Below are 230,686 nucleotides of genomic sequence, written 5' to 3' on the forward strand. Positions count from 1 at the left end.
GACAGATCGCTGCTGCCAGCCGAGATTTCACTCGCCCCAGTGTAGATAGAATCAGCGTTGTCACGCACTGTGCTTACGGTACGAACCAGAGATTGCTGCATAGCATTCAGACCAGCCGCAAGTTTGCTCATCTCACTACGCCCTTCGGCATCAATGCGACGAGTCAGATCGCCTTCCGAAATGGCGCTAATATGCTCCATCACGCCTTGTAATGGGCGCAGCAGTACACGTTGTAAACCCAACCAAATCAATACGATTACCGCAATCACAATCAGCAGAATCGTCCCAAGCGTCCACTGCATATTGGTGAAGCTGCGCTGGTTTTCTTCACTCGCCGCCTGTAGCAGCGCAGTGTTCTGTGTCAGCCATTGGTCATAAACCGCTTTCATGTCGTCCTGCGCCTGCTGTGCTTCGAGGTTTCCGTAGGCTTCGTAGTTATCCGCACGCAAGAACTCGATAGATTGTTTCAGCACCTCGTACATTTTCTGGTAACGCACCTCGGCCTGGTTGTCGATGGACTCATCCTGGCCTTCAACATGCGGTGATTCTTTATAATTTCTAAAGTATTTCTCTGCGTCACTAAGTGAGAGCGTCGCACCCGCCAGTAGCTTATTCATGGCTTCCAGTGCCGCAGGATCTCGCTGATTTTTCAGCATCCGAATGGCGACCCGGTTGATGGTGACACGTGTTTGCACCAGCGTCTGGAAACTGCCGCCTAATTGCTGTTGTTGATAGTTTAGAAGCCCGGTGTTCTGGAAGTTCTGCCGGTCGTTACTAACAGAGGAGTAATACAGCGAGCCGGTGACCAGCAATAACACGCTGAAAATGCTCAGCGTGATGATGATCCCCGTTATAACTTTGATATTTTTCATTATGTGTAGCGCGCCTGTAGGAATGAATGTTCTTTTATTCATTATCGGTTTTGCTAATTTTTACTTTAGACACCCAGACGTGGGTCGACTGCTAGTACATTGATAAGAAAGAGTAAATAGTTGGCGAAAAAAAACCCGCCGGAGCGGGTTCGTTAAAACAGCAGAGAACTTATTGCAGCAGAGAAATATCCGCAACCTGCAAGAACAGCTCACGCAGTTTGGAAAGCAGCGTCAGGCGGTTAATACGCAGCTCTTTGTCTTCTGCGTTAACCATCACTTTGTCGAAGAATTTATCGACCGGTTCACGCAGCGCAGCCAGTTCTACTAACGCTTCCTGGTAGCGGCCTTCAGCGAAGAATGGCTCCAGTTTATCGCGCAGGATAACCAACTGACGGGCGAGATCCATTTCTTCCGCTTCTTTCAGAACCGAAGCACGCACGTGGTCTTGCAGCGTTTCGTCTGACTTCGCCAGAATGTTGGAAACACGCTTGTTCGCAGCGGCCAAAGCTGACGCTGCTTCCAGGGTACGGAAGTGCGAAACCGCTTTCATGCGCGCATCGAAATCAGCAGGTTTAGTTGGACGACGCGCCAGCACGGCCTGGATGGTATCCACGCTGTGGCCTTCTTCCTGATACCAGGCGCGGAAACGGCCCAGCATAAAGTCGATGACTTCGTCGGTAACCTTCTGGTTGGTCAGCTTATCACCGTAAAGACGCACGGCCTCTTCGGTCAGAGTTTGCAGATCAAGCGGCAGGTTTTTCTCAACGATGATACGCAGAACACCAAGGGCTGCACGACGCAGAGCAAACGGGTCTTTGTCGCCTTTCGGATGCTGGCCAATGCCGAAGATGCCCGCGAGGGTATCCATTTTATCGGCGATTGCCACAGCACAGGCCACCAGGTTAGACGGCAGTGCATCACCCGCAAAGCGCGGCTGATACTGCTCGTTGAGCGCAACAGCAACGTCTTCGGCTTCGCCGTCGTGACGCGCATAGTGCATGCCCATCACGCCCTGGGTGTCGGTAAACTCGAACACCATGTTGGTCATCAGGTCGCATTTAGACAGTAAACCGGCGCGCGTTGCGTGGTTTACGTCTGCGCCAATCTGGCCAGCAATCCAGCCTGAAAGGGCTTCGATGCGGTTAGTTTTGTCGCGCAGCGTACCGAGCTGTTGCTGGAACAGAACGGTTTCCAGACGCGGCAAGTTATCTTCGAGACGCTTTTTACGGTCGCTGTTGAAGAAGAACTCGGCATCTGCCAGGCGCGGACGTACAACTTTCTCGTTACCAGAGATAATCTGAATCGGGTCTTTCGACTCGATGTTGGCAACAAAGATAAAGTTCGGCAGCAATTTGCCGTCGTTGGCGTAAACCGGGAAGTACTTCTGGTCACCTTTCATGGTGTGAACCAGCGCTTCCGCAGGAACGGCGAGGAATTTCTCTTCGAATTTCGCGGTCAGAACCACCGGCCATTCCACCAGAGAAGTCACTTCTTCAAGCAGGCTTTCGCTCAGGTCAGCGTTGCCGCCAATCTTGCGAGCCGCTTCTTCAGCGCCTTCTTTGATAACCGCTTTACGCTGCTCGTAGTCGGCAATGACTTTGCCGCGGGTGAACAGAATTTCAGGGTATTGATCGGCATTGTCGATGGTGAATTCTGGCTCGCCCATAAAGCGGTGGCCACGAATCACACGGTCAGATGCGATACCCAGAATGTTCGCTGGAATCACTTCGTCACCCAACAGCAGGGTCACAGTGTGAACCGGACGCACGAATTGGGTGTTGTTATCGCCCCAACGCATCAGTTTTGGAATCGGCAATTTGGTCAGCGCGGTGGCAATCATCGCAGGCAGAAGGGCTTGCGCGCTTTCACCTTTAACGTGCGCACGGTACAGCAGCCATTCGCCTTTGTCGGTCGCCAGACGTTCAGCCTGATCAACGGTGATGCCACAACCACGAGCCCAGCCTTCAGCGGCTTTGCTTGGTTTGCCTTCTGCGTCAAATGCCGCAGAGATAGCCGGGCCACGTTTTTCAACTTCACGGTCAGGCTGAGACTCCGCCAGATTAGAAATTTTCAGGGCCAGACGGCGTGGGGCTGCAAACCATTTTACTTCGCCGTGAGCGAGGTTAGCCGCATCCAGTTCCGCAGTAACGTTTGCAGCAAAGGATTCCGCCAGGCTGCGCAGGGCTTTTGGTGGCAGCTCTTCAGTGCCAATCTCCACCAAAAAAGTTTTTTCAGACATGGCAGCCTCTTATTCGTTTTCTAAATTTAGCTTCTTATTGCACATCGGGAAGCCAAGCGCTTCACGAGAAGCGTAATAGGCTTCGGCCACGGCTTTAGTCAGAGTACGAATACGCAGAATGTAGCGCTGGCGTTCGGTAACCGAGATGGCCTTACGGGCATCAAGCAGGTTAAAGCTGTGCGCAGCTTTCAGAATGCGTTCGTAAGCAGGCAGTGGCAGTGGGTTTTCCAACGCCAGCAGGTGCTGCGCTTCTTTCTCATACTGCTCGAAGCAGGAGAACAGGAAATCCACATCGGCGTGTTCGAAGTTATAAGTTGATTGCTCAACTTCGTTCTGATGGAACACGTCGCCATAAGTGGTTTTACCCAGCGGGCCATCGCTCCAGACCAGATCGTAAACGCTATCCACGCCCTGGATGTACATCGCCAGACGCTCTAAACCGTAAGTGATTTCACCGGTAACCGGTTTGCATTCCAGGCCGCCAACTTGCTGGAAGTAGGTGAACTGAGTCACTTCCATACCGTTGAGCCACACTTCCCAGCCCAGACCCCAGGCACCCAGCGTTGGGTTTTCCCAGTTGTCTTCTACGAAGCGAATGTCATGAATAGTTGGGTCCATACCCAGCTCTTTAAGCGACCCAAGGTACAGCTCCTGAATGTTGTCAGGAGAAGGCTTGATCACCACCTGGAACTGATAGTAGTGCTGTAAGCGGTTCGGGTTTTCACCGTAACGGCCATCGGTAGGACGGCGAGATGGCTGCACATATGCAGTCGCCATCGGCTCTGGCCCTAAAGCCCGTAGGCAGGTCATTGGGTGAGAGGTGCCGGCGCCGACTTCCATGTCCAAAGGTTGAACAATGGTGCAGCCCTGGCGCGCCCAGTAGTCCTGTAAAGTCAGGATCAGGCCTTGAAAGGTCTTGGTATCAAACTTTTGCATGTTGATTTCGCACGCGTTCGAGAGGGTTAAAAAGGGAAGCGGTCAGTATACACTCAAAACCATTCGAGTTGCATCAAGACGGCAACTGAATGAATCCCCTGGAGCTTAGTAGACTAAGCGGCTGGGGTGAGTGAAGGCAGCCAACGCAGAGGCAACTTGAAGGGTGACGAGTGTACCTGTTGAGGGCATGTATACAGCCTGAATACACGCGTAATATCCGGCTGTTTGCCTTGTGTTGCGGCTTTATGTCGTCGAAAGGTGTAAGAATTGACCACTTTCGTCGAATGAGCAGGTAAACCCTTCCCGGCGAACAGTGCTGCCTTGAATCTCATAACTACCCTGATACTGCTTAAAATCGACAACGCTAATCTGTTGCTCGCGGGTGTTATAACGATATGCAGCTTCCTGCCGACAGGTTTCAATCATCGCATCACCTTCAACAATAGGGTGTTGTGCGACTTGCGCGTATTGCGGTTGTTGCTCTGGTGTACTGCAAGCGCTCAATAACAGAACGCAAAAAACGAGAGCCCAGCGGCTATTTTTTATTTTTGGCATCATCATTAGTTATCTGTAAGTTAAAATCTTTTCTGTTATTCAATAATTAACAGGTATTGAGCATTCTGCAAACCCGCATGACACCTTACAAGGGTGCTTACGCAAACTCAGATTAATACCCGCTTAAAACACCAGAGGAACGAATGCAGCAGAAAATTAACTGGATTGATAATTTACGCGGGATTGCGTGCCTTATGGTGGTCATGATCCACACCACAACCTGGTACATCACTAACGCAAATATTGTCACGCCATTTAGTTGGGATTTGTCGAACGTACTCAATTCTGCTTCTCGCGTCAGCGTTCCCCTGTTTTTCATGATTTCAGGTTATCTGTTTTTTGGTGAGCGCAGCGCACAACAACGCCACTTTTTGCGTATCGTCACATGCTTGCTGTTTTACAGCATAGTTGCGCTTATCTATATCAAGTTGCTCACCCCCATCAACGCGGGGCTTTCGCTGCGGTATATCCTGCAAAAACCGGTGTTCTATCACCTGTGGTTCTTCTTTGCGATCATGGTGATATACCTGCTTTCACCGTTGATTCAGGTGAAAAAGGTTAATGCGATGGTGATTCTGGGGCTGATGGTTTTGCTGGGCGTAATCGCCAACCCGAATACCGTACCGCAGACGCTGGGCGGGGTGAAATGGCTGCCGATTAATTTATATATTCGCGGCGATACGTTTTATTACGTGCTGTATGGCTTACTGGGCCGAGCAATTGGCATGCTGGAAACGGATAAGCGCTGGATTAGCGGGCTGGCAGCAGGCTTGTTTGCGCTGTGTATTTTTTCGATTTCGACCGGCACGCGCCACCAGTTAGAAGTGAACGGTAATTTTGCCGATACTTTCTATGTTTATTGCGGGCCGCTGGTGTTTATCGCCGCGATTAGTTTATTGGTCGTGGTAAAAAACTGCCTTAATAACAGGCCATTGCCGGGTTTGGCTTTAATTTCTCAGCATTCGCTAGGGGTTTACGGCTTCCATGCGTTAATTATTCACTTCTTGCGCACTCACGGTTATCAGCTAACCAGCTCGCCGGTCCTCGACATTTTGTGGATTTTCGGCGCAACACTCACAGGAAGTTTACTGCTGTCCATGGGATTACAGCGGCTGGATACGCGAAAATGGGTGAGCTAAGCATTCCTGGCGCGGGCACGGTGCAACTGGCGGGGCGAAGAAAAACCAGCAGCTATGGCCGCCTGCTCCATGCGCTGCCCCTGCAACAAACGCTGTTCGGCAACCGCCAGGCGCAACTGTTCTAAATAATCCCGCACCGAAATCCCTAAATGCTGCTGAAAAAGCCGCGCTAAATGGCGCGAGCTGACGTGAACTTTGTCGGCAATTTCCTGCACATCCCACGCCGATTCCGGTGCGGCTGACAACAAATCCTGCGCTCGATGCACGGCCGGGTGGATGTGGTTGCGATAGCGCAGCCAGGGCGATAATTGCGGGTCATCACCCGAACGGCGAAACCACACCACCATTTCACGCGCCACGTCGAGTGCGGCTTTCGGGCCGCAGTAGCGGTTAATCAGATGCAGCGAGAGATCAATCCCGGAGGTAATTCCGGCACTCGTCCAGATGCCTCGGTCTTCGACAAAAATACGGTTTTCTTTCACCTGCGCGGTGGGCGCTGCTGCGCGCAATCTTGCCAGCACATCGTGGTGGGTGGTGCATTGCACGCCATTTATCAGCCCCGCTTTCGCAGCCAGCAGCGAACCGGAACAGACGCACATTAAGTTGAGTTGCTGGCTATGAATTTGCGGTTGCAGGCGCGTCAGCCAACGGCGCACCGCTTCGGCCTGTGGCGTGTCGAAGTAGCGGTTTGAATCGCAAACCCCAGGCAGCACCAGCAAACTGCCCGCCGGGAAACTTTCTGACAGCGGTTCGATACCGGAAAAATCGAGCCCAATGGAAGTAGTAACTTGTGGGTCCGGGCCGATGAAATGCAGGTGAAAAGCGTCGCCTGCCAACACCAGCGTTTCTGCAGGGCCGCTCAGGTCAAGAGACAGAACACCAGGCAACACAACGAACCAGACCCCAATACTCACTATAAAGACTCCAGGCACTCGGCAACGGTTTGAATTTGCGCAAAACGCCCTGCCAGCACGGTTTCCGTGCGATGGCGCAGAGTTTGCGTATCCAGCGTAACCCCTTTCCAGCTCATCGGGAAGGTGAGCATCGCTTCGCTAACAAATGAAACACGATAACCCAAATCGGACGCCACTCGCGTGGTGGTTTCGCAACATTGTTCGGTACGAATACCGCAGATAATCAGGTGGTTAATGTCACGCTGGCGCAGCCACAGATCGAGGCCGGTATCGGTAAACGCGTTGTGTACGTGTTTCTGGAACGCGACATCAGCGTGGTGCTGCAAGAAAGGCATCGCTTTAACGTAGCCGGAAGCCAGCGAGAACGGGCCTTCATCATCAACATGGAAGATATCCACCACCGGTATTTTCAAATCCTGGCAGCCGGAAATCAGTTGCAAAATCGCCTGCTGGAATGCCGGAAAGTCATCTTCTTGCCAGTATTCACGATGGAAAAAAGATTGCTGCGTGTCGATATTAATCAGAGCGGAACGGGACATTTTCGGACTCCTTATCACTGGGTATGAACCCATTGTGACAAGGGTTAGCGTAGTTGCTAATACCAAAAACGGACAGAGTGAGGGTGATATAGGACAATCTTCTGCTTAGCCATGCACACCGCCAGATTCAGCTGCAAAATGTGTTACTCTCCAGCCTGAACCTTTCGGAGAAAACCATGATCAGCAAGGCAGCGCGCCCAACGATAAGCGACGTCGCAAGAGCGGCAAAGACCGGTAAAACCAGTGTTTCCCGCTATCTTAACGGCGAGCAAAATGTCCTGTCTGACGACTTACGTTTGCGCATCGAAACCGCCATTGCTGAACTCGATTACCGTCCAAGCCAGATGGCTCGCGGCCTGAAACGTGGGCGCACACGCTTAATTGGCCTGATCATCGCCGATATCACCAACCCCTACTCTGTCGATGTTCTAAGCGGCATAGAAGCGGCCTGCCGTGAAAAAGGCTTTACGCCGCTGGTCTGTAACACCAATAACGAAGTGGATCAGGAGCTACATTACCTGGATTTGCTGCATAGCTATCAGGTGGAAGGCATCGTAGTGAACGCCGTAGGTATGCGCGAAGAAGGGTTAAATCGCCTGCAACAATCCGCCCTACCGATGGTGCTTATCGATCGGAAAATCCCTGATTTTGCCTGCGATGTGGTCGGGCTGGATAACACTCAGGCTGCAACCACGGCAACCGAGCACCTTGTAGAACAGGGTTTTGAAGCCATTCTATTTCTGAGCGAACCACTTGGCACGGTGAACACTCGCCGCGAACGTCTGCAAGCATTCCACACAACGCTCAAACGCTATCCTGGTATTGTCGCCGAAAACGCCGAAGTGCCTTTGCATGAAGCCGATTTGATGGATAACACGCTGCGCCAGTTCCATTCCGGCCATCGGGGAATGCGTAAAGCGGTGATTTCCGCAAACGGTGCACTCACACTTCAGGTGGCCCGCTCCCTGCGGCGTATCGGCCTGCACTGGGGCTCCGATATTGGCCTACTAGGGTTTGATGAACTCGAATGGGCAGAGCTTGCGGGTGTTGGCATCACCACGCTAAAACAACCGACCTGGCAGATTGGTTACGCTGCTCTCGAGCAAGTCGTAAAGCGTATCGAAGGCGGTAGTGACACCGTTTATGAGCAGGTCTTTTCTGGCGAATTAATCGTTCGCGGCTCCACCACCCGTTAATCAATGTTCGTGATAGCGATCATAAATTAGACACTGCTGGCTTTTCTTTGGAACCGGTTCCATCTAGCGTAATAGTTATATTAGTTAGATGAGCCAGGCCGGAGAATTTTATGCCGAGAAAAATTATTGTCGTCACTGCCGCTTACGGGCATGACCGCATCGCAGCACTAGGCGGGCAACACGCCCTGCTGCCAATTATCGCCAATGCCGGAGCTGACGGCGTGGAAATCCGTCGCGAATTGTTTAGCCGCACTCAGCTTGATGCATTGCCAGAACTGGCGCAGCAAATTGCCGAACATCAACTAGAAGCCTGTTATTCCGCACCGGAACCGCTGTTTGTGGAAGACGGCAAACTCAATCCGCTGATCCCTTCTTTGCTGCTTGAAGCTCACCAACTCAACGCAAGCTGGCTGAAACTTTCACTCGGCCATTTTCGCGGCAGCCAGCAGTTTTCTGTTTTGCAGCAGTGGCTGGCACAAAGCGACGTGGCTTTGGTGGTGGAAAATGACCAGACCAGCAGCGGCAAACTTGCTCCAATGCAACGCTTCCAGGCCGCCTGCAATGTGCTAAACCTTCCTGTGACGCTCACTTTTGATATGGCCAATTGGCTATGGGTTGAAGAATCGCCAGAAGCTGCGGCACGCGTACTTGCACCGTCGGTCAGTTATATCCACGTGAAAGCCGCCATTGCGCACCATTATCACTACCGGGCGATTGCGCTCGATGATGCCGAACCTCGCTGGCTGGAACTGCTTAATAGTCTGCCAGCAGATGCACCACGTGGGATTGAGTTCCCGCTTGAAGGCCGCGATTTGACGGCTGTAACCCGTCATTACGTCAATTTATTACGCGAGGAGTAAGCGATGTCGACCCAACTGGATGTGATCACCATTGGTGAAGCGATGGCGATGTTTGTCGCAAAGGAAACCGGCGATTTAGCCGCCGCAGAGTCTTTTGTTAAACGGGTCGCGGGCGCAGAACTGAACGTCGCCACCGGGCTTGCGCGCCTTGGGCTGAACGTGGGCTGGGTCAGCCGTGTGGGCAATGACTCTTTTGGCCGCTACGTACTACAACAGCTGGCAAAAGAGCGGATCAATAGCCACGGCGTGACTACCGATGAGCGCTACGCAACAGGCTTTCAGCTTAAATCTAAAGCAGAAAATGGAACCGATCCCATTGTGGAATACTTCCGTAAGGGGTCCGCCGCCAGCCATCTTTCTGTTGCTGATTTCAACGAAGAGTACTTTTGTTCGGCACGCCATCTGCATTTGAGCGGCGTGGCGGCAGCGCTTTCTGCCAGCTCATTAGAACTGCTCAATCACGCAGCGAAAGTGATGAAAGAAAAAGGCAAAACGATTTCGTTCGACCCAAATCTGCGTCCGGTATTGTGGAAAAGCGAAGCGGAAATGGTGAAGCAGTTGAATAAACTCGCTTTCCAGGCCGACTGGGTTCTGCCTGGTTTGAGCGAAGGAGCAATTTTGACAGGGCACAAAACCCCGGAAGCGATTGCCGATTTCTATCTCGATCACGGCGTGAAAACCGTGGTGCTGAAAACCGGTGCTGACGGAGCGTGGTTTAAAACTGCCACTGGCGAGAAAGGCGCAGTAAATGCGGTGAAGGTCGAGAATGTTGTCGACACCGTTGGTGCTGGCGACGGCTTTGCCGTAGGGGTGATAAGCGCCCTGCTCGAAGGAAAATCCTTACCACAAGCAGTTAGCCGCGGTAATAAAATCGGCTCACTGGCGATACAAGTCATCGGCGATAGCGAAGGGTTACCCACCCGAGCGGCGCTTGGCGAATAAACTAAGATTGCGTCAGCTGTGCCCTACACTCGGCATGATGCGTCTCTCCTCAACATAGAGGCTTGCCTATGAAAACCCAGTCCCTTTCATCAAAGATAATCGCGCCAAAACGTTGGTGGTACATCATGCCAATCGTGTTTATCACCTACAGCCTGGCGTACCTTGATCGTGCCAACTTTAGTTTCGCTTCCGCCGCAGGCATTAACGAAGACCTCGGTATCACTAAAGGTATTTCGTCGCTGCTGGGAGCACTATTCTTCCTCGGTTATTTCTTCTTCCAGATCCCAGGGGCGATGTACGCCGAGCGCCGCAGCGTGCGCAAACTTATATTCGTCTGCCTGATTTTATGGGGTGCTTGTGCCTCATTAACCGGGATGGTCAGCAACATTCCAGCGCTGGCGGCGATTCGTTTTATCCTCGGCGTAGTTGAAGCCGCCGTGATGCCAGCAATGCTGATTTACATCAGCAACTGGTTTACTAAATCTGAACGTTCGCGGGCTAACACCTTCTTAATTCTTGGTAATCCGGTGACGGTGCTGTGGATGTCTGTCGTTTCCGGCTACCTGATTCAGGCATTCGGCTGGCGCGAAATGTTTATCTTTGAAGGTATTCCGGCGGTCATCTGGGCATTCGCCTGGTGGGTGCTGGTAAAAGACAAACCGACCCAGGTTGGCTGGTTATCTGATGCTGAAAAAGCGGCGTTGCAGGCGCAACTTGAGAAAGAACAAGAAGGGATTAAAGCGGTACGTAATTACAGCGAAGCCTTCCGCTCGCGTAATGTTGTGCTGCTTTGCATGCAGTATTTCTGCTGGAGTATTGGCGTATATGGCTTCGTGCTATGGCTGCCATCAATCATCCGTAACGCAGGTGCCGCGGGCATGGGAATGGTTGAAGTTGGTTGGTTGTCATCGGTTCCGTATCTGGCGGCGACAATTGCCATGATTGTTGTCTCCTGGGCCTCGGACAAAATGCAAAACCGTAAGCTTTTTGTCTGGCCATTACTGCTTATTGGCGCGTTTGCATTCCTCGGCTCCTGGTTGGTAGGTGCCGATCACTTCTGGGTTTCCTACACTCTGCTGGTGATTGCTGGTGCTGCAATGTATGCACCTTATGGCCCATTCTTCGCGATTATTCCGGAAATGCTGCCGCGCAACGTTGCCGGTGGTGCGATGGCATTAATTAATAGCATGGGCGCTCTCGGTTCGTTTGTTGGCTCCTGGTTTGTTGGTTACCTTAATGGCGCAACCGGCAGCCCGGCCGCATCCTATGTATTTATGGGGGTAGCATTGCTTGCCTCGGTATGGCTAACTCTGATAGTGAAACCGGCGATAAACCAACAAGTTCCGGTGAGAGCACACCACGCCTAATTTCAAGTCGGGCGGTCGTTATACCGCCCGGCGATTTTTAAACTGTTCAACGGAGAACGCCATGAAGCCGTCCGTCATCCTCTACAAAAAGTTACCTGACGACCTGCTTACCCGTCTTGAAAGTCACTTTACCGTCACTCAAGTCAGTTCACTGAGTGCTGAAAATCTCCAAAAAAACGCGGATGTTTTCGCTAATGCGGAGGGGATTTTGGGTTCCAGTGAAACGGTCGGAAAAGAGTTTCTGTCCCACACTCCTAAGCTGCGTGCGGCTTCAACGGTGTCCGTGGGCTATGACAATTTTGATGTCGATGCCCTGAATGCGCGTGGAATTGTACTGATGCACACGCCAACCGTGCTCACCGAAACCGTTGCGGACACCATGATGACGCTGGTGCTGGCGACGGCTCGCCGCGCGGTGGAAGTGGCTGAACGCGTGAAAGCCGGTGAGTGGAAAGGCGGTATTGGCGCGGACTGGTTTGGCATCGACGTGCACCATAAAACGCTGGGGATTCTCGGCATGGGCCGCATTGGCCTGGCGCTGGCACAACGGGCGCATTTCGGCTTCAACATGCCGATTTTGTATAACGCACGTCGCCATCATCAGGAAGCGGAAGAGCGCTTTAACGCCCGTTATTGCGACCTCGACACCCTGCTGGCCGAATCCGATTTCGTCTGTATTTCCCTGCCGCTGACCGATGAAACGTATCATCTGATTGGTGCGGAACAGCTGGCGAAAATGAAATCTTCAGCGATTTTGATTAACGCCGGACGCGGGCCAGTGGTCGATGAAAAAGCATTAATTCAGGCACTGAAAGACGGCAAAATTCACGCCGCCGGTCTGGATGTGTTCGAGCAAGAACCGCTGCCGGTTGATTCGCCACTTCTCAGCCTGCCGAACGTTGTGGCGCTACCGCATATCGGTTCCGCAACGCATGAAACCCGCTACAACATGGCGGCTTGCGCGGTGGATAATTTAATTGCGGCGTTGAGTGGCAATGTGAAAGAGAACTGCGTGAACCCGCAGGTATTGAAGTAATGTATTGCGGCGGATGACGCTTGCGCTTGTCCGCCCTACGGATTTATCGGCGTTTAATTAAGATCTTGCATTAACTTATCAAAAACCTCATCTCCGTCAGATAACTTACCTGTTTCAGCCTGGACGGAGGAACGAATAAGTTTATCGCGCAAAGCCTGCAATTTAGACATATCAACGGCTCTTTCCGCCGCAGCAAGACTATGAGCATTTTGTAATTTCAACCACACATCAGCAGAACTTCCGATCACGACTGCCAGCTTAACCGCCATTTCAGGCGTAAGCGCTGCTTTTTCAGTTAACAATCGGCTTGCTGTTGAAGGTGCGATATCCATCGCTTTGGCAAACTCACGCAGGCTCACGTTAAGTTCATCAAGCGCTTCCTGAATAATCGCTCCTGGATGTGGGGGATTTTTCATTTTCATTAGTGGTAGTCCTCGTAATTTAAGATCCAGGCATCTGATGATACCCTGGATTCTGTTCCCTTGTAGGGAACACTACCATTACTGTTCCGCATCGCGCAACAGCATTTGCTTAGAAGCTTCGCAAAAGAGGAATTTTAAGCAAAATAAAAGGGATGAACCTTAAAGGATCATCCCTTTTTAAATTCGGACTTTATTAGAAATCAGTCTTAGAAAAACCGGTCATTTCTTCGAGGTCCATCTCACGGCCTAACGCCGTCATTGGATGCACGATAACCAGGCCGCGCACTGCTTTCTTCAGAGCGCCCATGTTGGCTTGTTCTTTCTTAGTGATGGGACGCTTGTACGGCAACGCCATCAGTTTTTGTGCTTCTTTGCTCAGCTTCTGATTACGCACCGCTTGCAGGCGAACGATCTCAATTTCCAGCTTCGCTTTCTCTTTTTCCATCTCAGCGTACTTTTCAGCATCGTTGATCAGATGCAGTTCTGGCATCTCGTGACGGATAAGATCGAGGCGATCGCTCAGGCGTTTGATTTCTGCTTTTTCGATTTCTTTCATTTTTGATTAACCGTGAATAAAGTTCATTGCTGGCAAGGATACACCATTCGGCGTGAGAGGGACTTACTTCTGGAAGGCTTTTTTTAAGCTGATCCGGGAGATCAGCTCGGTCAAAGAGAGCACCATCGTCGATCGAACAATTTGTTGATAGCGCTGTTTTTGCATGGCAAACAGCTCGGGATCGCTGCCATCAACAAACTTTGGCGTCGGCGGTAGAGCAGAAACACAGTGCAGTTCACCGAACGGGCCGAGCATTTCATCGTCGGTAAAATTATATTCGCTACCGTCGTGATTCAACTCTTCGCGCAGCGCCATAAGCAGCTCGCAATCTTCGTACTCTGGGCGATTAAGCACGCCGAGGCCGTAGATAAGTTTGAGACGCACGGAAAGATCCCCTAACGGGCCATCGCCATCCAATAACGGTTCAACCGCGTATTTCACCGCATAATCGTCTTTACGGAAGACCTGCAACACCAGGATATTCACCGCTTCGGTAAGAAGCTCAACCGCGGTGATCAGCAGGCTGCGTACGGTTTTACCGGCATTAAGACGCTCAAGCACACGGTTTTCAAAGGCCTGGGTTTCTTCCATCTTTGCCTACATCACTAAAAGTATTATTGGGTGCAGCCACTTCTTGCCGCACCCGCTTTCCATCACTATTTGCCGTTGTATGCGCTCACCGCTTCTGCCACAACATCGCTATTGGCTTCGAGGCCAGAGATTTCAGCAAGCGTCGCCTGCGGGCCTTTTTCTGCCAGCAATTTCTCAAGTTCTTGCGCTTGCGGATCTTCCGCGCTGCGGTAATGCATCGCCGCAGCAATACCTTTGATCAGGTATTGGCGTGGTAAACCGTATTCGATAGTGCCCAGCAGCGGTTTAATCAGACGGTCACCCGCACTCAATTTACGCAGCGGCTGGCGGCCAACGCGCTCCACATCATCTTTCAGATAAGGGTTCTCGAAACGACCGAGGATTTTCTGGATGTAGGCTGCGTGCTTGTCTGCATCAAAGCCATAACGCTTGATCAGCACCGCACCACTTTCGTCCATCGCACCCTTCACGACCGCACGGACTTTTTCATCCAGAATCGCATCGCGAATGGTCTGATGACCGGCCAGTTGGCCAAGGTATGCGGTTATAGCATGCCCGGTATTCAGCGTGAAGAGTTTGCGCTCAACAAACGCCATCAGATTATCAGTAAGTTCCATGCCAGGAATGTTCGGGAGATCACCTTTGAACTGGGTTTTATCAACAATCCATTCGCTGAATGTTTCAACCGTGACTTCAAGCGGGTCATTAGTGGCAGATTCTGACGGTGGAACGATACGGTCAACGGCGGAATCAACAAAGCCAACGTGCTGCTCAACCCACGCTTGATCATCTTCTGAAAGCGCCTTCATGACATGAGCTTTAAGCTGGCTGGTGCCGCGCACCATATTCTCGCAAGCGATGATGTTCAGCGGTTTCTCATTACCGTTGGTACGACGCAGAACCAGACCTTTCGCCACGGCTGGTGCAATGCGTTCAAGCACGACCGGGCCGACTGCCGTGGTCACCAGGTCCACATCGGCAATCAGGGTAATAACTTCATCGCCAATGCTGCTAACAGCATTAACATTGGAAACGGTATCGATTTGCTTTTGCTCGCCAACAACGTGAACCTGGTAGCTATGGCGCGCATTCAGCGCGTCCAGCACAGTCTGGTTCACATCGGCAAAGGTCAGTTGAATACCAGCGTCTGCCAGCAGTTTTCCGATAAAGCCACGTCCGATATTACCTGCACCAAAATGTAATGCTTTCATGTCGTTCACCTTCTTAAATTTGAATTACCCGAGAGGGTTCGGGTGAGGAGGTTTGTGGTATTGACCACCCTCACCAGAACCCTCTCCCATTGGGGAGAGGGAAATGGAGACTTACTTCTTACCTGCCAGCAGGTCGAGAACTTCCTGAACACTGGTGGTATTCGCCAGGCGATCAATTACTGAATCATCATCCAGCGCGTTGGTCAGGCTGGTGATAACCTGGATGTGTTCGTTATTGCGAGCGGCAATACCGATAACCAGGCGGGCAATATCATCAGTTTCTTCACCGAAGTGAACACCGTGTGGATACTGGCAGAACACAACGCCGGTTTTCAGTACGCGGTCTTTCGCTTCAACTGTACCGTGTGGAACGGCGATACCTTCACCCAGATAAGTTGGGGTCAGTTTTTCACGCTCAAACATCGCATCAACATATTCAGGCTGGACGTAACCACCGTTCACCAGTTGCTCACCCGCAAAGCGAATGGCTTCTTCTTTGTTGGTGGCCGTCAGGCCGAGGAACACGTTGCCCGCACCCAGGCGGAACAGCCCTTCTTCACTTGGTACAAAGCTGTCTTCCAGGCTGCTCATTACCTTCACTTCTTTCTCGCTCAGGTTATGGGAGGCCACCAGACGCTCGGTCAGGTTGGAGTACAAGCTGCTGTCGAGGAAGTTGGTCAGGGAAATATGCTGTGCCTGTGGAACCTGGCGCATCGCACGCTCGGTCAGGTCACGGTGGGTAATCACCAGGTCAACATCATCCGGCAAGCTGTTGATTGCACAGTTAGTCACGGAGATATTTTTCAGGCCTGCATCGCTGACTTTCTTACGCAGTACGCCAGCACCCATGGCACTTGAACCCATGCCTGCATCACACGCTACGATGATTTTACGTACGTGGCTCAGGTCGTTTGACAGGCCAGCACCTACCGCCAGTGGCGCAGTTGCACCTTTGGATTCAGCTTTCATTTCTGCCATGCGGCGAGCGGCTGCTTCGATATCGTCTTCTTCTTTAACTTTGCTGGTTTTCAGCAAGATGGCTGAAACCACGAAGGACACCACTGTTGCTGCCACGATAGCTGCGATGTTAGCGAAGTAAGCACCTTTTGGAGTCATCGCCAGAACCGCCAGGATAGAACCCGGAGATGCCGGAGAAACCAGGCCGCCGTTCAGGATAGTCAGAGTGAACACGCCAGTCATACCGCCGAGGATAACGGCCAGAATCAGACGTGGGTTCATCAGCACATATGGGAAGTAAATTTCGTGGATACCGCCCAGGAAGTGGATGATTGCCGCGCCGCCTGCAGACTGCTTAGCATTACCACGACCAAAGAACATGTACGCCAGCAATACGCCCATACCTGGACCTGGGTTTGCTTCAATCAGGAAGAAGATTGATTTGCCCAGTTCGTGGGACTGCTGAATACCCAGCGGCGAGAAGATACCGTGGTTGATGGCGTTGTTCAGGAACAGGATTTTCGCTGGTTCTACGAAGATAGAAGCCAGTGGCAGCATGTCATGGACAACCATGAAGTTAACGCCCGCCGCCAGAACTTTGGACAGGACTTCAACCGCAGGGCCGATACCCATGAACGCCAGAATCGCCAGAATCATACCGATGATGCCAGCGGAGAAGTTGTTCACTAGCATTTCAAAGCCGGATTTGATTTTGCCGTCTACCCACGCGTCAAAATGTTTAATCGCCCAGCCACCCAGAGGACCGGCAATCATCGCACCGAGGAACATCGGCATATCCGCACCGACGATAACACCCATGGTGGTGATTGCACCCACCACACCACCACGGTCACCACCAATCAAACGACCACCGGTATAACCGATGAGCAATGGCAGCAGATAGGTAATCATTGGGCCTACCAGTTTCGCCAGTGTTTCACTTGGCAACCAACCGGTCGGGATAAATAAGGCGGTGATAATACCCCAGGCGATAAACGCGCCGATATTTGGCATTACCATGTTACTCAGGAAACGACCAAAGCTTTGCACTCTGATCTTGATATCGGATGACATACGCACACCCCTTATTGTGTTTACGCGCTGAAAAGCAGCCCGAGGTTTATTGTTAATGTGGTGGCAAGCAACGCTGCCAGATGCTCTAAGTGACGCAAATCTGGCACTGAATCGTTAAGGTGTCCAGCAGGCTAGATTTTGTGTGACTAAGATCACTCATTGCAGGGTGTGGTGAGGCATGATCAGGCGATCCAGATCACATAATTGGTGTGTAAAAAAAACACAGCGGCTAAATTTTGCTCACCATTGACGCCTTTGTGTGATTAACATCACATTTCACGAGAGGTACTTTGTTATTTAAATGTGATGAGATTCACAAAATATTTTACGTGGATTTTTGCGAGTGTGATCCAGGGCAAATCGGGCATAGGGAGAGAATGGATTTTGTCAGAAAATTACAGCGCAGCGGCAAACAACATCGTGGGATCCCAGGCGTCTTAAGTCTTCCTGATCCATACTTACCCTTTGTCGATTAAAATGGACGATGTAATGAAACTTATCGGTAATTACACCAGCCCGTATGTGCGCAAAATCTCAGTGATCCTGCTGGAAAAGGGCATCACGTTTGAGTTTGTAAACGATAACCCCTGGACTTCAGAAAGCACCACGCCGCAATACAACCCGCTGGGCAAAGTCCCGGCGCTGGTCACCGGCGATGGGCAATACTGGTTCGATTCACCGGTAATTGCCGAATATCTTGAGCTGTTGGATATCGCCCCAGCCCTCATCCCACGCGATCCATTAGCTGCACTGCAGATGCGCCAGATAGAAGCGCTGGCCGATGGCATTATGGACGCGGCTCTGGTTTCAGTACGCGAACGCCAGCGCCCGCCGGAGCAGCAATCTGAAACGGAACTACTACGCCAACGTGAAAAAATAAGCCGCAGCCTGACACTGCTCGAACAGTACGTCGCAGATAAAAAACTGGATGCGGAAAACCTAAGCGTCGCGACCATTGCGGTGGCATGCGCTGTGGGCTACCTCAATTTCCGTCGCGTTTCGCCAGGCTGGTGTGTCGATCGCCCACATTTAGTCAAACTGGTGGAGAAACTTTTCGAACGGGAAAGTTTTGCACGTACTGAACCGCCAACAGCATGATCTCCCGCCATGACAGGGGGGCAACTCCCCCTGTAAACTATCGCAATATTTCACCATTCTGCGGCTTGCTATGACTACCCATCGCACCTTGTACAGCCAACTTCCAGCAATCGATAAACTGTTACGTGACGCCTCATTCAGCACTTTGCTGCACCATTTCGGCCACACTCAGGTGGTGAACACCTTACGAGAGATGCTGGAGGTGGCACGGGAACACATTCGTACTCAGGAGATCCTGCCGCCCTGGAACAGCGATTGGGCAGCTCATGCGCAGCTTCAGCTTGAGTCAGGCCAGCGCAGCGCCCTATTACCAGTATTTAACCTGACCGGCACGGTACTGCATACCAACCTGGGTCGCGCATTGCAGGCAGAAGCCGCAATTGAGGCTGTGACTCAGGCAATGCGCTACCCCGTAACACTGGAATATGATTTACATGGTGCAGAGCGCGGGCACCGTGACAAAGCATTGGCGGGCCTGCTTTGCGAACTGACCGGTGCGGAAGACGCCTGTATCGTTAATAACAATGCGGCAGCCGTATTGCTGATGCTGGCGGCATGTGCCAGCGGCGAAGAGGTTGTAGTTTCACGTGGCGAGCTGGTCGAAATTGGTGGTGCATTCCGTATTCCAGATGTGATGCGCCAGGCGGGTTGCCAACTTGTGGAAGTTGGCACGACAAACCGCACGCATTTGAAAGATTACCGCCAGGCGGCGAATGAAAATACGGCGCTATTGATGAAAGTCCACACCAGCAATTACCAGGTTGCGGGCTTTACTAAAGCGGTCGATGAAGCAGAACTGGTAGCACTCGGTAATGAGTTAAATATCCCTGTTGTGACTGATTTAGGCAGCGGTTCGCTGGTCGACTTAACTCAGTGGGGATTGCCAGAAGAGCCTATGCCGCAACAGTTGATAGCCGCAGGCGTAAGCCTTGTGAGTTTCTCTGGTGATAAACTGCTCGGCGGCCCGCAAGCGGGCATTATCGTTGGCAAAAAAGATCTTATCGCCCGCATTCAAAGCCACCCGCTTAAACGCGCATTACGCGCCGATAAAATGACGCTGGCTGCACTCGAAGCGACGCTGCGCCTTTATCAACACCCGGAAACATTGGTAGAACGATTGCCGACGCTGCGTTTGCTAACCCGTAACGCCAGTGAAATCACACAGCTTGCACAACGCCTGTTGCCATCCCTTGAAGGCAAATATGGCGAGCAATTTACCGTTTGCGTAGAACCATGTTTATCGCAAATTGGCAGCGGCTCGTTGCCGGTGGATAGGCTACCCAGTGCAGCTGTGACTTTCACACCAAAAGATGGGCGTGGCGCAACACTTGCCGCGCTCACACAAGCCCTACGGGAACGACCAAAACCGATTATTGGCCGCATCAGCGATGGGCGTTTATGGCTGGATTTACGCTGCCTTGAAGATGAAGCTGGTTTCATGGAGAACCTGAACCCATGATTATTGCTACCGCCGGGCATGTTGACCACGGCAAAACCACCCTGCTGCAAGCCTTAACTGGCGTGAATGCTGACCGTCTGCCCGAAGAGAAAAAGCGCGGCATGACTATCGACCTGGGCTATGCATACTGGCCACAACCCGATGGCCGCATCCCTGGTTTTATTGATGTGCCAGGCCATGAAAAATTCCTCGCCAATATGCTGGCAGGCGTGGGGGGTATCGACCACGCGCTGTTAGTTGTCGCCTGCGATGATGGCGTGATGGCGCAAACTCGCGAACATCTCGCTATCTTGCAATTAACCGGCAAACCGTCACTAACCGTGGCCTTGACCAAAGCCGATCGGGTGAGTGATGCGCGAATCGATGAAGTCCGCGAGGCGGTGCTGGAAACACTCAGTGAATTTGGCTGGCAAGAGGCGGCTTTGTTTGTCACAGCAGCCACCAGCGGCACAGGAATTGACGAGCTACGCACACATCTACTCGCTCTGCCGGAACGTGCACACCCTCGCCAGCATCGTTTCCGTCTCGCTATTGACCGTGCTTTTACCGTCAAAGGTGCCGGTCTGGTCGTGACCGGAACCGCATTAAGTGGCGAAGTAAAAATTGGTGACACACTGTGGTTAACCGGTGCTGATAAACCGATGCGTGTCCGCGGTTTGCATGCCCAAAATAGTAAAACCGACACCGCTTTTGCCGGGCAACGCATAGCTGTCAACATTAGCGGCGATGCGGAAAAACTGGATATCAAACGTGGTGACTGGCTGCTGGCGGAACAACCCCTTCAGCCAGTTGAGCGCGTGATCGTACAACTGCAAAGCCATGCACAGCTGCAACAATGGCAGCCGCTGCATATCCACCATGCAGCAAGTCATGTCACCGGGCGCATTTCTCTGCTAGAAGATGACCTCGCCGAACTGGTTCTGGATACGCCGTTATGGCTTGCAGACAATGACCGCCTGGTTCTGCGTGATATATCCGCTCGCGTCACACTTGCAGGAGCGCGCGCCATTCTTCTGCATGCCCCACGCCGCGGTAAACGCCAGCCTGCATTCCTCGCGTGGTTACAACAGCTTAAACAGGCAGAAAATGACCCGCAGGCGCTCGATATCCATCTACAACGAAGCGCCGTTACGCTGACTGATTTCGCCTGGGTGCGGCAGCTGACCTCTCAGGGCTTGCAAGATTTGCTAAACAGAACCGATTTTCTGCGCGCGGGTAATAGCCTGCTTAGCGAGGAAATGGCCGCACGCTGGAAGCAAAAACTACTCGATACCCTGGAGCGTTATCACCAACAGCATGACGACCAGCCCGGCCCTGGCCGTGAGCGTCTGCGTCGCATGGCTTTACCAAGCGAAGATGAGCCACTGGTTTTGGCATTGATTGAAAAAATGCGCCAGGAAGGATTACTCGCGAGCCGACAAGGCTGGCTACATCTGCCCCATCACAAACCGGGCTTTTCCGCAGAGCAGTTGGCAGTTTGGGAGAAAATTGACGCTCTATTTGGTGATGACCCTTGGTGGGTTCGCGATCTGGCTCGGGAAACACAACAAGATGAACAAGTAGTACGTCAGCTACTGCGTTTTGCCGCGCAACTTGGGTTAGTGACTGCGATCTTAAAAGATCGTTATTACCGTAACGATCGGATTCAAACCTTTGCTAATTTGATCCGCGAGCTGGATCAAACGCAAGGAGCCACCAGCGCTGCGGATTTCCGAGACAGCCTCGGCGTGGGTCGCAAACTAGCGGTGCAAATTCTCGAATACTTTGACCGAATTGGTTTTACCCGCCGCCGTGGCAATGACCATTTACTGCGTGATAAGGCGCTATTCCTGGCCGAGAAATAGCGTAATAAACACATCTCACCTGGCCCAATGCCAGAGTGAGACGTGTCTTTTTCAACTCATATCAGAACAACCCTAACGGCTTATCGGAGTAACTCACCAGCAGACACTTGGTCTGCTGATAATGATCCAGCATCATTTTATGGGTTTCACGCCCGATACCGGATTGTTTGTAGCCCCCAAACGCCGCATGCGCTGGATAAGCGTGATAACAGTTAGTCCACACGCGCCCCGCCTGAATGCCACGGCCCATTTTGTACGCCAGATTACCGTTACGACTCCAGACACCAGCGCCGAGGCCATATTCGGTATCGTTCGCCAGCTCCAATGCTTCTTCTACAGTTTTGAAGGTCGTCACAGCGAGCACCGGCCCGAAGATCTCTTCCTGGAAAACGCGCATATTATTTTTGCCGAACAGAATGGTTGGCTCGAGGTAATAACCCGCTTTCAGGTCACCCTCCAGTGCTTTGCGGCGCCCACCAGTCAGGACATCAGCCCCTTCTTTTTTGCCGATATCGATGTAGTTCAGAATGGTTTCCATCTGCCCTTGTGACACCTGCGCCCCCATTTGGGTACGTGAGTCCAGAGGGTTACCACTGCGGATAGATTCCACACGGCGAATCGCACGCTCCATAAAGCGTTCATAGATGGATTCCTGCACCAACGCGCGGCTCGGGCAGGTACACACTTCGCCCTGGTTGAAGGCGAACAGCGCAAAACCTTCCAGTGCCTTGTCGAAAAATGCGTCCTCTTCGTCCATCACATCAGCAAAGAAGATATTTGGGGATTTACCGCCCAACTCCAGCGTGACCGGGATAATGTTTTGAGTCGCATACTGCATTATCTGCTGGCCCACTTCAGTGGAGCCGGTAAAAGCAACTTTGGCGATACGTTTGGACGTTGCCAGATATTCACCGATTTCACCGCCAGCACCGTTCACTACGTTGATGACACCCGGCGGTAGCAAATCGCCCACCAACTCCATCAGCAGCAGAACCGACAGCGGCGTTAAACGTGCAGGTTTGAGCACGATGCAGTTGCCCGCAGCCAGTGCCGGAGCCATTTTCCAGCTCGCCATCAGCAGTGGGAAGTTCCACGGAATAATTTGTGCTACTACACCGAGCGGTTCATGGAAGTGATACGCCACCGTATCGCCGTCCACTTCACTGATCCCGCCTTCCTGAGCGCGAATACAGGACGCAAAATAGCGGAAATGGTCGATAGCCAAAGGCACGTCGGCACCGCTGGTTTCACGGATTGGTTTGCCGTTATCCCAGGTCTCAGCCGCCGCCAGCAGCTCAATATTCTGCTCCATGCGATCGGCAATTTTTAGCAGAATATTGGCACGTTCCTGAACTGACATACCGCCCCAGCCTGCTTTTGCCTCATGCGCTGCATCTAACGCTAAATCAATATCGCCTTTGCTGGAGCTGGCTATCTCGCATAGTGGTTGCCCAGTAACTGGGGTAAGGTTTTCGTAGTATTTTCCCTCGACAGGAGCTACCCACTGGCCGCCAATGAAGTTGTCGTAACGAGGTTTAAGCTTGAGCGGGAAACCATACTCGCCCGGGATAATTCGGGTATCGGGAGGATTATTTGTCATGTGAATCTCCTTGTCGTTTGCACTCTCAAGCGTAGTCGCCAGCGGTGAATTCTTCGCCAATGTTTGAGCGCTTTACGACACAGGTCACGGATTGGTTTTTCGTTGATTAAGAGTAATCAGCCTGCAGGTTATTGGTTTTGATACATACTTAAAGTTTACCTTTTCCCGTTTCGCTACAAGGATTGCTCATGCGCCTGTTTATTAGTTTCGATGTGGGCGGCACCCACGTTAAGCATGGTTTATTCACTGAAGAGGGGGAGGTGCTGATCGCTGAAGAGTATGACACTCACTATGACCGCCAGCAGTTTCTGGATGCCTGGCAAAGTGTGGTGGCGGGCTATCGGCAGCATAATGAAATTGCCGGGATTGCCATCAGTTTTCCCGGTTATATCAACCCTCATACCGGCAATGTCCCCAAAGCGGGGGCGCTTGAGTTTCTTGACGGCTGCAATTTGCTGGAGATTTTTGGCGAACTGACAGACCTGCCCATTACCGTTGAAAATGATGCTAACTGTGCAGCCCTCGGTGAGATGTGGTTGGGTGCGGGCAATGAATATGATTCGCTGGTCTGCGTGACGATTGGTACCGGCATTGGCGGTGGCATTATCGTAAACCGAGAACTTATGCGCGGTTCGCACTTCAGGGCCGGTGAGTTTGGCGTATTGCCGGTAGGAAAATATGGTGAGGATATGCATCAGTTAGCGTCAGCCAAAGGGTTGATGGATGCATGCCGTCGCGAGATGAATATCCCGGCAGATGAGAAAATTCGCGGTCAGGATATTTTTGCCCGTGCTGAAACAGATCTGCATATTCAGGGTGTTATCGACAACTGGGTGAAATACCTGGCGCGTGGGATTTATAGCGTTGTGTCACTATTTGATCCTCAAGCGATTTTGCTGGGCGGCGGCGTCAGTACTCAGCCTATGCTCTACCCGATGCTGGAACGTCACCTGGAAGGGTTTAAGTTCTGGGATGTGCTACAAGTGCCGATTCGCCCCTGCAAGCTGGGGAATAAGGCGGGTATGCTCGGCGCGGTTTGGCTGGCAAAACAGAAATAAAAAAAGCCCGACGAATTTGTCGGGCAACGGACGATTAATGAAATATTTCTTATATACCTCTCATACTTCGTGCCACACAGGAAAAATGCGCTTACATGCTTCCAGGGTGTGGCACGGAATAATCAAGGTAACTTCTTTCTGCACTTTCGGGATGAATTCACGTTCTCAGGGGTGAATGCTTACTGTTCACCTGCAATCTCAACCACAACACGGCGGTCTGGAGCCAGGCAATCAATCAGTTGTGACTTAGGCATACCGTCTGCACAGGTGTTGCCGGTCACGGAATCACTTTCACCACGGCCTTCGGCACGCACATTTTGAGCAGGCAAACCTTGCGCTATTAATGCATCAACAACCGCTTGTGCACGCTGAGCAGAAAGCTGCTGATTGTATTGCTCTGAACCCAGGCGATCGCTGTAGCCAACAACTGTTGTTGAGCTGTTTTTCGCAGCTTGCATATCCGGGCTGTTATACAGCTGCTGGATTGCCGCATGGCCTTCTGAAGTCAGCTCTGCGGAGTTAAAGCCGAACAGCACGTCAGATTTCAGATTGAATTTTTTCACCTCAGGAGCCGCTGGCGCAGGTTCCACAACCGGTGCAATTACTGCGTCATCATGCTGGCCGAAGCGATAAACAACACCGGCTGATACAGAGCTTACATCGCTGCTGAGACCAATCTGGTTGGAGTTTCCGACGTTGCTCACCCATTGGTATTCCAGACGACCAGCCCAGTTTTTGGTGAAGGCATATTCGGTACCGACTGCGGCCAACGGGCGCACGCCAGTTTCAAAATTGCTATGACCTGCGTTGTTAACTTCTGCGCGGTAACCCATCGCACCAGCACGGCCATAAATATCCCAGTTATCAGTCAAGCCGTAGCTCGCTTTCAGAGAAAGTTGCAGGCCCTGGCTTTCCATTTTTCCGCCAGCAACACCGTTATTACCGTTGATACCCATGTTGCCCAGGTAGTCGTATCCACCTTCAACCGCTAACCATGGAAGAACTTGATAACCTGCAAATACGCCGCCGCTGACGTTGTCTTTATCGAAATCGAAGTCAGTTGCGTTGCTCACGTTATCGTTGAAATCTTTGTTGCCGCTGGCATCAAAATAGTGCGACCAGCCCATTTTAGCGCCGCCGTACCAGGTATTCGCGTCTGCCGCAGCAAATACGTTAGAAACTGCGCAAGCGTTCAGCACGATTAAAGCTACAAGAGTCTTTTTCATATATTCCCTAACATATCCCGTTTCTGAGCAAACGACCCAGAATTAAAAAGCCATAAGTTTGTCGACACGGATAATAGAGGGAGAGTTCACAGATTTGAAATTATAATAAGTTTATTTTTAAATTTTTTCTTATCAATAAGATCAATTACCAGGCACCATCACACAATGGCGTCTGGTAATTGACATAAAATGCTAGAATCACATTTTAAGTATTCTTGCTTGCGTCAAATTTTATCTGGTAATTCATTCATCTGTAATAAATAACCGCCTCTTTTAAGCTCGAGATGATTCGTTGCCTTTAAAGCAAACAGGACATTAAGAACACTGCTGCGTGATAAATGTGTTCTTTCTTGTATATATTCAAGAACTGAAACACGCATTCTCGTCTCCAATGGCAACTGGATGATTTCCTGAAGATGGTTGCAAATAACTGAATAGGTACGCTGCTGAACCACCAAATCATCTCGATAAAAGAGATAACTATTAAAGTAAGCTAATGTAATAGATACGTCACGCCACAGATTTTGTTGGTCGAATATTTCCATAGCTTTTTTAGCACTGACGCGCAATATCGTTGAATCAGTATCGACGCGCAGAATATGGCAGCGCAGGGTTTGCAGTGATTCAGCCAGACCAAACAAATGCGGATCGTATGCACCGGCAATCACCAGCCCATCGGTGGCGCGCAACACCGACAACTCACCCTGGATAAACAGATAGAGCTGCGCTTCGCCTTTATATTCCCAATGCAATCTTTTACGAGGCACGACTTTCATTTCTGTGCTGAAAGGCTTCAATGCTTCAAGCAAACGCCCAATGGATTCATCCGGTCTGACGGGTGCAGATAACGGCATAATTTTTCCTCGGTGAATGAGTTCGTTATGATTATAGGCATCATGCCAGAGGTTTAAAATCAAATAAAAGCTGTATTGAGCAAGATGCTTTACCTGGGCATCATCGCAAATGTAACAATTGAATATCCAGAAACAATTTATACTTAGTTGAAATAATAACATACGTTATTTAAATTTAAATTTAATTAAATATCTACTCGCCAAATTAACGTCTCCCCTCTATCTTTTCCGGTTCCCATCTCACCGGAAATTACTCTTATGTTCTTAGATTATTTCGCACTGGGCTTATTATGCTTTGCCGCCCTAGTCGTATTTTACGGAATAATTGTCATTCACGATATCCCCTACGAAATCGCCGTTGAGCGCAACCATCCTCATCAAGACGCTATTCACGCTGCCGGATGGGTCAGCCTCTTAACGCTACATGTGTTATGGCCTTTTATCTGGATTTGGGCAATGTTGTACCGTGAAGACCGTGGCTGGGGATTTCGCGCCAAAGAAAATGACAACATGGTACAACTGCAAACCCGCCTCGCTTTGCTTGAAAAACAACTCGCCGCTCAGAGTGCCAATACCCCGAAAGACTTGCCCCATTCAGACTAATTAAATGACCAGGAAATATCGTGGAATTATTACTGATCCTTATTTACGCTGCCATTTGTATTTGTATATTCAAACTATTCAAAATACCCCTGAATAAATGGTCAGTGCCAACCGCAATATTAGGTGGGGTTATTCTGCTGAGTGGTTTAGTCCTGACGATGAATTACAACCATCCGTACACTGAACGCGCGCAGATGCTGACCGTGACGGTGCCGATTATTCCTGAAGTCCAGGGTACGGTCATTGCAGTCACCCCTAATACCAATAAGATGCTGAAAAAAGGTGATTTTCTTTTCAGTATCGACCCCACGCCTTACCAGTCAAAAGTCGATGTGATTAAAGGCGAAATTGAAACCGCACAGCAAAATGTTGAAGTGCTCAAGGCCCGACTTGCCGCGCAAAACGCCGATATCGAACAGTACAAAGCCAATCGTGACCTGGCGTTAAAAGATGCCAATCGTTACCGCGAGGGTAGTCGCGACCGCATGACAAGCCCGTTTACCGATCAAGAAGTGGTAACGGCGCAGGAACACTATCTGGCCACACAGGCGCAATGGCGCTCCGCACAATCGAAACGCGACCAGACCAAAGCCCAGTTAGCCGCTCTGGTCGGCAACGAAAACGCCACGGTTTACAAGCTCAAATCCAGCCTGAAAGAGGCGCAATATAACCTCGACAGAACCACCGTTCGCGCTCCAGACGCGGGTTACGTCACGCAGGTTTTACTCAAACCGGGCATGTTCTTACGCCCGCTGCCGCTGCGCCCGGCAATGGTATTTGTGCCAATGCAAAAAACCGATATTTATGCGGCATTTCGCCAGAATTCAGCACTGCGTTTACACGCGGGGGACAAAGCCGAAGTGGTATTTAACGGTATTCCCGGCAAGGTTTTCCCGGGCACGGTGAAGCAGATTTTGCCAGTGGTCGCCAACAGCAGCTTCCAGGCACAGGGATTCTTGCAGGGATTGAGCCAAAATCCGGGGCTGGACGGTATTTATGCCGACATTTCCTTAGACCCGAATCCTGAAATTAAAGCGCTGCCGAAAGGTACAACCGCCCAGGCGGCGGTTTACACCGAGCACGTGGAGCATTTGTCGATACTGCGCAAAATCCTGCTACGCATGACGAGCTGGACGCATTATCTCTATCTTGATCACTAACTTTATGACATAGCTCTCGGCTGTGTTATCCACCTTTCCAGGCATTACACCAATGCTGATGGATATCATCCTCCAGTCTAAAAGAACAAAACCCAGAATGACTGGGTTTTGTTCCTGGACTCAATGGGGATTATCAGTTAGCTGTTGGTACATCGGCACTAGCAGCAGCGTTATACTGCTGACCAATTTTTGCTCTCAAATCTGGATTACGTTTTTGGAGCTTATTATTTACCACCAAATAACCGGTAAATAAGCCGAGGAACACAACCAGAGAGAACCACTCCGCAACACCAATTTTGGAAAGCACAATCCCGAAACCAGCAAATATTGCCGTGAGTAGAGTCATGACTAGCACAGTCTGGCGAGCCGTTAAGCCACTACGCATTAAAATATGATGTAAATGATCGCGGTCAGGATGGAAAGGGCTATGTCCACGGCGAATGCGACGTACCATGATAGTCACCATATCCATTAGTGGCAAAGCTATTACCCACAGAGCCGTAACAGGAGCCATCACAGCTTCGCCACCCTGGCTTCCTAGTATCACCAGCCAGAGCATCGTAAAACCAATCACCATACTTCCAGCATCACCCATAAATACTTTGAAGCGTTTATTCCCGATTAACCCCATGTTGAGCATTAAATAAGGGATTAAGGCAACAATCATCAAGAAACACCACATGGCGCGCAAATGAGCACCCGCCAGTAAGAAGACCACCATCAAAGCTGCAAAGGTTGCACTCGCAACGGAGCCGAGTAGGCCATCTACGCCATCAACCATATTAAAAGCATTGATTGCAGCCCAGGTTGCAAAAAGCGTCACCAGATAACCGACTGGACCGAGTACGAGTTCGTACCCACCCAACACATGTCCAAATGTCTGAAGGTATAGACCATCAACCATAATCACAACTGCGGACAATGCCTGGATAAACACGCGTGGTATCACCGGCAAGTCAAAACGATCATCGGCAATACCGACAAGCAGCAGTAGCGAGATGCTCACTAAGTAGGGAATAAAATGTGTTTCTGTGTGTGGTAGAACTTCAGGCCAAAAGAGGAAAAAAATCACTATGGCACAGTAGAAAGATATCCCACCGACTAATGGAATTTCTCCTTTGTGTTGCTTACGCCCACCGGGCTTGTCAACCAGACCACACTTCAAGGCGAGCTTACGAGCGATAAGGAGGGCGGTCATCGCTGTTAAGAACATAATGATAACTTCGATACTCATGGCAAGACCTTATTTCTTTTTAGCAAAGTTGCCCCTATGGAGAATGTAGAAATTTCCACAAAGTATTAGAGAAATTCATTAGATGTGTAGGACTGGTACGATAGCCACACATTTTATTAACATAGGATAAATACGAAAGTAGCGCCATTATATTACGTCTAAATTTTCAGGTCAAAATCATAATTCCTGAAAGGCATTAGCCTGAAATATGTTTAGCTACGTTACTATTTTTCTTGTTATTTTATATTTTTCAAATAAAACAACACGTTAAAAACAATATCTTTATTGCTCATTGTTTTCCAAAATTACCCATATATTAATTTTTTAAAACCATCAAATAATTAACGCAGCTTTTTCTTGTGTTTTTTTCTTCATGCTCGCCAATATATCTTAATTATAATGGAAAACTTTAAATCTCTAGCCGTGATCTGGAGTTCCGGGACAAAAAAATGAAGATTCGTACTCGCCCTTCTTCTCGCTTGCTCATCATCGACAATAGCGGCGCGGTGCTGTTATTTCGCTTTTCTCATCGTGATGATGCACTGGAAGGAAAGGTTTATTGGGCAACGCCCGGAGGCGGCCTTGAACCCGGTGAATCATTTGAACAAGCAGCCATTCGCGAGCTACACGAAGAAACTGGACTCGTAAGGCTTGAGTGCGGGCCATCTGTCGCACAACGCACATTCATGATGCAACTACCGAGTGGTGAAACCGTACAGGCTGACGAGCGCTTTTATGTCATCAATGCTTCTGAAAGTGAGCTTTCGCAGGCGGGTTGGAGTGAAAACGAAAAACGGGTGATAAGTCAGCAGAAATGGTGGACGCAATCAGAGTTGCTAGAGACTGGCGAAGTGATATTCCCTGAGGGACTGACAACGATTTTGGCAGAAATAGTAGATGATGAAGAATCAGAGAATTAAAAATATAAAAGGTGGGCCACAGTAAAGTTTGCCCACCTGATAACTACTTCTTCTTATTGAGCATCGACTTTAAATCTGCAAACGGATTGTAGGTCGCTTCACCCACGTCTTTCTGTGCATCTTCGCCCGCGACTACGGTTGTGCCGTATTGGTCAGCTTCGGTGTACTTGGAGTGCTCATGATCGTGGCAATACAGACACAGAAGTTCCCAGTTACTGCCATCTTCCGGGTTATTGGTGTGGTCATGATCGATATGGTGAACCGTCAGCTCGCGCAAGTTTGAATACACAAACTCACGCGAACAACGCCCGCATACCCACGGATAAATTTTTAACGCTTTCTCACGATAGCCGCTTTCCAGCCGCGTATAGTTTTTTGGGATCAGTGCCATGGACGTTAATTACCTGCTTAAAAGTGTAGGGCTATAGAAAGAGTTTAAACCCCCTCTTTATCAATCCCCAAACGTTTCATACGTGAAAGCAACGTCGTGCGTTTTAATCCCAATCGCTGTGCCGCACCACGTGGGCCTGCAACTACACCGTTGGTTTCTTTCAGCACACGCAAAATTCGCTGCGCTTCATCTTCACCTTCACGAAACTCTTCACTTGCCACCATCTGCGTCGGTTTTTCTTCAGGTTGACGATATTCCATCTCAGGCAAAGAAAGATGCAGCACATTGCCACGAGTTAATAGCACCGCACGTTCAATCACATTTTCCAGTTCACGCACATTCCCCGGCCAGTCCATACGGCTGAGCGCGCGCAAGGTTTCGGCCGGAATACTGTCAATATTACGGTTCATGCGATGGGCGATTTTGAAGGTGAAAGATTTCACCAACAGCGGAATATCTTCCGGTCGCTCACGTAGTGGTGGCAACATAATCGGGAACACATTCAGGCGATAATAGAGATCGCTTCGGAATTCACGCTCACTCACCATCTCTTTCAGATTGCGATTGGTGGCGGCAATCAGGCGTACATCGACCTGCTGAACTTTGTTGCTGCCGAGGCGTTCAAATTCCTGCTCCTGTAGCACGCGCAGAAGCTTAGGCTGTAACTCCAGCGGCATATCGCCAACTTCATCAAGGAACAGCGAGCTTTTATCTGCCAGTTCAAAACGCCCGATACGCTGAGTGTTTGCACCGGTAAATGCGCCGCGCTCATGACCAAACAAGTCGCTTTCCAGCAACCCGGCAGGCATCGCCGCACAGTTAATTTTCACCATTCGACGGCTGTTGCGTTCGCTTAGATTGTGAATTGCTCGAGCAATCAGCTCTTTACCCGTACCTGTTTCTCCTAGAATCAACACGGTACTGTCGCTTTTCGCTACCATCTCGACTTGTTTAAGCACATTCGACATCACGTCGCTGCGGCCAATAATCTCACCAAAATCACTGGCGACATTATTGATTTGCTCGGTGAGATAGAGGTTCTCGTCGACCAGGTTTTCTTTCAGGCGATTGATTTCCTGATATGCCAGCGCGTTATCTACTGCAATAGCAATACGTTCGGCAATCTGGCGCATCAGCTTGAGGTTTTGCGGAGTAAAGATGCCCGCTTCACATTGCGCCAGCTTCAGCACACCCACAATGTTATTGCCAAAGGTGAGAGGCAGCAGGCAAAGCGTCTGAATTTGATTGCCCCACATTTCAAACAACATGCGCTCATATGGCGCGAGCTGGTCACCGTGATGCAGATTCAATAGCAGCATTTCACCGCTTTTGAATACCCGTTCAGAAAGTGTCCCCCCTAAAGCGACATCACTCTGATCGTGGATCGGCGACTGCTCTTTCACGAAATGGGTGGAATAGACAGTAAGCCGATCTTTGCGGTTTCCGCGCAGCACAATACTTATCGAGTCTATCGAGAAATAGTGGTGAATCTCGTTGGCGATCTCGCTTATCAGTTCATCAAGATCGAGCTTAGAAAGTACCGCGTTTGTCACTGCCACCAGGATACGGAAATCGTCACGTTCGCGGCACAGTTGTTGGTAACCAAGGTTTGAGTCGATACGGTTTTGGATTTGTTCCGCAGCCAGAGCCACAACATGGGCCAGGGTATGCATGCGGTTGAGTTCTTTATCTGTCCAGGCAATATCGTTGTCGCGAATAAATTCGCAGCCGCCAAAGATTTTCCCTTCTGCGGCCAGCGGCAACAGACAGTAACGACCAAAGGGGGCGTACAGTTCAAGGTTCATCACCTGTGGCCAGGTGTCATTGAACTCTTCCTGAGTACAAATCAACGCCTCCGGGCGCGAAAGCACACGCCGCACCGGCCCATTGGCCAGCACCATTTCATCTTCGTAATGCAGTTCTTTGCCGTGTTTGTCCATGCCATAGAAGGCCACACGCTGATGTAGCGGATGATAAAGCAGAATATTCACTCTGTTCGCCAGCGCACCTTGCTTTGCCAGTTGGGTCAGGCAATTGGCAAGTGCCGGGAGATCAGGTTGCTGCAACAGGGTACGCGTAATATCAAATAGGCCCTGCTGCCCGAGATCGCTCATCGGTGTGTATGGCATTTTGCTTATCCAAAAAAGAGACCCGGTGAGTTACCGGGTAGGGAATATATTGATCATACAAATAGCGCTCGACGCTTTAGTGTAGCCAGGGCGGCACACAGCGCACTTGGCTTAGGTCAACAAATGCGTGGCAGCGGCTCTGAATGCGGCAAGTCTAATGTCCGTTTTACACCATATAGCCCGGCAACACGTACACCTTTACGTTCAACAACATCACCAATAATTGCCGCATCCTGACCTAAAGGATGAGCACGCAGTGCCGTCAGTACCGCGTCAGCAGCTTCACGCTCTACTGCGATAACCAGTTTACCTTCGTTGGCAAAATTAAGCGCATCGAGGCCAAGCAACTCACAAACACCACGCACCGCCGGGTTCAATGGCAGCTGACTTTCAGCCACTTCCATTCCACAACCACACGACGCTGCAAACTCATGCAATACAGCATTCACGCCACCGCGCGTCGCGTCACGCAACGCTTTAACGCCGGGAATATTCAACAGTGGCGCGATTAGAGGTGCCAGCACCGCACAGTCACTGATCAGCGCACCTTCCAGACCCAGCGATTCTCGCAGATTTAGGATAGTCGCTCCGTGGTCACCCAGAGTTCCACTGACGATCAACACATCACCCACGCCGATCTGTTGCGTGCCCCAGTTCAAACCTACGGGAATTGCGCCAATCCCAGCCGTATTGATAAACAGCTTATCTGCCGCTCCACGCTGTACAACTTTGGTATCACCAGTAACCACCGCGATACCCGCCGCTTTTGCGGTTGCAGCCATGCTGGTGACCACACGTTCGAGTGTTTCAAGCGGCAAGCCTTCTTCAAGGATAAACCCGCAGGATAACCAGCGTGGGGTTGCACCGCTGACAGCAACATCGTTCGCCGTCCCGCAAATAGCTAACTTGCCGATATCACCACCGGGGAAAAACAGCGGATCGATAACATAGCTGTCGGTTGAAAATGCCAGGCGATCTCCACTCGCAGTGAGTTCAGCCAGCGGTAAACGCGCCTGATCCTCTTGCTCTGCAAGCCAGGGATTATCAAACGCCTGCATAAACAAGTCAGCTACCAATTTTTGCATTGCCTGGCCGCCGCTGCCGTGGGCCAATTCAATAGTTTTCATGCTTCACTCTCCTGGCTGCGATATTGATACCAGGCAGCACATGCCCCTTCAGATGACACCATCAGTGCGCCAAAGGCATTTTGTGGATTACAGGTTTTACCAAACATCGGACATTGATGCGGTTTACAGCGCCCGGTGAGCACATCGCCACAACGGGCGAGCGGGTCGTCGTAAACTTGCTGCGGTGCGGGTTTGAAATGATCTTCCGCATCAAACTGACGATACTCGTCAGTCAGTTGAACGCCGGAATCGCTTATAGTGCCAAGCCCACGCCATTCGGCATCACCACGTACGGTAAAGACGTCTGCGATAGCTTCCTGCGCAAGGCTATTACCGGCATCCGGCACCACACGTTTGTATTGGTTCTCCACCTTGCTGTTTTGATGGATTTTTTGCTCAACCAGCATCACCACGCCTTGCAGCAAATCCAGTGGTTCAAATCCAGCAACCACTAGCGGGCGCTGATGCTCGGTGGCAATAAAGTCATAGGCTTCAGTGCCAATCACCATGCTGACGTGGCCGGGCGCCAGGAAAGCATCAATGCCGTTATCCGGCTGCTCCAACAAACTACGCAGCGTGGGAATAAGCGTAATGTGCTGGCAGAAAAAGTAGAAATTATTGATGCCCTGCGCTTTCGCTTGTTTGAGCGTAATAGCAGTGGTCGGCATCGTTGTTTCAAAACCGAGGCCGAAAAATACCACTTTGCGATCCGGGTTCTGGCTCGCAATAGCCAGAGCGTCCATTGGCGAGTAAACCACGCGCACATCTGCGCCACGTGCTTTCGCCTGCATCAGCGAACCGTTTTTACCCGGCACACGCATGGCGTCGCCAAAGGTACAAAAAATCACTTCCGGATGGCTTGCGATTTCAATACACGCATCAATGCGCCCCATCGGTAACACACACACCGGGCAACCCGGCCCGTGGATAAACTCAATGTTTTCGGGCAACAACTGGTCGAGGCCAAACTTAAAGATAGCGTGAGTATGCCCGCCACAGACTTCCATAATGCGCAAAGGACGTTCTGCCGTGTAAGTCAGTTTTGGGGCGCGTTCACGGAGTACATCAATAAGCTGCATGACTTTTTCCGGCGCACGGTATTCGTCAACGAAGTGCATCATCCGCGTTCTTCCCCAAACAGCAGACCGCCAACATCGGGTTCCACTTCAAACATGTTTTGCAGGGCATCTAAGGTGTCGCGAGCTTCTGCTTCATCAATAATCGCCATTGCAAAACCAACATGAACCAGCACCCACTGGCCAATTTGCGCATCGCCCACCAGCATCAGGTTTACATCGCGTTTGATACCACACACATCTACTTTAGCGCTGCCGTCTGGCAGTTTTTCAACAATCTGACCCGGAATGCCTATGCACATCGTTGCGTCTCCAGCCAGTTGAGCCACTCATCCATACCTTCGCCACTGGTCGCAGAAACCAACAAGATTTCAATATTCGGATTCACCTGGCGGGCGTAGTCGAGACACTTATCAACATCGAACTGCAAATAAGGCAGCAGGTCGATTTTGTTGAGCAGCATTAAGGAAGAAGCGGCAAACATATGCGGATACTTAAGCGGTTTGTCTTCGCCTTCGGTCACCGAAAGCACCGCTACTTTGTGGCGTTCGCCAAGATCAAAACTCGCCGGGCACACCAGGTTGCCAACGTTTTCGATAAATAGAATCCCGTTACGCTCAAGCGGCAAACGCTGCATGGCATCACGAATCATCTGCGCGTCGAGATGGCAGCCTTTACCGGTATTCACCTGAATGGCTGGCGTACCAGTAGCACGAATGCGTTCGGCATCGTTCACGGTTTGCTGATCGCCTTCAATAACAGCGCAAGGCACATTGCCGTGCAGGCGTTTTAAGCTTTCAGTAAGCAATGTGGTTTTACCGGAACCCGGGCTTGAAACCAGGTTAAGCACCAGCTGTTGCTGTTTCGCAAATTGCTCACGGTTATAGACGGCAAGCTGGTTGTTTTTATCCAGCACGTTAAGTTCGATTTCCAGCATACGGCGCTGAGTCATGCCCGGCGCATGGGTGCCTGCGGCACCGTGGCCATAATGCAGGTCGCCCTGCTCATCTGCCGTTGGGGCAAATTTAACGCCGGTGATTGGCGTTAAAGCGCGTGATGCTGGCGCGAAAGGTGCACTACGGAAACCAGAGTGCGGATTGCGCTCGTCGCCTTCTATATACAAGTTGCCTTCAGCGCAACCACAAGTACTACACATGATTCGTCTCCTCCACTTCCAGACGCTTAATCTGCACGCCATCGTCTGCCACTACGCGTAAATTACTGCCTTCGCACAACGGGCAGCGCCGTACCAGCTGGGTTAACAAGGTGATGTGTTGCTGGCAGTCGTAGCACCAGCATTCCGCTTCTTGTTGATGAATATGAAGCTGGCAGCCTTCGGCTAATGTGTCGCGGCACACTAATTCGAAACAGAACTCCAGCGCGCTTTGCTCAACGCATGAGAAAGCGCCTACTTCAAGCCAAACACCAGTGACGCGGGTGGCACCGTGTTGGCGGGCTTGAGCTTCGATGAGTTCCAGTGCGCGTTGGCAGAGGGTGATTTCGTGCATATTGCCTCCGGGGATGTCTGCTGGAGGTAATGCAAGGATGATGCCAGGGTTTATATCCATTTCTCTGACAGACCGAATTTATTCCGTTCACTGAAAGTTTACCGATCCCTGAACTTACCGAAACGGTGAACGAATCAAGGGTGCTACCGCAGCACCCTTGATAATCCCGGCTCCCGGCATCTAAATCGCCGCTTCGCGGTAAACCTTCGTATTTCCTTTCAGTCTCTGGGTCGGTTGTGATGCGCTCCCGGCGATCACAACCTCTCGCCGTTCCCGACGGCGAGACCCGCTCCTTTTAGTCAATACGAAGGCGATTTAAGCCGGACTCAAAGGTCAACGTCAAAAGCTAAAGACAGCACGGAGCCGGTTTTGACCTTGTCCCCGGTATAAATTGCCCCAGCGTTACCCATAAGTCAGGGTTGAGCTGCCGTCCGCCGTGAAAGAGAGCGATCGCCGGGAGCGAGTCGCGAACGACCCTGAACGTTGGGGATAAGCTGGGGTTTACCGCGCAGCGGCAATTTAATCACCGGGCGCCGGGGTTGCCAGGGGGCTGGCGTGAGCCACCTGGCACGTTCACCGTTCGCAGATATATGTAAGATCGGAGAACTGTCGGGTGAACGGAACACCACCTTACTCAGCATAAACAATGCTGACATTCCCCCGTCAAACATGACGAAATGACATGTCATCCCTGTGCCTATTTGTATCCTATTAATACAAAACCCAATAATTTCAGCAAAATACAACATTGGCACGAAACGTGCTCTGTAGACGCAACAGCAAAAACAGAGTGATTTAATAATGAACATTTGGGAACTGAGCGAAAAAGCCGAATACATTGCCGACAAGCACCAGCGCTTGCTTACGCAATGGCAACATTACTGCAATAGCTTGATTCAGGGCATCACCCTTTCTAAAGCGAAACTACATCACGCCGTAGGGTGCAATCCTGATGATTCCCTGCGCTTCTTCTTATTTGACCATTTCGTCATTCACGTGCGCCTCGCCGAAGGCTTCAATAGCCACACCATCGAGTACTACGTTGAGAAGCGTAACGGTGAAGATAGAGTGTTGATTGCTAAAGCAATCCTTGATGACGAAGGCCGCGTAGACAACAGCATCAGTAACCGTAACCGTGAAAGTGTTCTCGAGCATTACCTCGAAAAAATTCATCCGGTATACGAAAGCTTGTACAGCGCCGTTCACACCGATACTCCGGTATCGATGGGGCAGCTGCAACAAAGCGCTCAGGCCTGATAGCCATGTTGGGTGTCGAAAACTGTCGAAACGACAGCCGTCGGCACAGTTTCGTCAAAAATGATGATGTGCTCTAAGGATACTTAGGTGAATCGCTTTATTATCGCCGACTCCAAACTTTGCATGGGTTGCCACACCTGTGAGGCGGCTTGCTCTGAAACGCACCGTCTGCATGGCCTGCAATCCATGCCTCGCCTGAAAGTGATGCGTGACGCGAATGATTCCGCGCCGCAAATGTGCCATCACTGCGAAGACGCGCCTTGCGCTGGCGTCTGCCCAGCTAATGCCATCACCCGCGTCGATGGTGCGGTACAGCTCAATGAAAGCCTGTGCGTAAGCTGCAAACTATGCGCTATCGCCTGCCCATTCGGCTCTATTGAATTCTCGGGCAGCCGTCCCATCCATATCCCGGCAAACGCTAACAGCCCGAAAGCGCCACCTGCGCCTCCGGCTCCTGCTCGCGTCAGTTCGCTTATCGACTGGGTGCCAGGTGTTCGTGCCATCGCTGTGAAATGCGATATGTGCAGTTTCGATGAAGATGGTCCAGCGTGCGTACGCACCTGCCCAACAAAAGCGCTGCGCGTGGTGGATAACAATGACATTGCCAAATCCAGCAAGCTCAAACGTGAACTGACTTTGGGTGCGACCCTTGGCGATCTCACCCTGTTTACCCAGCCTGAGGTGAAAAAATGAGTGCTTTTGTCCTGATTCATTGGGCGCTGATGGGCTTTCTGCTAAGTGCGATTCTGGCCGGTATCACGGCATTTAATAAACCGCTGAGCGGCGTTATTGCTGGCCTGGGTGGTGCAATTAGTTCCGTACTGGTACTGATTGCCGGTTTCGATGCGTTAACCGGGTTTACCGGTATGGCGCAAGTTTGGCAGTTGCATCTACAGCTCAACGCCTTTAACGGCATCTGGCTGGTAACGCTGGGTCTGCCGGGTCTGTTTATCTCACTATTCAATATCGACTGGCATCGTCATCACGCCGTAAAAGCCAATGGCTTGCTGGTGAACCTGGTGATGGCCGCAGCCGTAGCAGCACTGGTGGCCGATAATATCGGCATGTTAGTTGTGCTGGCAGAAATCGTCGCACTGAGCGGTTACTTCCTGACTGGCTGCCAGAAATCCGGGCAGTTGTGGTTTGCGCTGGGCCGTCTTGGCACCGTGCTGCTGGCGGTTGCGTGCTGGTTACTGTGGAAACAGTACGGCACGCTGAGTTATGCCGAATTGCACCTGATGACCAACGGCGCGCCGATTAGCTCTGTTGTCTGGCTGCTGGGTCTGGTTGGTTTTGGTTTGATGGCGGGGATTATTCCGCTGCACGGTTGGGTACCTCAGGCACATGCCAACGCTTCTGCTCCGGCAGCGGCGCTGTTCTCAGCTGTCGTACTGAAAATTGGCCTGTACGGCATCATGAGCTTCTCACTGATCAGCAATGTTATGCCGCTGTGGTGGGGCATTCTGGTGGTCATTCTGGGGATGATTACTGCGTTTATTGGCGGTCTGTATGCGCTGATGGAACACAATATCAACCGCCTGCTGGCTTACCACTCTCTTGAGAATATCGGCATTATTCTGCTCGGTCTGGGCTGCGGCATGATGGGCCTTGCGCTGAATGAATCCACGCTGGTTGCACTCGGCATGATTGGTGGCCTGTATCACCTGTTCAACCATAGCGTATTCAAAACCACGTTGTTCCTTGGCGCAGGCGCGGTTTGGTTCCGTACTGGTCATCGCGACATCGAAAAACTCGGTGGTATTGGCAAGCGTATGCCGCTGATTTCCATTGCTATGCTGGTGGGTTTAATGGCAATGGCAGCACTGCCTCCGCTCAACGGTTTTGCTGGCGAATGGGTCATTTACCAGTCCTTCTTCCACCTTGGCACTTTGCCGCTGTTTATCGCTCGCTTCTTAGGCCCATTGTTGGCTGTAGGTCTGGCGATTACTGGCGCACTGGCTGTGATGTGTATGGCGAAGGTTTATGGCGTCACCTTCCTGGGTGCACCGCGCACACCAGAAGCTGAAAATGCTACCTCTGCGCCGTTCCTGATGAACCTGAGTGTGGCGGCCCTTGCCGCATGTTGTGTGATTGCCGGTGTTGCTGCTCCTTGGCTGATTCCTCTGTTGCAGAACGCGATTCCATTGCCGCTGCAAACGGCTAACACCACCGTTTCACAACCGATGATCACCCTGCTGCTGATTGCCAGCCCACTACTGCCATTCATTTTGATGGTGATTTTCCGTGGCGACCGTCTGCCAAACCGCACACGCGGCACGGCCTGGGTCTGCGGTTACGACCATGAACAAGCAATGGTCATTACTGCGGGTGGTTTTGCTCAGCCAGTAAAAGCGGCGTTCGCGCCACTGCTGAAACTACGCAAAACCCTGAACCCAGTGAAATGGGTGCCTGGCTGGCAGTGTGATTGCCTTGCCGGTACGTTCCGTCGCCTGGCAATGATCGAACTGGCCGTGTTGCTGGTTGCGGTTTGCGCTTAAGGAGCCTGATATGAATACCATTTTCTTTTCGTTGATTCAGGCGCTGGTGTTATTTGCCGTCGCGCCACTGTTGTCCGGTATTACCCGTGTCACTCGCGCCCGTATGCACAACCGCCGTGGGCCTGGCGTGATGCAGGAATATCGTGACCTGTTCAAATTGTTCAGCCGCCAGAGCGTGGCACCAGCCGCCTCCGGCTGGGTGTTCCGTCTGATGCCGTTTGTGATGGTTGGTGTGATGCTGACCATTGCTACTGCGCTGCCAGTCGTCACGCTCTGGTCACCACTGCCTTCACTGGGTGATTTGATAACCCTTATCTACCTGTTCGCCATCGCGCGTTTCTTCTTTGCCATTGCAGGCCTGGATACCGGTAGCCCGTTTACCGGCATCGGTGCCAGCCGTGAAGCGATGCTTGGCGTGCTGGTTGAACCGATCCTGATTCTGGGACTGTGGGTTGCCGCACAAGTGGCTGGTAGCACGCACATCAGCAATATCGCATCCACGATTTACCACTGGCCTGTCGCGCACAGCTTAACGCTAATTCTGGCGCTAGCCGCCTGTGCCTTCGCCACCTTTATCGAAATGGGCAAACTGCCATTCGACCTCGCAGAAGCCGAGCAAGAGTTGCAGGAAGGCCCGCTGACCGAGTACAGCGGCGCTGGTTTTGCCGTGCTGAAATGGGGGATTTCCCTCAAGCAATTGGTCGTACTGCAAATGTTCGTTGGCGTGTTCCTGCCATGGGGCCAGATGAGCGAATTTAGCTGGGGCGGCCTCGTCATTGCGCTGGTTCTGGCGGCAGTAAAACTGGTACTTGGCGTGCTGATTATCGCGCTGTTTGAAAACAGTATGGCGCGTTTGCGGATGCTGGAAGCTTCAACAGTTACCTGGGCCGGTTTTGGCTTTGCCTTTTTAGCCTTCGTCTCCTTGCTGGCGGCGTGATTTAAGAGAATTTATCAATGTCTGAAGAAAAGATTGGCCAACATTATCTCGCCGCTTTGCATAAGCAATTTCCTCATGCGGTGATCGACGAAGCGTGGCAAACCAAAGACCAAATCACTGTCACCGTGAAGCTCAACATGCTGCCAGAAGTGGTGGAGTGGCTTTACTACCAACAAGGTGGCTGGTTATCCGTATTGTTCGGTAACGATGAGCGTCAACTGTGCGGCAACTATGCAGTTTATTACGTGCTTTCCATGGAAAGCGGCGTGAAATGCTGGATTACCGTGCGCGTAGAAGTCGACGCCGACAAACCAGAATTCCCATCCGTTACACCGCGTGTGCCTGCTGCTGTATGGGGCGAGCGTGAAGTGCGTGATATGTATGGCCTGCAACCTGTTGGCCTGCCGGATGAACGCCGTTTAGTGCTGCCAGATGATTGGCCAGATGACCTGTATCCGTTGCGTAAAGACAGCATGGATTATCGCCAGCGCCCTGCCCCAACCAGCGATCAGGAAACTTACCAGTTCATCAATGAGCTGGGCAGCAAGAAAAACAACGTGGTGCCGATTGGCCCACTGCACGTAACCAGCGATGAGCCAGGCCACTTCCGCCTGTTCGTTGATGGCGAAAACATCATTGATGCCGATTACCGCCTGTTCTACGTCCACCGTGGTATGGAAAAATTGGCTGAAACCCGCATGGGTTACAACGAAGTCACCTTCTTGTCTGACCGCGTATGTGGCATCTGTGGTTTCGCCCACAGCACCGCGTACACCACGTCAGTTGAGAATGCGATGGGCATCGTGGTGCCAGAGCGCGCCCAGATGATCCGTGCGATTTTGCTGGAAGTTGAACGCCTGCACAGCCACCTGCTGAACCTCGGCCTGGCTTGCCACTTTGTCGGCTTCGACTCAGGCTTTATGCAGTTCTTCCGCGTACGTGAGATGTCCATGAAAATGGCAGAAATCCTCACCGGCGCACGTAAGACTTACGGCCTGAACCTGATCGGCGGGATTCGTCGCGATCTGCTCAAAGACGACATGATCCAGACTCGCCAGCTCGCACAGCAGATGCGCCGCGAAGTGAAAGACCTGGTCGATATTCTGATGAGCACGCCAAACATTGAACAGCGTACCGTCGGCATTGGCCGCCTGGACCCACAAATCGCCCGCGATTTCAGTAACGTCGGTCCAATGGTCCGCGCCAGCGGTCACGCCCGTGACACCCGTGCCGATCACCCGTTCGTTGGTTACGGTTTGCTGCCAATGGAAGTTCACAGCGAAACAGGCTGCGATGTGCTGTCCCGTTTGAAAGTGCGTATCAATGAAGTTTATACCGCGCTGAACATGATTGATTTTGGTCTCGATAACCTGCCTGGCGGCCCGCTGGCTGTGGACGGTTTCACCTACATTCCAAACCGTTTCGCACTTGGCTTCTCTGAAGCACCACGCGGCGATGACATTCACTGGTCGATGACCGGCGACAACCAGAAGCTGTACCGCTGGCGCTGCCGTGCGGCAACGTATGCCAACTGGCCGACTCTGCGTTACATGCTGCGTGGCAACACCGTTTCTGATGCGCCACTGATCATCGGTAGCCTGGATCCTTGCTACTCATGTACTGACCGCATGACCATCGTCGATGTGCGTAAGCGCAAGACCAAAGTGGTGCCGTACAAAGAGCTTGAGCGCTACAGCATTGAGCGCACTAATTCGCCGCTGAAATAAACGGAGTCACAATGTTTAACTTCATCAAAAAAGCCATTAAAGGCGGCGTGGCCACTGAGTCTTACCCGCTACAACCCATAGCCGTGGACCCAAACTTCCGTGGCAAACCGGAACACAATCCGCAGCAATGCATTGGTTGTGCGGCCTGCGTTAACGCATGCCCATCCAACGCATTAACAGTGGAAACCGATCTGGTAGCCGGGCAACTGGCATGGACCTTCAATCTGGGGCGCTGCATTTTCTGTGCTCGCTGTGAAGAAGTCTGCCCAACGGCTGCTATCAAGCTTTCTCAGGAGTACGAGTTAGCTGTCTGGAACAAAGCCGATTTCCTGCAACAGGCACGTTTTGATCTGTGCAATTGCCGCCAATGCAGCAAGCCATTTGCGGTGCAAAAAGAGATTGATTACGCGATTGCGCTGCTTGAGCACAACGGTGACAAATTTGCCGAAGCGCACCGCACTGCGTTTGAAACTTGCCCGGAATGTAAACGCCAGCAAAGCCTGGTATCTTCCGACCAAATCGATCTTAGCCGCCAGATTAGAGAGGTGCGCTCATGAGTATGTTACTCGGCCCACGTGACGATAAAGGCATGCCAGTGCCAATGACGGTGGATGAGTCCATCGCCAGCATGAAAGCGTCGCTGCTGAAAAAAATCAAACGTTCCGCGTATGTTTATCGCGTTGACTGCGGTGGTTGTAACGGCTGCGAAATTGAAATTTTCGCCACCCTTTCGCCACTGTTCGATGCAGAACGCTTCGGGATTAAAGTTGTTCCATCTCCGCGCCATGCAGATATTTTACTGTTTACCGGTGCTGTGACTCGCGCCATGCGTTCCCCCGCGCTACGTGCCTGGGAATCAGCACCGGACCCAAAAATTTGCATCTCTTACGGTGCATGCGGTAACAGCGGCGGTATCTTCCACGACCTGTATTGCGTCTGGGGCGGTACCGACAAAATCGTGCCGGTGGATGTCTATATTCCGGGTTGCCCTCCAACGCCTGCGGCAACGCTGTATGGTTTTGCCATGGCGCTGGGTCTGCTGGAGCAAAAAATCCACGCCCGCGAAGCCAGCGAAATGGATGCGCAACCGGCGCAGATTCTGCACCCGGATATGGTTCAGCCATTGCGTGTGCGTATCGACCGTGAAGCACGCCGCCTGGCGGGTTATCGCTATGGCCGCCAGATTGCTGACAGCTACATGGAAAACCTCACCGCCGGAAACGGCAGTGTTGAGCAATGGCTGGCGCACGAGAACGATCCACGCCTGACGGAAATCGTCGGTAATCTCGAAGCACTGGTGAAGCAGGAGCGCGTGTAATGAGCGAGTCGGTGGTGTTTTGCCAGCTTAGCCGTAAGTTTGTCGATGAAAACGACAACACACCGAGTGATGCTCAACAGGTGGTTTATTACAGCCTGGCAATTGGCCACCATCTCGGCGTTATCGACTGCCTGAAAGAAAATTTAGTGTGTTCGTTTGAGCCTTACAAAGCGTGGATTGCCACGCTTGAAGAGGGCAGTGAGGCGCGGCGTAAAATGGAAGGTGTGCCGCGTTACGGCGAAATCGTTATCGACCAAAGCCATGTCGTTTTACTTGCGAAAGCGTTCGATGCCGCAAAACCAACTCAAACTGAACAGCAGCAAGAGTGGAGCCAGGAATTGCTCGATATGCTGCAAGCTATTCAACAAGAACCCGCCATCTATTTGATGGTACGGAGACGCTATGACTAACGTTTTACTTTGTGTCGGCAACAGCATGATGGGTGACGATGGCGCAGGCCCATTACTTGCCGAGAAATGCCAGGCCGCCCCACAAGGCGACTGGATTGTTATCGACGGCGGCACCGCTCCTGAAAATGATGTGGTGGCGATTCGCGAATTACGCCCGGACAGATTGCTGTTGGTAGATGCGACGGATATGGGCCTGAACCCAGGCGAAATCCGTATCATCGACCCGGACGACATCGCTGAAATGTTTATGATGACCACCCACAACATGCCACTTAACTATTTAATCGATCAGATTAAAGAAGATGTTGGTGAGGTGATTTTCCTTGGCATTCAGCCTGATATCGTCGGCTTTTACTACCCGATGACTGACGCAATAAAAGCAGCGGTTGAGACGGTGTATCAAAGCCTGGCTGGCTGGGAAGGTAAAGGCGGTTTTGCGGATTTGGAAGCGCCTGAGTTCGAGTAAATTCTGGAGGATGTCGCGGCGCTAAATCCCCTACGGGTCTTGTAGGTCGGATTCGCGCTGTGGCATCCGACCATTCGATATCACACGTATCGGATATTGAGTGAGATCCTTGCACCACAGGCTGTGGCATAACGCTCAAGCATCTTCATACTGGCGCTAAGTGGGTTCTTCTCAAGACGGCTAATACCTGATGAATTAGTTCCGAGCTTGTTAGCCAACTCTATTTTCGAAAGCCCTGCTCTTTCACGCATTTCATAAAGTGCCTGAATCAGCATCAGCTCCTGATCGGCTTCGTTATATGCCTGAACGGACTCAGCATCAGAAAGCATTTTTGTTTTCAATTCATCAAGAGAGAGTAGTTTCACTTCATAAACTCCTTCAGCCTTAACCGGGCAATGTCGATTGCGTTAGCCGGCGTTTTAGCTGTCTTTTTCGTAAAGGCATGCAAAATATAAATGGTTTGCCCATAACTAAAAGCATAGACCGCTCGAGCAATATCTTTGTCACCGACTCGTAGTTCGAAAAGGCCATTTCCCAGGACTCGGCTATGAGGCATTTTTAGCTGATTACCTTCAGATGCCAGGCGTTCAATTAAGCGAAACATGCGGCCTCGCAGTTGTGCAGGCAAGGCACCAGTTCTTCAGCCGCAGCTCCATGCGTCAATATTGTATACATTCTAACCCCTCCGTTCCCTGAAACATATCAAGAGGGGAAGCTTTCCCTAATCAATTTCTCTACTCACTGGCACGAACTGCGAGCGGCTTTCCAGAACTCTCTGTCATTTGCCCAAATGACATCGTCATATGTGTCGATGTCACTGTCATCCCTTCCCCGATCAATGCGCAATCCCTTGAATCACGGTAGTTTCAAAGTTGGCACACTTTATGTATGCCTAGAGCAGTCTTATAAAAAAACACTCTATCCAGGAGTCTATGATGAACCGTTTCATCATTGCTGATTCAAGCAAATGTATTGGCTGTCGCACTTGCGAAGTGGCCTGTGTCGTAGCACATCAGGAAGCACAAGATTGCGCAGTATTAACACCGCAAACCTTCCTTCCACGTATTCATGTGATTAAAGGCGTGAATGTTTCCACCGCGACAATGTGCCGCCAGTGCGAAGACGCACCGTGTGCCAACGTCTGCCCTAATGGCGCAATCAGCCGTGAGCATGGTTTTGTGAATGTGATGCAAGAACGTTGCATCGGCTGCAAAACCTGTGTGGTTGCCTGCCCGTATGGCGCGATGGAAGTGGTTGTTCGCCCTGTTGTACGTAACAGCGGTGCAGGTCTTAACGTGATGGCAGAAAAAGCCGAAGCGAATAAATGCGACCTTTGCCACACCCGTTCAGAAGGCCCGGCCTGTATGGAAGCCTGCCCAACCAACGCAATTATCTGTGTTGATCGCAATAAACTTGAACAAATGAGTGCCGAAAAACGCCGTCGTGCTGCGTTCGATGCGACTTCATCCCTGATTTTCTAAATCCATTTACTTCTACGTTAACAGGTCTGTTACTGATGAAAAAAATTACCAGCGTCTGCCCTTATTGTGGCGCAGGCTGCAAACTCAAACTGGTTGTTGAGAAGAACAAAATTATCCGTGCCGAAGCGGCTGATGGCGTGACTAACCAAAATGAACTCTGCCTGAAAGGCTATTACGGCTGGGATTTTCTCAACGATACCAAGCTGCTCACACCGCGTCTGACGCAGCCGATGATCCGCTACGAAAAAGGCGGCAAGCTTCAGCCGGTGAGCTGGGAAGAAGCAATTAGCTACACCGCTAAGCGCCTGAAAACCATCAAAGAGCAGTATGGTCCGCGTTCGATTATGACAACCGGTTCGTCACGTGGGACAGGTAACGAAACCAACTATGTGATGCAGAAGTTTGCACGCGGTGTCTTGCATACCAACAACGTCGACTGTTGTGCGCGTGTTTGCCACGGGCCGTCTGTTGCAGGTTTGCAAGTGACGCTGGGAAATGGTGCGATGAGTAACTCCATCGGCGATATCGAAAACTCAAAATGCCTGTTGGTGTTTGGGTATAACTGCGCCGATTCACACCCGATCGTGGCGCGTCGTGTGATTAAAGCGAAAGAAAACGGCGCGAAAATCATTGTATGCGATCCACGTCGTATCGAAACCGCGCGTATTGCAGACCAACATTTGCAGTTGAAAAACGGCTGCAATATGGCGCTGGTGAATGCTTTTGGTTACGTGCTGCTTGAAGAGCATCTCTACGATACCGAGTACGTTGCGAAATTTACCGAGGGTCTGGATGCGTACCGCGAAGTGGTTAAAGGCTACGCGCCAGAAGATGTTGAGCACCTGACCGGTGTTCCGGCACATCAGGTCCGCCAGGCAATGCGGACTTTTGCCGCCGCACCTTCAGCCACCATTATGTGGGGCATGGGCGTGACGCAGTTTGGCCAGGCGGTCGACGTCGTTAAAGGGCTTTCAAGCCTTGCGCTACTGACCGGCAACCTGGGTCGTGAAAACGTCGGCGTTGGCCCGGTTCGTGGTCAAAACAACGTGCAGGGCGCGTGTGACATGGGCGTGCTGCCAAACCAGTTCCCGGGTTACCAGGATGTGGTTGATCCAAAAGTGCGTGCCAAATTCGCCAAAGCCTGGGGCATCAACGTTGAAGATATGGACGACCAGGTTGGCGTGCGTATCACAGAAGTACCGCATATGGCTATCCATGGCGAGATGAAAGCCTACTACATCATGGGCGAAGACCCGTTGCAGACCGAAGCCGACCTTGGCCTGGTACGCAAAGGTTTTGAAGCGCTCGATTTTGTGGTGGTGCAGGACATCTTTATGACCAAAACCGCCGAAGTGGCGGATGTAATTTTGCCAGCCACGTCATGGGGCGAGCACGGCGGCGTGTTTACCTGCGCCGACCGTGGCTTCCAGCGTTTTGAAAAAGCCATTGATGCCAAATATAACGTCAAACGTGACTGGGAAATTATCAGCCTGCTCGCAACCGAGATGGGCTACCCAATGCATTACGACAACAACCAGCAAATCTGGGACGAACTGCGTGAACTCTGCCCGCTGTTCTACGGCGTAACCTGGGAAAAAATGGGCGATATGGGCCATGTGCAGTGGCCGTGTCCGACACTGGATCACCCGGGTACGCCGTATCTCTATAAAGACAGCAAGTTCGACACCCCAACCGGCAAAGGCCAGCTGTTTGCGGCGCAGTGGCGTGCGCCAGCCGAAGTGCCGGATGCCGAATATCCATTGGTGCTGTGTACCGTGCGCGAAGTCGGCCACTACTCCTGCCGTTCAATGACCGGGAACTGTGCTGCATTGCAAACACTCGCCGACGAACCTGGTTTTGTGCAGATGAACCCGACAGATGCCAACCTGCTCGGCATTAAAGACAAACAGCTGGTATGGGTAAGTTCACGTCGCGGCAAAGTTATCAGCCGTGCCGAAGTGAACGAGCGCATTAACGTGGGCTCGGTGTACATGACTTACCAGTGGTGGATTGGGGCTTGTAATGAGCTGACTCAGGACAACCTTGACCCGATTTCCAAAACACCGGAAACCAAGTATTGCGCGGTCAACGTCAGCCAGATTGCTGACCAGCAATGGGCAGAAAACTACGCTCAGACGACATATAGCGATATGAAAGCGCGTTTGCGCCAGGCAGTAGAAGCTTAAAAACGGTGGATGACGCTGCGCTAATCCCTCCTACGGGTTTTGTAGGTCGGATTAGCGTAAGCGACATCCGACAAAATTTCCCCAGACGAGTACCAATAGTGAATTTTAACGGCGTGATGCTACGCATTCGCGGCAAAGTACAGGGCGTAGGTTTCAGACCATTCGTCTGGCAACTTGCACAACTTCTCAAACTCACGGGCGATGTCTGCAATGACGGTGCCGGTGTGTTGGTGCGCCTGTCCTCCAATGCCGATGCGTTTATCACCGAGCTTCACGCCAAATGCCCACCACTTGCTCGTATCGATAGTGTTGAACAATCGACAATGCAGTGGGAAACAATCCCTCAGGATTTCACCATTCGCCACAGTGCCAGCAGTTCGATGGACACGCAAATCGTCCCGGATGCCGCAACCTGCCCGGACTGCCTGCGTGAGCTAAATGACCCGAACGATCGTCGTTATCGTTATCCGTTTATCAACTGCACCCACTGTGGCCCGCGCTTCACCATCATTAATGCTATGCCGTATGACCGGCCCAAAACGGTGATGGCTGCGTTCCCGTTATGCCCGGCGTGCGAAAAAGAGTACCGCGATCCAATGGATCGCCGCTTCCATGCCCAACCTGTCGCCTGTCCGGAGTGTGGACCGCAAATTAGCTGGCAATGTGGTGAGCAAAACCTTGAGCGTGAAGACGCATTACAAGCAGCCGTCGCAGCGTTAAAAGACGGAAGAGTCGTGGCAATAAAAGGGCTGGGCGGTTTCCATCTGGCCGTTGATGCCCGCAATGATGAAGCCGTTGCTCGCTTACGTGAACGCAAACATCGTCCGTCCAAACCGCTGGCGGTGATGCTTTCTGACTCGCAAGGTTTACCCGCCGAAATAGTCGCGCAGCTCAACACGCCAGCATCACCTATTGTGTTAATGGCGAAGTCCGCATTAAGCGGGCTAAGCGAATTTATCGCCCCGCATTTGAGCGAAGTCGGCGTGATGCTACCCGCCAACCCGCTACAACACCTTTTGATGCAGGATTTTGGCGGCCCACTGGTGATGACCTCCGGCAATTTAAACGGCAAACCACCCGCCATCACCAATCAGCAAGCGCTTGAAGAATTAGCCGATATCGCAGACGGCTGGTTGTTGCATAACCGCGATATTGTCCAGCGCATGGATGATTCCGTGGTGCGCGCAAGCGGTGAGATGCTGCGCCGTGCCAGAGGGTTTGTGCCAGATGCTCTCCCATTGCCCCCGGGTTTTGAGGCGCTACCGCCGATTCTGGCGTTAGGTTCTGACCTGAAAAACACCTTCTGCCTGTTGCGCGGCAACCAGGCAGTGCTCAGCCAGCATCTGGGCGATCTGGCTGAAGATGGCGTTGAACAGCAGTGGCAAAAAGCTCGCGCACTCATGTGTGAGGCTTATGATTTTAAAGCGCAACATGTCGCGATAGACGCACACCCTGGCTACCACAGTTCCCGTCTCGGGAAAGAGATGGGGCTGCCAGTGAGCACTGTTTTACATCATCACGCTCACGCGGTGGCGTGTATGGCTGAACACAGCTGGCCGCTGGATGGGGGTGATGTGATTGCCATAACCCTTGATGGCATCGGTTATGGCGAGAATGACCAACTGTGGGGCGGCGAGTGCCTGCGGGTTAACTATCGCGAATGCGAACATCTTGGTGGCTTGCCTGCGGTGGCGCTGCCGGGTGGTGACCTTGCGGCGCGCCAGCCGTGGCGCAATCTGTTTGCTCATTGCCAGACATTTGTTCCTGACTGGCAACACCACCCTGAAACGGCAGTAGTGCGTACGCAAAACTGGCCATTGCTGGCCACAGCCATAGAACGTGGCATTAACGCGCCATTCGCCTCCTCCGCAGGGCGTTTATTTGATGCCGCCGCGGCGGCACTAAATTGCGCACCGCTACAGCAAAGCTATGAGGGTGAAGCCGCCTGTTGCTTTGAAGCATTGGCAACGCAAAGTGGCGAGTGCCGCCACCCCATCACACTGCCGGTAACCAATGGAAAAATGGATTTAACGACCTTCTGGCAGCAGTGGCTCAGCTGGCACGACGGTGCCCCCGCACGCGCCTGGGCATTTCATGATGCGCTGGCAAAAGGTTTTGCTGATTTAGCCCGTAGCCATGCGCACAAGTTGGCGATTAACACCGTCGTATTCAGCGGTGGCGTGCTGCATAACCAGCTGATGCGCGAAAGATTTTCGTATCACCTCACAGATTTCAACCTGCTCTTCCCGACACAGTTGCCTGCCGGTGACGGTGCCCTTTCATTGGGCCAGGCCCTTGTTGCTGCCGCCCGTATCACCATTCCCTCGCAAGGATAAAATGATGTTATTGCGTATTCTTCGTGACAACCCACGCGCTGCTGTATTGCTCGTGGCTTTAGTTGCAGCCAATCTCGCCGCCTGGGCCTGGGCTTTGGTTTCATTCCATCACAGCACCGCGCTGATGGCCGCAAGCCTGCTTGCCTGGTGCTACGGTTTGCGCCATGCGGTTGATGCCGACCACATTGCAGCGATTGATAACGTGACGCGCAAAATGATGCAGCAGGGGAAACGCCCGTTTGGTATCGGCGCATGGTTCTCACTGGGGCACTCGAGCATTGTCGTGCTGGCATCTGTTGCGATTGCCGCAACGGCGGCGGCATTTCAGAGCGATATGGATTGGTTTCATGATGTTGGTGGCGTGATTGGCACTGCCGTATCGGCGTGTTTCTTGCTGGCAATGGCGCTGGTCAACCTGGTGATTTTACGTGGCGTATGGCGTAATTTCCGCCAGCTTAAACGCGGTGAATCATTGTCTGCAGAGGCGACCGATTTTAACGGCGGCGGCATGATGAGCTGGCTGTTCCGCTCCACTTTCAAGCTTATCAACAAGAGCTGGCATATGTATCTGGTCGGCTTTTTGTTCGGTTTAGGTTTTGATACTGCAACAGAGATTGGTGTATTAGGCATTTCTGCTGCCAGTGCTTCAAGCGGCATGTCGATGTGGTCGATTCTGGTGTTCCCGGCGCTGTTTGCCAGCGGTATGGCACTGATTGATACGCTCGACAATATGATTATGGTTGGTGCTTATGGCTGGGCGTTTAACAAACCGCAGCGCAAGCTCTATTACAACATGACCATCACCGGCACATCCGTTGTCGTAGCGCTGTTTATTGGTGGCATGGAAGCATTAGGCTTGCTGGCGGATAAATTCAACCTGCACACAGGTCTGTGGAAATGGGTTGATGCGTTGAATGAAAATCTCGGCAATGCGGGCTTTATCGTGGTTGGGCTGTTTATTGGCTGCTGGATTGTGTCGATGCTGAACTACCGTTGGAAGGGATACGACTCTTTGGTGGTTCGCTAATCAGACAAACCTTCTCCCTTTCCAGGGAGAAGGTTTTTAAAATTTACTTCGCTTCAGCCCACGCCCGCTCAATCTCTTCAGCAAGAATCTTCACACCCGCTTCGATTTTCTCAGGCTCCGGCACGTAGTTCATGCGCATGCACTGATGCGTGTGCGGCCACGGTTTATCAAGGCCTGGGAAGAAGTAATCCCCTGGAACCATCAATACGCCGCGTTTTTTCAGGCGCTGATAGAGTAACTCGGTGGAAATCGGCAAGTCTTTAAACCACAACCAAAGGAAAATCGCCCCTTCCGGTTTATGGATTAAGCAACGCTCTGGCGACAAATAGCGGCGAATCGTCGCGATTGTGTCCTGAACACGCTGGTAGTAGAACGGCTTAATCACCGTTTCAGACAAGCGCAGCAAATCGTTACGCTTAATCATTTCAGTGGCCATTGCCGGGCCAACCCCGCCAGGAGCCAGGCTGATAATGCCGTTCATGTTGGTGATAGCGGAGATGATTTTTTCATTGGCGATGATGATGCCACAACGACTACCCGGCAAGCCGAGCTTCGAGAGGCTCATACAAAGGATAATGTTCGGATTCCACAGCGGGCGTGCTTCGGTGAAAATAATGCCCGGGAACGGTACGCCATACGCGTTATCAATCACCAACGGAATGCCGTGCTGGTGCGCCAACGCGTCGAGTTTAATCAGCTCTTCATCGGTAATGACGTTGCCCGTCGGGTTGGTCGGGCGCGACACACAAATCATCCCGGTATCCGGACCGATTTGCAGGTGTTCAAAATCGACGTGATATTTAAACTGGCCTTCCGGCAGCAGTTCGATATTCGGGCGCGTCGAGACAAACAGGTCTTCTTCAAGCCCCGAATCCGCATAACCGATATATTCAGGTGCCAGCGGGAACAACACTTTTTTAGTGCTGCCATCCGCGTAACGACCCGCGAACAGATTAAACAAGTAGAAAAATGCGCTCTGACTGCCATTAGTCAGTGCAATGTTCTGAGGATTAATATCCCAACCTAATTCTGTACGCAGCATATCTGCAAGTGCGTCCAGTAACTCACTTTTCCCCTGCGGACCGTCGTAATTGCATAGCGCATCAGCCATTTTCCCGTTTGCCAGCATGTCTGCCAACAGATCCTGGAAGTAGTCATTCATAGCAGGAATTTGCGCAGGATTACCGCCACCGAGCATGATCGCTCCTGGTGTGCGTAGACCATCGTTGAGATCCTCCATCAGGCGCGTAATGCCTGCATGGCGGGTAAATTTGTCGCCGAAAAGTGAAAACGTCATAGCGTAGATCTGTCTTTGACTATCAAAAAGAGGCTAACCATAGCGCCGGAGAAGACATGGTGCAAACGCATTAAGGATAGTCGCAGTCATGGAATATGCTGCTTTAGCAAAGATAAAAAGCATTAAGTACTGCGCTTCGCTTTGCGGCCTAAAAGTGTGTTTGTAGACCGGGTAAGCGAAGCGCCATTCGTTATTGATTCCCTGCCCAGACCACCATCACTTTGTCATCTGCGGATTCACGGCTAAAGCCATACCCTTGCTTCATGCTCAGTGTATTCTGCTTACCCGCGCCAATTGCCGGGTGACGAGCTCGGAACTGGCTGATTTTCTGCCAGTGCGAAAGCGTGGCAACATTTTGCCCCCAGTTCATATCAGAACGAGTTCCCTGAAGCGGGTCAGAACCTGTCGGGCCAAATGGCCGCTCAGTCTCATCACCATAGAAAATCTGCACCGCACCAGGTGCCAGCAACAGCAATTCGGCCGCACGCTGGCCACCTTCGCGGAACAGGCGGGTATCATGAGAGGAAAGGTAACTAAGCACATTGAAATCCTGCAACTTAGTCGCCATCTGCTGCCAGGTGAGATCGATGTTTGCCAGGCAATCCACCGCTTTTGCGGCTTGTTCCTGATAATCAAAATTGATCATCGCGTCAAAGCCGCTGTTGTAGTAATCGCTCCGCATCACGCCATGGCCCCAGGATTCTCCGGTCATCCAGAACGGCGCGTCATCCAGCTTTTTATCTGGATTAGCTTTTTTCCATTCGGCCAGTGCAGCTACAGATTGCTCTTTAAGCTGCTGCCAGCCCGCTTTTTCGACATGCTTTGCTGTATCAACCCGGAAACCGTCAATACCGTAATCGCGCACCCATTGGCTTAACCAATGGGTCAGGTAATCTCGCACGGTGTAATTGGCAATTTCTTTCGCGTGGGTGTCGGGTTTGTTGCGATAAAAGATCGGCAAGCCCGCTGGTTGTGTGGATTCCGTTTTTAAATCTGGCAGGAACGCCAACGACATGGTGAGGTCGTCAAATCCAGGGGAGTCATAATTACCAATATCGGTGCGAATCCAGTTTTTCCCCCACCAGTTTTGCCACGCAGTTTTATCACCAAAGTTGATGTAATCATTAAAAGAGTGCCAGCTCTGGCCAGGGCCTGGTTTCCAGTCTGTCCAGTGCTGGCCGAGGGTTTTAGTCAGCTCGTCACCTTTAAGATACAGCGCGCCAAAATCGTACTCCTGCATATCGGCAAGCGTTGCATAGCCTGTATGGTTCATCACGATGTCGAACAAAATTCGAATACCGCGTTTATGGGCTTCGTCTACCAGCGTACGTAGTTCATCCTCAGTCCCCATATTGGCATCGAGTTTGGTCCAGTCCATGGTGTAGTAACCGTGGTAGGCATAGTGTGGGAAGTCCCCTTTTGTGCCACCACCAACCCAACCGTGAATTTGCTCGAGAGGAGAGCTTATCCACAACGCGTTCACACCCAGTTGCTGTAGATAATCGAGTTTTTTGGTTAGTCCAGCCAGGTCACCACCGTGGAACGTGCCGATCTCTTGCATTCCATCTTTATGACGGCCATAGCTGTTATCGTTTTTCGGATTACCGTTTTCAAAACGGTCAGTCAGCACAAAATAGACCGTGGCGTTGTGCCAGCTAAACGGAGCGGTCTGTTTGGTGGCGGCTGATTCCAGAAGCAGCAAGCCGTTGCTATTCGCCGCAGGCATTAGGGTAATCTTGCCTTGTGTGACCGTTGTTGTGGCACCGCTGTAGAAATCGCGGACCTCGCTTCCTTCAGCAAAGGTTTTGCTGACATCCACTGTGAGCGGTTTACCATCCCATTTCGGGCACTGACGGGTGACATCAACAGGAGCGGCTTGTGCCTCGCTATTGACGCTCAGGATGAGCGTAGGAGTGCCGCTGCGCGTATCAATTTGAACCCGATACTCTCCTTCGCGAAATAAACGCCAGACGGGAGCTTCCCCTTCACAAGGTTTAAGCGACAGCGCCTGGTTAAGTTTGATTGATTCCGCGGGTTGCCAGCATGACTGATCTGATTTAAGACTGAGCGGTAATATGCCTTTCGCAAGCTTACCTTCGCTCACAAATAGCCCTGGATTTTGCTCTTTAAACGCAGGTAAACCGGGAGCTGTCCAGGCGGCTTGTACCAGTCCAGGGAACAGGAGAAATAGCAGAGGTAATTTTTTCATAGGGTTAAGCCCGTGTTTATCTTTTATTCAGTTTGGCACTGTTTTAATTAACTGAATTCATCCTCAAAATGGATAGTTGGGGATGAGATAATAGGGTGAGTGACGGGGTTATCAGTTTGCTCAAATATGGGATAACCATCGCATATTACGATACTTTTTACCGTCATAAGAAGATCGTACGTGACAACAATTCGGAATCGGATTATTTATTTTGGTGCTCAGAAGGTCTAATTTTGTTAGTATCCGCGTTTACTTTATTCGAAACCTTTAATAAATAAGGCACTGGAAACGTAACGATCCGACCAGGAGATCTAATGATATCAACCCATTTCCGACGATTTGGGGCTGCGATACTTATGTTACTCACCTTCAGTTTTTCAACTGGGGTATTAGCAAGTAAACATGAGCCAAAATCGCATAAAGCCCACATAGTTAAGACCAAAAGCACGACGACACACAGTAAGAAATTGGTAAGTAGTAAAAAAGAGTATTCTCGCAATAGTGAAATTGCATCGCTCCCTGACTTGCGAAAATACCCTTCCGGAACACCTAGAAAAAAAGCGTTTCTCCGGACGGTCATGCCATATATTACTAGTCAAAATGCAGCGATTACTGCGGACCGTAACTGGTTGGTTTCTAAGCAGTATGAAAAACGCTGGTCACCATCAGAGCGTACACGCCTGAAAGGCATTACCCAGCGCTACAAAATTGCGTGGAATGGTAATACTAAGCGTGTGCCGTGGAATACGCTGATGGAAAAAGTCGACATCATTCCTACCAACATGGTGGCAACGATGGCTGCAGCTGAAAGCGGCTGGGGTACATCTAAACTTGCCCGCAGCAATAACAACTTGTTTGGTATGAAGTGCAGCAAGCGCCATTGCAACAGCGAACCAGGTAAAGTTAAAGGCTATTTGCATTACGATTCAGTTAAAGAAGGCGTTAACGCTTACGTAACAAATCTGAATACGCATCCGGCCTATAATTCCTTCCGTAAATCACGTGCGCAATTGCGTAAAGCGGATCAGGAAGTGACTGCCAGCAATATGATTCATAAGCTGAAAGGGTATTCTACAAAAGGTAGTAGCTATAACAATTACCTATTTGCGATGTACCAAACCAATCAGCGCTTTATGGCACCGAACTAATTAAAAAAATAGAATGTTAAAAATAAGTAATAATTCACGCCTTCAATTCGAAGGCGTTTTTTTTGTTTAATTCATTCACTAAACCAATATTTCACTATGCCTTTCACGATGATCTTTCGGCGTTGAGTCATACTCTTTTTTAAATACCGAATAGAAATATTGCAGTGATGGGTAACCGCACATTTGCGATATTTCATTGATAGACAAAGACGTAGACACCAGCAAACTGCGCGCTTTTTCTAACTTTTCGGTGTGAATTATTGTATGAATCGTCTCACCGACCTCTTCTTTAAACCGCTTCTCGAGATTCGAACGCGAGATCCCTACCGCGTCCAAAACTTGCTCAACTTTGATACCTTTACAGGCATGGTTTCGGATGTAATGCATTGCCTGAATCACTGCGGGATCATGCAAAGAACGATAATCCGTTGAACGACGTTCAACCACACGCACAGGCGGCACCAGAATGCGTTGTAAAGCAAGCGGCTCATTGTCCATCAAACGATGCAACAACTTTGCGGCCTGATAGCCCATCTGCCTTGTCCCCTGTGCCACCGATGAGAGCGCCACTCGCGATAGGTAACGCGTTAGTTCTTCGTTATCTATCCCAATTACACAGAGCTTCTCCGGCACAGGAATATGCAGATGTTCGCAAACTTGCAGCAGATGGCGTGCACGCGCATCTGTCACGGCAATAATCCCGGTTTGTGGAGGGAGTGTTTGCACCCAATCTGCCAGGCGGTTTTGCGCGTGCTGCCAATTCTCGGGGGCCGTTTCTATACCCTGATAAACCACACCCCGGTATTTTTCTTTTGCCACAAGTTGGTTAAAAGCGTATTCACGTTCCATCGCCCAGCGCTTTCCGCTGGAGTTCGGCAAGCCATAGAAGGCGAAACGTTGAACGCCCTTCTCTTTTAGATGCAAAAATGCACTTTCCACTAGCGCATGGTTGTCGGTAGCAATGTAATGCACTGGTGGATAGTGTTCTGGCAAATGGTAGGAGCCTCCTACACCAACAATCGGAACATCCGCCCCATCTAATAAACGCTGGATTTCAGTATCATCAAAATCGGCAATCACGCCGTCGCCTAGCCACTCTTTGATATTGTCGATGCGGGCGCGGAAATCTTCTTCAATAAAGATGTCCCACTCAGATTGAGACGCCTGCAAGTATTCACCAACTCCCTCCACTACCTGACGGTCGTAGGCTTTATTGGCATTGAATAACAACGTAATGCGATGACGTTTCTCAAACATGCCTTTTCCCTGATAAAAAACTGTATGTGAAAATAACAATGCCCAAGCTACTTCAAGATGCAGGTAGGCGGCAATCGAGACAACCCCGAGGATCTTACTCAAGTAAGTGACTCGGGTGAACGAGAGCAGCCAACAACCCTGCAGTTTGAAGGGCGATGGGCATTTTGCACACTTACGCTTTACGCTTGGTCGCCGAATCCATCCACACAGCCAGCAATAAAATGGCGCCTTTTACGATGTACTGCCAGAACGTGGGCACATCCATCATGCTCATGCCGTTATCCAGCGAAGCCATGATAAATGCCCCCATCACCGCCCCGGCAACGCTTCCCACACCGCCAGCAAGACTCGTACCGCCAATGACACATGCTGCAATGGCATCCAGCTCAGCAATGTTCCCGGCAGACGGAGAGCCAGCCCCCAGCCGCGAGCTGAGAATTAACCCGGCAATCGCCACCATCAAGCCGTTTATGGCAAATACCGCAAGCTTGGTGCGCTCCACATTAATACCCGATAGCCGCGCCGCCTCGATATTGCCGCCAATCGCGTAAATACGTCTGCCAAACGCTGTGCGAGTCGCCATAAACATTCCCGCTAGCAGTAATAACGTGAGGATAAGCACCGGTGTAGGTACACCACGGTAATCATTGAGTAACCAGATAGCCCCCAACACGATAACGGCTGTGATGGCTTGTCGCCCTACGACACCTGTGGAGGCAGGTGTTTCCAACCCCAGAGCCTGGCGTCGAGTACGCATCTGCCATTGCCAGGCAACAAAAACCACCAGCCCTAAAGTGCCAATACCAAAGCCAATACCATCTGGCAGGTAGCTTTGCCCGATTTGCGACATTGAGGCACTGGTTGGCGATACGGTTGTACCATTAGTAATTCCAATCAGCACGCCGCGAAACGCCAGCATTCCAGCAAGCGTGACGATAAATGACGGCACTTTACGATACGCCACCCACCACCCGTTCCACGCCCCCAAAACGAGGCCAAGTATCAGAGTTACGGCAATCGTGAGTGGCAGTGGCCACCCAAGCCAAACATCAAAAATTGCCGCCACACCACCGAGTAAACCCATCATCGAGCCGACAGAAAGATCGATTTCTGCCGAAATGATGACGAACACCATGCCTACCGCAAGAATCCCGGTGATCGCGGTTTGGCGTAACAAATTGGAGATATTTCTGGCACTCAGATAAGCGCCTTCGGTGGTCCAGGTAAAGAACAGCATAATCACCACAATCGCTGCGATCATGACAAAAACCTGGAGATTAAGTGCCCGTAGCCCGGCAAAAGGTGATGCCGCGGGTGCCGTGAGTTTCATTTCAGACGGATTACTTTTCGACATGCTTTTCGCTCCTCAGTGCAGCTTCCATAACCTGCTCCTGGGTCAGGTTATTATTAATCAGATTGGCTTTGATTCGCCCCTCATGCATCACCAGCACTCTGTCACTCAGACCGAGCACTTCCGGCAATTCCGATGAGATAACAATGACCGCAATACCTTGCTGAACCAGCTGATTAATAAGTTTGTAGATTTCGTATTTCGCGCCGATATCAATGCCACGTGTGGGTTCATCGAGAATCAAAATGCGTGGATTGAGAAGCAGGCAACGCGCCAGAATGGCTTTTTGCTGGTTGCCGCCGCTCAAGCGACCGATTGCCAACTCTGGTGATGAAGTTTTAACTTTCAGTCGCCCAATCGATTGCAGAATGCAGTTTTGTTCGGCAGCGTCATCCAGGTGAGTTAACGCGCCAGAAAACTGGCTTAATGCGGCAAGTGTGATGTTTTGCCCAACAGCCATGACCGGTACGATGCCATCTTTTTTGCGATCTTCTGGCACCATCGCAATGCCGTGGGCTATCGCCTGCTGGCAATTGCCGATAGTGACTGGTTGATTATCAATGAAAATACGGCCTTCAGACTTGCCCGGCCAGACGCCAAACAAACACTGCACAGCTTCGGTACGCCCCGCGCCGACCAATCCTGCTATCCCAAGAATTTCACCTTTATGCAGTGAAAACGAAATGTCATTGACTCGTTTGATATGCCGATTCACCGGGTGCCAGGCAGTGAGATGCTCAACGCGCAGCACTTCTTCACCAATCTGATGCGGTTCATTAGGATAAAGCGCCGTAAGCTCACGCCCCACCATCATGGTGATGATGTCTTCTTCACGCATCAATGCCGCATCCCGTGTACCAATAGGTTGCCCATCGCGGATAACGCAAATGGTGTCGGAAATGGCTTTCACTTCATTGAGTTTGTGGGAGATATAAATACAGGCAATACCATGAGCTTGTAGATCACGAATAATTGCTAGCAGCACTGCAGTTTCTTGCTCAGTGAGTGAGGCCGTGGGCTCATCCAGAATGAGTAAGCGCACTTGTTTATTAAGCGCTTTGGCAATTTCGACCAACTGTTGCTGCCCAAGCCCCAGCGAACCGACGCGCGTATCGGGGGAAATATTTAGGCTCACCTGTGAGAGCAGTTTTTGGCATCGGAGCGTCATGCTGTCGTAGTCCAGTACACCATACTGCGACAACTCAGCACCGAGGAAAATATTCTCAAGCACTGTCAGATGTTTAACCAGCGCCAGTTCCTGGTGAATAATCGCAATACCTTTGCGTTCGGTATCGCGGATATGGCTCGCCTGAAGTTTTTCACCGGCGAACCATATGTCGCCTTCGTAACTGCCGTAGGGGTAGATACCGCACAGCACTTTCATCAGCGTGGATTTACCAGAGCCGTTTTCGCCACAAAGGGACATCACTTCACCAGCATCAACTGACAGACTGACGTTATCCACGGCCTTCACAACACCAAAAGCTTTGGTGATATTTTTCATTTCCAGTAAACAAGGCATAGCCCCTCCTTTACCTGTTTTCAGGATGTCGCCCGTGGCACAGCACGGGCGAAGTGGGTTATAGCTCGTTCTTCTTGTGGAAACCGTCTGCCACAACGGTGCTGTCGATATTGGTTTTATCGACTTCGACAGGTGTCAGTAGACGCGAGGGAACATCTTTAATGCCATTGTTCAATACAGCGTCAGAAGCGGGTTGCTTGCCTTCACCTAATTCCACAGCAATTTCAGCTGCCGTATTCGCAAGCTTGGTGATTGGCTTATAAACCGTCATGGTTTGTGTACCGGCAATAATGCGTTTCACCCCAGCCAAATCCGCATCCTGCCCGGAAATGGCGACTTTCCCAGCTAACCCTTGCGCACTTAATGCCTGAATTGCGCCGCCTGCAGTCGCATCGTTTGACGCCACCACCGCATCGATTTTATTGTTATTAGCCGTCAGAGCATTCTCCATAATTTTCAATGCGTTTTCAGGCAGCCAACCATCAGCCCATTGATCGCCGACAACTTTTATTTTCCCACTATCAATATAAGGATTTAATACTTTCATCTGCCCGGCACGGAACATTTTGGCATTATTATCAACAGGTGAGCCACCCATTAAGAAATAATTGCCAGAAGGCACTTTATTAACAAGACTTTGCGCCTGTAACTCACCTACCTTTTCATTATCAAATGAGATGTAATAATCAATGTCGGCATTATTAATCATGCGATCATAAGCTAATACTTTTATTCCTTCTCTTTTTGCTTCAGCAATCACATTGCTTAACACCTGGCCGTTGTAAGGAATAATGACCAGTACATCAACGCCACGGTTAATCATGTTTTCTATTTGCGACATTTGCGTTTCTTCGTTGCCATTCGCGGATTGTACAAAGACTTTCGCGCCCAACGATTCGGCTTTTTTAACAAAAATATCGCGGTCTTTCTGCCAGCGCTCAAGACGTAAATCGTCTATTGCCATGCCAATTTTCACTTCTTTAGCAATACCACTGATACTGGTCAGAACGAGTGAGGCACACAGCGTTAGTAAGAGGTTCTTAATCTTCATATTGTTATACCTTTGTAGGGATGAATAACTCGGATTAAAATTATTATCTGTCGACCGGAGAGGATTGTTGTCTGTGAATGCAAATCCAGCAATTACAGATTTTTATCTTCCCATTACGTTTTTTGGTTTAATTTCTAATTTATGACGGCGATCTTCTTTTAATTTAAAAAATTCATTCGTTGCTTTATTTACTGGAATAACTATCGAGATATTTCATTCATTATTTTCAGTATTTTTGCGAAGCAGCGCACATTTGAGCATTCTCTTAAACGCAGTGTGAAATAACGTAATTGAGCAACGCCCGAGGAAAATACAGGATGGTGACAGAATCGCTTACTTGCCGCCCCCCTTGATTACGGAGTCACTTATGCAAGCCTATTTCGACCAACTTGAACGCGTACGTTTTGAAGGTACCAAATCCACTAATCCTCTGGCATTCCGCCACTACAATCCGGACGAAATCGTTCTGGGTAAACGCATGGAAGAACACCTGCGCTTTGCTGCCTGTTACTGGCATAACTTCTGCTGGAATGGCACGGATATGTTTGGTTCCGGTTCCTTTGAGCGTCCCTGGCTGCAAGCAGGCGATGCGTTAGGTCTGGCAAAACAGAAAGCTGACGTGGCGTTTGAATTCTTCCACAAGTTGAATGTGCCGTATTACTGCTTCCACGATGTAGACGTTTCACCAGAAGGTGCGTCTCTGAAAGAGTATCTGAACAACTTCGCGCAAATGACCGAAGTGCTGGCGCAAAAGCAGCAAGAAAGTGGTGTGAAATTGCTGTGGGGTACTGCCAACTGCTTTACCAACCCACGTTTTGGTGCCGGTGCGGCAACCAACCCGGATCCAGAAGTGTTTTCCTGGGCTGCCACACAAGTAGTAACGGCAATGAATGCCACTCACAAACTGGGCGGTGAAAACTATGTACTTTGGGGTGGCCGTGAAGGTTACGAATCCCTGCTCAATACCGATTTGCGTCAAGAGCGCGAGCAAATTGGCCGCTTCTTGCAAATGGTTGTTGAGCACAAACACAAAATTGGTTTCCGTGGCACGTTGCTTATCGAACCAAAACCGCAAGAACCAACGAAGCATCAGTACGATTACGATGTCGCCACGGTTTATGGTTTCCTGAAACAATTTGGTCTGGAAAAAGAGATCAAAGTAAATATTGAAGCAAACCACGCAACACTTGCTGGTCACTCATTCCATCACGAAATCGCCAGTGCTATTGCCCTGGGCATCTTTGGTTCGGTTGATGCCAACCGTGGCGACCCACAACTGGGCTGGGATACCGACCAGTTCCCAAATAGCGTGGAAGAAAATTCATTAGTGATGTACGAAATCCTTAAAGCAGGTGGTTTCACCACGGGCGGTCTGAACTTTGATGCCAAAGTGCGTCGTCAAAGCACCGATAAGTACGACCTGTTCTATGGTCATATTGGTGCGATGGACGTGATGGCGCTGTCGCTGAAAATTGCTGCGCGCATGATTGAAGATGGTGAACTGGATAAGCGTGTTGCGAAGCGTTATGCCGGTTGGAATGGTGAACTGGGCCAGCAAATTCTGAAAGGACAAATGTCTCTTGCGCAGATTGCACAGTACGCTGAGCAGCATAACCTGGCGCCGCAGCACCAGAGTGGTCATCAGGAACTGCTGGAAAACCTGGTGAATCATTATCTGTTTGATAAATAAATATAAGTCGTAGTCATGAAGTGCAACCTGTAGCGGATGCCCTAAATAATTCGAGTTGCAGATAGACGGCAAAGGCTCGAATCCCCAGGAGCTTACATAAGTAAGTGACTGGGGGTGAGATCCTGCCGCCAACACCCCTGCAACTTGAAGTATGACGGGCGTATAAGTAGGAGTCGGTATGTATATCGGAATCGATCTCGGAACATCGGGTGTTAAAGCCATTTTGCTCAATGAGCAAGGTGACGTACTGGCATCACAGACCGAAACGCTGAAAGTGTCACGCCCACATCCATTGTGGTCGGAACAAGATCCAGAGCACTGGTGGCAAGCCACAGACCGCGCAATGAAAGCACTTGGCGAGCAGCATTCTCTACAGGGCGTGAAAGCACTGGGGATTGCCGGGCAAATGCATGGGGCCACCCTGCTTGATAAGCAGCAGAAGGTGCTGCGCCCCGCAATTTTATGGAATGACGGCCGCTGTAGTGAAGAATGTGCGCTGCTGGAAGCTGCCGTACCTGAATCACGTGAGATTACCGGCAACCTGATGATGCCGGGTTTTACTGCACCAAAGCTGTTGTGGGTTCAGCGCCATGAGCCTGAGATTTTCGCGCAAATCGATAAGGTCCTGTTACCGAAAGATTATCTGCGTTTGCGTATGACCGGTGTGTTTGCCAGTGACATGTCAGATGCCGCAGGCACCATGTGGCTGGATGTCGCAAAGAGAGACTGGAGCGACAAAATGCTCGACGCCTGCCAACTCAATCGCCAGCAAATGCCTGGCCTATATGAAGGCAGTGAAATAACCGGTACGTTGAAAGAAGACGTGGCTAAGGCTTGGAATATGTCCGCTGTGCCAGTTGTTGCAGGCGGTGGAGATAACGCAGCAGGAGCCGTTGGCGTGGGCATGATGGATGTCGGCCAGGCAATGTTGTCGCTAGGCACATCAGGCGTTTACTTCGCCGTTAGCGATGGTTTCCGCAGTAAGCCTGAAAGTGCCGTTCACAGCTTCTGCCATGCATTACCCAATCGCTGGCATTTAATGTCTGTGATGTTAAGCGCCGCATCTTGTCTGGATTGGGCTGCAAAACTGACTGGCCTTGGCACCGTTCCGGCATTACTGGCCGCCGCTGAAAAAGCCGATGAAGAAGCGGGAGATATTTGGTTCCTGCCATATCTTTCAGGTGAGCGCACACCACACAACAATCCGCAGGCAAAAGGTGTTTTCTTTGGCCTGACACATCAGCATGGCCCGGCAGAACTTGCCCGCGCCGTGCTTGAAGGCGTGGGTTATGCGCTGGCAGATGGTATGGACGTCGTTCATTCCTGTGGAGTGACACCACAAAGCGTGACGCTAATCGGAGGCGGTGCGCGTAGCCCTTACTGGCGGCAAATACTGGCGGATATCAGCGGGCAAACGCTGGATTACCGTACGGGGGGTGATATTGGGCCAGCGCTGGGTGCGGCGCGTCTGGCACAAATCGCGGTATCACCGGAGAAACCTTTGCAGTCACTGCTTCCGCAGTTAGCGCTTGAGCAACAGCACAAGCCGGATATGGCTCGCCATGAGCATTACAAAGCGCGGCGTAAAGTCTTTAACCAGATTTATCAGCAGTTATTGCCGTTGATGTCGTGAAGGTGTTTTGAAAAGCATGACGCTCTGGGTTTGCCAGAGCGTCAAATTTATGTCGGGTGACGCTACGCTTTTCCGACCTACGAGAGCAGCGTAAAAGCAATCATCCCAACAACCGCACCCGTGGTGCCGAGGATGGTTTCCATCATGGTCCAGGTCTTCAGGGTTTGCCCTTCGGTTGCACCAGTGAACTTACCAAACAACCAGAAACCAGCGTCGTTAACGTGGCTCACAACAATAGATCCACCCGCGATACAAATCGACAAAGCAGCCATTTGCGCGCCGTTATAGTTCAGTTGTTCAATAACCGGCATCACAAGACCAACGGCGGTCAGGCAAGCAACGGTTGCGGAGCCCTGAATAATGCGAACCGCAGCAGCCAGCACAAAGCAGGTTAAAGCAATGGGCAAACCTAAACCCGTCAGTGCTTCGCCCAGTGCAGGGCCTACGCCTGAGTCCACAAGTACTTGTTTAAATACCCCGCCCGCACCGATAACCAGCAAGATAATGCCAGCCGGTTGCAGCGCGTGGCCGCAGATTTCCATGACCTTTTCTTTCGCCATTCCCTGGCGATATGCCAGGCCATAAATAGCAACCAGACACGCCACCAGAATCGCGGTGAACGGATGGCCAATAAACTCAAGCCATTCGTACAGCGTGGAACCCTGTTCGACGAAACGTGCAGCGATGGTTTTCATCCCGACCAACACCAGCGGCAGCAGAATAAGCGACAAGCTGAAACCGAACGATGGCAGTTTGCCTTCGCCCAGATGCGGTTCGGTGATGTCGTCAGGAATATGCAGCTCGACGTATTTACTGATGAAGTTACCAAACAACGGCCCGGCGATAATCATGCTTGGTATGGCGGCGCACAGGCCCAGCAGAATCATCCAGCCAAAGTCGGCGTGCATTTGGGAAGCCAGTAGCATGGGTGCAGGCCCTGGCAGCAGAAACGCTGCAGCAGCGGCGACACCTGCGAATAAGGGAATAACCAATTTAACCAGGTTTGTTCCGGTGTGGCGGGCCATAGAAAACGCCACGCTAATCAGCAGAACAATGGCAACTTCGAAGAACAACGGTAGTGCGCAAATCAAGCCTGCCAGGCCAATCGCGTAATGTGCGCGACTCTTGCCGAAAGCCTTGAGCATTTTGACGGCTATCTGGTCTACGGCACCTGTTTCATGAAGAATCTTGCCAAACATCGCCCCAAGGGCGACGACGATGGCAAGAAATCCAAGTGTACCGCCCATGCCTTTTTCCATGGTTGCCGCGATTTTATCGAGCGGCATCCCGGAAAATATCCCTGCACCAATTGAAACCACCATCAAAGCAACGAAGGCATGCATACGCGCCTTCATCACTAAAAACAACAGCAGTAAAACCGAACCTACTGCTGTTAAAACAAGGGTTAATGTACTCACTGCGCACTGCCTTTATTAATCACATCAATCGTGCTGGCCACCACGCCCTCCAGCGTTTGGTCAATATCCACCACCAGAACATCAGGTTCGTCAGACTTTGGTTCTTCCAGCGTTTCAAACTGAGTGACCAACATTTGAGTTTTGAAGAAGTGACCTTTACGTGCTTTCAGACGGTTTTCAATGACTTCGAAATCCCCTTTCATGTAGATGAAAGAGAGATTTGGGTTACCGTCGCGCAATTGGTCGCGATAAACCTTTTTCAGCGCGGAACACACGATCAAAGAAACTTTGTTGGTGCGTTGCATGGCGAATGCCGCGTCATTTAACGCTTGCAGCCATGGTTTGCGATCTTCGTCATTTAACGGCTCACCGGAAGCCATCTTCATGATATTGCAGCGCGGATGAAGGAAGTCGCCGTCGAGGAACGCGGCTTTGAGTTGATGAGCAACTTCACTCGCGACAGCAGATTTACCGCTGCCAGAGACGCCCATCAGGACGTAGATGTGGTTTTCGTGGTTGGTAGTGCTCATAGCGTAGCTCCGACGGACGAGGTGCTGTTACGGGTAACTGTTATCGGTAACATTGTCCAGAGAGCTTCAGCAATAAGCAATAACCATTAGCTTGCAAAGTGTATAAGTGTGAACTAAATCAAAAAAACAGTGCGTAAGTATTCCGAGTTGCAGCCATGGAGCTGCAACCTGAAATCATTCTGTTATATGGAACCGCCCGGCGACAGCGTAAATCCTAAGTCCAGCATTTGCGGCGTCACCGTTTCGCCACGTATCCGCGCCAGCAAACGCTCCGCACCAATACGCCCCATACGTTCACGCGGCGTTAGTACGCTGGCAAGACGCGGTTCCATCACCTGCCCAATATCGTGGCCGTGGAAACCGGCAATCGCCATATCTTTTGGAATACTCAAGCCCTGACGCTGGCATTCAAATGCCGCACCGATGGCTAAGTCATCGTTAGTACAGAAGATGCTGTCGAGCTGTGGATATTCACGCCTGGCCTGACGGAACAATTCAATACCGGTGGAATATGAGGAGGAATTTTCGACCATTACACTATATGGCACAAGCCCGGCATCGTTCATCGCCTGCTCATAGCCTTTTTTCTTAATCACAGTACGTTCATCAAGACGGGCGCCGAGATACGCTACATGGCGGTGACCACGCGCAATAATGGCGGCAGTCATCTGGCGTGCTGCTTCGAAGTTATCAAACCCTACCGCAATATCCAGGCATGGTGAAATGCTGTCCATCAATTCCACAACCGGAATGCCCGCCACTTCAATCATTTTTAAGGTGCGCGGAGTATGACTACGTTCGGTGAGGATGAGACCGTCGATATTCCAGGAAAGCATTGATTCCAGGCGCTCTTCTTCCAGTTCCGGCTTGTAGCCGTAGTGGGCGAGCATGGTCTGATAGCCGTAAGCATCCACGACACTTTCAATGCCACGCAGCACTTCTGCAAAAACCTGGTTGGTCAGTGAAGGTAGCAACACACCGATTGCGCGGCTGGTAGAATTGGAGAGGATATCTGGTGCGCGGTTCGGAATATAGCCAAGTTCATCAAGGGCTGCGGCAATTTTTACCTGTAACGCAGCGGAAACCTGGTCTGGGTTACGCAAAAAGCGACTGACCGTCATTTTGGTTATGCCAACGCGGTCTGCAACGTCCTGTAATACCGGTCTTTTCTTTTTCATTATCTTGCTGTGCGGGTTATCAATCGACAGCGAAGTTTAGCACGGACAAAGCACAACCTTCCCAGTTTCCGAGGAAGGTTGTGACCGGTAACTATGCATTTAAATACCCAAAATCATTCGGGGTGCAGCAAGGCGGCAAGGAAATAAGTCCCCGGGAGCTTACTAAAGTAAGTGACCGGGGCGAATTTACGTAGCCAACACCGCTGCAACCTGAAGGATGACGGGTATTATACTGGTGGAAGATCGAACAGCAGGATCTCACTCGCTTCGTTGGCATGAATCGAAATCGCTTGTTCATCCCACACAGCAACCGCATCGCTGGTTTTTGCCTGAGTGCCGTTAATAGAGACATCACCTTTCACTACCTGCACCCAAATGCGGCGATCTGCCGGGATCTGGTAGACAGATTGTTCGTCTTTCGCCAAAGCCCAACGCGAGAGTTCCATATCCTGGTTCACTTTCAGAGAACCGTCACGCGCATCCGGCGACAGTACCAGTTGGCGGCCCTGCGGTGCATCAAAACGGCGCTGATCGTAACGCGGCGTGATGCCTGTTTTTTCTGGAATGATCCAGATTTGATACAGACGCAGGCGCTCGGTTTTGCTTGGGTTGTACTCGGAGTGAGTAATACCGGTACCGGCGCTCATAATCTGGAATTCACCCGCTGGAACCTTTTCTTCGTTACCCATGCTGTCGCGGTGCGCTACGGCCCCTTCAAGCACGTAAGTCAGGATTTCCATGTCTTTGTGCGGATGGGTACCGAACCCTTCGCCCGCTTCCACTACGTCTTCGTTAATCACACGTAATGCCGAGAAACCCATGAAATTGGCATCGTAATAGTTAGCGAATGAGAAGGTGTGCCAGCTATCCAACCAACCATGATTCGCATGACCACGTTCTTCAGCTTTTCTTAAAAAGATCATTTTGTTTCTCCGCAATTCGTTTGATGGACTAAGTGTGGACTCGAATCGGAAATGATCATAGAGGGTGAAAATTGACGCCTCTGTTCAAAAAATGTGAACGAGTCAGAGACGCCAGATTTCAGGTTAGGCGAGGGTCACTGTAGAGGGGGAAGCCTGTTCGAAACCGCGTTCGAGGATCTCAAGGTTGGTCAGTGCTTCAATTTCTCTGACGTAATTTGGCTTGCCGTTAAGAATGGTTTCGTACAGCGCGTCGTATACGCGCCCATAGTCACCCGCTTCCGGCTTCAGCTCTTCGCGCACGGTTTCACCCGCGTCGTTTACGTACTCAAGCACACCGACGCTGCTGTCTGCCGCAAAACCCTGCTCGCCCGGCATAATGTACGCTTTAAGGCTGGTTTCTTGCTGGTCGATGCCGTACTTAATGAATGAGCCTTTGGTGCCGTGAACCAGGAATTTCGGGTAATCGATTTTCACCAGATGGCTGGTTTTGACGATGGCTTTCATATCGCCATAGAACAGCTGCGCTTCAAAGGTATCGTCCGGGTTGGCTTTATTACGCACGCTACGAATATCGTAGGCGACGTGGTCCGGGCGGCCAAACAGCGAGATGATTTGGTCCATGGTATGCACGCCGAGGCCATAAAACGCGCCATCTGCCGGCAGCCCAGGTTTGGTTTCCGCAACCGGGCGATACATATCAAAGTGGCTTTCAATCTCGACAATTTCGCCCAGTTTTCCGCTTTCGATGGCTTTTTTCATCGTCAGGAAGCAGGAGTCAAAACGGCGGTTCTGGTATGGCGTGACGGTCAGCCCTTTGGCTTTCGCCAGTTCAAATAACTCTTTGGCTTCGGCAAGCGTTGGGGTGAACGGCTTTTCCACCAGCACATTTTTGCCTGCTTCAAGTGCGCGTTTCGCGTAATCAAAGTGGCTGTCAGCGTGGGTGCAAACCACCACCAGTTTGACCTGCGGGTCATTCAGCACTTCGTCTAAATCGCTGGTGAAATGAATGTGGCTATATTCCGGTTGCTGCTCGATTTCCGGTTTTTCATTGCGGCGGAAGATATGCGCAACGTGGAATTTATCCTTGCGAACCAGAACGTAAGGGAGGTGATAACGCGTGGTGCTTTTGCCAAAACCTATGAAAGCGCAGTGTAGGGTCATTGCTTTGTCCTTTTTGATTTTGAATTGCAATTACCATACTTGAGTCTTTGGCGGATGTCGCTGCGCTAATCCGCCCTACGAAACACAAGTTTGCCTGAATGCTCAGCCGTCGGCGGCGCAGCCAGTTTGTTCTCGGCCTGCGCGCAGAAACCGGAGCGTACTTAAAGTACGTGAGGATTTCGAGCACAGCCCGAGGACAAAATGGCAAGTAAGCCAGGCTGAAAAAAGGATAAAAAAAAGCCAGCGCGAGGCTGGCTAAGTAATACTGGAAGCAATGTGAGCAATGTCGTGCTTTCAGGATGTCTCCGTAGGGATCTCCCCTGAACGCATGGCAATAATAATCATTATCATTCGCACTTGTCTACTTTTTTTTAGAAATAATTGGCAGTTGACGAAAATTAAAAAGTCAATAATGTTGAAGGGGTTACCTAACCAATTGAGGAGAAAAGGAATGAGCGAAATCGAGATACGTCATGCTGAAATCGGTGATGCGGAAGCTCTGCATCAACTTTACTCTCAACCGACGCCGCAACGCGACACGCTACATCTTCCTCATTCTCCGCAAGCGCAGTGGCTAGAACGGTTGAAGGAACCAAAACCAGGCAGCCGTAATCTGGTCGCCTGTATTGATGGAAAAGTGATTGGTCAACTGACGCTTGCGGTAGAACCCTCACCACGCCGCAGCCACGTCGCAACCTTCGGCATAGGCGTGGACAGCAATTTTCATGGCAGAGGTGTCGCCAGCGCACTTATGTCAGCGATGACCGACCTGTGTGATAACTGGCTGCGCATCGATCGTATTGAGCTGACGGTGTTTGTTGATAACGCACCTGCATTGGCGGTTTACCGTAAATTTGGCTTTGAAATTGAAGGCACAGGGAAGAACTACGCACTGCGTGACGGGCAGTATGTGGATGCGTATTTTATGGCGCGATGTAAGCCAAATTGAAACGCCCTCGCCCTTTCCGTTTCTGGAAAGGGCGAGAACGGATTAATAACCCGCAGTCAAATCATCAACCGAACGCGGGTCAGAAGCGCCATATAGCGAGCCATCTGGCCCAACCATAATACTTTGCGTGCTTCCCATCGCCTCTTTCACCTGAACATTCTGCCCTTTCTCTTTCAGCAGTTTGATGGTGTCCGGGCTAAAGCCTTTTTCGACGCGTAACTCATCTGGCAGCCACTGATGATGGAACCGCGGCGCGTTGGTCGCTTCGGCGACGTTCATCCCATAATCGATGGTATTCATCACCATCTGAAGCACAGTGGTGATGATTCGGCTACCGCCAGGGCTACCGGTTACCAGCCAGGTTTTGCCATCTTTCACCACAATAGTTGGCGACATTGAAGACAAAGGGCGTTTATGCGGGCCTACGGCATTGGCATCACCACCGACCAGCCCATAAACGTTTGGCACGCCTGGTTTAGCTGAGAAATCATCCATTTGGTTATTCATCAGGATGCCGGTATTACCCGCCACAATGCCGGTACCAAATACAGTATTGAGCGTATAGGTCACTGCCACGGCGTTGCCATCTTTATCCACCACAGAGAAATGGGTGGTCTGGTTACTTTCATACGGTGCGAGTTTACCGGGTTTGATTTCGCTCGACGGGCGCGCTTTGTTGATGTCTATCTGCTCCGCCAGTGATTTGGCGTAGGTTTTGTTAGTCAGCGCTTGCCACGGCACTTTCACAAAATCCGGATCACCGAGGTATTCCGAGCGATCCGCATAAGCATATTTTTCAGCTTCTGCGGTAAGTTGCATCGCATCGGCGCTGCCAAAACCGTATTTAGAGAGGTCGAAGTTTTCCAGAATATTGAGGATTTCAACGATGTGAATGCCACCAGACGACGGTGGAGGCATAGAGAAAATCTCGTAGCCGCGATAGGTACCGCTTATCGGCGCACGTTCGACAGCTTTGTAATTCGCAAGATCAGCCTTGCTAATTAACCCACCATTTTTTGCCATTTCGTCAGCAATCTGGTCGGCGATAACGCCTTTATAGAATGCGTCCGGCCCATTCTCAGCAATCATCTCAAGGCTTTTAGCGAGATTGGTCTGTACCAGTTTGTCGCCCTTTTGCAGCGGTTCGCCATCAGCTTTCCAGAAAATAGCCTTGCTGTTTGGGTGATTCGGGAGCACTTCCGCACCATAGACTTTCAGGTCTTCCGCCAGCGCATCATTCACTGTGAAACCGTCTTGCGCCAGTTTGATAGCGGGCTGGATAACTTTGTTTAGCGGCAAAGTACCGTACTTTTCCAGCGCCATTGAGAAGCCCGCCACGGTGCCAGGGGTGCCGGAAGCAAGATGAGAGGTGAGAGATTTTTTGCTGTCAGCATTGCCCTGCGCATCGAGGAACATATCGCGCGTGGCTTTTTCCGGAGCCATTTCACGGAAATCAATGGCGGTGGTTTTACCGTCTTTGGTGCGCAGCATCATAAAGCCACCGCCACCGATATTACCCGCTTGCGGGTGTGTTACCGCCAGCGCAAAGCCCACGGCAACGGCGGCATCAACCGCGTTCCCACCTTGTTTAAGAATATCGACGCCCACTTGGGTGGCGAGGGAATCTTGCGAGGCAACCATGCCATTTTCAGCACGCACAGCATGATGCACATCGGCTTCAACCCCATAGGATACCGGAGGCGGCGCGGCGCTGGCAGTCAGGCAGAGTCCAATCATTAGCGCGGGAATGGTTACCCAGCGCAGCATTTCAGAACGAAAAGTTTTCCACTGCTTCATCGTTATTTTCTCCATGCTTATCAGGGGCAATCCCCCGTTAAGCCTGGTCTAAAAATCCTAAATAACCATCGGGTTGGTGGAAAACGATTAAACTTAGTAGATCCCCCAAATGGAGGAAGTGACGATGAAAAAAATACTCATACTGGCGGCTTTGCTGCCATTGACCTGTTTGGCACAGCCAATTAATACCCTGAATAATCCAAACCAACCGGATTACCAGATCCCAAGTCAGCAACGGATGCAGCAACAGATGCAAACGCAGCAGATACAGCAAAAAGGGATGTTGAATCAGCAGTTACAAACGCAGACACGCATCCAGCAACAGCATCTGGAAGGGCAGATAAACAATAATTCGCAGCAGGACGTCTTTAAGGTGAAAAAAACGCTGCCCAATGAAATGGAAGTCGGAACGCAGCAGGTACTGCCAAATACCAATGGCGGGATGCTAAGTGGCAGCGGAAGTAGCAGCCAGGATCATATGCTGCAACCAAAAACCAATGGCAGCATGCTCAATCAAAACAGCAACTCGACTTCACTACAGCCGAATATCCCGCTGAAAACAATTGGGCCGTAAAGGAGATGGTGGGTGACGCTCGCGCTACCCACCTTACAATGCCGAAACTACAGGTCGGATAAGCTTGCGTCATCCGACATTGGTCAGCCATTTAGTCCGTAAAGTCCGCACCAATCTGGTCGATACGGTCAGTACAAATGGTATCGACTCCCCAGCGCAGCAGCGTTGCTGCGCGCTCGGGAACATTCACGGTATAAACCAGAATATGTAATCCAGCCGCTTTCAGTTGCTGTACGCGAGATTCATCAAGCAGTTTATGGTTCAGGTGAATGGAAACGCAGTCAAGTCGGGTGGTCAGCTCCCGCCAGTCATCACGCCACTCATCAAGTAACAACCCACGTGGAAGCTCAGGCACGGCATTTTGTGCCGCCTCCAGCGCTTCGATAGAAAACGAAGAGAGCAATGGATCGGTTTGCCCAAACCATAACTCCCGTGCCGCCAGTGCGATGACTTTCCCGGTTTCTCTATCGGTGCCCGTGGTCGGTTTAATTTCGATATTTGCCATCATGCCGTGTTGTTTACAACGCGCAGCAACCTGCGAAAGAAGAGGTAATGGCTCGCCTTTGAATTCGCCGCTAAACCAACTTCCCACATCAACACTCAGCAACTTATCCCACGGCAAATCGCCCGCGACTCCCCAACCATTGCTGGTGCGCTCAAGCGTGTCGTCATGCAGCAAGAAGATTTGCCCGTCTTTTGATAGTTTGGCGTCAAACTCAATCATGGTGTGGCCGTAGCGCGCACCGATATCAATAGCCGCCAGCGTATTTTCCGGTGCCAATTTTCCGCCACCACGATGGGCCGCGACTTTTGGGTATGGCCAGTTACTCATAAACGTTGTCCATTTTCTTTATCAAAGAAATGTAGATTATTTTCAGGCAGATACAGCCATAGAGTACTGCCGGGTTGCGGGCGTTCCTGATGCGACAGGCGCACCACCATTTTTTGCTCGCCCCAACGCCCGTGCACTAAATTATCTGCCCCCAGCATCTCCAGCGTGTCCACCACAAATGGCACGCCGCCTGCGGTTTGTGAGCTTAGCGCAATATGTTCCGGGCGGATACCCAGGGTAACAGCGCGGCCTCGTTGCAGATTTGCCGCGTTTCCCAGTGGCAACGCCATGCCGCCTGCCAGTTCAAAACGCGTGCCGTCGGCGCTGATATTTACTTCCAGCAGGTTCATAGCAGGCGAACCAATAAAGCTCGCCACAAAACGGCTTGCCGGGCGCTCGTAGACTTCGACTGGCGTGCCGATTTGCTCTGCAACACCTTTGTTCATCACCATCACGCGCTGCGCAAGGGTCATCGCTTCAACCTGGTCGTGCGTGACGTACAAACTGGTGGTCTGCAGGCGGCGGTGTAACTGTTGTAATTCCAGGCGCATCTGCACACGCAGCTTGGCATCAAGGTTTGAGAGCGGTTCATCAAACAGAAAAACCGCCGGGTCACGCACGATTGCACGGCCCATCGCCACGCGCTGGCGCTGCCCGCCAGAAAGCTCACGCGGGCGGCGTTTGAGCAAACCATCGAGTTCGAGAATACGCGCCGCTTCCACCACTTTTTGCTGAATATGCGCTTTACCCATACCGCGAATTTTCAGGCCCCAGGCCATGTTTTCTTCCACACTCATATGTGGATAAAGCGCGTAGTTCTGGAACACCATCGCGATGCCGCGTTCTTTCGGCTCCATTTCGGTGACGCGCTGGCGATCAATCCAGATATCACCACTGGTGACGCGCTCAAGCCCGGCAACCATACGTAACAACGTCGATTTTCCGCAGCCCGACGGCCCCACCATCACGATAAATTCACCGTCTGCCACATCCAGCGTCAGTGGCTGAATCACCTGGGTTTTATTGTCCCAACTTTTGGATACTGCCTGTAATTTCAGTCCTGCCATGGGTTATTTCTCACTATCCACTAAGCCACGCACAAACGCGCGTTGCATTACTAAAACGATGATTACCGGGGGAATAAGGGTCAGCAGCATGGCCGCCATGACCTGGTTCCACTGCGTAGAGCCTTCGCCAGACGACATCATCCCTTTGATACCCGCGACAGCCGTACCGAGGTTAACGTCGCTGATAATCAGCAACGGCCACAGATACTGATTCCAGCCGTAGATAAAGGTGATGACGAACAGCGCCGCCAGATTGGTTTTTGAGAGCGGCAAGACGATGTCGCGGAAGAAACGCATCGGCGTTGCACCATCGATGCGTGCCGCTTCCATTAACTCGTCGGGCAGCGTCATAAAGAACTGGCGGAACAGAAACGTGGCGGTCGCTGAAGCCATTAGTGGCAGCGTCAGGCCGGTGTAGCTATCGAGCATTTTAAGATTTGCGATGACTTCAACGGTTGGAAAAATACGCACTTCAACTGGCAGCATCAGGGTGATAAAGATCATCCAGAAGAACAGGTTACGCAGCGGAAAGCGGAACCAGACAATGGCAAAAGCGGAGAGCATCGACACCGTGATTTTGCCGATGGTAATCACCATCGCCATCACAAAGCTGTTTAGCAGCATCAGACCGAACGGCGCACTGTTTGCACCAACACCATGCGTCCAGATATAGGACATATTTTCCAGCAGATGCGTGCCCGGAATCAGCGTCATCGGCGTCTGAAATACGGCCTGGTTATCCAGTGTTGCCGCGACAAACGCCACATACATCGGGAACAGAATGACGATGATGCCAAGTATCAGCATGGTATGGCTGAAAATAGTCAGCCCACGACGATTCTCAATCATTGGTAACGCACCTTACGTTCCACGAAGCGGAACTGAATGACGGTCAGTATGATCACCAGGAACATCAGCACAACCGATTGTGCCGCCGAAGCGGAAAGATCGAGTCCGGCAAAACCTTCACGGTAAATTTTGTAGATTAGCGTGGTGGTTGCCTGCACTGGGCCACCGCCTGTTGCAGCGTCGATAACCGGGAAGGTATCGAAAAAGGCATATACCAGGTTCACGACCAGCAGGAAGAAACTGACCGGGGCAATCAGCGGCAGCGACAGTTTAAAGAAACGTCGTACCGGCCCTGCGCCATCAATCGATGCAGCCTCTACTAGCGAGCGAGGGATAGATTGCAATGCCGCAAAGAAGAACAGGAAGTTGTAGCTGATTTGCTTCCACACCGAGGCAAACACCACGAGGAACATCGCCTGGCCGCTGTTTTGCGCGTGGTTCCAGTGGTAGCCAAACCCTTCCAGCACATGCGTTAACAGGCCGCGCCCTGGGTTAAACAGGAAGATCCACAGTACGGCAGCAATCGCTGGCGCTACCGCATACGGTAGCAGCATTAGCGTTTGGTAGATTCGGCTGCCGCGAATGACATAATCCGTGAGTGCCGCGAAAAAGAGCGACACCAGCAGGCCACTGCCAGCAACTAAGCCACTGAAAATCAATGTGGTGTAGAAAGAGTCGAGATAGTAACTGTCGTGGAAAAGCTGTTTAAAATTATCCAGCCCGACAAACGTGCTCGAAAGCCCAAACGGATCGACATTCTGGAGGGAGTACCACAACGCTTCGCCCGCAGGCCAAATGAAAAAGATAATGGTGATAACCAGTTGCGGCAGGACAAGGGTATACGGCAGCCAGCCTGAACGGAACACCGGACGAGAAGATGACATAGTGTTGCTCTTATAGAGATTAATGGTGGATGTCGCATGCGCTAATCCACCCTACAACGGCTTTCGTAGGTCGGATAAGCGAAGCACCATCCGACATCAACAAAACTTAAGACTTCGTCGACTGCTCGAAACGGCGCAGCAGCTGATTTCCACGCTCAACCGCGCTATCTAACGCTTGTTGAGGGGTTTTCTTACCGGTCCACACCGATTCCAGTTCTTCATCCACGATGGTACGAATCTGTGGCATGTTGCCCAGACGCAGACCTTTGGTGAATGGCAATGGTGGCTTGTTCATCATCTGGCGCGTAGCAATATCAGCGCCTGGATTTTTCTCGTAGAAGCCTTGTTCGCGCGTCAGGTCATAAGCCGCTTTGGTAATTGGCAGATAACCTGTTTTCTGGTGCCACTCAGCGGCGATTTCTGGCTGAGCAAGGAACTGCATAAACTCGGCAACGCCTTTGTAAGTCGCAGCGTCTTTACCCTGCATAACCCACAGACTTGCCCCACCGATAATGGCGTTTTGCGGTGCGTTCGGAATGGTTGAATCGTAAGGCATCATGCCCACGCCGTAGTTGAATTTGGCGTAATGGCGGATATCAGCAAGCGAACCGGAAGAGGCGGTTGTGATGGCGCAATCACCGTTGTAGAACTTTTCGGTGGATTCGTCTTTGCGGCCAAAGTAGCTGAAATCACCTTTCTTATTCAGCTCTTCCAGCAGAGCGATGTGTTTCACTTGCTCTGGTTTATTGAATTCCAGAACTGCGTCAGTACCGTCAAAACCGTTGTTTTTGGTAGCAACCGGCAAGCCGTTCCACGCGCTGAAGTTTTCAATTTGAATCCAGCCCTGCCAGCCGCTGGCGTAACCACACTTCATACCCGCCGCTTTCAGCTTCGCGGTGTATTCAGCCAGGTCCTGCCAGGTTTTTGGCGGCTGGTCCGGATTCAGGCCAGCTTTTTTAAAGGCGTCTTTGTTGTAATACAGCACTGGCGTTGAGCTGTTGAAAGGCTGGGAAAGCAGATGCCCGGTTTTCGCATCGGTGTAGTAACCAGAAACCGTCGGCACAAATTGGGATTCGTCGAACTTAATGCCCGCATCGTTAAACACTTCATACACCGGCTTGATAGCTTTCGAAGCCATCATGGTCGCGGTGCCGACTTCGTAAACCTGCAAAATGGCTGGCGCATTGCCCGAACGGAAAGCCGCAATCCCTGCCGCCAGGTTTTGTTCGTAGTTACCTTTATAAACCGGAACAATTTTGTAGTCAGGATGCGTCTGGTTAAAGCGTTGAGCCAGTGAGTCAACCTCTTTGCCCAACTCGCCTTCCATTGAATGCCAGAATGGAATGGAGGTGGCGGCGATAGCGCTGCTGCTAAATACGCATCCTAGCGCCAGGCAAATTGCTGTGTGTCGTAACGATGCAGTCATGTCTTATCTCTCTTGTTATGTGGCTAACAGCGCGAAAATACGCGTTTTTGTTCGCATCAAAACATGACATGCGCGAATGACAGAAAAATAACCGGGAGGTGACAGGATCGTGACGATGGGATGACGAAATAAAGACAAGGCGGCACAATCGCACCGCCAGGTGGTTAATGCTTAAAGTGATTTTCCCGATCGTTTAAGCGGCGTTTATCTTCACGGCGCTGTTTCTCACGCTCGATATCAGATTGGTTGCCAGCGGCATTTGGGCACTCAGCCGAAGGGAATGTCGCACACAGCGCTTTGTGCTGCTCTTGCGCTTGTACTGCGGCGGAAGGGGGTTTTTCTTGCCAGATAGTGGGGTCAGCAGGATTAAACGTATGGTCCTTTTCTGCTGACTGGGCATGCCCTATAAAGAGCAGTGCTATAAGCATCAGGTATTTCATTATGATCTCCTTATCATTATCCAATTTGCGCAAACGGCTATAAAAAAACCGCTGAAGTAAAATACCACAGCGGTTTTTAATATGTATGAAATGTGACCAGCTTAGCGTCGTATAAGCATTTTTTAGCCGCCGAGGTAGGCGCTACGCACTGCTTCGTTAGCCAGTAACGCGTCACCTGTATCTTCAAGTACCACGTGGCCGTTTTCCAGCACGTAGCCACGGTCAGCAAGCTTCAACGCCTGGTTGGCGTTCTGCTCGACCAGGAAGATGGTCATGCCTTCGCTGCGCAATTTTTCGATGGTGTCGAAAATCTGCTGGATGATGATTGGCGCAAGACCGAGCGACGGTTCATCTAACAGCAACAGACGTGGTTGGCTCATTAATGCACGGCCAATCGCCAGCATTTGTTGCTCACCACCGGACATCGTACCCGCACGCTGAATACGGCGCTCCAGCAAGCGCGGGAACAGTTCGTAAACGCGTTGGATACGTTCATGATACTGGTCGCGTTCCGCAAAGAAGCCACCCATAGCCAGGTTTTCTTCTACCGTCATACGGGAAAACACGCGGCGGCCTTCAGGCACAATCGCCACTGCTTCACGCATGATGCGTGCGGTATGCCAGTCGGTGATGTCTTTACCATCAAAGGTAATCTTGCCGCTTGAAGCGCGCGGATCACCACAAAGTGTTCCCAATAGCGTCGTTTTACCGGCACCGTTAGCGCCAATCAGAGTGACGATTTCGCCCTGCTTGATGTGCAGACTGACCTCATGAAGCGCCTGGATTTTTCCGTAGTGGGCGCTCACATGGTCAAATGACAACATGATATTTTCCATATTAAGCCTCACCCAAATATGCGCGGATTACGTCAGGGTTGTTACGGATTTGCTCCGGCGTGCCGTTCGCAAGCGGCGTCCCCTGGTTTACCACGTAAATCCTGTCAGAAATGCCCATCACCAGTTTCATGTCATGCTCGATTAACAGCACGGTGGTGTTGTGATGGTTACGTAACTCCATGATTAACTCATCGAGCTCATGCGTTTCTTTCGGGTTAAGGCCAGCTGCGGGTTCATCAAGCATCAGAATTTCTGGCTGAGTCACCATGCAGCGTGCAATCTCAAGACGGCGCTGATCGCCATACGCCAGGTTGCTCGCCTGGCGGTTAGCCTGCTCAAGCAGACCAATACGATCAAGCCAGGTTGCAGCGCGGTCCAGCGCTTCGCTTTGTGAACGGCGAAAAGCTGGCGTTTTCAGCAAACCTGAGAACACACCGGTTTTCAGTTGCATATGCTGAGCAACCAGCAAGTTTTCAATCACGGTCATTTCGCGGAACAGACGAACGTGCTGGAAAGTACGCACCACGCCCATACGTGCAATTTGCTGACCCGGCAGCCCTTCAAGGTGCTGATCACGCAACAGAATCGTACCGCCTGATGGCTTGTAAAAGCCGGTCAGGCAGTTAAACACCGTGGTTTTACCGGCACCGTTCGGGCCGATTAACGAAACAATTTCTTGTGGATGCAGTTCCAGAGAAACATTGTTTACGGCGAGCAAGCCGCCAAAACGCATCATCAAGCCGTTTACGGATAACAATGGCTGACTCATGCCTGCTCTCCTTTCACTTGTTCCACTTGCTCTTTTTTAAGCTTCAATTGCGGACGTGACATTGGCAGCAAGCCTTGTGGACGCCAGATCATCATCAGCACCATCAAGCCACCAAGCACCAACATGCTGTATTCGTTCAGATCACGCATCAGTTCACGCGATACCACCAGCAGCACGGCGGCGAGGATAACGGCAAATTGCGAGCCCATACCGCCCAGTACCACAATCGCCAGTACGAATGCCGATTCGGCAAAAGTGAAGGACTCCGGGCTAACAAAGCCCTGGCGTGCAGCGAACAGCGTACCGGCAAAGCCTGCAAACGCGGCGCTAATAGTGAATGCGGTCAGCTTGATACGAGTTGGGTTCAGACCCAGTGAGCGGCATGCGATTTCATCTTCACGCAACGCTTCCCACGCACGGCCCAGCGGCATCCGCAGCAGTCGGTTAATCACAAACAGCGACAATACAACCAGCAACAGCGCAACCAGATACAGGAAGATAATCCTGTCACCGGGGTTGTATGCAACGTTAAAGAAGTTGCTGAAAGTGTCCCACCCGCCTTCACGCGTGCTACGGCTGAACTCCAGACCGAACAGCGTTGGTTTTGGGATCTGGCTGATGCCGTTCGGACCACCGGTAATTTCGGTGTTGTTGAGCAGCAAAATACGCACGATTTCACCAAAGCCGAGCGTCACAATCGCGAGGTAGTCGCCGCGTAAACGCAACACCGGGAAGCCAAGCAGGAAACCTGCCGCCGCAGACACCAGGCCCGCAATTGGCAAGCATGTCCAGAAGCCTAAACCGTAGTAGTGGTTGAGCAGCGCAAAGGTATAAGCGCCGATGGCATAAAAACCGCCGTAGCCCAGCACCAGCAAGCCAGACAAACCGACAACCACGTTCAGGCCAAGGCCGAGAATGATATAAATCATGGTGAGCGTGGCGATATCCACCGTACCGCGTGACACCACAAACGGCCACGCAACCGCAAGCACCAACAGTGCCGCCAGGAACAGTTTCTGTTTCGGTGTAGAACCATCTAACGCAGGCAGCACAAACTTCGGCCCGGAGACTTTTTTCATGCCTTTCTGGAATGCAGGGCGCAGCAACTGGAAGACGAAGACAATCGCCGTACCAATCAACACCCATTCCCAGCGCACTGTTTCCGCGCTGTGGACTACAAGCTTAGTACCATCGAGACTCAGCTGAACGCCCATAAAGACGCCCGCCAGCACGAAAAATATGGCTGCCGAAAGCAGCGCCAAAACAACATGCATCGGCTTCATACTTTTTCTACCTCCGGGCGACCCAGGATACCGGTAGGCATAACCAGCAGTACCACGATGAGCAGCGCAAAGGAGACAACATCTTTATATTCAGTGCTCAGATACGCGGAGGTCAGCGCTTCTGCAACACCTAAAATCAGGCCACCAATCATCGCACCAGGGATACTGCCGATACCGCCAAGTACCGCTGCGGTGAAGGCTTTCATCCCGGCCATAAAGCCGATGTAGGGGTTGATAACGCCGTAGAACTGGCCGAGCAGTACACCTGCAACCGCAGCCATGGCTGCACCAATCACGAAGGTCAGGGAGATAACGCGGTCGGTGTTAATTCCGAGCAGGCTCGCCATTTTCAAATCTTCTGCACACGCGCGGCACGCACGGCCCATGCGGGAGTAGCGAATAAACAGCGTCAGCGCGAGCATCGCAAGGAACGTCACCACCCAAATCACCAACTGCATGGTGGTAATGGTTGCGGTGAAGTTGTCGCTGGCACCGACGACCCACTGGCCGTTAAACAGGCTTGGCAGCGCAATATCACGTGAACCTTCGGTCAGGCTGACGTAGTTTTGCAGGAAGATAGACATCCCGATAGCAGAGATCAGTGCAATCAGACGCTTAGAGTTACGCACTGGTTTGTAGGCAACGCGCTCGATGCTCCAACCGTAGGCACTGGCGATGACAATGGCACCAATAAAACCTGCACCAACCAGCATCCAACCCACGTCAATGCCCATCATCATCAGCGCTGCGATGATCATAAACGAGACGTAGCTGCCGATCATATATACCTCGCCATGGGCGAAGTTGATCATGCCGATAATGCCGTAAACCATGGTGTAACCGATGGCTATCAACGCGTAAGTACTGCCCAACGTGACGCCGTTAAACATCTGTTGCAGGAAATAGAGGAACTGCTCGGACATACAATAACCTTATTTATTCCTCCCCAACGCATAGCCGCCGGGGAGGTGGGATGACCCAGATTTGCCGATCTATTTAGCTACGGAAGACGAACCGTCGGCATGCCACTGGAAGACACCAAAATCAAATCCCTTCAGATCGCCTTTCTCATCCCAGTTCAGCGGCCCAATCACGGTTTTCGCACCGTTTGCTTTCAAATCTTTGATTAAATCAGCAGGTTCTTCACTGCCGGTACGCTCAAGTGCTGTAGCCAGAGATTGCACCGCTGCGTAAGTAATCCATACGTACGGACCACTTGGATCTTTCTTCTCAGCTTTCAACTCATCAACGATAGCTTTGTTCGCTGGGTCCTGGTCATAGCGTTTTGGCATAGTCACTAACATGCCTTCGCCCGCCGCACCTGCGATGTTAGACAGTGATGCGTTACCCACACCCTCTGGACCCATAAACTGAGTTTTCAGGCCAACAGCACGTGCCTGACGCAGAATCTGACCCATTTCCGGGTAGTAACCACCGTAGTATACGAAGTCGATGTTTTCTTTTTGCAGACGCGCAACCAGCGTGGAGAAGTCTTTATCTCCCGCAGTGATACCGTCGAAGAAGACGATGTTCGCGCCGCCTTTCTTCAAGCCATCCTGTACAGAACGCGCCAGGCCTTCGCCATATTGCTGTTTGTCATGAATGACCGCGATGCGCTTCGGTTTTACAGTGTCGAGAATGTATTTAGACGCCGTTGGGCCCTGGGAAGAATCCAGGCCCGCGGTACGCATAATCATTTTGTAACCACGAGCAGTCAGTTCTGGGTTAGTTGCACCAGGGGTTATCATCAGGATGCCTTCGTCTTCGTAGATATCAGACGCAGGCTGAGTGGAAGAGGAGCAAAGGTGGCCAATAACATAACGCACACCGTCGTTAACGATTTTGTTGGCAACCGCTACTGCTTGTTTAGGGTCACAAGCATCGTCGTATTCAACCGCAACAAGTTTGTCGCCTTTGATGCCGCCTTTAGCGTTGATGTCTTTAATTGCCTGGCGCGCGCCGTTAAATTCCATGTCGCCCCACTGCGCAACCGGGCCAGACATTGCACCAACAACCGCAACTTTGATGTCTGCTGCGGTTGCCGCGTGAGACACCGCCAGCGCAATAACCCCAGCGAGTAATGTCTTCGCGTTCATTTTCATAGATCCAATTCCTGTTCGTGATTATGTGGTTTTATAGTGACCAAAAAACGCACTGTGCGTTTTTTAGGCTTTAACCATTTTTATGAGTGCCTTTAAGGGCTTAGCGCTAAAATTTACAATTTTTAAAGCTAAACTCTCTATTTTTCAGGCTATTAAGCAAAGATATTATTCTGTATTTGCTCATAGTTAAACAAAAAAAAGCAGCTTTTTCAGCATAAAATAGCGATACAAAGAGCGGAATAAATCACTAGGTTTTAGGGTTTTATACTGACCATATTTCAATCTACCGCTTATCGAACTGGCATACGTTTGCCGCAAAAATTAATCGTCTGGTATATGACAGATAAAAGATAAAGCGTCTGGCGCAAATAAATTGGTTACACTCGGGGTTTTCCCGCTTTTTGGTTAGCTCGCTTATGAAACTCACCATCATTCGTCTGTTTGAGTGTAGTGCTCAGGATGAGATCGATCTTGCTAAGATCTGGCCGGAATACTCCAGCGCTTCGCTTGCTTTGACGGATACTCACAGAATTTATGCTGCAAAATTTAATGATCGGCTGCTCGGTGCGGTTCGCGTTACGCTCGCGGGCAATGAAGCCGCGCTGGATTCGCTACGAGTACGCGAAATCACCCGTCGCCGTGGCGTTGGGCAGTATCTGGTCGAAGAAGTGATTCGTGATAATCCTGACATCATCGCCTGGTGGATGAACGATGCAGGCGTAGAAGACCGTGATGTGATGACGGCGTTTATGCAGGCGGTAGGTTTTGCGGAGCAAAGTGGTGGCTGGAAGAAGTGATAACTGTTTGGTTATCACTTCTTCCATCATTTATCGAAGTATTTCGTGCTGCAGAAAGGCGGCAAGTTGTGAAATCCCCGGGAGCTTACATCAGTAAGTGACCGGGGTTACGCAACGCAGCCAACGCATCTGCGGCGCGAAAGGTGCCCGATAAATTATTTGGCGTCGGTAGCAGTACCGTTCGCATGCCACGTAAACACGCCGAACTCAAAGCCTTTCAGGTCGCCTTTCTGATCCCAGCTCAATGGCCCCATTACGGTTTCCACAGTGGCACCTTTCAGATAGGTAGCGATTTCAGCTGGATCTTCTGACTTGTTCAGGCCAGCCGCCAGCGATTGCAGTGCTGCGTATGTGGTCCATACGAATGCGCCACTTGGATCTTGTTTCTTCGCTTTGATGGCATCCACAACCGGTTTGTTCGCAGGAACCTGGTCGTAGTTCTTCGGCTTAGTCACTAACAGGCCTTCAGCAGACTCACCAGCAATGTTAGACAAAGAAACGTTCGCTACACCTTCTGGACCCATGAACTGAGTTTTCAGGCCTGCTGCACGAGACTGACGCAGGATCTGTCCCATTTCCGGGTGGTAGCCACCGTAGTAAACGAAGTCGATGTTCTCTTTCTTCAGGCGTGCCACCAGCGTGGAGAAGTCTTTCTCGCCTGCGGTGATACCGTCAAAGAACACCACGTTAGCGCCGCCTTTTTTCAGGTTGTCCTGAACGGATCGCGCCAGGCCTTCGCCATACTGTTGTTTGTCATGAATGACCGCGATGTTTTTCGGTTTCACATGATCAAGGATGTATTTCGCAGCCGTTGGGCCCTGATCGGAGTCCAGGCCTGTGGTACGCATAGTTAATTTGTACCCACGGGAAGTCAGCTCAGGAGCCGTTGCCGCTGGGGTGATCATTAGAACACCTTCGTCTTCGTAGATATCAGACGCTGGCTGAGTGGAAGAAGAACACAAGTGGCCGATTACATATTTGATGCCATCGTTAACCACTTTGTTGGCGACAGCCACGGCTTGTTTCGGGTCACAAGCATCGTCATATTTGGTGATAACCAGCTTGTCGCCTTTGATGCCGCCTTTGGCATTAATGTCAGCAACCGCTTGTTCTGCGCCGGTAAACTCCTGGTCGCCATATTGAGCAACCGGGCCAGACATCGCCCCTACGACCGCAACTTTGATGTCCTTAGCAAATGCTGCATTGCTCATCGCAAGTGCAATACAACCAGCCAATAACGCTTTGCCCTTCATTTTCATCCTGAGATCCCCATTTTTGTTGTGATTGGTATTTACCCATCATCCTTCAAGCTGCAGGGGTGTTGGCTGCACTCACTTACCCGAATCACTTACCTTAGTAAGCTCATCGGGATAAGCTCCCTGGCCGCCTACCTGCAACTCGAATGCTAATGGGTAATTGTTGTGTTGTTTTGGCACGATTTTATTTTTGATTTAAGAATACCGCGCGTGCCTTCACCGCATTCAGAGTTAAAAACATACCCGAATTTATGGTTTTTGGAATAACAATTTTTTCACAATAGGGAAGGAAAGTGACGGGCATAAAAAAACCGCCCCGGAAGGCGGTTTTTTATCTGACGGAATAACTTACGCTTCGATGGCCATGCGCAGTTTTTTCATTGCGTTCTTTTCAAGCTGGCGCACACGCTCAGCGGAAACGCCGTAGCGATCGGCCAGTTCTTGCAATGTGCTCTTGTTTTCTTCGTCGAGCCAACGGGCACGGATAATATCCTGACTACGTTCGTCCAGGCCTAACATGGCGTCGCTGAGTTTATCAGCCGCGTGCGATTCCCAGTTGTCGTCTTCAATGCCATCAGCAAAGTTAGAAGACTTATCCTGCAAGAACAGCACAGGAGCCATTGGCGCGCTGTCTGAATCGTCGTCGTTGCCCATATCGAACGTCATGTCCTGCGCCGCCATGCGAGATTCCATCTCACGGACATCTTTGCTGGAAACACCCAGCTCATTGGCGACCATTTCCACTTCGTCCTGGTTGAACCAACCCAGACGTTGTTTAGTTTTACGCAGGTTAAAGAACAACTTACGTTGTGCTTTAGTGGTTGCCACTTTCACAATACGCCAGTTACGCAGAACGTATTCGTGAATTTCAGCTTTGATCCAGTGCACGGCGAACGACACCAGACGGACACCCACTTCAGGGTTAAAACGGCGCACAGCCTTCATCAGGCCGATGTTGCCTTCCTGGATCAAGTCAGCCTGCGGCAAACCATAGCCCGAGTAATTACGAGCGATATGAACAACAAAGCGCAGGTGAGACAGGATCAGCCTTTTCGCTGCTTCCAGATCGCCCTGGTAATGCAGCTTTTCAGCCAGCTCCTTCTCTTCCTCAGCCGTTAACATCGGCCAGGAATTAGCGGCCCGGATATAAGATTCCAGGTTACCAACAGGGGCTAAAGCTAAATTTTGCATTTCTTTGGTCATTCAAACCCTCTCTTAAGACTAACGTACAGGTTGCTACACCATGCTGCACCTGACCACACGTCAAGCGCCAAACCGTACCATCCACAGTAAACTCAGACAGTGACGTTATCCACAAGTTCACTGTAAAGCTGTGCATATATTACACACAAAATGTGACAGAGCTATGAAACTGGGCAGGAGAAACACATACCGAGGTGGGAGCGTGTCCCCTGCTGACGGGTACTTCGTAGCAGGGAACAAGTATATCAAAAAATTTTTACTCTGGGGTAAAACGACGTAAATGTTGTACCGTTGCGATCCATGCCGCCAACCATCCACTCATGGAAGCAACCAGCAGCAACAGCAGACATTCATCGAAACCTAAGCCCGTCAAATCGAACTTTGTGCCGAAGACTTGCGCCACTTGAGTGACCGCCGACGACAAACGCCACACCAGAATTTCGGTCAAAATCAGTGACAAAAACGCACCGCTAAAGCCTAACAACGCGCCGCCATACAAGAATGGGCGCAGAATAAATCCATCCGTTGCACCAATCAGTTTTTGCACGTTGATGGTGTCGCGACGGGCAAAAATGCTCAGGCGCACGCTGTTACCAATCACCAGGAACACCGCCGCTACCATTAGCACACCAATCATCGCAGCGACCCGGCCTACAAGGCCAGTCAGCGAAGCCAGGCGTGCAAACCAGCTATCATCCATGCGCACTTCATCGACACCGTTAATGCGCGCTACGCGGTCACGCAAAGTATTCAGGTGGTCGGTGGTCTGGAAATCGAGTTTCGGGTTCACCACGGCAACGGCAGGCAGCGGGTTTTCTTCCAGCATATCCAGCGCGCCACCAAAGCCCGACCAGTTACGGAACTCACCCAGCGCTTCGTCACGCGAAAGATAGTTAACTTTATCGACGCCCTCTTCCGCCTGAATCGCGCCAACCACTTGCTGCGCGGCGTTGTCGTCCAGCGCTTTATCGAGGTAAACGGTGATTTGCGGCGAAGGATAATACTGCGTAGCGGCCTGGTTCACGTTCTTGTAAACCATGTAGCACACGCTAGGCAGCGTCAGTGAGATGGCGATAACCATCACCGTCAAAAACGTGGCTATAGGCTTGCTGCGTAAGTCTTGTAGCGCCCCCTGCCAGGCGTAGCGGAACTGTTCGTTCACACCACCTTTGAGGGATTTGCTTTTCGATTGAGGCCCTTTACCGCGTTTTTTCACCGAGCGGCCTAAATCTCCTAACTTATTCAGCGAGTTGATTTTATCCAGCTTGTTGCTGAAACGCTTTATGTGATTGAGCGCGCTGCGTTTATTCACCTGCCAGGCCTCCATGCAAATGGCCGTCACTTAACGTCAACATGCGATAATTACGGCGGGATATCAGGCTCATGTCATGCGTTGCCATCAGAACCGTTACTCCCACACGGTTAAACTCTTCGAACAGACGCAAAATCCCTTCCGAGAGCGCATCGTCGAGGTTACCGGTTGGTTCATCCGCCAGCAAAACGGCGGGCTTATTCACTACCGCGCGGGCAATACCCACGCGCTGTTGTTCACCGCCAGAGAGTTGGATCGGAAGGTTTTTCGCTTTATCGAGCAGGCCGACTTTATCCAGTGCCGCACTAACGCGACGGCGAATATCTTCGCCACTGGCACCCGCGATGATCAGCGGGATTGCCACGTTGTCGTACACGGTTCTGTCCATCAACAGATGGTGATCCTGGAAGATCATTCCAATCTGGCGGCGCAGGAACGGCACTTCGCGGCTCTTGAGGCGGCTAATATCATGGCCGCCAAAAGCAATTTTCCCGGCGCTTGGCCGCTCAATACCGCAGATAAGCTTGAGCAGGGTACTTTTCCCCGCGCCGGAGTGGCCGGTCAGGAAAGCCATCTCGCCAGGTTGCATATGGAAGGTCACTCCCTGCAACGCTTGTCTCCCACCGAGATAGGCCTTACTAACGTGTTCAAAGCGAATCATGGTTAATCCTCTCGGGCAAAAAGTGCCTCAATAAAATCGCCCGCATTAAACGGACGCAAGTCCTCAATACGCTCGCCGACGCCAATATAGCGAATCGGAATACCAAACTGATCGGCAACGGAGAAAATCACGCCGCCTTTGGCTGTACCATCGAGTTTGGTTAGCGTAATGCCTGTCAATCCAACGGCTTCATGGAACAATTTAGCCTGGCTAATCGCATTCTGCCCGGTGCTGGCATCGAGGGTGAGCATAACCTCATGCGGTGCGTCTTCGTCCAGTTTTTTCATTACGCGGACGATTTTCTTCAGCTCTTCCATCAGGTGCGCTTTGTTCTGCAAACGCCCGGCGGTGTCCGCCAGAAGTACGTCGACATTTCGTGCTTTCGCGGCCTGAATGGCATCGAAAATCACTGAGGCGGAATCAGCACCTGTGTGCTGAGCAATAACAGGAATATTGTTACGATCGCCCCACACCTGCAGTTGCTCTACCGCAGCGGCTCGGAAGGTATCACCCGCCGCCAGCATCACAGATTTGCCTTCCTGCTGGAACTGACGAGCCAGTTTGCCGATGGTGGTGGTTTTACCCACACCATTGACGCCAACCATCAGGATAACGAACGGCGTTTTGCCTTCAACTTTCAGCGGCTCATCGACTTTCGCCAGAATTTCACCCATCTCTTCTTTCAGCAGACCGTACAACGCTTCGGCGTCACGCAGGTCTTTGCGGCTTGCGCCTTCCGTCAGATTGGTGATGATTTTACGCGTGGTTTCAACACCCACGTCGGCAATAAGCAATTGCTCTTCGAGCTCTTCAAACAGATCATCGTCGATTTTTTTGCCGCGGAACAGACTGATAAATCCGGAACCGAGGTTCTGTTTGGTTTTAATCAGGCTGCGTTTAAGGCGAGCAAAGAAACCTTCTTTGGTTGGTCGCTCTTGTTCGTGCTGAACTTCTTCGGCTTGAGACTCTTCAGGCTCCAGTTCCGCCGCAGCTTCTTCGACGATAACGGCCGCAACAGGAATGTCTTCAACGACTTCTTCTACCGGAGCTTCTTCAGCAACAACTTCTTCAACAATTACGTCTTCAACTACGATAGCTTCAACCGGAGCGACTGCAATTTCTTCAGGCTCAACAACCGTTTTAACAGCAGTTTCCGCAACGACAGGTTCTTGCTCAGGCTGCCACTCTTCTAATGATTCAACCTGTACCGCTTCTGGCGCGACTATCTCTTCAGGAACCGGTAGCTCTTCGTGTTCGACCACAGCTTGCGCAGTAACTTCTGGTTCTGGCTCTGGTTCCGGAATGATTTCCGGTTCAACCGCAGCCACTTCGCTTTCAACGAGTTTTTCAGTGACTTCTACGATCTCTTCAGCGAAGGCTTCAGGTTCTTCATGCTTTTCAAGCACAACAGGTTCAGCTTCAGGCAAAACTTCTGGCTGAATCTCAGTTTGTGCTTCTGGCTTAATCTCTTCTGACTGTGCAGTTTCGTCAGCGGCTTGCGGTTGTTCAGCTTCAATAATTTGCTCAACAACTTCTTCGGCAACCGGTTGTTCTTCTGCTACTTTTTGTTCTGGTTCTTGTTCAGAAGCCTGCTCTTTCTGGCCAAAGCCCAGCCATGAAAAAAAGCCACGTTTTTTCTCTTTCGCCATTTGCGAACACACTCCTCGCTGTTAATTCATGGCACAGGCCCGATTGAGCATGCCACGGGCACTGAAAATAATTATCTAATGAATGCCTTAGTCTATCACTTTCCCCGCCTTACACACACCGTTACACTAGACGGCAAGAAATTGCATCGCAGTGAGTCTCATGAAAAAACCGCAATCTACTGGCACCGGCCAGATCCGTATTATTGGAGGCCAATGGCGCGGCCGCAAACTGCCCGTACCAGACAGCCCTGGCCTGCGTCCTACCACAGATCGGGTTCGTGAAACCCTGTTTAACTGGCTGGCACCCACCATGGTCGATGCCACCGTGCTGGATTGCTTTGCAGGAAGCGGTGCATTGGGGCTTGAAGCCTTGTCGCGTTACGCGAGCCGTGCCACATTGCTGGAGATGGATCGCAACGTTTCACAGCAGTTGCAAAAAAATCTCGCCACGCTGAAAGCGACCAACGGAAAAGTCGTGAACACCAACACGCTTAATTTCCTGTCGCAGTCCGGTGAACCGCACAGCATCGTATTTGTTGACCCGCCATTCCGTAAGGGGTTGCTGGACGACACACTCGCGCTGCTGGAAAGCAACGGTTGGCTGGCAGATGAAGCGCTGATCTACGTTGAAAGCGAAGTGGAAAACGGAACGCCAACGGTGCCCGTAAGCTGGTCTTTGCATCGTGAAAAAGTCGCGGGACAGGTCGCGTATCGTTTGTATAGCCGTGAAATTCAAGGAGCAGAGTCATGCTGATTAACATAGGCCGATTGCTGATGCTCGGCGTCTGGGCATTTTTGTTACTAAATATTGTCCATCCGTTCCCACGCCCGCTGAATATTTTCATTAACGTCGCGCTGATCTTCACCGTGCTGATGCACGGTATGCAGTTAGCGTTACTGAAATCGACTCAGCCAAAAGGCAGCCCACCGCTCAGTCGCGCTCAGCAGATTAAGATTTTTATCTTTGGGGTATTTGAACTGCTGGTCTGGCAGAAGAAGCTCCGCCAGGGTAAATAATCATAATGCGGTGCCACCAGGCGTAATTGTTGCAGCCAGTTTGGACACGGACAGCGCGGAGGAACCGGAGCGTACACGCAGTATGTGAGGATTCCGAGCACTGCCCTGGTCAAAAATGGCAAATAAAATAGCCTGTTATTAGTCGGGGATGAAGCCCACAAAGCGCGTCCCCTTGTACTGTAAAGTTCCTGCATCACCAACGCTCATCGAGTGATACTGCTCTGCCGTCACGCGCATTTTTAGCTCCAGTCCGCCACTTTGTGGGCGAAACCAAACCTCATAACGCATGATATCTTCGACAGGTGTGACCTGGCGTTGTCGTGATCGACGATCGGTGGTGGGCATTTCACGTTTCGTCGCCACCAGCACACTTCTTTCCATCATGGGCGCGGCATCATTTTCCGCATTCTGACGGCGCTGTTGCACAAAGCGGAACGACGCTGCCACGACGATAATCGCAACAACAGCAATGAAGAAAAGGGGCATTTTACTCATGGATTTATCTCGATTTGTCAGGCACTTTTAAGAATACCCTGCACGTCGTGGCATTGTCACCCACCGACATTGACCACTAGACTGAGATAAGTAACGTCGTGCTTTCAATTTTAATTTAATGCCCTAAGGACATGCCATGCTTTGGTCATTTATTGCTGTATTCTTCTCCGGGTGGCTGTACGTCGACGCCTCCTATCGTGGGCCAACCTGGCAACGCTGGGTGTTCAAACCCGTCACCCTTCTGCTGTTATTACTGCTGGCCTGGCAAGCGCCGATGTTCAACGCAACAGGCTATTTGATCCTCGCGGGGCTTGCGGCAACGCTGCTCGGTGACGCCCTCACCCTGCTTCCAACCCAGCGCATGTTGTATGCCATCGGGGCGTTTTTCCTGTCGCACCTGTTGTATACCCTCTATTTCGCCAGCCAAATGACGTTCAGTTTCTTCTGGCCTTTGCCGCTGGTACTGCTAGTTATTGGCGCGCTACTGACCGCCGTCATCTGGACGCGCCTCGAAACATTCCGTTGGCCGATTCTGACGTTTATCGGCATGACACTGGTGATGGTGTGGCTGGCCGGTGAGCTCTATTTCTTCCTGCCAACACGCCCGAGTTTCTCAGGCTTTATTGGCGCAACGCTGCTGCTGTTGGGCAATATAGTCTGGCTGGGTAGCCATTACCGCCGCCGCTTCACAGGCGATAGCGCCATCGCCGCAGCCTGCTATTTTGCCGGGCACTTTATGATTGTCCGCGCTCTGTATATTTGACCTTGCGGGCGGTATTTACCGCCCCTCAAATTTCCCTCTTGACTCTGGAGTCAACTCCAGAGAGTAACATGCGTAATGAGAACATTATCATTACCCAGGAGGGCGCATGCTCAACTCCCCAAAAACACCACAATTTGCGAAGGCAAAGCTCAGTCCGTTGCCGATAAAAACAGACGCATGCCATGGTAATGATTGCTGTAGTGACGCCAATGTCGCGCCTGAAACGCAAATGCTGCCTGATACCGGCGAACGTTATAGCTGGCTCGTCGATGGCATGGACTGCGCCGCCTGCGCCCGCAAAGTTGAAAACGCTGTCAAACAGATTGCCGATGTGCAGCGCGTTCAGGTGCTGTTCAGCACAGAAAAACTGCTGGTCACCGCGCAGCGCGATGTTCGCGACGACGTTGAAAAAGCCGTGAAAGCCGCAGGTTACAACCTAAGAAACAGTGCCGCCCCCGCACCGAAAACATCCGCCTGGCATGAAAATTTACCGCTCATCTTACTGATAGCCATGATGGCGCTGAGCTGGGGGCTTGAGCAGTTTAACCATCCGTTCGGCAACATAGCATTCATCGCCACCACGTTGGTTGGCCTGTGGCCGATCGCGCGCCAGGCCGAGCGCCTGATGCGCACCGGTAACTGGTTTGCCATCGAAACGTTGATGAGTGTCGCTGCCATTGGCGCACTGTTTATCGGAGCGACCGCAGAAGCCGCGATGGTATTACTGCTGTTCTTAATTGGTGAACGCCTGGAGTCCTACGCCGCCAGCCGCGCGCGCCGTGGTGTGAGCGCACTGATGGCGCTGAAACCAGAAGTCGCGACTCGTATTCGTAACGGTGAACGCGAAAGCATCGCGCTCTCTGATTTACGTCCGGGCGATGTCATAGAAGTAGCGGCGGGCGGGCGTTTGCCTGCTGATGGCCGCTTGCTAACACCTTTTGCCAGTTTCGATGAAAGCGCATTAACCGGCGAGTCCATTCCGGTTGAACGCCAGCAAGATGAGAAAGTCCCGGCAGGAAGCACCAGCGTCGACAGACTGGTGCAGCTCGAAGTCATTTCCGAACCGGGCGACAGCGCAATTGACCGCATCCTGCGTTTAATTGAAGAAGCGGATGAGCGCCGCGCACCGATTGAGCGCTTTATTGACCGTTTCAGCCGCATTTACACGCCGATTATTATGGCAATCGCCCTGCTCGCAGCGGTTATTCCTCCGCTGCTGTTTGGGCAAAGCTGGGGCGAGTGGATCTACAAAGGGCTGGCACTGTTACTCATTGGTTGCCCGTGTGCGCTGGTGATTTCTACCCCTGCAGCAATTACCTCCGGACTTGCTGCGGCAGCACGCCGTGGCGCGTTAATTAAAGGCGGCGCAGCTCTCGAACGCCTCGGCAAAATTCAGCATATCGCTTTCGATAAAACCGGCACGTTGACGGCTGGAAAACCGCAAGTCACCACCATTGAAGTGAATGGTGGACTTAGCGAAAACGACCTGCTGGCCCTGGCCGCTGCCGTGGAGCTTGGCTCATCACACCCGCTTGCCCAGGCTATTGTGCGTGAAGCGCAAAACCGCAATCTGGAATTGCCTGACACAACTGCACACCGGGCGCTGGCAGGTATTGGCGTGGAAGCCGCAATCAATGGCGAAACATTGTTATTAAGCGCACCGGGTAAGCTCGCGAATACTGTGCTGGATGCGGCCTGGCAGCAGCGAATCACTCAGCTTGAAGCCGAAGGCCAGACGGTGGTTGCACTGTTACAAGAAGGCAAGTTACTTGGCGTTCTGGCATTACGCGATACCTTGCGCAGCGATGCAAAAATGGCGGTTGCGGCACTGCACAACCTCGGTGTTCAGAGCGTGATGTTAACGGGTGATAACCCACGCGCAGCAGCAGCCATCGCGCAGGAATTAGGAATGGATTATCGCGCAAGCCTGCTGCCTGCCGACAAAGTCAGTGCGGTGAATGAACTCAACGCCCGTGCGCCGCTGGCGATGGTTGGCGACGGCATCAACGACGCTCCGGCAATGAAGGCTGCAACTATCGGCATCGCCATGGGCAGCGGCACCGATGTAGCACTCGAAACCGCCGATGCTGCACTGACGCACAACCGCCTGACGGAGCTTGCCAACATGATAGGACTGGCGCGAGCAACACATAATAATATTCGCCAGAACATTACTATCGCGTTGGGGTTGAAGGGGATTTTCCTGGTGACTACGCTGTTGGGTATCACCGGCCTGTGGCTTGCGGTGTTGGCTGATTCGGGTGCCACTGCATTGGTTACCGCGAATGCTCTGCGACTGCTGCGGAAAAAATAAATTGCGAGCATCCTCGACGGTATTGGCTTTGCAGCTGTAGAAAACTGAGAAATCTGAAACACTGGTATTCGGCCCCAGGGAGTTGACGTATTGGCAACTCCCTGGTTATATTGGTTGCCAGATAGTCAACTTCAGGACGAAGTATGCATTTAATCTCTCTAAGAGCATTGAGTGAAGCCAGCGAAAAATATCCCCAACACGCTCAAGAACTTCTCATTCTGGCCCGGGTTATCGAAAAAGGACATTTCCCAACACCCGAATCACTCAGGAAAGTCTATCCAACACTTGATAATTTTAAGTATCTCGATAAGCACTATGTCATCAATATTGCTCGCAACGAGTTGCGGCTACTCGCGCTGATATTTTTTGAAAGCCAGAAATTCTATGTTCGCGACATCATGACGCATGTGGATTACATGAGATTTACCGAAACCCATCGGGGAAAGAAGAGATGATTGCAGATGCACTGAAAGCCGCCGAAGCGCTGAAAACTGCCGTGCCGTTTCTTGCGGGTAACACGGGTGAGAAAGAGTATCTGGAAGCACTGGAACTGGTGGAATACTTGTTGGTCAATGAGCCGACCAACCCGCTGCTGGATTTAGTGAGCCTGAAGATTTCTGAGTATGAAAATACCCTTCCGGAAACTATCGCCTTTCGTGAACAGATGAATGCTCTGCCGCCCGGCGTTGCGGTACTGAGAACGTTGATGGATCAATATGAGTTGAATCAAAGCGATTTCCAACAAGAAATTGGCAGCAAATCAATGGTGTCACGCGTACTGAGTGGCGAGCGCCAGCTTACAATTGAGCACATCAGAAAGCTTTCCCTGCGCTTTGGTATTTCTCCGGCACTGTTTATCTAACCCTCACCCCATCAGAAATGAGGGTTAGATAGTCCTCTCAACTCGTCATGCCCAATACATGCGGCAGCCACAATGAAACTGCCGGAATGTAGGTCACCATCGCCAGCACCACCAGCAATACGCCGTAGAACGGCAACATGGCACGAACCACCACTTCGATTTTCTGTTTGCTCACCGCACTGGCGACAAAAAGCACCGAACCGACCGGCGGTGTAATTAAGCCAATCCCGAGGTTAACCATCATAATCATCCCGAAATGCACCGGGTCGATACCCAGCGAATTCGTCACCGGCAGTAAAACCGGCGTCAGGATCAGGATAATCGGCGCCATGTCCATCAGCGTGCCAATCAACAGCAGCATGACGTTGAGGTACATCAGAATGACGTACTTATTGTCAGACAGCGAAGTGAAGAACTCAGTGATGCGTGATGGCAGTTGCATGTAAGTCATGACTGCGCCGAACGCTGACGCAAAACCAATCAAAATCATGACGATAGAGACTGTTTTTACAGTACGGAACATCAGCTTTGGCAGCTCGTTCCACTTGTAGTCACGGTAGATAAACATAGTCACGAAGAACGCCCACACACAGGCGACTGCCGCCGATTCAGTTGCGGTAAAGACCCCGGTCAAAATCCCGCCGAGAATAATGACCACCGTCATCAAACCCCACAGCGCATCGAAGAAAATTTTCAACGCCTGCTTGAAGGGAATGCGTTCACCTTTCGGGTAACCGCGCTTATGAGCAAACCCGAGGCACATCACCATCAGGCAGAAACCCAGCAATAAACCTGGCAAAATCCCGGCGATAAACAGCGTGGCAATGGAAACCGTGCCGCCCGCCGCCAGGGAGTAAATCACCGAGTTATGGCTTGGCGGGATCAAAATCGCCTGCACCGATCCACTCGCCGTTACCGCCGCTGCATATTCCCGTGGATAACCCTTTTTCTCCATTTCCGGGATCATCACGCTGCCGATGGATGCCGTATCCGCCACGGACGATCCGGAAATCGCCCCAAAAAAAGTGGACGCCACGATATTCACCAGCGACAAGCCGCCGCGAATAAACCCAACGAAAATATAGGCAAAGTTGACCAGGCGACGAGCGATTCCCCCTTCCGCCATAATCGCCCCGGCCAGAATGAAGAACGGGATTGCCAGCAGGGTAAATTTATTCACCCCGCTGGTGATTTGAATCATGATCGCTTCCAGCGGCAAATCTATCCATAACGCTCCCACAATGGCGCTTAGCCCAACGGCAAAAGCCACAGGCATTCCCACTGCAAGCAGCACCGCGAGTGTTGCTAATAAAATAAATGCGTCCATGTTATCCCCTGGTCTTAACCGTGATTACCCAGCAGCACTATTGGGCGGTTCTCTTGAGAGCCGTACAGCAGTCGCTCGACAACAAACAGAATCATTAAAATCGCGCCTACGGGCAGCGGAAGATAGGTTTGACCGGAAGTGAGTAGCGGGAATTCGGCAACAGGTTGTTCCCATAAATCGGCGCACAGGTAGAAGCTGTAATAGAAAATCACCAGTGAAATGACCAGCATCAACAAGTCGACGACACGGGTACAGAACGTCTGCAATGCAGACGGCAGGCGATCTGTCAGCATATTCACCGCTATGTGCGAACCGGCGCGGTAACTCACCGCCGCGCCGATGAACGTGAAGGTCACCATGCAGATTATCGCCACGGGTTCCGGCCAGGATTCCCCACGATTGAGGACATAACGTGAGAAAATCCCAATCGGAATAATGATGGTCATCACCAAAAGAGACAGCCCGGCAATAACCATCGCCAGCAAATAAACTTTATCCATCAAGTCTGAGTAGCGTTGGGACATAAGATGCCCTCCACGAATGCGTTAGCGACAATAGTTACTGAACGTCTGCGATAGCTTTCATCAGATCCTGATGTTTATCGCCGTACTCTTTACGCACCGGCTCAGTCGCTTTCACAAACCAGGCTTTGTCGATTTCGTGGAACTGAACACCACCGGCTTTCATTTTTTCCAGCGCTTGTTTGTTGTAGGCATTCCACAGTTCGCGCTGTTCCATTTGCGCATCACGTGCCAGTTTCAGGACTTTTTGCTGCTGGTCAGGCGTCAGTTTGTCCCACTTCACTTTGGAATAAAGCAGCATTTCTGGCGTGATGAAGTGGCCGCTCAGCGTGTAGTTCTTAGCGACCGGCATGTAGTTATGGGCAATAAAGGTTGGCGGGTTGTTTTCAGCGCCGTCGATAACGCCGGTTTGCATGCCGCTATACACTTCGCTCACCCCCATCGCGACCGAGTTTGCGCCCATGTCTTTAAGCGTTGCCAGTGCGACCGGGCTACCCTGAACGCGGATTTTCATCCCCTTAAGATCTTCAGGTTTCACAACCGGGTTTTTGGTAATCAGGTTACGTGTGCCGGAGTCCATCCAGCCGAGGAATACCAGACGAGATTTCGGGTTATTCGTCAGCTTGTCGCCAATCTCTTTACCTAAATCACCGTCGATCACTTTGTGCATATGGTCTTCGTCGCGGAATACGTACGGCAGGGTAAAGACTTCAACATCTGGCAGGATCGCAGCAACCGGCGCCATCGAAACACGGATCATATCGATCGCACCCATTTGCGCCTGTTCGATCATCTGTTTTTCATCCCCAAGAACGCCACTTGGGAACACTTTAATCTCTAAATCACCGTTGGTTTCTTGCTTCAGTTTTTCGCCCATGTGCTGGACCGCGACTACGTTCGGATAGCCTTCCGGGTGAACGTCAGCGGCTTTAATCACTTGTGCGAGTGCAGTTTGAGCAAACAGAACTGACGCGGTAGACAGACATAAACCAGCAAAAGCAGGCAGAAAGGTCTTCTTCATTGTGTCGCTCCAGCAGAGGTAGAAATATGAGGTAGGAAGTAAAACAATGTTTTAATTTGTCGTTTAAAAATTAGACTACGTGGAGAAAAGCATGGGTGAAGCACTTCACAAAAAGCGACAAAAAATGAAATTGGGGTTCAGAGTAGATGCAAAGAGGGTTCAGAAGCCCAAAGCGGAGAGCAAAGGGCTTGCGCGGCGTTACTGGCCTTTACGCAACAGGTATTGGTAAGGCAATGATTCCACTTGTTTGGCAAGCAGTTCGTGTTCCATGAAAATGCAAAATCCTGGAATATCACGCGTGGTTGCCGGGTCATCAGCAATCACTAGCAGGGTTTCGCCAGCCTGCATATTGCGCACTGTTTTGCGTACCATCATGACGGGTTCCGGGCAGCGCAGGCCCAGGGCATCAAGAGTGTGGTCAGGATTAGAAAAAAGATCGGTCATGAGAAAGCTCGCAATTAACAAACCGCGATAGTTTACGCCGGGAAGATTCTCGTGCAAGTCACGTGAACGATTGCGTTAAAATTAACCATTGCAAAGCGGGGTTAAAGCAGTATCATCGCCCCCGCTTTAAAAAGCTTATTGGGTTCCCTCACCCCACCACTAAAAAGGCTACAAAATGACGCAGTTCAATTCTACTCAGCGCACTAAAGCGCTGTTTTGGCTATCGCTATTCCATTTACTGGTGATCACCTCCAGTAACTATCTGGTGCAATTACCGGTCTCGGTTTTTGGTTTCCATACCACCTGGGGTGCGTTTAGCTTTCCGTTTATCTTCCTCGCAACCGACCTGACGGTACGCATTTTTGGTGCACCTCTGGCACGCCGCATTATTTTTGCCGTGATGCTGCCCGCGCTGATTATTTCGTACGCCATTTCTGCACTGTTTTACATGGGCACCTGGCAAGGGTTCGAAGCATTGCTGCACTTCAACCTGTTCGTCGCGCGTATCGCTGTCGCAAGCTTTATGGCGTACGCGTTGGGGCAAATTCTGGATGTGCATGTGTTTAACCGCCTGCGCCAAAGCCAGTACTGGTGGCTTGCGCCAACGGCATCCACGCTTTTCGGAAATATCAGCGACACGCTTTCCTTCTTCTTTATTGCTTTCTGGCGCAGCCCGGACGCCTTTATGGCGCAGCATTGGGTGGAAATCGCGGTCGTCGATTACTGCTTTAAAGTGTTAATCAGCATTGTATTCTTCCTACCGATGTACGGCGTTTTGCTGAATATGTTGTTGAAACGTCTGGCAGATAAGTCTGAAAGTTCGGCGTTACAGCCGGGTTGACGGTGGTTGAATTATCTTGTGATAAGATGATGAGATCGGCCGCAAAGGCTTGCTAACGTAAAGGAAGAAGTCATGGGTAACCTGGTAAAATATGTCGGTATTGGCCTGCTGGTATTAGGCCTGGCCGCTTGCGATAACAGTGACAGCAAAACGGCCAAAACGGATGCAGCGGCGGAAAGCAGCGCTGCTGGCCAGCCGGTTAGCCTGCTGGACGGGAAAATTAGCTTTGCACTCCCCGCCGATATGACCGACCAGAGCGGTAAATTGGGCACTCAGGCAAACAACATGCACGTATATTCTGATGCTACAGGACAGAAAGCGGTCATTGTGATTGTCGGTGACAATACGCCTGACGATTTGGCAGCTTTGACAAAACGCCTTGAAGAACAACAACGTGCTCGTGACCCACAGCTGCAAGTCGTGACCAATAAATCCATTGAGATTAAAGGCCACACGCTGCAACAGCTTGACAGTATTATCTCTGCAAAAGGCCAGACAGCTTACTCATCTGTCATCCTGGGTAAAGTAGATAACCAACTGTTAACTATGCAGATAACGCTGCCTGCGGATAACCAGCAACTGGCGCAAACTGCCGCTGAGAACATTATTAATACCATCACCATCAAATAACTATTGTTGCTGTGTTGATGACACGGCCTCCGGTTGCTCAACCGGGGGCCGTTTTTTTAACTGCCAGGCCAACAGCAGCGCAATGCAAACCAGCACCGCCGCCGCCAGATAAATCACCGAAACCCCCGCATAAGCCATCACAAACCCAGCTAATGGCCCGGTAATCCCCAGCGATAAATCCATAAACACGGTGTAGGTCGCAAGCGCACTTCCCTGGTTTTGTTGCGGCACCATTTTCACTGCCACCACGCCCAGCGCCGGGAACACCAAAGAGAAGCCCGCGCCCGTCAGGAAAGTCCCCACTTTTGCCATCAAGGGTTCGCCCGCAAAGCCTACCAGCAGCAAACCGATAATCTCGACTGAGAAGCAAATCATCGCCACATTCAAGCCGCCAAGCCGGTTAATACCATTCGGGAAAAGTAAGCGAGTGCCAACAAACGCACAGCTAAAGAGTGTTAATGCGAATGCAGCACCATCCCAGCCTTTAGCGTCGTAAAACAGTGTGATGAACGTTGCGATCACGCCAAAACCGGCAGACGCGAGTGCGAGCGCCATACCATACGGCCAGACGCGCCCCAGCACCGCGCGAAACGGCAGCGGCTTGCCTTTACTGGCTTTCACCGCCGGGCGTGGAAGTGCCAACAACACTGCCACCAGTGCCACTGCCATAATAATTCCGGCTAACAGTTTTAGCCCGCCGAGATGATAAAACAGCACGCCCAACGGTGCGCCCATCGCCATCGCGCCATAGGTCACAATGCCATTCCAGGAGATCACCCGCCCAATATGCAGCGACCCGACGACACCCACGCCCCAAAGCGTTGAACCGGTTCCGGCAAAACTTTGCCCAATCCCTAAAATGACACGCCCCATACACAGCAACACCAGACTCACCAACGGCCAGGCGCTACCAAACGCCGCCAGCATATAGCTCGCTCCGCTCAGGAAGCAGCCGCATAAACCAAAGATGACAATTTTTTTAGGGCCAAGAATATCTGCGTAACGCCCGGCATGTGGGCGGCTGAGTAACGTGGCGAAATATTGCAGGCTTATCACAAGCCCGGCCCAAAACGCGCTGTAGCCCATCACGTCATGAACGTACCCCGGCAAAACAGCCAGTGGCAGGCCGATGGTCATGTAGCTGGCAAAGTTGAACATCACTACAGAGACAATCTGTAGATTGAGTCGAAAACTGCTTAATGCGGGGGCGGGAGTGAGGTCAGGCATGGGCATTCACTTTTAAAACAGCGTTCCCCAGTATATACACGTCGAGATTCACATTTCAGCAACAGACTTTCAGACTCGCCCTGCGGGTGCGAAATAAACGAAGCGCTACACTTAGAGAATCCCTCCTTTTCAGGATTTTTTCATGCTCTCTCCAGAACCCGATAAAACCGGGCTACATATTCTAATAAAGCTTTCAGCGCTGGTGATTATTCTTGCCGGGATCCATGCTGCGGCAGACATTATCGTCCAGCTATTATTGGCACTCTTTTTTGCCATTGTGCTTAACCCGTTAGTGACGTGGTTTATCCGCCGGGGAGTGAACCGTCCGCTGGCTATCTCGATAGTCGTATTTGCGATGTTGGTTGTGCTGACGATACTGGTGGGTGTGCTGGCGGCATCCATGTCTGAATTCGTCGATATGCTGCCCAAATACAACAAGATGCTGACGCAAAAAGTGTTTGAGCTCGAAAAAATGCTACCGTTTATGCACCTGCGATTATCGCCGGAGCGTATGTTGCAGCGTATGGACTCTGAAAAAGTGATGTCTTACGCCACCACCCTAATGACCGGACTTTCCGGTGCAATGGCCAGTATTCTGCTGTTGGTGATGACCGTGGTATTTATGCTCTTCGAGGTGCGCCACGTTCCGTACAAACTGCGCTTCGCCCTTTCCAACCCGAAAATTCATATCGCCAGCCTGCACCGCGCACTCAAAGGCGTGACGCATTATCTGGCGCTTAAAACGCTCATCAGCCTGTGGACCGGGTTGATTATCTGGCTTGGCCTCGAACTGCTGGGCGTGCAATTTGCGTTGATGTGGGGCGTGTTGGGATTCTTGCTCAATTACATCCCCAATATCGGTTCGGTCATTTCCGCTATTCCACCAATGATTCAGGCGTTCTTGTTTAACGGCACTTACGAAATGATTTTGGTTGGCGTGCTGTTCCTTGCGGTGCATATGCTGCTTGGGAATATCCTTGAACCACGCATGATGGGACGCGGCCTTGGAATGTCGACCTTCGTGGTGTTTCTGTCATTGTTGTTCTGGGGCTGGCTGCTCGGCCCAGTGGGTATGCTCCTGTCAGTGCCGCTTACCAGCGTATGTAAAATACTGATGGAAACCACTCAGGGCGGCGCCAAACTTGCAGTGTTGCTTGGGCAAGGACGGCCAAAAAGTCGGTTGCCGGGATAGGTTCTTAATTTCCCGGGTGATAAGTTAATGTTCACCCGGGAAAAGAAAAGGAGTGACTCACCCATGCCGCAGCCAACAATCACACTTGCCGCCATTGAGCAGCCAGCAATTTACCTGAACACCCCAAGCGTGGTGCTAAACAACCAGACTATTGAGGAGCGTTTGCGCAAAGTTTTGCAGGGAATGGCGCAACAAAATCTGGATTCGCTCGTCGTTTATGCCGATAAAGAGCATGGCGGGAATTTTGAATATTTGACTGGTTTCATCCCACGCTTTGAAGAAGGCTTGCTGGTTCTACATAAAAGCGGTGAGGCAGTGCTGGTTCTTGGTAATGAAAACCTCAAACTCGCACAGCACTCCAGAATTCCTGCAAGTGTGGTACATGCGCAGTGGTTTTCGCTGCCCAACCAACCGATGGACACCACACTTTCGCTAAGCGAAGTGTTGCAACAAGCCGGGCTTCGTGGGCAAAAGCGTGTTGGTATTGCGGGCTGGAAGCTTTTCACTGGCATCAACGACAACAATAAGTCACTGTTTGATATCCCCACCTTTATTTTCCTGGCGCTTCAAAGTGCGCTGACTCCAGCGTGTGAATTAATTAATGCCACAGATCTGTTTATTTCTCCGCGCCAGGGAGCAAGGACAACCAATAACGCCAATGAAATTGCGCACTATGAATACGGTGCAAACCTGGCATCAAGCGCGGCGCTTAACGCACTGAATGCAATTGAATTAGGTAAAACGGAAAAGTCGATTGCAGCCCTGCTTGCCGCCGATGGGCAAGCCAATAACGTCGTAACCATTGCTGCTACGGGCGATCGTTTTGAAAATGCCAACCTGTACCCATCGGATAAGCAGATCCAAAAAGGCGACAAGTTTTCATTAACAGTCAGTTATAAGGGCGGTTTAACCAGCCGTGCGGCATACGTCGTCAGCCAGGCCGATGAACTTCATGAAGAGGTCAGTGATTATCTCGATGTGGTCGCCATCCCGTATTATCGCGCGGTCGTCGCCTGGCTTGAGAATATGCGCGTCGGTGTGAAGGGCCATGAAGTCTACGACTTGATTGAGCGAGTTTTGCCTAAAACCGAATACCACTGGCACCTCAACCCCGGCCACTTAGTTGCTGACGAAGAGTGGCTTTGCTCGCCGATTTACCCTGCGTCAGATATCCCTTTATCCAGTGGGATGCTGCTACAAATCGACATCATTCCATCACGTAAAGGTTACGCGGGAGCGAGTATTGAAGACACCGTGGCGCTGGCCGATGAACCTTTACGCCAGAAACTCGCCACGCTTTACCCGGAATTATGGCAGCGCATCAGCGCACGCAGAAATTACATCCGCGACGTACTGAATATTCACTTACATGAAGATGTGCTGCCGCTCTCTAACACCGTGGGATATTTGCGGCCCTATTTGCTGAATAAAGATTTGGCGCTAATTTGCCAATAATATTTATCTTCCTGCGCCGGATATCTTCCGCGCGCAGGAGTTATCTAGTCTTGTTTACTCGGGCATTGAACCTGGTGAACAAGTTCAGGTGTCCAGTGATACTCAACGACATGCCCTTCCGGGCTTCTGACAGCAATATGTAATTGGGCAAATTCACCTGATTGCAGGGTAAAGAAAAGTTGCGTCAGGGGGTATGGGCAGCCAGCCTGATAGGAAACAAACATTTTCTGCCGGGTGCGCTGAGAACCTCGCTGTGTATTAATGACCAGTTCTATGGTCATTTTCCCGGCAATATCTCGCTCGAACACAGCATATGCCGTGAGATATTGATGACCAAATTGATTATTGTGTGATACCCATATCTGATCTCTGGTCTTAACAAGAGTTGCATGCATATTTCGTCTCACTTATTTATTGGTAATCAATATTGAAATACAGGCTGGCGTGGATTTTCCCCGGTTGTACCTGTTCATCTATCTGGTAATACTGTGAATAAAATCGAACGGAATATTTGTCGGATTTGGAGCTTCTCAATTCCACCTTTTTCATTTCATGAAAATTCAGCGGCTGATGATCGTCACCGAGCACTTGCACTCCTATCCCCTTAGCAGAAGAACGTCCTGCCACTGAATTGCTCAACACTCCGTCAGAACCCGAGTTTTTGCCGAATTGCCCATTCCATTTCAAGAAAACAGCAGAGGGTGTTTTATCATCGGTTGCACAAGATAAATGAATATCAAAAGGGGTTTTACCTGCCACCGAACCAGGGGATTTGAACTGGTCCAGAACAACGCCTGGCAGCGTAATATTGCGTGTTTTCTCACCATAAATTTTGCATGAGCTATTCAGAATAGTGACAAAACTGGCCGGGATATAAATATCTATCAGCGGTGAACTCTGCAGTAGGTTATTTATTTCAAAACTCATACCTTCTGAGCCCCCTCTGGCCGATATTCCATCATCAGCCTTAATCAACTCCATATTGATCCTGGCCCCAGACAATTCAGACATGCTTGCAGAAAATTTAGAAGGCCAGGCTATTTCGCGCCCACTTGAAGTGACCAAAGTCATTTTCATACCAACACCTTTTGCATTGGTTTGAAAAACTCCGGGAGTTTTCATCTTCGACGCTCCACCAGGTACATCCGCGCTAAATTTAATAAGCTCATCACACTCAGGAGACGGTGGAAGCTGCACAGCAAATGAACTCTTTTTTAGCACTGAGCCTAAAGCATGATTATTTTTGTTGGTTACCGTTTCTGGCGATAAAGTAATTTTTTGTGATTTAACAATACAAGTAGCCTGGGAATTAAAACTTACCGCCAGGAGTATCAGCAGTGGTAACCCTGCACGAACTAACGACATATTGCCTCCTGGCTTTTAATAACAATTGTGCAGACTCCATTTTCTGACGAAACACTCACCGTAGCTGATTGGGTTTGGTCAATATAGAGAAGCCCACCCTGACCGACATAACCAATATGGTTATTTTCCTGGTCTTTGATAACCGCGCCAAAAGGTAAAGTCTGTTGGTTGCGCAGTTTGGGATGAATAATGGTCTGTTTATTTATCTTTGTGTCAAAAGCAACGTGAACAACACTGCCCTCAAAGGGCACAACTTTTCTTTGTGTTTGCTGGAAAGTGACGGAGTCATCCGCGCCTTTTGGGTTAATCACCACATCGTTAACACGCCAGGCGCGCAACCACGGCATAACTGCATAACCATTTGAGTCAAAACGGGTTCCTGGCGCTCCATCTAAACGCGCACCTTTTGCATCTGCGGCGTAAACCAGTGCTACCGTATCGCTTCGTTCTGGGGAGAAGGTCACCCCTTTATGGTGAGCAATCATTGAACCACTCATCCCCGCACTAGCCTGATGCCAGTCATTACCCTGGCTTAATGTCGTGCTCAGAGTGCTGTAAGGTGAACGGTAAGTTCCATTCATTCCCCAGTCCATATCTCCGCCACGGCCATAGGCTGCATTAAGGCCTAGCATCATATTATTTTCTTCATCAACTGAGGTTGAGAAGCCCATACGCGTATTGCTGGCTTTACCATTACTGCTATAGCTGTCTGAATATATTTGTGTGTATCCAGAGTCTGAACGCGGGAGTGAATAACTAAAGTTCAGCGCAATCTGATCATCTTTCGTTACGCCACCATATTCATCTTCATTCCATAAACGCTGCACTGAAATCGTCCAGTTTAAATTTCCCCAGTTATTGCTATAGCCCACAGAATATTGTCGATAACTATCCTGCTGTTCCCAGTATTTATTAATCGACCCAGAGATATTTAATGATCCCCATCCATCCTGAAAAGGCTGACTCAGGCTTAATGACCAGGACTGTTTTTCGCGTAATACTGCGTATTCCGAACCACTATCTTGCTGTTCAAAAGCATCACGCTGCCCATAGAAGTTTTTCGCATTGAATTTTCCCTCCAGCCAGAATGAGGTTTGCGACAATGGTAGGGTTCGGTTGTAGGTCAGGCGGTATCCTTGCCCGTGGTTTTCCTGATTATCGAAATTAAAGCGTGACTGTGTAATGTCGAGAGCGAAAGCGCCAAAAAAGGTATTCAACCCAGCGCCCACTAACGCCGACTGGTAATGATCAAATCCGGTAGCACCAGAATAGAGCGACACATAATTGTTTAGGCCGTACTGCCACGTAACCTGTGCAGCAAAGGGAGATTCATTGCTATCTTGCTCATCAACTTTCCCAAGCGAAACGTTATAGCGACTCACGCCCGGTTTTAATAATTGTGGCACTGATGAATAAGGAACAGAGAAACGCCGAATACGCCCGTCAGATTCCTGAATAGTGACCAGCAAATCTCCGCCCGTATTTGCCGGTAAAATAGACTCGATTGAGAAAGGTCCTGCCGGTACGGATGTTTGATGAATAACTCTTCCATCCTGTGTCACGGTGACACGTGCATTCGTTTCCGCCATCCCTCTGATATTTGGTGCCCAGCTCAATGTGTTATCCGGGTGCATTTGATCCTGTGATTCAAGCGATGCGCCCAAAATGCTTAAACCATCAAACAGCTGGCTATCAGTATAAAATTGCCCGGCACTGAACATGGACTTCCAGCCAATCAATGGCTTTTTTAAGGTAGTCCGGTTGCTGGAATAATGCTTTCCACTGTCGTTGTTCCAGTCGAGGCTACCAAAATGTTCAAGCAGCCAACCCGATGCAGAAGCTCTTACATCAAGCCCGAGCCAGGCACTATCCGAACTGGAGCGACTATCGCCACGTTGCTGCATCGAGTAGTAATCAGCCATATAACCGAGATTAATTGCCGGAATACCCTTCTGCCACTGCTCAGGCTGCACATAGTTGCTATCGGTATTATCCAGATATGCTTGTGGAACACTCATCCGTAATTCCAACAATCCGGCATTAAAGGTTTCTACCGCATTACCGTAAACATCCCATTTATTAATCGTGCCACAGTAATTTTTTTCCTCCGCCAGAGATTTATTCATCCGTAGAGTGTTAACTCCAACAGACTCGAGAAAGTAAGCGGAATGACAGGTTGCTAAGTCACCATCTTTGGTTTTATTAAAAATAACATCGTGGCGACCACGCCAATGTTCATTGACATAAACATCAACGCTATAACGCCCTGGTGGCAATGATTTTATATCGAAAGCACTAAGATCGTTGCTCTTAGCATTTCCCATCAAAATAGCATTATTAAACGTATAACGAATATCATCCTCTGCATTAGCACTGATTGGCAGAAATGAAATATTTGCCAATACTAAAAATGGAGTGATGACTGTTTTCTTATAGAGATCCATCTTGTTATATCCTTACCATCCATGAGTAATGACTTTTGTTTCAACCACTCCACCGTAGTCATTAATACTTTGAACAACTAAATTTTGCCCGTGAGAAATATTGTCTTTTACTTTAAATTCCATTTGGCTCTTGGGTGCCACCATCTCACTTTCTTCTAAAAGACCGGAACCTAAAGCAGTTTTAATATCGACAATCGTAATAAAGAATGGCGAAGAGTTAATAACCGTAATTTTATTTCTTGCAGAGCGTAACTCTAATTTATTTTCAGCATCTGCTCTATTACCAAGCCCTTCAGGTCGCCATATAAATTTAAAGCGGGAACGGATCGCCATATTTAGCATGCCAGCATCTTTTTTATACTCATTTTTATCGATAGCAGGGACATCCAGAATATTTAGCCACCACAGTGACTCTCTGTCATTTATGGAGATCGTTTGCAATTCCTGTTTTTTAATTCTTATCGATTGACCATTTTTCGCATCTACGCGAGCAATAGGTGGAGATATTATAAAGGGCGTAGAGATTTTTTCTGGCGGTACATCAGGGTCGCCTTCATCTAACCAGATTTGAGCCAGAGATGGCGCACTGCCTGTGTTGGTCATTTGGATAGTGATTTCTGGAGCATTAGCCGGGTAGATAAAGCGCGTTCCATTAACAATGATATTGTCGGCATAGGACAATGGCGTTAATAGTATGGAATATAGCAGAATTAAAAATCTCATAGTGACCTCCATGTGAGTAATACCATAGCCATTTATGGCTATGGTATTTTTACCTTACCAATATGTTATGTGATAATTAACTTGAGCAGTAACTGGGCCTGATGTACCAGATTTAACACCTGAGTCATTCACTTTTATATAACCAACACTGAATGAGTAGTTGCGTTTATTACTATACGAATGACCACCTTCATCATCCGCATGATAAGAGGTTCTTTTGCTAGCATCAATTTTTGCGCCATCTTTGGTCATAAGCAACAGCCCTACATTATTCAATTCTCCATTTGAATTTTTCAAATATCCCTGTTTTGTGACATTATCATCATTAAACTGAATGGCAATCTTCGGAGGTTTATTAGCAATCAATCCACAATCTTCAAGTGTCAACTTAAATGGTATAGCGTTAGTTCTTGTTTCTGACGTTGGTATTTCTGAAAATCTTACTGGTGGTAAAGATACATGCTTCCCTCTATCAGAGGTAGATATCTTGCATGAGCTCTCAAATACAAGGCCATCGAAATGAACAACATTGGACCATTCTTTTATTCCTGATCCATTATCGCCCGCAGCCATTGCAACAGGAGCAAAACTAATACACGTCAATAAAGCAATGATTGATACTTTACTCATAAAATTTTCCTTTTGTTAGGAGTACAGTAAATCTGTATCTACCAAGAGGTATTTACCTCAGCCTTATTATAAATAAGTAAATATATAAGTAACTACGGAGATTAACGTATTTGCATAATGCTTAGTACTTGCCACTAATACATTAATATTAAAATACATTATTTAATAGAATGTATTTTAATTTATGAAAGATCATTAAATAAATTAAACCATTAAATATCAACGAACTTACATTAGAGACAAATAACTTCTGCTTAATAATTCGGTAAAACCGATTTATTATTATGCACAATAAGCTAAATCTCATTAGGTCTAACATCTTATCGTTAGCCCAATTAATGGATGACAGTAAATTCACTGTCCTGGAGAAAATAACTCTATAGAGGGAAGACCCATGCTTAACTACCCAGCAGAGCAAAAATTGTTCTTAGTTACCCGACCCTCAGTGCAAAATCATCTTCTTCTGGAGCGCTTGAATCAGGAAATTAAGATCCCGGTTGTGGTCCTGAATGTAAAGAAACCAATGATGTTTTATGCTTCTGAGAAATCTATCTTTATTTACGATACAGACGCAGCCAGCAGTAAATCCAACAAAGTCTGGCCAAAGTTGCTTGCGGAAAGCCAATCCAGCATGCGGATATGCCTGCTTAACTGCTCGAGGGCATTGTCTGTTTATGAGAAATCAATTTGGCATCGTTTCGATACCGTATTACCCGATGACACCACACCTGGCAGTCTGGTTAACGCCATAAAAATTATGATGCAAAACAGATATGAAGATAATGCAAACGCTTGCCTTCAAACCGCACCGGAACAAACCTATGGTGATAAAAACTCAGGCAATTTGACCATACGGGAATACGAAATTCTGCACGAGTTATGTAAAGGTGAGTCTAATGCTCGCATCGCTCAATCCTTCTTTATCAGTGAAAACACAGTACGAACTCATCTTTATAATATTTTTAAGAAAATATCGGTAAATAATCGGATACAGGCTGTAAATTGGGTTAACCATCAACTTATTAATTAATTACATCAATTGACCAACAGTGCAATAATAACGGGGTTGATTGACTAAATAAATCCAATATGTATATCTAATAAGGGACTTTCGCGCTCAAGGATGTATTGCCACATGCTTAAAAAGAATATCGTACAGGAAGTATTAAATTACATCGAAAATAATATCGATGTGAATATTAACATTGATGATATATCCAGATTTACGGGTTACAGCCGCCGGCACATCCAGACTATTTTTAAACAACATGTAAGAATACCTCTCGGTCTCTACATTCGTAAACGTAGGGTAACTCGTGCATCTATCTTCCTGCGTCTAACCAATATGAATGTTATTGATATATCTGCGAAATTTGGCTACGACTCGCAACAGTCCTTTTGCCGGGAATTTAAAAAAGCAGCAGGCTTAACCCCACTTCAGTACCGCAGAAGTAGCTGTTGGGACTTCTCGCCATTACAGGCAGAATTCAACTTTAACCGCATCGACGTAGGCAGCTTTCAGATATGCACCTTGCCCGAAGGATATGTTTCAGGTCAAATGTCTCACCAAGAAATCGCCATCCCAGCCAATGAGAATATTTTAGAGGTCCGCTGGAATACCATCATCAACCATTTGAATAACCAGAAACAAAATATTTGGTCGATATCTGAATATAAAGCGCATAAGAAACATTCAATGCGCATAAAGCTAAGTTCGATTATTGGCGTACATAATAAAGAGTTAAACAAAAAACCGGGTGATCACACCTACCCTTCGGGGATATATGCCCGATTTTCATTCAGGTGCAATAAAGAAGAATACTCTAAGTATTCAAAACATATTTATCTCAACATTTTTCCTAAACACAGGTTAAAACGCAGACCAGCCCCTGACATTGAGGTTTTCACTTATAACGGCTACGCCAGGCCTGAAAATGCTCTGGATTGTGAATACTACATCCCTGTAGAAACAGTAGCTGAATAACAACTAGCTCTGTTGTCTGACTTGCGCAGTATTATCGAGTCTTCTGATCGCTGGCGTGAAACTGGCTGCGAAGGTTGCAACCAGAACTGCAGCTGCGCAACACAATAAAACATTTGTGTTGCCGTAGTGCATCGCAAGAGGGCCTGCTGCAATTTCGCCAATCGGAATCGCCACAAATGAACCCAATGCATCATAAGCATAAACACGTGCAAGCTTTTCAGGCGGGATATGAGTTTGTAGCGACTGCGCCCAGGCCACACCGAACAACCCAAAACCAACTCCAGCTATAAAAAATGCCGCCATCAAAACTGAGGTCGAAGGAATCAGAGCCAGGATGACAATTGGGCCTGCGCAAAATGCCGTTAAAATTGTGCCAATTAACAAATCCCGACGTGGCCGCCAACGAAGTGCAATAACAGAGCCGACTATCAAGCCCATACTTTGGGCGGCAATCGCCATGCCCCAACCTGTTCGGCCAAATGTTGCATCTGCGACTACGGGACCCAGCACCATCATCACGCCGCTAAAGGCCGCATTGACGATGGTAAATTGCACCACAATTGCCCAGACCCATGAGCGTGAAATAAACTCCACCCAACCGTCCTTTAAATCCTGCAAGATATTGGATTGAGCGCTCTGAGGTTGTGCCGAATTAGTTCGAATCATTAAATACAGTGGTGCTGATGCCGCAAACCCTAAAGCATCAATGGCCAATCCCCAGCCTGGCCCCATCACGCTTATGAGAACACCGCCCAGTGATGCACCAATAACAGTCCCGCCATAAATACCTAACTGGATAAAGGCATTTGCTTCCCGTAAGGAATGCACCGGAACAGTTTGTGGGACCATGGCTTGCGAAGCAGGCAACGAAGCCCCCGCTGCTGCACCGTTTATAGCGCCAAGTATCACCAACAGCATAATGGTTGCCGAGCCATCCAGAACTAAGCCAGCAACAACCCCCTGTGAGATTGCAGCGATAACCGATGAGTAAAGCAGAACACGACTTCGTGAATAGCGATCGGCAAGTACCCCGCCAATCAACAAGAAAGCCACGTTAAAAATCGAGCGAGCAGCAATAACAATGCCCAAGTCAGCGGCCGATCCCCCCATGTCGAGCACGGCAAAAGCCAGAGCAATCGGTGCGATTCCATTACCCAGTACCGTCAGCAGACGAGCAAAGAACAAATTGCGGAACGGCGCGTAGTAAAATGCCCGCTTAGAAGATATTGCTGCCGTATCTGTGCTCACTAATATTCCTCGAAACTGTTTTGCGGCTTAATGCTTCGCTGTAGTGTGAGTTACGCCGCTTATCAAAAATGGACTATTAGTTATACCACTAATTATTTAATTCTATATATTTTATGTATTTAACATCCTATTTTTGGTAATAGAATCTATGTAATGCTTAAGTTTCCTCTTGCTAACATCGCCTGCAAGTTCGTTGTTATGTACCAACAAGTCATAATTGAAGCCATTGCCAGTAGGGTTAAATATCATTAATTCCAGCTCAACCCCAAACATAAAGAGGTTCTTAAGAGCTACGTGATATCAATGAAATACAGATCTCACCAGGAAGGCTGAAATAAGTAAAATCAGTGCCTGGTACTAAGCTGTTGGGAATGACGAAGATATGTAACTGCTGGCATGACATCGTCAAGCCAGCAGTTAACAATGAAACATAAGGACGGTATCTGAAGAAAAAAATACTACGGCAAAATGCTATTGGCCGTATGTGGCATTGGTCCCATCACTCGGGTTTTCGTCGTCCGTTTCTCCATAAAGAGTGTTCGCGGTTTCATCCGGCAGTTTTTCTAATTTTCCGCAAATATAGACGTGTGAACCGAGAGCCAGACGATAAGTCTCCTCTGTCTGGCCGTTGTCGCGTGCCGCACCCCATACAATACTTGGGCTATCAGCCATGCCTATGTAGGTTTTCGACAGGTTATCGTAGATTACTCTGTTGTATTGTTCGTACTGTCGGCGATCTGAGGTGGGGGTGCGTGACAAAAAGAGATCCACTGCACCAGTTTGCTTGTTTTTCAGACCGATTAGCGTATGCCCAGAATTGGAATCTGTCAGATCGGTGAAGTTGACCGTAATGGATTTCCCGCAGGTCAAAGTGTAAGTGGCAAGGTCATTGCCCAATTTCACTTCTTTCGCAAAAACCGAAAAGGAAGCCATAAGAAGAAAAACGGGTAGTACACTGGTTTTTTTTAGATTCATTTTCTTAGCCTAACTCACGTTTAACCACGAATAACGTCACCTGGTGACCTGTATTTTCTAAAAAATGCTGGTTTGCCATTTTTATTACAGCAACGACTAACACCAAAAAAGTAAGGGCTCACTCGGCATAGAAAATGCTTCGTTTCCATGTCAATGAAAAAGCATATGAACTTTATTACCGAAACCAAAAAGGTGGAGGGTAATCCAGTTGGAGTTAAGATTTGAAAAGCATAGAAACGTGCTTTACATCATCCACTAACATCAACTTTTTCATTACAGCTAGCTCTAAGCGTAGGAGTTTTTACCCGGAAATCAACACAAGCAAAACGCCGCTGAGAGATAAGCTACATTTTTTTTAGGTCTGTAATTTTGGCGAGTATATACCAGGCCTGCGCGGAAATTAAAGTCCATTATTATCAGAAGCTAATATTTATCGATTCCCAAAGAGATCGAGATAAAATTCTGATTTTTAGAAAATGGTTTCTCTTTCTTTATGTTTGCACCTATCCCTCTCCAATAGGACTATAGGCACCTAGGAAATCTCCTAATAAATATCCTATAAAAGAGTTGAAATCCTAAAGACGGATTCTTAGCCAATGAGATAACTTACAACGTGGTCGGGTGAATTCCTTACTCTTTAACTATGCAGGATGCAAAATGTTAAAAAATAGCAATGGAGTCGTGAGTATTTTTATACTCACTCAAAATAAATTCCTAAAACTTGGATTAGAGTCAGTCATTGAAGATGCCTTTTCAAAATGTGATAAAGGTAACGTTTCATATAATGTATATGAAATCAGTAATCTTAATGATCTCACGATAAAGATGTTGCGGGCAGGTGGGAAATCCATCGTGTTCTTTGATTCAGACGGTTTCTTTTTCCATGACCGTTTGGAAATGGTTAACAAAATCAATGACACAAACTTGCAGTTTGAATCCGTATTTCTTTGTGATGGCGCTGAATATAATAAAATGAGCCATTTTTATAATTTACTTTTCAAAACTGTGTTAAATAAATCCATTCCATTGCAGCATACAAAAATGGATATTGAGGGCGTGATTATTAAGATGGTTGGCACCAGGGATTTTGAACTCCGACAAGATGTCTTGCCTGAAATTTGTACGCCTTTTTTAAGATTAACAACTCGTGAAGCTAACGTGTTGAAAAATATCTTTAAGGGAAAGAACACCAGGGAAATAGCTAATAACTTGTATATTAGTGAGAAAACCGTACTTGCACATAGATCAAGAATCTATTCAAAATTTAGCGTGCACTCTTTAAGTGAACTGTACTTTTTCATCAGGAACAGTACACATATCAAAAACTTGTAGCATTATTATTGGAGAGTAAAAATGGGAAAGTCATAAAGTTCTTTTTAATTTTTTTTATTTCTTTGCTTGTCAGCACGCAAGGCATTGCATCAAGAGGTGCAACAGACTGGTTACTGACAAAATCCGACAAAATTAGTGAGATTGAAAAGAACAAATTATTTTATTCCGACAATTATACTGAGACTGCTTATCCAAAACTTGCAGATGTCGTTGAACCTGTAAATTGTGAAACAGTTAAACCTGCTGGCAGTAGAAAATTTAATTCACTGCCTGATATCCAGTATCGTAAACTAACGCCAAAAAATGAAGCATTGCACTATGCACAAAAACGGAGCGCTAAAAAAAGTGTTAAGGCGGTCATTGCGATTCCCTTTACTACTGAGCAATATGAAATTCAGTTCTTAACTCCCTATGCGCAAAGAGATTTGCAAGCGGAAGAGACTTTTGTCAATGTTTCACAAAAAGTCACTATCCAGGCTTGTTTAAAAATCAGAGATGCATTGATTTATTGGTTCTAATAGTAAACTGGAAAGTATATTTCCCTGAATCAAACATCATATTTAATGAGGTGGTGATGAACATTAACCTTGCCATTTTTTTGATTACCTCTTTAGCCCTTTTGATATTTGTTATTTTTGTGATCAAAAAAGCCATTTCAGATTTTAGACAGAAAGATGTTATTACTTTAAAGTTAAAGCAATAACATTATTGCACTACCAGGCGGATCAATCAGCTAATGTCATAAGATGACTGATGATGCTTTTTAGTATGGGGTTATCTTTTGCTGACTTCAGTATATTTGCATAAATAGTAATGGCATGTCCATTTACAACATCTGTCTCTAACGCTTTTATATCATACATTTTTGAATAGTAATCAATCAGCGGTGTAGGCATAAAACATACTGCATCCGAGTGTGATACTAACATAAGCAACGTATCGTAAGACGAGACACGAATCCTCCTGGTTAGGCTACTAATCCCATCAAAATAAAAGATATATTTTTCTAAATCGATCTCAGACGAATCCTTGGGAAGGACATACGTAACCAGTTTTTCCTTCTTAAGCATTTCCAGTGTGACCTTGCCTTGCAAACGAGGATGATTGACCTGGCACACTGCATGTACATTTTTTAGAATTATTTGGTATTCAATAATAGAACTATCAACGGCTAATGGAGTCCCAATATCAATATCAATTTGTTTTCTGCGTAACGCCTCGATCCGTACCTCACTGTCATTACTGAAATTATTAAATTCAAAAACAGCATTTTGAATTTCAGCCCCTTCATCGTTCATAAATTTCCATGCCAACCAATTCTCAATAACCGAATTCGTTCTGATACGGAAAAAACTTTTTTCGGGAGAAGGTAATTTTCTATCAGTTGAAGCGGGCTCTATCAAATTTAGTGCTGGCGAAAAGTGCTTATAAAGTTCTAATGCCAAACTTGTGGGTTGCATCCCATTTTTAGTGCGGATCATGATAGGATCTGAATAATGGTCACGAAGTTTATTTAATGCATAGCTGACTGATGACACCCCCATCCCCAGACGGACACCTGTCTCCGTGACATTTTTGTTTTCAACCAGGGCGCATAGCACTCTTAATAAATTTAAATCTAATTTTCTATTCATCATGTTAACTTTTTGTTGGTTTATTATTACAAATTATAGTCCATTTTCTATTTTATCGAACTGACTTTTTTATTCATTGTTATTGTTAGTAGTAATCCTAAATGCGAATATAGCTTATCAAAACAAAGCAGTAATATCTTAAGACTTTGCCCCACTAAAAGAATTAAATTCTTAAATACACGCATGTATCTATAGAGTATTATTTTTGCTTATAAAAATGTTTATATTGGTTGTGTCATAATGGAGGAGGCATCTTCAAAGACAATAAATTAATTAATCAATACCTTACCCAAAGTCACGCGCGAACTATTTATATCTCGGTTTGCTTGTGTGGCGCTACAAAATGTTATGCATCAATGCTGTAATTAATGTCAGAGTTATCTGAAATTAATAATCGTTAAACAAACGGAAATTTGTATTTATTCAAACCCAAGAACGGGGAATTAACATGAAAAAGCTCGCTATCGTTACAAGTATTATCTCTGCTCTGTCTTTAATCAATGTTGCACAAGCTGGCAATGAAATCCTGTTCCACGGTGAAATCACAGAAAGTACCTGTAATTCCTCAGTGGCTGGCGGGAATGACGTGACACTGCCAACGGTTTCTACTACCTCTCTACCAGGTGCAGTAGGTGCAACGGCAGGTCGTACACAGTTCGTAATTGATGTTACTGAGTGTACGTTGTCAACCGGCAAAACCAAAGTAGCTGCCTACTTCAATGCCAGCTCCAATGGCACAGCCAACGTAGACAGCATGACCGGCTACCTGACTAACCTTTCCCAAGGTACGGCTGGCGGTGCAGAAGGTGTAATGCTGCAGTTGGTGGACGGTACTTCTCTGCAGCCGATTAAAGTTGGTTACGCTTCTCAGAGTGATACTGGTGGTACAGGCTTCCAGACTGTTTCGGGTTCACCGAACGGTACTGCTCGTCTGAACTATTTCGTGGAATACGTCAAAGCGGATGCAGTCATTGCGGCTGGTACCGTGGAAGGCAAAGTAGTTTACGACCTGATGTATAAATAAATCGTTATCCATAGGGGTAAGCCATTGCCCCTGCTTCACTTATTTGGAATCAATATGCTTATGCGTCGTTACGCAAGAAAAGCCGCCGTAATGTGTTTTATAGGGGCTACTTTAGGGTGGGTCAATTATGCGGCTGCGGGTGTTGTTATTGGCTCAACCCGAGTTATTTACCGTGAAAGTAAAGATGAAGTTACGGTTAAACTGACTAATAATAATCCGTCACCTGTATTAGTGCAGAGCTGGATTGATAAAGGTGACGAACATATTTCTCCCGAAAAACTTTCCGTGCCGTTTGTTTTGACACCTCCTATTAATAGGATGGACCCAGGGAAAGGACAAACCTTACGTATTACTTATATTGGTACACCTGCACTGCCAACAGATAAAGAATCTGTATATTGGTTAAATGTGCTTGAGGTTCCAGCCAAACAAAAAAGCGTTCAGGAAATAAGCCGGCTTAATATCGCATTCCGTACACGAATAAAAATTTTCTATCGTCCGGATGGATTAGCGGGTAATGCAAACAGTGCGCCAAAAGATCTCGTCTGGAAAATTCGTGATGGTGGTTTGCTGGTGATTAACCCAACGCCATATAACGTTACCCTTGGGATGATTTATTACAAAAACAGTGGTAAGAATCATGAAATGGAAGGGGATATGATCATCCCCGGCGGCACAAAGACATACAAGTTTAAAGACATTCCTGGAGTGAGCAATCTCTCTCAGTTGAGTTATACCGCTATTAATGATTATGGCGCTTTTGTTAAATACAATGCGAATGACCGTTAATTTTTTTTATTAGCTTTAATGGATTAAAGCTTGATTTACGAGTGAGAGAGGAGGTTGCTGACATGAAAATAATAAAAATAAAAAATAAAGAGTTAACGCGCCATAATAGCTTAACCCCAATTATTATTCTCTGTTTGGCAACATTTCCTGTTTGCGCTAATGAACCAGTCACGGAAGATACCCAACCTATTACTGACAGCGTTGAATTTGAATCTGACGTAATGCGTATGGATAGTAATACTAAGGTCGATCTTACGCGTTTTTCAAAAGGCTCTAGCGGCACGCCGGGTATCTACCGTGTAAGCATTATCGTTAATAATACCGAAGTCGGTGTCGATAACGTTGAGCTAAAAGAAGGGGCAGATAAATCCGTCTATCCATGCTTGACGGCTAAAATTCTGCAGTTGATCAATTTCAACCAATCTCAGCTTTCGCCAGAAGCGGTAGAAATGGTTTCTGGAAAAGTCGCTTGCGCGAACCTGCAGAGCGTAATTCCAGATGCTAAAGTCCAGTTTGATAGCAATGAGCAACAGCTCAATATCTCTATCCCACAAATTTATGTCAACCGCATATCTAGCGGCACGGTTGACCCTGCGCTATGGGATAGCGGGATCCCTGCCGGGCTATTAAGCTATTACCTCAACGGCTATGATTCTAAATTTGGTACTAACAGTAGCCGTACTTTTTATGCGGGTCTCAACGGTGGTCTGAATATTGGTGCTTGGTATTTACGTCATAATGGCTCTTATAACTGGCAGCAAGATCAGGGCAGTCAATACAGCACCATAAATACCTACTTGCAGCGCGATGTTGAAGCTTTGCGGGGTCGTGTCGTTATTGGTCAATCCAACACCAGCGGCCAGCTTTTCGACTCTTTACCATTTACCGGTGCGCGGATTGAAAGTGACGACAGCATGCTGCCGGATTCACAACGTGGCTATGCGCCTGAAATTCGCGGTATTGCGAAAACCAACGCCAAAGTCATTGTGAAGCAGATGGGTCAAATCATTTATGAAACCACTGTCACACCTGGCGCCTTCCTGATTAACGATCTCTACCCAACCGGTTATGGTGGCGATCTGGATATTACTATTCAGGAAGCTGATGGCACGGTACAAAACTATTCGATGCCTTATGCTTCAGTTGCACAGCTGCTGCGCCCTGGTTCACACCATTTTAGCTTTACAGCGGGCAAGCTACGGGATTCCAATGTTTCTGAAAAGCCGATGTTGTATGAAGCAACTTATCAGCGTGGGTTAACTAACTCAGTTACGGGTTATGCAGGCGTACAGGCAAGTGAAAACTATCAGGCTGCGCAGATTGGTACAGCATTAAGTACGCTGCTGGGCGCATTTGGTGTCGACGTTACGCAATCTTTTAGCAAAATTGGTGAATATCAAGACCAGCCTTCCTCTCTCTCAGGGCAAAGTTATCGAGCAAGTTACAGTAAGCTCATTACCGAGACAGACAGTAACATTACCCTGGCCGCATACCGCTTTTCCAGTAGCGGATACATGGACTACATGACCACGATGCTGGCCCGAGAAAACGTAAAAAGTGGCCAGTCAGGAACCAATATTATGCGTTCCAAAAACCGTTTTGCGCTCTCCGCAAGCCAGGGATTAGCTGAAGGTTGGGGAAATTTTTACGCCAGTGCATCAATAGAGAACTACTGGAATAACGACAAATACAACAAACAGTATCAGTTCGGCTATTCGAATAATTTTAAACGGGTGAACTACAGCGTTAACGTAAGCCGTAGCCAAAACGCCTATGGGGCGGACCAAACGAGTTTTAACCTGAACTTCTCATTCCCACTGTGGGAAGACCGTGATGTGCGTGCTCCGACGGTAAGCCTGCGCTACAACCATGATAATAATGGTGGGCAAAATGAACAGGCATCAATTGGTGGCGCGTTGGGTGAAGATAATAAATACACCTATAACTTGAGCGGATCGCACGATAGCCGCTCAGGTACGTCTGGCAGCGTGGGTGGCACTTGGTTTGGCAGCGTGGCCCAAATGAGCGGTACCTACAGCAAAGGACCTGACTACCAAACCAGCACCGTTGGTATGTCGGGCTCGATGATTGCTCACTCAGGGGGCTTGACGCTTTCTCCTTATACCGGCGATACCTTTGCACTGGTAGAAGCTAAAGGGGCAGAAGGCGCCAAAATTGGTACCTATGCAGGGACAAAAGTCGATTCGTTTGGCTATGCGGTGTTCCCTTCAATGCGGCCTTATCAGTTGAACGATGTATCGATAGACCCGGAAGGATCCTCACAGGATGTTGAATTTGAAAATACTTCCCAGAAAGCGGTGCCACGTTCCGGTGCGGTGGTTAAAGTTAAATTTAATACGCGTACGGGTATTCCAGTACTTATCACCTCTTTATTTAACGGTAACCCATTGCCATTTGGCGCAGAAGTCTTCGATGCGCTGAACAACTACGTGGGAGCAGTAACGCAGGGTGGTGTGATTTATGCCAAAGTTGCCGATATGAAAGGTTCGCTGAGGGTTACATGGGGTAATGGTGCAGAATCGAGCTGTAAAGTGAATTATATTTTGGCACCGTTATCGACAGATAAAACACAGAGAAAAGTGCCACAGCGGTTTAATACGCCTTGCTTATGAGTAAATTTTTAATTAATTAAGTGTCAAAACCACTCTCCATTTTTGGCGCTTTGTTATTTTTCCAACAGACAGTAATACATATAAAAGTCTAAAGAATAGAAATTACTTTGTTATTACTTTTACTAAAAAACAAATCAATATCGATGCTAAGATCTATCTTATCCTTTAAAGAATAAAAAATTTCCAACCTTAAAATAGTGGAAAATACATTTATTTGAGAGTTACATTTTCAGTCATGACCGTTTGGCTGACATAATCGAGTGCAGAAGAAAATTAATTTATTAATGTGGATTACTCAAGATCCTCTCAATTCAAGTACAGAGTCTAGCAAGACTGTAGAAACGTATAAAATAATCAGTAATTATTGAATGGATATACAACTCATGACTAAATGTCAAAAAAAAAGATGGATATATATTCTATTAATAGCAGTTCTCTGTTTATTATTCGCTGACTATTCGTTTGCTGCAGCAAGATATTGCCGCGGGACTTACTCAAGTATTGGTGGCGACTATACCGCAACTACTAGTAACATGGTAGCACCCGGCAGCAATGAAACTTATAAATTATTATACACATTAGATAATGTTACGATTAATGCATCATATGCCGATTGCAGGGTGGGCAACTGGGTTACAACGGTGCAAGCTATAATTGACGTTCCTCCCGGCCAGGTAGTTAGCTACAACGGAGAGAAAATTTATCCTACCAATATTCAAGGGTTGGGTATATCAATTACAGAAGGTTTCACTGGCCGTAAACTGGAAATTCCTGTCTGGCCGGAAAACGTGAGTGCCGAGAATAAATATGATAATTATTTAACCCCGATGAAATTTAATTTAAAACTCTGGATAATGCCGGGTTTTGTACCACCAACTGGCATGACACAAGTTAATTCATTTACGGTCGTTACGCTTATAAGACCCTGGGATGCTGTAAACGACTATCTGGCGACATGTCCACCAGGTGCTACTAGACTAGATGGCAATGATAAATTCTGCGCATTAATAACACGAAGAATTTCATTATCGGTATTATTTCAACCAAGTACATGTGAACTGCTTAGTGCAAACCAGACGGTAAATATGGGGTCATATGATATCACCATAAATGCCAATAACTCCGCATGGGTTGACGCAACGTTTCAACTTAAATGTTCACAAGCCTTGGGGTACAATGGATCGATAAAAAACCCTTCGAATGATTATAACGCAGACAATGGTGTTAGAAGTGCAAATACTGTTGGAAACCAGCCAATTAGAATAAAAATAGTGCCCATAAACCCTATTACTGATTCTTCACAAGGCACATTCGAGCTAGACCAGGGTGGCGCTAAGGCTAAGGGATATTCATTACAGCTAGCTTGGGGAGACCCTGCAAGTCAGGGAACCGTACCTGCAAAACCAGTACAGCTTGGGTCATGGATTAATGCCAGCGCCCTTAACAGTAATTACAGTAATACTGCCTATGCCATTGGTGCTAATCCTGTCCCTACAGGGGCTGATGGAAAGATTAAAATGTCTGCACGATACATTCGTAACACAGAAGAAGTGGAACCAGGTGTTGCCAATGCCAGCGTTGAAGTAATAGCAACTTATAATTAGAACGTTGGCAGTGTGGAAAATTTTAATGTTGCGCACTGCCAACAATTGGTTATTAATTTTTATTGAAGGTGAATACGAAATGTTTTCTCAATTCATCGGACAAGAGGTATTTATGAAAATATTTTGTAAACACTTAGATGATTTAAGAAGAAATGCTAATGCACTCTCTTATTATATTATTGTTATCGTAATAGCAACCCTACCGGTGCTATTTATGAATAACTCATATGCATGGACGTTAGACTGTTGGGGTGGTTCTACTAGTATCGGCGGGGACTATGCCGTGCCACCTGTAAATATTACAGCACCAAATAATGGTGGAAGCGGTAAATTATTATATTCAGTAAATACAGCAACTATCAATGCTTACTCTGATTGCCGACAAGGTGGATTCATGTATAACACAGCAAATACTATTACCGATATTCCGCCAGGCGATATATATACAATTGACGGATACACCGTTTACCCTACCAACGTAAAGGGACTTGGAGTATCAATTAATGAAAGTAGAGCAAATAAACCCATTCCTGTATGGCCTGCATATGTTGATACAGTTACAAGTTATAACAATATGATAACGGATTTACGAATGAATATAAAGCTCTGGAGAACTTCGGACTTTGTACCACCAATTGGTGGTACACAAATCACTTCTGTAACTGTAATTGCATTCATAAGGCCTCAGGACCCAGGGAATCAGATTGGAACTTGCCCACCGGGAGGCATTAAAATGCCCAATAATGATGCCTGGTGTCAATCTATTAGTCGTAGGATAACCTTGACTGCATCATTTGAGTTAGGTACCTGTGATCTTTTAAATCCAAGCCAGACGGTACAAATGGGGTCATTTAATTACGCCCTTGAAGCAGCAGGCCCTTGGATTGATGCAAGTTTTCAACTGAAGTGTCCACAAGCCTGGGGATACGGTGGATCATCAAATAACCCAACAAATCTGTATGACGCAAATAACGGTTCCAGAGTTAATAATAATGGTAACCAACCGATTAAAATTAAAGTCACGCCTATAAACCCTAGCGTTAACCCCATGCAAGGCATTTTTCAACTGAATAGCGGGGGCGCTGAAGGGTATGACTTACAGCTTGCCTGGGGTGACCCTGCAAGTCAGGGAAATATACCTGCAAAACCCGTACAACTTGGCACATGGGTTAATGCTAATACCGTAAACAGTAATTACAGCAATACTACCTATGCAATTGGTGCGAGTGCCGTCCCCACCGGAGCCGACGGAAAGATTAAGATGTCTGCACGTTATATTCGTAATTCACAAGATATGAAACCTGGCGTTGCAGATGCCAGCGTTGAAGTAATAGCGACTTATAATTAGAACGTTACTAGTGCGCAAAATAAACATTTTGCGCACTAGTAACAATTAGTTATCCATTCTTTGAATGCAACATAACTACCAGCAGTAGTGACCCAACTTTTTTATCAATTCACACTCACTAAATCCTGCGCGCACGCCCAGGCTGAACTCCATGCCCACTGGAAGTTATATCCACCTAACCAGCCGCTTACGTCCATCACTTCACCGATAAAGTACAAACCCGGCATTTTGCGTGCTTCCATAGTACGTGAGCTCAGTTCATTGGTGTCCACGCCACCAAGTGTCACTTCCGCAGTGCGGTAACCTTCTGTACCGTTTGGTTGCACTTGCCAGGCCTGCAGGGTTTCAATCAGTTCGCTTTGTTGGCGCACGTTAAGCTGTTTGAGCGTCACATCTGGAATTTGCCCAAGCTGTTGCAGGCACTCCACCAGTCGTTTTGGTAACACCATCGCCAGAGTGTTTTTCAGGCTTTGATTTGGGTGAGCATTACGCTGCTCGTTGAGAAGCTCATCCAGATCGGTATCAGGAAGTAAGTTAACGCTCACAAACTCACCAGGCTGCCAATAACTAGAAAGCTGTAATACCGCAGGCCCGGACAAACCACGATGGGTAAACAGCAAACTTTCACGAAAGCTGACACCATTTTCCGCAGTAATTACTGACGGAACGGATACGCCAGAAAGTACCTGGAGCTGTTCGAGTAGAGGTTTATGCAAAGTAAACGGCACAAGGCCTGCGCGAGTAGGCAACACTTTCAGCCCAAACTGCTCTGCAATTTTATAGCCAAACGGCGTTGCCCCAAGACCCGGCATGGAAAGCCCGCCCGTGGCGATGACAAGTTTTGCCGCTTGTACGCTGTCACCGTTTAATTGAATGGTATAGCCGTTTTCATCATGTTCTATAGATAACACTTCGCTGCGCAGGCGTGTGGTGACTTGCCCTTTTTCACATTCCGCAACCAGCATGTCGACGATTTGCTGTGCTGAATCATCGCAGAAAAGTTGGCCAAGGGTTTTCTCATGCCACGCGATACCATGTTTACCGACCATATCGATAAAATCCCATTGGGTATAACGCGCCAGAGCAGATTTGCAAAAATGAGGGTTTTGGCTGAGATACGCTGCAGGTTCGATATAAAGATTAGTAAAGTTGCAACGCCCGCCACCTGACATCAGGATTTTACGGCCCGGTTTTTTACCGTTATCGATGAGTAGCACTTTGCTTCCCGCCTGCCCAGCCATCGCTGCACAGAACATTCCTGCGGCCCCCGCACCAATAATTACGGCATCAAACTTTTCCACGACCTACTCCCGACTATGCTTAATGCAAGGAATTGTAAAGATAGCGGCCTGGTCGCACCAGCTAAATGCTTCTTAACAATTGCAGGTGATTGAAAATAAATATGTAAATCTTTTCACTGTTTGACCGAAGAAGGACAAACATCAAGAAAAGTCCATATTTCTGTTGGCGCATTACGGAGTTGTCTTACATAATGCGCCGCGTTCATGTCCTCAAAATGGCGTAACGTCTATGGAATTTCTGTTTAACGGCCTGGATCTTCATACCGGGCTTTTGCTATTACTTGCTCTGGCGTTTGTTCTCTTCTACGAAGCGATCAATGGCTTTCATGACACTGCTAACGCAGTGGCAACTGTTATCTATACACGTGCAATGCGATCGCAACTCGCGGTGGCAATGGCGGCGTTATTTAACTTCCTCGGCGTTCTGCTCGGTGGATTGAGTGTTGCGTATGCGATTGTGCATATGTTGCCAACCGATCTGCTGTTGAACGTAGGGTCCGCTCATGGTCTTGCCATGGTGTTCTCTATGTTACTGGCCGCTATCATCTGGAACCTCGGCACTTGGTATTTTGGTCTGCCGGCATCCAGCTCCCATACGCTTATCGGTGCCATCATTGGTATTGGTTTGACGAACGCACTGATGACCGGAACCTCGGTAGTCGATGCGCTGAATATCCCGAAAGTCATTGGGATCTTCATGTCGTTAATCCTTTCCCCAATCGTGGGTCTGGTGATTGCGGGCGGGTTAATCTTTTTGCTACGTCGCTACTGGAGCGGCACCAAAAAGCGCCGTCGTATCCACCTGACACCTGCCGAACGTGAAAAACAAGACGGCAAGAAAAAGCCTCCATTCTGGACTCGTATCGCTCTGATTATCTCAGCTATTGGCGTGAGCTTCTCTCATGGTGCGAATGATGGTCAGAAAGGTATCGGCCTGATCATGCTGGTGCTGATTGGTGTAGCGCCTGCAGGCTTTGTGGTGAACATGAATGCTTCTGGATACGACATTGCTCGTACCCGTGATGCCATCACTCACCTGGAGCAGTACTACGCGCAGCACGGCGATGTAATTAAGCATGTTGTTGATCTCAATCCAGCTATCCCAACCCCTGAAGAAGTAAAAGGCCAGGATAAGCCTGCTGAGTTCCATTGCGATGCCAGCCGCGCCATTCTTGCGGTTCAGGGTGCAAAAGCACTACTGGGTAACATCGATAGCTACGACAAGCTGAGCATTGAGCAGCGTAGCCATATGCGCCGTCTGCTGCTTTGCATTTCAGATACTTCAGAGAAAGTAGCTGCTCTGCCGGAAACCAAACCGGACGATAAGCGCTTCCTGAAAGAGCTGAAAACTGACTTGCTGCATACCATCGAGTACGCACCAATCTGGATTATCATGGCGGTTGCTCTGGCACTCGGCCTCGGTACTATGATTGGCTGGCGTCGTGTGGCGACAACTATCGGTGAGAAGATTGGCAAGAAAGGCATGACGTATGCGCAGGGTATGTCCGCGCAGATGACAGCCGCCGTCTCCATCGGTATTGCGAGCTACACCGGTATGCCGGTTTCTACCACTCACGTGCTTTCTTCTTCCGTAGCGGGGACGATGGTTGTTGATGGTGGCGGTTTGCAGCGTAAAACGGTAACCAACATCCTGATGGCCTGGGTGTTTACTTTGCCGGTGTCAATTCTGCTTTCTGGTTCTCTTTACTGGATTTCACTGCACTTTATTTAAGAGCTGTGTAGTCACCAAAAAGCAAAAAGCGGGTCAGTTTACTGGCCCGCTTTTTTTATGTGCTCAAACTTTCAATGCCAAATCATCAACCCGATAAGACTAATCACCACAAGCCCACATAACGCACTGGTCAAAATAAACTGGCGGCGCAGACGTTCACAGCGGCGGATAAACTCATCGTCGTGATGGTCAAGATAGCGTTGAGCATAGATATAGCCCACTAAGCGAATCTGTTTGCTGGGCTGGCCGTGAGAGGTAAAAAAACCGCCTCCATCGACGTATTGGTACAACAACGGATCGCACCCGCGTAATACCACCAGCAGCGCACGCAAAGATGAGTAATAGCGCGCCATATTCACAACACAAACTACACAAAGCGCCCAAAAAAGCGCAACGGTGCTGATCATCATAATTCCCCTCCCGGTGAAGCCCCAGAACATCACTCCAGGGCAACCGCTCACCCCGAAAACCAGAAAGACCGTTTAGCGAGCCCAAAAAGCCGATCCGGCTCACATTACTATACCCAATGGATTTCGATTTGCAGGCAGGCGGCAAGAGAATGAGCCCCGATGAGCTTACACTGGTAAGTGTTTCGGGCAATTGAACGCAGCCAACGCACATGCAACTTGAAAGACGACAGGTATATTCCGGAACGGCTTATTTAATAGTGTAGGAGATCCGCTAATTTTTTTGCCACATCATTAATCTTTATCAAAACGATAACGGCTATTTGGGGCTTCAATGTATGCAACGGTGGCACATTGACGATTTCTATCATTCGCTATAGGGTAGAAATATCATCTACAATTTAGGTCTTTACACGCGGGTAGCACCACAGCAGCACATTGTGCTATCCGGCCAGGCTGGTCATCGACAACTTATGGAAGGAGTAAAATTATGGCTTACAAACACATTCTGATCGCGGTAGACCTCTCCCCGGAGAGCAAAGTATTGGTGGAAAAAGCAGTTTCTATGGCTCGCCCATACAACGCGAAGGTTTCCCTGATTCATGTTGATGTAAATTACTCCGATCTCTACACCGGACTGATTGATGTAAATCTGGGTGATATGCAGAAACGCATTTCAGAAGAGACGCACCACGCGTTAAGCGAACTGTCTACTGGCGCAGGTTATCCGATTACGGAAACCCTGAGCGGCAGCGGCGACCTGGGCCAGGTTCTGGTTGATGCCATTAAGAAATACGACATGGATTTGGTTGTTTGCGGTCATCACCAGGATTTCTGGAGCAAACTGATGTCTTCCGCACGTCAGCTTATCAACACCGTTCACGTTGATATGTTGATTGTTCCATTGCGCGACGAAGACGAAGACTAGAAGGTAGCGGTTACTAAACCGTAGGGCGGATAAGCGAAAGCGTCATCCGCCAGTTCTGGCATAGCGGCGGATGGCGTAAGCTTATCCGCCCTACGTTTTACACCACGATTGCCGTACCCGAATAAATATCAAAACGGTGGCCTTTGGTGACCACGGCGTTATGCGTTTCCACGCCGCCGAGCGGTGGCGCGTAGTCCGGGCGTTTCACCACAACACGTTTTGTTGCCAGTTTTTGTGCAGGCAACAGCAAACCATCTGCATCTTCGTCCGGCCCCACCAGCGACTGAAACACACGCATCTCTTTCTTCACCAGCGCGCTTTTCTGCTTATGTGGGAACATCGGGTCGAGATAGACCACTTCCGGGCGCGGCGTAATATCGCTTAACGCCGTCAGGCTAGACGCGTGAATCAGCTGCAAACGTTCCTGCAACCACCCGCCAATTTCCGCATCCGCATAACCACGGCGCAAACCGTCGTCGAGCAATGCCGCAACCACCGGGTTACGCTCTAACATTCGCACCCGGCATCCTACAGACGCCAGCACGAACGCATCGCGCCCAAGCCCGGCCGTGGCATCGACGACACTCGGCAAATAGCCGCTTTTGATGCCAACCGCTTTTGCCACAGCTTCGCCACGCCCGCCGCCAAACTTACGGCGATGCGCCATCGCGCCCGAAACAAAATCAACAAAAATACCGCCGAGTTTTGGCTCATCACGCTTACGCAACTCCAGATGGTCAGGCGTTAATACCAGCGCCATCAGGGAATCTTCGTCGTGCTCAAGACCCCAGCGTTCGCTCAAAAGTGATAAGGCGCCGGAGTCGGCGCCTGATTCAGTTAATAAACAGATTTTCACAGAATGAATTAGCCCTTGATACCGTAATGAGCCAGCATCGCATCGAGCTGAGGCTCACGGCCACGGAAGCGTTTGAACAGCTCCATTGGCTCTTCAGAACCGCCACGGGTCAGGATGTTATCGAGGAACGACTGGCCAGTTTCGCGGTTGAAAATACCTTCTTCTTCAAAGCGCGAGAATGCATCGGCTGCAAGCACATCGGCCCACAAATAGCTGTAGTAACCCGCCGCATAACCACCTGCAAAGATATGGCTGAACGCGTGTGGGAAACGGCCCCATTTCGGCGACGGCACAACCGCGACCAGCTTCTTGATTTCATACAGAGTTTCCAGCACTTTCGCGCCTTGCTCTGGGTTGAATTCAGCATGTAAACGGAAGTCGAACAGGCCGAACTCGAGCTGACGCAGAATAAACAGCGCTGCCTGGTAGTTTTTCGCCGCCAGCATTTTATCCAGCAGCTCTTTTGGCAGCGGTTCGCCCGTTTCGAAATGGCCGGAGATAAACGCCAGCGCGTCCGGCTCCCAGCACCAGTTTTCCATAAACTGACTTGGCAGTTCGACCGCATCCCACGGCACGCCGTTGATGCCAGAAACGCCCGCGGTTTCGACTTTAGTCAGCATGTGGTGCAAACCGTGGCCGAACTCATGGAACAGGGTGATCACTTCGTCATGAGTAAACAGTGCAGGTTTGCCATTTACCGGGCGGTTAAAGTTACATGTCAGGTAGGCGACTGGTTTTTGCAGCGAACCGTCGGCTTTACGCATCTGGCCTACGCAGTCGTCCATCCATGCCCCACCACGCTTGTTTTCACGGGCGTACAGGTCGAGATAGAAGCTACCGCGCAACTCGCCTTTCTCGTCATACAGCTCGAAGAAACGCACATCCGAATGCCAGACGTCGATATCTTTGCGCTCTTTCGCGGTAATACCGTAAATGCGTTTCACCACTTCAAACAGGCCATTTACCGCGCGGTCTTCCGGGAAGTACGGCCGCAGTTGCTCATCGCTGATGCTGTACAGATGCTGTTTCTGTTTTTCGCTGTAATACGTGATGTCCCACGGTTCCAGCTCGGTGACGTTAAATTCTTTTTGGGTGAATGCACGCAGTTGCGCCAGCTCGGCTTCGCCCTGTGGGCGCGCACGTTTAGCCAGATCGGTTAAGAACTCCAGAACCTGCTGCGGGTTTTCGGCCATTTTGGTGGCGAGAGATTTTTCCGCATAGTTGCCAAAGCCCAGCAGTTCCGCCAGTTCGTGGCGCAGTGCCAGAATCTCTTCCATCACCGGGGTGTTATCCCACTTGCCTGCGTTCGGGCCTTGGTCAGACGCGCGAGTGGCATAAGCGCGATACATCTCTTCACGCAGTTCGCGGTTGTCACAGTAAGTGAGTACTGGCAAATAGCTTGGAATATCCAGCGTCAGCAGCCAGCCATCTTGCTCTTTAGCTTCAGCCTGAGCTCGTGCTGCTGCCAATGCGCTTTCCGGCATACCAGAAAGCTGTGATTCGTCTGTAATCAGTTTTGTCCAACCCTGGGTCGCATCCAGCACGTTGTTGCTGTAGGTCGAACCCAGTTCAGACAAGCGCGCAGCGATTTCGCCATAACGCTTCTGTTTTTCTTCCGGCAAGCCAATGCCAGAGAGCTCGAAATCACGCAGCGCGTTATCCACGGCCTTTTTCTCAGCAACGCTGAGATCGGCATAAAACGCACCATCGCGCAGATCGCGATACGCCTGATACAGCCCTTCGTTCTGCCCAACCCAAGTGCTGTATTCAGACAGCAGCGGCAGCGTCTGCTCATAGGCTTCACGCAGCTCCGGGCTGTTTTGTACCGAATTCAGATGGCTGACAGGTGAGAAAATGCGGCCCAGACGGTCGTCCACTTCAGCCAGCGGCTGGCAAAGATTATCCCAGTTATAAGGCCCGCCCTGTGCCACCACGTTTTCGACTTTCGCACGGCAATCATCCAGCGCTTGCTGCACGGCAGGGACGATATGTTCAGGTTTGAGAGAGGAAAACGGCGGCAGGTCGAAAGGCGTCAACAATGGATTGGTCATAAGCGCGGTTCCTGATATCTGAGAAGTGGAGCGCGGCTCGCGCACCATAGGAAATTTTTATACCCTAAATAATTCAAGCTGTGGGTAGGCGGCAAGGAAGAGAATCCCCAGAAGCTTACTTGAGTAAGTGACTGGGGTGAGCTTGCGCAGCCAACACCCCCACAGCCTGAAGTATGACGGGTATAAAGCAATCTTCTTAACATGAGGCTTAGTTTAGCTAATTTCAATGCCAGGCGGTGAGCATAAGGCTGTATACTGTGCAGAATAGTTGTTCTTCTTTTGTCTTTGGAAACCCCTCAAGCCATGCTCAGTTATCGCCACAGCTTTCACGCCGGCAACCACGCCGACGTACTGAAACACACCGTTCAAAGTCTGATTATTGAATCCTTAAAAGAGAAGGAGAAACCTTTTCTGTATCTGGATACTCATGCAGGCGCTGGCCGATATAAACTGAGCAGCGAACATGCTGAACGCACGGGTGAATATCTCGAAGGGATCGCTCGGATCTGGCAACACGATGATTTGCCAGCGGAACTTGAGCCGTATATCAACGCGGTTAAAGCTTATAACCATAGCGGCCAACTGCGTTACTACCCGGGTTCTCCGCTGATTGCACGCCACCTTCTGCGCGAGCAAGACAGCCTGCAACTGACCGAACTGCATCCGTCTGATTTCCCGCTTCTGCGCTCTGAATTCCAGAAAGACAACCGCGCGCGCGTTGAACGTGCTGACGGTTACACCCAGTTGAAATCAAAACTGCCACCGGTTTCACGCCGTGGTTTGATTCTTATCGACCCGCCGTATGAAATTAAAACCGACTACCAGGCTGTTGTTACTGGTATTAACGATGGCTACAAACGTTTTGCAACGGGCACTTATGCACTGTGGTATCCAGTCGTCATGCGTCAGCAAATCAAACGTATGTTGCGCGAGCTAGAAGAAACCGGCATTCGCCGTATTTTGCAAATTGAACTGGCGGTACTTCCTGACAGTGACCGCCGTGGTATGACTGCTTCTGGCATGATTGTTATCAACCCACCGTGGAAGCTGGAACAGCAAATGGCTAATGTACTGCCGTGGCTGCATAAAACGCTGGTTCCATCGGGCAACGGTTCGACCACGCTGAGCTGGGTTGTGCCTGAGTAAATTGCTGATTAAACGATAGAGAGAACTGCAGCTTCTTCTGTGGTTTTCTCTTCTGTTTGGTCTGATTGGATCTTTTTAATCTCAACCACACGTTCCGACTCAGGCTCTTTCTTCGCCGCCAGGCGTTCAGACTTCCCAACAAAACACCCGCCCGGACGAATCGAAAACGCCACGCCGCGAACTATCCCTTCCATTTCACCGTGTTCATGAATTTCTATAGACTCGCCGACACAGGTTCCTGATACATGACCGTTAATAACAATGGCCGGTGACGTAAATTCTCCCTCAATAAACCCCTCACGCATCACGTAGAGGACGCCGTCTTTAAGAGTAATATTTCCCTGCACTTTGCCGTAAACATGAATATCACCTTCGATATCAATATTTCCGGTAAACAAAGTGTTCTGTGCAATAACAGTGCAGCGACGTGAAGTTTGTCTCCCTACAGAGCTCTCATTTTCATCAACTGGAGAATCTACCGCTGGATTTAGTGCGGAAACTTCAATCTCATCAGCCATTTTTTGCGTTTTTTTCCTGAACATAACAAATCCTTTTTTATTGATTACCAAATAGATGACAAAAGCCAAAAGAAGCCCAGCTGCAATAAAAGGAAACTCATGTTTCCAGCCAAAGGCATAGCAGACCAGGCCGCTTATCCAGGCAAGCCAGACAAACCAGAGAGGCGTATTTTGTTTGGTTCGATCAGATGTCATGATCGAAGGGGGGAATTAGTGAAGAGCAGAAATAAAACATCGTCATCCTTGACGTACCAGCAACTATTCTGAGCAAGTTTTATACATATTTATGCATCCAACGGGAAGCAGCAATATTCTGATTCTTCCTGGTTCGCGGTATAGTCCTGCCCTATCGCAATCATAGAAGCAGCCTTTGCGGGTTTGATAAGCAAAGGGTTACAATCCTGCAAATCATTTACTCACTCATGGAATCCTGTATATGACCAAACATTATGACTACCTCGCCATTGGCGGCGGCAGCGGCGGTATCGCCTCCATTAACCGTGCGGCGATGTATGGGAAGAAGTGCGCGCTGATTGAAGCGAAAGAGTTAGGCGGCACCTGCGTTAACGTGGGTTGTGTACCGAAAAAAGTAATGTGGCATGCGGCACAAATCGCAGAAGCTATCCACAACTACGGCCCGGATTACGGTTTTGACACCACGGTGAATAAATTCGACTGGGACAAACTGATTGCCAGCCGTACCGCGTATATCGACCGTATCCACACCTCTTATGACAATGTGCTGGGTAAAAACAACGTTGACGTTATTCGTGGCTTTGCCAAGTTTGTCGATGCGCACACGGTTGAAGTGAATGGCGAAACCATCACCGCAGACCACATCCTGATTGCCACCGGTGGCCGCCCAAGCCGCCCGTCAATTCCAGGCGCTGAGTACGGTATTGATTCAGATGGCTTCTTCGCACTGCCAGCGTTGCCAAAACGCATTGCAGTTGTGGGCGCAGGTTATATCGCGGTTGAAATCGCAGGCGTAGTTAACGCACTGGGTTCTGAAACGCATCTGTTCGTGCGCCAGCACGCGCCGCTGCGTACTTTCGACCCACTGATTGTGGAAACGCTGCTGGAAGTGATTAACACCGAAGGCCCAACGCTGCACACCCAGGCGGTGCCAAAAGCCGTGGTGAAGAACGCCGATGGCAGCCTGACGCTGCAACTGGAAGATGGTCGTTCTGAAACGGTAGATTGCCTGATTTGGGCGATTGGTCGCCAGCCAGAAACCGACAACTTCAACCTGGCGGCAACCGGCGTGAAAACCAACGCCAAAGGCTACATTGAAGTCGATAAATTCCAGAACACCAGTGTGCCAGGCATTTATGCCGTGGGCGATAACACCGGTGCTGTAGAACTGACACCTGTGGCTGTTGCTGCGGGTCGTCGCCTGTCAGAGCGACTGTTTAACAACAAGCCGGACGAGCATCTGGATTACAGCAACGTGCCAACCGTAGTGTTTAGCCACCCGCCAATCGGCACGGTCGGCTTAACCGAGCCACAAGCGCGTGAGCAGTACGGCGACGATAACGTGAAAGTGTATAAATCTTCCTTCACCGCGATGTATACCGCTGTGACTTCGCACCGCCAGCCATGCCGCATGAAACTGGTGTGCGCAGGCCCGGATGAGAAGATTGTCGGTATTCACGGCATCGGTTACGGCATGGACGAAATGCTGCAAGGCTTTGCGGTGGCACTGAAGATGGGCGCAACCAAGAAAGACTTTGATAACACCGTGGCGATTCACCCAACCGGATCTGAAGAATTCGTTACCATGAGATAGCTAATCTCGAAGTCATCGAATCTTAAAAAACTGACTGTCACAGGTCAGTTTTTTTATGTGCTTTTTCCGACAATGCTATTAACTTAAAAATTTATCTATTGCGGTTTCAGGTCATAAGTAGCCAATAATTATCTGAGCGATGCAGTATTGCTGCCGACGGTTTCCAATAAAGTCCGCCTGACTGATGCCGAGCGAGTTGATTATTTCGAACACTTCTTAGAGAAGAAGCCGTTTGGCAAAATTGACTCACGCACCGTGCGCCTGGGTTGTAATAAAGCGGTAGATGTCGGGACTTACACCTTCACCTTCGCTGATAAATCCAAAGTCTCAGCGCGTTATACCTTCACTTACGCGTGGGATGGTAAAGAGTGGAAAATCTCTACCCACCACTCTTCTGCGATGCCAGAAGCATAAAAACGGGTAGATAGTCCGCCAGTATTTCAGTTGAAGCCTCCGCCATGCGGGGGCTTTTTCTTTGCGTGAACATTCTAAAATAATGAAAGATGAAAAGAATTTGCAACAAAGAAAAGAAATAAAGCTCTAATAATCAAAAATACTAACTCATTAATTTTCATATATATGTGAGTTGAAATTAAAGGAAGTGCAAAGAAAAATATAATTTAATTTATTTGCTTACATTTAGACGTAACTGACACATCTATACTATAAATCTTATGACCGTTAGAATTGAAATATTCATCTCGCATATTGTTTATCCTCTAGGATTTATCTCATGAATAATAAATCATCAACGCTATTAGGTGTTCTGACAGGTGTTATTCTGCTGTCGACTTTTTCTATAAGCAATGCCAATGCCACTCAACAAGGCCAGCAACGCCGCGAAGCGCGCGACACTCGCCAGGATACTCGTGAGGACTCTCGCCACGAGAAGCGTGAATGCGTTACCAGTAATGATAAAAGCAATCACGATTGCCGCCAGGACAAACGTCAGAATAAACAGAATGGCCGTGAAGAAGCTCGCGATATTAAATATTAAGCAGACCATTAACCATTCAGAATAGAATAATTACCAGGCGCAAAACATTGCGTATTTTTATGTCCAGGAGGACTCGCTTTTGAAAAAATATATCCCAGGTTTATTACTTTTAACCTTCGCATTTTCAGGCAATGTGTTTGCTATTGATAAAACATCTGGCGGTGCATTAGCAGGCGCGGCAATAGGTGCAGCAACAGGCAAAGACGTGAAAAGTACGGTAGGTGGTGCAGTTATCGGTGGCGGTACCGGAGCCATGTTTAAACACGGGAAGACAGGTAAGGCTGCTCGCACTGGAGGTGCTATTGGTGCCGCAGTGGGTGGTGTTGCTGCAGCGGCAACCGGCAACAGCGTGCTGAAAGGTGCAGCAGTTGGTGCTGGCGGTGGCGCTCTGATCGGCGAAGCGACACATTAACTCTCTGTTTATCTAAGTGAATATTCAAAAAGCCCGGCATCGTTAGATGCCGGGCTTTTTAGTTTCTGGTCTTTCCAGAAAGTTACTTTCGACCCGCCATATCAGGAATAATCAGATCTCCACGCAGCACGTTAGAACCCAGCGCACTTTTGGTTTTCTCGGTTAGCCACGCAACAATTCTTGCCGCCATCGCATCCATGGAATACTCAATGGCCGGGATGGTTGGAATGCCCGGTAAATGCAGCGACCCGGCGAGGCTAAACACCATAATGTCTTTCGGGACTGATTTATTAAATGCCTGCAATTGCGGAATAATGCGCTGCGCTTCTTGCTCATCGGCCACAAGTAACGCGTTGAAATTCAGGGTGGTGCTGTTATTGAGCAGCACTTGCAGCGCAACCGATGAAGAGGTTGAGTCCATGAAAATCAGGTTGCGGTTAAACGGCAGAAAATTGTTTTCCAGTGCACGTTTGTAACCCAGAAGGATTTGGTCAACGGAACCGCATGAATCAGGGTTAATCACAGCAATCTGCCTTCTCCCCTGTTTAATCAGGTAATTACAGGCAGTTTCCGCAGCGAATGCGTGATCAAATTGAATGCTGTTGCTGGAGTCGACATCCACACAATCCACCAGAATGACATTCTCATGGCTGATATTGAGTGGGAAACGCGCACCGATAACCAGCACGTCATCACACAGGCCGCAGGTCAGTTCCTCAAGCGCGTGCATAACTTCTGTTTTGCTGTTGGCAAAACGCAGCAACAGGTGCTTTTGATGCTGGCTTAGGTGTTTCTCCAGCGCATACAGGTAACCCGTGGTTTGATTAATATTATCCTGCGCGCAAATCACGCCAATACAGCCCGTTGACTGGCTCAGTAAAGATTGCGCGATAACATTTGGCCGGTAATGCAACTCTTCCACAGCTTTAAGCACAGCCAGACGGCTTGCTTCTTTCACCCCACGAGATCCACTCAATACCCGAGATACTGTGGCTTTAGACACCCCAGCTAAACGCGATACATCATTGATTGTAGACATCATTTTCCTTTATCAGGCTCTGGCTTATGCCTGTCATCCTAAATACAGCCCTGGCCCACATTCTAACCAGTTTTAAGTATAGTCGTTTCGCTTTTCTATGGAAACCGATTTTCCGTTTGATGTCCAAACCATCTATTCACCGGATAATTTTGTGATGATGATCCAATAAGCAAAGCCTATAAACGCTGGATATTGATGAGTATCACAGATCTGTTGGCTGCGGATGGAAAACGGTTTCCATAAAGTATCAAATCATTTCCGCAATACTTTATTTACATTTTGAGGATGAGTGTTAATGGTCAAGATCATGTTGTGTTGTTCTGCCGGAATGTCCACCAGCCTGCTGGTCAGAAAGATGCTGAGCGTGGCAGAAGAACGAGGAATGCCTGTTGAAATAGAGGCTTACGGTGTCGCTGAATTTGATGTGCAGTTTCCGCGCTACCAGGTGGTGCTGCTCGGGCCGCAAGTGAAATATATGTTAAGTACGCTCTCAGAAAAAACCGCCCCTCACGGCATTCCCGTTCAAGCCATCGACATGATGGATTACGGCATGCAACGTGGCGATAAGGTGTTGGATTATGCTTTGTCGCTTATCGAAGCGGCTCACTAAAAGGTGGTTCATATGAGTTCGCTATATCAATCAATGGTGACGGTGATTGAGCAATCCATCACTCCGCTGGCAGGTCGTCTGGGGCAACAAAAGTACGTTATCGCCATTCGTGATGGGTTCACCGCAGCCCTGCCGTTTATGATTATCGGCTCCTTTATGCTGGTATTTATTTTTCCACCGTTCTCAGCCGATACCACCCTTGGTTTTGCCCGCGCGTGGCTGGATTTTTCACAGACTTACCGTGAACAACTGATGTTGCCATTTAACTTGAGTATGGGCGTGATGACGTTCTTCATCTCAGTCGGGATTGGCGCAAGCCTTGGGCGTCAATTTAATCTCGACCCAGTGATGTCCGGATTACTGGCCTTTATGGCGTTTTTACTGGTTGCAGCACCGTATGCTGATGGCAAAATCTCAACTCAGTACCTTTCAGGCCAGGGCATTTTCACCGCGCTGATTACGTCGATTTACTCCACGCGTATTTACGCCTGGCTTAAAGAGCACAAAGTCACGATTCGTCTGCCAAAAGAAGTACCAACAGGCGTTGCGCGTTCATTTGAAATTCTGATCCCTGTCGTTGTCATTATCGGCACGCTGCACCCGCTGAATTTATTCATCGAAGCGCAAACCGGCATGATTATGCCGCAAGCAATTATGCACCTGCTGGAACCGCTGGTTTCTGCATCGGATTCCCTGCCCGCTATTTTGTTGTCTGTTTTGCTGTGCCAGATTTTCTGGTTCTCTGGTATTCATGGTTCGCTGATTGTTACCGGCATCATGAGTCCATTCTGGATGACAAATCTTGCTGCAAACCAGACTGCGCTTGCCGCTGGCGCTGCATTACCACACATTTACCTGCAAGGTTTCTGGGACCACTATTTATTGATTGGCGGCGTCGGCTCCACTCTGCCGTTAGCGTTCTTATTACTGCGCAGCAAAGCCACCCACTTACGCACCATAGGTAAAATGGGCATTGTGCCAAGCTTCTTTAATATCAACGAACCGATTCTGTTCGGTGCACCAATTATCATGAACCCGTTGTTGTTCATTCCATTCGTTTGCGTACCGATGGTCAACGCCGTTCTGGCTTATACCGCCACAAAACTGGGTTGGCTGGCGCAAGTCGTTTCCCTGACGCCATGGACGACACCCGCACCAATTGGCGCTTCATGGGCAACAAACTGGGCCTTTAGCCCGGTGGTGATGTGTTTGATTTGTATGGTCGTTTCCACCTTAATTTATCTGCCATTCCTGCGTGCTTATGAGCGTTCATTACAGAAAACAGCCGTGGAAAATGAAACACGCTCTCCTCTGACAGAAACGGCTATCAGCAATTAATAATCGCCGTCTAATAAATCTGGGAAAAATGATGATCGAATTAGAAGAAGCAGTAATGGAAATTATTATGAATGCGGGGCAGTCACGTAGCCTTTGTTTTGAAGCACTGCATTCTGCACGTCAGGGAAATATTGAAGAGGCCAAGCTTTTATTACACGAAGCGGATGGTTACGCGCGTGAAGCTCACAAAATGCAGACCAAACTGATTGAGCAAGATGCTGGTGAAGCCAAACAGCCAATGACGTTAATTATGGTACACGCTCAGGACCATTTAATGACTTCAATGTTAGCACGTGAGTTGTCGAACGAAATTATCCATCTTTATCAACGCTAAGCATTACGTAAAAACAAAAACTATTTAACCTCTGGCACGGAGAAGTAATTACGTAAATAATTTTAATTAAGTCCAATCCGATGAAAGTATAAAAATATAAATATGCTTTGGCCATAGAGTCGCCTCTATTAATCCAGAGCAGGATATTTATTGTCTGAAAAATAAATTACTAAATTGAGATTATAATGAAATTAATTAAACAACTTCCATTAACAATGGCGGTAATCGCCGCGCTTTGCCCGATTTCTGTACTCGCACAAGAACCAATGACTCAAGAACAGATCGATCAAATAGTGGCGAAAGCGGTGGATAAAGCGCTGGCTGACCGCGATGCGAAAATAGAAGCGGCACGACTCAATAGAACCGATACCCTGGTTACGCCGCAAGTTCCCACTACGCCAGATAAGGCTGTTCCGTTGGGGCTTAAATTCACCGGTTATGCTCGTTACGGTGCGCATTTCCAGGCAGGCGATCAAAAATACATTGGCGTTGACGGTTCTTATAACGGTTCCTCCGCAATTGGTCGTTTAGGTAACGAAGGCAACGGCGGCGAATTCCAGCTCACCAAAATCATAAAAGCCGATAACGGGGCCATCTGGGATATTGGCGTGATGATCGACCACTGGGGCGACGAAGTTAACCTGAAAAAGGCCTACGCGGGCGTCACCAATCTTTTTGAAGCACAGCCAAATGCCTATTTCTGGGCGGGTCGTGACTTCCACCAGCGTCCACAACAAGGCATCAACGACTACTTCTGGATGAACCACGACGGGCAAGGTGCGGGGGTGAAAAGCCTGGATCTCGGCTTTGCACAACTGGATATCGCAGCGGTTGCCGCCGTCGATCAGTGTAACCCTGAAATGATTGATGACGGCGATAACCCGTCGCGCATCTCATGTACCGGCGGCTCCGGTACCGGCGATAAAGGCAATTACGCGGCAACGTCAAAACTGCACGGCATCAAGTTTGGCCCGATTGATTTCGAGCTGTACGCCAACTACGGTTTTGATTCCAAAGCCATCGACAGCGACGAACGCTCCAAAGCCTGGCAGGCCGCCGTGGTGTTAAGCCATACTGGCGACAATGGCGTGAACAAAATTATCACCCGTTATTCTGACCACTCAGATAACAGCGTATATAACAAAACCAATGGGTTACACACTGTGTACGCCAGCTTCGAGGGGAACTACAAGTTTACTCAACAAGCACAGGTGGAATATCTGTTGGCCTTCCATGATTACGATAATGACGAACAAACGCAGGATAACCGCCGTAACTATGGCGCGATTGTTCGCCCGATGTATTTCTGGAACGACATCCATTCGACGTGGCTTGAAGCGGGTTATCAGCGCGTAGATTACGAAAACGACGGGGATAACAAAGGCTGGAAACTGACGCTGTCGCAGAATATTTCAATTGCGATGGGACCTGAGTTCCGCCCAATGCTGCGCTTCTACATGACTGGCGGCCAGGTGGAAAACAACCACACCACGCGTGTTACGGGTGAGCCAAACACCCAGTTGGATTCGTTCAATGTGGGCGCGATGTGGGAAGCCTGGTGGTAATCTGACCTGCACCATATCTGATCGAAGTAAAAAACCATCTGCATTGCAGATGGTTTTTATTCAGATATAAAAAAGCCTGACTTCTGTGATGTATCAGGCTTATTAATCATAGTTGGCAATTATCTCTACAACTGCACGTGCAGGTCCAAGCTCAACCTCCTCATTATTAAGGCGAAAAAAACGCGCAGCCATTTTAATGTGTTGAGTCACATTCTCGCCCAAATCATAACTTCTGGATTCATAGCTTGAAATGGTTTCAGCAGCCAGAGTGGTATTAAATACTACCGGCTTAGCAGGTACTCCCGCACCTCGCGGCTGATTTGACACATCTCCCCAAGCCAGTTGTACGCCATAACCTTTTGCCCCTGTTCCATCTAATGCAATAATCCCTTTGCTACTGTCTTTAATCTCAGTTCTGGGAACAACCTTAATATTTAACCCACTGTTTTTTATCTGGATCGACCTTGTACCAATCCCATTATCGCCCACTTTGGCTATGACCCCGCTTCCCCATGCTAGCGGGCATCTCAATGTGAAACTTGCATCTACCCACGAAGAAGCCGGATCAGGGATTGCTCCGTGATTATAGTGACCCAAGTACACACTTACATTGGTGAAAGTGCAGGTAGCTGGATAAAGATTTAACCCTCCCGTGAATGAAATATAGTTTGCCGTCCAACTGTTAGGTAGTGGGGCCGGGCCAGTACCTGCCCGGGAGTCCGGGCTTATGGTATCAGGCGGATAAACCATAATAGCCTGCACGTAACTTGGCCCCGTAAATGCCAGAACCCCATTGCTGTTAACTTCACCTAACGACCCAGGAATTCGCCATAATGTAACCATCGGTGTTGACCATTCCGGTGTACTTGTCGCCCCCGGATAAGTACGGCGAATATCAGGTGAAATGGCATTGAGCGAAGGCGTTGGGTTTGGGTCTCGGCCCGATAATGTGTCATTAAATGACATACCAATCCCACTCAATGATGTGGGAAAAATCAAATAATCAATACCACCATCTGAATGTCTAATCGGCTCCTGGCCATTAACAGGTATCGCATAATAAACAACACTCCATGGCCCTTTATTACATGCCAGCGTAACGCTCCCGGCGTTTATCGAATAATAGGTAAAAATCTTACTATATATTTTCCCACCGACAATCGTCCTGTCTCCATGATCATGGTATGGCAGTGTAATAGCGGTTGGGGCTTTTCCTCGCGAACAAGTAATCGCAGCGGCGTGGGCTTGCGCTGCGAAGACAATGCTGGCCAGAAGGAATATCATATATTTATACATAGACAATACCGGCAGAGATAATTAATGAAACCGCTAATAGAAAATGTGTGTAATTATAATATTTTCAGGCTCATAGCCTATAACAAAAGCATATCTACTGTATTTGAGATACTTACTCTTTTTAGTATGAAAATCTTATTCCTAATACCGAATATGTTTACCCGTACATTTATTCACTTATACATACCAAAAATAATTCGAGTTACAAGATAAAGGCTTTGGCATTTTGAACAGCCCATACGCTGACCTCAAGGGGCGAGGCCAGAGAGTAAGTAAACACAGCCAAAGCCCCCTTTCTCAGAAAAATTTAGCTGCGCATCGCGCTGTATATTGCCTGTTGAATTCGTGCCTCATCCGAGTTCATTACTTCAGCCTGTGTGCCCTGAGCTTTGGCTCCATCCTGACGCGTCTCCCAGGCAGCCTTGCGAAGCAGCGCTCTTTCCAACTCCTCTTTTTGCCGCTTGATAGCATCCGGCGAGCTACAAAAGGTTTTCAAAAACTGTTTTCGCAGTGAAGTCAGACTTTGCCCGTCGTGCATCGCCTGACTCATGGTTCTGATCATGCGCCGGCATGGCCGGTCTTCATCCATCTGCGAACGATACTGCAGCAAAGTATTGAGCGCATCGCGGTAATCTCCCGCCAATGCCGATTCGGTGAAATAGACTTTCCAGTTCATCCCCCCTTGCATAAACAGCCGCACGACAGTGGTATCGCCGCGTTCGATTGCCGAGCGTAAGTTGCCTTCATCCCAAGTGATTCCGATATCTGCTAGCTTTTCGCGCGCGCTTTCTGTTTCCGGGAGAGAATCGATCATAGTGATTTTGACTGGCGTATTTTTCGCAACGGCAGGTTTATTGGTGACATCACTCAGCAAGTACATACCAAAAATGGCGGCGCTAATCACAGCCACTCCCGCCATGCACCACATCAGCATCAACAACGTTTCGCCGGAGTCCTGCTTTCTTTTGGTATTACGCAACTCAGGCCGTTCGATAGCATCGCGCACCTCTTCGGTATCGCGTCCGGTTGCCTGGTATTTTTTCTGTGCCTGCATGAGCCAGGCCTGTAATTGTGAATCATCGGCAGCCAGAAGCATCGCCGGATTCACCTTCGTTCGCCCTTCATCGAATGCGCGCTGAATGGCGTCGCTACTTTCCTGATAGTAACTATCGAGCAAGGTGAGTTGTACGGAAGTGAGGGGCTGCTGTTGAACCAGATCATTGCGAATTTCACGCACATCGTTGAGAAACGTTTGCAGTGTTTTGCGCTGATCTATCAGTAAGCTTAGTTTCGAAGAGTGCTGGAATAGCCCGGCGTAATGGTTCGCGTACTCTTTTTTATCGACCACCATCAAGGCCAACTCGCTAAAGCGCATCCCACTTAGCACATCGCCACGTTCGCCATTTTTCAACCAACGACGGACGCAATCAGCACCAAACTGCGTTTTCAGCTTATGCACCAACTGTGATTGGCTGGCATAGCTTTTATCTACCAGACCTTTAAGCATCAGCTCCAGCGCACGCATCTGGCGTATCGCTTTATGTTGCTGACTATTATCATTATTTTCTATTTCGGTGGAGTAGCCAAGCAAAGGCTGTTTTGCACGCACCAGCTCGAGATAACTCACAAAGCGTAATGCCGCGATTAGCTGGTTATGGCTGACTTCCTGGCCGCTTTCATACTGCGGCACCAGTTGCTGTAGATGACGTAGCAACAAAGTGAAATGTGAAATCTCAGCATCATTAAGATTTAATCGTTTTGCCACCGCCATCCAACTTCCCAGCGCCGGGCGAGCTTGCTCAAGCTGTTGAAAAAACCATTGCGGATCTTTGCCTTCACTGGCTTTGATGGTGAGAAGTGGCAGGATTTGCAATGACGCCTGGCGAATCACACTCAGGCAAGTCTCGAACTTTTCCCGCATCAGCAACTGTGCAGCGCTGGTCATGATTTTCCTTTCAATTAAAAACGCATATACGCCCGGCATGGGTATACAACGCCATGAGGCGCAATTTTATCTCAGATGGGTAACCGTCTATGGCTTTAAAAGAGTAGGAAAATTAACCATTTTCAAAAACATGGCCGATGATCTCGCCCATATTACGCAGCGCGGTTTCAGTCTCGGCATTGAACGGCAATGCATAATTCAGGCGCATACAGTTGCGATATTTCCCGGAAGCCGACAGCAACGACCCCACCGCAATGCGGATATTGTGCTGACGCAGCGTTTCGCTGATCGGTACGATATCAATGTGTTCCGGCAGCTCAATCCACATCAGAAAACCGCCCTGTGGCCGAGAAACACAGATGCCACATGGGAAATAGTGGCGCACCCAGCAGGTGAATACATCCAGGTTGCGCTGATAGTGCTGGCGCATGCGCCGTAGGTGGCGATGGTAATGACCGTTACGCACAAACTCCGCGACCGCCATTTGGGTAAAAGTGGTAGTGCTGCCGGTCACGATATATTTCATATGCATGGCGCGGTCGAAATAGCGCCCCGGCACAATCCAGCCCACACGCAGCCCCGGTGCCAGCGTTTTTGAAAATGAGCTGCACAACAGCACCCGTCCATCCACATCCAGCGATTTAATCGTCATCGGGCGCGGGTATTCATACGCCAGTTCGCCGTAAACATCGTCTTCAATAATGGCGATATCAAAGCGTTGCGCGAGGTTCAGCACCGCTTTTTTACGCACATCTGGCATGATAAAACCGAGTGGGTTATTGCAGGTTGGAACCAGAATGACCGCTTTAATCGGCCACTGTTCGAGCGCCAGTTCCAGCGCTTCCACACTGATGCCCGTTTCGGAATCCGTTGGTATTTCAACCACTTTAATGCCGAATGCGCGCAGCATTTGCATGGTGCCGTGGAAGCATGGCGATTCAACCGCCACAATGTCTCCTGCTTCGCACACGGCACGAATCGCAATCGACAATGCTTCATGGCAACCGGTGGTCACCACAATATCGTCTGGTGTGACGACACAGCCGCTGTCGAGCATCAAACGTGCGATTTGTTCGCGCAGCACCTGCTTACCGTTAATGCAGTCATAACCCAAAATTTCGGGTTCCTGATGCTGCACAATGCGGCTCATTTCACGCCATAGCGGTTTAATCGTTGCCTGGGTGACATCGGGAAAACCGCTGCCAAAAGCTATACTTCCGGCATCTTCTCTTCCGGTTAATTGTTCCAGCACCGCATCCCATTGGGTAATCTCTACCGGGCGCTGTGCCGGGCGAGTGAGAGGCGGAACGGGTGGCTGAGATTTTTTCGGCGCCACAAAGTAGCCAGAGCGCGGCTGCGGGGAGATGAGCTGACGGTCTTCAAGAATATGATAGGCCTGCTGTACGGTGCTGATACTAACGCCGTGTTCGCTACTCAGGTTGCGCACCGAAGGCAAGCGTTCGCCACTGCGATATAAGCCTTGTTCAATGCGTTCTGCCAGCAAAGTGGCAAGGTGTTGGTAACGCGTCATGCTGTATCCTCTTAATTCACCATACAGACAGAAAAAGCAGTACAGAGTGATAGAAAAACCACCATTCAGATCTTGTTTTAGCGCGTCTGTATGTTAAATAAAAGTTATTTTTGAGTCTGCCTGCAAACTGTATGGCGGCGCATGATTGTTCCCATCAACACGATGAGGAGCAAGATCATGGGCTTTGAAGAGAACCGTCCGCACAAACCGTTTTATGGCTTTGTGATGATTTACCGTTATTTCCGCCAGAGATGGTTAAACCGCCAGACAGCACGCACACTGCAAGGATTGAGCAAGGAACAATTACGAGATATTGGGCTGACATGTGATGATTTATCCCACTGGAAGTAACCCTTAATAACGGCGCATAAATATGGCGCCGTTAATTTTTTGCTGATATCACTAAAGGAGCAAATACCACCTAAAAAAATAATAAGGATCAGCAATGCGTATTAACGACCTGCCGTTTAACACCACCGACTGGGCGACACTGAGCGCTACAGAACATCCAGGCATCACGGGTAACGCTCTATGGCGCACTCAGCAATTCGGGGAAATACGTGTTCGGATGGTGGAATACAGCCCTGGATATCTCGCTGATCACTGGTGCCAGAAAGGGCACATTCTGTTTTGCCTGGCGGGAGAATTACAAACTGAGCTGGAAGACGGGCGCGTATTTACTTTAAAGCCGGGAATGAGCTATCAGGTCGCCGATAATGCTGAACCGCATCGCTCCTCCACCGCTATTGGCGCAACTCTCTTTATCGTGGATTAAAAACCATGTTCCCACTTGTGACCTCCAGACTGAATTTAACCCAAATTACCGAGCAAGAATGGCCGTTCTTTTTACGCTTACAGCAAGATCCAGACGTGATGCGTTATGTTTCCGATGAACGTCGAGAAGCTGAGGTTCGACAGATTTTTAATTCACGCCTTGTACGCTGGGAAACGCATAGTCGACACTGGCTTTGCCTTGTCATGTGCGACAGACATAACGGCACGCCTATTGGCTTTACTGGGTTTGTGCGTGGAGATGATGAAATGGCAGAAGTGGGGTTTATTCTCGATCCCATTTTTCACGCGCAAGGCTACGGTTATGAATCGCTTCATGCCGTGTGCAAATTTGCCTTTGAGAAATGCGCGATCCGCAAACTGACAGCAACAGTCACGGTAGGGAATATCGGTTCGAAAAAAACGCTAGAAAAAGCCGGTTTTCAGCCGGAAGGGATACTGCGAGAAAACTATTTTCTTGCTGGAACCTGGCAGGATGACTGGATATTTGGTTTGTTACGCAGCGAGTTCAGATAAAACACGGGCCGCACAACGGCGGCCCATACAGCGTGAATTCTTAGTTATACATCTCGGCAACACCAAACACTTTGTTATCGCCACCAGCAGAAATGATGCGGATTGATTTCGCACCAGCCTGCTCAGCTTTTGCTTGCAGTTGTGCCTGTAGGCTATCGATATTCGCAGCACCGCTCACCGAAACTGTACCGATTTTCTGGCTTTCAACAGATTGAGTGGTTGCAGCAAAACTTGAGAATGAAGCAGCCAGAGTCATAACTACGGCAAAATATTTGATGCTTTTCATAATGTATATCCTTGAGCTTTTTTAAGTGAGAAAGCTTGTTCGCTTTCGATGTGATAAGAATAATGCCGTATCACAAATGGTGATAGTGGAATGATTCGCTCATATCATTCAGTATTTTTGATTAATATCCAACAGGCGAGAGTGAGATGAATATCACCCCCGCAAATGCCCCTTCTTATAAGAACATTCCACCAGAAACTTCAATGCGCTGCGCATTCATCCAGCGGCTTTCATCACTGAGCAGCACAGCAATTGCATCACCAATATCATCCGGCTGCCCGACACGCCCTAATGCCGTTTGCGCAGCAATGGCATTCGCTACCTGTTCGTTGTCACGCACTGCACCACCACCGAAATCAGTCGCAATTGCACCCGGTGCGATAATGTTCACCGAGATCCCACGCGCACCCAACTCTTTGGCCTGGTACTTTGTCAGCACTTCCATCGCACCTTTCATTGCGGCATAAGCAGCTTTCCCTGGCAGCGCAAAACGCGTCAGGCCAGTCGAAACATTCAGGATACGACCGCCGTTTTTAATCAGCGGCAACAGTTGCTGCGTCAGGAAGAATGGCCCCTTCAAATGGATATTCATTAAATCATCAAATTGTTCTTCTGTTGTTTTTTCGAACAGCGCATCCAGCCCGGTTCCGGCGTTGTTTAATAAATAATCAAACGAATCGCGCTGCCACACGTCATGCAACTGCTGCTTCACTTCTTTAGCAAATGCGCTAAATGAGGCGCTTTCGGCGACATTCAATTGAATTGCCACAGCTTTTACGCCAATTAGCTCAATTTCGCGAACAACATTTAGCGCCTCTTGCTGCTTACTGTTGTAGGTCAGAATAATATTCACGCCGCGCGCTGCCAGCTTCAATGCTGCGTTTTTACCTAATCCACGGCTGCCGCCGGTCACTAATGCGATTGTTTGACTCATGATTTGCCTCGTTGATAACTGTCCGGTGATTGAGATAGAGCTTATTAGATGCTACAAAATCAATAAAGACTGCCAATTGAGCATCACTGTTTCACCCACAACAACAATAAGGAAAAATAGTGGATAAAATACAAGCAATGCAGCTATTCATTAGAGTGGCTGAACTGGAGAGTTTTACTCGCGCAGCCGATTCTCTGGGCCTACCTAAAGGTAGCGTATCGCGTCAGATTCAGGCGCTAGAAGGGGTGCTAGGAACAAGGCTATTGCATCGCACCACGCGTCGGGTACAACTCACCCAGGATGGGATGGTCTATTACGAACGCTGCCGCGATTTACTCGCTAACCTGGACGAATTAGATGGGCTTTTTTTACACGATCCCAAAAGTGTCAGCGGGCGTTTGCGCGTGGATATGCCGGTCGGCGTGGCTAGAAATTTAGTTATCCCCAAACTGCCCGCATTCTTGCAGCAATATCCAGGTATCGAGCTGGAATTAAGTAGCAGCGATCGCATGGTCGATGTAGTGCGCGAAGGGTTCGATTGCGTTATTCGTGTTGGGCAGCTTAAAGATTCGGGACTGGTGGCGAGACCGCTTGGGAAACTGACTTTAATAAACTGTGCCAGCCCCGATTATCTGGCGCGCTTCGGTTATCCGGAGAACCTTGACGATCTCGCATCTCACGCCGTGGTGCATTACGCACTCAACCTCGGCAACCGACCGCAAGGGTTTGAATTTATGGAAGATAAAAACACGCGCTGGGTAAAAACGGGTGGTGTGATAACGGTGAATAGCACCGAAACGTATCAGGCGGCATGCCTTGCCGGGCTTGGTATCATCCAGGTACCTCGTATCGGCGTAAAAGAGTTACTCAAGAGTAAAAAACTGGTGGAGATCCTGCCGCAATATCGCGCCGAACCGATGCCGGTTTCCCTGCTGTATCCACATCGTCGCAACCTTTCACGCCGGGTTCATTTGTTTATGGAGTGGCTGACTGGGCTGGTTAAAGGTTACGTCGACTAGCTCCAGGCTATAATTTCGTGAAGAGCTTGTTTTATCTAAAGGAAAAAATAACCTGATGACTACATCGGATAACAGCGAGAAACGCCCAACTGAATCGCTCGATTATGAGCCTGTCGCCAAATTTCAGACGCAACCCAAATCCGAACCAGTTGCGCCTGAGAAACCCGATGAATCGGAGCCGTTGGTCAATATCAAGACAAAAAATGAGACGGTTAATCATACGATTGCCAGTGTCAATAAAGCCGCGAAACGCCCGATGGTCGCTCATCTGTTACGTGCCACCGAACGGTTTAATGACCGCATGGGCAATCAGTTTGGCGCAGCTATCACCTATTTTTCGTTCCTGTCACTGATCCCGATTTTGATGGTGGCGTTTGCCGCCGCCGGTTATATCCTCGCCTCGCATCCCACACTGCTGGAAGAGATTTTCGATAAAATCCTCATCAACGTTAGTGAGCCAACGCTTGCTGCGACGCTGAAAAGCACCATCAATACTGCGGTGCAACAGCGTACAACCGTTGGCCTGGTCGGGCTGCTGATTGCACTCTATTCCGGTATCAACTGGATGGGGAATTTGCGTGAAGCGGTGCGTGCTCAGTCGCGCGATAAGTGGGAAAGGAATCCACAAGATCAGGAGAAGTTCTGGGTAAAGTATCTGCGTGATTTAGTGTCGCTAATTGGTTTATTGGTGGCACTGATTGTGACGCTTTCAATCACGTCGGTTGCCGGTTCAGCCCAGGCATTCCTGATAACTCTTTTGCATCTCGACGGTATCGAATGGTTAAAACCGGTTTGGCATTTAGTCGGGTTAGCGATCTCTATTTTTGCTAACTACCTGCTGTTCTTCTGGATTTTCTGGCGTCTTCCACGCCACCGCCCACGCAAGAAAGCTCTGATTCGTGGCACGTTGATTGCGGCAATTGGTTTTGAGGTTATCAAAATCATTATGACCTACAGCTTGCCAGCGCTGATAAAATCCCCCTCCGGCGCAGCATTTGGCTCTGTTTTAGGTCTGATGGCCTTCTTCTATTTCTTCGCCCGCCTGACGCTGTTTTGTGCCGCATGGATTGCCACCGCACAATACAAAGATGACCCGAGAATGCCGGGTAAAACCCATAGTTGATTGATAACAGGCTGGTACGAGATATTGTTTCAGCACATAAATCCAGCCTGTAACTTTTATTTAACCTAAAAGCAGTTTTATTCGCTGATTTTTTAAATATGAGAAGCACGACGTGGATATTTATTTTCTGGACTAAAAATTATCCTCTTATTGCGCGTTAATCGCACAGCGAGGGAGGCAACCGCGCGTTGAAATGCGCCTTTTGCTATGCGTAATATGGCTTTCGTTCGCTATAAATAAGAAAAATCTATGCAAGCCACCATCGCTGATTCAATCAATACCGAAACTGACGCCACACCCGTCAACTCACGCGGAAAAGTTGTCGTTGCCTCGCTTGTCGGCACCGCCATCGAATTCTTTGATTTCTATATTTACGCTACTGCTGCGGTCATTGTTTTCCCGCATATCTTCTTCCCGCAAGGTGACCCAACCGCTGCCACGCTACAGTCGCTGGCAACGTTCGCTATTGCCTTTGTTGCACGCCCAATTGGTTCCGCGCTATTTGGCCACTTTGGCGACCGCGTAGGCCGCAAAGTGACACTGGTGGCATCACTTCTGACAATGGGTGTTTCAACTGTCGTTATCGGCCTGCTGCCGAGCTACGAAACTATCGGTGTGCTGGCACCAATGTTGTTAGCACTGGCGCGTTTTGGGCAGGGCCTGGGGCTGGGTGGCGAATGGGGCGGAGCGGCATTGCTCGCAACCGAGAACGCACCACCACGTAAACGTGCACTGTACGGCTCTTTCCCACAGTTGGGCGCACCAATTGGCTTCTTCTTTGCCAACGGCACCTTCCTGCTGCTCTCATGGCTCTTAACCGACGAGCAGTTCATGTCATGGGGCTGGCGCGTGCCGTTTATTCTTTCTGCGGTGCTGGTGATAATCGGCCTGTATGTGCGTGTTTCACTGCATGAAACGCCAGTGTTCGCCAAAATTGCCAAAGCGGGCAAGCAGGTGAAAATACCGCTCGGCACACTTCTGACAAAGCATTTAAAAGCGACCGTTATCGGCACCTTTATTATGCTGGCGACTTACACACTGTTTTACATCATGACGGTCTATTCAATGACGTTCAGCACCGCGGCGGTGCCAAAAGGCCTCGGTTTCTCGCGCAACGATGTATTGTGGATGCTGATGATGGCGGTGATTGGTTTTGGCGTGATGGTGCCGATCGCGGGCTATCTCGCGGATAAATTTGGCCGCCGTAAGTGCATGATTGTGATCACCAGCCTGATGATTGTGTTCGCATTAGCTGTGTTCCAGCCGCTGTTGGGTTCCGGCAACCCGACGCTGGTGATGGCGTTCCTGCTGATTGGTCTGAGCCTGATGGGATTAACTTTCGGACCGATGGGCGCACTGCTGCCAGAGCTGTTCCCAACCGAAGTGCGTTATACCGGGGCATCGTTCTCGTATAATGTGGCGTCGATTCTGGGTGCGTCTGTGGCACCGTATATCGCGACCTGGTTGCAGGCAAATTACGGTCTGTTCTATGTCGGCTTGTATCTGGCAGCGATGTCAGCGATTACGCTGATTGCGCTGTTGGTGTCGAAAGAGACGCGTCATTTGTCGCTTTAGGTTTTTCACCCTCCCCACTAAAGGCTTTCTCTTATAACCATCTCGCTCTGGCAATCTATCAGGGCGAGATCTGTAAGATGAGAGGTTTTTCCGTTCACCCGAACGTCTGGCGACTTCTGCAACCATTGTTAACGGTGAACGTATCAAGGAGAGAACGCCCTCTCCTTGATAATCCTGGCGCCCGGTCATTAAATTGCCGCTGCGCGGTAAACCCCAGCTTATCCCCAACGTTCAGGGTCGTTCGCGACTCGCTCCCGGCGATCGCTCACTTTCGCTGCTCCCGGCAGCTCAACCCTGACTTATGGGGAACACTGGGGCAATTTATACCGGGAACAAGGTAAAAACCGGTTCGGTGTGGTCTTTGGGTTTTGACGTTGACCTTGGGTTCCGGCTTCAATCGCGCCGTTTTTTACCCTTCAGTCGGGGTCACGTGGCCGGGAGCCACGTGAGTGAGCGATCGTCGGGAACGAGTCGCGAACGACCGCGAATGTTGGGTGAAAAACGGTGTTTACCGCTTGCGGCGATTGATTTGCCGGGAGTCCGGGTTCTTAGGGTGGCGACGGTGGCCACCCTAAGTCGTTCACCGGTTCAGTGGCTATATGAAACACTGAACATCGGGTGAACGGAACTGTCTCCCGACTCACAGAGTTGTGACTAAGAGACAGCCCAGGGTGAGGGCGTTACTTCTTCATCTGCCCCAAAATACGGCTGCACTGATTGTCACCGCCCTCGGACGGCGAGATCAGCGCCAACAGAGCTGCGGCTGGTGTCACCAACGTCGCCAGAGCTGCCGCTACCGCGCCACGCGCAATTAGCGGCCCGGCTTTCACGCCTGCATCCGGATTCTTAAAGGTGCCGCGCACATAGAGTGGCGAACGCAGCGTGATGATACGAATCCCTTTGCTTTCAGGATCGATGGTTAAATCGAGCCGTTCGCTGGCAAAGTTGGTAGTCCCTGTAACGTTAATCAACGCGTTTTCAGTATCAAAGGCGAATATTCTCGGCGTCGCGACTCCACCACGTAAATCAAGGTTTGCCGCCGCACAGTTAATCCGCACCTCGTCATCACCAAAGATTTGCCCAACAATATAGTTCCCGACGTTTAAGCCGACGATTTCCATCAGGTTGCGGCTGATTAACCCGTCGTTCATCAGCAGTTTCAGGTTGCCGTCACTGCTGCCCAGCAACTCAGCAATAGAGTTGCCACGGCCCCGTAATTCCGCATCGCCGTTTAACTCACCGAGCGTTTTCTGCATCGACTCCACTTTTGGCATCAACTGTTTGAGCTGCAAACGCCGCGCCTGAATATCCGCTCTCCCCTGCATCGGCTTTTTGTCGCCTTCCAGGTGGATATTGGCGCTGATGGTGCCGTTCGCCATGCCAAATTTCAGCGGCTGGAGCCGCAGGTCAGCGTTCTTCAAAATCACGTGCGTGGATAAGTTACTCAGTGGCAGCGTGCCACTATGTTCGATACGGCCGCCTTTAAAGCGCACATCGGCGTCCATCACATCCCATTTGTCGGTTTCGAAGCGGTCATACGGCAGCACTTTGTCGGCGGGCTGATTCGTTTTCTCGCCTTTCGCCTGCTCTGACTTTTTGCTTTGCTGCGCACCTTTGCCCGAATCCACGCCAATTAACGGGCCGAGATCCGCAAGACGGAGCTGTTTAGATTCGAGATCGCCTTCCAGTTTCGGGCGCGGTTTGCCTTGCGAGTAGGTCAGCGAGCCGTGAATGTCGCTGTCGCCAATGCGCCCGTTAAAGTTTTGGTAGCGGAATACCGAGCCTTTTTCAGTGTCGATTTTTGCCAGCAGGTGCCCATCCGTTTCAAACGGTGGCGTATCTGGCAGCAACACGCCGGTTAAATCGTAGAGATTACCCAGCGAATCGCCGGAGAATTTAAGCTGCAGATCGACGCCGCCCATTTTCATCGGGTCGTTAACCGTGCCGATAAACGCCACGCGGGAATTACCGGAACGCACATCCGCCTGCACCGGGAAGGCGGTGTCGCCTTCGCTACGCAGCGCTAACATGCCGCCGATTTTGCCGCTGCCTTCGAGCGGCGCACCGTTATAACGGCCTTTCATTTTCAGGCCAAAGACATAATCCCCGGCTTTCGCGGCGTCTTTGCCTTTGGGTTTACTGCCTTCGATTTCACTAAATGGCAGCGGCTTACCGAGCGGGTCGACGAGGATTTCAATATCCGCTTTGGTGACCTTGTCGTTAACGGCGATGCGGCCTTTATCAAACAGAATATTGTCCATTCTGAATGACCAGGCAGACGGCGACTGGTTGGGATCTTTTGTCCCATCGCTGGCAAGTTTAAACGTCCAGTTGTTGTTTTTTTCTGACAGTCGAATAATCCGCGCATCAGGCTGTACAAGCTTAATCCACGGGATATAGACGGTTTTGGTCAGCAGCGCTAGCGGTGCCAGGGTGGCGTCAACACGCGGTAGATGCACCATCGTGATTTCAGGAATATCAGGCGGGTTACCAAGAATAATATCTTCGGCATGAACATGCGGCCAGGGCACCCAACTGCGCCAGCCCGTCTCTTCTTTGTTACGTTCCCAAACCACACCTAAATCGCCACGAATAGCGAATGGCCGGTTCAGTTCTGTCGAGACTTTTTGGTTGATGGTCGGTTTGAGCCGATTCCAGTCAAACGTCGCAATCACAATGATTGCCACCACAACCAACAACAATAAAACCCCGACGACACCGCTTACAATTTTTCCAGTTTTAGTCATGCCTTGCCCCCTTTCCTGATGTGGCTCGCTTTAACTAAAGATAGTTGAGCGGGGCCAAAACGGCATCAGGAGAGGCGAATCAGCACATTCTCCAACTGTTCAAATGGAATGGGCCGTGAGAGAAAATAACCTTGCGCGGCATAGGCGGGCGAGCGTTGGACATCACGCCATTCATCTTCAGTTTCAATACCTTCAACGATGACACCCTTGCAGTAGCGGTTCATCAGTTGCAGCAGCATGGTGAATAAATTGCGACCTTCATCGGTGGTGCGCAGCATGATAAACAACTCACGCGCGACTTTGATGTAGTCATAGTGCATCTCACTTAATGCGGAGAAATTCGCAACACCTGTACCGAAATCATCAAGCCACAACGGGCCAAATTCCTGCATCCCAGCAAGCGTCACAGCCTGTGGTTGGGTGATGTGCTCAACCAGCTCAAAACGCACCCACGGCATTTTATTGATAAGCGTAAGAATCGGCTGGTGCTGTTTCATCGCCATCAATGTCGGGCCATCAACATTTACCGAGGCTAAAATTTTATAGCCAAGGAAGATGGATTCCCACTCAGCCAGCAGGCTAAGTTGCTCTTCGATAACCATCAGTCGCGTACGGTAAGAGACAGATGTGAAGTAACGATCGGGTGGAATGCGAATTTCCGGTTCATCAGGGTGTGTCACCACCGTTAGCAACTCTATTGCCATTAAGCTGCCGTCGATTTTATAAATCGGCTGGAAGGTGTACTGCCGCTGGCATTGCAGCCAGAACCGCCGTTCCTGCAAACTTTCGACACTCGCCTCAAGCGTATTAAGCCGGTGAGTGATCTGCTTAAACTTCATCATGTACGTCCTGTTTACCTTGATAACTCAGATGGCTCATCGAGAAGTTATCGGCGTGGCGCATGAGAACTTTATGTTCGCTTTCAGTACAACCTCAATCAATGCTAGTTATCTAACATCGGCAATAAACTGCCTTAGCTCAAAGTTTTCCGAAACATCGTTTTAAATTGTTTGACTCGTTTTTAGCCGACCAGCAAACTAGTGGCAATTTCATTAATTCAGGTTTACTGCTATGCCAACGCGCAAAATCGCCGTTATCGGTGAATGTATGATTGAACTGTCGCAAAAAGGTGCGGAAGTTAGCCGCGGCTTTGGTGGCGATACCCTAAACACTTCCGTTTATATCGCACGTCAGGTTGACGCAGCCGATCTTGAAGTCCATTACGTTACAGCTCTGGGTGAAGATAACTTCAGCCAGCAAATGCTCGACGCATGGCAGCAAGAAAATGTTCACACCGAACTGACACAGCGCCTGGAGCACCGTTTGCCGGGCCTGTATTACATCGAGACTGACTCTACCGGTGAGCGCACGTTCTATTACTGGCGCAACGAAGCCGCAGCCCGTTTCTGGCTGGAGAGCGATCAAGCTCAGGCTATTTGCGCAGAACTGGCACAGTTCGACTACCTGTATCTGAGCGGTATCAGTCTGGCTATCCTCAACGCGGCTAGCCGTGAAAAGCTGATGGCTCTGCTGACTCAGTGCCGTGCGAACGGTTGCAAGGTTATCTTCGATAACAACTACCGTCCGCGCCTGTGGGCAAGCCGTGAAGAGACGCAACAGGTCTATCAGCAAATGCTGACCTGCACCGACATCGCGTTCCTGACGCTGGATGACGAAGATTTGCTGTGGGGCGAGAAGCCTGTTGAAGAAGTGATTCACCGTACTCAGGCAGCTGGTGTGCGTGAAGTGGTTATCAAGCGTGGCGCTGATTCTTGCCTGGTAGCGATTCAGGGTGAGTCAACATTAGAAGTGCCAGCGGTGAAATTACCGAAAGAAAAAGTTATCGATACTACGGCTGCTGGTGACTCTTTCAGCGCGGGCTATCTGGCGGTGCGTTTGACCGGTGGCAATGCAGAAGAAGCAGCAAAACGCGGGCATTTGACCGCGAGCACCGTGATTCAGTATCGCGGCGCGATCATTCCTAAAGAAGCGATGCCAAAGTAATAAGGGCGTCAAAAAGGCGCCGAAAGGCGCCTTTTTATTTTACGGTCACTGAGCCGGAGGAATATCTGAAGTCGTATCCTGCTTAGGTTCATCCGTTATCGGAAGTGCCTTCGAAGGAACCATCACTTTATCCCACGTGGCTTGCAAATCCTTCATATTGAACTCAGGTTCACCCTGCGGTTGCAACAACACCAGAGCCATGTCCTGAGACAACTGCTGGCGCAAATCCTGGTTCAGCATGTTCAGCGTCAAACTGTTCAGGAAATTCTGACGCAGCTTCTGATACTGTTCCGGTGCGATATCAACCACCTGGTTTTGCAGTGAACGCATGCGCTGGCTTATCAACACGTCGGTGTCAGTACGCGCATAAGTGGCAAACAACTTGGCAAGCTCAGCTTTTTTCTGTGTAATTAACACATCAAATTCTTCCTGCGAAAGCCCTTTATCACGCACCTTAAGCAACTCTTTGCCCACGGTCGCCAAATTAGCATTCAGTTTATCGTTAGGTGAATCAAGGTTAATGCCACATTGCGCACGCTGGTACAGCACACGGCAATCGAAGCTCAGGTTGAGGTCTGTCTGGTTCTGCTTGCTCAGATTCTGCTGCACATGCCAGAACAGCGCCTCACGGGCGAGATCTGCACGCCAGTAATGCAATAGCGCAGAAGACTCACGAATAGGCTGCCAGGCGTTATCCCACATCAGTGAGAGCCTGTCCTGACGCACACTATCGGTCATCAAACTTACCGGAGTGCGTTTAAGCGGAGAAAGGGTTGCAACCGGTGCTGGTGATTCGCGCTTGCCAGTCAGGGTGCCAAAGGTTTTGTTGATTTGATCGGCTACGCTGCGGCTATCGACATTACCCACCACAATCAGCGTCATTGCATCCGGGGTATACCATTTCTGGTAAAACGCCTTCAGTTGTTCGTTATCAACCGGCTGCTTGAGATCTTCTGCCGGGTCATGGCCCAACAGCGTGGAACCTTGCAGGCGATAGCGCCACCAGTTGTCTTTGGTGTTCATCGGCCAGGTGGCAACCATATCCTGAGCTTGCAGCGCGACATTCACCGTTTCTGGGGTAATCGCCATTTTGCCGCTACTGTCTGAAAGATAGGTTAAGGCTTCTTTGAGTAAATCATTGCGGTTATTTGGCAGGCTGAGATTAAACAGCGTGAAGTCATAAGAGACGATAACCGGGGGCAGCGGACGCGTTGGGTCCACACTTTGCTGCCATAGAGAACGAGCCTGTAACGGCTGCAAGCTGCCGCTTTGTGTCAGCGCCAGACGAGGTAAAAAGTGGCTATAGCCGCTCTGTTGGGTGGTTTCAGTCAATGAACCAGTATTAACCAACAGACGAATTTCAATACGATCGCTAGGACGTTGAGGTGTGGCCAGGACTTGCCATTGAAAACCGTTGGCCAGCGTCCCTTGTTGCCAGGCTGGGTCGGGCTGAAGTGCTTCTGCCTGCACATTACTGGCGGCGGCGACCAACAGCAATCCGCCAGCTAAGAGTCGAATTTTGGTGCCCTGCATGTGAACCCCTGGAAAACAATCCTGATTAAAAAGTGTAATGGCGACATAGCATTACGCAATAAAGCCACCACAAGTGGCATTTCACCACTCCGTTTGACCGCATCTTCGCGGAAACGTCACTTTAAAATTGAAAAAAACGCCAAAGAAAATGGCTCAGGGGTCAATTATGCGCAGCAGCCCACAGCGAGGGCAAGTCACTGTGGGCAATTGAGAGGGTTAAGACGAGACTTCGCTCACTTTTTTTGCGGAATGTGGATTATCAAGAGTTTCTTTCAACTGTTTCTCATCCAGTTGCTTCACCCACTTCGCCACTACGACCGTCGCAACACCGTTACCGACCAGGTTTGTCAGCGCACGGGCTTCCGACATAAAGCGGTCAATACCCAAAATCAGCGCAAGTCCGGCTACCGGTAGGTGGCCCACAGCGGAGATGGTCGCAGCCAACACAATGAAGCCGCTTCCGGTCACACCCGCCGCTCCTTTGGAGGAGAGCAGCAACACCACCAGCAGCGTGATTTGATGGAAGATATCCATGTGACTGTTGGTTGCCTGCGCGATAAACACCGCCGCCATCGTCAGATAAATGGAGGTACCATCAAGGTTAAACGAGTAACCGGTTGGAATCACCAGCCCCACAACCGATTTGCGGCAGCCGAGTTTTTCCATTTTATCGAGCATTCTTGGCAGCGCAGATTCAGATGAAGATGTGCCCAGCACAATCAGCAGCTCTTCTTTGATGTAACGGATAAATTTGAAGATGCTGAAGCCTGTCACGCGGGCAATAGACCCCAGGACCAGCACAACAAACAGAATACAGGTGATGTAGAAGCAGATAATCAGCTGGCCGAGCTGTACCAACGAGCCCACGCCATATTTACCGATAGTAAACGCCATGGCCCCGAAAGCACCGATTGGCGCAAGACGCATGATCATATTGATGATGCCGAAGATGACCTGCGAGAAACTTTCAATGACGTTGAAAATCAGTTGGCCTTTGTGGCCCAGACGATGCAGTGCAAAACCAAACAACACTGCAAACAACAGCACTTGCAAGATATTGCCACTGGCAAAAGCACCGATAACGCTACCTGGAATAACATCCAGCAAGAACGCCACGATACCCTGTTGTTGCGCCTGTTCGGCATAGATTGCTACCGCTTTAGCATCAAGAGTTGCCGGGTCAACGTTCATGCCAGCACCTGGCTGCATCACGTTTACTACGATGAGGCCGATAATCAGGGCGATGGTACTGACCACTTCGAAGTAAAGCAGCGCCACGGCACCGGTACGGCCGACAGCTTTCATGCTTTCCATGCCAGCGATGCCGGTCACAACGGTGCAGAAGATAACCGGCGCGATAATCATTTTAATCAGTTTAACGAACGCATCGCCGAGCGGTTTCATCTGCGCGCCTAACTCTGGGTAGAAATGTCCCAGCAAGATGCCGATAGCGATTGCCGTCAGAACCTGGAAGTAGAGGCTTTTGAAAAGAGAGAGTTTCATAGGGTGTCCTTGAGAGGTGAAGATTCCGCAAACCTTTCGGCTTGCGGCATCGAAAATAACACCCACAAAAACACTCAAAAGTGATATCGCGCTAATTTGTAAACATAATTGTTAAATAATTGAGCTGACTCGCGCCAGCCAAGTAACAATTACAACAAATCATTTACTGTTGAGGGGTAGATAGATACTGCGCATCAAACTCTTTAAGAGTCATGGCCCTGGAGAATAGATAACCCTGAGCAAGAGTCACACCTTCGTTTAATAGCCAGTCACATTGAGCCTGGTTCTCAATCCCTTCGGCTACAAGTTTCAGCCCAAGAGTTTTCGCCATACCGATAATCACGCCAGCCATCGCACTGTCTTCCGGCAGGCCATCGATAAAGCTCTTGTCGAGTTTCAGGATATCTACCGGCAGCGCTTTCAAATGGTGCAAATGGCGCAGGCTGGCATAGCCCATCCCAAAGTCATCCAATGCGATGCGCACTCCGGCTTTACGCAACGGGCGCAAAATACCGATCGCCCTTTTCGGATCGTCGATATGATGACTTTCCGTCACTTCCAAAATCAACATGCCCGGCTGAATGCGATAACGCGTCAACAACTCTAACAACGACGAGCCCATTTCTTCGTGCAGCAACTGATGTGCAGAGACATTCACACACAACGACATCGTGATGCCCTGGCTCTGCCAACCCGCCAGGACGCGGCAAGCTTCTTCAAGTACCCAGTTGCCGATGGTGAACATCAGGCCACAGTCTTCAATACGCGCAATCAAATCGTCAGGTAACGCCCAACTGCCATCAGGCTGTCGCATACGCAGCAAAACCTCCGCACTGACAACTTCGCGGGTAAGCATGTTGACTTGCGGTTGCAGCCAAATAGCGAACTGCTGGTTCTCTAAAGCGTTCAATAAATCCTGTTCCTGAGTCAGATGGCGTTGAGCTAATTCCATCTGCTCAGGGTCAAAGAATTGAATCTGATTTTTGCCATGGCGACGGGCGGAAAATGCCGCCGATACCGCGCGGCGATACAATTGTTCTGCTGCCAAACCGCCGTGATACATCGCAATACCGATGCTGGCCGTAGGCTTAAGGGAGATCGATTGAATCGGTAATTTTTCGTTGAGCACAGTGAGGATTTGCTTTGCCAGTGCCATGGCCTGCCAGGCGTCCTGAACACCATGCGCAATAATGCCGAAGTCATTGCCACTAAGCTGTGCCAGAACCATATTCGGCGAGAGAACACTTTTAATTTTTTCGACCAGCGTCAGCAACAGCATTTCGCGCTGCTCTTCATTTAATACACCGGCTGCATCCTGCAAGGTTTCGCTGGCAATCACGATCAGTGTGCTGTTCTTCCCACTCGCCGTGAGTTGTTCAAGCAACGCCAGGAACAGAGCTTTATTTGGCAGTTCTGTGAGCATGTTTCGGGTGCTCACAGCGCTCATTTCTTCATGCAAGCGCAGCGACATTTGTTGATTGCGGTTATAGCTACGCACCAGCATACCAATCTCATCATCATGATGAAGATGCGGCAGTTTGAGCTGATGACTCACCGCATCTTGCGGACTTAGGCTGTCGAGCTCACGAGCGATTTTGCGGATCGGGTGCACAATTAAACGGTTAATCGACCAGCTGATGGCAACCGAGAGAATTAGCGCCAATAGCAAATATGTGGTCAACAACGTGGAAATCGTACTAATGATGAATTTGTACATCCGCCAGGAATCCGCCTGCAACACAAGATAAGCCAACGGCTGCGGGTTTGCCGGGCGCTCAAGTGAATACAGCGGTAACGAAATTTGCACCGGGAGCTCAAATAGGCGAGCAATCCACATCGGAATCGGGCGTTCCGGTGCAAAGCTCTGGCGTAACGCCTGGAACTGGTTTGGTAAAACAACATCTGCCCGGCTGATAATCCCGGAGGGTTGTATTTGATTAAGAATGAATTCAGCTTGGGGAATATCTGCTTTAAGGATTGCTGCAGACAGCGGAATACGCACCGAATGGGCGATTTTCTCCATCTGGCTTGCAGTGTCGTAGCGGCTTTGCTGCACAAAGTGGAAAAGCTGTACCACGATAAAAATGAAAATAAACAATATGGAAACGGCTGACACCATTGCCATTTGTTTAATCGTTAATGAACGACTGACTCGCAAACTTACTCTCCGCAATTACCGTGCCGTATAGGGCATATTCTTAAGCAGGCTGAGTATACTGCATTGTAGTGATGTTTAGGTGTTGAGGCTGGCTTATCAGGGAAATCTTCAGGATGTTCCCTCTCCTGATGGAGAGGGTTCGGGTGAGGGGGTTGTGCACGAACAAACATCACCTCACCGACAGCGCCACCAGCATCTTTAAACTCGCAGAATAATAATCATCCTGAGCCATAATTTGCGGCTGCTCCACGCTTGCCGACTGTAGCACTAAATCGCGCACCGCCAACAATCCACCGTTCATCATATATGGAGCGGGATCGCCGGTTGTCACATTCACCCAGGCAGGCGTTTTATCGCGTGCAAAACGTCCCCACCAGTTTTTGTAAACCTGAAGCTCCGGGCTGCTATGGTTAAACCATGATACATAAAGTGGAACGCGAATCGCATCATAACTAAAACGAGCAGGCCACTGTTTGGCTGGAACGGTGTGACCATCAGAATAGAGTGAAACCCAGTCAGAAGGGAGTTGTGGATTACCAAAGTGCATTTTCCCCAACAACTTCTGCCCGTCGCTAATCAAATCCTTCCACACCATTAAATGGCTGCGGTTAGCAAAATCCTGCCAGGCCGGAAGAATAAAATAGGAAGGGTTAAGATTCACGTAGGTATTAAGATTAAAACCTTTGGCTCCGGGCAGCATCACCTGGTAACCCGCAAAACGTACAACGTTATGAGCTACCAGAGCCTTGGTAATCGCATCTGATTCGTTGAGATAATCCTGGTTTTTCCACTTTGCTCCCGCCTTAAGCAACGCCCATGCGATAAAAGTATCGCCATCGGTGGCGTTATTTTTATCGGTGATCGGCTGCGCCTCGACCGGGTTATATCTCCAGTAGAAGAGACCATTTTCGGGATTTTTCAGGGTTTTTCGCGTCCAGCTCCACATTTTATCAAAACTGGTTTGATCATCGTTGACCACCGCCATCATCATGGCAAAACCCTGGCCTTCAGTGTGGCTGACGTTTTTATTTCCGGTATCGACGATGCGACCATCAGGCATTAAAAACCGTGATTTATAGCTATCCCATGCATTATCTGCCAGCGCTTGCTGGCAGAAGATCAAGGCAAAGACTGCCACTATCAGCGTTTTGCATCGCTGCAACATTGAAGCACCTCATCGACTATTTTGATATCGAAAGTGTACCACTGTTGCCGACGGTGAAGACTCGCGCCACAGCGACACATGCGGTTTGCCGCCCTGATCACGTAACCAGCGGGCGTATACTCCTTCCAGAACCGCGCTAAACGCGCTATTCCAGGAAGCCTGTTGCGCTTCATCCGCAGGAACAGGTAAAGCCATGTGGCGAATCAACATCACCGTTTCGCTGGCTTCGATATCAATATAGCCCCAGTTGAAACGAGCGAGCTGAACATTTATCTGCGTTTCGAGCTCACCCACAGTTCGCGCTAATGCTAACGGGTGACGCCCAGCCAATGTATCACCCATTTGTATCAGAAACGGGCGGCTTTCTGCTTCGCCAGCATTCGCCACCATGCTGTCTATCATGATGTGGAGCAGAGAAAACCAACCCGGTTGCGTCTGCTGATTTTGAAAATACTGCAAAAGCTGCGCGTCATTCATGATTAATTATTCCCCAGCAGGTAACGGAAGTAGAGTTGCGCGGTACTTTCGTTGTAATCACCAAAGGTGTCATAGCCGACCTGGCCACCAATCGTCATATCTTTGTTAACTTTGTAGTCGGCTGCGGCACGCAAGTTATAGCCCATACCGTTTTCACTACTACCGCTATACCACGCCTCTTTGGCAAAACCTCTGGAGACGTAATCTTCCAGTTGTGATTGCATGGCTGCATCAGTCGGGAAATACGGGCTTTCGTCCTGGCTGTAAGACTGATAACCCAGCGATGCGCCAACAGACATATTCCAGTTATCAAACTTCTGGGTGTAATCCACCGGGAAGGAGACGCTGATATAGTCCTGCGGGCTAAAGTAGCCGCCTTGCCCATAACTGAAGTAGCTAAGGTTTTTCGAGAAGTCCATATACGTCATGCTGATACCGGTTTTCAGCTCGCGGTCATCAGCACGATATGGACGAATATAAACACCCGCGTTGCCGGTGAAGTTGTCGTTGCTCGGTACGTTTTCACCGATGTAGTTATACAGCCCGACACCTGCGTAGAAACCGGCATCACCATCATCGTAGCTCAACTGCGCGCTACCGCCGTTTTTGGTGACCTGGCCCCATTTTTTGCCGCTGTATTTATCTTCCACACCGACATAAGAGAGCAGGCTGTCAACTACCGCACGGCGTTCGCCAGTCAAAATCAATTTCAGGTAGTCAGTCAGTTGTGGTGACCACTGCACGCCACCAACAACAGTATTCAAATCCTGACCTAACGGTGTTGAGCCGACATCAAGTTTGTACTGCTCACCCGTTAACGCCATGGCGACTTCTACGCCCGCAGTGCTTTGCGAGCCTTGTGAAGGCACCTTGATCTTGTCGATATTTGGCAGTTCAGGCGGCGTAGTGGTTGAGGAGTCATACAAATCCTTGGCAACTTCCCCTTGAATTAATGCTCCCGTACCAAAACGGCGACTAGCCTCATCTGACGAGCTACCGGCATTCAGACTAATTGGCGTAACGTTAAGATCTAAACGCGAATCGCCAAATGGCACCGTTGACCACTGTAGCGGAGCCTTTATCTCGGTGAGTTTGCTCAGGCCACTTTCGCCATCACGACCGCGTACAGATACCGCACCTCGTGCCCATGTGGCCGTTTTGTCGGTCAACTGCTCCATCATGTTATCCACCTGGCGCAACGTGCCTGCCTGAGCCGTTTCTACCGGCAGATCGGTACGCGTCGTGCCCGGATATGCAGTTTGCGGATTGCGTGCCAGTTGAGCAACTTGCCACGGCATCGCTTCGCCATACAATGAGCTAGATGCGGTGTCTTGCGGGGCGACAGAGGTTTTCGGGGTAAACGGGTTATCCGCCAACGCCAGGCCACCTAATGTCGGAGCAGTACCATCACCCACACCTTGCAGGCCAAGCAGTTTCCCACGCGCAGTGCGTAAATAGCTCATCGCCTGTTGGTGGTTGCCATCAGCTTCAGCCACACGCGCTAGCAACAGCAAGCGATCCGGCGTTTCATCGTTACGCAAACCAGCCGCTAGCTGCTTCGCTTTATCCACATCTTTGCTGGCGAGTGCGACATCGATAGCGCCCGCGCGTGCATCTTGCTCAGGCGTGTCACGGGTCATCAGGTAGTCGTAAACCACGCCAGCTTCTTTGTTCATTTTGCCGGACTGATACAAACGCGCCATCGCAAACATCAGGTCGGTATTTTGCGGGTCGCTCTGCATGGCGCGGATCAGTTTGTCGTACGCTGCCGCATAATTACCTTGAGTCCGAAGCTGGTCAGCTTCGTTGATCACATAACCATTACGAACGCTGGCAAGCTGTGTCGGCGTGCTGCGCGACTGCAATTCCGGGCTCGCCAGGAACGCCTGCGCTTCACGCCCAAGACCTGCCTGATTAAGGACGGCAATCTGGTCGCCATAATCACCCGCATTGCCCTGTACACCACGACTCATATTGCCGCGCACAATCGCAACGGCGGTACTGACATCACCGCTTTGCGCCAGCATTTTTGCCAGTTTGCCAGCATCTGCCGGGCTTTGCGGTGGACGCGTAGCCAGTGCTTTTAAGGTATTAGCCGCAGCCACGGTATCACCCTGCGCCAGATAACGTTCCGCAACAGACATTTGCAGGTTGTAGTTAACACGCGCCGCAAGTGCGCGCATATCGCTGGTCTGGCTGGAAGCCGGTATCCGCGACAGCAAAGTCTGCGATTGCTGCCAGGCGTTGTTTTCGCTGGCAAACAAAGCGCCTGCATAGAGTTCAGTATTGGAGGCATTCGGCCGGAAAGACGGCGCCATCACGTTGCTGGCTTCCGCGCTGTTGCCCTGTTTTTGTAGCTGGCGTGCTAAATCAAGACGCAACCATGGGTCAGACGGATAGCGTGCGACACCCTGCTGCAAAATGGCGATGGCACGTTGTGGATCGCCATTGGCTGCCGCCTGCTGCGCCTGGCGGCGTACTGGGTCAGTTGGGTTGCCACCGGAAACTCGCGGCTGCAATTTAGCTTGTAAGCTTACAGGCAAGGTTTGCAACATAGCCTGCGCTTCGGCGGTTTTATTCTGCTCACGCAGCACGTAGTAAAGGTTTTCACGGGCCGAGCCGTTATTCGGCTGCTCGTTCAAGATGCCGCGCAGTGTCTGCTCTGCGGCGGCGTAATCTTTATTGTGGCGCTGCACATCAGCACGGAATAATTTCGCCGCGGTACCTCGCTCACCGCTTTGCTGCGCCAGAGGTGCACTCAGTGCCAACGCCTGGCTGACATTGCCTTGTTTGAATGCCGCCTGAGCGCTCGCCAGTTGCCCGTAAAACGCGGCGTCATCAGCTTGCTGTTTGCGCTCATCCGACTGGTCGCCACCGAGACTTGCCGCACGATTTAAGTATTCTGATGCAGCGGTGTAATCACCTTTGCGTTGTGCGATGTAACCCATCCCGGCAAGCGCATCGGCATCTTGCGGGTTAGTTTGCAGCACTTGTTCAAACTGGCTTTTTGCCGCGTCAGTATTGCCGCTATTGAGTGCGGTAAAGCCTTCACCTTTCGCTGTACCACCAATACTTTTACGGTAGTGGTCTTGTACCGCTATGTCTTTTGGATGGCGTTGCAGGAAGGTTTGATAATAGGTTTCGTCACTCGCCGTTGGGCCAAGCCACAACAATGCCTGGCGCAGCGATTTATCAGCGTCTGAGCTGCCGCTCGCCATATTCTGCAACAGATCTATCCCTTCACGGCGCGTGCCTTCCTGATAGGTCAGCACTTTGCCGAGCGCAATTTTCCCACCGTTATCCTGTGGGTTTTGCGCGACAAACTGGCGTAAACCCACCACTGCTTGCGGATACAGTGATTTATCACCCGCCATCGTCAGATAATATTCTGGTGCGAGGCTTGGTGGCGGTTGATCGCCATTAAACAAACTGCGCCAGGTGGCAAGTGCGGCGGGAATGTTGCCGCTTCGCGCCTGTTGGCGCGCCAAATCCAACTGCCCACGCGGGATTTGCTGAATTTGTTTCGCATTATCCAGCGCCTGCAAATTGTTATCTTGTGGTGACACCGCCGCGAGGCGTTCGCGCCACTGGGCAGCACCTTTGATATCCCCGGCCTGCTGCGCCCACAACGCCATCAGGTACATCGCCTGCGTGTTATTGGCATCAACCATCAGCACCTTTTGCAGCGCTTCTTTTGCCAGCTCGTCATGCGACTTTTCATGCCAGTAATTGGCCTGGTCAAACAGCGCTTTTAATGCCGGATTGTTTTCCGCGGCCTGGGCGCCGAACGTCAGGCTGCCAAAGAAGCACAGAGTTAACAAGCGACGGGCGGTTTTGTTTTTATGATTCATGAGCACCACCTTTACTTACCATCATCCTGAGGATTAAGACGTTTATGCGCGCGTTTTTTCAGTAAGGCATACAAGCTCAAGCCAATCACTGTGGCGAACAACAAACCTAAAATGGCCAGCAGTGCAGAATGCTGGTTGGCGTACCAGACCACCATCATGTACCAGGGCATTTGGCCGCTTGGGAACTGCTGGCCAACACGGAAGCTACGCACGCCATTTTCATCGGTAATGATTGAGGCATCACCACGAATTCCGGCGTTAATGCGTGCCGAGGCTAAGTCGGTCTGAAGACGTGAAAGCTGTTCGTCAGTGCTGCCAATCGCCATCACCACCACGCGGTCAGGGTTCCACTGCGAGCGGAAACTGACAAACCCACGCCATGCCTCGTTAGAGGAGAAGTAACGGTCGGCGGCAATACCGGTCGAGCCCCAGTCGCCTTCAAGCCAGCTCTGTACTTTTTGCCAGATTGAACGCTCCCGCACACCGAATGAGTGTTCGTTGCTGGTAAACGGCGACTGAGCCAGCAGCGTTCGGTTAAAGGTATTTTTGTTGATGGTAGAAACCGCAAGCACGTGGCTTTCTTCGAGGCGTTGCAAATTGGCACCCGCCGTCGGCACCCCGAACATCACGGCGTTATTGTTCAGCGACGTTCCGGTCGCATTGCCTGAACGCGCGGCCATATTAAGCAGGGTGCTAATTTCAGCCTCACCTGGGTTTTCTGGCAGCAACAACACGGTATGCGCGAAGTCAGCAAAGCGCGAGAACGGGAACGATGCACCGACGAAGTAAGACAGATTTGGCAGCAGCGAGAAGTGGCGCGTTTTGCTCAAATCAATCGATGAGTTTTCATCGATACGGCTCTTAATGTTGTTATTGAGCAGTACGCTACACGGTGCCGTTTCTTTGGTCTGGATGTTGAAGTACAACGACAACTGGTTGTCGCCGTAAATCAGGTAAGGCTCCAGCGCCAGGTTGTAATCTTCCTGACGCGCATCGCCGCCCACTTTGCGCCACAGGGTTTCCAGCGCACCTTGCTTGTTTACCGGCAGGTTGTGCAGGAAGGTACCGTTGAAGGTCAGTGAAAGATAAGAACGCTCTTCATCAATCCAGGATTCCGTCGGGAAGCGGTAGCCAATCTTCACGGGAATAGTTTCACCATCCCACAAGAACAGGTCCGGGGCGGCGCGGAAGGCCACACTTAACGGCTCATGCCAGATACCCGTTGCCGTCAGGCTTTGGTCTTTACGCATCAGCTCAGTCAAACGTACCGGACGATCGGTCGGAATCCAGCGCGGCGCGTCATACGCTTTGCTCATCGGGATTGTCTGGTTTTCAACCAATGTGCTTGCAGTTTGCCCCGGGAATTTACCCTGAGTTAAACGCCATGCCGCAGCACGTAATTGCTGGTCTGAATTACCCACAACCAGCAGCAGCTTATAAACCGGGTTGCCTGGGTTATCGATAATTTGCAGCATCGGTTTTTGCGTTTCTGGCAGCGTCAGACCGCCAATCTGCTCACCCGATTTGCCAAACAGAATGCCGTTCTTCTCCGGTAATGTGTCGCGCAATGCGTTAAAGGAGATGCCACGATAGTCCGCCTCAATCCCCAACCAGGAAGCGACTAATGCCGCAGCACTCACTTGCTCTGGTAACGTTTTTGCCGGGAAGGCAAATGTCACGGCAGCCGGAGTCATTTGCATCGCGTCAAAGAACGGGCGCGGGAAATGGCTGAGGTCTGCGCCAATATTGAGCTGTTGCCCTTCCAGATCCAGGCGCGTATTCGGCATGATGGTGACCTGGTATTTTTCAGACAGGTCGCGCAGGCACAGTAAGGCATCGCCATCATTAATTTTGAAGCTGATGTTGTTGCTCGACACCACCATCGCCGCCGGGATTTCCAGCTGATAGCTCGAGACATCGCTATCGGCAGAACCCAGCGGAACAGTCCCTAGCGGCTGTCCATTCATCATCAACTGCAATGTCGTATTTCGTGCCGCCATTGCCGGAGACACTTTTAGGTTCAGCGCCAATTGTGCATTAGTAATGACCTGATCCGAGGGCAGCGTGAAATCAATCCCCGCCTGCAACTGGCCACCGCTGAGCGTAATACCACGCGGCTGGCCCATTTGCGCCATAGTAATGCTGCTGACACTCCCCGGAACAAAGACCGATGGTGTCGCCGCAGGAGCAGGAGCCGGCGTTGGAGCTTGCACAGGATCGGGAACAGGCACCGTTTCTGGTGCTGGCATTGAATCTTGCGACTCCACGGCATCTTGCCCCGGAGCCGGTAAATCTACCGGAAGCAACGACTCCACTGTCGTAGGCTCTTCGGCCATAATCGGTGAAGTCAGTACACTAAATGCGAGCAACAACTGACAAACTTTATAGGTCATCCGTTTCATGCAACATTGTCCTCGCCGGCTGCTGCCATACGTCTTGCTTCTTCCTGACGTAAACGGCGATTTTCGCGGCGTGATTTCCACGTCAGCCAGAACAGGTCAAATACACAACGAATAATGATTAACAGGGAACGGAATGGGTTGTCCTGCGGCTTTGGCGGGTTAATCCACGCATCAGCACGCGCCAGAACCACACGCACCAGTTCCCGGCGACGGTCCAGAGGGATCTCTTCAAACTGCAGGCGAATCGCCTGTTCGTCGCTGGCAACCACTTGCACCGGAATACTGATTGAACCGGATTTCAGTTGCAGCTCGATCTCTTCAATTTCGTCAGTGAGGTGTCGGTCATCCGGCACCGCAATTCGGCAGCCGCCCATCGACAAATCGAGCGTATTACTGCGCGATGAGATACCGCTGGCGTAGTGAATAACGACAGGCACTTCAACATCAATACGGATGGTTTTACGCGTCTGGCGAGTTTCACGGGCTACCGCAATGGCCGCCAGCAAGAACACCAGGCTATACAAGCCCCAACCAACGTTGAGCGCAATAACGTTCGGGTCGACACCAAAGTAGTCATGCGCACAGGCGCGCACTATCCCGGCTATGACCGCCACCGTCAGCAACACCGCGATAATCACATGAGGCCGCACCACGCTGAAATCAAAGTAACCCACGTTCAGCAACGCACCTTTGTCCGTCACGTTGAACTTGCCACGTTTCGGGAAAATCATCGTGATAACCGTTGGCAAAACCAGGTGGAACGCCAGCACCAGGTCGTAAATCTCACCCCAGAAGCTATAGCGGTAGCGCCCATTCATTCTCGAGTTCAGGTAGATGGTTAGCAGCAAATGCGGCAACGCATAAGCAAAAATCAGGCTCGCCGAGGAGTGAATGATATTCAGGTTAAACAGCAAATACGCCAGAGGTGCGGTGAGGAACGCCACTCGCGGTAAAGCGAACTGGAAGTAGAGCATTGCGCTGAGATAACAGCAGCGCTGTTGCCACGTCAGGCCGCGGCCAAACAGCGGGTTATCCATACGAAATATTTGCGTCATGCCGCGCGCCCAGCGGGTTCGCTGAATCACGTGCAGCACCAGACGCTCAGTCGCAAGCCCTGCCGCCAGCGGAATATCCAGGAACGCGGATTTCCAGCCAAGGCGCTGCATCTTCAGTGCGGTGTGGGCATCTTCAGTGACCGTTTCAACCGCAAATCCACCAATCTCTTCAAGCGCGCTGCGACGAATAACGGCGCAAGAGCCACAGAAGAATGTCGCGTTCCAGTTATCGTTACCTTGCTGAATCGGGCCGTAGAACAACGAACCTTCGTTAGGGATATTGCGTCCACCCGATAAATTGCGTTCAAACGGATCGGGTGAATAGAAGTAGTGTGGCGTCTGCAACAGTGCCAGTTTTGGATCTTTCAGGAATGCGCCAACCGTCGCCTGCAGGAAAATACGCGTAGCAACGTGGTCACAGTCAAAGACCGTAATCAACTCGCCTTTGGTCAGCTTCATGGCATGGTTGAGGTTACCGGCTTTGGCATGCGAGTTGTCGTTTCGCGTGATGTAACCCACGCCGACGTCTGCCGCAAAAACCGCAAACTCACGCCGCTTACCGTCATCGAGCAGATAGATTTTTATCTTGTCGCGCGGGTAGTCGATGCACTGCGCGGCAAGGACGGTATCGCGCACCACTTCAAGGCTTTCGTTATAGCTGGGAATATAAACGTCCACCGTCGGCCAGGTCGACGTATCGGCTGGCAACGGCACGATGCCCCTTTTTAGCGGGAAAGAGGTTTGCAGATAACTGAGTAATAAAATGACCCAGATATAAAGTTCCGCCAAAAATAACCCTATTCCGAGAATGGCTTCTATTTCAGAATTAAAATGCAGCGTTTGGGTGGCTCGAAAATAAATATAACGCGTCGACATCAAGACTGAGACCAGCATCATGATCATCGACACGCTGTGCTTTTTGCTGAAGCCTAATACAAACATTATCGCGAGACTGATAAAGCCAAAGATATACTGCTTTTGGCTGTCCATAGGCGTAATGATGATAAGCACTGCTATTGGTGCTAACACCAATAGCAGTAAATAGAACAGGACCTTTTTCATAGGACATCCTGAATGATTGTCAGAAATTTGATGTTCTTAAGGCGGTATGAACCGCGCCATCACCAATTTTTATACCGAGAAGAGCGGCTACACGTTTACTAATAAGCTCAATATCAAAAGCCGCAGCGGAAGCAGGGCTGAAATCGAATATTGATTGCTGAGAGGCGTTAGCTTCAGCCACACTTTCATCGCGGTTAATAACACCAAGCAGGCGATCGCCAAGACGTTGCTGCATAAATGCAGTTACGTCGCGGCTTATATGACGACGGTTATCACTCTGGTTGAGGACAAAATAATATCCGGCTTTATTATTTAGCGGCTCGCCAATCAGGCGATGGTTTTCAATATGCGGCAACAGGGAAAGTGAAGCGGTATCCGCAAGCATCGTCACCAAATGCAAATCGGCCAGATGCGATACGGCTTTCAGCGCAGGATTCGGCCCTGGCGGGAAATCAGCAATAATCACAAGACCTGGATAGTTCAGCAAAGTGCTTAACCCACGTAACAGAAAGTGGCTGTCGTTAGTCAGACGTTGTTCAAACTCAAGTCTTTGATCTTCAGTGACATCACCATATGGCAGCACAAACATATTGCTGCCTGCCGTCAGAACCGACTGGCTCCAGTCTGCAGATTCAATGGCTTTAGCGACATAACCCCGTCCATCAGACAAAGGCACACCAAAGTGCAGGCGCAGCGCGTTCTGCACATCAAAATCAATGGCTAACACTTTGCTACCTGCGCGAGCCAACGCATACGCCAGATTGGCGGTAACCGTGGTTTTTCCTACTCCGCCTTTTGGCGAGCAAACACAGACTAACGGCATGACGCAATCATCTCCAGCAACGGTTGCAGCGGTAAGTCTTTGGCGGGATGACTCCGCGCCGTATTCCCTTTGGCTACGAACAGTTTGTCAAAACGCACGGGCTCGGTTGTGACCGGTGCAGGGGCCTGCGGCGCAGACACGGCGGCAGGTTTCACGGTTTCTTTTATGGGTTCTATAACCGGTTCAGGTGATGCAACCACGGGTGCCAGTTGTTCAAACAATGTATTAGTGGTCGGTTTACCAGGCTCTGGCTGCGAAATCGCAGACTTAGCTTCAGGCAATGCACTATTCAGGCTATTGAGAATCGAACCCTGTGATGCAGTGTTGCTGATAGGTTGTGCTGCAAGCGGCCTGAAGTGGCTGGCATCAAACTCATCAGCCTTCACAGCTTGCGGTGCAGGAACAGAAATACTCCCGGCCTGAGCAAGCACAGAATCATCATCGCCAGTATTCATCAACTGTTTAATTATTGTCCAGTTACTGGTTTCTGACTGTTGATTTTGCGCCGACATATCCTTGAATTCGATAGCGCCTGTGCGGGTCTTATCCTTGAATCGCTGCAAGTCATCATAGTTTTTCATTGCGACACTCATGATTTATAAGACGTTTCGATAAAATAGTTATTCAAAGCTTATACCAATACTATTAAAAAGGTTTTTTAGTTAATGATTTTGGCTTATTGACTTCATGAATAGTTATTAATTGCCGTGCGTTATCATTACTTATTTTATTATTCTTTTTTTGATAAATCGACGGCATTTCAAGCCAATATATAGGCTCAGGAGGTCATTTCTCCACCTTTTTTTCTTATTAAAATCTATCTAAGCATGAAGATGCATAGATTTGTGATTAAACGCCATTTAATTCTGATCGATAAAGGTAGCAGACTTTGTTTGTGATTCAACACACATAAAGAGTATTTATAGTCAGCTGATATTTCGCGGAGAGAATTAACATTAGTAATGGGAGTGCATGTTTCGGTAATTTACCGAGAGGTTGGGTTATATATTAGGAAATTAATGAATTGCGGATATAGGGGAACGTCCAAAGAATTATAGCCCTTTAAATAAAAGGGCTTATTGAGCGCGAATTAAAGTGTGAAACACTCAGGTTCGGCGGCAGCTATTCAGAAAAGTAAGCATGTCAGTCCCTTCTTTACTGACATAGAAACTCACCATCTTGTCATTAAATTCTTGGGCGCGGCCAGCGGGGACGCTGATTGGGTCATAGCCATGTTTCATTAACCAACCGTTCATCATATGGCGACTGGTGCGTTTATTGCCGTCAAAAAAGAACTGCTGCAATGCGCCAAAGAGAAACATCGTTAGTGCTCCTTCAAATGGCGGCAATGTCTTTATAAACTCCACGCCTTCTGAAAAGACGCGATTTAATTCTGGAGCACCCGCTAACGTTGGCAACGGTCGATGCTCGCCTTGCTCACCTAATGCGACATAAGGAGAGTATGTTGTTTCTTCACCCTCACCTCTGAATACGCCCCACTCAAGCGCTTCGTTACGCGCAATAATGCTGTGGAGAAGTACGATTGTTGGTTTATCCAGGTCAAAGCGCCCGCTCTTAACCAGCTCAACCAACTTTTTGCTACTGTCCGCCAGGTTCGTGACTTGTTCAGCATCAGACAATTTATGTCCACCAACGGTCACGCCATCCAATAGCGTTTGCACCTCAATAAAGGTGAACGGGTTATTTTCGAGTTTGGCTGCATCCCACACAAAAGAGGCCAATTGCTGCTGATAAATCGCCAGCGCCCGGTGAGTGCTTCCTGGGTTAACGGTGGGAAGTACGCTGGCATTCCAGGTAAATCCGAGTGGGGTGGCATTTAATGTGCTCAAGGGGTGCTCCTTTGCGTGTCTCGGCCTGTAATTTACATCAGCGGGGCGGGTGATACAAAAATGTAGCATGGGTGTATGAAGAAGGCTGATGACGCAGGCTTATCCGCCCTATGAAAACTGAGCGCTTTATTTTTGGCGTGAGTTACACAACACATGGGAAATTTCCGCAATATCACGAAATGTCATTAAGCTTTCGCCGCTTACGTCTCCCGCAAGAACAGCTTTGCGCAACCTCTCCATTTGCGACTCTTTTTGCTCCAACGGATCGAGTGTTGGATACACCGCCTCGCCAGTGGAACCGATATGACCTTCATCAATCATGTTTTTATCTCTAGTTAAACCCAGGTGTAGGGCGGAAAAACATAGCGTTTAACCGCCCAATGAAAACCTAGTGGATTCCTGGCACTGTATCGCCGCCGATCATTATCAACCCGGCTTCGGTTCGCACGAAGCGCGGTGCTTTTAAGAAGAAAGGGATTGAACCGAGGGGTTAAGCATTGGTCGCCCTCATCCCAACCTTTTCCCCCAAGAGAAGGAGAAAAACGTTTTATTCCCTCTCCCGTGAGAGAGGGTGAGAGCATCCTGAATTACCGAATTTCCCCGTTCTCATCCTGATCCACAGCGAAACACGCCACCAGTTGACCGCCGTACTCTTTCAGCTGTGGTTGCAACTGCGTGCACGGCCCAAAGCGACGGCGGCAGCGGGCGTTGAACGCGCAGCCTGGCGGCGGGTTCAGCGGGCTTGGTAGCTCGCCGGTAAGTTTGATGCGCTCGCGGCGGTCGTCCGGGTTCAGACGTGGAGTCGCTGACAGCAGTGCCTGAGTGTACGGGTGGAGTGGGTTTGAGAAGATCTGATCTTTCGTCCCTTTCTCTACACAGCGCCCCAGATACATCACCATCACTTCGTCGGCAATGTGCTCTACCACGGACAGGTCGTGGGAGATAAACACGTATGACAGCCCCATTTCCTGCTGCAAGTCCATCATCAGGTTCAACACCTGTGCACGCACAGAAACGTCGAGAGCAGAAACCGGTTCATCGGCGATCACTACGTCCGGGTCAAGCATCAGGCCGCGGGCGATAGCAATACGCTGACGCTGGCCGCCGGAGAACATATGCGGGTAGCGGTCGTAATGCTCGGTTTTCAGGCCGACTTTCGCCATCATCGCCAGTGATTTCTCACGGCGCTCGGCTTTACTCAGGCTGGTGTTGATTTGCAGTGGCTCTTCAAGAATTTGCCCCACTTTTTTACGTGGATTCAGCGAGCCGTACGGATTCTGGAACACAATCTGGATTTTCTGGCGACGCAGCTTTTCAGCTGTTTCATCAGGCTTGAGCAGATCCTGGCCCTGATAGTAAAGCTCACCGCCGGTCGGGATTTCGATCATCGTCAGTAGGCGGCCCAGCGTGGATTTACCACAGCCAGATTCGCCCACCACCGCCAGCGTTTTGCCGCGTTCGAGTTCAAACGAAACGCCATCCAGCGCTTTTACCAGGCGTTCCTGGCCGAAAAAGCCTTTCTTCACCGGGTAGTGTTTTTTCAGGTCGATGGCCTGCAACAGAGGTTGCGCGGTGGCCTTATCGGTACTCATAGCGTTGGCCTCCCGGCATCATCGAGTGGGAAGTGGCATTTGGACTGACGCCCGTTATCCACCATATTCAGTTCTGGCTCTATGCTGCGACATTTGTCGGTGGCATACGGGCAGCGTGGGTTGAGCAGGCAGCCGTTCGGACGGTCGTACTTACCCGGAACCACGCCCGGCAACGAGGCCAGGCGCGCTTTGTCCTGCGCAAATTCAGGCAGCGCTCGCAGCAACGCCTGAGTGTACGGATGGCGTGGCGCGCGGAAGATATCTTGCGATGCGCCCGTTTCCACCACTTGTCCGGCGTACATCACGATGATTTTGTGTGCCGCTTCAGCCACCAGCGCGAGGTCATGGGTGATAAGAATCAGTGCCATGTTCTCTTTTTGCTGCAGTTCCAGTAACAGTTCGATGATTTGCGCCTGGATGGTCACGTCCAGTGCGGTGGTTGGTTCATCAGCAATCAGCAGTTTTGGACGACAGGCAATCGCCATCGCGATCATTACACGCTGGCTCATACCGCCGGAAAGCTGGTGCGGGTAAACGTCCAGACGCGAAGCCGCATCGGGAATACCCACCAGGTTCAGCAGGTCGATAGCACGCTGAACACGGGTTTTCTTGTTGCCGCCCTGGTGCACCTTGATAGCTTCCATAATCTGGAAACCAACGGTATAGCAAGGGTTGAGGCTGGTCATCGGGTCCTGGAAGATCATCGCCACTTCGGCACCGACCAGGTTACGACGCTCTTTCTCAGAAATCTTTTGCAGATCCTGGCCGTTAAATTCCAGTTTTTCCGCCATCACGCGGCCTGGGTAATCAATCAGCCCCATAATCGCCAGCGAACTGACCGATTTACCGGAACCTGATTCCCCAACGATACCGACAACTTCGCCCTGATTTACGCTGTAACTCACGCGGTCTACGGCACGGAACGGTGTCTTTTCGTCGCCGAAATGCACCGATAATTTGTTTACATTCAATAACGCCATTTCGTCGCCCTTTACTGCTTGAGTTTAGGATCGAGCGCATCACGCAGCCCGTCACCCATCAGGTTAAATGCCAGCACCGTCAGCAGGATTGCGACACCAGGGAAGGTGACCACCCACCAGGCACTTTGTGCGAACTGCAACACATCGGAGAGCATGGTGCCCCACTCCGGTGTTGGCGGTTGCGCACCCATGCCGAGGAAGCCGAGAGCGGCCATATCGAGAATGGCGTTAGAGAAGCCAAGGGATGCCTGCACGATAAGCGGTGCAAGACAGTTTGGCAGAATGTTGATGAACATCTGGCGCATAGAACCTGCACCCGCAACGCGCGAAGCGGTTACGTAATCGCGGTTCACTTCCACCAGCACTGCACCGCGCGTCAGTCGCACATAGTGCGGCAAGGCGACGAAAGTGAGCGCCAACGAAGCATTGACTATCGACGGGCCGAAAATCGCCACCAGCACCAGCGCCAACAACAGGCTTGGCAGTGCCAGCATGATGTCGACAACACGCATAATGATGTTATCGATAAGCCCACCGAAGTAGCCCGCAACCAGGCCGAGCACCACGCCCATAATCAGCGACAGCACAACCACCAGACAACCTACCAGCAGCGACAGACGCGCGCCGTACATCAGGCGCGCCATAATGTCGCGGCCAACGTCGTCAGTACCGAGCAGGAACTGCCAGCTTCCGCCATCCTGCCAGACCGGGGGGTGCAACAGTGAGTCACGGAACTGTTCTGCCGGGCCGTGTGGCGCGAGCACGTTGGCGAATATGGCGATCAAGATCATCACGGTGACATACACCAGACCAATGACCGCCCCTTTATTACGTTTAAAGTAGTGCCAGAATTCCTGGAATGGCGTCATTGGAACTGGCGCCGCTACCACTTTGTTTTCAGTTAATTGCGTCATGATGGCCCCTTATTTCTTATGGCGTATACGCGGGTTCACCACGCCGTACAGTAAGTCGACGATCAGGTTCACGAGGATAATCATCGTCGCGACCAACAATACGCCACCCTGTACTACCGGGTAGTCACGACGTTGCAATGCATCAATCAGCCAGCGGCCAAGGCCCGGCCAGGAGAAGATGGTTTCCGTCAGGATTGCACCCGCCAGCAACGTACCGACCTGCAGGCCGATAACCGTTACAACTGGCAGCATAGCGTTGCGCAGCGCATGAACCACGATGACGCGCATACGCGTCAAGCCCTTCGCACGAGCGGTACGGATGTAATCTTCACCGAGCACTTCCAGCATGGATGAGCGGGTCATACGCACGATAACCGCCAGCGGGATCGTACCGAGCACTACGGCTGGCAATATCATATGCATCACTGCATCGATGAAGTCGCCCGGCTCACCCCAAATGGCGGTGTCTATCAGCATAAAACCGGTGAGTGGCAAGGTATCGTCAAGGAATACTGTATCGCTGACGCGCCCTGATACCGGGGTGAGGTTCCAGTAGACGGAAACCAGCATGATTAACATCATACCCCACCAGAAAATAGGCATTGAGTAGCCGGTCAGCGCCAGGCCCACAGAGGTGTGGTCGAAAATAGAACCGCGCTTAACCGCAGCCAGAACGCCGACCGGAATACCCACGGCAACGGCAAACAACATCGCGCAAACGCCGAGTTCCATAGTCGCTTTAAAACGCGGTACGAACTCGTCCCACACAGGAAGACGGCTTTTTAACGAAATGCCCAGATCGCCGTGCATCACGCCCCAAATATAATGGACGTATTGCTGCCACATAGGCTTGTCGAGGCCAAGTTCAGCCAACAACTGAGCATGACGTTCAGGAGAGATACCGCGCTCACCGGCCATAATCATCACCGGGTCACCGGGAATCATATGCACGAAGGCGAAGGTAAGAAGGGTGATACCGATAAAAGTGGGGATAACTAACCCCAGACGTCGGAGGATGAACTGCAACATAACCCGGATTCTCTGTAGTGACTGAAAGCCTTGCAGCCTTCAGTCTGTATTGCTCACAAATCTTTCACCCTCTCCCCATTGGGAGAGGGAATAAAGCACGCTACTGTTATTTATTATTCGACAGACACGTTCTCAAAGTGGTGTTTGCCCAATGGGTCAACCACATAACCTTTCACTTCTTTGCGCACAGGCTCGTATACCGTGGAGTGAGCAACAATCAGCGCCGGAGCCTGGTCATGCATCACTACCTGAGCTTGCTTGTACAGTTCGATACGCTTGTTGTGATCGTCTGTTGCACGCGCAGGTTGGATCAGGTCTTCAAACGGCTTGTAGCACCAGCGAGAGTAGTTAGAACCATCTTTCGCAGCCGCACAGCTGAACAGAGTCGCGAAGAAGTTATCCGGGTCCCCATTGTCGCCAGTCCAGCCCATCATCACAGCCTGGTGCTCGCCCGCTTTGGCGCGTTTCAGGTACTCGCCCCACTCGTAAGTGACGATTTTGGCGGTCACACCGACTTTCGCCCAGTCAGCCTGAATCATCTCAGCCATACGGCGAGCGTTCGGGTTGTACGGACGCTGTACTGGCATTGCCCACAGGTCAACGGTGAAGCCGTCAGCGTGGCCAGATTCTTTCAGCAGCGCTTTAGCTTTCTCAGGATCGTAGGTGTAATCCTTCACGTCATCGTTGTAGCCCCACATAGTTGGTGGGATCAGGTTTTTAGCCGCAGTACCTGCGCCTTGATAAACCGCTTTGATGATCGCTTCTTTGTTCACCGCGTAAGTCAGCGCCTGACGCACTTTCACGTCATCAAACGGTTTCTTCTCGGTGTTGAAGGACAAGTAACCCACGTTCAGGCCAGCCTGTTCCATCAAGTTGATGCTCTTGTCTTGCTTCATGCGAGCGATGTCAGCCGGGTTTGGATACGGCATAACCTGGCACTCGTTTTTCTGCAATTTGGCGTAACGCACGGAAGCATCAGGCGTAATGGAGAAGACCAGACGGTCGATCTGCGGCTTGGTGCCCCAGTAGCCCGGGAACGCTTTGTACAGAATGCGAGAATCTTTCTGGTATTGCAGCAGCTGGAACGGACCGGTACCGATTGGGTTCAGGTCAGTTTTTTCCGGCGTGCCGGCTTTCATCATGTTGTCAGCGTATTCTTTGGAAAGAATAGAGGCGAAGTCCATCGCGAGATCTGCCAGGAATGGTGATTCTGGACGAGTCAGCACGAATTGAACGGTATTGTCGTCCACTTTCTTAATTTCGCTGATCAGGTCAGATAAACCCATGCCTTCGAAGTATTCGTAGCTGCCGCCAGAAACTTTGTGGTACGGGTTGTTGGCATTTTTCTGACGATCAAATGAGAACACGACGTCATCTGCATTCAGATCGCGTGTTGGTTTGAAATCTTTGTTGTCCTGCCACTTCACACCTGAACGAAGGTGGAAGGTATAGGTTTTACCGTCTGCACTGACTTCCCATTTCTCAGCAAGGCCCGGGATAATTTCAGTGGTACCTGTTTTGAACTCGACCAAGCGGTTATAGATTGGCACTGAACTGGCATCGTAAGTTGTACCAGAGGTGAACAACTGCGGGTTAAAACCTTCTGGGGAACCTTCTGAGCAATACACCAGGGTTTTTGCCTGAACGCTAGCTGCTACGGTCAAGGCCACCAGGCTCAGACCAAACTTCAGCATCCCTGACTTCTTCAAGGAAAGACTCATTCTTCTGCTCCGTTGTGATGTTCCCTTTATCTTTCTTGCCACGGCTTTACAGGCTGCCTTTACTCACACCGATCGCTTACACAAGTAAGCTCACAATGATTTGTTCAGTTACCGCAGTGCTGCAGCAAGAAATAATTCGGGGACATATGTCGTGTTGTTTTTTCCGTTAGACCTTTGTTATTTGTGTGCGGTCCGTTCGGTATGCCCGGAGGCGGTAGTGAGGCCAGGTGTTCCTTTCGTCAGGCTAGCTGTGTGGTAGTGCGGACTGTCCATAATTTGCCCCTCACGCCCTACAATCTGTCAATAGATGAGTAAAACGTCAATATAGGTAACGGGGATTTACAACCGAGGTGAGAATCAGCGAACAAAGTTTAAAAAAAGCCAGCCGCTCTGTTTCCAGCAGGGAAATTTATGCTACTGCCATGTAGCCAGAATTATCCACTGATTAAAAGACGAGCGGGAGTGGTATGCAGTTGTGCTATTTCTGTAAAATTTCTTGCCAGATGCTGATTATCTGAACGATAAGTTTTGTGATCCACATCTCTTACAGCGAATCATGCTGGTATGAAACATAAGCAATGGCGTATTAACCCACGATTTTCCATAACAAAATACGATGGGAAATGTCACAAAAGCATATAAAGACAGATGTTGGACGATGAAGCGGATATTTTTGCAAGATTAGGGATTTAACGTGGGGCGGATGAGCGAGATGTCAGATGCGTGGCGATAAACTCCAGATGCAAAAAGACCAACCCGAAGGTTGGTCTTTTCTAAATTTGGTCGGCGAGAGAGGATTATTCCCCTGCGGGCCGTTGCTGAAGCAACGTTGTCTCGCTTCGCTCGGCTCAAACCTCCTTCGGAGGTTCTCATCCTCATAAACTACAGACGTAAAAAAACCCAACCTTGCGGTTGGGTTTTCTTGAATTTGGTCGGCGAGAGAGGATTCGAACCTCCGACCCACTGGTCCCAAACCAGTTGCGCTACCAAGCTGCGCTACTCGCCGAATGCGGAGCGCATCTTACTGCGCACCGTTTTACCCGTCAATCCCTGAAATTCAAAATCCTGTCTGTTTGCTTTAAATTCCAGCACATGTGGCTAAAAAGTTACTGTGCGGCTTTCTTTTCCGGCACATGGCACCAGTTGTTGTTCTGGTTGATACCACCGTCTGGAGACGTGTAACCCAAGCAACCCATGATGGTGTCATACAGTTCAACATGGCGATGCGGCACCTTCATTTTTGCCTGTTCCTGCATATGTGCAAACTCACGTGCGCGATCCGGGTTTTCCAAATATTTATCAGATGCCCAAACCAGTAACGGCACACGGAACTGCTCAGGTGGAGCCATTTTACGTGGCGTACCATGCAAGTGTTTGTGCTCGTCGATAGACTCACCGTGATCAGAGGCATAAAAAATAATCGCACGCTTATCACGCAGCTCAGAAATCACTTGTTCAAGCACACTGTCGGTATACAGCACGGAGTTATCAAAAGCGTTAATCAGCTGCTCTTTGCTGCACTCTTTATCAATGCTGACGCACTCTGGAGTCCATTTCGCGTAGCTGCGCGGGTAACGTTGTACGTAAGAGAAGTGCGAGCCTTTGGTGTGCAGCACAATCAAATGCTTACCCTTTGGATGCTCGTCAACAGAGCGTCTCATCTCTTCAACCAGCAACATATCATCGACCTGCTTGCCACGGTTACGCGGTTCAGCGGCAATCTGCTCACGGTAAGAGAAGTTATCTGCCATGGTGTTGCCGTAGAACCAGACTTCACTTTGCATCGCAAAAAGGTTTGAGCTGAAACCAAGCTGTTTAAGTACCGCAAAGACGTTCTGCTCTTTCAGAGTACGCTGCGGATTCTCTTCCGCGCCGCCTTCACGCACGAACATACAACGCAGCGAAAGCTTAGTCGCGGTATCGCAAGATTCACCTCTGAACGCGACCAGATTTTTCTCCTGGGCGAGTTTTGGTGTGGTGTCACGGTCATAGCCCAGAATACCCATGTGATCCCAGCGAGTGGTTTCGCCAATCACAAACACAACATAGGTATCATCGAGCTCTTTTGGCGCGACATAAGTAAACTTCTTCGCTGGGTTGAGCAACGAACTAATATCGTTGGACTCATCAGCCTGGGCCCAGGCAAAAAGACCCAACGCTGAGACCCAGTTTGATGGCAGATAAGAGTTAGCCACCACGCCGCCGTAGCTTGGCATATCTACCGTGGAGCGTTTTTCTGTGCGATTTTGTTGTTTATCGAGTAAACGCAGTGGTGCCCAAACCATCAGTCCAGCCAACAGCACAATGGCCACGTTTTTGATGCGTTGACCTGGGGTTTTCAATTGGTTGAGGAGGGTATCGCGTGTTTTGCTTCCCCAGATAAGTACCAACGGAATAGCACTGACCAAAACCATCCACAATACGAATTGATACCCGACAATTTCTTTCGAGAGGTCGATATCTGTAGTCATCACCGAGGCGATAATACCGTAGCCAATAACGACGTTAAGCAACGTCATGTAATAGCTGGCACCGACGGAGCACAACACGATTAATGTAGCGAGGATGCGCCAGACGGTACGACCGAACAGGGATAACACGCGGAATAAAAAGAAAGTGACCAGAACGCAAGCCACAACCTCAGCAACCATGGAGAAACCTTTCAGGCGACTAAAGTCCTGAGCAAATCCCATGAAACGATTATAAAAAACCGAGAGGTTTAAAAATATGCCGATGTATACCGCTAACAGAAAACAGAGTTTCTGCTGGGTCATCGATTTAATGTAATTCATGCAGGTTGTCCGAAAAAATAAAGCAAAAAGGAGATGTTATAAACATCACTCAGACTCCCCCTGGTGAAGAAAATTCTGAGCAATAAAAAATAGAGTCCGAATCAGGATGATTCTTAGCCAATTTTTGGCGCGGATTAGTAGAACATAGGGAGAGAAAAAAGTATCGGCAAAATTCGTGATTCACACGCTTGTTTACATATCTCATGCTGGCTCAACGCAGGTGGGTTATGGAACATATCAGGCAATATTGGTGATGCAGAGAGGTAGTTATGCTGTCTTTAGAAGAACGCGCACGCCGATATGCAACGAAAGCTCATGCAGCTTGCGATCAGCGCCGCAAATATACTCTTGAGCCATATATCGTCCATCCAGCAGCCGTGGTGGAGATAGTCAGGAGCGTTTCTCCCATTGAGGAAGTGCTCGCGGCAGCCTGGTTGCACGACACTGTTGAGGACACCGGCACCACGCTTATCGACATTCAGGAGCACTTTGGCCCGGATGTGGCGACTTTGGTGGCAATGGTTACCAACCCTGAACAACTCCCCGGCACCAATCGCATGCATCGTAAACGTGCTCACTTCCTGCATACCGCCAACGCAAGCCAGGAAGCGCAAACCATCAAACTGGCTGACATCATCGATAACACGCGTGAAATTTTGCTCTACGACCCGCACTTTGCTCGAGTCTATTTGATAGAAAAACGTATTCAGTTGGCAGGGTTACAGCGGGGAAATGAGATTTTAAAAGCACAAGCTGAAGGCATTATAGAGCAGGGGATTTCACAATTAATGATGCCGCCGTATAACGTCCCGGCGGCATGGTTTGCGGCGTTAATGGCTCGCTATCAAGCGTGAGCTTCTTGATAAACTTCGCGCGCTGGAGTGCGGATGGTAGTTGAAATCGCCAGAGACAAAATCAGCAGGGCAAAGATGACGCAGAAGGTCACGTAGAAGCCGCCGAAGATGGAAGCGATAATCGAACCACAAATGCTGCCAATACCGAATCCTAAGTAAATCACACCGTAGTTTTTAGTCAGGTTATTCAGACCAAAGAACTCGCTCACCAGTGATGGGTAAACGGTGATGGTGCCGCCGAAGTTAAACGCTACGCAGGCAATCGCGGCAAAGAAAGTCACTTCATTAAGTGGAGCGAATAGCAGTGCAGCCATACCGACTAAAGAAATGACCTGACCGATAGTGATAACGCGGATACGAGCAATCTTATCGGACAGAATACCCAGCACCAGGCGGCCACTCAGGTTAGCAATGGCGATAACTGTTACCGCATTCGCCGCAGATTCAGCAGTTAAATGCACCATGCCTTGTGCGATATCTTTCGCCACACCAATCACGTACAGGCCACTCATGCAAGCTGTCAGGAACATTACTGCCAGCATCCAATACTGCGGTTTACGCATGGATTCAGCCAGGGTGTAATCTTTTTCAGCCACACCATTTGCGGTTTTAACTTCCTGCAATGGCGCATCTTTCATCAGCATTGAACCGAACAGAATCATCACCATCGCCAGGCCACCCCAGATCATGAAGGTGCTTTCCAGGCCGACGGTCGCCAGCAAATGGCTGTCGATATATTTGAAGCCCAGGCTGCCCAGGCCGTAAGAGCCAATGGCAAATGCGGAAATCAGACCTTTACGCTCAGGGAACCATTTCACGCAGTTGGAAAGCGTTAACAGGTAACCTGCACCATCTGCCAGGCCCACCAGCACACCTGCGCTCAACCACAACATCAGCAGATTGTTGGAGTGGGCGGTAAGGAAGAAACCAACACCTAGCAGTACACCTGCCGCCATCGTTACTTTGCGTACACCAAAACGTTCCTGCAATTTACCCGCAACAGAGGAAGAAATCGCAAGGCCAAGGCTGAGTAAACCGAAGGAGAATGCCACCTGGCTGATTGGCTCACCCAGCTTTTGCGACAGTGCGCTGTTGAACAAGCTCCAGGTATAAACGGAACCCAATGCAAACTGGGTAATGATGGTGCCGATCAGAGTTAACCAACGAGTACGGTTGTAGGTAGAATTATTCATGGCAGATGTCCGCAAAATTTAAGAGAAATCTTCTGCTGCCAAGAGTAACGAAGTGCATTTTATTCCAGGAGAAAAAGGCATGAAGTGCACTCAGGCCGGAATGAAATGCACCTGAGAGGGTATGAATGGCCTGGACGTTGATTCAAAAATGAATAACGTTAGTAATTACTATCAATATAAGGTGCGTAAACACTGATTATTAAATGTTAAATATATCAATTGAAGGTTACGTTAATGATCAAAAACGCGCACTGACGCCAACGTTATATATATATGCCTCACCCGTCGTTAATCCTTCGGCTTGTGACATAGAAGCAAAAGCTGCCATATTTTTACCAATTGGCATATCGGCACCCACGGTCACATCCATCCAGCTCGCATCCTGACTCGTCACGACATTTGTTCGCAGTCCTGACTGTGCCTTCCAGAGATTTTCACCATATTGATGGTTATAGCTAACCTGGGCCCACGGGCGCAGATAGCCGACCGACGAATCCAGACGCCAACCCACAGTAGAGACGCTGGCATGCCAGAGCTGATCGGTAAAGCGCGCTGCGACAGCCGTGTCACCATACTCGTTATAAATCCCTGGCGTTGAGCCATCCCAACTGTATTTTGCTGTCGGGCCGGTTGTTATATTGCCAGGCAAAGAGATATTCCAGCCGATGCCCAAACGTGAGGTATCAGCGCTAATATTAGCGTTACCAGAAACGAGCATCAGCCCCTCCTGGTTTTGGGAGGTAAAAGAAGAATTAATCCTTTCTGCGAGAATATCGTTGTAGCTTGGTTGGCGATTACTGTCCCAAGTGTAACGATCCTGCGCTTCGCCCGAAGTTTCTTCGGCGACATATTCTTGTTGCCAGGCAAATACATTCGTAGCGTGTGACAGGCAACACAAAGCCAGCACCGTGGAGAAAGTGACACGGCGACCACTGCGTATAATTTTGATCATCAAAACGACTCCAGAAAAGAGCCAAATCCGGCGATATTATTAGTCTTTTTGTCGGGCTTGCGGATAACCCCTAAATAACTCATGGTGTATCAAGATGGCCCTGAATTAACTATTGTCGCTTTATTTCGCACGTCAAGTTGGCACGAGAAATTTCATCAAAGGAGAGACGTATGCTGCGTTGTGGATGGGTATCCAATGACCCGCTCTATATCGAGTACCACGATAAGGAATGGGGTGTGCCGATGACTGACGGGCAACACCTGTTTGAGATGATTTGCCTTGAAGGACAACAGGCCGGTTTATCATGGATAACCGTGCTGAAAAAACGCGAAAACTACCGTCGCTGCTTTAAAAATTTCGATCCTCAAGCCGTGGCTTTACTGCAACCGGAAGATGTCGACGAACTGGTACAGAATGCCGGTATTATCCGCCATCGCGGGAAAATAGAAGCCATCATCAATAACGCGAAAGCGTATCTGGCGATGGAAGCCAACGGTGAGAAATTCCCGGAGTTTGTCTGGTCGTTTGTCGATAACCAGGCGCAGATTACGCAGGCCGCAACGCTTGCAGAAATCCCTACCACCACCCCTGCTTCCGACGCGTTATCAAAAGCGCTGAAAAAACGCGGCTTTAAGTTTGTGGGGTCAACCATTTGCTACTCATTTATGCAGGCCTGCGGGCTGGTCAATGACCACGTCACCACTTGCTTCTGCCACCCCGATAATCTCAAATGATTCGCCGCTTACAGCCTGGTGAAATGGATGAACTGATTGAAATCTGGCTTGCCAGCACGATTCAGGCTCATCCATTTATTAGCGAAAATTACTGGCACGAAAGTGAGTCCATCGTACGGAATGTCTATATTCCGCAATCTGCGACCTGGGTTTATCTGCACCAGGACAAAATGGTGGGATTTATTAGCGTGCTGGATTCGCTATTTATTGGCGCACTATTTGTTAGCGAACCTTTTATTGGCAAAGGAATCGGGCAAGCGTTAATGGAGCACGTCAAAGCGCTTTATCCCGCACTAAGCCTTGAGGTTTACCAGAAGAATCATCGGGCAGTACATTTCTACCATCACCAGGGCTTTCGCATTGAAGAAAGCGCCTGGCAAAACGAAACGCACCACCCGACCTGGATTATGAGCTGGCAGGCGGAACAAATGCCGTAACGTCCGGTACCGGGCCGAGATACTTTTCGGCCCACACCAGAGACGAGTTCGCAGCACAGCCATTTGCCAGACGCGAAGTCGGAATATCGAGGGTCAGCACATTCACCGCACCGTTTTTACACAGCTTTTCATCGTCTAAATCCGGCCACGCCCCCTGGTGAATACAGACTACTCCAGGCTTGATGCCTTCTGTTACCAGCGCACCCACCAGCACCTGCCCACGCGCATTCCAGACACGCACTAAATCACCATCCGCAATGCCACGTTCAGCCGCATCTTTTGGATGCAACGTTAACGGCTCACGCCCGGCAATCGCATATTTGTCACGCAATGCCGCATAGTTGAGTTGGCTGTGCAGGCGGTGTGCCGGATGAGATGAAAGCAGTTGAAGCTGGCCGGACTGCGCATTGCCTTGCCATTCGTCTGGCGCAAGCCAGGTCGGATGCGGAGGGCAATCAGCGTAACCAAAACTGGCAATACGCTCGGAGTAAATTTCGATTTTTCCGCTTGGTGTTTTTAATGGATTAGCCTGCGGATCATGGCGGAAATCAGCGAAACGGATAAATCCGGCGTTCTTTTCACTTTCCGGCATTTCTATCAGTTGGTTAGCTTCCCAGAACTGTTTAAATTCCGGCAGTTCGACCTGCTGTGTCGCACCGCGCTTGCGCGCAATGTCATAGAACTCTTCCAGCCATTGCAGCTCGGTTTTTCCCTCCGTAAAACGGGCTTCACCGCCCTCTTCCCACAATGCACTGAGTTGGGCAAAAACATCGAAATCATTGCGCGCCTCCCCTTGTGGGGAAACGACCTGCTTCATCGGCACTAAATGCTGGTTACTGTAATCACCGGTCATCGTTAAATCATTACGCTCAAACGATGTGGTGATCGGCAACACAATATCTGCGTGTTTTGCGGCCGCCGTCCAGAAGCATTCGGAAATAACGACCAACTCCGGTTTCTGCCAGGCTTTTATTAGACGATTGGTATCTTGATGGTGGGTAAAATTGCCGCCACCCGCCCACCAGAGCATGCGAATATCCGGGAATATTTTTTGCTGCCCATTGTGCTGATACTCGCCACCTGGGTTTTCCAGCGCCTCAACAATGCGTGCCACCGGGATTTTCTCGACAGCATCTGTACCGTTTGCCACCGTTCCCTGCATTGAACCCAGCACCGCCGCGCGTCGCGTCGGGTTGCCGCCGTTCGCAAAGTGATAAGACAAACCAAAACCGCCGCCCGGCGTACCAATTTGCCCCAGCATCGCTGCAAGCGTGACCAGCATCCAGTGCTTTTGCTCGCCATACTGCTGGCGCTGCATCCCCCAGCCCGACATCAGCATGGTGCGATTGCGGCTAAACACCTGCGCCAGATATTCAATGGTTTGCACCGGCACACCACAAATCTTCGCCGCCCATTCGGCGTTTTTCGGCTGGCCATCGGTTTCACCCGTCAGATAAGCGGCGAATTTTTCGTAGCCATGAGTACAGCGCACCAGGAAGTCTGTGTCGTGCCAGCCGTGTTTAACCAGCGTATGCGCGATACCCAACATCAGCGCGACATCAGTTCCCATATTTGGAGCAATCCACTGGGCATTTTCACCAAAGAAATCCACCGTTTCCGATCGCATCGGATCAATGGCGATCACGGTTTTACCGCTGTTTTTCAGTTGCTCAAAAAACTTCACGCCCTGTTCGTCGCTGGCGTTCCAGGCAATCTTTAGTGTGTTCAATGGGTTGGCGCTCCACAGCACCACCACATCGCTATGCTCAAGCACCAACGGCCAGCTGGTTTGCTGCTGATAAACCTCATTTGATCCAACCACATACGGCATAATGACTTGTGCCGCCCCCGTGGAATAATCCCCCAAATGCCCGGTATAGCCGCCCGCCAGATTCATATAACGCTGTAATAACGTAGACGCTTTATGAAGCACCCCATTGGAGCGCCAGCCGTAGGAACCCGCGAAAATAGACGCTGCTCCATAAGTCTTGCGAATGCGTTGGTGCTGCAGGTGAATCAGCTGGAGCGCTTCATCCCAGCTGATACGCACATACTCATCTTCACCCCGCACACCTTGTGGTGCCTCGGGTGAGACAAGAAAACCTTTCCTGGCCATGGGATACTGCACACGAGCTTTACTATGTACCTGGTCCGGAACTGCGCTTTGCAATGAATTCTCATGCCCGGTTTCCAATGCCCCTCTGGAAGCGAGAACTCGCTTTCCGTCAGTTTCAACGATCATCGGGCCCCAGTGTGCGGCGGTTAGAATTTTCTTGTTTGATGAGAATGCGTTAGCCAATTCGGGCTCCCTTATTTGCAGGTGTTGTGCAGGTGGCGGCCTGATGGCCACTCAATATTTTGTTTACAAATTCAGACGACTCTATAGAAATTTCTACACATTCACACGGCATAATCAACCGCCGCTGAAGTCGCGGTTGAGTTATTAAATTCACAAAGGAAATGAGATGAAAAAACGCGTCATGATGATTGCCGCCATTGTTTGCGGCACGTTAGCAGTTTCTGGTTGTACTACCAACCCTTACACCGGCGAACGTGAAGCAGGGAAATCAGGCATTGGAGCCGGTATTGGCTCGCTGGTAGGCGCAGGCGTTGGCGCTCTCTCCTCATCGAAAAAAGATCGCGGCAAAGGCGCTTTGATTGGTGCCGCAGCAGGTGCTGCATTAGGTGGTGGCGTCGGTTATTACATGGATGTGCAGGAAGCGAAACTTCGCGAAAAAATGCAGGGAACAGGCGTGAGTGTGACGCGTAGTGGCGACAACATCGTGCTTAACATGCCAAACAATGTCACCTTCGACAGCAGCAGCGCAACACTGAAACCGGCTGGTGCGAATACCCTGACCGGCGTGGCAATGGTATTAAAAGAATACCCAAAAACTGCGGTTAATATCGTTGGTTACACTGACAGCACCGGCAGCCAGGAGCTGAATATGAAGCTTTCCCAGCAGCGTGCAGATGGTGTGGGTAGCGCGCTGATCACACAAGGTGTGGCAGCAAACCGTGTGCGTACCACAGGTGCAGGCCCGGCGAATCCAATCGCCAGCAACAGCACGGCTGAAGGCAAAGCGCAGAACCGCCGCGTAGAAATTACGCTGAGCCCACTGTCTTAAGCATTGGATTTGGCTGTATCTCGCCCTGGCTCATTGCCAGGGCGAAAAATTCTGCATTTACATCGGCGGTGTCAGGCCATCTTTACCAGCGGATATACCGCGTGCAACCAACTGACCTTTGTCATCTTTCGTGGTATGTAAAACGACTTTAGTACCTGGTTTCAACAGTGATTTATCCGCTGGGGTAATCAGCACGACCGGAGCGTCATCCGGAACAATGACTGTTTTTTCCTGATCTTTAACCTTCACCGTCATCGTACGGCCATGACTATTAACCAGTTTTCCGACCGTACCGTTGGTCATGGTGTTTACATTGCCGTCGGCAGACTCAAAAGGGTTAAACCCTTCACCCGATCCCCGCAAGCTCGGCGCGAATACATGTACTTCTAACGCTTTCAGCGTGCCATCAGCCTGCTGCACCGCCGCTGTGCCAATAAAACTATCAGGTTTGATATCACTTACTTTTGCCTCGCTGACGCTATTCACTTTAGTTTGATCGGTCAGTGCGACATCGAGCTTCTCCCCCTGCCGCGTGGTGATTTTGAGCGTATTACCATTCACAGCATCGATAATGCCACGCACCGGTCTGATAACATTTTCAGCTGCCGTCGCCATAGAACCAGCACTCAGCAGCAAAGCGCTGAGCAGCAAAGCGGAAAAACAATGCTTAGTCATTTTTCTCTCCAGTATTCAGCTTATGAATTATTAGCAAGCTTATTAAGGGTAATTCGCAAATGAAAACCGGTGAGGAAAGTCGTTTGAAAGAGTGTGTTTAAACATTTCGCCAAATCGTGTGACGCCAGGCAGTCGCAGCTAAACTAACCATGATACGCTGCGTGAATACGCTTACCATCGTGCTGCTTCAGGAAGAGATATGGCTTACAAATTTGCTCTGATAGTGCTTATCCCACTTGCCATTATTGGCTGTTCATCGACTGATACCTCAGGCTATGACGGGCATAAAACCATTAGCCCGGCAGAGACTAACGAGGCATTAATCATGCGCTCGCAATATCCGGATCAGTATTATGGCCGTGAAAATTTAACCACTGAGCAGCGCAGAGAAATAAGCGAGAAAATGCGTGCAGACAGGCTGGAAGCACGAGGACGGCAGGATAACAGCACTGACAGCGGCGATGGCTTCGGGCAATCCGTTCCCCACGGGTTTTAGAACTCAGTCAATTTCAGAACCTACAAAAACAAAAAACCCCGCTGGTGAGGCGAGGTTTTTTGTTTTTGCTACTAGTGCTTTTACTGCTTCGCACACCAGATCACATCAACCTCCAAAATATACGACGAAACCCACCGTGGTGCAAATACTTGCTGCTAATGTGAACAACGCATAAATCTATGGCTTGCGAAGCTGTTCGCATTTTCATCTTTTTACTGTTTATTTATACAGTATAATGGATATACTGATTGTGTTGAATGTGATGTGCTCTGAGGCCGCAAACCGCCGCGCAATTTAAGTCCTGGCTGAAACGGGTGGTGCCGTCAGTGCCTTAACCTCAGTGGAGCACATCGGATCACCTCAACAAATTCAGCAGGCTACAGGCAGCGGAAAGGCTTGTCTGCTGAAAGTGCTCCTGGTAACAGGAGAAAGCGTATGGGCTTGATGGGACTGGCTATTGCGTTTCTGAAACTCATGGTTGCGTTACTGCAACTGCTTGAGGTCGCCATGAAATACTTCAAGTAATTCATCGTCTTCAAGTCGCACTAAAAGGAGGCGGGAAACCGCCTCCTTTTTATAAACCTCTGTTGCCGTTTCGCTGGCAACATAAATTGCCGTTCAGGCTTTACATGCTGCCAATTTATCTCTCATTCAAAAGGTGCCAGGCCATAGGGTTTCATCGTCTTTGTGTGGTAGATTCCTCTCGATTTTTTGGCGTAGTCAGTTTTATAAACTGACGATTGGCATCAACACCACAAATAACACCTGAGAAAATGAAAAAGTTAGCCAATATTCACCTGCTGATGATGTTGATTCTGCTGGTTGCTGTCGGGCAAATGACGCAAACCATTTATATCCCTTCAATTCCCGATATGGCTCACGACTTCGGCGTGCGCAGTGGGGCAATTCAGCAAGTGATGGCGGCGTATTTGCTGACCTATGGCGTGTCGCAACTTGTCTACGGGCCGATCTCAGACCGCATCGGCCGCCGCCCGGTCATTCTCACCGGGATGAGTATTTTCATCCTCGCCACACTTTGGGCTCTGTTCACCACTAATTTAACGGCTCTGGTGATTGCCAGTGCGTTGCAGGGAATGGGGACAGGCGTTGCAGGTGTGATGGCACGAACCATGCCGCGTGACCTTTACGAAGGTGCATCGCTCCGTTCAGCCAACAGTCTGCTGAATATGGGGATTCTGGTCAGCCCGCTATTGGCTCCGGTCATTGGGGGGATGCTTGATTCCGTATGGGGCTGGCGTGCTTGCTACGGCTTCTTGCTGGTGCTTTGCACCATTGTCACCTTCTGCATGTTGCGCTGGTTACCTGAAACGCGCCCGGTTCAGGCTAAACCTCAACGACTGGTTACGAGCTATAAAGCCTTACTAGGCAGCGGTTCGTTTAATTGTTATCTGCTGATGCTGGTCGGTGGACTGGCAGGCGTAGCCGTATTTGAAGCCTGTTCCGGTGTATTGATGGGCGGCGTTCTTGGGCTCAATGGCGTAGTAGTGAGTATTCTGTTTATTCTCCCTATCCCAGCAGCCTTCTTTGGCTCCTGGTATGCTGGCCGGGAGAATGCGCGCTTCTCTTCATTGATGTGGCAAGCCGTATTGAGCTGCCTGTTTGCCGGCATTTTAATGTGGATTCCAGGCTGGCTTGGAATTATGAACATCTGGACATTACTGGTGCCAGCCGCGCTGTTCTTCTTCGGTGCAGGGATGTTATTCCCACTGGCGACCAGCGGCGCAATGGAGCCGTTCCCATTCCTCGCAGGTACCGCGGGCGCGCTGGTTGGGGGGCTACAAAATATCGGTTCTGGTGCAATGGCGTGGTTTTCTGCGTTGCTGCCACAAACCGGGCAATTCAGCCTCGGCATGTTGATGACCGCGATGGGTGTGATGATTTTGTTTTGCTGGCTTCCGTTGTCGCATAAGTTTCAGCGGCATGGTGAAGCGGTGTAATTTCCGCTCAACCCGAGAAGGTGAAACGCAAGCGTAGGTCGGGTAAGCGTAGCGCTACCCGACACTATCCAACTTAAAGCACTTTACTCAAAAACTCTTTGGTACGTGGGTTAGTCGGGTTGCTAAACAGTTGCGACGGCGGCCCCTGCTCCTGAATCACACCCTGATCAATAAACACCACGCGATCCGCCACTTCACGGGCAAACCCCATTTCGTGAGTGACGATAACCATCGTCATTCCTTCCAGAGCCAGCTGTTTCATCACGGCTAGCACTTCACCTACCAGTTCCGGGTCGAGTGCTGAAGTTGGCTCATCAAACAGAATGATCGACGGCTCCATTGCCAGCGCACGGGCAATCGCCACACGCTGCTGCTGCCCACCGGAAAGGCTTGACGGCCAGGCGTCGATTTTGTCTATCAACCCAACCTTTTGCAGCAGTTTTTCCGCACGTGACACGGCTTCAGCCTTCGATAAACCTTTAAGCGACATCGGCGCCATCGTCAGGTTTTCCAGCACTGTCATATGTGGGAACAGGTTAAAACGCTGGAATACCATGCCAATACTTTCGCGCAGCGTGTTGAGGTTAGTTTTTGGGTCGTGTACGGCAAAACCGTTCACCATTACCTCACCACCATCCGGCTTTTCCAGCGAGTTCAGGCAGCGTAGAAAGGTACTCTTACCGGAACCGGACGGACCAATCACACACACCACTTCCTGTGGCGCGATATCACAGGAAATGCCGCGCAGCACATGGGTTTTGCCAAATTGTTTCTGTAAATCCTTAACGTGAATCACTTTTGCCAAACCTCTTTTCCATGTGTTGCACCATCAGCGAGAGCATGAACGTCAGCACCCAATACACCAGCGAGATCGTCAGGTACGGTTCCCAATATGTCGCATAAGCGCCAGAGACGGTACGTGCGGCGTAGGCCAAATCTGCAAGGCCAATCGCTGAAGCCAGTGAAGAATCTTTCACAATGGCGATAGCGTTATTACCTAGCGGCGGCAGAATCCGGCGGAATGCCTGCGGCAAAATCACTTTGCGCATCGTTTTGCCCCAGCCCATACCTAAAGCGCGGGAAGCTTCCATCTGGCCTTTATCGATAGACTGAATACCCGCACGGAAAATCTCAGAGACATAAGCCCCGGCGTTGAGCGTAATCGCCACCACGCACGAGAGAAATGCGCCATATTCAGAGCGCAGTGCACGGGCAAAATCCACCGACATCAGCCCACTGGTCACCAACATGCCATCACGCGGGTTGATAAACAGCGGCACCAGCGCAAAGTGAACCACCATGATTTGCACAAACAGTGGTGTGCCACGGAACGCACTGACGTAAACGCGCACCGGCCACTGCACCGCATAACGCAGCACGTGTTTCCACGGGCCATCTTCGGCATGCGCCATGCGGCCCAGACCAAGCAGCAAGCCCCATGTGGTGCCTAAAATAACGCAGATGATGGTGCACTTGATGGTCATGATCGCGCCTTGCATAAATAGCGGCGCGTATTCTGAGATTATCTCCCAGCGAAATCCGGTCATACCTGTCCTTGTTGGGGCCAAAACGGCCCCAAGTCATATACCCATTATCCTTCAAGCTGCAGGGGTGTTGGCTGCAACTCAAATGCTAACGGGTATCGCAAATTATTCAGCGGGGAGAGTTGGAACGTTGCTATCAAACCAGGTGGAATAGATTTTTGCGTAGGTCCCGTCGGCGACGATTTTCTTCAGTCCTGCGTTGATTTTACCCAGCAGTTCCTGGTTATCTTTCGCTACGGCAATGCCGAAATACTGGCGTTCGAATTTATCATCTTTAACCGCTTTCAACGCTTTTTCCGGGTGAGATTTGATGTAGTACTTCACCACACCCACATCGCCAACTGCCGCGTCTATACCGTCTTCAGCAAGTTCTTGCAGCATCAGCGGCGTATTATCAAAGCGTTTGATATCAGTGCTGTTTTTACCCAGCGTATCGGATACGACGGTATCGCCTGCGCTAGAGTTCACCACGCCGACTTTCTTACCTTTTAGCGCGTTAACGGAATCCACTTTGGAGTCATTGGGTACCACGATGGACTGCTCTGCCGGGAAATATGGCGCGGAGAAATCAACCATCGCTTTGCGTTTATCGGTGATGGTGATGCCAGAAATAATGATGTCACGGTCGCCGGAGTTCAGCGTGGCAAAAATACCTTCCCACGGTGTATTAACCAGTTTGATATCAAAGCCTTCTGCTTTGGCGATAGCTTTGATGATATCGATATCAAAACCTTCCAGCTGTTTCTGGCTGTTTTCAAATTCAAATGGGCGGTACGTACCACCAGAGCCCACAACATAAGTCTGCTGCACGGCATAAGCGGAAGAGACAACGGAGGACAACATGCACCCGGCGAAAACAACTGATTTAACTAATTCCCTGAACATTTTTCACTCCGAAAAGTTATTTAGTTATGCATTTAATCTGCATAAAAATACATAAATTGACGGAAGGCATCAACTGAAAGTTACAACAGACTCATTTTTCGGAGTTCGTCCCGCACATGAAACAACGCTGTGACAGCACCAAATTAAACTTGTGATTGCAGCCAGTGAATAAATGCTTCAATTTTTGGCCATTGCCGCCCGGGTAGCGTGGTTGCGTAATAATGTTGATGACATTTCAACGTCATATCACCAAATGGAGCAACTAACTCGCCGCGATCCAGGCGCTTTTGCACCAGCCTTTTGCGCCCCATTGCCACACCTATCTGGTTTACGGCGGCAATAACAGCTAAGTCTGAACGATCAAATCCAATGCCTGAAGATGAAGGTAAATCGATGGAAAAATGTTGCGCCCAGCTATGCCATTCGTCCGTGCCCGAATCGTTACTCCACGCCTGGCGGTCATGTAGCAGCGTACAGTTTCGTAAGAACTCTGGTTTATTATGCAATTCGAATCGCTGTGCGTATTCCGGACTGCAAACCGGCAAGATGTCTTCATCCATCAGAAAATGATGGGTTAGCTGTGATGAAGGGGCATCGTCAAAATAAAGCGCCAGGTCGACTCCAGCACGTTGCAGATTCACGTTGTCGTTGCCAGTGAGAATGGTCAGTGAAATGGAAGGGTAGCGCCGCGTAAAATCGCCCAAAATCGGCACCAGCCAACACTGAGCAATTGAAGGACGCGAATAAATAGTCAGTAAGCCCGACAGCTCCTGGTTTTTGATATCCAGGATCTCCTGATTTAACGTATCCAGCGATGATTTCAGCGCCCAAAAAACTCGTTTTCCTTCATGTGTTAACTCAACTTTACGGTGTGAACGCACAAACAGCTGGATCCCCAACTCCTGCTCAAGCTGATTAATCCGATGGCTGACCGCGCTCGAACTTAGCGAAAGCTCTGCCGCTGCCAGCGCGAAGGATTGATGCCGAGCTGCGACTTCAAATGTGTAGAGTTTTGATAGCTGCCAGCCGTTGAGCAGGCGGTTTCTGACTTCACGAATCGGGTCCATAGCGCTTTCCTGAAAGATAAATCATGGCGACATTGTAAAATACGCCCTCGAAAACGTCGTTTTAAGATGTGAAAAATCGAACCAACATCAATTTAACACCCCTAATTTCGACCTGAATCACTCTTTTGCCTCAATCTGGCTCATCTGAGATGCTATTTATATCGTTTGTCAGCCAGGAGCAATTTTTATCCAATAGTGGCAGATAAATCGCAGAGTGAGGTGGGTATGGAATCTCAGATTTGGGTTGTGGGAACGCTGCTTAGCAGCATAATTTTAATCGTCTTTACTATCGTAAAACTGAAGTTTCACCCTTTCCTCGCTTTGTTGCTGGCCAGTTTTTTTGTCGGCACCATGATGAGTATGAGCCCGCTGGATATGGTGAACGCCATTGAAAACGGCATTGGCAGTACGTTGGGCTTCCTCGCAGCAGTCATTGGCCTTGGCACGATTCTGGGCAAGATGATGGAAGTGTCAGGCGGCGCCGAGCGGATTGGCCTGGCGTTACAGCGCTGCCGATGGTTATCGGCTGATGTGATAATGGTGTTGGTTGGCTTGATTTGCGGTATCACGCTATTTGTGGAGGTCGGTGTGGTGTTGCTGATTCCGCTGGCATTTTCTATCGCCAAAAAGACCAATACCTCTTTGCTGAAACTGGCTATTCCATTGTGTACTGCGTTAATGGCAGTCCATTGCGTGGTTCCGCCACACCCAGCGGCGATGTTTGTCACCAACAAACTGGGTGCGGATGTCGGCACAGTGATTGTGTATGGTTTACTGGTGGGTTTAACCGCATCGTTAGTCGGCGGGCCGCTGTTCCTGAAAATCGTTGGAAATCGTCTGCCGTTTAAAGCGGTCCCTGCTGAATTTTCTGACCTGAAAGTGCGTAACGAAGAAACGCTGCCTTCATTGGGCGCGACGCTGTTTACGATTTTACTGCCGATTGGCCTGATGCTGGTCAAAACCCTCGCCGAGCTGAATATGGCGAAAGGCGGGGCGTTATATACACTGCTGGAGTTTATCGGCAACCCAATCACAGCCATGTTTATTGCGGTGTTTGTCGCCTATTACGTGCTTGGATTACGCCAGCATATCGGCATGAGCCAACTGTTAACCCATACCGAGAATGGCTTTGGTTCTATCGCCAACATTTTGCTGATTATCGGTGCAGGCGGCGCGTTTAACGCCATTCTGAAAACCAGTGGCCTGGCAGATTCGCTGGCGGTGTTGTTATCCAATTTGCATATGCATCCGATCCTGCTGGCATGGCTGGTCGCCCTGATTTTGCATGCGGCTGTAGGCTCTGCAACAGTGGCAATGATGGGCGCAACCGCGATTGTGGCACCGATGCTGCCGCTTTATCCCAACGTCAGTCCGGAAATTATCACCATTGCTATTGGCTCCGGCGCAATTGGCTGCACCATCGTCACAGACTCACTGTTCTGGCTGGTGAAGCAATATTGCGGCGCAACGCTTAACGAAACATTCAAATACTATACAACGGCGACTTTTATCGCCTCTCTGTTAGCACTGGGCGCGACGTTCCTGCTTTCCTTTATCATCTAAGCGCAAAGAGATTGTCTTATGAAAAACGCTGAAATAAACACATTGATTCAACAGTTTCCGCTGGTTCGCGATCTGATTGATTTGCAAGAAACCCGTTGGTTTAACCCGGAAACCACAACATTCGCCGAAGGCTTACCGTACGTGGGGCTGACCGCCGAAGATGTGCAGGATGCCCATGCACGCCTGACGCGTTTTGCGCCTTATCTGGCGCAGGCATTCCCGGAAACCGCTGCGACTAACGGCATTATCGAGTCCGAACTGGTCGCCATTCCAGCAATGCAAAAACGCCTGGAAAAAGAGTTTAATCAGAAAATCTGCGGCCAGTTGCTGCTGAAAAAGGACAGCCATCTGCCAATTTCAGGTTCCATCAAAGCGCGTGGCGGGATTTATGAAGTCCTGACTCATGCCGAAAAACTGGCAATCGAAGCCGGTTTACTGACCACCGAAGATGATTACACCAGACTGCTATCACCTGAATTTAAAGCTTTCTTTAGCCAATACAGCATCGCAGTTGGTTCAACCGGCAACCTGGGGTTATCCATCGGCATCATGAGCGCGCGCATTGGCTTTAATGTCACCGTACATATGTCTGCCGATGCCCGAGCGTGGAAAAAAGCCAAACTGCGTAGCCATGGCGTGACGGTTGTGGAATACGAGCAAGATTACGGTGTTGCCGTTGAACAAGGTCGCAAAGCGGCTGAATCCGACCCTAACTGTTTCTTTATCGACGATGAGAATTCCCGCACGCTTTTCCTCGGCTACTCAGTTGCCGGTCAGCGCTTAAAAGACCAGTTTACCCAGCAAGGTCGCGTTGTGGATAAAGAACACCCGCTGTTTGTTTACCTGCCGTGCGGCGTGGGCGGTGGGCCTGGTGGTGTGGCATTTGGTCTGAAAATGGCGTTTGGTGATAACGTTCACTGCTTCTTTGCAGAACCGACGCATTCGCCTTGTATGCTGCTGGGGGTTTATACCGGCCTGCATGATGAGATATCCGTGCAAGATTTGGGTATTGATAATGTTACTGCCGCTGATGGCCTGGCGGTGGGGCGTGCATCCGGGTTTGTTGGGCGCGCAATGCAACGGTTACTCGATGGTTTTTATACTCTTGAAGACCAGACCATGTACCGGTTGCTCGGCTGGCTTGCGGAAGAAGAAAATATTCGTCTTGAGCCTTCAGCATTAGCAGGAATGCCAGGCCCGCTGCACGTAAGTGCAGATACGGCTTACCAGCAGATGCATGGCTTCACCGCGCAGCAACTGCAAAATGCTACTCATATCGTTTGGGCGACAGGCGGCGGCATGGTGCCAGAAGCGGAGATGGCGCAATATCTGGCGAAAGCGAAGTAACCCGTTTACGGCGAAGTTGTCGGATGTCGCTAACGCTAATCCAACCTACGAAAAAATCTGGAGTAAGGGGCAGCCCCTTACTCCAGTTCGCCGCTATTTCAGTTCAGGCCAGTACTCTTTGTTCGCTACAATCAAATCATCAAGAATCGCTTTGGCAACCGATGCACTTGGCACGGTTTTCGACAGCGTGATCGCCTGCCATAACTTCACGTATGAGCGCTCTTCCCAGGCTTCAACCACCAGTTTTTCTACCGCCACCTGTTGGCTCATCAACCCTTTCTGGAACTGTGGAATATTGCCGACAACCAGCGGCTCCGGCCCACTTTTCCCAACCAGACATGGAATTTCAACCATCGCTTCCGGGTCAAAGTTATTAATCGCGCCGTTGTTTGGCACAATCAAAAGCATGCGTTCTTGTGTATTAAAGGCAATTGCCGCCGCCAGATCGACGATGTACGACGCATGTTCGTCAATCTCCAGCTCCCCTGCTGATGATTTCCCTGCCTGAATGATGGCATTACACGAACCAAACACGTGTTTTTCACGGTGTTCCATCACTTCGTTGGCGCGGGTGTGTTCCGGGTTGGAGTGCTCAACCACATAATCCGGGAACAGGTAATATTTCAGGTAAGTATTAGGGAAGGTGCTAGGGTCCAGGGCCCACACATCTTTTGCTTTAGAGAATGTATCGTTCCAGCTGGCTTCGGTTCCATGCTCATCTGATGGCGGGACATAACCAAATTTAGCCACATGTTCGCGGATCTTCGGCATCAAATCGTTGCCATTTTTATCCTCGATTGATGTCCACCAGCCAAAGTGGTTAAGGCCGTAATAACGTACGCGCATCTCTTTACGATCTTTCAGGCCAGCAATTTGCGCCATGCGGCTTTCAATGCCGATTGGCATATCGCAAATGTTGAGAATCTTCGCGTGCGGGCGCAGTTTACGAGTCGCTTCAGCCACAATCGCTGCCGGGTTGGAGTAGTTAAGCATCCAGGCGTTTGGCGAGTATTTCTCCATGAAATCAACCAGCTCTAATACACCACCGATGGAGCGCATACCGTAGGCAATCCCGCCTGGTCCACAAGTTTCCTGGCCCAGAACACCATGGCGCAGTGGGATTTTCTCATCTTGTTCACGCATCGGGTATTTACCCACGCGGATGTGTGCCATCACGAAGTCCACATCGGTAAAGGCTTCTTTCGGGTCGGTGGTATAGCTGAACTCGATTTCAGGAGCCTGCTCTTTGAGGATAACTTTGCAAGCTTCTGCAATCGTTTCCTGCCGCGCGCCATCATTGTCATAAAACTTCAGGGCACGCAGCGGGAATCGGTGCTGGTTTGCCAGTAACATCAATACGATACCAGGAGTGAATGTGCTGCCGCCACCGGCTACTACTACAGAGAATTTTTTCATGATACTGCCTCCGTCATGGATTTAAGTTCGGTCGAAGAAGTGTCTTTCATCAGAGTTTCAAGTTGGTCTCGGACTTGCGGGACATGCAGGCCCACAATCACCTGAATACCGTTGCCGCGTCGCACCACACCGTGGGCGCCCAGCGCTTTGAAAATGTCGTCACTGTGCGTCAGGGCCATATCTGCGAGGGTGATACGTAAGCGAGTCGCACAGTTATTGACGCTAAGAATGTTGTCGGTACCGCCGAGCGCTTCGAGGAAGCCTGCGGCCTGACCTTGTTTGGTCTCTTTGGTCGCAGCAGCGGTGGTTTGCTTGCGTGATGCCTGGTAATCCGCCTTGCTGTACAGCTTGACCTCACTGTCTTCACGCCCTGGTGTTTTCAGGTTGAAGCGCAAGATGAGGGTGCGGAACACCACGAAGTAGATGCCGGTGAAGACGAGGCCAATACCAATCTGGATAAACATCATTGATGCATGGTTGTGGAACATCGGTATCCAGTTTTGCGGCAGGAACTGGTCGAGAAGCCCGCCACCCATGTTGCCCACCACGCCACACATGTACATCACGGTCGCCATGGTTGCGGCAAGGAAGGCGTGGACGGCAAACAAGACTGGCGAGATAAACAGGAAGGTAAATTCAAGTGGCTCAGTAATACCTACCAGCATCGCGGTGAGCGTTGCGGGTATCAGCAATCCGGCGACTTTTACGCGGTTTTCAGGTGCTGAGGTGGCGTACAGAGCAAGCGCAATCCCCAGGCAGCCAAAGATCTTAGAGTTGCCGTGCAGTGCAAATCCGCCTTCCGGGAACAGGGTTTTCAGCGGCAGCGTGCTCTGGCTGAACTCCTGCAAATGCTGCGCCCAGTAAACCTGAATACCGCCTTCAACTACCGCCGGGCCAAAGATAAACGGACCGTAGATGAAGTGATGCAAGCCGGTTGGAATCAGAATGCGTTCCAGGAAGGTATAAACCCAGACGCCAAGCGAACCGGCGCTACGCAAGAATTCCTGTAGGGATTCAATGCCCATTTGCACTTTTGGCCAGCCATAAAGGGTGAGCCAGGCGCAAGGAATCATGGCAAAGAAGGCGACAATCACGACAAATGAACTGCCCTGGAAGATGCCAAGAAAGACGGGGAGTTGTTTTTCGAAATAGCGGTTGTGGATAGCCGTGACAAAACCGGAGATAACAATCGCGCCAATGATGCTGGTATCAAGCGTTTTGATCCCGGCAATCATGGTTAGCCCGGTTCCCGCCACCGGATCGGCGCTGAAATCAACACCGAAGTAATGGCCCCAAGTCATCCCCATGGCATTAATGAAGTAGTTCCAGGTCATAAAGCTAACCAGTACCGCTAAGCAAGCACGGCCCTGCGCTTGCTTAGCGAGGCCAATCGGTAAGCCGACGGCAAAAATCAGCGGCATATTGCGGAACACCGTCCAGCCACCTTCTTCAATAATGTGAACAATTTGCGCGAATAAATTATCGGGTGCGGTTAGCGCTTCGCCGACGAACATCGGATTGCGCAACATAATGGCGATGCCTACGACAATCCCGGCGAACGGAAACAACAAAACCGGGGTAAACATTGCGCCACCAAAACGTTGTATTTGACTGAGCATTTTTAAATCCTCACGTAACAACCTGTAGGGTAAATGGCCTTATTTTTTAACGCTGGTTTTAACGCTGGCCTGAGACTGAGAGTAGGGAGACACAGGTGACTTATCGTTGCCCGTCGCACCGATTCGTGATCGCTTTCATAGTTTTTATTTGGGGTAAGTTGTCTACTTTTTAATACTTAACTAGACACGATGATTTTAAATTTCTTATTCATCATGAAAATATGAAATAAAAACCATTTAAATTATGAAGTTAATTAATGAAATAACGGTTCTATAAACCCCATTCGAAGCGGCTAAGAGGTCTACAGGTGATCTACAAATCTATCGCCGATCGGTTACGCATCCGGCTAAATTCTGCTGATTACAACATTGGCAGCCCGTTACCTTCTGAAGTTCGCCTGGCAGGCGAGTTTGGTGTTTCACGTATGACGATTCGTAAAGCCATCGATTTGCTGGTGAGCTGGGGGTTGGTCGTGCGTCGCCACGGCAGTGGCACTTATGTAGCGAAGAAAGATGTTCACCATGAAACCACGAATCTGACCGGGTTTATTGAGGTGATGCGCAACCAGGGCAAAGAGGTGGTGAGCAACGTGCTGGAGTTCAATGTGATGCCCGCCCCGCCAGCAATAGCCAGCCAATTACGCATTAATATTGATGAACGGATCTATTTCTCGCGCCGGGTTCGCTCGGTAGATGGCAAGCCGTTAATGGTAGAAGACAGCTATATGCCGGTGAAATTATTCCGTAATTTGTCCGTCGCACATCTGGAAGGTTCTAAATTCAGTTATATCGAAGATGAGTGCCACATCATCGTCTGTGGTAACTACGAAAGCCTCACACCCGTGCTGGCCGACAAGAAAATGGCAAAACTGCTCAATATCGATGAGCTAACACCCATTCTGCGCATCACGTCACTGTCATACAGCGACAGCGGTGACTATGTGAATTATTCAGTGATGTTCCGAAATGCCAGCGAATACCAGGTGGATTACCATTTGCGGCGGGTGCATATGAATAGAATAAGAGATGAGGAATAAACATAGCTTGCTGATAACTAATTTAATAACAATAAGATAATTGCTGCCCTAATGGGCAGCAATTTCGTTAAAAGCTCTGAATTCGTTTTTACTTCTTAAATACATTTTCTCTATGCCATTCAAGAAATGTGTAAGCCTTTGGATGAAATTCGCGAACCCGTTGGATTTTGATGTTTAAATCTTGCCATATTTTACTGTCAAAGCATGGACTTAGCATTACTAAGCCATCGTTGGTAAACGACAAGTAACCATTATCGAAAAGCACGTCTATATGAGCAGCGAACATAATCCCGTTATAAGGATTCAACCGTTCTGAACCAGTCTCACAAGCGCGCCAGGGTTTGATATGACTTGCTTTAAGTAGAGGAAGGAAAGAAACACCAGTCACAGGGCATGCTGGATAAATTTTCAAACATTCCACCCGGAACATCCCCTGACCCCGACGCGCTTCAATGTACGTCAGTTTCTCTGTTTCACTCAGAGATACATCAGTAAGGATTTCTTCAACGTCCTCAACTTCCGGAGCATATATACGCGTCATAACAGTTGTATAAATGTCTCTGTTTGGCGCGTGTCTTTTAGCAGTTAACGTTGACGCAATAATATCCGTGGGAATTCCTGCTGGAACATTAATATATTTTATTTTTGAACCATATGAACGGTTACCTGTGAACTCTTCCCAATTCAAAGTTGTTTTCCCATGAATATGAGCATTTGTAAAATACACTACTTTCTTATTTACTTTTACGCCTTCAACTTCATGAATTTTGACTATATCTGCAACTATAACATCGAATTGAGATTTATTAACATCATCTTCCTTGCGAATAATAATAACCTCCGGAACTTTACCTTTACCAATAACCCATTTTCCGGAGTGCCCATCTTTTCCTTCCATATGAAAATTGGCGCCACTTGTTTCCACAATTACTGCAAGTCTGGATGGAGATATTTTATTAAAGCTGATATTATTCTTTTCCACAATACACTTCCTTATATAGGGTAGATCGATATGCAACAGAATTCTACGTGTTGTGTATCATTATCGACCGTGCGTGATTTTTCTTTAGAAATTGATACATAAAATGGATTCAGCTATTTGATGAAATGTACTTTTTCAGCACCATAACAGTTTATAAAACTAACGGCACCCTTAGGTATGTTAAGAAAATGAGCACCTGTAACATCACAACCCTCCAATACCAATGGGCGTTCAACAATGTTGCAATGTGAAAAAGTAGTATTTTTTAGATTGCAACTCATAAAAACTACGCGTTGTAAATTACACTTATTTATAACCGTGCTTTCGAATGAGGTGTTTTCAAAAAAGCAACTTCGTAGAACAGATGAATAGATGATCGCATTAACAATACCAGAGAAAGTAACCAGACCGCGTAAGACGCAATCAACAAGGAATCCCTTAATAGAAAATTCCGACAAGCGCTCTCCAGTATTATCAATATCAATCGACCGAGACTCAACTCCTTCCAATTGCAATGAAATACCTGAGTTTAGCCTTATAAAAGAATCTTGTAATACTCCATTTTTAATATGCAATTTTCCTTTTGAATTTAACACTGAGTTTTCGATGAAGTTTTCAAATAGTAAGAGGTCACCATCTATTTTAAACAATGAGTTTACTACCTTACCATTAAGTACCTCTACCCCCGAATAGCTACCATGGTCTCTATATGTATCAATCAGACAGTTATTCAAATTGCACTTATTAATAATGGAAGTACCAATTAGATTATATGCAATTATTTTTTCATTTTTTAGAATGGCATTATTGAAGGCGAAAGAAGTCGCCTCCCTGATAACTTGGGGGGTCAACATGATAGCTCCTGGACGCAAAAAAACCGCTAACAAAAGTAAGCGGTGACGATAACGATGATGAGAACACTTGTCGGTTATAGCAAAAAAATCGATGGCACTACAATCGCTATTTCGTCCTATTATTTGCAATAATTGAAAATAAAAAAATCATGTAGTTCAATTGATTACATAAAAATCACACCCTCAATGATTTTGTTTATCACCCTGTAACAGCAAATGCGTAATCGGCGATAGCCATCTTCCAGCAAAAAAACGTCATGGAGAAATGGCTATCGCAACGAGTTAAATTCACATCCAAAACAATACAGCCAGTAGCTGCGGCGTAATAATGCGCAGGAACATTACCATTGGATAAACAGTGGCATAAGAGAGTGCCGCCGCTCCACTGGTTGCGTGCAAGCCGTTGGCAAAAGCCAGTGCAGGGGGATCGGTCATTGAGCCTGCCAACATTCCGCACAGTGTCAGATAATTCATTTTGGCGAGCAATCTTGCCAACAATCCAGTAACCAGCAATGGAATTCCCGTAATCAGAACTCCGTAGCCAATCCAACTCACTCCGTCTCCGTGCAGCAAAGTACTGACAAAATCACCGCCAGATTTTAAACCGACGACCGCCAGAAACAGCACAATCCCCAATTCACGCAGCGCCAGATTCGCACTCGGTGGCATAAACCAATACAGCTTGCCGATGCTGCCAATTCGCCCAAGAATGATCGCCATAATAAGCGGCCCACCTGCCAGCCCAAGACGCAGTGCCACAGGGAAACCAGGGATGAAAAGCGGGATAGAACCAAGCAACACGCCAAGACCAATGCCGATAAATACCGGAAGCATTTGTACCTGCTGGAGTTTCTGTTGCGCGTTACCGACTTCAGCGGCTACCGCTTCTATTGATTCTGGGCGGCCCACCAGGTTCAGGATGTCACCAAATTGCAGGCTGGCATTGCTGCTTGCGACCAGTTCAATACCTGCACGATTCAGGCGCGAAATCACCACGTCATACTTTTGTTTTAAATGCAGATCGCGAATTTTCTTGCCGAGCACTTTCTCGTTGGTCACCACCACACGTTCAACGCGCAGGTCTGTGCCACGAGTCGAAAGCGAGGTATCCACCTGCTGGCCGATCACCAGCAATGCAGAGTGCAGATCTTTTTCCTGGCCGACGAGGTGGAGTAAATCTCCGGTTTGAATAACCGTGCCAGGCGCTGGCACCATCAGCAATTCCCCACGTTTCAAACGCGAACAAATAATAGTGTCGCTATTAAGGACCGGCACTTCCTGAATAGGTAATCCGTTAAGGTTAGGGTTGGCAACACAGATATTCATGGTCTGGAGTTGCGCGTGGTTTTGCCCACTACTGTTATCAAAGCGTTGTGCTTCTTGATCGACATTAATTCTAAATGCCATGCGAATTAACCACATGGTCAGAAGAATCCCGCAAATACCGAACGGATAAGCCATCGCGTAGCTCATCCCCATTTTATCGACCAACTCTGAAGGTGTGCCGAGGTCGGTCAAAATTTGCTGACCTGCACCTAACGCTGGAGTGTTAGTTACCGCTCCAGAGAAAACACCCAGCACCACGGGAAGCGGAACATCGAAGATTTTATGGACGAGTGCCGTGACCAGCGCACCAATCACTACAATCAGAAGAGCAAATAGATTAAGGCGTAAACCGGAAACGCGTAGCGAGGAAAAGAAGCCAGGCCCAACCTGAATACCAATGGTATAGACGAAGAGGATTAAGCCGAATTCCTGAATGAAATGAAGCATATCTCCATTCAGGCTTACCCCAGCCTCACTGACGAAATGGCCAACAATAATTCCCCCGAACAGCACGCCACCGATACCAAATCCGACGCCGCGGATTTTGATATTGCCAATCCATAAACCGACAACTGCGACCAGAGCCAACATACTGACAGTTAACGCTATTCCACTCATCGAAGATTTCCCTGTGAATAACATCATCGTTACAAGGGATTCTGGCAGAGAGGAGAAGGAGTTAATGGGGTACAGAGCACAAAAAAAGGCCCCATAAAATGGGGCCTAAAGGGGATACTCAGTTTAGCTGTTGAGTGCCGGACGTTCGCTGATAGCAATGCGTTTTGGCGCAACGGCTTCAGGGATTTCACGCACCAGATCTATATGCAGCAGACCGTTAGTAAAGGTCGCGCCAGATACTTTCATATATTCAGCAAGGGTGAAGCTCAGGCTAAATGGCTGAGTCACTAATCCTTGATGCAGCCAGGTTGGCTCTTTCTCGGGTTTAACCGGCGTCCCTTTCACATGCAGACGCGTACCTTCGAGTTCAATTTCGAGATCTTCCTGGCGGAACCCTGCCAGCGCAAGCGTAATGCGGTAATGATTGTCATCGCCTTTTTCAATGTTGTAAGGCGGGAATGACTGGCCTTCGGTGCTTGTTTGTAAAGCATTAGCCAGTTTGTCAAAACCGATCCATTGACGCAGCAGAGGTGATAAATCGTGGTTACGCATAAGTTTTCTCCTTCTTTGAAGCGAGTTAAGTCTTACCAGTATGCGAACTGGTATTGGCTCCCTATCGGCAAGCCAGCCTTTATTGCCAGAGCCGCACAATGCGACCCGCTGAAATTAATTGATTTCGATACGGCGCGGTTTCATCGCTTCCGGAATCACGCGTTCCAGGTCGATATACAGCAGGCCGTTAACCAGGTTAGCACCACGGATGTGGATGTTTTCCGCTAACTGGAATTTGCGTTCGAAGTTGCGCTCAGCAATCCCCTGATAGAGATAAGTGCGCTCTGGTTGCGGATCTGCATGCGCGCCCTTAATAACGAGCAGGTTATCCTGGGCTGTAATGTCCAGTTCGCTTTCTGCAAAACCGGCAACAGCAATCGCAATGCGATAGTTATTTTCGTCAACTAATTCAACATTGTATGGAGGATAGCCGCCGTTGCTCTGGCTTTGGTTGTTTTCCAGCAGATTGAACAGACGGTCAAAACCAATAGCTGAACGATAAAGCGGGGATAGGTCGAAATTACGCATATATAAAAACTCCTGAAATCAGCGAGAATCAAACATTGCCTTCCATCATGGACAGGCTTCTAAAACCAAGTACCCTTACGGCGTACTTTTTCTGACTACATCTCTAAAATCGGTCCTTATTCGCACTTTTCAAGGCCACAGAAAGAAATTTTTTGCGGCTTCTGCTGTCAGTACATAGACTGTCCTGGTAGTAAACAGGATTTATCTGCGATAGCCGCCACAGAGTGGCAAGAGCAATATATTAATTATCTGCATGGGTGATATAAACCAGAGCAGCCTGGCCGTAAATGGCCCCCCAGAAACGATAAGCAACACTAATGATGAAAAGCTATCTTCCAACATTAATTCTCGGCAGCGGATTGCTAACAGTCAGCGGATGTTCAAGTGTGATGACTCACACTGGTGGGCAAGAGGGATACTATCCCGGCACACGTGCCAGTTACGAAATGCTGGCCGATGGCGAGACAAGCTGGGGATACAAACCTTTTGTCGCGCTGGATATGCCGTTTACGGCAGTAATGGATACCGTTCTGTTACCGTGGGATATGTTCCGCACCGACAAATCTATAAAATCCAAAGTAGAAGCAAGCGAGAAGCAGAACCTGGCAACCAATTCTGTGATCCCGCCTGTTCAGTAATTAAAGCCCTGTTTGCGTCATAAATAACTGACGGAATCCGCCTACATCCTGCATCCAGGCGATGTATTTGCCATCAGGTGAAAACACCACCGCATCCGCTGAAGGCGCACAACCATCGGTTGCTGTAAGCGTCGTGATTTCACCATCGTTTAAATCGCACAAGACAATCTGCTCCGTCCTCACAAAGCCCAACGCTTGCCCTGACGGATGCCAGTTAAATGCCGACTGGATATCATCTTGCCCATGCGTAAGTTGGCGTGGCTGCCCACCGTTTGGTGAAATCAGATACATTTGCACAATACCTGCATCATCGCGCATCAAGAACGCCAGTAAGCTGCCGTCCGGGCTGCTTCGCACCCAATGCCTTGGCTGGGTAGCTAATCCTGGGTAACGCTGCTGATGAGTGAAAGTCAGGCGTGTTTGCGCAATACCCGCAGGTGGTGCAGGCAGCGCGGTTAGCGTTCCTTCAATTGGCTCAGAACCCGCCTGGAAATAAGCTTCTTTTTTTTCAGGCAAATCAACGATAAACAGCTCGGGCACTTTCTCGCCTTTGGCTGAAAGCGTGTCGCCAATAAACGCCAGTGCCCAACGCTGTTGGCTCCCATCAGGTTTTAAATAGCCATGGTTGCCCACCCAACCTTCTTCATAGGCACGGTTTATTTCATCACTTCCAGGTTGTGGTAATGGCGTAGTACGGCTTACCAGCACGCAATAATGGCTACCATCATATTCCCGAGGATGCTGTTTAACAGGTGTCACCGGGCCGAATGGCAGAGCAATACCGACGTTACGCAGATCTTTTGCCGCATCATATTCATGCATCACATGGTCGTTATAGGTGAAGCTCACGCGCGCACCATCTGGGCTCCAGACGTGGACATGGCTGCCGCCACGCAAAGCGCCGGGGGTAAACGGTGGGGTGATATCCATTGCATCGAGATTAGTTGCGATACCGTTTTCGACCACCACACCACGGCGGTGATGGAAATCGTAATGCCAGCTTTCGTCGGGGTTTTCCGGGCCGTGAATGAAGATATAGCGCTCGGGTTGCTGCGGGTTCACGGTCACCACACCGACATGCGCGCCATGCGATGCCTGATAGATCAGTTCCACTTCGCCAGTCATCACGTTAACCCTTTCAATCGTTTCACTGGTAAACGAGGCGCCAGAAGGGCGAACATCAAACACCAACCACTGGCTATCTGGTGTCCAGGTATTGATGTTAGTGAGTTGGTGGTTACGTGGTGCAAAGGTGAGTTGTTTGGTCATGATTTACCCCGAGATATTGGACGCCTCAGGGTAAATCATTGATGGTTTTTATCCCACCCTTTCTACTTTGCCGACCAGCAGGAGGTAGGAGAGTGCGCCAAGCAGTGCCACGGCTGAGATATAAACCAGCGCAGGTGCAAAACCATATCCCTGAGCAAGGTAACCTACAACCAGTGGAACGGTGATCCCACCCAAGCCGCCAACAAAGTTAAACACTCCACCGGTCAAGCCAATCAGACGCATTGGTGCCAACGAAGAGACCAGCGACCATGTGATCGAGGCAAAGCCGTTACCAAAGAAGGCGATAGCCATTAATGTCATAATCCAGACCGGATCGTTGGTGTAGTTCGCGCCCATAATGCAGGTCGAGATCAGCAAACCGCAGATGATTGGCGTTTTACGCGCGATACCCAGCGAATATCCTTTACGCACCAGACGGTCTGCTACCCAACCAGAAAGCAGCACACCCACAAACGCGGCAAGGAATGGAACGGTAGTCATAAACCCGGCTTTCAGGGCGGTAATGCCTTTTTCTTGCGTCAGGTAGTTCGGGAACCAGGTCAGGAAGAACCACAGCGTGGACGTAACCGCGAACTGGCCGAGATACACGCCAACCAGTTTGCGGTGGAAGACTAGTTTCCAGTCGGCAGCCGTCATTGGAATACGGGATTTTTTCTCGGCTGGCGCATCGCCATCAACCAGACCACCACCATCACGAATGTAATCCAGTTCAGCCTGATTGATGCCTTTGCTGGCACGCGGTGGCTGATAAACCTTAATCCAGATAAACGACCAGATGATGCCGATACCACCGGTGATAATAAACACCCAGTGCCAGCTCAACATTTCTTGAATCCAGATAAGCAGTGGCGTGAGGAACGCCAGCCCGACAAACTGGCCGGAGGTATAAAAGCCTACTGCAGACGCACGCTCATGTTCCGGGAACCAGCTCGTGACCATACGGTTGTTGGTCGGGAATGCGGGTGCTTCGAAAATACCGGTAATTGCACGCAAACCAATCAGCGACATTAAACCGGTGGCAAAACCCTGGAATAGCGTTGCCACCGACCAGCCAAAAATAGCGATGAAATAGGTCATGCGCGAGCCGACGCGGTCAAGGAACCAGCCACCAGGAATCTGGCATAAAGTATAGAGCCAGGCAAAAGCCGAGAAGATATAACCCATTTGAGTTTTTGTAATGCCAAACTCTTCCTGAATATGGGCAGAGGCGACGGCCAGATTCGCGCGGTCGACATAACAAATAACCACGGTAATAAAGATCATAATGAGCGTCACATAACGGCGACGCGTAGGTTTTGTAGCGGTTACAGAAATATCCATCGTGTTCTGTCTCCAGAGTTTGGGCATGGCAATACTGGCCACCATGCCCTGTTATATACAGAGGGTGTTTTATATTTATTTGGGTATGACTAGTTTTTTATAAAATAACTATCACCATTCGGCTACAGACCCGTCTGGATAGCGCCATAAAGGATTACGCCAATCAGTCACATTTTTACTGCGTTCGATAACCAGTTCTTCGTCTATTTCAACGCCAAGGCCTGGCTTCATTAATGGCATAAAGTGGCCGCCATCCATTTTGAAGTCTTCTTTATTTTTAACGAAATCGAGCAATTCAGCGCCCTTGTTATAATGGATGCCCATGCTTTGCTCCTGGAACACGGCATTGCGGGAGACAAAATCGATATGCAGGCAGGCAGCCAGCGCAATCGGCCCGAGCGGACAATGCGGAGCCAGCGCCACGTCATAGGCCTCTGCCATTCCGGCAATTTTATAGCATTCGGTAATACCGCCTGCGTGTGACAAATCAGGCTGGAGAATCGCCAGTCCGCCCGCTTCCAGCACACGCTTGAACTCAAAGCGCGAGAACATACGCTCACCCGCAGCGATAGGAATATGCGTTTGAGCCGCAAGACGCGGATAGTATTCAGCCTGTTCCGCCAGCACCGGTTCTTCAATAAACAGCGGGCGATATTGCTCAAGCTCTTTAATTAATACTTTTGCCATTGGCGCGCTAACACGGCCATGGAAATCAAGGCCAAATTCAATTTCATTACCGAATGCTTCACGAATTTGTGCTACGGTATTCACGGCTTCATCTATTTTACGGGAATTATCAATAATCCCCATTTCTTCGCAGCCATTTAATTTAAACGTATCAAAGCCGATGTTACGCAGTGATTTAATACCGTCGATCACATCTGACGGACGATCGCCACCAACCCAGCTGTAGGCTTTTATTTTATCGCGAACCAGGCCGCCCATTAATTGCCAGACAGGTGCATTTAATACTTTTCCTTTAATATCCCACAATGCCTGGTCAATACCGGAAATTGCGCTCATTAAAATAGGCCCACCGCGATAAAAACCGCCGCGATACATCACTTGCCATAAATCATTTATACGCGCCGGGTCCTGGCCGATTAATAATTCACTCAGCTCATGTACCGCAGCTTCAACGCTTTTTGCTCGCCCTTCAATTACCGGCTCACCCCAGCCGACAATACCTTCATCGGTTTCAATTTTCAGGAACATCCAACGTGGTGGTAAACGGTAGGTCGTCAGTTTAGTGATTTTCATTGCTTCACAGCCTCTTCATACGCTTTAACAAATGCTTTTGCCTTCTCAGCGGTGCATTCCACAGATTGCCCCGCACGATATAAATCGCCACCGAGCCCAGCACCGACACATCCGGCTTTTAGCCAAATAGCCAGGTTTTCAGGCGTCACACCGCCGACCGCAAAGACCGGTACTTCTGGTGGTAATACGGCTTTCAGCGCTTTGATGTAATCCGGGCCAAAAGAGGAAGAAGGGAAAATTTTCAGCGCCTGAGCACCGGCATCCAATGCGGTAAAGGCTTCGCTTGCCGTTGCACAGCCCGCGCATACTGTCATTCCGCTGGCGACCGCACGGCGGATAACATCAGGCTGCGTATTCGGCGTTACCACCAGTTTGCCGCCCATGGCGGCCAGTTCATTAACCTGATCGGTTTTCAAAACGGTACCCGCGCCTATCAACGCCCGATGGCCAAACTCGGTCACCATCGCCGCGATACTTTGCTGCCAGTCTGGTGAGTTCATTGGGATTTCTATCGCATCAAATCCCGCATCCAGCAACGCCGCAACGTGTGCGTGCGCTTCGCCTGGAGTGATACCGCGCAAAATGGCGATGAGCGGAAGATTAGTTTGCCACTGCATTTGCAATACTCCTTATTCCTGCCTGGAATGCATTGTCGCCATCCAACACTTTTGCCTGGTAGCCCAATAACTCGAGCGCGTTGCTATAACGCTGGCTCAGGGATGGATTAGCAACAATGGTGACAGGCTGTTGAGTGTCCGGAGCGTACTGGCGAGTCATCGCCGCCACTTCGTTACCAATCAACAACCCGGAAAGAAATTCGCTGACTTCGCTACGCGGCAATTCACCCAGCACATGGGCTGCACGTATTTCGAAAAGTCGTGGCAACAAAGCGCTGTCATTAATGCCGCGATCCAGCCCAGCCAAAAATGCTTGATGGCTGCTTTGTTGCTCAGGCAGGCCTGCGCCAATTAAGGAGTGGTTGAGCAGGATATGGTGCAGTTCACCGGTCATCACCGTGCGGAAATCCTGCACCGTGTGTTCATCGGCATGCACCCATTTGCAGTGCGTACCCGGCATTATGTAAAGCGAAGCCGGGCCAAGCGTTTTTGCACCGAGAAGCTGGGTTTCTTCACCACGTATCACGTTGCAGTTGTCGTCACTTTTTACGCTGAGGCCGGGAATAATCCAGACGTTATCCAGCACTGGAGTCAGTTGCTGGCTTAAATCAGAGAAACGCGCCGGGCATGGGAGATAAGGGGCGATTTTCCACCCGGCATTGCTGCCCACCATCCCGGCCATCAAAACTGGCGTGGTTTTTTCACGCCAACCTTGAGTGACTTCATCGAACACCTCTTTTGGGGTTTTACCATTCAGACGGGTAACGCCCGCTGTGGTTTGCCGACTATCAATGCAAATTCCATCCTGGTAATGCCAGGCACGCAGGTTAGTCGAACCCCAATCAATAGCGATGTAGCGTGATGTCATGTGATTTCCTTTAGTCGTTTGGTGGAGCTGGCAATCATTGTCAGCGCCGCTCTTTCTGCAGCCGTGCTGTCCTGGTGACGAATCGCATCGAACAGCTGCTTATGTTCCTGAAGCGTTTGCGGCATGTTGGCTTCATCACCCATCCAGGTGCGCTCGAAAACCGCACGCTGAAGTGAACTGATGGCAATACTCAACTGCTGTAGCACCGGGTTATGAACCGAATCCAGCACCGCTTCGTGATAGCGAATATCGGCTTCATTAAAAGCATCCCGATCCTGATTGTTTGCCACCATGTCGTTGAGTGCGTCTTCGATTCGCGCCAGGTCACTTGATGTAGCCCGTTCTGCGGCCCAGCGCGCGATGGCAGGCTCGACCAGGTTTCGCACTTCGCTCATGGCGCTAATCAGGCGCGGGTCATAATCGTTTTCCAGCACCCACTGCAACACTTCGGTATCGAGGTAATTCCACTGGTTACGCGACTGCACAAAGGCTCCGCGATAACGCTTCATTTCAACTAACCGCTTCGCCATAAGAGAACGAAAAACTTCGCGGATAATGTTGCGCGACGTTTCGAACTCCTCACATAAGTCAGCTTCTGACGGCAATGCTGCGCCCGGAGTGTATTTGCCGCCGACAATCTGTTTACCCAGCGTCACGATGATGCGATCGGTCTTAGTCATGGTTTGCCCTGTTCAATTTAGGTATTAACCACACTTTACCGCGAGCGCTGAAAAACACCGCTATTTTGAAGTACAAATGTGAATCGGATAGCGCTTCTGATGGGATTAATGTAGTACAGATATTATATGTTGTACTACAATTTGGATCACAAAACGGACAGTTGATAGCAAAAAATGGCGAAAAAAGCGACGCGCAGAAAACTTACCCGCCACTTCATCGGCGACTTCACACAAGCAGATTACGTTTCCGTTCCAACCCCCAGCCAACGGAACGCTCAAATGGAACATTACGATATCGCGATTATTGGCCTCGGCCCCGCAGGGGCTACGCTTGCGCGGATCCTCGAACCACAATTCAAAATAATTGCTTTGGATAAGAAGCGGCGGGAAGGAGAAGATGGGTTTCAGAAGCCCTGCGGCGGGTTACTGGCGCCTGATGCTCAACGTTCGTTTATCCGTTCCGGTATAAACCTGCCCGTGCACGTGCTGGCAAACCCACAAATATTCAGCGTAAAAACCATTGATTTACAATCAAATATCACCTGCAACTACCAGCGGTCATACATTAATATCAATCGCCATGCTTTCGATTTATGGCTTAAAACGCTTATCCCGCAAACGGTAGATGTTCGCCATGACACACTGTGCAAACGCATTGAAAAAGAGGGTGATAGCTATCGCCTCATATTTGAGGACAACGGAGTAACTCAGGAAATCACTGCGCAATATATTGTCGGTGCCGATGGTGCAAATTCATTGCTGCGCCGGACGCTTTATCCGCAGCTCAATATTCGAAAATATCAGGCCATTCAGCAGTGGTTTAAGGAGCTGCATGCCCGTCCTTTCTATTCCTGCATTTTCGATAATCAGGTAACGGACTGTTATTCATGGAGTATGTCGAAGGATGGCTACTTTATTTTTGGTGGTGCCTTTCCAATGAAAGAAGGCAAAAAGCGGTTCTTCCACCTAAAAGAGAAAATGACCGAACGCGGTTTTGTCTTTAGCACCCCTGAAAAGGAAGAAAAATGTATCGTGCTTTGCCCGTCAAAGTGGCGTGACTTTGTTTGCGGGAAAGACAATGCATTTCTGATTGGTGAAGCGGCGGGATTTATTAGTGCAAGTTCGCTCGAAGGGATAAGTTATGCGCTCGATAGCGCCGAGATACTGGGAAATATCTTCAATGAACAGCATTCACGACCAAATGCTGTCTATCAGAAACGAACGGGGAAAATCAGAAGGAAACTGTTCGCAAAGGTGATAAAAGCCAAAATCCTGACCTCTGCATGGTCGAGAAAATTAGTCATGAAAAGCCGATTTGCCGATGTGCCAGTGATACCGGACATGTAATGCAGCGGTTCAGCCATTGAGTCTGGTTGACTCCCGCAGAGGCAACCAGACTGACAGAAACCACCACAACGTCATTAATTCAAAACAAACTTCTCAATCGCGTACGCAACGCCATCTTCAAGGTTTGATTTAGTAACAAAGTTGCTGACTTCTTTCACTTTATCGATAGCGTTATCCATCGCAACACCGATGCCTGCGTATTCCAGCATCGCGATGTCATTTTCCTGGTCGCCCAGCGTCATCACTTCTTCTTGTTTGATGCCGAGAGATTCAGCCAGCGCTTTTACGCCAGTACCTTTGTTGACTCGCTTATCGAGAATCTCAAGGAAATATGGCGAGCTTTTCAGCAGCGTATAACGCTCATAAACATCGGCTGGAATTTTGGCGATCGCTTTGTCCAGAATAGCCGGCTCATCGATCATCATCACTTTCAGGTATGCACCGTTTTTATTCATGTTTTCTGGCTCGCTGAACACCAGCGGGATATTGGCAATAAAGGATTCATGAACGGTGTAGTAGCTGATATCACGGTTAGCGGTGTACAGGGTGTGGCGATCCAGCGCATGGAAGTGGGAACCGACTTCACGGGAAAGCTGTTCCAGATAGCGGTAGTCGTCGTAACTCAGCGCGGTTTGTGCCACGGTGCTGCCGTCGCTGGCCTTCTGCACTAACGCACCGTTATAGGTGATGCAGTAGTCATTCGGCTTATCCATATGCAGCTCGCGGAGATAGCTCTCAACACCTGCAAAAGGGCGTCCGGTACACAAAACAACACTTACACCGCGTTCGCGCGCGCTGGCGATAGCGGCTTTAACGGCTGGAGAAATGGTGTGGTCAGGCAGCAACAATGTGCCGTCCATATCAATAGCAATGAGTTTTATAGGCATAGGATTTTCTGAGGTAATGAGTTTATCTCATGCTAACGCGATTAAGCTCGCAAAAATAGCGCTACGTTACGGGTGAAATAGGTCCGTTTTTTGGATGAAAAAACGCCACCCGAAGAAAGTGGCGTTGATACCCAAAATAATTCGAGTTGCAGAAAGGCGGCAAACACGGGAATCCCAATGAGCTTACTCAAGTAAGTGATTTGGGTGAGCATGTGCAGCCAACGCATCTGCGGCTTGAAGAATGACGGGCACTAGCTGAAGAATTTATCCTTCAGCATATGGAAGCCTTTAGTCAGCAAATCTTCATCGTGAGCGACTTCACCTGCAGGCGATAAAGTATCGACGATTTTCGGGAACTGCTCTGCCAGCAGTTGAGATGCACTTCCCACATCAATCCCGAGTTTTTCAGCCAGACCGCTGATTGCTGGTGTGCCCAGCACGTCTTGCATTTGCTCTGGGCTAACGCTTTGGTTATGCGCGCCGCTCAGCCAGGAGGTGACAACATCAGAGAAACCCTTTTCCCGAAACCGTTCAAGAATTGCCTGAATGCCGCCTTGTTCATTAATCCATGTAAGGATGACTTTGAATTTACCTGCATCGCCACCCCCCATCATGCCAGTAACTTGATCGAATAAACCCATGACCGTGTCCTCTTGCAATCACGAAGTGTGCAATAGAAGTGTAGTCAATCACGGGCGGGTTAAGACGATTTTGCCGAACGCACCACGGTCGAGATGCTCAAGCGCCTGCGGCAGTTCGTCAAATTTATAGGTTGTTTCGATGACCGGTTTGATGCCATTCGCATCAATAGCACGCACGAAGTCTTCAAGCGCGCGGCGATGTCCGACGCTAACCCCCTGAATGATTGGTGATTTCAGTATCAGGTCGCCTGCAGGCCCTGAAATATCAAAACCTTCAAGCACACCTATTACTGATATACGCCCATGAACCGCCACAGCTCGTAAAGAGTTTCCGAGATTTGCACCACCAACGGTTTCGATAATATGGTCGATACCACGTTCCTGGGTCAGTTCATAAATTACCTCGACCCAATCATCTTCCAGCCGGTTGATACCGTGATCGGCCCCCAATGCTTTGGCGCGCAGCAATTTTTCATTGCTACCCGAAGTAACAAAAACTTCGGCACCGTGGGCTTTGGCGATTTGCAGGGCAAACATAGAAACGCCACCCGTTCCCTGCACCAGAATAGATTGCCCAGCGTGCAAACCGCCTCGTTCCACTAGCGCAAACCAAGCGGTAAGCCCTGCGCACGGCAAGGTGCTGGCCTGAATGTCATCAAGACTTTCGGGCGATGCCACCAGCCAGTTTTCGCTCATCACCACGTATTCCGCCAGCATGCCTTGATACACACCACCCAGCGTGCGGTATGGTGGAGTACGAGCAGTGCCGTTTGGCTTACCGTCTATCCAGTCTGGTGAAAAGGTGGAGATAACGCGCGCACCTGGCTGGAAGCGAGTCACATCTTCACCGATGCTTTCTACCACACCCGCCATGTCCGATGTTGGTGTAAACGGGAATGGCATCTCAAGGGGCATAGCCCCTTCGATAACTATTTTGTCGCGATAATTAAGTGATACTGCTTTCACCCGCACCAATACTTCACCACGACCAGGCGTGGGTATTGCTTCTGTGGAAAACGTCAGGTTTTCGCGCCCAATGGCATTCATTGTCCAGCGTTGCATGGTTTGGCTCATCATTATTGGCTCCTGAATTTCGAGGGAATACGTCACAGCCAAAAGTATATCGCTGGCCTAAACTCACCAGTGGCGATAGATTTTCCTCCTATTGATTCCAAAATGGATACAAACAATGAGCGAGCAACTGAAAGGTATTTCTGTTTTTGTTACGGCGGTTGAGGCGGGTAGTTTCTCGCTTGCAGCGACGAGACTGCATCTTTCACGTTCCGCTGTCGGGAAAACGATTTCTCAACTAGAGAAAAGGCTGGGCATTCGGCTTTTTCAACGAACCACGCGTAGCCTCGCTCTCACCGACGATGGAGCACTTTTCTACGAGCACTGCCTGCGCGCCCTGGAAGAAATTCAAAAGGCTGAAGCACTGCTCGACAGTGGAAAGCAAACTGTTCGCGGGCGGTTAAGAGTCTCAATGCCGATGCTGTATGGGCGAATGTGCATCGCGCCGTTGCTGACAGAATTTGCAAGCCAGCATCCGGAGCTGAAAATGGAGTTACTTTTTAGTGACAGGGTTTCTGACCTGATTGAAGACGGGTTGGATTTTGTGATCCGAAACGGAAAGTTACCGGACAGCAGCGGCTTGATCGCCCGCCGTATTGGCTTACACCGCATGGTAATTTGTGCTTCGCCTGACTACCTGGCTCGATGCGGCGAACCACAAACAATAGACGATCTTTCAAGCCATGAAGTGATTAACTATATCAACGCAGGTGTCCCGCACCGTTGGGTTATTCCCCAAAATAATGGCAAAACAATTGAGTTTGTCCCCAAATCACGCCTGCTAATGGATGAATTACAACCCATTGCCGCAGCGGTGATTTCAGGATTTGGTATTGCGGTATTGCCATGTTGGTTGATTGGAGAGGAACTACAGAACGGGAAGTTGGTGAGGATATTGCGGGATTACAGGGAAAATGTATATGAAAGCCATGCGGTATGGCTCCAGACACCCCATCTGCCCCTGAAAATTCGCCTGGCAGTGGATATGCTGGTGAGCAGATTGCCCACCAGCATCAACTAACTTAGATATCGATGTTCGCCGCTTTCAGGGCGTTTTCTTCGATAAATGCACGACGTGGTTCAACCGCATCGCCCATCAGGGTAGTGAACAGCTGATCCGCTGCAATCGCGTCTTTAACAGTTACGCGCAGCATACGGCGGCTTTGTGGATCCATTGTGGTTTCCCACAGCTGATCCGGGTTCATTTCGCCCAAGCCTTTGTAACGCTGAATAGATAGGCCACGACGGGATTCTTTGCCCAGCCATTCCAGCGCCTCTTCGAAGCTGTCAACTGGCTGACGGCGTTCGCCACGTTCGATAAACGCGTCTTCTTCGATAAGGCCACGCAGTTTCTCGCCCAGCGTGCAAATACGACGGTATTCGCCACCGACGATAAACTCTTGCTCCAGCGGATAGTCAGTATCCACACCGTGGGTACGCACACGAATCACCGGTTCGAAAAGATTCAGTTCACGGTTATGACGAACCAGGGAATTCCAGGTGCTGCCGTGCTGTTCTTTTTCGTTAAGCTGAGTAACCAGAGCAGAAACCCAGGCAGTCACTTTGCTTTCGTCAGTCAGATCGGCATCTTCAAGCGTTGGGTGATACACCAGGTTGTTTAGCAAATTGCGCGGATAACGGCGCTCCATGCGGCCAATCATTTTCTGGCAGGCTTTAAACTCAGACACCAGTTTTTCCAGCGCTTCGCCAGCGATAGCTGGTGCGTTGGCATTGGTGTGCAGCGTAGCGCCATCCAGAGCGATTGCGATCTGGTATTGATCCATCGCTTCATCATCTTTGATGTACTGCTCTTGCTTGCCTTTCTTCACTTTGTATAGCGGTGGCTGTGCGATATACACATGGCCGCGCTCAACGATTTCAGGCATCTGACGGTAGAAGAAGGTCAGCAGCAGGGTACGGATGTGTGAACCATCGACGTCGGCATCCGTCATGATGATGATGCTGTGGTAACGCAGTTTATCCGGGTTGTATTCGTCACGGCCAATACCGCAGCCGAGCGCGGTAATCAGCGTGGCAACTTCTTGAGAAGCGAGCATTTTGTCAAAGCGCGCTTTCTCAACGTTCAGAATTTTACCTTTCAGCGGCAGGATCGCCTGGTTCTTACGGTTACGCCCCTGTTTTGCAGAGCCGCCCGCAGAGTCCCCTTCCACAAGGTACAGTTCGGAGTGAGCCGGGTCGCGTTCCTGGCAATCCGCCAGTTTGCCTGGCAAGCCAGCCAAATCCAGCGCGCCTTTACGACGAGTCATTTCACGTGCACGACGTGCTGCTTCACGAGCACGAGCGGCATCAATAATTTTGCCGACGACGATTTTCGCGTCAGACGGGTGTTCCAGCAGGTATTCAGACAGCAGTTCGTTCATCTGCTGCTCAACCGCTGTTTTCACCTCAGAAGAGACCAGTTTGTCTTTGGTCTGAGAAGAGAATTTAGGGTCCGGAACTTTTACGGAGACAACAGCAATCAGGCCTTCACGGGCATCGTCACCGGTGGCGCTAACTTTCGCTTTTTTGCTGTAGCCTTCTTTTTCCATATACGCATTCAGCGTACGTGTCATCGCCGAGCGGAAACCTGCCAGGTGAGTACCACCATCGCGCTGCGGGATGTTGTTGGTAAAGCAGTAGATGTTTTCCTGGAAACCATCGTTCCACTGCAACGCCACTTCCACGCCAATGCCGTCTTTTTCAGTGCTGAAATAGAACACGGTTGGGTGAATTGGCGTTTTGTTTTTGTTGAGGTATTCAACAAACGCGCGGATACCGCCTTCGTAGTGGAAGTGGTCAGCACGGCCATCACGCTTATCAATCAGGCGGATAGAAACACCGGAGTTCAGGAATGACAGTTCACGCAGGCGTTTAGCCAGGATGTCGTATTCAAACTCAATCACGTTGGTGAAGGTTTCGTGGCTTGGCCAGAAACGAACCTGAGTACCGGTCGCATCAGTATCGCCAGTCGCCGCCAGCGGTGCCTGTGGCACACCGTGAATGTAAGTTTGCTGGTGCACTTTGCCTTCGCGGCGAATCAGCAGTTCCAGCTTCTGGGACAGGGCGTTAACGACAGAAACACCCACACCGTGCAGACCACCAGAAACTTTATAGGAGTTGTCATCGAACTTACCGCCGGCGTGAAGCACGGTCATAATAACTTCGGCAGCAGACACACCTTCTTCCGGGTGAATACCAGTAGGAATACCACGACCATCATCGGTTACTGAGACAGAGTTATCAGCATGAATGGTGACAACGATGTCTTTACAATGACCGGCAAGTGCTTCGTCGATAGCGTTATCTACGACCTCAAATACCATATGGTGCAGACCGGTGCCGTCATCCGTATCACCGATATACATTCCCGGGCGCTTACGTACCGCATCCAGCCCTTTAAGGACTTTGATACTGGAGGAGTCATAAGAATTCGACATCAACGTTTCTCGCTCATTTATTCTTGGGTTAATCCGTTATTTTACCCTGATCCACGGCGAACATCTTCGAATTTTTGTCCGCCATATCCATCACATGTTCTGCGCTTATCGCGCTAACAAAAACCTGTGATTCCGTCGCCTTTAACCGGCTGGCTAATAGACCACGGCGTGCATCATCTAGTTCAGAGGCAAAATCATCTATCAGATACAGGCAACGTCGCCCGTTCTGTCGGGTGAGAAACTCACCCTGCGCCAGTCGTAAGGCGCACATCAGTAATTTAAGCTGCCCACGCGACAACGTATCTTCTACCGGCGCACCGTCTGCACGAATTCTGAAATCAGCTTTGTGAGGGCCATGGGCGGTGTAGGTCAGCATACGATCGCGTTCGAAGTTGCGTTCCAGTAGCTCGCCGTAGTCACTCTCTTTTTCCCAGCCGCGCTGGAAAGAGAAGTTCAGCGAGAACTCCGGCAGAAATTGCGCACAGGTGTCAGCCATGTCATCAGCAATGGCTGCGCTGTACTCGGCACGCCAGCGGCTGATTTGCTCCGCGAGTGGGATAAGCTCTTGATCCCATGGCCGTAGTTGTGCATAGCGCGTTACTTGTCGCAATGCAGCGTTGCGTTGCTTAAGCAGGCGCTTGAGATTGCTCCAGGCAACAAAAAAACCTGGTTCGTTATGGAAGCATCCCCAATCGAGGAAAGCTCTACGGTATTTAGGGCCACCGTTGAGCAATGTAAATCCTTCAGGGGTGATAAGTTGCATTGGCATCAAGAGAGCAAGTTCAGCCACTTTGTGGCCGTCGCTGCCGTCGATACGCACTTTGCTGTCGCCTGCACGGTCTTTGGTCAGGCCAACAGAGGTTTCCCGCTCGCCGTTCTGTATACGCCCATGCAGTACAAAGGATTCTGTTTCATGGCGGATCACGCGCTCAATTTTCAGACTACGGAAAGCACGCCCGTGCCCGAGGGTATAAATCGCCTCAAGCACGCTGGTTTTGCCGCTTCCGTTGGCCCCCACCAGGAAATTAAACCCTGGAGATAGAGCCAGATCCGCATCTTCGATATTTCGAAAGTCTTTAATCAACAAACGCGACAGCGACATATTTAACTCACAACCAGGGCGTTATCGGCGCAGTTAGTCTGATTACGGCCAGCGCGCAACAACCGGAGCGTACTGAAGTACGTGAGGATTGTGAACACTGCCCGGAACCAGAATAACAAGTAAGATAGCCCGATACTAAAGACGCATTGGCATAACGACGTAAGCCGCCGCTTGAGAGGCTGCATCTTCAATCTGCACGCTGGAAACAGAGTCGGTCAGCAAAATGCGTACGTTCTCGCATTTGAGTGCATTCAGAACATCCAGCACGTAACTGACGTTAAAGCCGATTTCCATATCTGTGCCGTCATAAGTGACGTCCAGAATCTCTTCGGCTTCTTCCTGCTCCGGGTTGTTAGCGGTGATTTTCAACTGATTGGCAATCACTTGCAGACGAACGCCACGGAATTTCTCATTCGACAAAATTGCCGCGCGTGAAAATGCTTGTTTCAGCAAATCGCAACTGGCATCGAGATGTTTATCCGGGTTCTTCGGCAATACGCGGCGATAATCCGGGAAACGGCCATCAACCAGCTTGGAAGTGAAGATAAAGTCGCCGACGTGAGCGCGGATGTTGTTGCTGCCGATCTGGATACGCAACGGTGAATCGCCGCCATCCAACATACGCATCAGCTCAATCACGCCTTTACGCGGCACGATCACCGAATGGTTTGGCAGAGACTGACCGACCGGCATAGAACACACAGCCAGGCGGTGACCATCGGTCGCCACGGTGCGCAGTTCTTCGCCTTCGGTTTCAAACAACATACCGTTCAAATAGTAACGAACGTCCTGATGCGCCATAGAAAACTGCGTGGCTTCAATCAGGCGTTTCATGGTCGCTTGCGGGAGCGTGAATTCTACTTCGCTCTGCCAGTCGTCCAGGTTCGGGAAATCTGCAGCAGGCAGCGTTGAAAGCGAGAAACGGCTACGCCCGGAGCGCACCAACATGCGGTCACCCTCAAGCGTAACAGCGATTTCTGCACCTTCCGGCAAACCACGGCAGATATCAAAAAATTTACGTGCTGGAACTGTTGTGGCACCCGGCTCATGCGGTTGCACCAACGCGACACGCGCCACCATCTCCATTTCCAGGTCAGTACCTGTTAATGAAAGAGTTCCTTGTGCGACTTGCAACAGCAGGTTGCCGAGAATCGGTAACGTCGGACGGCCACCTAACGGGCCACTCACCTGTTGCAGCGGTTTTAATAAAGTTTCACGTTCAACGGTAAATTTCATAGCGTCACGAAGATAATGTTCTGATTAGGTTAGAGAAATCTTCTTTGATGTCGTGGCTTTCTTCACGCAACTGCTCAATCTTACGGCAGGCGTGCAGAACCGTAGTATGGTCGCGGCCACCAAAGGCATCGCCGATTTCTGGCAAGCTATGGTTAGTCAGTTCCTTCGCCAGAGCCATTGCCATTTGACGTGGACGGGCAACAGAGCGGGAACGACGCTTGGACAACAGGTCAGCAATCTTTATTTTATAGTACTCTGCCACCGTCTTCTGAATATTGTCGATGGTGACAAGCTTCTCTTGCAGCGCTAGCAGATCGCGCAGCGCTTCACGCACGAAGTCGATAGTAATCGCCCGGCCAGTAAAGTTGGCGTTAGCGATAACACGGTTCAATGCCCCTTCAAGCTCACGCACGTTTGAACGTAAACGCTTGGCAATAAAGAAGGCCACTTCACCTGGCAGACGGATATCGTTCTCGTCTGCTTTTTTCATCAGGATCGCAACGCGCGTTTCCAGTTCTGGTGGTTCGATGGCAACCGTTAACCCCCAACCGAAGCGGGACTTCAGACGATCTTCAACACCGTTGATCTCTTTTGGATAACGATCCGAAGTCAGAATGATCTGTTGGTTGCCTTCAAGCAGGGCGTTGAAGGTGTGGAAGAATTCTTCTTGTGAACGTTCTTTATTAGCAAAGAATTGAATGTCATCAATTAGCAGTGCATCAACAGAACGGTAGTAACGTTTGAACTCTTCAATAGCGTTATTTTGCAGTGCTTTTACCATGTCCTGAACGAAACGTTCAGAGTGCATGTACACCACTTTTGCATTCGGTTTGCGCGCAATAATACCGTTGCCAACAGCATGCAAAAGGTGCGTTTTACCCAGACCGGTGCCGCCATAAAGGAATAAAGGGTTATAAGCGCCACCAGGGTTGTCTGCCACCTGACGTGCTGCCGCGCGAGCCAGTTGGTTCGACTTACCTTCAACGAAGTTATCGAAAGTATGTTTTACGTTAACGTTAGAGCGATAGGAGTGTTCAGCCGGAGCCGGAGAGTTATCCCAGCTTGGGCGAAGATGAGCAGTAGGGCGTGCGATGTGTACATGCGCCGGAGCAGTAGTAACAGTCTGCTGATTCAGCGTTTGGCTGACCGGTTTGCTGCCTACTTCAAAACGCAATACGGGTGCATCAGTGCCACAAAAATCATTGAGCAAGCCATTGATATTATTTAGATACTTGTCTCTCACCCAATCGAGAACAAAACGGTTTGGCGCATACAGGGCCAGCGTGTTATCGCTTAGTTCCGCCTGTAGGGGGCGTATCCACATACTAAATTCTGTGGCTGGTAACTCATCCTGCAATCGGGCAAGACACTGCTGCCAAAGCGAAAGTGACACGGCGGACTCCACTCGAACAAAGTCGATAAAATGACGAAGACTGAAAGTTTATATTCATGATTGTTGACACACGCCGACTCTTCCACAACGGAACCCCGATTCGGGAAGCGTGCGAACCGCTATCTGCGGTTTACCCCAGGGTGAACGCTAAAGGATCACGATCGGGACCGCGGATCATAGCCTAAAGTACGCCAGAGATCTTCTGTTTCTCACAGTTTCTTCCCGATTTATCCACAGGGCTGTTTTGTGGAGTCTAAGTGTAAACGATCCTGTCAGACGCGCAGCGCTTTACCTTCCTATATTGGAAAATTTAATGACTAGTGCACAAAATCGACTTATCTGATCTAAGGAAGATCCCCAACGATCCTTGCGCTTTAGTGGGGACGCCGTATAATTCCCCACCCGTCGCGTGTCACCACGGCTTTATTTTGGTCAGATCCTGGTCGTTTCAAGGGTCAAAAAGCGAATTAAGGCACGGGAATAAGGAAAGAGAATTGACTCCGGAGTGTACAATTATTACAATCCGGCCTCTTTAATCAGCCACACTGAGGCGTAAGTCGTTTGCAGTTTCTGCAAGGCTCTTCGCTAACCCAGTGAAATTTATCCAAGTTTAGGTAGAAATCGCCATGAAACGCACTTTTCAACCGTCCGTACTGAAGCGTAACCGTTCACACGGTTTCCGTGCTCGTATGGCAACTAAAAATGGTCGTCAGGTTTTGGCACGTCGTCGTGCTAAAGGCCGTTCCCGTCTGACCGTTTCTAAGTAATAAAAGCTAACCCCTGAGTGGTTAAGCTCGCATTTCCCAGGGAGTTACGCTTGTTAACTCCCACTCATTTCACTTTCGTCTTCCAGCAGCCTCAACGGGCTGGCACGCCGCAAATCACCATCCTCGGCCGCCTAAATTCGCTGGGGCATCCCCGCATCGGTCTTACAGTCGCTAAGAAAAATGTTAAACGTGCACACGAACGCAATCGGATTAAACGTCTGACGCGTGAGAGTTTCCGTTTGCGTCAGCACGAACTCCCTCCAATGGATTTCGTGGTAGTGGCTAAGAAAGGGGTTGCAGACCTGGATAACCGGGCTTTATCGGAAGCATTGGAAAAGTTATGGCGCCGTCATTGTCGCCTTTCTCCCGGCTCTTGATAGGCCTGATTAGGGTCTATCAGCGCCTGATAAGTCCGCTTCTCGGGCCGCATTGCCGTTTTACTCCAACCTGTTCTCACTACGGAATTGAGGCATTGCGCAGGTTTGGGGTGTTAAAAGGCAGTTGGTTGACAGTGAAACGCGTATTAAAATGCCACCCTTTGAACCCCGGTGGAGACGATCCCGTCCCACCTGGACCTTTTGATACCAGAGAACACTAACGATGGATTCGCAACGCAATCTCTTTCTCATCGCTTTGTTGTTCGTGTCTTTCATGATCTGGCAAGCCTGGGAGCAGGACCACGCTCCACAACCTCAGGTGCAACAGACCACGCAGACTACGACCACCGCAGCAGGTAACGCCGCAAACCAGGGTGTGCCGACCAGTGGCCAGGGTAAAATCATCACGGTTAAAACTGACGTTCTTGAGCTTTCCATCAACACCCGTGGTGGTGATGTTGAGCAGGCGCTGTTATTGACCTACCCGAAAGAGCTCAAATCTAATGAGCCGTTCCAGTTACTGGAAACTACGCCAGAGTTTGTCTACCAGGCACAAAGTGGCCTGACCGGTCGCGATGGCCCGGATAACCCGGCTAATGGTGAGCGTCCTCTGTATAACGTTGCTAGCGATACTTTCGTGCTGCCAGAAGGCCAGAACGAAATCGTTATCCCAATGACGTATACCGATGCGGCGGGCAATACCTTCACTAAATCCTTCACCCTGAAACGCGGCGAGTTCGCGGTAAGCGTGAATTACGATGTGAAGAACGCCGGTGAGAAACCGCTGGAGCTGGCTACTTTTGGTCAGTTGAAGCAGTCCATCAATCTGCCGACTCACCGCGATACAGGAAGCAACAACTTTGCGTTGCATACCTTCCGTGGTGCTGCGTACTCGACTCCAGATGCGAAATACGAAAAATATAAATTCGATAAAATCGCTGATGGTGAAAACCTGAACGTTAACGCCAGCAATGGTTGGGTTGCGATGTTGCAGCAGTATTTCGCAACAGCGTGGGTTCCAAATAATCAGGGTACCAACAACTTCTATACCACCAAACTG

At 49.8% G+C, this 230,686-nt stretch carries 208 protein-coding genes, 1 tRNA gene, 1 other RNA gene, 2 pseudogenes and 1 other annotated feature (2 of these 213 only partly in view); of the genes and pseudogenes, 85 read left to right on the top strand and 127 right to left on the bottom strand.

Translation table 11 applies throughout. From position 1 onward, the window contains the following. The 4 genes from tcp to LVQ79_RS03090 form a co-directional block, all read right to left on the bottom strand. Positions 1-872, bottom strand: partial view of a methyl-accepting chemotaxis citrate transducer gene (gene tcp, locus LVQ79_RS03075; RefSeq protein WP_232863853.1) — the 5' portion only. Its footprint begins 787 nt before the window's first position; the window shows 872 of its 1,659 coding nt (coding positions 1-872); the start codon lies at positions 870-872; its stop codon lies off the left edge, out of view. Between the two features lie 169 nt (positions 873-1,041). Continuing rightward, positions 1,042-3,111 (bottom strand): glycine--tRNA ligase subunit beta, encoded by a 2,070-nt coding sequence (glyS, locus tag LVQ79_RS03080; protein ID WP_232863854.1) that lies wholly within the window; start codon positions 3,109-3,111, stop codon positions 1,042-1,044. A gap of 9 nt (positions 3,112-3,120) precedes the next feature. After that, positions 3,121-4,047 carry a glycine--tRNA ligase subunit alpha gene (glyQ, locus tag LVQ79_RS03085; protein ID WP_232863855.1) on the bottom strand — a complete coding sequence of 309 codons (927 nt, stop codon included), beginning with the start codon at positions 4,045-4,047 and terminating at the stop codon, positions 3,121-3,123. Between the two features lie 243 nt (positions 4,048-4,290). Further along, the gene (locus tag LVQ79_RS03090; RefSeq protein WP_226812018.1) at positions 4,291-4,608 is read right to left on the bottom strand and encodes a YsaB family lipoprotein; all 318 of its coding nucleotides are present in this window, start codon (positions 4,606-4,608) and stop codon (positions 4,291-4,293) included. Positions 4,609-4,745: 137 nt separating this feature from the next. On the opposite strand from LVQ79_RS03090, the gene LVQ79_RS03095 reads away from it, so the two are divergent. Beyond that, a complete protein-coding gene (locus LVQ79_RS03095) occupies positions 4,746-5,741 on the top strand; it encodes an acyltransferase (RefSeq protein WP_232863856.1) in 996 nt (331 codons plus the stop codon). On the opposite strand, the gene LVQ79_RS03100 is transcribed toward LVQ79_RS03095, so the two are convergent. Together LVQ79_RS03100 and LVQ79_RS03105 are read right to left on the bottom strand one after the other, a co-directional pair. Further along, complete coding sequence (locus LVQ79_RS03100; protein WP_232863857.1) at positions 5,738-6,655, bottom strand: GlxA family transcriptional regulator; 918 nt, start codon at positions 6,653-6,655, stop codon at positions 5,738-5,740. The genes LVQ79_RS03095 and LVQ79_RS03100 overlap by 4 nt on opposite strands. After that, positions 6,655-7,194 (bottom strand): isochorismatase family protein, encoded by a 540-nt coding sequence (locus tag LVQ79_RS03105; protein WP_232863858.1) that lies wholly within the window; start codon positions 7,192-7,194, stop codon positions 6,655-6,657. The genes LVQ79_RS03100 and LVQ79_RS03105 overlap by 1 nt, the downstream gene beginning before the upstream one ends. Before the next feature lie 176 nt (positions 7,195-7,370). Here LVQ79_RS03105 and LVQ79_RS03110 point away from each other — a divergent pair, with 176 nt between their 5' ends. From LVQ79_RS03110 to ghrB, 5 genes are all read left to right on the top strand, one after another. Continuing rightward, entirely contained in the window at positions 7,371-8,390 is a 1,020-nt protein-coding gene (locus LVQ79_RS03110) for a LacI family DNA-binding transcriptional regulator (RefSeq protein WP_154151125.1), read from the top strand. Between the two features lie 110 nt (positions 8,391-8,500). Continuing rightward, the gene (locus tag LVQ79_RS03115) at positions 8,501-9,250 is read left to right on the top strand and encodes a sugar phosphate isomerase/epimerase family protein (RefSeq protein ID WP_232863859.1); all 750 of its coding nucleotides are present in this window, start codon (positions 8,501-8,503) and stop codon (positions 9,248-9,250) included. A 3-nt stretch (positions 9,251-9,253) separates the two neighbouring features. After that, positions 9,254-10,192, top strand: coding sequence for a sugar kinase (locus tag LVQ79_RS03120; RefSeq protein WP_232863860.1), 939 nt, complete (start codon positions 9,254-9,256; stop codon positions 10,190-10,192). 68 nt (positions 10,193-10,260) lie between these two features. Next, the gene (locus LVQ79_RS03125) at positions 10,261-11,559 is read left to right on the top strand and encodes an MFS transporter (RefSeq protein WP_232863861.1); all 1,299 of its coding nucleotides are present in this window, start codon (positions 10,261-10,263) and stop codon (positions 11,557-11,559) included. A 61-nt stretch (positions 11,560-11,620) separates the two neighbouring features. Beyond that, entirely contained in the window at positions 11,621-12,595 is a 975-nt protein-coding gene (gene ghrB, locus LVQ79_RS03130) for a glyoxylate/hydroxypyruvate reductase GhrB (RefSeq protein WP_232863862.1), read from the top strand. A 53-nt stretch (positions 12,596-12,648) separates the two neighbouring features. Here the strand turns inward: ghrB and LVQ79_RS03135 are convergent, their stop codons facing one another. The 5 genes and pseudogenes from LVQ79_RS03135 to LVQ79_RS03155 form a co-directional block, all read right to left on the bottom strand. Beyond that, positions 12,649-13,017: a HigA family addiction module antitoxin gene (locus LVQ79_RS03135; RefSeq protein ID WP_232863863.1), complete on the bottom strand. Its 369-nt coding sequence runs from the start codon at positions 13,015-13,017 to the stop codon at positions 12,649-12,651. A gap of 193 nt (positions 13,018-13,210) precedes the next feature. Continuing rightward, entirely contained in the window at positions 13,211-13,573 is a 363-nt protein-coding gene (locus LVQ79_RS03140; protein ID WP_232863864.1) for a YibL family ribosome-associated protein, read from the bottom strand. A gap of 63 nt (positions 13,574-13,636) precedes the next feature. Beyond that, positions 13,637-14,216 (bottom strand): annotated as a pseudogene (gene mtlR / locus LVQ79_RS03145) (mannitol operon repressor MtlR). 13 nt (positions 14,217-14,229) lie between these two features. After that, positions 14,230-15,375 (bottom strand): mannitol-1-phosphate 5-dehydrogenase, encoded by a 1,146-nt coding sequence (mtlD, locus tag LVQ79_RS03150; RefSeq protein WP_232863865.1) that lies wholly within the window; start codon positions 15,373-15,375, stop codon positions 14,230-14,232. Positions 15,376-15,486: 111 nt separating this feature from the next. After that, positions 15,487-17,406 carry a PTS mannitol transporter subunit IICBA gene (locus LVQ79_RS03155; protein WP_232863866.1) on the bottom strand — a complete coding sequence of 640 codons (1,920 nt, stop codon included), beginning with the start codon at positions 17,404-17,406 and terminating at the stop codon, positions 15,487-15,489. Between the two features lie 489 nt (positions 17,407-17,895). On the opposite strand from LVQ79_RS03155, the gene LVQ79_RS03160 reads away from it, so the two are divergent. The 3 genes from LVQ79_RS03160 (at position 17,896) to selB (ending at position 21,807) form a co-directional block, all read left to right on the top strand. Further along, positions 17,896-18,504: a glutathione S-transferase gene (locus LVQ79_RS03160; protein ID WP_232863867.1), complete on the top strand. Its 609-nt coding sequence runs from the start codon at positions 17,896-17,898 to the stop codon at positions 18,502-18,504. 70 nt (positions 18,505-18,574) lie between these two features. Further along, positions 18,575-19,963 carry an L-seryl-tRNA(Sec) selenium transferase gene (gene selA / locus LVQ79_RS03165; protein WP_232863868.1) on the top strand — a complete coding sequence of 463 codons (1,389 nt, stop codon included), beginning with the start codon at positions 18,575-18,577 and terminating at the stop codon, positions 19,961-19,963. Further along, positions 19,960-21,807, top strand: a complete 1,848-nt coding sequence (gene selB, locus LVQ79_RS03170) for a selenocysteine-specific translation elongation factor (protein WP_232863869.1) — start codon at positions 19,960-19,962, stop codon at positions 21,805-21,807. The genes selA and selB overlap by 4 nt, the downstream gene beginning before the upstream one ends. A 61-nt stretch (positions 21,808-21,868) precedes the next feature. Here selB and exaC read toward each other — a convergent pair whose 3' ends face one another. Next, positions 21,869-23,407 carry an acetaldehyde dehydrogenase ExaC gene (gene exaC, locus LVQ79_RS03175; RefSeq protein WP_034460449.1) on the bottom strand — a complete coding sequence of 513 codons (1,539 nt, stop codon included), beginning with the start codon at positions 23,405-23,407 and terminating at the stop codon, positions 21,869-21,871. A gap of 188 nt (positions 23,408-23,595) precedes the next feature. On the opposite strand from exaC, the gene LVQ79_RS03180 reads away from it, so the two are divergent. Continuing rightward, complete coding sequence (locus LVQ79_RS03180; RefSeq protein WP_064514544.1) at positions 23,596-24,465, top strand: ROK family protein; 870 nt, start codon at positions 23,596-23,598, stop codon at positions 24,463-24,465. A 179-nt stretch (positions 24,466-24,644) separates the two neighbouring features. Here LVQ79_RS03180 and ompA read toward each other — a convergent pair whose 3' ends face one another. After that, positions 24,645-25,691: a porin OmpA gene (gene ompA, locus LVQ79_RS03185; protein ID WP_232863870.1), complete on the bottom strand. Its 1,047-nt coding sequence runs from the start codon at positions 25,689-25,691 to the stop codon at positions 24,645-24,647. A gap of 224 nt (positions 25,692-25,915) precedes the next feature. Beyond that, on the bottom strand, positions 25,916-26,545 hold the full coding sequence (locus LVQ79_RS03190; RefSeq protein WP_151993757.1) for a helix-turn-helix domain-containing protein: 630 nt from the start codon (positions 26,543-26,545) through the stop codon (positions 25,916-25,918). A gap of 258 nt (positions 26,546-26,803) precedes the next feature. Here LVQ79_RS03190 and LVQ79_RS03195 point away from each other — a divergent pair, with 258 nt between their 5' ends. Continuing rightward, positions 26,804-27,148: a DUF3302 domain-containing protein gene (locus LVQ79_RS03195; RefSeq protein WP_232863871.1), complete on the top strand. Its 345-nt coding sequence runs from the start codon at positions 26,804-26,806 to the stop codon at positions 27,146-27,148. 20 nt (positions 27,149-27,168) lie between these two features. Further along, the gene (locus LVQ79_RS03200) at positions 27,169-28,308 is read left to right on the top strand and encodes an HlyD family secretion protein (protein ID WP_232863872.1); all 1,140 of its coding nucleotides are present in this window, start codon (positions 27,169-27,171) and stop codon (positions 28,306-28,308) included. 133 nt (positions 28,309-28,441) lie between these two features. Here LVQ79_RS03200 and wecA read toward each other — a convergent pair whose 3' ends face one another. Then, positions 28,442-29,542 carry a UDP-N-acetylglucosamine--undecaprenyl-phosphate N-acetylglucosaminephosphotransferase gene (wecA, locus tag LVQ79_RS03205; RefSeq protein WP_232863873.1) on the bottom strand — a complete coding sequence of 367 codons (1,101 nt, stop codon included), beginning with the start codon at positions 29,540-29,542 and terminating at the stop codon, positions 28,442-28,444. A gap of 455 nt (positions 29,543-29,997) precedes the next feature. On the opposite strand from wecA, the gene LVQ79_RS03210 reads away from it, so the two are divergent. Next, positions 29,998-30,462 carry an NUDIX hydrolase gene (locus LVQ79_RS03210; protein WP_232864024.1) on the top strand — a complete coding sequence of 155 codons (465 nt, stop codon included), beginning with the start codon at positions 29,998-30,000 and terminating at the stop codon, positions 30,460-30,462. 43 nt (positions 30,463-30,505) lie between these two features. Here LVQ79_RS03210 and yajD read toward each other — a convergent pair whose 3' ends face one another. The 7 genes from yajD to hypA form a co-directional block, all read right to left on the bottom strand. After that, complete coding sequence (yajD, locus tag LVQ79_RS03215) at positions 30,506-30,853, bottom strand: HNH nuclease YajD (RefSeq protein WP_034460453.1); 348 nt, start codon at positions 30,851-30,853, stop codon at positions 30,506-30,508. A gap of 44 nt (positions 30,854-30,897) precedes the next feature. Then, positions 30,898-32,982 carry a formate hydrogenlyase transcriptional activator FlhA gene (flhA, locus tag LVQ79_RS03220; RefSeq protein WP_232863874.1) on the bottom strand — a complete coding sequence of 695 codons (2,085 nt, stop codon included), beginning with the start codon at positions 32,980-32,982 and terminating at the stop codon, positions 30,898-30,900. 116 nt (positions 32,983-33,098) lie between these two features. Continuing rightward, positions 33,099-34,109, bottom strand: a complete 1,011-nt coding sequence (gene hypE / locus LVQ79_RS03225; RefSeq protein WP_232863875.1) for a hydrogenase expression/formation protein HypE — start codon at positions 34,107-34,109, stop codon at positions 33,099-33,101. Then, positions 34,106-35,227, bottom strand: a complete 1,122-nt coding sequence (gene hypD / locus LVQ79_RS03230) for a hydrogenase formation protein HypD (protein WP_232864025.1) — start codon at positions 35,225-35,227, stop codon at positions 34,106-34,108. The genes hypE and hypD overlap by 4 nt, the downstream gene beginning before the upstream one ends. After that, positions 35,227-35,487: a HypC/HybG/HupF family hydrogenase formation chaperone gene (locus LVQ79_RS03235; protein WP_034460456.1), complete on the bottom strand. Its 261-nt coding sequence runs from the start codon at positions 35,485-35,487 to the stop codon at positions 35,227-35,229. Before LVQ79_RS03235 ends, hypD begins: the two co-directional genes overlap by 1 nt. Beyond that, positions 35,478-36,341, bottom strand: coding sequence for a hydrogenase nickel incorporation protein HypB (gene hypB / locus LVQ79_RS03240; protein ID WP_232863876.1), 864 nt, complete (start codon positions 36,339-36,341; stop codon positions 35,478-35,480). Before hypB ends, LVQ79_RS03235 begins: the two co-directional genes overlap by 10 nt. Then, positions 36,334-36,693: a hydrogenase maturation nickel metallochaperone HypA gene (gene hypA, locus LVQ79_RS03245; protein ID WP_034460458.1), complete on the bottom strand. Its 360-nt coding sequence runs from the start codon at positions 36,691-36,693 to the stop codon at positions 36,334-36,336. Before hypA ends, hypB begins: the two co-directional genes overlap by 8 nt. A gap of 801 nt (positions 36,694-37,494) precedes the next feature. Here hypA and hycA point away from each other — a divergent pair. The 9 genes from hycA (at position 37,495) to hycI (ending at position 45,306) form a co-directional block, all read left to right on the top strand. After that, entirely contained in the window at positions 37,495-37,950 is a 456-nt protein-coding gene (hycA, locus tag LVQ79_RS03250; protein WP_232863877.1) for a formate hydrogenlyase regulator HycA, read from the top strand. An 87-nt stretch (positions 37,951-38,037) separates the two neighbouring features. Continuing rightward, positions 38,038-38,643: a 4Fe-4S dicluster domain-containing protein gene (locus LVQ79_RS03255; RefSeq protein ID WP_232863878.1), complete on the top strand. Its 606-nt coding sequence runs from the start codon at positions 38,038-38,040 to the stop codon at positions 38,641-38,643. Next, positions 38,640-40,448: a formate hydrogenlyase subunit 3 gene (gene hycC, locus LVQ79_RS03260; RefSeq protein ID WP_232863879.1), complete on the top strand. Its 1,809-nt coding sequence runs from the start codon at positions 38,640-38,642 to the stop codon at positions 40,446-40,448. Before LVQ79_RS03255 ends, hycC begins: the two co-directional genes overlap by 4 nt. A 10-nt stretch (positions 40,449-40,458) precedes the next feature. Next, positions 40,459-41,385, top strand: coding sequence for a respiratory chain complex I subunit 1 family protein (locus LVQ79_RS03265; RefSeq protein ID WP_232863880.1), 927 nt, complete (start codon positions 40,459-40,461; stop codon positions 41,383-41,385). Between the two features lie 17 nt (positions 41,386-41,402). After that, positions 41,403-43,112 (top strand): hydrogenase large subunit, encoded by a 1,710-nt coding sequence (locus tag LVQ79_RS03270; protein WP_034460465.1) that lies wholly within the window; start codon positions 41,403-41,405, stop codon positions 43,110-43,112. Between the two features lie 11 nt (positions 43,113-43,123). Next, positions 43,124-43,669 (top strand): formate hydrogenlyase complex iron-sulfur subunit, encoded by a 546-nt coding sequence (locus tag LVQ79_RS03275; protein ID WP_232863881.1) that lies wholly within the window; start codon positions 43,124-43,126, stop codon positions 43,667-43,669. Further along, complete coding sequence (locus LVQ79_RS03280; protein WP_232863882.1) at positions 43,666-44,430, top strand: NADH-quinone oxidoreductase subunit B family protein; 765 nt, start codon at positions 43,666-43,668, stop codon at positions 44,428-44,430. The genes LVQ79_RS03275 and LVQ79_RS03280 overlap by 4 nt, the downstream gene beginning before the upstream one ends. Continuing rightward, positions 44,430-44,840: a formate hydrogenlyase maturation HycH family protein gene (locus LVQ79_RS03285; protein ID WP_120065022.1), complete on the top strand. Its 411-nt coding sequence runs from the start codon at positions 44,430-44,432 to the stop codon at positions 44,838-44,840. The genes LVQ79_RS03280 and LVQ79_RS03285 overlap by 1 nt, the downstream gene beginning before the upstream one ends. After that, entirely contained in the window at positions 44,833-45,306 is a 474-nt protein-coding gene (hycI, locus tag LVQ79_RS03290) for a hydrogenase maturation peptidase HycI (protein ID WP_151993772.1), read from the top strand. The genes LVQ79_RS03285 and hycI overlap by 8 nt, the downstream gene beginning before the upstream one ends. Positions 45,307-45,386: 80 nt before the next feature. Here hycI and LVQ79_RS03295 read toward each other — a convergent pair whose 3' ends face one another. Both LVQ79_RS03295 and LVQ79_RS03300 read right to left on the bottom strand, forming a co-directional pair. Further along, positions 45,387-45,671 (bottom strand): helix-turn-helix domain-containing protein, encoded by a 285-nt coding sequence (locus tag LVQ79_RS03295; RefSeq protein WP_232863883.1) that lies wholly within the window; start codon positions 45,669-45,671, stop codon positions 45,387-45,389. Then, positions 45,668-45,910: a type II toxin-antitoxin system RelE/ParE family toxin gene (locus tag LVQ79_RS03300; protein WP_502258293.1), complete on the bottom strand. Its 243-nt coding sequence runs from the start codon at positions 45,908-45,910 to the stop codon at positions 45,668-45,670. Before LVQ79_RS03300 ends, LVQ79_RS03295 begins: the two co-directional genes overlap by 4 nt. A gap of 331 nt (positions 45,911-46,241) precedes the next feature. Here LVQ79_RS03300 and hydN point away from each other — a divergent pair, with 331 nt between their 5' ends. The 4 genes from hydN (at position 46,242) to LVQ79_RS03320 (ending at position 52,336) form a co-directional block, all read left to right on the top strand. Beyond that, positions 46,242-46,787 carry an electron transport protein HydN gene (gene hydN, locus LVQ79_RS03305; protein ID WP_064514584.1) on the top strand — a complete coding sequence of 182 codons (546 nt, stop codon included), beginning with the start codon at positions 46,242-46,244 and terminating at the stop codon, positions 46,785-46,787. A 35-nt stretch (positions 46,788-46,822) separates the two neighbouring features. Beyond that, on the top strand, positions 46,823-48,973 hold the full coding sequence (fdhF, locus tag LVQ79_RS03310; protein ID WP_232863884.1) for a formate dehydrogenase subunit alpha: 2,151 nt from the start codon (positions 46,823-46,825) through the stop codon (positions 48,971-48,973). 116 nt (positions 48,974-49,089) lie between these two features. Then, complete coding sequence (gene hypF, locus LVQ79_RS03315) at positions 49,090-51,309, top strand: carbamoyltransferase HypF (RefSeq protein ID WP_232864026.1); 2,220 nt, start codon at positions 49,090-49,092, stop codon at positions 51,307-51,309. A gap of 4 nt (positions 51,310-51,313) precedes the next feature. Then, on the top strand, positions 51,314-52,336 hold the full coding sequence (locus LVQ79_RS03320; protein WP_151993777.1) for a HoxN/HupN/NixA family nickel/cobalt transporter: 1,023 nt from the start codon (positions 51,314-51,316) through the stop codon (positions 52,334-52,336). A gap of 43 nt (positions 52,337-52,379) precedes the next feature. On the opposite strand, the gene avtA is transcribed toward LVQ79_RS03320, so the two are convergent. After that, positions 52,380-53,633, bottom strand: coding sequence for a valine--pyruvate transaminase (gene avtA / locus LVQ79_RS03325; RefSeq protein ID WP_232863885.1), 1,254 nt, complete (start codon positions 53,631-53,633; stop codon positions 52,380-52,382). Between the two features lie 190 nt (positions 53,634-53,823). Then, entirely contained in the window at positions 53,824-55,842 is a 2,019-nt protein-coding gene (locus LVQ79_RS03330) for an alpha-amylase (RefSeq protein ID WP_232863886.1), read from the bottom strand. A 314-nt stretch (positions 55,843-56,156) separates the two neighbouring features. Here LVQ79_RS03330 and LVQ79_RS03335 point away from each other — a divergent pair, with 314 nt between their 5' ends. Continuing rightward, positions 56,157-56,990, top strand: coding sequence for a protein bax (locus LVQ79_RS03335; RefSeq protein WP_034460478.1), 834 nt, complete (start codon positions 56,157-56,159; stop codon positions 56,988-56,990). A 78-nt stretch (positions 56,991-57,068) separates the two neighbouring features. Here LVQ79_RS03335 and xylR read toward each other — a convergent pair whose 3' ends face one another. The 4 genes from xylR to xylF form a co-directional block, all read right to left on the bottom strand. Continuing rightward, the gene (gene xylR, locus LVQ79_RS03340) at positions 57,069-58,247 is read right to left on the bottom strand and encodes a D-xylose utilization transcriptional activator XylR (protein ID WP_064514595.1); all 1,179 of its coding nucleotides are present in this window, start codon (positions 58,245-58,247) and stop codon (positions 57,069-57,071) included. A gap of 172 nt (positions 58,248-58,419) precedes the next feature. Continuing rightward, complete coding sequence (gene xylH, locus LVQ79_RS03345) at positions 58,420-59,601, bottom strand: xylose ABC transporter permease XylH (RefSeq protein WP_232863887.1); 1,182 nt, start codon at positions 59,599-59,601, stop codon at positions 58,420-58,422. Beyond that, on the bottom strand, positions 59,588-61,120 hold the full coding sequence (locus LVQ79_RS03350; protein WP_232863888.1) for a xylose ABC transporter ATP-binding protein: 1,533 nt from the start codon (positions 61,118-61,120) through the stop codon (positions 59,588-59,590). The genes xylH and LVQ79_RS03350 overlap by 14 nt, the downstream gene beginning before the upstream one ends. Positions 61,121-61,178: 58 nt before the next feature. Beyond that, complete coding sequence (gene xylF, locus LVQ79_RS03355) at positions 61,179-62,171, bottom strand: D-xylose ABC transporter substrate-binding protein (protein WP_232863889.1); 993 nt, start codon at positions 62,169-62,171, stop codon at positions 61,179-61,181. Between the two features lie 367 nt (positions 62,172-62,538). Between xylF and xylA the strand changes: the two genes are divergently transcribed. Both xylA and xylB read left to right on the top strand, forming a co-directional pair. Beyond that, the gene (xylA, locus tag LVQ79_RS03360) at positions 62,539-63,861 is read left to right on the top strand and encodes a xylose isomerase (protein ID WP_151993784.1); all 1,323 of its coding nucleotides are present in this window, start codon (positions 62,539-62,541) and stop codon (positions 63,859-63,861) included. A 178-nt stretch (positions 63,862-64,039) separates the two neighbouring features. Then, on the top strand, positions 64,040-65,494 hold the full coding sequence (xylB, locus tag LVQ79_RS03365; protein ID WP_232863890.1) for a xylulokinase: 1,455 nt from the start codon (positions 64,040-64,042) through the stop codon (positions 65,492-65,494). 77 nt (positions 65,495-65,571) lie between these two features. On the opposite strand, the gene gntU is transcribed toward xylB, so the two are convergent. The 5 genes from gntU to LVQ79_RS03390 all read right to left on the bottom strand — a co-directional run bounded on the left by gntU (position 65,572) and on the right by LVQ79_RS03390 (position 70,704). After that, a complete protein-coding gene (gntU, locus tag LVQ79_RS03370; RefSeq protein ID WP_151993786.1) occupies positions 65,572-66,912 on the bottom strand; it encodes a gluconate transporter in 1,341 nt (446 codons plus the stop codon). Then, entirely contained in the window at positions 66,909-67,442 is a 534-nt protein-coding gene (gene gntK / locus LVQ79_RS03375) for a gluconokinase (RefSeq protein WP_151993787.1), read from the bottom strand. The genes gntU and gntK overlap by 4 nt, the downstream gene beginning before the upstream one ends. Before the next feature lie 182 nt (positions 67,443-67,624). Further along, positions 67,625-68,620, bottom strand: coding sequence for a gluconate operon transcriptional repressor GntR (gene gntR, locus LVQ79_RS03380; RefSeq protein ID WP_232863891.1), 996 nt, complete (start codon positions 68,618-68,620; stop codon positions 67,625-67,627). Between the two features lie 227 nt (positions 68,621-68,847). Beyond that, positions 68,848-69,543, bottom strand: a complete 696-nt coding sequence (locus tag LVQ79_RS03385; protein WP_232863892.1) for a pirin family protein — start codon at positions 69,541-69,543, stop codon at positions 68,848-68,850. A gap of 123 nt (positions 69,544-69,666) precedes the next feature. Next, complete coding sequence (locus tag LVQ79_RS03390; RefSeq protein ID WP_232863893.1) at positions 69,667-70,704, bottom strand: oxidoreductase; 1,038 nt, start codon at positions 70,702-70,704, stop codon at positions 69,667-69,669. 451 nt (positions 70,705-71,155) lie between these two features. Between LVQ79_RS03390 and yhhY the strand changes: the two genes are divergently transcribed. Further along, positions 71,156-71,653 carry an N-acetyltransferase gene (yhhY, locus tag LVQ79_RS03395; protein WP_232863894.1) on the top strand — a complete coding sequence of 166 codons (498 nt, stop codon included), beginning with the start codon at positions 71,156-71,158 and terminating at the stop codon, positions 71,651-71,653. 42 nt (positions 71,654-71,695) lie between these two features. Here yhhY and ggt read toward each other — a convergent pair whose 3' ends face one another. After that, the gene (gene ggt / locus LVQ79_RS03400) at positions 71,696-73,450 is read right to left on the bottom strand and encodes a gamma-glutamyltransferase (RefSeq protein WP_232863895.1); all 1,755 of its coding nucleotides are present in this window, start codon (positions 73,448-73,450) and stop codon (positions 71,696-71,698) included. 124 nt (positions 73,451-73,574) lie between these two features. Here ggt and LVQ79_RS03405 point away from each other — a divergent pair, with 124 nt between their 5' ends. Beyond that, positions 73,575-74,024, top strand: a complete 450-nt coding sequence (locus LVQ79_RS03405) for a DUF2756 family protein (protein ID WP_151993792.1) — start codon at positions 73,575-73,577, stop codon at positions 74,022-74,024. Between the two features lie 91 nt (positions 74,025-74,115). Here LVQ79_RS03405 and ugpQ read toward each other — a convergent pair whose 3' ends face one another. The 11 genes from ugpQ to livK all read right to left on the bottom strand — a co-directional run bounded on the left by ugpQ (position 74,116) and on the right by livK (position 84,512). Continuing rightward, positions 74,116-74,856, bottom strand: coding sequence for a glycerophosphodiester phosphodiesterase (ugpQ, locus tag LVQ79_RS03410; protein ID WP_232863896.1), 741 nt, complete (start codon positions 74,854-74,856; stop codon positions 74,116-74,118). Further along, positions 74,853-75,923, bottom strand: coding sequence for a sn-glycerol-3-phosphate import ATP-binding protein UgpC (locus tag LVQ79_RS03415; protein WP_232863897.1), 1,071 nt, complete (start codon positions 75,921-75,923; stop codon positions 74,853-74,855). Before LVQ79_RS03415 ends, ugpQ begins: the two co-directional genes overlap by 4 nt. 3 nt (positions 75,924-75,926) lie before the next feature. Beyond that, the gene (gene ugpE, locus LVQ79_RS03420) at positions 75,927-76,772 is read right to left on the bottom strand and encodes a sn-glycerol-3-phosphate ABC transporter permease UgpE (RefSeq protein WP_151993795.1); all 846 of its coding nucleotides are present in this window, start codon (positions 76,770-76,772) and stop codon (positions 75,927-75,929) included. After that, a complete protein-coding gene (gene ugpA / locus LVQ79_RS03425; RefSeq protein WP_232863898.1) occupies positions 76,769-77,656 on the bottom strand; it encodes a sn-glycerol-3-phosphate ABC transporter permease UgpA in 888 nt (295 codons plus the stop codon). Before ugpA ends, ugpE begins: the two co-directional genes overlap by 4 nt. 106 nt (positions 77,657-77,762) lie before the next feature. Beyond that, on the bottom strand, positions 77,763-79,082 hold the full coding sequence (gene ugpB, locus LVQ79_RS03430; RefSeq protein ID WP_064514633.1) for a sn-glycerol-3-phosphate ABC transporter substrate-binding protein UgpB: 1,320 nt from the start codon (positions 79,080-79,082) through the stop codon (positions 77,763-77,765). Positions 79,083-79,246: 164 nt separating this feature from the next. Continuing rightward, complete coding sequence (locus LVQ79_RS03435; RefSeq protein WP_232863899.1) at positions 79,247-79,522, bottom strand: hypothetical protein; 276 nt, start codon at positions 79,520-79,522, stop codon at positions 79,247-79,249. A gap of 122 nt (positions 79,523-79,644) precedes the next feature. Next, on the bottom strand, positions 79,645-80,358 hold the full coding sequence (gene livF, locus LVQ79_RS03440; RefSeq protein ID WP_034460504.1) for a high-affinity branched-chain amino acid ABC transporter ATP-binding protein LivF: 714 nt from the start codon (positions 80,356-80,358) through the stop codon (positions 79,645-79,647). A 1-nt stretch (position 80,359) separates the two neighbouring features. Next, complete coding sequence (gene livG, locus LVQ79_RS03445; protein WP_034460506.1) at positions 80,360-81,127, bottom strand: high-affinity branched-chain amino acid ABC transporter ATP-binding protein LivG; 768 nt, start codon at positions 81,125-81,127, stop codon at positions 80,360-80,362. Then, positions 81,124-82,410: a high-affinity branched-chain amino acid ABC transporter permease LivM gene (locus tag LVQ79_RS03450; RefSeq protein ID WP_064514635.1), complete on the bottom strand. Its 1,287-nt coding sequence runs from the start codon at positions 82,408-82,410 to the stop codon at positions 81,124-81,126. Before LVQ79_RS03450 ends, livG begins: the two co-directional genes overlap by 4 nt. Continuing rightward, positions 82,407-83,333 (bottom strand): high-affinity branched-chain amino acid ABC transporter permease LivH, encoded by a 927-nt coding sequence (gene livH, locus LVQ79_RS03455; RefSeq protein ID WP_064514637.1) that lies wholly within the window; start codon positions 83,331-83,333, stop codon positions 82,407-82,409. Before livH ends, LVQ79_RS03450 begins: the two co-directional genes overlap by 4 nt. Before the next feature lie 69 nt (positions 83,334-83,402). Then, entirely contained in the window at positions 83,403-84,512 is a 1,110-nt protein-coding gene (livK, locus tag LVQ79_RS03460) for a high-affinity branched-chain amino acid ABC transporter substrate-binding protein LivK (protein ID WP_232863900.1), read from the bottom strand. 416 nt (positions 84,513-84,928) lie between these two features. Between livK and panM the strand changes: the two genes are divergently transcribed. Beyond that, a complete protein-coding gene (panM, locus tag LVQ79_RS03465) occupies positions 84,929-85,309 on the top strand; it encodes an aspartate 1-decarboxylase autocleavage activator PanM (protein ID WP_232863901.1) in 381 nt (126 codons plus the stop codon). Positions 85,310-85,464: 155 nt separating this feature from the next. Here the strand turns inward: panM and LVQ79_RS03470 are convergent, their stop codons facing one another. The 5 genes from LVQ79_RS03470 to ftsY all read right to left on the bottom strand — a co-directional run bounded on the left by LVQ79_RS03470 (position 85,465) and on the right by ftsY (position 91,390). Continuing rightward, the gene (locus LVQ79_RS03470) at positions 85,465-86,568 is read right to left on the bottom strand and encodes a branched-chain amino acid ABC transporter substrate-binding protein (RefSeq protein ID WP_151993803.1); all 1,104 of its coding nucleotides are present in this window, start codon (positions 86,566-86,568) and stop codon (positions 85,465-85,467) included. A gap of 345 nt (positions 86,569-86,913) precedes the next feature. Next, the gene (gene rpoH / locus LVQ79_RS03475; protein ID WP_034460519.1) at positions 86,914-87,768 is read right to left on the bottom strand and encodes an RNA polymerase sigma factor RpoH; all 855 of its coding nucleotides are present in this window, start codon (positions 87,766-87,768) and stop codon (positions 86,914-86,916) included. A gap of 256 nt (positions 87,769-88,024) precedes the next feature. Continuing rightward, positions 88,025-89,080 (bottom strand): permease-like cell division protein FtsX, encoded by a 1,056-nt coding sequence (gene ftsX, locus LVQ79_RS03480; protein WP_120066129.1) that lies wholly within the window; start codon positions 89,078-89,080, stop codon positions 88,025-88,027. Beyond that, complete coding sequence (gene ftsE / locus LVQ79_RS03485) at positions 89,073-89,741, bottom strand: cell division ATP-binding protein FtsE (protein ID WP_154151018.1); 669 nt, start codon at positions 89,739-89,741, stop codon at positions 89,073-89,075. Before ftsE ends, ftsX begins: the two co-directional genes overlap by 8 nt. A gap of 2 nt (positions 89,742-89,743) precedes the next feature. Then, positions 89,744-91,390: a signal recognition particle-docking protein FtsY gene (ftsY, locus tag LVQ79_RS03490; RefSeq protein WP_232863902.1), complete on the bottom strand. Its 1,647-nt coding sequence runs from the start codon at positions 91,388-91,390 to the stop codon at positions 89,744-89,746. 160 nt (positions 91,391-91,550) lie between these two features. On the opposite strand from ftsY, the gene rsmD reads away from it, so the two are divergent. Both rsmD and LVQ79_RS03500 read left to right on the top strand, forming a co-directional pair. Further along, on the top strand, positions 91,551-92,144 hold the full coding sequence (gene rsmD / locus LVQ79_RS03495; RefSeq protein WP_232863903.1) for a 16S rRNA (guanine(966)-N(2))-methyltransferase: 594 nt from the start codon (positions 91,551-91,553) through the stop codon (positions 92,142-92,144). Beyond that, positions 92,138-92,407, top strand: a complete 270-nt coding sequence (locus LVQ79_RS03500; RefSeq protein WP_064561314.1) for a DUF1145 family protein — start codon at positions 92,138-92,140, stop codon at positions 92,405-92,407. The genes rsmD and LVQ79_RS03500 overlap by 7 nt, the downstream gene beginning before the upstream one ends. Before the next feature lie 138 nt (positions 92,408-92,545). On the opposite strand, the gene LVQ79_RS03505 is transcribed toward LVQ79_RS03500, so the two are convergent. Continuing rightward, positions 92,546-92,902, bottom strand: a complete 357-nt coding sequence (locus LVQ79_RS03505) for a DUF2500 domain-containing protein (RefSeq protein WP_232863904.1) — start codon at positions 92,900-92,902, stop codon at positions 92,546-92,548. Between the two features lie 136 nt (positions 92,903-93,038). On the opposite strand from LVQ79_RS03505, the gene LVQ79_RS03510 reads away from it, so the two are divergent. The 4 genes from LVQ79_RS03510 to LVQ79_RS03525 all read left to right on the top strand — a co-directional run bounded on the left by LVQ79_RS03510 (position 93,039) and on the right by LVQ79_RS03525 (position 96,841). Further along, positions 93,039-93,665 (top strand): lysoplasmalogenase, encoded by a 627-nt coding sequence (locus LVQ79_RS03510; RefSeq protein WP_064514650.1) that lies wholly within the window; start codon positions 93,039-93,041, stop codon positions 93,663-93,665. Positions 93,666-93,771: 106 nt separating this feature from the next. Then, positions 93,772-95,979, top strand: coding sequence for a Zn(II)/Cd(II)/Pb(II) translocating P-type ATPase ZntA (gene zntA, locus LVQ79_RS03515; protein ID WP_232863905.1), 2,208 nt, complete (start codon positions 93,772-93,774; stop codon positions 95,977-95,979). Between the two features lie 143 nt (positions 95,980-96,122). Beyond that, positions 96,123-96,434, top strand: a complete 312-nt coding sequence (locus LVQ79_RS03520; protein ID WP_232863906.1) for a type II toxin-antitoxin system HigB family toxin — start codon at positions 96,123-96,125, stop codon at positions 96,432-96,434. After that, complete coding sequence (locus tag LVQ79_RS03525; RefSeq protein WP_232863907.1) at positions 96,431-96,841, top strand: helix-turn-helix domain-containing protein; 411 nt, start codon at positions 96,431-96,433, stop codon at positions 96,839-96,841. Before LVQ79_RS03520 ends, LVQ79_RS03525 begins: the two co-directional genes overlap by 4 nt. Positions 96,842-96,878: 37 nt before the next feature. Here the strand turns inward: LVQ79_RS03525 and LVQ79_RS03530 are convergent, their stop codons facing one another. The 4 genes from LVQ79_RS03530 to tusA form a co-directional block, all read right to left on the bottom strand. Continuing rightward, complete coding sequence (locus LVQ79_RS03530; RefSeq protein WP_154151010.1) at positions 96,879-98,168, bottom strand: TRAP transporter large permease; 1,290 nt, start codon at positions 98,166-98,168, stop codon at positions 96,879-96,881. A gap of 14 nt (positions 98,169-98,182) precedes the next feature. Beyond that, a complete protein-coding gene (locus LVQ79_RS03535; RefSeq protein ID WP_151993810.1) occupies positions 98,183-98,692 on the bottom strand; it encodes a TRAP transporter small permease in 510 nt (169 codons plus the stop codon). Positions 98,693-98,726: 34 nt separating this feature from the next. Continuing rightward, on the bottom strand, positions 98,727-99,710 hold the full coding sequence (locus LVQ79_RS03540; protein WP_232863908.1) for a TRAP transporter substrate-binding protein: 984 nt from the start codon (positions 99,708-99,710) through the stop codon (positions 98,727-98,729). A gap of 198 nt (positions 99,711-99,908) precedes the next feature. Continuing rightward, complete coding sequence (gene tusA / locus LVQ79_RS03545) at positions 99,909-100,154, bottom strand: sulfurtransferase TusA (protein ID WP_064514924.1); 246 nt, start codon at positions 100,152-100,154, stop codon at positions 99,909-99,911. Positions 100,155-100,329: 175 nt separating this feature from the next. Between tusA and LVQ79_RS03550 the strand changes: the two genes are divergently transcribed. Further along, positions 100,330-100,995, top strand: a complete 666-nt coding sequence (locus LVQ79_RS03550; RefSeq protein ID WP_232863909.1) for a 7-cyano-7-deazaguanine/7-aminomethyl-7-deazaguanine transporter — start codon at positions 100,330-100,332, stop codon at positions 100,993-100,995. Positions 100,996-101,067: 72 nt separating this feature from the next. Beyond that, positions 101,068-101,625, top strand: a complete 558-nt coding sequence (locus LVQ79_RS03555; protein WP_134185860.1) for a DcrB family lipoprotein — start codon at positions 101,068-101,070, stop codon at positions 101,623-101,625. On the opposite strand, the gene LVQ79_RS03560 is transcribed toward LVQ79_RS03555, so the two are convergent. After that, entirely contained in the window at positions 101,626-102,852 is a 1,227-nt protein-coding gene (locus tag LVQ79_RS03560) for an MFS transporter (protein ID WP_232863910.1), read from the bottom strand. A gap of 142 nt (positions 102,853-102,994) precedes the next feature. On the opposite strand from LVQ79_RS03560, the gene LVQ79_RS03565 reads away from it, so the two are divergent. Next, positions 102,995-104,044, top strand: a complete 1,050-nt coding sequence (locus LVQ79_RS03565; protein ID WP_151993814.1) for an AI-2E family transporter — start codon at positions 102,995-102,997, stop codon at positions 104,042-104,044. A 63-nt stretch (positions 104,045-104,107) separates the two neighbouring features. Then, positions 104,108-105,499: a M24 family metallopeptidase gene (locus tag LVQ79_RS03570; protein ID WP_232863911.1), complete on the top strand. Its 1,392-nt coding sequence runs from the start codon at positions 104,108-104,110 to the stop codon at positions 105,497-105,499. Between the two features lie 44 nt (positions 105,500-105,543). Here the strand turns inward: LVQ79_RS03570 and LVQ79_RS03575 are convergent, their stop codons facing one another. The 5 genes from LVQ79_RS03575 to LVQ79_RS03595 form a co-directional block, all read right to left on the bottom strand. Then, entirely contained in the window at positions 105,544-105,807 is a 264-nt protein-coding gene (locus LVQ79_RS03575; RefSeq protein WP_232863912.1) for a hypothetical protein, read from the bottom strand. A gap of 103 nt (positions 105,808-105,910) precedes the next feature. Next, the gene (locus LVQ79_RS03580; protein ID WP_232863913.1) at positions 105,911-106,864 is read right to left on the bottom strand and encodes a fimbrial protein; all 954 of its coding nucleotides are present in this window, start codon (positions 106,862-106,864) and stop codon (positions 105,911-105,913) included. Next, complete coding sequence (locus tag LVQ79_RS03585; RefSeq protein ID WP_232863914.1) at positions 106,855-109,308, bottom strand: fimbria/pilus outer membrane usher protein; 2,454 nt, start codon at positions 109,306-109,308, stop codon at positions 106,855-106,857. Before LVQ79_RS03585 ends, LVQ79_RS03580 begins: the two co-directional genes overlap by 10 nt. A gap of 12 nt (positions 109,309-109,320) precedes the next feature. After that, complete coding sequence (locus tag LVQ79_RS03590) at positions 109,321-110,031, bottom strand: fimbrial biogenesis chaperone (protein ID WP_232863915.1); 711 nt, start codon at positions 110,029-110,031, stop codon at positions 109,321-109,323. A gap of 54 nt (positions 110,032-110,085) precedes the next feature. Further along, positions 110,086-110,661, bottom strand: coding sequence for a fimbrial protein (locus LVQ79_RS03595; RefSeq protein ID WP_232863916.1), 576 nt, complete (start codon positions 110,659-110,661; stop codon positions 110,086-110,088). A 394-nt stretch (positions 110,662-111,055) separates the two neighbouring features. Between LVQ79_RS03595 and LVQ79_RS03600 the strand changes: the two genes are divergently transcribed. Both LVQ79_RS03600 and LVQ79_RS03605 read left to right on the top strand, forming a co-directional pair. Beyond that, positions 111,056-111,691, top strand: coding sequence for a LuxR C-terminal-related transcriptional regulator (locus LVQ79_RS03600; protein WP_232863917.1), 636 nt, complete (start codon positions 111,056-111,058; stop codon positions 111,689-111,691). A gap of 105 nt (positions 111,692-111,796) precedes the next feature. Continuing rightward, complete coding sequence (locus LVQ79_RS03605) at positions 111,797-112,645, top strand: helix-turn-helix domain-containing protein (RefSeq protein WP_232863918.1); 849 nt, start codon at positions 111,797-111,799, stop codon at positions 112,643-112,645. Between the two features lie 3 nt (positions 112,646-112,648). Here LVQ79_RS03605 and LVQ79_RS03610 read toward each other — a convergent pair whose 3' ends face one another. Continuing rightward, positions 112,649-113,893 (bottom strand): MFS transporter, encoded by a 1,245-nt coding sequence (locus LVQ79_RS03610; protein WP_232863919.1) that lies wholly within the window; start codon positions 113,891-113,893, stop codon positions 112,649-112,651. Positions 113,894-114,364: 471 nt separating this feature from the next. Continuing rightward, complete coding sequence (locus tag LVQ79_RS03615) at positions 114,365-114,868, bottom strand: hypothetical protein (RefSeq protein WP_232863920.1); 504 nt, start codon at positions 114,866-114,868, stop codon at positions 114,365-114,367. A gap of 657 nt (positions 114,869-115,525) precedes the next feature. Here LVQ79_RS03615 and LVQ79_RS03620 point away from each other — a divergent pair. Together LVQ79_RS03620 and LVQ79_RS03625 are read left to right on the top strand one after the other, a co-directional pair. Next, the gene (locus LVQ79_RS03620) at positions 115,526-116,200 is read left to right on the top strand and encodes a helix-turn-helix transcriptional regulator (RefSeq protein WP_232863921.1); all 675 of its coding nucleotides are present in this window, start codon (positions 115,526-115,528) and stop codon (positions 116,198-116,200) included. 8 nt (positions 116,201-116,208) lie between these two features. Then, the gene (locus LVQ79_RS03625) at positions 116,209-116,718 is read left to right on the top strand and encodes a hypothetical protein (protein WP_232863922.1); all 510 of its coding nucleotides are present in this window, start codon (positions 116,209-116,211) and stop codon (positions 116,716-116,718) included. Between the two features lie 207 nt (positions 116,719-116,925). On the opposite strand, the gene LVQ79_RS03630 is transcribed toward LVQ79_RS03625, so the two are convergent. Beyond that, positions 116,926-117,837, bottom strand: a complete 912-nt coding sequence (locus LVQ79_RS03630; RefSeq protein WP_232863923.1) for a LysR family transcriptional regulator — start codon at positions 117,835-117,837, stop codon at positions 116,926-116,928. Between the two features lie 445 nt (positions 117,838-118,282). On the opposite strand from LVQ79_RS03630, the gene LVQ79_RS03635 reads away from it, so the two are divergent. The 5 genes from LVQ79_RS03635 (at position 118,283) to LVQ79_RS03655 (ending at position 125,232) form a co-directional block, all read left to right on the top strand. Continuing rightward, a complete protein-coding gene (locus LVQ79_RS03635; protein WP_232863924.1) occupies positions 118,283-118,858 on the top strand; it encodes a fimbrial protein in 576 nt (191 codons plus the stop codon). 54 nt (positions 118,859-118,912) lie between these two features. Continuing rightward, positions 118,913-119,647, top strand: a complete 735-nt coding sequence (locus LVQ79_RS03640) for a fimbrial biogenesis chaperone (RefSeq protein ID WP_232863925.1) — start codon at positions 118,913-118,915, stop codon at positions 119,645-119,647. Positions 119,648-119,709: 62 nt separating this feature from the next. Further along, positions 119,710-122,280, top strand: a complete 2,571-nt coding sequence (locus LVQ79_RS03645) for a fimbria/pilus outer membrane usher protein (protein ID WP_232863926.1) — start codon at positions 119,710-119,712, stop codon at positions 122,278-122,280. Between the two features lie 368 nt (positions 122,281-122,648). Next, positions 122,649-123,884 (top strand): hypothetical protein, encoded by a 1,236-nt coding sequence (locus LVQ79_RS03650; RefSeq protein WP_232863927.1) that lies wholly within the window; start codon positions 122,649-122,651, stop codon positions 123,882-123,884. Positions 123,885-123,909: 25 nt separating this feature from the next. Next, complete coding sequence (locus LVQ79_RS03655) at positions 123,910-125,232, top strand: hypothetical protein (protein WP_232863928.1); 1,323 nt, start codon at positions 123,910-123,912, stop codon at positions 125,230-125,232. Positions 125,233-125,336: 104 nt separating this feature from the next. Here the strand turns inward: LVQ79_RS03655 and LVQ79_RS03660 are convergent, their stop codons facing one another. Continuing rightward, on the bottom strand, positions 125,337-126,533 hold the full coding sequence (locus tag LVQ79_RS03660) for a BaiN/RdsA family NAD(P)/FAD-dependent oxidoreductase (RefSeq protein WP_232863929.1): 1,197 nt from the start codon (positions 126,531-126,533) through the stop codon (positions 125,337-125,339). Positions 126,534-126,762: 229 nt separating this feature from the next. Between LVQ79_RS03660 and pitA the strand changes: the two genes are divergently transcribed. Further along, positions 126,763-128,265, top strand: coding sequence for an inorganic phosphate transporter PitA (pitA, locus tag LVQ79_RS03665; RefSeq protein WP_232863930.1), 1,503 nt, complete (start codon positions 126,763-126,765; stop codon positions 128,263-128,265). A gap of 71 nt (positions 128,266-128,336) precedes the next feature. On the opposite strand, the gene uspB is transcribed toward pitA, so the two are convergent. Continuing rightward, positions 128,337-128,672 carry a universal stress protein UspB gene (gene uspB, locus LVQ79_RS03670; protein WP_034499574.1) on the bottom strand — a complete coding sequence of 112 codons (336 nt, stop codon included), beginning with the start codon at positions 128,670-128,672 and terminating at the stop codon, positions 128,337-128,339. 490 nt (positions 128,673-129,162) lie between these two features. Here uspB and uspA point away from each other — a divergent pair, with 490 nt between their 5' ends. After that, positions 129,163-129,600, top strand: coding sequence for a universal stress protein UspA (uspA, locus tag LVQ79_RS03675; protein WP_034460563.1), 438 nt, complete (start codon positions 129,163-129,165; stop codon positions 129,598-129,600). Between the two features lie 97 nt (positions 129,601-129,697). Here uspA and rsmJ read toward each other — a convergent pair whose 3' ends face one another. Both rsmJ and prlC read right to left on the bottom strand, forming a co-directional pair. Next, the gene (rsmJ, locus tag LVQ79_RS03680; RefSeq protein WP_232863931.1) at positions 129,698-130,456 is read right to left on the bottom strand and encodes a 16S rRNA (guanine(1516)-N(2))-methyltransferase RsmJ; all 759 of its coding nucleotides are present in this window, start codon (positions 130,454-130,456) and stop codon (positions 129,698-129,700) included. Between the two features lie 8 nt (positions 130,457-130,464). Beyond that, positions 130,465-132,507 (bottom strand): oligopeptidase A, encoded by a 2,043-nt coding sequence (gene prlC / locus LVQ79_RS03685; protein WP_232863932.1) that lies wholly within the window; start codon positions 132,505-132,507, stop codon positions 130,465-130,467. Positions 132,508-132,810: 303 nt separating this feature from the next. Between prlC and LVQ79_RS03690 the strand changes: the two genes are divergently transcribed. Further along, positions 132,811-133,653, top strand: coding sequence for a 23S rRNA (adenine(2030)-N(6))-methyltransferase RlmJ (locus tag LVQ79_RS03690; protein ID WP_232863933.1), 843 nt, complete (start codon positions 132,811-132,813; stop codon positions 133,651-133,653). 8 nt (positions 133,654-133,661) lie between these two features. Here LVQ79_RS03690 and LVQ79_RS03695 read toward each other — a convergent pair whose 3' ends face one another. After that, positions 133,662-134,366 carry a bactofilin family protein gene (locus LVQ79_RS03695; RefSeq protein ID WP_232863934.1) on the bottom strand — a complete coding sequence of 235 codons (705 nt, stop codon included), beginning with the start codon at positions 134,364-134,366 and terminating at the stop codon, positions 133,662-133,664. Positions 134,367-134,607: 241 nt separating this feature from the next. Here LVQ79_RS03695 and gorA point away from each other — a divergent pair, with 241 nt between their 5' ends. The 4 genes and pseudogenes from gorA to LVQ79_RS03715 all read left to right on the top strand — a co-directional run bounded on the left by gorA (position 134,608) and on the right by LVQ79_RS03715 (position 137,369). Then, positions 134,608-135,960: a glutathione-disulfide reductase gene (gene gorA / locus LVQ79_RS03700; protein WP_064514698.1), complete on the top strand. Its 1,353-nt coding sequence runs from the start codon at positions 134,608-134,610 to the stop codon at positions 135,958-135,960. Between the two features lie 117 nt (positions 135,961-136,077). Continuing rightward, positions 136,078-136,374, top strand: a pseudogene (locus tag LVQ79_RS03705) (DUF4440 domain-containing protein); the annotation flags it as partial. Between the two features lie 319 nt (positions 136,375-136,693). After that, on the top strand, positions 136,694-136,957 hold the full coding sequence (locus tag LVQ79_RS03710) for a hypothetical protein (RefSeq protein ID WP_064555765.1): 264 nt from the start codon (positions 136,694-136,696) through the stop codon (positions 136,955-136,957). Between the two features lie 79 nt (positions 136,958-137,036). Further along, positions 137,037-137,369 carry a hypothetical protein gene (locus tag LVQ79_RS03715; RefSeq protein ID WP_064514702.1) on the top strand — a complete coding sequence of 111 codons (333 nt, stop codon included), beginning with the start codon at positions 137,037-137,039 and terminating at the stop codon, positions 137,367-137,369. Positions 137,370-137,451: 82 nt separating this feature from the next. Here LVQ79_RS03715 and LVQ79_RS03720 read toward each other — a convergent pair whose 3' ends face one another. Continuing rightward, positions 137,452-138,408, bottom strand: a complete 957-nt coding sequence (locus LVQ79_RS03720) for a LacI family DNA-binding transcriptional regulator (protein ID WP_232863935.1) — start codon at positions 138,406-138,408, stop codon at positions 137,452-137,454. A 295-nt stretch (positions 138,409-138,703) separates the two neighbouring features. Here LVQ79_RS03720 and LVQ79_RS03725 point away from each other — a divergent pair, with 295 nt between their 5' ends. From LVQ79_RS03725 to LVQ79_RS03740, 4 genes are all read left to right on the top strand, one after another. Further along, positions 138,704-139,018, top strand: coding sequence for a PTS sugar transporter subunit IIB (locus LVQ79_RS03725; protein ID WP_151993845.1), 315 nt, complete (start codon positions 138,704-138,706; stop codon positions 139,016-139,018). A gap of 12 nt (positions 139,019-139,030) precedes the next feature. Beyond that, complete coding sequence (locus LVQ79_RS03730) at positions 139,031-140,356, top strand: PTS sugar transporter subunit IIC (protein WP_232863936.1); 1,326 nt, start codon at positions 139,031-139,033, stop codon at positions 140,354-140,356. A 31-nt stretch (positions 140,357-140,387) separates the two neighbouring features. Continuing rightward, positions 140,388-140,690, top strand: a complete 303-nt coding sequence (locus LVQ79_RS03735; protein ID WP_151993846.1) for a PTS lactose/cellobiose transporter subunit IIA — start codon at positions 140,388-140,390, stop codon at positions 140,688-140,690. A gap of 185 nt (positions 140,691-140,875) precedes the next feature. Further along, a complete protein-coding gene (locus tag LVQ79_RS03740) occupies positions 140,876-142,255 on the top strand; it encodes a carbohydrate porin (protein ID WP_232863937.1) in 1,380 nt (459 codons plus the stop codon). Positions 142,256-142,357: 102 nt separating this feature from the next. Here the strand turns inward: LVQ79_RS03740 and LVQ79_RS03745 are convergent, their stop codons facing one another. The 3 genes from LVQ79_RS03745 to LVQ79_RS03755 form a co-directional block, all read right to left on the bottom strand. Continuing rightward, positions 142,358-143,551, bottom strand: coding sequence for a hypothetical protein (locus tag LVQ79_RS03745; RefSeq protein ID WP_232863938.1), 1,194 nt, complete (start codon positions 143,549-143,551; stop codon positions 142,358-142,360). A 307-nt stretch (positions 143,552-143,858) separates the two neighbouring features. Beyond that, positions 143,859-145,496 (bottom strand): STY4199 family HEPN domain-containing protein, encoded by a 1,638-nt coding sequence (locus LVQ79_RS03750; protein ID WP_232863939.1) that lies wholly within the window; start codon positions 145,494-145,496, stop codon positions 143,859-143,861. A gap of 112 nt (positions 145,497-145,608) precedes the next feature. Beyond that, a complete protein-coding gene (locus tag LVQ79_RS03755; protein WP_232863940.1) occupies positions 145,609-147,027 on the bottom strand; it encodes an aminotransferase-like domain-containing protein in 1,419 nt (472 codons plus the stop codon). Positions 147,028-147,204: 177 nt separating this feature from the next. Here LVQ79_RS03755 and LVQ79_RS03760 point away from each other — a divergent pair, with 177 nt between their 5' ends. The 3 genes from LVQ79_RS03760 to LVQ79_RS03770 all read left to right on the top strand — a co-directional run bounded on the left by LVQ79_RS03760 (position 147,205) and on the right by LVQ79_RS03770 (position 148,335). Next, the gene (locus tag LVQ79_RS03760; protein ID WP_232863941.1) at positions 147,205-147,378 is read left to right on the top strand and encodes a DUF1127 domain-containing protein; all 174 of its coding nucleotides are present in this window, start codon (positions 147,205-147,207) and stop codon (positions 147,376-147,378) included. A 94-nt stretch (positions 147,379-147,472) separates the two neighbouring features. Beyond that, positions 147,473-147,802: a DHCW motif cupin fold protein gene (locus LVQ79_RS03765; RefSeq protein WP_232863942.1), complete on the top strand. Its 330-nt coding sequence runs from the start codon at positions 147,473-147,475 to the stop codon at positions 147,800-147,802. Positions 147,803-147,807: 5 nt separating this feature from the next. Continuing rightward, entirely contained in the window at positions 147,808-148,335 is a 528-nt protein-coding gene (locus LVQ79_RS03770) for a GNAT family N-acetyltransferase (protein ID WP_232863943.1), read from the top strand. A gap of 40 nt (positions 148,336-148,375) precedes the next feature. On the opposite strand, the gene LVQ79_RS03775 is transcribed toward LVQ79_RS03770, so the two are convergent. Both LVQ79_RS03775 and LVQ79_RS03780 read right to left on the bottom strand, forming a co-directional pair. Continuing rightward, positions 148,376-148,621 (bottom strand): YdgH/BhsA/McbA family protein, encoded by a 246-nt coding sequence (locus LVQ79_RS03775; protein WP_064514721.1) that lies wholly within the window; start codon positions 148,619-148,621, stop codon positions 148,376-148,378. Positions 148,622-148,796: 175 nt separating this feature from the next. Then, positions 148,797-149,555: an SDR family NAD(P)-dependent oxidoreductase gene (locus tag LVQ79_RS03780; protein ID WP_232863944.1), complete on the bottom strand. Its 759-nt coding sequence runs from the start codon at positions 149,553-149,555 to the stop codon at positions 148,797-148,799. 119 nt (positions 149,556-149,674) lie between these two features. On the opposite strand from LVQ79_RS03780, the gene LVQ79_RS03785 reads away from it, so the two are divergent. The 3 genes from LVQ79_RS03785 to LVQ79_RS03795 all read left to right on the top strand — a co-directional run bounded on the left by LVQ79_RS03785 (position 149,675) and on the right by LVQ79_RS03795 (position 153,272). Beyond that, positions 149,675-150,574, top strand: coding sequence for a LysR family transcriptional regulator (locus tag LVQ79_RS03785; RefSeq protein ID WP_232863945.1), 900 nt, complete (start codon positions 149,675-149,677; stop codon positions 150,572-150,574). A gap of 55 nt (positions 150,575-150,629) precedes the next feature. Continuing rightward, positions 150,630-151,697, top strand: coding sequence for an inner membrane protein YhjD (gene yhjD, locus LVQ79_RS03790; protein WP_232863946.1), 1,068 nt, complete (start codon positions 150,630-150,632; stop codon positions 151,695-151,697). 249 nt (positions 151,698-151,946) lie between these two features. Further along, positions 151,947-153,272, top strand: coding sequence for an MFS transporter (locus tag LVQ79_RS03795; RefSeq protein WP_232863947.1), 1,326 nt, complete (start codon positions 151,947-151,949; stop codon positions 153,270-153,272). A gap of 680 nt (positions 153,273-153,952) precedes the next feature. On the opposite strand, the gene LVQ79_RS03800 is transcribed toward LVQ79_RS03795, so the two are convergent. Further along, positions 153,953-156,019 carry an AsmA family protein gene (locus LVQ79_RS03800; protein WP_232863948.1) on the bottom strand — a complete coding sequence of 689 codons (2,067 nt, stop codon included), beginning with the start codon at positions 156,017-156,019 and terminating at the stop codon, positions 153,953-153,955. 65 nt (positions 156,020-156,084) lie between these two features. After that, entirely contained in the window at positions 156,085-156,858 is a 774-nt protein-coding gene (pdeH, locus tag LVQ79_RS03805) for a cyclic-guanylate-specific phosphodiesterase (RefSeq protein ID WP_232864027.1), read from the bottom strand. Between the two features lie 232 nt (positions 156,859-157,090). Here pdeH and kdgK point away from each other — a divergent pair, with 232 nt between their 5' ends. Then, positions 157,091-158,023 carry a 2-dehydro-3-deoxygluconokinase gene (gene kdgK / locus LVQ79_RS03810; protein WP_151993858.1) on the top strand — a complete coding sequence of 311 codons (933 nt, stop codon included), beginning with the start codon at positions 157,091-157,093 and terminating at the stop codon, positions 158,021-158,023. Positions 158,024-158,068: 45 nt separating this feature from the next. Here kdgK and LVQ79_RS03815 read toward each other — a convergent pair whose 3' ends face one another. From LVQ79_RS03815 to eptB, 20 genes are all read right to left on the bottom strand, one after another. After that, on the bottom strand, positions 158,069-159,556 hold the full coding sequence (locus tag LVQ79_RS03815; protein WP_232863949.1) for a M16 family metallopeptidase: 1,488 nt from the start codon (positions 159,554-159,556) through the stop codon (positions 158,069-158,071). 216 nt (positions 159,557-159,772) lie between these two features. Next, entirely contained in the window at positions 159,773-161,059 is a 1,287-nt protein-coding gene (locus LVQ79_RS03820; protein ID WP_232863950.1) for a dicarboxylate/amino acid:cation symporter, read from the bottom strand. Between the two features lie 163 nt (positions 161,060-161,222). Further along, positions 161,223-163,217 carry a biofilm formation regulator HmsP gene (gene hmsP / locus LVQ79_RS03825; protein ID WP_232863951.1) on the bottom strand — a complete coding sequence of 665 codons (1,995 nt, stop codon included), beginning with the start codon at positions 163,215-163,217 and terminating at the stop codon, positions 161,223-161,225. 169 nt (positions 163,218-163,386) lie between these two features. Then, complete coding sequence (locus tag LVQ79_RS03830) at positions 163,387-164,382, bottom strand: family 8 glycosyl hydrolase (protein WP_232863952.1); 996 nt, start codon at positions 164,380-164,382, stop codon at positions 163,387-163,389. Between the two features lie 9 nt (positions 164,383-164,391). Beyond that, the gene (bcsD, locus tag LVQ79_RS03835; RefSeq protein ID WP_232863953.1) at positions 164,392-164,859 is read right to left on the bottom strand and encodes a cellulose biosynthesis protein BcsD; all 468 of its coding nucleotides are present in this window, start codon (positions 164,857-164,859) and stop codon (positions 164,392-164,394) included. Between the two features lie 2 nt (positions 164,860-164,861). Continuing rightward, complete coding sequence (locus LVQ79_RS03840; RefSeq protein WP_232863954.1) at positions 164,862-168,710, bottom strand: cellulose biosynthesis protein BcsC; 3,849 nt, start codon at positions 168,708-168,710, stop codon at positions 164,862-164,864. 11 nt (positions 168,711-168,721) lie between these two features. After that, positions 168,722-171,112 carry a cellulose biosynthesis cyclic di-GMP-binding regulatory protein BcsB gene (bcsB, locus tag LVQ79_RS03845; protein WP_232863955.1) on the bottom strand — a complete coding sequence of 797 codons (2,391 nt, stop codon included), beginning with the start codon at positions 171,110-171,112 and terminating at the stop codon, positions 168,722-168,724. Further along, on the bottom strand, positions 171,109-173,229 hold the full coding sequence (bcsA, locus tag LVQ79_RS03850) for a UDP-forming cellulose synthase catalytic subunit (RefSeq protein WP_232863956.1): 2,121 nt from the start codon (positions 173,227-173,229) through the stop codon (positions 171,109-171,111). Before bcsA ends, bcsB begins: the two co-directional genes overlap by 4 nt. Positions 173,230-173,248: 19 nt before the next feature. Continuing rightward, positions 173,249-174,052 carry a cellulose biosynthesis protein BcsQ gene (gene bcsQ / locus LVQ79_RS03855; protein ID WP_034460607.1) on the bottom strand — a complete coding sequence of 268 codons (804 nt, stop codon included), beginning with the start codon at positions 174,050-174,052 and terminating at the stop codon, positions 173,249-173,251. Further along, positions 174,043-174,633, bottom strand: coding sequence for a cellulose biosynthesis protein BcsO (gene bcsO, locus LVQ79_RS03860; protein WP_232863957.1), 591 nt, complete (start codon positions 174,631-174,633; stop codon positions 174,043-174,045). The genes bcsQ and bcsO overlap by 10 nt, the downstream gene beginning before the upstream one ends. 525 nt (positions 174,634-175,158) lie before the next feature. Beyond that, positions 175,159-175,902 carry a Fic family protein gene (locus tag LVQ79_RS03865; RefSeq protein WP_232863958.1) on the bottom strand — a complete coding sequence of 248 codons (744 nt, stop codon included), beginning with the start codon at positions 175,900-175,902 and terminating at the stop codon, positions 175,159-175,161. Between the two features lie 126 nt (positions 175,903-176,028). Next, on the bottom strand, positions 176,029-176,223 hold the full coding sequence (locus LVQ79_RS03870) for a type II toxin-antitoxin system ParD family antitoxin (RefSeq protein ID WP_232863959.1): 195 nt from the start codon (positions 176,221-176,223) through the stop codon (positions 176,029-176,031). Between the two features lie 266 nt (positions 176,224-176,489). Next, positions 176,490-177,494, bottom strand: a complete 1,005-nt coding sequence (gene dppF / locus LVQ79_RS03875) for a dipeptide ABC transporter ATP-binding subunit DppF (RefSeq protein WP_232863960.1) — start codon at positions 177,492-177,494, stop codon at positions 176,490-176,492. Beyond that, on the bottom strand, positions 177,491-178,474 hold the full coding sequence (gene dppD, locus LVQ79_RS03880; RefSeq protein WP_064514762.1) for a dipeptide ABC transporter ATP-binding protein: 984 nt from the start codon (positions 178,472-178,474) through the stop codon (positions 177,491-177,493). Before dppD ends, dppF begins: the two co-directional genes overlap by 4 nt. Before the next feature lie 11 nt (positions 178,475-178,485). Next, positions 178,486-179,388 (bottom strand): dipeptide ABC transporter permease DppC, encoded by a 903-nt coding sequence (gene dppC, locus LVQ79_RS03885; RefSeq protein ID WP_232863961.1) that lies wholly within the window; start codon positions 179,386-179,388, stop codon positions 178,486-178,488. A gap of 9 nt (positions 179,389-179,397) precedes the next feature. Then, positions 179,398-180,417: a dipeptide ABC transporter permease DppB gene (dppB, locus tag LVQ79_RS03890; protein WP_232863962.1), complete on the bottom strand. Its 1,020-nt coding sequence runs from the start codon at positions 180,415-180,417 to the stop codon at positions 179,398-179,400. A gap of 113 nt (positions 180,418-180,530) precedes the next feature. Then, on the bottom strand, positions 180,531-182,138 hold the full coding sequence (gene dppA, locus LVQ79_RS03895) for a dipeptide ABC transporter periplasmic-binding protein DppA (protein ID WP_064514767.1): 1,608 nt from the start codon (positions 182,136-182,138) through the stop codon (positions 180,531-180,533). A 780-nt stretch (positions 182,139-182,918) separates the two neighbouring features. Further along, positions 182,919-183,031: non-coding RNA, RtT sRNA (locus LVQ79_RS03900), on the bottom strand. A 36-nt stretch (positions 183,032-183,067) separates the two neighbouring features. Next, positions 183,068-183,144, bottom strand: a tRNA-Pro gene (locus tag LVQ79_RS03905). Between the two features lie 100 nt (positions 183,145-183,244). Next, the gene (gene eptB, locus LVQ79_RS03910) at positions 183,245-184,930 is read right to left on the bottom strand and encodes a kdo(2)-lipid A phosphoethanolamine 7''-transferase (protein WP_232863963.1); all 1,686 of its coding nucleotides are present in this window, start codon (positions 184,928-184,930) and stop codon (positions 183,245-183,247) included. Positions 184,931-185,199: 269 nt separating this feature from the next. On the opposite strand from eptB, the gene LVQ79_RS03915 reads away from it, so the two are divergent. Then, the gene (locus LVQ79_RS03915) at positions 185,200-185,784 is read left to right on the top strand and encodes an HD domain-containing protein (protein WP_151993874.1); all 585 of its coding nucleotides are present in this window, start codon (positions 185,200-185,202) and stop codon (positions 185,782-185,784) included. Here the strand turns inward: LVQ79_RS03915 and LVQ79_RS03920 are convergent. Both LVQ79_RS03920 and LVQ79_RS03925 read right to left on the bottom strand, forming a co-directional pair. Beyond that, entirely contained in the window at positions 185,775-186,977 is a 1,203-nt protein-coding gene (locus LVQ79_RS03920; RefSeq protein ID WP_232863964.1) for an L-lactate MFS transporter, read from the bottom strand. The genes LVQ79_RS03915 and LVQ79_RS03920 overlap by 10 nt on opposite strands. A gap of 238 nt (positions 186,978-187,215) precedes the next feature. Beyond that, on the bottom strand, positions 187,216-187,929 hold the full coding sequence (locus LVQ79_RS03925; RefSeq protein ID WP_232863965.1) for an autotransporter domain-containing protein: 714 nt from the start codon (positions 187,927-187,929) through the stop codon (positions 187,216-187,218). A 170-nt stretch (positions 187,930-188,099) separates the two neighbouring features. Between LVQ79_RS03925 and tag the strand changes: the two genes are divergently transcribed. Both tag and LVQ79_RS03935 read left to right on the top strand, forming a co-directional pair. Continuing rightward, positions 188,100-188,663 (top strand): DNA-3-methyladenine glycosylase I, encoded by a 564-nt coding sequence (gene tag, locus LVQ79_RS03930; protein ID WP_232863966.1) that lies wholly within the window; start codon positions 188,100-188,102, stop codon positions 188,661-188,663. After that, on the top strand, positions 188,660-189,100 hold the full coding sequence (locus LVQ79_RS03935; RefSeq protein WP_232863967.1) for an N-acetyltransferase: 441 nt from the start codon (positions 188,660-188,662) through the stop codon (positions 189,098-189,100). The genes tag and LVQ79_RS03935 overlap by 4 nt, the downstream gene beginning before the upstream one ends. Here LVQ79_RS03935 and LVQ79_RS03940 read toward each other — a convergent pair. Beyond that, a complete protein-coding gene (locus LVQ79_RS03940) occupies positions 189,069-191,399 on the bottom strand; it encodes a molybdopterin guanine dinucleotide-containing S/N-oxide reductase (protein ID WP_255668721.1) in 2,331 nt (776 codons plus the stop codon). The two genes, LVQ79_RS03935 and LVQ79_RS03940, sit on opposite strands and share 32 nt — an antisense overlap. A 166-nt stretch (positions 191,400-191,565) precedes the next feature. On the opposite strand from LVQ79_RS03940, the gene LVQ79_RS03945 reads away from it, so the two are divergent. Then, complete coding sequence (locus tag LVQ79_RS03945; protein WP_034460637.1) at positions 191,566-192,228, top strand: OmpA family lipoprotein; 663 nt, start codon at positions 191,566-191,568, stop codon at positions 192,226-192,228. A gap of 57 nt (positions 192,229-192,285) precedes the next feature. Here the strand turns inward: LVQ79_RS03945 and LVQ79_RS03950 are convergent, their stop codons facing one another. Further along, entirely contained in the window at positions 192,286-192,903 is a 618-nt protein-coding gene (locus LVQ79_RS03950; RefSeq protein ID WP_232863968.1) for a hypothetical protein, read from the bottom strand. A 199-nt stretch (positions 192,904-193,102) separates the two neighbouring features. On the opposite strand from LVQ79_RS03950, the gene LVQ79_RS03955 reads away from it, so the two are divergent. Both LVQ79_RS03955 and emrD read left to right on the top strand, forming a co-directional pair. After that, the gene (locus tag LVQ79_RS03955) at positions 193,103-193,399 is read left to right on the top strand and encodes a hypothetical protein (RefSeq protein ID WP_151993880.1); all 297 of its coding nucleotides are present in this window, start codon (positions 193,103-193,105) and stop codon (positions 193,397-193,399) included. A gap of 773 nt (positions 193,400-194,172) precedes the next feature. Next, complete coding sequence (gene emrD / locus LVQ79_RS03965; protein WP_232863969.1) at positions 194,173-195,357, top strand: multidrug efflux MFS transporter EmrD; 1,185 nt, start codon at positions 194,173-194,175, stop codon at positions 195,355-195,357. A gap of 73 nt (positions 195,358-195,430) precedes the next feature. Here the strand turns inward: emrD and LVQ79_RS03970 are convergent, their stop codons facing one another. The 4 genes from LVQ79_RS03970 to dsdC form a co-directional block, all read right to left on the bottom strand. Continuing rightward, entirely contained in the window at positions 195,431-196,153 is a 723-nt protein-coding gene (locus tag LVQ79_RS03970; RefSeq protein ID WP_232864029.1) for an amino acid ABC transporter ATP-binding protein, read from the bottom strand. Beyond that, on the bottom strand, positions 196,140-196,904 hold the full coding sequence (locus tag LVQ79_RS03975; protein ID WP_151993883.1) for an amino acid ABC transporter permease: 765 nt from the start codon (positions 196,902-196,904) through the stop codon (positions 196,140-196,142). Before LVQ79_RS03975 ends, LVQ79_RS03970 begins: the two co-directional genes overlap by 14 nt. 102 nt (positions 196,905-197,006) lie before the next feature. Next, entirely contained in the window at positions 197,007-197,744 is a 738-nt protein-coding gene (locus LVQ79_RS03980) for a basic amino acid ABC transporter substrate-binding protein (RefSeq protein WP_370639826.1), read from the bottom strand. A 185-nt stretch (positions 197,745-197,929) separates the two neighbouring features. Then, on the bottom strand, positions 197,930-198,853 hold the full coding sequence (dsdC, locus tag LVQ79_RS03985) for a DNA-binding transcriptional regulator DsdC (RefSeq protein WP_034460646.1): 924 nt from the start codon (positions 198,851-198,853) through the stop codon (positions 197,930-197,932). A gap of 225 nt (positions 198,854-199,078) precedes the next feature. Here dsdC and dsdX point away from each other — a divergent pair, with 225 nt between their 5' ends. Together dsdX and dsdA are read left to right on the top strand one after the other, a co-directional pair. Beyond that, on the top strand, positions 199,079-200,416 hold the full coding sequence (gene dsdX, locus LVQ79_RS03990) for a D-serine transporter DsdX (RefSeq protein ID WP_232863971.1): 1,338 nt from the start codon (positions 199,079-199,081) through the stop codon (positions 200,414-200,416). An 18-nt stretch (positions 200,417-200,434) separates the two neighbouring features. Continuing rightward, positions 200,435-201,763: a D-serine ammonia-lyase gene (gene dsdA, locus LVQ79_RS03995; RefSeq protein ID WP_232863972.1), complete on the top strand. Its 1,329-nt coding sequence runs from the start codon at positions 200,435-200,437 to the stop codon at positions 201,761-201,763. Between the two features lie 93 nt (positions 201,764-201,856). Here the strand turns inward: dsdA and LVQ79_RS04000 are convergent, their stop codons facing one another. Together LVQ79_RS04000 and LVQ79_RS04005 are read right to left on the bottom strand one after the other, a co-directional pair. Further along, entirely contained in the window at positions 201,857-203,179 is a 1,323-nt protein-coding gene (locus LVQ79_RS04000; RefSeq protein WP_232863973.1) for a 6-phospho-alpha-glucosidase, read from the bottom strand. Next, positions 203,176-204,798 (bottom strand): alpha-glucoside-specific PTS transporter subunit IIBC, encoded by a 1,623-nt coding sequence (locus LVQ79_RS04005; RefSeq protein WP_151993888.1) that lies wholly within the window; start codon positions 204,796-204,798, stop codon positions 203,176-203,178. The genes LVQ79_RS04000 and LVQ79_RS04005 overlap by 4 nt, the downstream gene beginning before the upstream one ends. A gap of 308 nt (positions 204,799-205,106) precedes the next feature. Between LVQ79_RS04005 and LVQ79_RS04010 the strand changes: the two genes are divergently transcribed. Then, positions 205,107-205,835: a GntR family transcriptional regulator gene (locus LVQ79_RS04010; protein ID WP_232863974.1), complete on the top strand. Its 729-nt coding sequence runs from the start codon at positions 205,107-205,109 to the stop codon at positions 205,833-205,835. 88 nt (positions 205,836-205,923) lie between these two features. Here LVQ79_RS04010 and LVQ79_RS22540 read toward each other — a convergent pair whose 3' ends face one another. From LVQ79_RS22540 to ibpA, 5 genes are all read right to left on the bottom strand, one after another. Then, entirely contained in the window at positions 205,924-206,817 is an 894-nt protein-coding gene (locus LVQ79_RS22540; RefSeq protein ID WP_232863975.1) for an HNH endonuclease, read from the bottom strand. A 113-nt stretch (positions 206,818-206,930) separates the two neighbouring features. Beyond that, entirely contained in the window at positions 206,931-207,671 is a 741-nt protein-coding gene (locus LVQ79_RS04020) for a pentapeptide repeat-containing protein (RefSeq protein WP_232863976.1), read from the bottom strand. A gap of 288 nt (positions 207,672-207,959) precedes the next feature. Then, positions 207,960-209,615: a putative transporter gene (locus tag LVQ79_RS04025; protein WP_232863977.1), complete on the bottom strand. Its 1,656-nt coding sequence runs from the start codon at positions 209,613-209,615 to the stop codon at positions 207,960-207,962. 123 nt (positions 209,616-209,738) lie between these two features. After that, positions 209,739-210,167: a small heat shock chaperone IbpB gene (gene ibpB, locus LVQ79_RS04030; RefSeq protein WP_232863978.1), complete on the bottom strand. Its 429-nt coding sequence runs from the start codon at positions 210,165-210,167 to the stop codon at positions 209,739-209,741. 114 nt (positions 210,168-210,281) lie between these two features. After that, positions 210,282-210,695 (bottom strand): small heat shock chaperone IbpA, encoded by a 414-nt coding sequence (gene ibpA, locus LVQ79_RS04035; RefSeq protein ID WP_064514809.1) that lies wholly within the window; start codon positions 210,693-210,695, stop codon positions 210,282-210,284. Beyond that, positions 210,689-210,765, bottom strand: a sequence feature (ROSE (Repression Of Heat Shock gene Expression) occurs in the 5'-region of heat shock genes and acts as an RNA thermometer to modulate expression.). It overlaps the preceding gene by 7 nt. 247 nt (positions 210,766-211,012) lie before the next feature. On the opposite strand from ibpA, the gene LVQ79_RS04040 reads away from it, so the two are divergent. Beyond that, the gene (locus tag LVQ79_RS04040) at positions 211,013-211,333 is read left to right on the top strand and encodes a YceK/YidQ family lipoprotein (protein WP_134185972.1); all 321 of its coding nucleotides are present in this window, start codon (positions 211,013-211,015) and stop codon (positions 211,331-211,333) included. On the opposite strand, the gene LVQ79_RS04045 is transcribed toward LVQ79_RS04040, so the two are convergent. The 6 genes from LVQ79_RS04045 to dgoR all read right to left on the bottom strand — a co-directional run bounded on the left by LVQ79_RS04045 (position 211,334) and on the right by dgoR (position 217,368). Continuing rightward, positions 211,334-212,602, bottom strand: coding sequence for a YidR family protein (locus tag LVQ79_RS04045; protein WP_232863979.1), 1,269 nt, complete (start codon positions 212,600-212,602; stop codon positions 211,334-211,336). Positions 212,603-212,650: 48 nt separating this feature from the next. Next, positions 212,651-213,988, bottom strand: coding sequence for an MFS transporter (locus LVQ79_RS04050; RefSeq protein WP_232863980.1), 1,338 nt, complete (start codon positions 213,986-213,988; stop codon positions 212,651-212,653). Positions 213,989-214,054: 66 nt separating this feature from the next. Beyond that, positions 214,055-215,203: a galactonate dehydratase gene (dgoD, locus tag LVQ79_RS04055; RefSeq protein WP_232863981.1), complete on the bottom strand. Its 1,149-nt coding sequence runs from the start codon at positions 215,201-215,203 to the stop codon at positions 214,055-214,057. After that, positions 215,200-215,820 carry a 2-dehydro-3-deoxy-6-phosphogalactonate aldolase gene (locus LVQ79_RS04060; RefSeq protein WP_232863982.1) on the bottom strand — a complete coding sequence of 207 codons (621 nt, stop codon included), beginning with the start codon at positions 215,818-215,820 and terminating at the stop codon, positions 215,200-215,202. Before LVQ79_RS04060 ends, dgoD begins: the two co-directional genes overlap by 4 nt. Beyond that, the gene (locus LVQ79_RS04065) at positions 215,804-216,688 is read right to left on the bottom strand and encodes a 2-dehydro-3-deoxygalactonokinase (RefSeq protein ID WP_232863983.1); all 885 of its coding nucleotides are present in this window, start codon (positions 216,686-216,688) and stop codon (positions 215,804-215,806) included. Before LVQ79_RS04065 ends, LVQ79_RS04060 begins: the two co-directional genes overlap by 17 nt. Beyond that, a complete protein-coding gene (gene dgoR / locus LVQ79_RS04070) occupies positions 216,685-217,368 on the bottom strand; it encodes a D-galactonate utilization transcriptional regulator DgoR (RefSeq protein ID WP_232863984.1) in 684 nt (227 codons plus the stop codon). Before dgoR ends, LVQ79_RS04065 begins: the two co-directional genes overlap by 4 nt. 279 nt (positions 217,369-217,647) lie before the next feature. On the opposite strand from dgoR, the gene LVQ79_RS04075 reads away from it, so the two are divergent. Then, the gene (locus tag LVQ79_RS04075; protein WP_232864030.1) at positions 217,648-218,715 is read left to right on the top strand and encodes an FAD-binding protein; all 1,068 of its coding nucleotides are present in this window, start codon (positions 217,648-217,650) and stop codon (positions 218,713-218,715) included. Positions 218,716-218,789: 74 nt separating this feature from the next. Here the strand turns inward: LVQ79_RS04075 and yidA are convergent, their stop codons facing one another. From yidA to LVQ79_RS04090, 3 genes are all read right to left on the bottom strand, one after another. Continuing rightward, on the bottom strand, positions 218,790-219,602 hold the full coding sequence (yidA, locus tag LVQ79_RS04080) for a sugar-phosphatase (protein WP_232863985.1): 813 nt from the start codon (positions 219,600-219,602) through the stop codon (positions 218,790-218,792). 251 nt (positions 219,603-219,853) lie between these two features. After that, entirely contained in the window at positions 219,854-220,243 is a 390-nt protein-coding gene (locus tag LVQ79_RS04085; protein WP_232863986.1) for a YidB family protein, read from the bottom strand. A 48-nt stretch (positions 220,244-220,291) separates the two neighbouring features. After that, a complete protein-coding gene (locus LVQ79_RS04090; protein ID WP_232864031.1) occupies positions 220,292-221,317 on the bottom strand; it encodes a zinc-dependent alcohol dehydrogenase family protein in 1,026 nt (341 codons plus the stop codon). Between the two features lie 115 nt (positions 221,318-221,432). On the opposite strand from LVQ79_RS04090, the gene LVQ79_RS04095 reads away from it, so the two are divergent. Next, positions 221,433-222,335: a LysR family transcriptional regulator gene (locus tag LVQ79_RS04095; RefSeq protein WP_232863987.1), complete on the top strand. Its 903-nt coding sequence runs from the start codon at positions 221,433-221,435 to the stop codon at positions 222,333-222,335. Position 222,336: 1 nt separating this feature from the next. Here LVQ79_RS04095 and gyrB read toward each other — a convergent pair whose 3' ends face one another. From gyrB to dnaA, 4 genes are all read right to left on the bottom strand, one after another. Continuing rightward, entirely contained in the window at positions 222,337-224,751 is a 2,415-nt protein-coding gene (gene gyrB / locus LVQ79_RS04100) for a DNA topoisomerase (ATP-hydrolyzing) subunit B (protein ID WP_232863988.1), read from the bottom strand. Positions 224,752-224,779: 28 nt separating this feature from the next. Continuing rightward, positions 224,780-225,853: a DNA replication/repair protein RecF gene (gene recF, locus LVQ79_RS04105; RefSeq protein ID WP_154153886.1), complete on the bottom strand. Its 1,074-nt coding sequence runs from the start codon at positions 225,851-225,853 to the stop codon at positions 224,780-224,782. Positions 225,854-225,988: 135 nt separating this feature from the next. Then, complete coding sequence (gene dnaN, locus LVQ79_RS04110; protein WP_232863989.1) at positions 225,989-227,089, bottom strand: DNA polymerase III subunit beta; 1,101 nt, start codon at positions 227,087-227,089, stop codon at positions 225,989-225,991. Positions 227,090-227,093: 4 nt separating this feature from the next. Beyond that, positions 227,094-228,413: a chromosomal replication initiator protein DnaA gene (gene dnaA / locus LVQ79_RS04115; protein ID WP_370639827.1), complete on the bottom strand. Its 1,320-nt coding sequence runs from the start codon at positions 228,411-228,413 to the stop codon at positions 227,094-227,096. A gap of 695 nt (positions 228,414-229,108) precedes the next feature. Between dnaA and rpmH the strand changes: the two genes are divergently transcribed. The 4 genes in view from rpmH to yidC are tightly spaced (at most 17 nt apart) and all read left to right on the top strand, a layout consistent with a single transcriptional unit that may run on beyond the window. Further along, positions 229,109-229,249, top strand: a complete 141-nt coding sequence (rpmH, locus tag LVQ79_RS04120) for a 50S ribosomal protein L34 (RefSeq protein ID WP_003849659.1) — start codon at positions 229,109-229,111, stop codon at positions 229,247-229,249. 17 nt (positions 229,250-229,266) lie between these two features. Next, complete coding sequence (gene rnpA, locus LVQ79_RS04125; protein ID WP_034499799.1) at positions 229,267-229,626, top strand: ribonuclease P protein component; 360 nt, start codon at positions 229,267-229,269, stop codon at positions 229,624-229,626. Continuing rightward, positions 229,590-229,847, top strand: a complete 258-nt coding sequence (gene yidD / locus LVQ79_RS04130) for a membrane protein insertion efficiency factor YidD (RefSeq protein WP_072009476.1) — start codon at positions 229,590-229,592, stop codon at positions 229,845-229,847. Before rnpA ends, yidD begins: the two co-directional genes overlap by 37 nt. Positions 229,848-229,849: 2 nt before the next feature. Beyond that, positions 229,850-230,686, top strand: partial view of a membrane protein insertase YidC gene (yidC, locus tag LVQ79_RS04135; protein WP_064514830.1) — the 5' portion only. The gene runs 810 nt beyond the window's last position; the window shows 837 of its 1,647 coding nt (coding positions 1-837); its start codon is at positions 229,850-229,852; its stop codon lies off the right edge, out of view.

The sequence above is a fragment of the Buttiauxella cochleicola genome, assembly GCF_021282405.1.
GTDB classification, from domain to species: domain Bacteria; phylum Pseudomonadota; class Gammaproteobacteria; order Enterobacterales; family Enterobacteriaceae; genus Buttiauxella; species Buttiauxella massiliensis.

Excerpts from the sequence above, each read along its gene's own strand:
- glyS (WP_232863854.1), bottom strand. The coding sequence starts at position 3,111 with ATGTCTGAAAAAACTTTTTTGGTGGAGATTGGCACTGAAGAGCTGCCA.
- glyQ (WP_232863855.1), bottom strand. The coding sequence starts at position 4,047 with ATGCAAAAGTTTGATACCAAGACCTTTCAAGGCCTGATCCTGACTTTA.
- LVQ79_RS03090 (WP_226812018.1), bottom strand. The coding sequence starts at position 4,608 with ATGATGATGCCAAAAATAAAAAATAGCCGCTGGGCTCTCGTTTTTTGC.
- LVQ79_RS03095 (WP_232863856.1), top strand. The coding sequence starts at position 4,746 with ATGCAGCAGAAAATTAACTGGATTGATAATTTACGCGGGATTGCGTGC.
- LVQ79_RS03105 (WP_232863858.1), bottom strand. The coding sequence starts at position 7,194 with ATGTCCCGTTCCGCTCTGATTAATATCGACACGCAGCAATCTTTTTTC.
- LVQ79_RS03110 (WP_154151125.1), top strand. The coding sequence starts at position 7,371 with ATGATCAGCAAGGCAGCGCGCCCAACGATAAGCGACGTCGCAAGAGCG.
- LVQ79_RS03115 (WP_232863859.1), top strand. The coding sequence starts at position 8,501 with ATGCCGAGAAAAATTATTGTCGTCACTGCCGCTTACGGGCATGACCGC.
- LVQ79_RS03120 (WP_232863860.1), top strand. The coding sequence starts at position 9,254 with ATGTCGACCCAACTGGATGTGATCACCATTGGTGAAGCGATGGCGATG.
- LVQ79_RS03125 (WP_232863861.1), top strand. The coding sequence starts at position 10,261 with ATGAAAACCCAGTCCCTTTCATCAAAGATAATCGCGCCAAAACGTTGG.
- ghrB (WP_232863862.1), top strand. The coding sequence starts at position 11,621 with ATGAAGCCGTCCGTCATCCTCTACAAAAAGTTACCTGACGACCTGCTT.
- LVQ79_RS03135 (WP_232863863.1), bottom strand. The coding sequence starts at position 13,017 with ATGAAAATGAAAAATCCCCCACATCCAGGAGCGATTATTCAGGAAGCG.
- LVQ79_RS03140 (WP_232863864.1), bottom strand. The coding sequence starts at position 13,573 with ATGAAAGAAATCGAAAAAGCAGAAATCAAACGCCTGAGCGATCGCCTC.
- mtlD (WP_232863865.1), bottom strand. The coding sequence starts at position 15,375 with ATGAAAGCATTACATTTTGGTGCAGGTAATATCGGACGTGGCTTTATC.
- LVQ79_RS03155 (WP_232863866.1), bottom strand. The coding sequence starts at position 17,406 with ATGTCATCCGATATCAAGATCAGAGTGCAAAGCTTTGGTCGTTTCCTG.
- LVQ79_RS03160 (WP_232863867.1), top strand. The coding sequence starts at position 17,896 with ATGAAACTTATCGGTAATTACACCAGCCCGTATGTGCGCAAAATCTCA.
- selA (WP_232863868.1), top strand. The coding sequence starts at position 18,575 with ATGACTACCCATCGCACCTTGTACAGCCAACTTCCAGCAATCGATAAA.
- selB (WP_232863869.1), top strand. The coding sequence starts at position 19,960 with ATGATTATTGCTACCGCCGGGCATGTTGACCACGGCAAAACCACCCTG.
- exaC (WP_034460449.1), bottom strand. The coding sequence starts at position 23,407 with ATGACAAATAATCCTCCCGATACCCGAATTATCCCGGGCGAGTATGGT.
- LVQ79_RS03180 (WP_064514544.1), top strand. The coding sequence starts at position 23,596 with ATGCGCCTGTTTATTAGTTTCGATGTGGGCGGCACCCACGTTAAGCAT.
- ompA (WP_232863870.1), bottom strand. The coding sequence starts at position 25,691 with ATGAAAAAGACTCTTGTAGCTTTAATCGTGCTGAACGCTTGCGCAGTT.
- LVQ79_RS03190 (WP_151993757.1), bottom strand. The coding sequence starts at position 26,545 with ATGCCGTTATCTGCACCCGTCAGACCGGATGAATCCATTGGGCGTTTG.
- LVQ79_RS03195 (WP_232863871.1), top strand. The coding sequence starts at position 26,804 with ATGTTCTTAGATTATTTCGCACTGGGCTTATTATGCTTTGCCGCCCTA.
- wecA (WP_232863873.1), bottom strand. The coding sequence starts at position 29,542 with ATGAGTATCGAAGTTATCATTATGTTCTTAACAGCGATGACCGCCCTC.
- yajD (WP_034460453.1), bottom strand. The coding sequence starts at position 30,853 with ATGGCACTGATCCCAAAAAACTATACGCGGCTGGAAAGCGGCTATCGT.
- flhA (WP_232863874.1), bottom strand. The coding sequence starts at position 32,982 with ATGCCATACACACCGATGAGCGATCTCGGGCAGCAGGGCCTATTTGAT.
- hypE (WP_232863875.1), bottom strand. The coding sequence starts at position 34,109 with ATGAAAACTATTGAATTGGCCCACGGCAGCGGCGGCCAGGCAATGCAA.
- hypD (WP_232864025.1), bottom strand. The coding sequence starts at position 35,227 with ATGCACTTCGTTGACGAATACCGTGCGCCGGAAAAAGTCATGCAGCTT.
- LVQ79_RS03235 (WP_034460456.1), bottom strand. The coding sequence starts at position 35,487 with ATGTGCATAGGCATTCCGGGTCAGATTGTTGAAAAACTGCCAGACGGC.
- hypB (WP_232863876.1), bottom strand. The coding sequence starts at position 36,341 with ATGTGTAGTACTTGTGGTTGCGCTGAAGGCAACTTGTATATAGAAGGC.
- hypA (WP_034460458.1), bottom strand. The coding sequence starts at position 36,693 with ATGCACGAAATCACCCTCTGCCAACGCGCACTGGAACTCATCGAAGCT.
- hycA (WP_232863877.1), top strand. The coding sequence starts at position 37,495 with ATGAACATTTGGGAACTGAGCGAAAAAGCCGAATACATTGCCGACAAG.
- hycC (WP_232863879.1), top strand. The coding sequence starts at position 38,640 with ATGAGTGCTTTTGTCCTGATTCATTGGGCGCTGATGGGCTTTCTGCTA.
- LVQ79_RS03265 (WP_232863880.1), top strand. The coding sequence starts at position 40,459 with ATGAATACCATTTTCTTTTCGTTGATTCAGGCGCTGGTGTTATTTGCC.
- LVQ79_RS03270 (WP_034460465.1), top strand. The coding sequence starts at position 41,403 with ATGTCTGAAGAAAAGATTGGCCAACATTATCTCGCCGCTTTGCATAAG.
- LVQ79_RS03275 (WP_232863881.1), top strand. The coding sequence starts at position 43,124 with ATGTTTAACTTCATCAAAAAAGCCATTAAAGGCGGCGTGGCCACTGAG.
- LVQ79_RS03280 (WP_232863882.1), top strand. The coding sequence starts at position 43,666 with ATGAGTATGTTACTCGGCCCACGTGACGATAAAGGCATGCCAGTGCCA.
- LVQ79_RS03285 (WP_120065022.1), top strand. The coding sequence starts at position 44,430 with ATGAGCGAGTCGGTGGTGTTTTGCCAGCTTAGCCGTAAGTTTGTCGAT.
- hycI (WP_151993772.1), top strand. The coding sequence starts at position 44,833 with ATGACTAACGTTTTACTTTGTGTCGGCAACAGCATGATGGGTGACGAT.
- LVQ79_RS03300 (WP_502258293.1), bottom strand. The coding sequence starts at position 45,910 with ATGTTTCGCTTAATTGAACGCCTGGCATCTGAAGGTAATCAGCTAAAA.
- hydN (WP_064514584.1), top strand. The coding sequence starts at position 46,242 with ATGAACCGTTTCATCATTGCTGATTCAAGCAAATGTATTGGCTGTCGC.
- fdhF (WP_232863884.1), top strand. The coding sequence starts at position 46,823 with ATGAAAAAAATTACCAGCGTCTGCCCTTATTGTGGCGCAGGCTGCAAA.
- hypF (WP_232864026.1), top strand. The coding sequence starts at position 49,090 with ATGCTACGCATTCGCGGCAAAGTACAGGGCGTAGGTTTCAGACCATTC.
- LVQ79_RS03320 (WP_151993777.1), top strand. The coding sequence starts at position 51,314 with ATGTTATTGCGTATTCTTCGTGACAACCCACGCGCTGCTGTATTGCTC.
- avtA (WP_232863885.1), bottom strand. The coding sequence starts at position 53,633 with ATGACGTTTTCACTTTTCGGCGACAAATTTACCCGCCATGCAGGCATT.
- LVQ79_RS03330 (WP_232863886.1), bottom strand. The coding sequence starts at position 55,842 with ATGAAAAAATTACCTCTGCTATTTCTCCTGTTCCCTGGACTGGTACAA.
- LVQ79_RS03335 (WP_034460478.1), top strand. The coding sequence starts at position 56,157 with ATGATATCAACCCATTTCCGACGATTTGGGGCTGCGATACTTATGTTA.
- xylR (WP_064514595.1), bottom strand. The coding sequence starts at position 58,247 with ATGTTTGAGAAACGTCATCGCATTACGTTGTTATTCAATGCCAATAAA.
- xylH (WP_232863887.1), bottom strand. The coding sequence starts at position 59,601 with ATGTCGAAAAGTAATCCGTCTGAAATGAAACTCACGGCACCCGCGGCA.
- LVQ79_RS03350 (WP_232863888.1), bottom strand. The coding sequence starts at position 61,120 with ATGCCTTGTTTACTGGAAATGAAAAATATCACCAAAGCTTTTGGTGTT.
- xylF (WP_232863889.1), bottom strand. The coding sequence starts at position 62,171 with ATGAAGATTAAGAACCTCTTACTAACGCTGTGTGCCTCACTCGTTCTG.
- xylA (WP_151993784.1), top strand. The coding sequence starts at position 62,539 with ATGCAAGCCTATTTCGACCAACTTGAACGCGTACGTTTTGAAGGTACC.
- xylB (WP_232863890.1), top strand. The coding sequence starts at position 64,040 with ATGTATATCGGAATCGATCTCGGAACATCGGGTGTTAAAGCCATTTTG.
- gntK (WP_151993787.1), bottom strand. The coding sequence starts at position 67,442 with ATGAGCACTACCAACCACGAAAACCACATCTACGTCCTGATGGGCGTC.
- gntR (WP_232863891.1), bottom strand. The coding sequence starts at position 68,620 with ATGAAAAAGAAAAGACCGGTATTACAGGACGTTGCAGACCGCGTTGGC.
- LVQ79_RS03385 (WP_232863892.1), bottom strand. The coding sequence starts at position 69,543 with ATGATCTTTTTAAGAAAAGCTGAAGAACGTGGTCATGCGAATCATGGT.
- LVQ79_RS03390 (WP_232863893.1), bottom strand. The coding sequence starts at position 70,704 with ATGACCCTACACTGCGCTTTCATAGGTTTTGGCAAAAGCACCACGCGT.
- yhhY (WP_232863894.1), top strand. The coding sequence starts at position 71,156 with ATGAGCGAAATCGAGATACGTCATGCTGAAATCGGTGATGCGGAAGCT.
- ggt (WP_232863895.1), bottom strand. The coding sequence starts at position 73,450 with ATGAAGCAGTGGAAAACTTTTCGTTCTGAAATGCTGCGCTGGGTAACC.
- LVQ79_RS03405 (WP_151993792.1), top strand. The coding sequence starts at position 73,575 with ATGAAAAAAATACTCATACTGGCGGCTTTGCTGCCATTGACCTGTTTG.
- ugpQ (WP_232863896.1), bottom strand. The coding sequence starts at position 74,856 with ATGAGTAACTGGCCATACCCAAAAGTCGCGGCCCATCGTGGTGGCGGA.
- LVQ79_RS03415 (WP_232863897.1), bottom strand. The coding sequence starts at position 75,923 with ATGGCAGGACTGAAATTACAGGCAGTATCCAAAAGTTGGGACAATAAA.
- ugpE (WP_151993795.1), bottom strand. The coding sequence starts at position 76,772 with ATGATTGAGAATCGTCGTGGGCTGACTATTTTCAGCCATACCATGCTG.
- ugpA (WP_232863898.1), bottom strand. The coding sequence starts at position 77,656 with ATGTCATCTTCTCGTCCGGTGTTCCGTTCAGGCTGGCTGCCGTATACC.
- ugpB (WP_064514633.1), bottom strand. The coding sequence starts at position 79,082 with ATGACTGCATCGTTACGACACACAGCAATTTGCCTGGCGCTAGGATGC.
- LVQ79_RS03435 (WP_232863899.1), bottom strand. The coding sequence starts at position 79,522 with ATGAAATACCTGATGCTTATAGCACTGCTCTTTATAGGGCATGCCCAG.
- livF (WP_034460504.1), bottom strand. The coding sequence starts at position 80,358 with ATGGAAAATATCATGTTGTCATTTGACCATGTGAGCGCCCACTACGGA.
- livG (WP_034460506.1), bottom strand. The coding sequence starts at position 81,127 with ATGAGTCAGCCATTGTTATCCGTAAACGGCTTGATGATGCGTTTTGGC.
- LVQ79_RS03450 (WP_064514635.1), bottom strand. The coding sequence starts at position 82,410 with ATGAAGCCGATGCATGTTGTTTTGGCGCTGCTTTCGGCAGCCATATTT.
- livH (WP_064514637.1), bottom strand. The coding sequence starts at position 83,333 with ATGTCCGAGCAGTTCCTCTATTTCCTGCAACAGATGTTTAACGGCGTC.
- livK (WP_232863900.1), bottom strand. The coding sequence starts at position 84,512 with ATGAAAATGAACGCGAAGACATTACTCGCTGGGGTTATTGCGCTGGCG.
- panM (WP_232863901.1), top strand. The coding sequence starts at position 84,929 with ATGAAACTCACCATCATTCGTCTGTTTGAGTGTAGTGCTCAGGATGAG.
- LVQ79_RS03470 (WP_151993803.1), bottom strand. The coding sequence starts at position 86,568 with ATGAAAATGAAGGGCAAAGCGTTATTGGCTGGTTGTATTGCACTTGCG.
- rpoH (WP_034460519.1), bottom strand. The coding sequence starts at position 87,768 with ATGACCAAAGAAATGCAAAATTTAGCTTTAGCCCCTGTTGGTAACCTG.
- ftsE (WP_154151018.1), bottom strand. The coding sequence starts at position 89,741 with ATGATTCGCTTTGAACACGTTAGTAAGGCCTATCTCGGTGGGAGACAA.
- ftsY (WP_232863902.1), bottom strand. The coding sequence starts at position 91,390 with ATGGCGAAAGAGAAAAAACGTGGCTTTTTTTCATGGCTGGGCTTTGGC.
- rsmD (WP_232863903.1), top strand. The coding sequence starts at position 91,551 with ATGAAAAAACCGCAATCTACTGGCACCGGCCAGATCCGTATTATTGGA.
- LVQ79_RS03500 (WP_064561314.1), top strand. The coding sequence starts at position 92,138 with ATGCTGATTAACATAGGCCGATTGCTGATGCTCGGCGTCTGGGCATTT.
- LVQ79_RS03505 (WP_232863904.1), bottom strand. The coding sequence starts at position 92,902 with ATGAGTAAAATGCCCCTTTTCTTCATTGCTGTTGTTGCGATTATCGTC.
- LVQ79_RS03510 (WP_064514650.1), top strand. The coding sequence starts at position 93,039 with ATGCTTTGGTCATTTATTGCTGTATTCTTCTCCGGGTGGCTGTACGTC.
- zntA (WP_232863905.1), top strand. The coding sequence starts at position 93,772 with ATGCTCAACTCCCCAAAAACACCACAATTTGCGAAGGCAAAGCTCAGT.
- LVQ79_RS03520 (WP_232863906.1), top strand. The coding sequence starts at position 96,123 with ATGCATTTAATCTCTCTAAGAGCATTGAGTGAAGCCAGCGAAAAATAT.
- LVQ79_RS03525 (WP_232863907.1), top strand. The coding sequence starts at position 96,431 with ATGATTGCAGATGCACTGAAAGCCGCCGAAGCGCTGAAAACTGCCGTG.
- LVQ79_RS03530 (WP_154151010.1), bottom strand. The coding sequence starts at position 98,168 with ATGGACGCATTTATTTTATTAGCAACACTCGCGGTGCTGCTTGCAGTG.
- LVQ79_RS03535 (WP_151993810.1), bottom strand. The coding sequence starts at position 98,692 with ATGTCCCAACGCTACTCAGACTTGATGGATAAAGTTTATTTGCTGGCG.
- LVQ79_RS03540 (WP_232863908.1), bottom strand. The coding sequence starts at position 99,710 with ATGAAGAAGACCTTTCTGCCTGCTTTTGCTGGTTTATGTCTGTCTACC.
- tusA (WP_064514924.1), bottom strand. The coding sequence starts at position 100,154 with ATGACCGATCTTTTTTCTAATCCTGACCACACTCTTGATGCCCTGGGC.
- LVQ79_RS03550 (WP_232863909.1), top strand. The coding sequence starts at position 100,330 with ATGACGCAGTTCAATTCTACTCAGCGCACTAAAGCGCTGTTTTGGCTA.
- LVQ79_RS03555 (WP_134185860.1), top strand. The coding sequence starts at position 101,068 with ATGGGTAACCTGGTAAAATATGTCGGTATTGGCCTGCTGGTATTAGGC.
- LVQ79_RS03560 (WP_232863910.1), bottom strand. The coding sequence starts at position 102,852 with ATGCCTGACCTCACTCCCGCCCCCGCATTAAGCAGTTTTCGACTCAAT.
- LVQ79_RS03565 (WP_151993814.1), top strand. The coding sequence starts at position 102,995 with ATGCTCTCTCCAGAACCCGATAAAACCGGGCTACATATTCTAATAAAG.
- LVQ79_RS03570 (WP_232863911.1), top strand. The coding sequence starts at position 104,108 with ATGCCGCAGCCAACAATCACACTTGCCGCCATTGAGCAGCCAGCAATT.
- LVQ79_RS03580 (WP_232863913.1), bottom strand. The coding sequence starts at position 106,864 with ATGTCGTTAGTTCGTGCAGGGTTACCACTGCTGATACTCCTGGCGGTA.
- LVQ79_RS03585 (WP_232863914.1), bottom strand. The coding sequence starts at position 109,308 with ATGGATCTCTATAAGAAAACAGTCATCACTCCATTTTTAGTATTGGCA.
- LVQ79_RS03590 (WP_232863915.1), bottom strand. The coding sequence starts at position 110,031 with ATGAGATTTTTAATTCTGCTATATTCCATACTATTAACGCCATTGTCC.
- LVQ79_RS03595 (WP_232863916.1), bottom strand. The coding sequence starts at position 110,661 with ATGAGTAAAGTATCAATCATTGCTTTATTGACGTGTATTAGTTTTGCT.
- LVQ79_RS03600 (WP_232863917.1), top strand. The coding sequence starts at position 111,056 with ATGCTTAACTACCCAGCAGAGCAAAAATTGTTCTTAGTTACCCGACCC.
- LVQ79_RS03605 (WP_232863918.1), top strand. The coding sequence starts at position 111,797 with ATGCTTAAAAAGAATATCGTACAGGAAGTATTAAATTACATCGAAAAT.
- LVQ79_RS03615 (WP_232863920.1), bottom strand. The coding sequence starts at position 114,868 with ATGAATCTAAAAAAAACCAGTGTACTACCCGTTTTTCTTCTTATGGCT.
- LVQ79_RS03620 (WP_232863921.1), top strand. The coding sequence starts at position 115,526 with ATGTTAAAAAATAGCAATGGAGTCGTGAGTATTTTTATACTCACTCAA.
- LVQ79_RS03630 (WP_232863923.1), bottom strand. The coding sequence starts at position 117,837 with ATGATGAATAGAAAATTAGATTTAAATTTATTAAGAGTGCTATGCGCC.
- LVQ79_RS03635 (WP_232863924.1), top strand. The coding sequence starts at position 118,283 with ATGAAAAAGCTCGCTATCGTTACAAGTATTATCTCTGCTCTGTCTTTA.
- LVQ79_RS03640 (WP_232863925.1), top strand. The coding sequence starts at position 118,913 with ATGCTTATGCGTCGTTACGCAAGAAAAGCCGCCGTAATGTGTTTTATA.
- LVQ79_RS03645 (WP_232863926.1), top strand. The coding sequence starts at position 119,710 with ATGAAAATAATAAAAATAAAAAATAAAGAGTTAACGCGCCATAATAGC.
- LVQ79_RS03650 (WP_232863927.1), top strand. The coding sequence starts at position 122,649 with ATGGATATACAACTCATGACTAAATGTCAAAAAAAAAGATGGATATAT.
- LVQ79_RS03655 (WP_232863928.1), top strand. The coding sequence starts at position 123,910 with ATGTTGCGCACTGCCAACAATTGGTTATTAATTTTTATTGAAGGTGAA.
- pitA (WP_232863930.1), top strand. The coding sequence starts at position 126,763 with ATGGAATTTCTGTTTAACGGCCTGGATCTTCATACCGGGCTTTTGCTA.
- uspB (WP_034499574.1), bottom strand. The coding sequence starts at position 128,672 with ATGATCAGCACCGTTGCGCTTTTTTGGGCGCTTTGTGTAGTTTGTGTT.
- uspA (WP_034460563.1), top strand. The coding sequence starts at position 129,163 with ATGGCTTACAAACACATTCTGATCGCGGTAGACCTCTCCCCGGAGAGC.
- prlC (WP_232863932.1), bottom strand. The coding sequence starts at position 132,507 with ATGACCAATCCATTGTTGACGCCTTTCGACCTGCCGCCGTTTTCCTCT.
- LVQ79_RS03690 (WP_232863933.1), top strand. The coding sequence starts at position 132,811 with ATGCTCAGTTATCGCCACAGCTTTCACGCCGGCAACCACGCCGACGTA.
- LVQ79_RS03695 (WP_232863934.1), bottom strand. The coding sequence starts at position 134,366 with ATGACATCTGATCGAACCAAACAAAATACGCCTCTCTGGTTTGTCTGG.
- gorA (WP_064514698.1), top strand. The coding sequence starts at position 134,608 with ATGACCAAACATTATGACTACCTCGCCATTGGCGGCGGCAGCGGCGGT.
- LVQ79_RS03710 (WP_064555765.1), top strand. The coding sequence starts at position 136,694 with ATGAATAATAAATCATCAACGCTATTAGGTGTTCTGACAGGTGTTATT.
- LVQ79_RS03720 (WP_232863935.1), bottom strand. The coding sequence starts at position 138,408 with ATGTCTACAATCAATGATGTATCGCGTTTAGCTGGGGTGTCTAAAGCC.
- LVQ79_RS03725 (WP_151993845.1), top strand. The coding sequence starts at position 138,704 with ATGGTCAAGATCATGTTGTGTTGTTCTGCCGGAATGTCCACCAGCCTG.
- LVQ79_RS03730 (WP_232863936.1), top strand. The coding sequence starts at position 139,031 with ATGAGTTCGCTATATCAATCAATGGTGACGGTGATTGAGCAATCCATC.
- LVQ79_RS03735 (WP_151993846.1), top strand. The coding sequence starts at position 140,388 with ATGATCGAATTAGAAGAAGCAGTAATGGAAATTATTATGAATGCGGGG.
- LVQ79_RS03740 (WP_232863937.1), top strand. The coding sequence starts at position 140,876 with ATGAAATTAATTAAACAACTTCCATTAACAATGGCGGTAATCGCCGCG.
- LVQ79_RS03745 (WP_232863938.1), bottom strand. The coding sequence starts at position 143,551 with ATGTATAAATATATGATATTCCTTCTGGCCAGCATTGTCTTCGCAGCG.
- LVQ79_RS03750 (WP_232863939.1), bottom strand. The coding sequence starts at position 145,496 with ATGACCAGCGCTGCACAGTTGCTGATGCGGGAAAAGTTCGAGACTTGC.
- LVQ79_RS03755 (WP_232863940.1), bottom strand. The coding sequence starts at position 147,027 with ATGACGCGTTACCAACACCTTGCCACTTTGCTGGCAGAACGCATTGAA.
- LVQ79_RS03760 (WP_232863941.1), top strand. The coding sequence starts at position 147,205 with ATGGGCTTTGAAGAGAACCGTCCGCACAAACCGTTTTATGGCTTTGTG.
- LVQ79_RS03765 (WP_232863942.1), top strand. The coding sequence starts at position 147,473 with ATGCGTATTAACGACCTGCCGTTTAACACCACCGACTGGGCGACACTG.
- LVQ79_RS03770 (WP_232863943.1), top strand. The coding sequence starts at position 147,808 with ATGTTCCCACTTGTGACCTCCAGACTGAATTTAACCCAAATTACCGAG.
- LVQ79_RS03775 (WP_064514721.1), bottom strand. The coding sequence starts at position 148,621 with ATGAAAAGCATCAAATATTTTGCCGTAGTTATGACTCTGGCTGCTTCA.
- LVQ79_RS03780 (WP_232863944.1), bottom strand. The coding sequence starts at position 149,555 with ATGAGTCAAACAATCGCATTAGTGACCGGCGGCAGCCGTGGATTAGGT.
- yhjD (WP_232863946.1), top strand. The coding sequence starts at position 150,630 with ATGACTACATCGGATAACAGCGAGAAACGCCCAACTGAATCGCTCGAT.
- LVQ79_RS03795 (WP_232863947.1), top strand. The coding sequence starts at position 151,947 with ATGCAAGCCACCATCGCTGATTCAATCAATACCGAAACTGACGCCACA.
- LVQ79_RS03800 (WP_232863948.1), bottom strand. The coding sequence starts at position 156,019 with ATGACTAAAACTGGAAAAATTGTAAGCGGTGTCGTCGGGGTTTTATTG.
- pdeH (WP_232864027.1), bottom strand. The coding sequence starts at position 156,858 with ATGAAGTTTAAGCAGATCACTCACCGGCTTAATACGCTTGAGGCGAGT.
- kdgK (WP_151993858.1), top strand. The coding sequence starts at position 157,091 with ATGCCAACGCGCAAAATCGCCGTTATCGGTGAATGTATGATTGAACTG.
- LVQ79_RS03815 (WP_232863949.1), bottom strand. The coding sequence starts at position 159,556 with ATGCAGGGCACCAAAATTCGACTCTTAGCTGGCGGATTGCTGTTGGTC.
- LVQ79_RS03820 (WP_232863950.1), bottom strand. The coding sequence starts at position 161,059 with ATGAAACTCTCTCTTTTCAAAAGCCTCTACTTCCAGGTTCTGACGGCA.
- LVQ79_RS03830 (WP_232863952.1), bottom strand. The coding sequence starts at position 164,382 with ATGTTGCAGCGATGCAAAACGCTGATAGTGGCAGTCTTTGCCTTGATC.
- bcsD (WP_232863953.1), bottom strand. The coding sequence starts at position 164,859 with ATGAATGACGCGCAGCTTTTGCAGTATTTTCAAAATCAGCAGACGCAA.
- LVQ79_RS03840 (WP_232863954.1), bottom strand. The coding sequence starts at position 168,710 with ATGAATCATAAAAACAAAACCGCCCGTCGCTTGTTAACTCTGTGCTTC.
- bcsB (WP_232863955.1), bottom strand. The coding sequence starts at position 171,112 with ATGAAACGGATGACCTATAAAGTTTGTCAGTTGTTGCTCGCATTTAGT.
- bcsA (WP_232863956.1), bottom strand. The coding sequence starts at position 173,229 with ATGAAAAAGGTCCTGTTCTATTTACTGCTATTGGTGTTAGCACCAATA.
- bcsQ (WP_034460607.1), bottom strand. The coding sequence starts at position 174,052 with ATGCCGTTAGTCTGTGTTTGCTCGCCAAAAGGCGGAGTAGGAAAAACC.
- bcsO (WP_232863957.1), bottom strand. The coding sequence starts at position 174,633 with ATGAAAAACTATGATGACTTGCAGCGATTCAAGGATAAGACCCGCACA.
- LVQ79_RS03870 (WP_232863959.1), bottom strand. The coding sequence starts at position 176,223 with ATGATTGATGAAGGTCATATCGGTTCCACTGGCGAGGCGGTGTATCCA.
- dppF (WP_232863960.1), bottom strand. The coding sequence starts at position 177,494 with ATGAGTACCGATAAGGCCACCGCGCAACCTCTGTTGCAGGCCATCGAC.
- dppD (WP_064514762.1), bottom strand. The coding sequence starts at position 178,474 with ATGGCGTTATTGAATGTAAACAAATTATCGGTGCATTTCGGCGACGAA.
- dppC (WP_232863961.1), bottom strand. The coding sequence starts at position 179,388 with ATGACGCAATTAACTGAAAACAAAGTGGTAGCGGCGCCAGTTCCAATG.
- dppB (WP_232863962.1), bottom strand. The coding sequence starts at position 180,417 with ATGTTGCAGTTCATCCTCCGACGTCTGGGGTTAGTTATCCCCACTTTT.
- dppA (WP_064514767.1), bottom strand. The coding sequence starts at position 182,138 with ATGAGTCTTTCCTTGAAGAAGTCAGGGATGCTGAAGTTTGGTCTGAGC.
- eptB (WP_232863963.1), bottom strand. The coding sequence starts at position 184,930 with ATGAATTACATTAAATCGATGACCCAGCAGAAACTCTGTTTTCTGTTA.
- LVQ79_RS03915 (WP_151993874.1), top strand. The coding sequence starts at position 185,200 with ATGCTGTCTTTAGAAGAACGCGCACGCCGATATGCAACGAAAGCTCAT.
- LVQ79_RS03920 (WP_232863964.1), bottom strand. The coding sequence starts at position 186,977 with ATGAATAATTCTACCTACAACCGTACTCGTTGGTTAACTCTGATCGGC.
- LVQ79_RS03925 (WP_232863965.1), bottom strand. The coding sequence starts at position 187,929 with ATGATCAAAATTATACGCAGTGGTCGCCGTGTCACTTTCTCCACGGTG.
- tag (WP_232863966.1), top strand. The coding sequence starts at position 188,100 with ATGCTGCGTTGTGGATGGGTATCCAATGACCCGCTCTATATCGAGTAC.
- LVQ79_RS03935 (WP_232863967.1), top strand. The coding sequence starts at position 188,660 with ATGATTCGCCGCTTACAGCCTGGTGAAATGGATGAACTGATTGAAATC.
- LVQ79_RS03945 (WP_034460637.1), top strand. The coding sequence starts at position 191,566 with ATGAAAAAACGCGTCATGATGATTGCCGCCATTGTTTGCGGCACGTTA.
- LVQ79_RS03950 (WP_232863968.1), bottom strand. The coding sequence starts at position 192,903 with ATGACTAAGCATTGTTTTTCCGCTTTGCTGCTCAGCGCTTTGCTGCTG.
- LVQ79_RS03955 (WP_151993880.1), top strand. The coding sequence starts at position 193,103 with ATGGCTTACAAATTTGCTCTGATAGTGCTTATCCCACTTGCCATTATT.
- emrD (WP_232863969.1), top strand. The coding sequence starts at position 194,173 with ATGAAAAAGTTAGCCAATATTCACCTGCTGATGATGTTGATTCTGCTG.
- LVQ79_RS03975 (WP_151993883.1), bottom strand. The coding sequence starts at position 196,904 with ATGACCGGATTTCGCTGGGAGATAATCTCAGAATACGCGCCGCTATTT.
- LVQ79_RS03980 (WP_370639826.1), bottom strand. The coding sequence starts at position 197,744 with ATGTTGTCCTCCGTTGTCTCTTCCGCTTATGCCGTGCAGCAGACTTAT.
- dsdC (WP_034460646.1), bottom strand. The coding sequence starts at position 198,853 with ATGGACCCGATTCGTGAAGTCAGAAACCGCCTGCTCAACGGCTGGCAG.
- dsdX (WP_232863971.1), top strand. The coding sequence starts at position 199,079 with ATGGAATCTCAGATTTGGGTTGTGGGAACGCTGCTTAGCAGCATAATT.
- dsdA (WP_232863972.1), top strand. The coding sequence starts at position 200,435 with ATGAAAAACGCTGAAATAAACACATTGATTCAACAGTTTCCGCTGGTT.
- LVQ79_RS04000 (WP_232863973.1), bottom strand. The coding sequence starts at position 203,179 with ATGAAAAAATTCTCTGTAGTAGTAGCCGGTGGCGGCAGCACATTCACT.
- LVQ79_RS04005 (WP_151993888.1), bottom strand. The coding sequence starts at position 204,798 with ATGCTCAGTCAAATACAACGTTTTGGTGGCGCAATGTTTACCCCGGTT.
- LVQ79_RS04020 (WP_232863976.1), bottom strand. The coding sequence starts at position 207,671 with ATGTTGACCCCCCAAGTTATCAGGGAGGCGACTTCTTTCGCCTTCAAT.
- LVQ79_RS04025 (WP_232863977.1), bottom strand. The coding sequence starts at position 209,615 with ATGAGTGGAATAGCGTTAACTGTCAGTATGTTGGCTCTGGTCGCAGTT.
- ibpB (WP_232863978.1), bottom strand. The coding sequence starts at position 210,167 with ATGCGTAACCACGATTTATCACCTCTGCTGCGTCAATGGATCGGTTTT.
- ibpA (WP_064514809.1), bottom strand. The coding sequence starts at position 210,695 with ATGCGTAATTTCGACCTATCCCCGCTTTATCGTTCAGCTATTGGTTTT.
- LVQ79_RS04040 (WP_134185972.1), top strand. The coding sequence starts at position 211,013 with ATGATGAAAAGCTATCTTCCAACATTAATTCTCGGCAGCGGATTGCTA.
- LVQ79_RS04045 (WP_232863979.1), bottom strand. The coding sequence starts at position 212,602 with ATGACCAAACAACTCACCTTTGCACCACGTAACCACCAACTCACTAAC.
- LVQ79_RS04050 (WP_232863980.1), bottom strand. The coding sequence starts at position 213,988 with ATGGTGGCCAGTATTGCCATGCCCAAACTCTGGAGACAGAACACGATG.
- dgoD (WP_232863981.1), bottom strand. The coding sequence starts at position 215,203 with ATGAAAATCACTAAACTGACGACCTACCGTTTACCACCACGTTGGATG.
- LVQ79_RS04060 (WP_232863982.1), bottom strand. The coding sequence starts at position 215,820 with ATGCAGTGGCAAACTAATCTTCCGCTCATCGCCATTTTGCGCGGTATC.
- LVQ79_RS04065 (WP_232863983.1), bottom strand. The coding sequence starts at position 216,688 with ATGACATCACGCTACATCGCTATTGATTGGGGTTCGACTAACCTGCGT.
- dgoR (WP_232863984.1), bottom strand. The coding sequence starts at position 217,368 with ATGACTAAGACCGATCGCATCATCGTGACGCTGGGTAAACAGATTGTC.
- LVQ79_RS04075 (WP_232864030.1), top strand. The coding sequence starts at position 217,648 with ATGGAACATTACGATATCGCGATTATTGGCCTCGGCCCCGCAGGGGCT.
- yidA (WP_232863985.1), bottom strand. The coding sequence starts at position 219,602 with ATGCCTATAAAACTCATTGCTATTGATATGGACGGCACATTGTTGCTG.
- LVQ79_RS04085 (WP_232863986.1), bottom strand. The coding sequence starts at position 220,243 with ATGGGTTTATTCGATCAAGTTACTGGCATGATGGGGGGTGGCGATGCA.
- LVQ79_RS04090 (WP_232864031.1), bottom strand. The coding sequence starts at position 221,317 with ATGAGCCAAACCATGCAACGCTGGACAATGAATGCCATTGGGCGCGAA.
- LVQ79_RS04095 (WP_232863987.1), top strand. The coding sequence starts at position 221,433 with ATGAGCGAGCAACTGAAAGGTATTTCTGTTTTTGTTACGGCGGTTGAG.
- gyrB (WP_232863988.1), bottom strand. The coding sequence starts at position 224,751 with ATGTCGAATTCTTATGACTCCTCCAGTATCAAAGTCCTTAAAGGGCTG.
- recF (WP_154153886.1), bottom strand. The coding sequence starts at position 225,853 with ATGTCGCTGTCGCGTTTGTTGATTAAAGACTTTCGAAATATCGAAGAT.
- dnaN (WP_232863989.1), bottom strand. The coding sequence starts at position 227,089 with ATGAAATTTACCGTTGAACGTGAAACTTTATTAAAACCGCTGCAACAG.
- dnaA (WP_370639827.1), bottom strand. The coding sequence starts at position 228,413 with ATGTGGATACGCCCCCTACAGGCGGAACTAAGCGATAACACGCTGGCC.
- rpmH (WP_003849659.1), top strand. The coding sequence starts at position 229,109 with ATGAAACGCACTTTTCAACCGTCCGTACTGAAGCGTAACCGTTCACAC.
- yidD (WP_072009476.1), top strand. The coding sequence starts at position 229,590 with ATGGCGCCGTCATTGTCGCCTTTCTCCCGGCTCTTGATAGGCCTGATT.